Genomic DNA, 177,705 nt, shown 5'->3' on the forward strand with positions numbered 1-177,705 from the left:
GAGCCTTTGAGGTAATTGGCCGGATGACCGGTGAAGAGTGACGACGTCAGCACGTCCTCAGCCCCGCCGGCCACCATCATCTCCTTGTAGACGGGGTCCGCATTCGCCTCGTCCGTCGCCACAAAAGGCGAACCGACATAGCCGAAATCGGCACCGAGAACACGGGCTGCCAGCAACGCCTCCCCGGTGGAGACAGCGCCGCCGAGCAGCAGCGGACCGTCGAACCACTCCCGGATCTCGCGAACAAGCGCGAAGGGCGATTGCGGGCCACCATGGCCGCCCGCCCCGGCGGCGACCGCAATCAACCCGTCAGCGCCCTTTTCGACAGCCTTCTTGGCATAGGTGTTGTTGATGACATCGTGCAGCGCAATGCCGCCGCAGGCATGGGCGGCCTCGTTGACCTCCACACGCGCACCCATCGACGTGATCCATACGGGCACCTTCCAGCGGGCGCAGATCTCGATGTCGCGCTCCAGCCGCTCGTTCGAGCGGTGGACGATCTGGTTGACCGCAAAGGGCGCCGCCGGCCGGTCCGGATGATCCTGATTGTGCCGGTCGAGCGCCTCGGTGATCTGTTTCAGCCAGGCTTCCAGCATGACGGGGCTGCCAGCTTCGTCCCGCGCATTCAATGCGGGAAAGCTGCCGATGATGCCCGCCTTGCACTGGGCAATGACGAGCGCCGGGCAGGAGACGATGAAGAGCGGCGCCGCGACCGCGGGCAGCCGCAGACCCTGCAGCGCCTTGGGAAGAGTTCTCGCCTTCAGCATGCCGCGTCAGTCTCCCTTTCCAGATAGAACCGGTTCAGCCAGTCGGCGACAAGCGCAGGCCGCTTGCCGCCCTCGATCTCGATCTCGATCGTTGCCTGCCAGGTCAGATCGACTTCTTCCGGCTTCGGCTGGCTCAGCCTGGCGAGCGTAAACCGACCGCGCACCCGGCTGCCCACCTTGACCGGCGCCAGAAAGCGCACCTTGTCGAAACCGTAATTGATGCCCATCGTCGCGCCCGCGATCTTCGGCTGGGCTTCGACACCCATGACCGAGAGCAGCGACAGGGTCAGAAATCCATGCGCAATCGTCCCGCCGAAGGGCGTTTCCGTCGCTCTTGCCGGATCGACATGGATGAATTGGTGATCGCCGGTCACCTCCGCGAAGGCATCAATGCTGGCCTGGTCGACCGTAATCCAGGAAGAAACGCCGACTTCCAGTCCGACCAGAGCCTTCAAATCCGTCACACGGAGCGAACGTGTCAGGGTGCCCGCACTCACTCAGTAGGCCTCCTGGAAGAGGTCCGGACCCGACTCGACATTGATGCCACCGCTGATCGACAGGATGGCGCCGGTGACATAGGAGCCGCCCCGGCCGCAGAGATATTGCAGCGCTGCGGCTATGTCCTCCGGCCGTCCGACGCGGCCGAGCGGCACCTGAGCCCCGACCCGCGCCCGGACATCCTCGTCCGCCGTCGCAAAAGCCGTCATGTTGCTGACGAAAGGGCCGGGCGCCAGCGCATTGACCGTGATCCGCTTCTCCGCCAGTTCCTTAGCGAGTATCCGCGTCAGGTGATGCACGGCCGCCTTGGAAGCGGCATAGCTGTAGGCCCGGTCTCCATGCACCGTCTCGCCCATGACCGAGCCGACATTGACCACACGTGCGGGATCGTCGTCGCTGGCGGCAGCTTCCAGAAGAGGCAGCAGGCTCTGGGTCAACTGAAAGAGGCCGGTGACATTGACCCGCATCACGCGTTCCCAGGCATGATGGGGAAACTGCCCCAGCGGCGTGCCCCAGCTGGTGCCGGCATTGTTCATCAGGATGTCGAGCCTTGCCGTGCGCCTGCCGGTTTCCTCCGCCAAGGCCGCGATGCCGTCCTCGGTTGAGACGTCGCCCGCGAACCCTTCCGCCTTGCCGGAATAGCCGAGCGCGTTCAGATCTTCCGCCGCGGCGGCACAGGCGGCTTCCTTGCGGCTGGCGATCAGCACCCGGGCTCCGGCTGCCACCAGGCCTTCGGCTGCCATCCGGCCGAGGCCGGTCGCGCCGCCCGTCACCAGCGCGGTCTTGCCGGCAAGACCGAACAACTTGTCAGGCGTCATGCGGTGCCTCCGGGAACTGTTTTCTCAAGGTCAACTTGGAGACCTTCCCCGTCGCCGTCATCGGCAGGGCATCCACATAGACGACATCGTCCGGCACCTGCCATTTGGCGACCCTATCAGCCAGAAGACCCAGGATCTCTTCCTTCCGGGGCTGGGCATCATCGCGCGGCTGCACGATCAGCAGCGGGCGCTCATCCCATTTGGCGTCAGGAACGGCGATGACCGCGCAATTGGCAACGCCCGGATGCGACATGACGATGTTTTCCAGGTCCAGCGACGAGATCCATTCGCCGCCCGATTTGATCAGGTCCTTGGACCGGTCGGTGATCGTCAGGAACCCGTCCTGACTGATGGCGGCGATATCGCCCGTGCAGAACCAGCCCTCCATGTCGAAGACGGCGCGCGTGGCTTCCTCGTTTTCGTAATAGCCCGAGGTGATGGTGTTGCCGCGCACATAAAGATGGCCAGGGGTCTTGCCGTCATGCGGCACGCGGTTGCCCGCATCGTCGACGATCTTGAGATCGACGCCGAAGACCCGCCGGCCCTGGCTCTGCTTGCGATCGATGCGTTTGTCCAGAGGCTGGTCCGCCATGTCCGGCGGCAGGTTTCCTTGCGTGCCGAGCGGGCTCATCTCCGTCATGCCCCAGGCATGGCAGACATTGACGCCCTGCTTCTCGAACGCCTCGATCAGCGAGCGCGAGGCGGCTGACCCGCCGACGACGATGTCGCCGAAGCCGTCCGGAATGCGCCCCCGCTGGCGGATCTCGTTCATGAGGCCGATCCAGACGGTCGGCACCCCCCAGGCGGAGAAAACTTTTTCCCGGTCCATCAGGTCGAAGATGCTCTTGCCGTCGAGTGCCCCACCCGGAAAGATCAGGCTGGTGCCGGACATCGGCGCGCCGTAGGGCAAGCCCCACGCGTTGACGTGAAAAAGCGGCACGACCGGCAGGATGCGCGAGCCCTCGAACAGCACTTTCGGAATGGTGACGCACATGCTGAAGGCGTGCAGCACCGTGGAGCGGTGCGAATAAAGCGTGCCCTTGGGATTGCCCGTCGTGCCGGACGTATAGCAGAGACCTGCGGCCTGGTTCTCGTCGAAGTCCGGCCAGTCCATCCCTGCCGGCTGTCCGTCGAGAAGCTCTTCGTAGCAGAGCGCGCCTTCCAGGGACGTCTCGGGCATATGCGCCCGGTCCGTCATGATGACGACGCGCAGATCCGCCGGGAAATGCGGCTGCAGCTTCTCGACAATCGGCACGAAGGTGATGTCGACGAAGAGCAGCCGGTCCGCAGCGTGATTGACGATATAGATCATCTGTTCCGCCGACAGGCGCGGATTGATCGTGTGACAGACCGCGCCGATGCCGGAGATGGCATAATAAAGCTCGAAATGGCGGTAGCCGTTCCAGGCGAGCGTCGCGACCCGGTCGCCTTCCCCGATACCAAGCGCTTTCAAACCATGGGCGAGCTGCGCGACGCGGCCGGCCGTTTCCTTGTAGGTGGTGCGGTGAATATCGCCTTCGGTTCGTACCGAGACGATCTCTCCATGCGGATAGGTGTCCGCCGCAAAGGTGATGATGTCCGCTATTTTCAGCGGACGGTGCATCATCAGTCCCTTCATGTGTTTCCTCCCAGAACACGGCCGCTTTGAACGGTCCTTCAAAGGGTTGAAGTGGAAACGTAGCGCGCGGTTCACGTGCTGGGAAGGCTATAAACGCCCGAAACCCTTTGACAGCGGCGGGGACATGGGCCAAACCCTGCCCCAATCCGATTGGAACGATTGAGATCCCTTCATGACCCAGAAACTGGTCATCGCCGTTTGCACCGCGCAGCGGCCGAAAATGCTGCAGGCGTGCCTTCAAAGCCTCGACAACCTGACCGAACCCGAAAACACGGACATGGAGGTCGTTGTTGTGGAAAACGATCCCGAACCCCATTTCACCGGGGCCGCGGCGGTTGAGGTCAAGGCGCGTCTCTCGCTGCCGGTGTTCTTTCATCACGAAAAGCGCCGGGGCATTCCCTTTGCCCGCAACCGGGCGCTGGATGCAGCCCTGGAGCATAATCCGGACTGGGTTGCCCTGATCGACGACGACGAACGCGCCGAGCCGGACTGGATCGAGAAGCTTCTGACCGCCTGCAAGGAACATGACGCTGAAGTCGCCAATGGGCCGGTGCGCCGGATCTACGAAAAGCCGGCACCGCACTGGTGGAAGTCGCAACTCCTGAAGCCGCGGCCGACAGGCACGGTGATTACCGAGGCGCCGACCAACAACGTGCTCCTGAGTGGCCGTATCATCTCCAGGGACGGCCTGGGCCTCAGGTTCGACGAGCGCCTGACCTTCGGCAGCGAGGACATCGATTTCTTCCGCCGCACCCATGCGGCGGGGGCGAAGATGATCTGGGTGGACGATGCCTTCGTCGAAGAGGATATCCCGGCCTCGCGCGTGACCACTGGCCGCCTGCTCAGCCGCATGCACATGGCGGCGACCTCCGGCGCCTTCAACATCGTGCTGCGCGAAGGACGGCTGAAGGCAGCGCTGCATTTCATTCCGAAAAGCTTCCGCCGCATGTTGTTCGGCCTGTTGGCGACCGTCGTCGGCTTCGTGCTGCAGCCTTTTGCAAAAAAGCGCGGCGAGAAGCTTTTCTACTACGGCCTCGTCCGCCTGATGAAAGGTTCCGGCAACCTGCGTGGCCTTATGGGCCGGGCGCATAATTATTATGACGTGATCGATGGCAACTGATTCCTTGTCGCCGCCGAAGAAACTCGCCCATATCCATCTTGGCGTCGATGGCGGCGCCGAGCGGTTTTTCGTGCGTCTTTCCAGGGCCTTTGCAAAGCGCGGCATTCAGCAGATCGCCTTCATCAAGCCGGGCAGGCCCTGGCGCGACGAACTCGCCGAACATTGCGAAGTGCGCGAGCTGACCTTCAGCCGGTCGCACATCAAGCGGCATTTCGTCCGCTGGCATATCGCCCGCCAGATCCGCAATTTTGGTGCAAAGGCCACCATGGGCTGGATGAGCCCGGCCAGCAAATGGCTGCCGAAGCCCGGGCCGGACATGCGCACCTTCCTGCGCCTCGGCGACTGGCCGGACGGCTTCCACACCTATGGCAACGTTCAGGACCTCATCGGCAACACACCGGAGATCATCCGTCAGGCCATCGAGATGGGCTGGCCGGCGGAGCGGGCCCACGTGATCAGCAATTTCGTCGATCCGCTGCCCGAAGACCTGAAACCGGTGAACAGGGCAGACTACAACACGCCGGAGGATGCCACCGTCCTCATTCATCTTGGCCGTTTCGTTCCGCGCAAGCGCTTCGACCTGATGATCGAGGCAATTGCGCGTCTGCCGGAAAACATCCACGCCTGGCTGATCGGCGACGGCGAACTGATGGACGACATGAAGGCCCTCGCCGCACGCCTCAACGTCTCGGGTCGCGTCCACTTCCTCGGCTGGCAGCGCGATCCCTCGCCCTTCCTCAAGGCAGCCGACATCCTCGTCTGCCCCGCCGACGAGGAACCGCTCGGCAACGTCGTCCTGGAAGGCTGGAACGCCGGCCTCCCCGTGGTAGCGACGGCCTCGCCTGGGCCGAGCTGGCTGATCGAGCACGGCAAGACGGGGCTGTTGTCGCCCTGTGGGGATGTGGAGGGGTTGGTGGGGAATGTGGAGTCACTGACTGGAAACAGGATGGTGGGCGAACGCCTCCAAGAAGAAGCGAACTCCCACTTGAAGACGCGATATTTGGAAGACATCATCTGTGCGCAATATGCAGACTTGGCTTACCCTGATGCGATGTGAGGGCTTTCCGGTAGCCCGAATTGTGCGATTTGACTGACCTTGTTCGACGTGTACCTCGATACCGAATAATCGATAAGCACAAGAGCCAATCTGAAGCGGAGCCGAAGAGTGAAAAAGAAAAGAAGACTTCTCAACTATATCTTCAGCCAGAAGGACGAAAAACTCTTCTCAACGCTTTTCAATCTCTATGCATCTGCCAGCCGTATCTTGAATGGCAAGAACCCATGGAAGGTCACGACAGAGATAAGGGATGGCAAGATCGTCGTAACAGACGAAGCCAAAATTCAAATATCTATACTTCATCAAAGAAGAGTAGGATTTTACAGGTCCGGGATCGAACGGCGGACGACAGACCTTATTGCGGATTACCTGATCGATCCGGAAGACATAGCAGAGGGTGATGTTTTTATCGATTGCGGCGCCAACATAGGCGAGATCGGCCTAGGGTTCAGGCTCTTGGGCAAAAAGGTCAAGTATATTGCATTCGAACCGGGTCGCGACGAAATCAGCTGCTGCAGGCTCAACAATCCTGAAGGAACCTGTGCACCGCTGGCCCTATGGCATGAGAAGACAATACTGAGTTTTTATGAAAAATCCGACACTGCGGATTCCTCGCTAATCGAATTCTCAGGCTACGAAGCGGTCAGACGGGTCGAAACGACAACGCTTGATGACTATTGCAGCGAAAACAACATCAGCGACATCAAGTTTCTGAAGATCGAAGGTGAGGGCGCAGAACCGGAAATCCTCAAAGGAGCCGTGAACACTCTGAAGCGAGTCAAGTATGTTTGTGTCGACTGCGGGCCCGAACGCGGCCTCGCGAAGGAGTCCACGCTACCGGCTGTCTGCCAATTCCTCATGTCGCGCGGGTTCAAGTTCGACAGGGTGACGGCCAATCGCCTCACGGCACGTTTCGTCGCGGACCACTGAAAGAGCATCTTGATTGCGCGCGGTCCTTTTCGACTTGAACTTGGATTTCTGATTGCGCCCGGTTGAATGGTGTGGATCCCGTGTCGGCTTTACATAAATATTTGATCATTTCACTTTGATGGCGTTCCCGACGAACTATAGACCTGTCAGCAATCTAAACTCTCGATAGAGTTTTCGCCTGTTTCTAATGAAAAACCTTTCCGACGCCAATACTTTTGCGCGTGATCTATAATTCTCTTCACACATACTCTTTGCAATTTTCGATAGTGCGTTAAATATATTGTATTTCTTCAGCACTCGCTCTTTCGCTTCTTCAATATACTTCATTGAGTTATCGTACACATCCGATTCAATAATATTTCGAATTGTTCGTATGGCAGACTCTGCGTCATTTATATCAATTCTCGACAATGCGCCCTTTGGAAAGTATTCATATATATTCGGAGCCCCGTGATAGATTGGATAGGTTAACGACAGGAACGTATCTGCCAACTTTTCACTCCAATAATCCTTAAAAACGCTGTTTTCAATTGCTACATGATACTTATAATCTCTCAAGACCTCCATTTTATCGCCGAAGCTCCTGATATTTCTGCCAAATAAATCTATTTCGTCACCGAAGTATTTTTTGAGCCGCATCGCAAAATCCAATCGGACTCGATGTCCCTCCGTGAACGATTTATTGGAAGACACAACCGACAGGGTTTTGGTTTTTTCCGGTCGCCAATCGACAAAGTCATCATATTGCATGGGCTTATCGAGCAGTTCATGGGATGCGCTCCATGCGCCTAGATGCCACGGTAAGGCGAGTTGACCGTAAGAAGCGTTTGGGTGATTTGTGGAACGATCTGTTGTCAGAACAAAATCGAACTGATTGAGAAAATCACCATTGTATGTCTTCACACTTTCAGGTTCACCCGCGATAAAAGCAGATCTTTTGGCCTTCAGTTTTCCACAAAGGTCTTCCTGAATCCCGTCATACACAAAAACAATATCACACGTCCGGAAATCGCCTTCAAAAACGAATTCGACTTCGTCCCAGACCGGTTTTAATGCAGGAAACTGACGATCCCAGTGCCAATTTTTTGAGGACGACGTAAACCCAGCAATTAACAACTGACTCTCCATTATCGGCCAGATTGTGCGAACATCCAGCTAGTTCACAGGTACATCCTTTAATGATAGGCTGGCGTTAACAAAGCTCCAACTTAAAGCCTTGCAAAGCGAGGCCTTCGTCGCGAAGTGGGTCTGGGCAATAAAGGCATACGCGGTCTGGTGGCGCTTACTCATTTAAGAGCATCAGTACGGCACTCCACATAACGAGATAGGAGTTGATCAGCGCGCAAGATGACTGGCGCACGAGGATAACCGTGTTATTACTGAGTCGCCCCATTGTGGGAAGCGACCTAAAAAACAGTCTTGGTGACCCATGCTCCCTCAAAACCAGCGCCTAAACAAACTGGCCGAGCGACATTTATCAAAGATCGAAAAGATCTGTGCATACTACAGAGGCAAAGGTTGGGGTGCCCATACCGTAGCCTCCGAAGTCAGGCAAATTTTCAATCTTGCCGACCAAAAAAAAATAAGTCTTGTCGTAGACATCGGGGGGAACAAAGGTAGCTATACCAACGCTATACTAGAAACTTCGCCAGACATCAGAGTGATAATCTTTGAACCTTCTGTGACCAATTTAAAAATTCTTCGAGAAGAGTTCACAGGACGTCAGGTCACAATTGAACCGTTTGCATTGTCATCGAAAAATGGAACGGCCACCCTGTTTTTTGATAAACCAGGTTCCGGGTTGGCAAGCCTCACAAAACGAAATCTAGACCACCACTCGATTGATTTTTCCTCCAGTTCCACCGTCCAAACGTTACGGTTCGAAGACTACTGGAGAGATGATCTGGGACGAGCCGAAATTGATGTTTGCAAAATTGATGTAGAAGGTCACGAACTGGATGTTTTAAGTGGATTCGGCGAGGCGATGCAACACATCAACTTAATCCAATTTGAGTTCGGTGGCACTAACATCGACACTAGAGTCTTTTTTCGAGACTTTTGGAATTTCTTTACGGAACATCGTTTTGAAATTTATAGATTGACGCCTTTCGGTCACACAAAAATAAAGCGATACAAAGAAGATCTTGAAGTGTTTTTAATAAGCAATTTTGTTGCAAAAAGATGCTAACATTCCGAACTGCGGACCGATCTATGAGGCTCGCTGTATTGCAGCTACAATAGACTTGCATCTTTCCTTTGTTTGGTCTTGCATGACGAACAATGATCTATGGTATCTCGTCACGATGCGGGACTCGATGATGAACAACTGCACTCCCGAGTTACCAATTTTCACGCAACGGGGCCTGAAGTTATCGGCGGGCTAAACAGTTGGTCGACATTGCCCGTTACTAAATGCAATTCTAACCTCTCATTGGGGGCGCCTGCCCTCCGGCCACAATCTATGCCACCATGTGAACTGAGGCCCCTACTGGAATTTCATTAGCTAACAAGGACGTTACTTGTTGGAACACCTAATGATAAGCGACGGACTGAGGAGAAATGTTGGAGCGGTCTGAAAAACACATTGTAATTGCAGGCTTGGTCAGAGATTGCGCCCATAGCCTCCCATTTCTTCTTAACAATTTAGAAAAGTTGGCTGAACGCTTTAATGAAAGCAGTTTTATCTTTATAGAGAATGATTCAGTGGACAAAAGCAAAAGGATTCTATCCGAGTTCGCTCGAGCGAGAACGAACTGCTTTGTCGAACATTACGACAATATTTGCAAAGTTCACGCCAAACGCACTGACAGACTCGCTGTATTACGCAACCGAATACTCGAAATCGCGGATCAATTAACAAAGGATCCAGATGACACATTTTTGCTTCTTTTAGATTTGGATGGAGTCAATAAGGAAATAGATGCGGATAGGATCTCAAAGTACGTTTTTGAGGACACCGAAGATTGGGCCGGACTTTTTGCAAATCAAAGGCTTGATTACTACGATCTTTGGGCGCTGCGTCATCCTAATTATTGCTCATACGACATTTGGGAGAAAGTCCGGAATCGCCCGAAATCGATGAGCAAAGATGAGGCAATTAAGACTTTCATCACCTCAATCAGATTTTCGCTTCCTGAAGACGGTGGATTTATAGAAGTGGAAAGTGCATTTGGAGGAATGGGACTTTATCGGTTTGCTGCGATTAAAGGCTGCAAATATGTTGGTTTAGACGACAACGGAAATCAGATTTGCGAACATGTTGCTTTCAACGCGGAAGTTAGGGCTCGTGGCGGAAAATTGTATATTGATTGTGGTTGGATAAATTCAAATGGAACCGAGCTACATACTCCAGACAAATCGATTCTTAGCAGAAAGTTAGAAAGATTCATGTCACGTGTTAGTCGTATGACGGATCGGGTGATGAAATGTTTTTTCAGCGCGTAAGAGAGATTCTTGGCTATTGCGCTAATCCGACTTCTGAAAAGCACTGCCAGTTCATCTCGCCCCGCGGCATACTAAAATCGACCAAGACGCACGTTTCCGATCCGAGTTCCGGTATGCGAAAATTGCCAAGGGAATTCAGGCGGCGGTTGAAGGGGCGAATTGGATCAATCTATCTCACAGTGCAAATGTTGCCTCGCTTCGCTGATCGGCATCTCGAACGCATACGCTCACCCTTTGTCCTTGTGACCGGAGATTCCACTTTGTCGGTGAACGACCGGGATATACCAGTCAACGTTCTTCACACTCTTCTCGAGAATCCGTTTTTGTCGACGTGGTACGCGCAAAACCTTGATTTTAAACACGCCAAACTAAAGCATCTGCCTTTGGGAATTGACTTCCACACATTGTCATCGTCTGAACCTGGTGGCGCGAGCAATAAATGGGGAGCGCAGCTCACACCGGTGGCTCAGGAAGATCGCCTTCTCCGGATTGCTCTCGCCTCAGCCCCCCTTTCCGAAAGACGAAAACAGGCATTTTCTAATTGGCATTTTGCCGCAGAACGCGGTGATCGTAAGGAGTGCCTTGAAGAGTTTCCTCGAGAGCTCACACATTTTCAGCCGGATTTCATGGAAAGAGAGGTCAGCTGGAAGCTGAACACCAATTTTGCATTCACCCTAAGTCCTCTTGGTAAAGGACTTGATTGTCATCGTACGTGGGAAGCACTGCTGCTCGGCACTATACCGGTTGTCAAGACAAGCTCTCTGGACCCCCTTTATGAAGATCTGCCTGTCGTCATCCTACAAAAGTGGTCAGACTTTACACCCAGCCGCTTGGAAACTGAACTGGAAAAAGCCATATCAGGCAGGTACAATTTCGACAAGCTTAGGCTTTCATATTGGGCGGACCTGATAAATGGTAAGAACCCGCGCCCAAGCGTGCTCATGTCAATCGATGAATTCATGTCTTCGCTCGAAAAATAAGTACGTGAATTATCTCAAATCTGTATTGTTCAAAGATGCTGTGATCGGACGACTCGGCTATGGACCGGCTCGGTGGGTAACCTTTTGTAGGGTATAAACGCCTCATCAGGAGGCGAGGTTGCGCAAACCCCAAACGGACAATTCTTGGACGCCGTTAAACAGTGCGCCAACCCTCTTAAACAAATCGGTGTGTTATGAAAAAAAGTTATATTCCAAAACCTTTACGCCGTTTCTTTTCCAAGTCCGCCACACAAATTGACACAAGCTCCCTATATTTTAGACACGGCAAGGAGCAGAAGCGAATATGCGCACTTTCAGTCATCGGTTACGGCAGATTTGGCAATAACTTGCTCCAGATCGCCAACGCATTGTTACTTGCCAAGCTTCTTGACCTCCGTTTCGTTCAGCTTCCAAAACTCAGCTGGATCCCGATAGAACAACCGGTTGAATACGACGATTTAACCCTGCTACCGTACGATTGGGATCTCTCCAAGATTGGTCCTTCACTCAAAAGCGATTTCTTTTCAGGCCCGAGATTTGACGTGCTCAGTTGCGGGCACTCAATGCGCAGTTCTGTGTTGCGTCAGTACATCAAACCTTTGCTGACCTTTCCAACCAAATTTGGCGAATTTGATGATCAGCTCGTCATCCATATTCGAAGCGGGGACATTTTTTCGGCTTCCCCACATCCCGGCTACGTCCAGCCGCCTTTGGCGTTTTATCGGCGATTGATCCAGGCTGAGTTGGAGCACCGGGCCTCACTCAAGCTCTACGTCGTATTTGAGGATCGCCGCAATCCTTGCGTGTCAGGCTTGGAACGCTACGCGCTGGAAATTGGCGTGCCGCTGACGATGCAGTCTGGCAGCTTTCATGACGATATCGGCACATTACTCTCGGCAACCAAGCTTGCGTTTGGTCATGGAACGATGGGACTAGGTGTTTGTTTGCTCTCTTGCGACATCGATAGTGTTGATGTCTTTGGCGACAGCGGCTTTGCTTATCGCAATTTAAGTCAAATTAAGCGTGTAACAGTCTGGAATGCCTTACCCGACGACTACATAGCCGTTGGGAGTTGGAAGAATACCGATGAACAGCGGAACCAAATGATGAACTATCCAGATGAAGCAATCTTCGTCGCAAGTAGCCCAAATGCCACACCGGCGGAAGACGCTGTCTGGTGGATCACACGAGCATAATCGCGTTCCTCGTCCACTGCACTAATACTGTCCATAACACAATCTATCCTGGATAGATGGCGAACCTGAAACAGACGCGGCAGAGGTCGGTGGAGAACCACTTCAGTTACTGATCACAATGATTTACTGAACTCCGGCAAATTTACCAGCGCAGTACTGCAACACAGATTTTGTTGCCAAAATCGTCCGCATGCTATAAACGCTCACTAGATCGGTCTGTCACCGTTAGATTCTTGCCGATTACCTTAAGGGGTAAATAGTCGCACTTCCAATACCTTAGGATGCTTCAACCGAATGCTGAAAAATATAATCGATACCATGAAGCAACGCAGAAAACTTAGGCGCTTTCTTAAGAAAAATCCGATCAACGTAAAGGAGATCCCACCTGTCTATGAGTGGTCAAAAGAAGACTATTGCGCTCCCTCTCCCACTTTTGTTAAGAAACGCGTTCTACTCAGACTGATATCTTCCGGACAACATTTTATTGAAACTGGTACATTCAAGGGCAAGACCGCTCAGGCGATGAGCCGTGCAGGTCACACGGTTACAACGATCGAAGTCTATAAACCGCTATTTGATCTGGCGAACTCATGGTTAACCGAAGAAGGTGTTGAATGTATCTTGGGAGACAGTAGTCTAGTATTTCAAGAACTTTTGCCTAGGTATAGAGAAAAAGACATCTTTTTCTGGCTTGACGGTCACTATTCTGGCACTTCGACCGGAAAGGGTGAACAAGATACACCTATTGTCAAAGAGCTAGAGCACATCAAGTCAATCTTGTTGCCTTCTGAAGCACGAATCACGATTGCAATTGACGATTTTAGACTGTTTCCAAACGGCGAAACACCAACTGAATATCCAACGAGAAATTTTTTGGTTGACTGGGCACGAGACAACGGTCTCTCTTGGAACGTTGAACACGACATATTTGTGCTAAAGAATTGGCATGAAAGCTAGAGAAATCTAGTGACTGAGATGGGAAGCATTGTAGTTATTGGAAGATTCTGCTTTCGAAGCGAACCTAAGAGGACGCGATGGGTCTGAGAAAGAAAACTAAGAAAATTCTTCATCGTCTCGGGTTTAGAATATATGAGATCGAAAAAAACAAGAAACTTCGACCAATATACTTACAGCACAAAAAACTATGGCAAGCGCAAGGCGGCAAGATAGATCGCGAATGGCCGATTTTGGATGACTACGAAGATAACGCTGGCGTTGCGAGCGGTCAGTATTTTCATCAAGATTTACTCGTTGCCCGCTACATATACGAAGCGAAACCAGATCGTCACATAGACATCGGTTCCCGCATCGACGGGTTTGTGGCACACGTTGCTGTTTTTCGAGAGATAGAAGTTCTCGATGTGCGCCCATTGCCGCCTAACGCGCACAAAAACATTATTTTCCGGCAAGCTGACCTGATGAAAGATGTAGAAGAGGCTCAGACGGATTCTGTGTCCTGTCTTCATGCCCTCGAGCATTTCGGACTCGGCCGCTACGGCGATACGATTGACGTGAACGGCCATATCAAAGGACTTCAGAACATAGTGAAACTGCTGAAACCGCAAGGGACACTTTATGTGAGCTTTCCAATCGGCAAGTCGGACCAGGTACATTTCAACGCGCATCGCGTATTTCACCCGAAATCCATCACAAAATATGACTTCATAAAGAATAGCCTTGAACTCAAGAATTTTGATTACGTAGACGATGAGGGCCAGTTGCATCTAAATGCCGATCTAGATGAACCCGAAGGAAAGCTGAGATACGGATGCGGCATCTATACCTTTACGAAACTCTAATAGGTCAATTTGTCCGCAGTTCTTCATGTGCAACGTGTAATTTCCTGCTTTAGGTGAAAGATACGTATGCCCGAACACCAGCTCGATATCGTCGTCATTAACCTGAAGAAATCTCGAGAGCGCCGGGAGCGGATGAAGAGTGTCCTGGAGCCCTTGGGTCTGCCGTTTCGCTTTTTTGAAGCAATTGACGGGCGGACGACGCCGCACCCGTTGTTTAAAAGGTACGATCCGAAGCTGGCGGAAATCAGGTATGGGTTTGATCTGACGCCGGGTGAACTGGGCTGCTTTGCAAGCCACTATTTGAACTGGCAAACATGTTTTGAAGCAAACAAGCCGATTTTGATCCTTGAAGATGATATTGCGGTAAGCCAAGGCTTTGTGTCTTCGTGCTTTTTGGCCGCCGAAAAAGTCACAGAATACGGTTTGCTCCGGCTGTCCGCGCATAAAGACCGCAGCGTACTGGTGTGTGAAACTTTCGAATCTGGACAGAAGATCGTTCGTTTCCTGCAGAGCCCGCTAGGGGGCTCCGCGTATGCACTTTCACCTTGGGCTGCGGAAAGATTTGTCCGGCAGGCCGAGATCTGGTTCGAGCCGGTTGACTGTCTGATCGACCGCTACTGGGATCACGGCGTTGGATCCTTCGGCATCTTTCCGTTGTCGGTGACCCATACGGCGCCTGGACCTGAGAACTCCGACATCTGGCAGGGCGTCGGTCGCGGTCCCCGCTCCAAGAGATCCAGGCGATTTCCACTGAGGCGCAGGTTTTTTCGTCTGCGTGACAATGTGTTACGCGGCCTTTACAAAAAACGTCACGGACTTTGAAGAACTACAAAAAGATGCCGGTTCGTTAGAGTTGAGGCTTGGAAGTCTGTGATCATTGCAAAAGTAATCGGCGGTGTTGGAAACCAGATGTTTCAATACGCCATGGGGCGATCATTGGCGGTTTCCAGCGGGCAAAGGCTCAAACTCGATCTGTCGGGTTTGCAAAAGTACAAACTCCGTGACTACGAACTCAACCAGTTCCAGATCAAGGCGGCACCGCTCGGGAAATGGGAACGGAAAATCCGAAAAAACTACGGGTCCCTGGCCTTTGTGCGTGCCCTAGTGCCGGCTGCGCGCTGTGTTGATGTCGAAGAAGACGGATTGCCGTTCAAATCGCACATCAAGGCGCTGAAAACACCGGCCTACCTGAACGGATATTGGCAAAGCGAAAAATACTTCGACGACATTGCCGATGTGATCAGATCCGACTTCACATTGAAGTCGGATTTCACGCCTCAACGGCTTGCTGTTCTGTCGAAAATCAAGACGTCGACGGTAGCCGTCTCTGTCCATGTCCGACGGGGGGACTACGTGTCCAATCCCAAGGCCAATGCCACCCACGGAACCTGCGAGCCGGATTGGTACGACGCCGCGATGGCGCGAATGGCGGACAAATACAACAAGCCCGACTTCTTCGTCTTTTCCGACGACATTGCATGGGCGATAGAGAACCTACCGTCCCATCCCTCGATGTCCTTCGTCGAACCCCAGCAGGACGGGAAAGACGTCCAGGACATGCACCTCATGGCGGCCTGCCGTTCGCACATTGTCGCCAACAGTTCGTTCAGCTGGTGGGGGGCGTGGCTGAACCCAGGGGGCGGCAAGCACGTTATCGCCCCTGCGCAATGGTTCCGATCGCCCGATCTCGACGCAAGAGACGTCGTTCCCGGCAGATGGGAACGTCTCTGACTGGCTGCCGGCCCTTACCGGATCCTGCGCGGTGTATTCGTTCTATCACATCCAGATCGACATCGGCCCAATCAATAGGAGAAAAAGGGCAAACCGGGCGGTTCATCAGATTTTTGTCTGTGACCGCCGGCAATGCCCAATTCATCACCCAAACGCCGCCGCATAGGTCTCAGCGACGCCCTCTTCCAGGGAACGCGCGCGTTTCCAGCCGAGGGATGTCAGGAACGTCGTGTCTGTCAGTTTGCGCGGGGTTCCGTCAGGCTTGCTGGCATCGAAGACAACCTTGCCCTCGAAGCCGACAGTCCGGCAGATCAGTTCTGCGAGTTCCCTGATGCTGACTTCCTCGCCCGAGCCGACATTGACGGGCCGGTCTCCGGAATAGGTCTGCGCCAGATGAACAACCGCATCGGCCAGATCGTCCACGTGGAGGAATTCCCGGAGGGGCTTGCCGCTGCCCCAGACTTCCAGAACATCGCGTCCCTCAGCCTTGGCTTCATGCGCCTTGCGCAGCAGCGCTGGCAGGACATGGCTGGATTGAAGGTCGTAATTGTCGCCGGGGCCATAAAGATTGGTCGGCTGCGCGGAGATGAAGTCGCAGCCATATTGTTTCCGGTAGGCCTGACACATCTTGATGCCGGCGATCTTGGCGATCGCGTACCACTCGTTGGTGGGCTCCAACGGCCCCGTCAGCAGGCTGTCTTCCGAAATGGGTTGCGGAGCCATTTTCGGATAGATGCAGGTCGACCCCAGAAACACCAGCTTTTCGACGCCGGCCTGATGGGCGGCATGGATGACGTTCGCCTCGACCATCAGATTTTCATAGATGAATTCCGCCGGGCGGGTATTGTTGGCGAGGATGCCGCCGACTTTTGCTGCCGCCAGGAAGACGGCCTGCGGTTTTTCCCGGGCAATCCAGGACGATGTCGCGGCCTGGTCGCACAGGTCGACCTCGTCGCGGCCGACGGTCAGGATCTCGCAGTCTTCCCGCTCCAAGCGCCGGACAAGCGCCGAGCCGACCATACCGCGGTGTCCTGCCACCCAGACGCGCTTGCCCTTGAGATCGTAGCGCGCCATCTCAAGCGCCTTTCGCGACGACGTCGGACTGCATGACAAGCAGATCCTGCCGGACCATCTCGCTGACAAGATCGCGGACCGGCGTCTCGTGCCGCCAGCCGAGCTTCTGATGCGCCTTTGCCGGGTCGCCGATCAGGAGATCGACTTCGGTCGGGCGGAAATAGCGCGGGTCGACCTCGACCAGAACCTTGCCGGTCGACGCGTCGATGCCTTTTTCGTCGACGCCTTCGCCTTGCCATTCCAGCGTGATGTCAACATCGGCGAAGGCCCAGTCGACGAAGGTGCGCACCGGCGTGGTCTCTCCGGTTGCCAGCACGTAGTCGTCCGGCTCATCCTGCTGCAGCATCAGCCACATACCGCGCACATATTCCCGTGCATGGCCCCAGTCGCGCTTGGCATCCAGATTGCCGAGAAAGAGCTTTTCCTGCTTGCCGAGCTTGATGGCAGCCACGGCCCGGGTGATCTTGCGGGTGACGAAGGTTTCGCCCCGGAGCGGACTTTCGTGGTTGAAGAGAATGCCGTTCGACGCATGCATGCCATAGGCTTCGCGGTAATTGACCACGATCCAGTAGGCATAGAGCTTTGCGGCGGCATAAGGGCTGCGCGGATAAAAGGGCGTCGTTTCGCGCTGCGGCACTTCCTGTACGAGGCCATAGAGCTCGGACGTCGAGGCCTGATAGAAGCGGGTTTTCTTTTCCAGCCCGAGGATCCGGATGGCTTCGAGCAGCCGGAGGGTGCCGATGCCGTCGGCATTGGCCGTATATTCCGGCGTCTCGAAGGAAACCTGAACATGGCTCTGGGCGGCAAGATTGTAGATTTCGTCCGGCTGGGTTTCCTGGACGATGCGGATCAGGTTGGTTGCATCCGTCATGTCGCCGTAATGCAGGAAAAAGCGAGGGTTCTCCTCGTGCGGGTCCTGGTAGATGTCTTCGATCCGGCCGGTGTTGAACGAAGACGATCTGCGCTTTAGGCCATGGACGATATAGCCCTTGTCGAGAAGCAGTTGCGCAAGATAGGCACCGTCCTGTCCTGTCACACCGGTGATGAGGGCTGTTTTTTGCATCTTTTTTGCACCATTTCGCTGCCTGTGCAGCTGTTCACGTCTCGTCCGACAATCAATCAATCCGCCCGGCCGCAACGGACGAAGCAGAGACAACAGCCCCGCACAATCGACGGCACGACGTGGAAACGGATTTCGAATTTGCCGCCTTATAAAGCCTCCGTTTTCCAATTGAAAGCGATCCCGGCCCGCATGATGACCGAAAAGGTTCAGCGCACGTCGATTTCGATTTTTCGCGGAGGCCGCTCTCCTCGTTCGCCATGGAATTGAACTGGAAAAACCCGGTTGGTTTTGGCATAAGGAGCCGGATTAGCGGGGCCGACGAGCTTTTGCGCCCTTAAGCAATATCGCCATTTCTTAAGGTCCCGATGCCCGACAAAACCAGCATAGACGTAACGCTTATCTCCGGCGCGCGCCCTGAACTGCTTAAGAAGACACTGGAAGACTATTCTTCGAAACTGTTCAAGAACTTTGCCGTCCGGTCGCTCTATGTGAACATCGATCCGTTCGAGGGCGGGCAAATCGAGGTTGAGGCCTGCGAAACGATCTGCAAGGAGTTTTTTCCCGTCGTCGTCGCCCGGAAACCCGACAGCTCGCATTTCACCAAAGCCGTCAAGTGGCTGTGGAGCCAGCCGGCTGCAGACTGGTTCTTTCACCTTGAGGACGATTGGGTGCTGAGCCGCGAGGTTCGCGCAGAGGAATTCCGGTCGGCGCAGAAGCGGAAGGTCACCCAGGTAAGCCTGATGACGCGGGAGAAAAATTGGGGCAACAGGTCCGTTTTTCACTATGAACCCGGCCGGAAGGTCTTCCTCGGCAGAGACTTCGGCAAAGGTCTGAACAAGAAAAGGCCGATCTTCACGACCAGCCCGAGCTTCGTTCAAACAGCCTTTGCCAAGCGCTGTGCAGAACTGATGGACGATGGCCTGGATCCGGAAAAGCAGCTGAACTATCTCAACCCGGAGCTCAATACCCATACCGCCCGCTTCCGCAACCATTTCATCGGCGCCCGCCGCGAATATGTTGCGGTCGATATCGGGCGCACCCACCGGGACGCGCACGGTATCACCAAATCGGTTGTCGATGGAAACAGTATCTGGAACCGAAACGGCGAGCCTGGCGTTTAGGCCATTGTCAGGTTGCGTCTCCGGACGACGGGAAATAGCTGCCTTTCGTAGCAGCGGTGTCGAAATCGAAACCGAAGGCCTCGATGTCGCCGGCATACCAGTCCGCGACGATCCGGATCGAATTGGCTGAATAGAATTCCCTGTAGGAGGCTCCGGAACCTCGGGAGACATTCTTTTTCTGCAAGGTTCCGGAAACTCCGAAATATTTGGCGATTTCCTCGGTCAGATGCTCCTGACGCAGAATGTCGACGGAAATCCGTCCTGCTTCGTCGACCACATAATCAACTTGCGGATACCAGCCCAGCGACGCCCTGTGCCAGAAGTAGTCCTTCGGGCCCCACTCGTGCCGCGTCTCCAGAAACGCCTCGAAGCCTTCCTGCGACAGCTCCTGTTTTGACAGAACCTCGCCGCCTGTCTGAAGGTAGAACTTGTAGCGGGAAAAGGTTCTGGCCCAGGGATTGCGCACCACGGCAAAAGGCACGGTGCCCGCGCGGACCGACAGGTCGATGTCGCGCAGGCGGGCATGCTCGTAACCTGGATGGAATCCGCGGGATTTCATGAATTCCAGCAGGCCGTTCGCGTAGGCCTTGCTTTTGAGGCGGCGCCGGTTGGCCAGCACGATCCGACCCTCCAGTTCCGGAGCTTCCCGAAGCGCCATCCCGGCGTTCTTGGGAATGTGGACAAGCAGGTGCTTCTTCCTTGCCAGCCCCAGTCTGGCCGGGGCGAATTTCAGGAAATTCTTGAGCTGATATTCGTCCATAAAAGGCTTTGAACCGGATATCTCGTTGGAAAAATGCCCGCCTTTAGCGACGCATGTCGATCTGGTGCTGCCTTACCCCAATCTGCCAGGACTGTCCATTCATCGGCTCCCCGTCGAGGTTGAACTGGACCGGCTCAGAGGTTTCGATGGTGATGCTTTGGGACTTGCGCTGGATGACGCCGCCGTTGGCGCCGTCGACACCGCTTTCCAGAAGCGCCGACAGCAGATCGATGACCTTGCCGGACGCCGGGAAGGGCAGGATGGTAAGATCGAGAAAGCCGTCGTCGAGTTTGGCACGCGGACACAGGCGAATGCCGCCGCCGGCGCGGCGGCCGTTGCCGATGGCGAGTGCCAGGAACGATCCTTCCCAGGAAAACCCTTCCGCCTCGATCCGCGCCTCGCAGGCGGCAAGTTCTGTAAAGCGCTGCAGGCCGGTGAAGAGATAGGCGGCTCCGCCGAGCATCTTCTTGAGCGCAGGATCGGTCTGTGCGGTCACCTGCGTGCCGAAACCGCCGGTCGCCATGTTGACGAAGATGCAGCCGTTTACGGTGCCGATATCCATCGGCTTGGCGCTGGCACGTGCGGCAAAGCGGAGACAGCCCGGGATGTCGGCTGGATCGAGCCCGATATGGCGGCCAAAGTCGTTGGCGGTGCCAAGCGGCAGCACGGCGAAGGCAAAGGGCGGTTTTTCCCCGTCCGGCACTTCATGCAGAACCGCATCGACAACCTCATGCACTGTGCCGTCTCCGCCGCCGCAAACCAGAGTGTCGATGCTGTTGTCCCGATGATCGCGGAGCGCTTCAGCCGCCAGCCGGTCGATATCGCCCGGCTCGTAGGTAACGCGGACGGTAACCTCGTGCCCCATGTTTCGCACCGCCTCGACGGCGTCGCGTACATCGACGCGATCGGCGGACTTGCCATTGAGGATCAGGCGCAGATGCTGTTTTGTCACGATCTTTCCTCGTCCCCGCCTACCCCGGCAGCATGGTTTCCCGGCTGGTGCGGGCGGTTCTCGCTTCCTCCATCAGCCACTTGCGGAAGGCCGAAACGACGGGGCGCATCGTCCTTCCTTCCGGGTAAACGAAGTAATAGGCGGTCTGTTGCGACAGAGACAGATCAAAAAGTCTGACAAGCCGGCCGGAGGCGAGTTCCGCCTCGACGAAGAAGCGCGGAATGAGCGCTGCCCCGGCATGATGGATGGCGGCTTCGGAGATCATGACGAACTGTTCGAACCTTGCCCCCTGGAAGGCAGCGTCGGTCTCCACCCTTGCAAGGTCGAACCATTGCCGCCAGGCAAGCGGCCGTGTCGCCAGCTGTAGCCGCGGCACGCGGGCAAGGTCGGCGGGTTTGCGGATCTCGTGCCGGTCGCGGAAGACGCGGGAGGCCACCGGAATGACCTCCTCGTCGAAAAGCCGCTCGGCAATCGCGCCCGCCCACACCGGATCGCCGTGGTGGATCGCCCCGTCGAAGGGTTCCTCGTCGAAATCGAAAGGCTGCAGGCGGACGCTGAGATTGAGACCGGCATCCGGATAGCGGCGGCCGAAATCGGCAATCCTCGGCGCCAGCCAGCGGGTACCGAAGGTGGGCAGAACTGCCAGGTTCAGAACGTCGGCACTGCCCGCATATGACATGACCTGACGCGTGGCAGCCGTCATCTGCTCCAGGGCGCCACGGATGTCATGGAGATAGAGCCGGCCGGCATCGGTCAGGACAATGCGCTGGCGCACCCGCCGGAACAGTTCGACGCCGAGCCGATCCTCCAGCTGGCGCACCTGCTTGGAGACGGCGCCTTGCGTGAGGTGCAGTTCCTCGGCGGCACGGGTAAAACTCAGGTGCCTGGCCGCACACTCGAAGGCGATCAGCGTATCCGCAGGTGGTACGAAGGCCCGCCGCATCGTCATTCTCCGACTTCATTCCATTTCGTCATGAAAGATGGACGAGCTTTCGCTTTTCCGCAAACGATTTCCCGGCAATAGTGGAAGAAACAGAATGACCGGCGGCTGAAATGAGCCGCACATGCCGGGCCGGTGGATGCCGCTTGGGCCCCTCAGTCTTCGGGAGATCAGAAACATGAACGCACCCGCAAACGTCAAATCCTCGCCTGCCGGCGGCGGCACCTTCGACTGGCAGGACCCGTTTCACCTGCGCGACCAGCTGAACGAGGACGAGCAGCTGATCCAGGACACGGCTCGTGCCTATGCCGAGGACAAGCTGCTGCCGCGCGTCATCGAGGCTTACCGGGAAGAAAAGACCGACCGCTCGATCTTCAATGAAATGGGCGAGCTTGGCCTTCTCGGCGTCACCCTGCCGGAAGAATATGGCTGCGCAGGCGCATCCTATGTCTCCTATGGCGTCGTTGCCCGCGAAATCGAGCGCATCGACAGCGGCTACCGCTCCATGATGAGCGTGCAGTCCTCGCTGGTCATGTACCCGATCTATGCCTACGGCTCGGAAGAGCAGCGGCAGAAATACCTGCCGAAACTGGCAAGCGGCGAATTCGTCGGCTGTTTCGGCCTGACCGAGCCGGATGCCGGCTCCGACCCGGCCGGCATGCGTACACGTGCGGAAAAGATCGACGGCGGCTACAAGCTGACCGGTTCGAAAATGTGGATCTCCAACGCACCGATCGCCGACGTCTTCGTGGTCTGGGCAAAGTCTGAAGCCCATGACGGCGCTATTCGTGGCTTTGTGCTCGACAAGGGCATGAAGGGCCTCACCGCGCCGAAGATCGGCGGCAAGCTGTCCCTGCGCGCCTCCATCACCGGCGAGATCGTCATGGACAATGTCGAAGTCGGCGAAGATGCCCTGCTGCCGAATGTCTCCGGCCTCAAGGGCCCGTTCGGTTGCCTCAACCGCGCCCGCTACGGCATTTCCTGGGGCGCCATGGGCGCCGCGGAAGACTGCTGGACCCGCGCCCGTCAATACGGCCTCGACCGCGAACAGTTCGGCCGCCCGCTGGCACAGACCCAGCTCTTCCAGAAGAAACTCGCCGACATGCAGACGGAAATCACCCTCGGCCTTCAGGCAGCGCTGCGCGTCGGCCGCCTGTTCGATGCCGGCAAGGTGGCGCCGGAAATGATCTCGCTGATCAAGCGCAACAACTGCGGCAAGGCGCTGGATATCGCCCGACAGTCCCGTGACATGCACGGCGGCAACGGCATCCAGGAGGAATACCACATCATGCGCCACGCGCAGAACCTGGAAACGGTCAACACCTATGAGGGCACGCATGACGTTCATGCGCTGATCCTCGGCCGCGCGCAGACCGGCCTGCAGGCGTTCTTTTAAGACCTGCTCAGCTGAATTCTGACACGGGCGGCAACAGCCGCCCGTCTCTCGTTATGACCCGAAAACAAGGTTTGCACCCCGCAAACCGGATTGATGTGCCAAAGCGTGCTTTAGGAGGCTCCATGGCGGACCAGACTGCGGATGTCGTCATCATCGGCGGAGCCGTCATGGGCTCCTCGGTCGCCTGTCACGTGGCCATGCGCGACGACTTTTCCGGACGGATCGTCGTCATCGAGGCAGACCCCACTTACGAGATCTGCGCCTCCGCGCGTTCGGCCGCGTCGATCCGTCAGCAGTTCTCCAGCGCCGTCAACATCGAGATCTCGCTTTATGGCATCCGTTTCCTGAGAGAGATTGGTTCCGCACTGGAAGTCGGTGGCGACAGGCCTGCCATCGATCTGCATGAAGGCGGCTACCTCTTCCTGGCGACGCCCGACAAGGTGGATATCCTGAAAGAGAACCACGCCCTGCAGCAGGCGCTTGGTGCCGATATCGGCTTTCTGGAGCAGGACGCACTGAAGGCGAAGTTTCCCTGGCTGGAAGTCTCCGACCTTGCCGCCGGCTGTCATGGCCTTACCGGCGAAGGCTGGTTCGACGGTTATGGCCTGATGCAAGCCTTCCGCAAGAAAGCCCGCTCGCTCGGGGTCGACTATATCGCCGAGAAGGCTTCCGTCACCCCGGACGGCAGCGACGGCTGGAGTGTTTCCCTGCCCTCGGGCGACCGGATTTCGACACCGGTTGTCGTCAACTGCGCCGGAGCTTCGGGCGGTGCGGAGATCTGCCGGCAGGCGGGACTGGATGTTCCGATCGTCTCAAAGAAGCGCTGCGTCTTCACCTTCGAATGCAAGGACAGACTTGAGCGCTTTCCGCTGCTGATCGACCCCAACGGCACCTATGCCCGGCCCGAGGGCACAGGCTATATCTGCGGCTCGGCGCCGCCGGAGACCCAGGACCCGGACTGCCACGATTTCGACGTCGACTATGCCCTCTTCGAAGAACATGTCTGGCCGACGCTGGCAACGCGCGTGCCGGCCTTCGAGGCGATCCGGCCGGGCGCTGCCTGGGCCGGCTGCTACGACATGAACCTCTTCGACCACAATGCCTTTGTCGGCGGCGTTTCGGGCATGGACGGGTTTTACCTGGCGCTCGGCTTTTCCGGTCACGGCCTGCAGCAATCGCCCGCCGTCGGCCGGGGACTGGCCGAACTGATCGCCACCGGCGCCTATCAAAGCCTGGACCTGTCGCCGCTGGCCTTTGAACGGCTCGCCGCAAACGCCCCGATCGTCGAGAAGAACGTCGTCTGAACCGAAGAGGCTATTCGGCCACGAGCAGTGGCGTCACCGGTCCATCCTCGACCTTGCCGGTTTCGGACCTCGACACCCGTGTCAGCGTCATCGGGTCGATCGGCAGGATCTCGGCGTGTGCCGGTTCCTGAGCCGTTTCCTGTGCCTTTTCCTCTGGTACAGCGTTCGTCGCGGGTGCCCCGTCCTGATCGGACCCCGCCTCAAAGAGCGTTTCGTCCTCCACAGCGGCCGAGCCACTGTCCACCGGTGCAACCGGCTTCGCGCCGCCAGCCGACGGCCCGGTCATCGCCGTCCAGTCGACAATGCGGGTCATCGCATCCTGCAAGACGGTTCTGAGCCGGGCGATGCGGGCCTTGTCCGGCTCGAACGGCGGGGATTCATGGCGCAGGTAGGAGCGCTGCGCCAGCAGCAGCGTCATGACATGAAGACCCCGGTCCGGCTTGCCGTAGCTGGCGGTGATGAAACCGCCGCGGGTCTGCTCGTCAACGCTAACCGTATAGCCTTCCTGCCCCTTGAACGAGCCGACCAGGAGATTGCGCAGGTCCGGATCGCAGGATGTACCGCCATTGGTGCCGATGCTGACGAGCGGCAGGCCCTTTTCCGAGACGCCCTTGATGTTGGAGCGCATCGATTGGCAGTCGAGCACGATGATCTTGCGGTGGGTACGCAGCAGCCGGTCGATCTGGCGGCGGAGCGCCTTGTGAAACGGGGTATAGAAGAGGAGCGACCGCTGTTCGCATTCCGTCGGGCCGGGCTCCTCGCCCTCCTGATAGATGCGCTTGCCGTCCAGTGTCGTCGCCGGGCAAAGCGCCCGCGCCGGGTTCATCGCTTCCCGGTTGGAGGTCTTCGGGTCCCGGTCGAGATCGATGACATAGCGGGAAATCGAGGAACGGATAACGGTCGCGCCCAACTCCTTGTTCAAATCGAAAACACGCTCCAGGCGCCAGGACAGGTCCGCCTGCAGCCGGCCTGTGGCGTTCAGCCGTTTTTCGACAGCGTTCGGCACGTCCGTTCCTGCATGGGGCAGGCAGAGGATCAGCGGACTTTGTCCTTCTTCGACGAAGATCATGTTGCAGCGCCTAACGCGGAAACCGAACGGTCCCTAGCTTGGAGAATTTACTTTGCGGAAACAAGACATTTTCTTTTCAACTTGAAGACGCCTGGCTCTTCGGCCTTCCATCCTGGATCGAGAAGAAGAATGTTTCCAGAGCGTTATCCGTCAGGGCCCACCAGAGGCACAACCGGCAAATTCGAAGAGCCACAGAATTGTTCCGGCACCCGCCTTTTCGCACTTGCGAAGAACCGCTCAACCCCTGTGTTCACGTAACGCGATACGGTTCCGGCCTTGACGGATGGCGGCAGGCGGGCAATTTTCAAATGCTTCCTTCCGGCCGGATTGCCTGCGGCCCTTTCCAAAAATCCGCCTTTCAACGAGGACCAAGCCGTGACCCTTCGCAATGGCAAAGAATTCCTGATGATCCCGGGCCCGACCAACGTGCCGGACGAAGTCCTGCGCGCCATGCACCGGCCGGCGCTGGAAATCTACGAAGGACCGTTGCTGGCGACCACCGACTATTGCCTCGCCGGTCTCAAGCGACTCTTCCGGACGGAGGGCAAGGCCTATATCTACGCCGCCAACGGCCATGGCGCGTGGGACGCCGCGCTCTGCAACACGCTGAAGCGTGGCGACAAGATCCTGGTGCTGGAATCCGGCCGCTTCGCCCTCGGCTGGGGCGAGGCCGCGGGCGTGATGGGGGTCGATGTCGAGGTCCTGCCCGGTGCCTTCAACGAGAGTGTCGATCCCGCAAAGCTGGAGGAACGTCTGAGGCAGGATACGGTGCATGAGATCCGGGCAATCCTGGTGGTGCAGGTGGATACGGCCTCCGGTGTCTGGAACGACATCGCGGCCCTGCGCAAGGCCATCGACGCGGCCAACCACCCGGCGCTTTTCATGGTCGACACCATCGCCTCGCTCGGCTGCATGCCCTTCGAGATGGATGCCTGGGGGGTCGATGTCGCCCTGACCGGTTCGCAAAAGGGTCTGATGTGCCCGCCCGGCCTCTCCTTCGTCGCTGCCGGCCCGAAGGCGGACAAGGCGCACGAGACGGCGGATCTTCGCACCAACTACACCGACTGGACCTTCCGCCAGGGCGCCGAGCACTATCACAAATATTGCGGCACCCCGCCGGAGCATCTGCTCTTTGCCTTTCACAAGGCGCTGGAACTGCTCTTCGAGGAAGGCCTGGAAAAAGCCTGGCACCGGCATGCGCTTCTGGGTGAAGCGACCCGCCGGGCCGTGGCCGTCTGGGGGCAAGCGGGCGCTGTCGGCTTCAATATTGCCGATCCCCATGCCCGCTCCAATTCGGTCACCGTGCTGCGTTTCGACGAGGGTGATGCAGCCGCGCTCAGAACCTTCACCGCCGAGGTCTGCGGCGTCACCATCGGCGGCGCCATCGGCGCGCTCTCCGGCAAGGGCATCCGCATCGCCCATATGGGCCACTGCAACGCCGTCATGCTGCTGGGCACGCTGTCCGCCATCGAACTCGGCTTCCAGAAGCTGGGCATTCCCCATGGCAAGGGCGGTGTGCAGGCGGCGATTGAGTATCTGGCGGGGATGGTGTGACGAAGTTTTCGAAAATATAAGTTTTATATCGCAAGAACCTTACCCAATAATTTTATTTAAAGAAATAAATAGAAATCAAAAAATATTTCTTAGTTTTTGAAAATTTCGATCTTTTTAGAGGGATGCCAGGCAACTAAAGTTGTCAACGACCGCATTGTTTCAGTTGCGGAATTACCTTCTTGGACCTTGGACCTTGGACCTTGGACCTTGGACCTTGGACCTTGGACCTTGGACCTTGGACCTTGGACCTTGGACCTTGGATTACATTGCACTTTGAACACACATCTGCACGCCATAATTGCGCTTTCACGCATTGTGACAGCCATAAACTTGTGGCTATAAATAACCTAATGAATTCAGGGGTCTTTGGGGGAGCTCGATTTCATCAACACTCTTTAAAGTCGAAACTCAGTTTTTGCTGGGCGAAACACATTCGAAATTGGCGTTTACCTGCGATGACGATCCACGACACAGCATCAACCCAATCTTCAAAAAGCCTCTCGGATTACCTTGCCGATGCCCGCCGACGGCTCGTTGAAACGGGCACCCGTAATCGTCTTGTTCACGTCAACCGGTCAGCAAAGAGGGCGAACGCTCTCAACATCATCAATGAGAGGACAGACGACATCTATGAGCTTCTGCGCGTAAAAGGCCGCAAGATGAAGTTCATGGCCACCGGCAGTAACGATGCGGAGGCCGATGAGGGCCCGGATCTGTCTGTGGACGGTGAGGCAGCGTTTGATGAAGGGCGATACCAGGACGCTTTTCTGGAGACATCGCTCGGTTCTGATGCCTTGCAGAAGAGGCTCCTTCGGCTTTTTGCTGACGCGAAGACTGCCGAGGAAGAGCAGGGCATCAACATTCTCTATCTGGCAATGGGTTTCTTGAAATGGTTCGAAGACAAGAGCTCGGCGGTTCCGCGTGAAGCACCCCTCATACTTATCCCTGTTGAATTGAAGCGAAACGAGCGAGGATCGTCGTTCGACATCTGCGTCCGCGACGATGACATCGTCACGAACCTGCCACTGCAAGAACGTCTGCAAAGCGACTTTGGGATTACGCTTCCGGAAATTGACGACAGCACAGAATGGGCTCCCGGCGCGTATTTCGACCGAGTTGATGACGCTATAGAAGGGCGCGAAGGTTGGGGAATTGATCGCGACGGGATGCAGGTCGGGTTCTTTTCCTTTGCCAAACTTCTGATGCTCCGGGATCTGGACCCGGTGAACTGGCCTGAAGCGGCTTTGTTGGAGAGCACGCTGCTTCGCGGGGTACTCAAAGAAGGCTTCGAAACCGAAGTTCCGCTCTTTCCCTATGGCGAGTCCCTTGATAGCCGTCTGAAACCTTCAGACATAATTCAGGTAGTGGACGCAGACGCCTCTCAAACGAAAGTCATTGAGGAGGTACGTGCGGGGCGTAACCTCGTGGTTCAAGGGCCTCCGGGAACGGGCAAATCCCAGACCATCACCAACATCATCGCATCGGCGATCCATGACGGCAAAAGTGTTCTCTTCGTTGCGGAAAAGATGGCTGCTTTGGACGTGGTGCATAGCCGTCTCGTCAAGACCAATCTTTCGGATGCTTGTCTTGAACTGCATTCGAGATTTGCGAACAAGAAGGCTTTCCTCCATGAACTGGGGCGAACGCTGAATGCTGGTCTGGGTTCGTTTCCTTCTAACGCTGATACCTCCAGTCTGGAAGAGATCCGCAATCGCCTAAACAGGATTGCTTCTACCCTTCATGACCGTGTCCCGGGACGCAGCTATACGCCGATCTCGGCTATGGCCCAGATTTCGCGCCTATTCGGAAAGAAGGTTCCCGCGCCTACAATTGCGGTCGAAAACGCGGATACTCTGGATGAAGAGGCGGTCAATGAACTCGCTGAATTGATTTCCGCTTATGCAGCGGCGCTTGAGAAAATCGGTTCACCTGCCGAACACCCGTTCTACTGCGTTGAAAATTTGAACTTGCAGCCGACAGACCAGCAGCGTCTTGAAGTGAAAATTCAAGCCACACACGACGGGTTGCAACAGCTGCAAGACACTGCTGCAAACCTCTCGGAGGCACTTTCGATTTTAGCTCCGCAAACGCTTAAAGAGGCAAGGAATCTGGGGCAGTTGCTTGGTTCGGCAGAGAGCGCCCCAGTAGGCCACGACGATCTTGTCACCGCTGTCTTGCCACATGCAGATGACACGCGGCTGACTGAGGTCCTGGTCGCCGGGGCCGATTGGAAAAACGTGCAAGAGGCTCTTTCCGAAACCTTCTCCGAAGCCGCTTTCACGGCTCCGGTCGAACACATGCGACATGGTTTTGCTGCAGGGCTGGGGTCATTTTTCTCACGGCTTTTTGGCCCCTATCGCAGGACATCCAATGAGTTCGCGACTCTGTTGAAAGGCCCTCTGCCCAAGACGGCGAGGGAGCGTGTTGCTCTCCTCGATAGTTTGGTCGCCGTCCAGAAGAAAAGAAAGATCCTTGCGGAAGACGAGGGGTATCTGCAGGAAAAGCTTGGAGGGCTCTTTAGAGGCGAACGCACACGGTTTACGGAACTGGTCGCCGTGGCCGCCTGGCTAAAAGCCCTAAAAAGTCTTGATGGTGAGATCCAGCTTGAAACCTGTCGAAAGCTTTTGGACATGCGCGAAGACGCAGCCAAAGCCAAGATCAATCTTGAAGATGAAATTCGAGAAGTTGAAAGCAAACTCACTGAAATCATCAAGGAACTGCAGTGGCAGCGCTTTTTATCAATTGCTTTTGATGATGTCCGTTTCGAAGATTTCTCAGCATCGTTGAGCAAAGTTGCTCAGTCCATGCCGCTTTATTCTCAATGGGTGGATACTGCCCATAAAGTAGCGCGGTTGAATGAAAACGGAATGAGCGCCTTTGTGTCAGCTTTGGATGAGGGCAAGCTCTCTGCAGCAAGTGCAGTCGATGAGTTTCGATATGGCGTCGCTGAAGCCCGATGGAACAATGCGCTCAAGACAGTGTCAGACTTGTCTGAACTCGCACGGTTAAACCGCCATCAGTTTGTTGATGTTTTTCAGACGCTTGAAAAACGCCGATTTGTTGAGACTGCCGATCAGATCAAGTCGAAGCACTTGTCACAAATGCCCAAAGGAGCTGCTGGTCCCATGGGGTTCTTGCGAGCAGAAATCGCCAAGAAGACCAGACATCGGTCTATCCGCAAGATCATGGAAGCTGCTGGCGACATGGTACAGCGCATCAAACCTGTCTTTTTGATGAGCCCGATCTCCGTCGCCCAGTACTTGAAACCAGGCACGTTGAACTTTGATCTTCTGGTTATTGATGAGGCCAGTCAGGTGCGTCCGGAAGACGCGCTGGGAGCAATCGCACGATGCGGTCAAATTGTAGTCGTGGGAGACCGCAAGCAGCTGCCACCTACCAGCTTCTTCGACAAACTGGCTGGAAATGCCCCAGACGAAGAAGATGAAGACTCAATTCCGGAAACATCCGGTGCCGTCGAACTGGAGAGTATTCTGACCGCTTGCGAGGCACGTGGTCTTCGGTCCGCGATGCTGGAGTGGCACTATCGCTCAAGAGACCCGTCACTCATTCAGGTCTCAAATGCCGAGTTCTATGAGAGCCGACTGGTGTTGCCGCCGTCACCGGTGCAATTGGACGAAAATTTTGGACTTCGTTTCAATCGTGTTGAAGGCGTCTATTCAAGTAAGAGCAATGGCAACGGACGAGCTGGAACAAACATCATAGAGGCGGAAAGGATTGCGGAAGCCATTACCAGGCACGCACACCAGACGCCCAATCTGTCGCTTGGCGTCGTCGCTTTTTCCAAAAGCCAAGCGGACATGATCACGGAGGTTCTGGAGGTCCAGCGGAGGACGAACTCGACCCTCGATGATTTTTTGCGGGAAGGGCGTGCCGAGGACGTTTTTGTAAAGAACATTGAAAACGTGCAGGGAGACGAACGAGACGTAATCCTGATCAGTGTCGGCTATGGCCCGCACGAACCAAACGGCCGTCTGGCATCAATGCATTTCGGTCCGGTGAACGGAGAGGGGGGGGAGCGTCGGCTAAACGTGCTTTTCAGTCGTGCAAGGGTGCTCTGCGATGTGTTCTGCTCGTTCGACCCCGGCGACATTGATCCGCGCAAGGCAACTCGCGATGGTCCACGTATTTTGAAAAGGTTTCTGGAGTTCGCGAAGTCTGGACAGGTCGAAGAAGCCAGCAGCACGGGGCTCGGCCCAGACAGCCCGTTCGAAGAGGATGTTGCTGAAGTTATCCGGGGACTTGGCTATCCAGTTGACTACCAGGTCGGTAGCTCAGGCTTTCGGATCGACCTTGGTGTAAGGCACCCAGGCAAACCCGGCCAATACATTCTTGCGGTTGAGTGCGATGGAGCGACTTACCATGGAGCCCTGTGGGCACGTGAACGCGATCGTTTGCGTCAAGCCGTTCTCGAAGGCCTCGGCTGGAAGTTTCATCGTATTTGGAGCACCGATTGGTTTCATCGACGAACGGATGAGATTCAGCGTGTTCAAGAAATGTTGGCAAAAGCGATCGACGCATCCGAGGCGGTGCTGAAGGTCGCTGGTGCGAATGAAGGCGGAATGCAGAAGGCAGAAGAGCCGGAACAACTTGTATCTGATTTCACCGGTCTCGATGAGACTGAACTAACGGCTGCGAAGTACCGAAGAGCGAAAATCATCGTCGTTGATGCGGAGCCTCATTTAGTTCAGCCCTGGCGCATGGCTGGATACGTAACGTCCATTGTCGAACAAGAAGGCCCTATTCACTCAGATGAAGTAGCTCGACGAATTGCCTACGCTTTCGGGAAAAATCGTGCCGGCGGCCGTATTCATGACGTGGTGGTTTCAGCGTTGAAAATTGCGGCGAACAAAAAGAGCATCTGTCACCAGACTTCATTCTGGTTCACTTCAAGCCAAAGGGACGAGCCGCCAATCCGGAGCCGCTCAGAAGAAAGCTCCCCCACGACCAAGGCCGAGTATCTCTCGCATTTGGAGATAGAGGCAGCAGCAAAGCTCATTCAGACAGAATGCGGACAACTTGAGGCAGACGAATTGGTCAAAGCCGTTTGTCGGTTGCTGGGTTATTTGCGAGCTGGCCCTGATCTACAATCGCGTATCCGTGCGGTGTTAGGATGAGTTTTCCGCAATGCAGATCTCATGACTTAAATGCTCAAAGCTTCTCCTCCAACCGCTCGCAGATCGTCCTCAGAACCTCGATCCGCGCGTGGTGCTTGTTTTCCGAGGATACCAGCGTCCAGGGGGCGTAGTGGGTGGAGGTGCGGTCGATCATGTCGCCGGCGGCAATGGCGTACTGGTCCCATTTGAGGCGGTTGCGCCAGTCCTCGTCGGTGATCTTGTGCTGCTTGTAGGCCGTGTCCTCGTGCGCCTTGAAGCGGCGCAGCTGTTCCTCCTCCGAAATCGCCAGCCAGAACTTGCAGACGATGTAGCCGAAGTCGGTCAGTTCCTGCTCGAACTCGTTGATCTCGTTATAGGCGCGCAGCCAATCGTCATGACCGGCGAAGCCCTCGACGCGTTCCACCAGCACGCGCTCGTACCAGGAGCGGTCGAAGATGGCGAAATGGCCCTTGCGCGGCAGGCGTCGCCAGAAGCGCCACAGATACGGCCGGGCCTTTTCTTCGTCCGTCGGTGCGGAAATCGGATGCACCTTGTAGATGCGCGGGTCGAGCGGGCGGATCACCCGGCGAATGGCACCACCCTTGCCGGCAGCATCGTTGCCCTGGAACACCAGCACCACGCCGGTCTTGGCGAGGGACTTCATATCGGACAGGTCCGACAGTTTCTGCTGGTACTTGTCTCGCAGGCTCTCGTATTCGGCCTTGCCGAGCTTCGCCGTCAGGTCGATGGCGTCCACCGCCGTTTCCCGCTTGATGCCGCCGACAACAGGCGGGGCTGCGACCGAACTCGGCTCGCCGTCCTCCAGCTTCAACTTCATGGCGCCGGCGACCGTCTGTGCCAGCGCCGCATCCCGGTATTCCGGATCCTGCGAGGGGATCACGAACCAGGGCGCATAGCCCTTGCTGGTTTCCAGGATGATCTTCTCACCTGCCTCGCTTGCCTTCTTGTGATGTTTCAACGCCGCCCAGTCGGCCAGCACGTGACGTGCCGCATTTTTCTTCTCGATCTCTTTCAGGCGTTCCTTTTGAACGTCCTTGGGCAGCACGAACCAGAACTTCAGGATCAGCACGTCCTCGTTGGCGAGCATCTCCTCGAAACGGCGGATACGGATGAGGGCCTTGTCGAAGGCGTCCGCGTCGATCTTCTTGTAGATCCAGTCCCTCAAGACGGTCTGATACCAGCTGCCGAAGACAATCGCCGTGTCACCCTTGGCCGGCAGGTCGCGCCAGTAGCGCCACAGCGGGGGGTGCAGCTTCGCCTCGTCCAACGGGTCGCCATAGGCGTTGCAGACGAGGTGCCGCGCATCCATCCAGCCATAGAGGCGCGCGACGGCCTCGCCCTTGCCCGCGCCGTCAAGGCCATCTACAAGAATCAACGTCGAAAACGGCTGCTTTTCGACCATTGGCAACTGGGCGGCCAGCAGCGCTTCGCGCAGCTGCGGCTCCAGCTTCTTGAAGGTTTTCTTGTCCATGTTCTGGGGCAGGCGGGCGGATTCGAACATGAGGAACTCCAAAAAAGACGCGCTGAATGCATCTTGAAACAGCTGTGCGAAAAAAACCATCGGCTCTCTTCATGTTCCGGCCAATGTCCCCGACTGGCGGGAGAAACCGATTTTTCGCTATTGGAAGGACGACCACGCGCCTATATGAAGCGGTAACCGAACTCACATGGGCGGCCGAACCGCCCGGGACTTGATCTTTAAAACCCTTTTTCAAAGGCAGCCCGGCCCACGTCCGTGACCGATTTTCTCGATCCCGTCCTGACCTTCATCGCAGACAATCCTTCGCTCGCCGGCCTGATCTGCTTTCTCGCCGCCATGGGCGAGGCGCTGTTCCTGGTCGGCCTGTTCGTGCCGACGACCGTGGTGCTGGTGGGCGCTGGCACCCTGGTCGGTCTCGGCAAGCTGGACCCGGTGCCGCTGTTCATCTGGACCACCCTCGGTGCGACGGCGGGCGATGCCATCTCCTACTGGATCGGCTGGGCCTTCAAGGACAAGATCAAGACCATGTGGCCGCTCAGCAAATACGCGGACATCGTGGAAAGGGGCGAAAACTTCTTCAAGCAGCACGGCGGCAAGAGTGTCTTCATCGGCCGCTTCGTGCCCGGCGTGAAGTCCGTGGTACCCGGTATCGCCGGCATGGCGGGCATGAATTTCACCCGGTTTACGGTGGTCAATGTCACCTCCGCCTTTGCCTGGACCGTCGTCCACATCGCCCCCGGCATCATTGCGGGTTCGGCACTCGACGCCATCGGCCAGATCAGCGGCCGTCTGGCCCTGGTGCTCGGTGCCCTGCTCGTTATCGTCTTCCTGGCGGTGATGCTCGGCCGCTGGCTGATCCTCATCATCCTGCCACTCTTCCCGAACGCCCATGCGGCGATTGTCCGCCGTTTCGCCCGGCGGCAGGACCCGGTGTCGCAATGGATCGCCCGCAACTTCGATCCGGCCCATCCGCGTTCCGCCGGCATGCTTGCCTCCGCACTGCTGCTCCTGATCACTATGCCGGCCTTCTTCTGGATTGTCGGCGAGGCTGCCCCAGGCGAACCGATGGTGCGGGCGGACCTGGCGATCCTCAATCTCTTCGACAGCCTCAGGACGCCAGCCGGTGACAAGATCATGGTGTTCGTCACCTCGCTCGGCGACGGCGTGGTGGTGACGGCCGTCGCGTTGGCTGTCGCGGCCTATCTTTTCCTGAAGAAAGCCTGGCGCCGCGGCACCGGCTTCGTCATCGCTATGGCAGGAACGGCGCTATTCGTGCCGCTCTTCAAGCTGATGCTGCACCGCTCGCGGCCGATCGAACTTTATGCGGGCGCCGACGCCTACGGTTTCCCGAGCGGCCATGCGACGCTGAACGCCGTGCTCTACGGCATCTGCGCCGTCCTGATCGCGCACGACCTCAGCCGTTGGGCAAAGGCGGCCATCTTCACGGTCACGGCAACGCTGGTCATCGCCATCGGCTTTTCCCGCGTCTATCTCGGCGCACACTGGATGTCGGATGTTCTGGCCGGTCTTCTCTTCGGCACGGCCATGGTGTCGGCTTTCGCCTTTGTCTTCGGTCCGATCCATAACGAGAAGATCGGGAGGACGACGGTCGCCGTCATCGTGGTGGCCATGCTCGGCATCTTCGGCAGCTGGCACCTCTCCGGCAACTTCGAGACTGCCCTGCAGACCTATGAATCGCGTTCGGACAAGGAAGCGATCACCGCCACCAGCTGGCTGACGGCCGGCTGGCAGGCGCTTCCCGCCCGGCGGATCGAGCTCAACGGCGACAGGGAAGAGCCGCTGGTGATCCAGTATGCCGGTCCGCTCGAGCACTTTGTCCATGCGGCGGAGACGAACGGCTGGCAGACACCGCCGAAATGGTCGCTCAGCACGGCCGGCGGCTTCGTCGAAGGCAAGACACCGCCCGATTCCCTGCCCATCCTGCCGCGCAGCCAGAATGGCCGTCAGCCGGCGCTTGTCCTGATCCGGAAAGACCAGGGAAGCGGCCCCGAAGGCAGGACCGGAGACAGGGCCGGAGACGGGGCCGGAGACAAGAGCGGGCGCTGGGTGTTGCGGCTGTGGCCGAGCCGGTACGCTATCCTGGACGCCGGTGTGCTGCACCCGCTTTATCTCGGCAGCGTGGTGCATGAGGATATCCTGCGGCCGATGGGCGAGTTCTCCGGACCGAAAACCGACATCGAGACGCCTGACCCGGCACACAATCCGGCCCTGCTGCTGCCGGGCGCAGCGGTGCGCACCCGGGCTGACGGGACCGAGGTCGTGTTGAGCAGCGGGTTCGGGCCAGCCCTCGCACCGCCACCTGCCGTCAATTCGACTGATAGACCAACGGCCGGTCCCCGGGGTCGTTGACCGTTTCGTCACGGTCGCTTTTTCGCGAAACTGCAGCAATTCCAGTTTCGGCACCTCGCCCGGCAAGGCGATCGGGCCAAGCATACAGTGTGTAAAGCGGCCAGATTTCCGGTGCGTGGCGGTGATTGACCGTCTTGCACACCGGCAGATTCGCCTGCCGGAAACGCTCTTGTCAAAAAAATCCCTCTTGATACTTTTTTCTTATATTCATATATTTGAATATATCGTAATCGAGAGCTCATCATGACTGACTTCACACCCCTTATGAGTTTCCTTAGCGGAACCATGATCGGCTTTGCAGCCGTCGCCCTGATGGGCGTGCACGGTCGCATTGCCGGGATCAACGGCATTGCCAGCGGCTTTCTGACGACGCAATTGAACCAGGACTGGGCCTGGCGCGCGGCGTTTCTCGGCGGCATGGTGGTCAGCCCGCTCGTCCTCCTTGGCCTCACCGGCAACCTGCCCGAGATCACGGTGCCGTCCTCGCCGCTTCTTCTTGTCGTCGGCGGTTTCCTGACGGGCGTCGGCACGACTTACGGCTCGGGCTGCACCAGCGGCCACGGCGTTTGCGGCCTTTCGCGGCTCTCTGCCCGGTCGCTCATGGCAACGCTGACCTTCATGGCCACTGCCGCGGCCACCGTCTTTATCAGCCGCCACGTTATCGGAGGGTAGGCCATGAGACTTCTTTCAGCCTTTGCCTTCGGCCTGCTCTTCGGCTGCGGCATTCTCATCTCCGGCATGGGTAATCCGGCCAAGGTTCTGAATTTCTTTGACATAGCCGGCACCTGGGACCCAAGTCTTGCCTTCGTGATGGGCGGTGCGCTTCTTGTCACGGCCATCGGCTATCGTCTGGTTTTCCGGATGAAGCAGCCTTTGCTGGCACAGGCTTTCAGCCTGCCGACCAGGACCGATCTTGATCTCAAGCTGATCGGCGGATCGGCGGTTTTCGGCATCGGCTGGGGCCTCAGCGGCTTCTGCCCGGGTGGCCTCATTCCGGTGATCGGCCTTGGCCTTGAGCCGCTGCTGACAGCCGCCGCCATTGCCGCCGGCATACTGACCGCGAGGTGGGCGATCCTGCTCGGCTACCGCATTCATCCGGCAAAGGCCTGAAGAGGCCTTGCCGATAAAGATTTGGGAGACTGAAACGAACATGAGTACGTCGAATTATCCGGTCGACATGACCGTCAAACCGGATGTGACCGCCTTCTTCGATCCGGCAACCAACACCATCAGCTACGTGGTCAAGGATCCAGGCTCCAATTCCTGCGCCGTTGTCGACAGCGTCATGGACATCGATTATGCCGCAGGCCGGATCACCTATGACCACGCGGACGAGATCATCGCCTTCATCCAAGACAAAGGCCTGACCCTGGAATGGCTGATCGAGACGCATGTGCATGCCGATCACCTGTCGGCCGCACCCTATATCCAGCAGAAGCTGGGCGGCAAAATCGGCATCGGCGACAGGATCACCGTCGTCCAGGAAACCTTCGGCAAGGTGTTCAACGAGGGTACCGAATTCCAGCGGGACGGGAGCCAGTTCGACAAGCTGTTCCACGACGGCGACACCTACCAGATCGGCGGGCTGACTGCCTTTGCCATGTATACGCCCGGTCATACGCCGGCCTGCATGGTACATGTGATGGGCGATGCCGCGTTTGTCGGCGACACGCTGTTCATGCCGGATGGTGGCTCGGCCCGCGCGGACTTCCCGGGCGGCGATGCGGCAACGCTCTATGACAGCATCCAGAAGGTGCTGGCCCTGCCGGACGACATGCGCCTCTTCATGTGCCACGACTACGGCCCGAACGGCCGTGACATCCAATGGGAAACCACGGTCGGCGCGGAAAAGGCACACAACATCCATGTCGGTGGCGGCAAGACCAAGGAAGAGTTCGTCAAGTTCCGCACCGAGCGCGATGCCCAGCTCGACATGCCCAAGCTGATCATTCCCTCGCTGCAGGTGAACATGCGCGCGGGCAAGCTGCCGCCGGCGGACGAAAGCGGGAAGACCTTCCTGAAGGTGCCGGTGAACGGCCTTTAACGAAAAGAGCGAGGCCTGCCATGGGGAGGTTTCGCCAGGCAGGCCCAAATCTGACACGGGCGAAAGCCCATCGCCCGGAGGAGGCGGATGGACCCATGAAGGCAATCAACGCGCAGATATCGGTGGCCCCGCAAATCAGGCCGGAGGACATTGCCGACTTTGCCCGGCAGGGCTTTCGCGCCGTTATCTGCAACCGCCCGGACGGTGAAGGTGCCGACCAGCCGTCCTTCGAGGAAATCGAGGCGGCGGCGAAGAAGCTGGGGCTGGAAGCGCGCTATCTGCCGGTTGCCGCCGGCAAGGTGGGCGACGAGGAGGTGGACGCCTTCGCCAAGCTGATGGAAACGCTGCCGAAACCGGTGCTGGCCTATTGCCGCACAGGCACACGCTCGGCGACCCTGTGGTCACTCTCCCAGGCGGACAAGCTGCCGCTCGCAGATATCCTCGCCAGGACCAAATCTGCCGGTTACGACATGGCCGGGATCATCCAGCGAATTACCGATCGCGGACCTTCCTCATCTCCTTCGACCGCAATGGACGAAGCATCAGGCGGTTCCTAGCAGGAATGCGGCTCGTGCAAGTTGACGCTTACGGCGGCAGCGCGTTTGCTCTTGCCGATTGACAAAAAGATCAGAAGGTCAGTCCGATGATCCGGCTCACGCGCTACCTGCCCATTCTCGACTGGGGCAAGAGCTATAACAAGGAAACGGCCACCAGCGATCTGGTGGCGGCCGTGATCGTGACGATTATGCTGATCCCGCAGTCGCTGGCCTATGCGCTGCTGGCCGGACTGCCGCCAGAAGTCGGTCTTTACGCCTCGATCCTGCCTCTGATCGCCTATGCGCTTTTCGGCACCAGCCGGGCGCTGGCTGTCGGTCCCGTGGCCGTCGTCTCGCTGATGACGGCATCCGCCGTCGGCGAACTGGCGAAACAAGGAACGCCGGAATATCTCGGCGCGGCCATCGTGCTCGCCTTCCTGTCCGGCCTCATGCTGATGGCCATGGGCTTCCTGCGGCTCGGCTTTCTCGCCAATCTCCTCAGCCATCCGGTCATTTCCGGCTTCATCACCGCGTCCGGCCTCCTGATCGCCTCCAGCCAGCTGAAACACATTCTCGGCGTCAACGCGAACGGGCACACGCTCTATGACATTCTTGGCTCGATCCTGGCGCACTTGAGCGACGTGAACTGGATCACCTTGATCATCGGCGTCTCGGCGACCGCCTTCCTGTTCTGGGTGCGCAAGGGCCTGAAGAAACTGCTGCTCGGTTTCGGCTTGAAACCCTTTTTTGCCGACATCCTGACCAAGGCGGGACCGGTTGCGGCCGTTGCCGTGACGACCGCGATCTCGGCGGCGTTTCACCTCGGCGAGAAAGGCGTGCGTGTCGTCGGCGACATCCCTTCAGGCCTGCCCATGCCGCAATTGCCAGATTTCGACAGCGAACTCTGGCTGTCGCTCGCCGTTCCAGCACTGCTGATCTCGGTGATCGGTTTTGTGGAATCGGTTTCCGTCGCCCAGACGCTCGCCGCCAAGAAACGCCAGCGGATCGAACCGGACCAGGAGCTGATCGGCCTCGGCGCCTCCAACGTCGCCTCCGCGATTTCCGGCGGTTATCCGGTCACGGGAGGATTTGCCCGCTCCGTCGTCAATTTCGATGCTGGCGCGGCGACCCCGGCCGCGGGCGCCTTCACGGCCGCCGGCATCGCGCTCGCCACCCTCTTCCTGACGCCGCTGCTCACCCACCTGCCGCAGGCAACGCTTGCCGCCACCATCATTGTTGCGGTGCTGTCGCTGGTGGATTTCAGCGCAGTCAAGCGTACCTTCATCTATTCCAAGAGCGACTTCGCCGCCATGGCGGCAACCATCCTGATCACCCTGTTCCTCGGTGTGGAACCCGGCGTCGTCAGCGGGGTTCTGCTCTCCATCGCGCTCTATCTTTACCGCTCGAGCCGCCCGCACATGGCGATCGTCGGCGTGGTTCCGGGGACCGAACATTTCCGCAATGTCGACCGGCACAAGGTGGTGACCGGAGACCGCGTGCTGACGCTCCGCGTCGACGAGAGCTTGTTCTTTGCCAATTCCCGCTATCTGGAAGACCGCATCTATGCGCTGGTCGCCGAGAAGCCCAATATCGAACATGTGGTCCTGATGTGTCCGGCGGTGAACGAAATCGATGCCAGCGCGCTGGAAAGCCTTGAGGAAATCAACCACCGCCTGTCGGACAGCGGTGTCTGCTTCCACCTTTCGGAGGTCAAGGGCCCGGTGATGGACCGGCTGAAAAAGACCGACTTCCTGAAGCACCTGACAGGCCAGATCTTCCTCAGCCAGTACGAAGCGCTATGCGAACTCGACCCGCTCACCGCGCATATCTCCGAAAGCCGGACGCCGAAAAAGGCGGCGCAATCGAACCTCTGGAACGGGCCGGAGATTTAGGACTTGGCGGTTTTCAGCGTGTTGCACCGGTAGAGCGCCATACCGGATTGCCGGCGCGTCCTTCAAAGAGGTTTTTCAAGGACCGGCATTCAAGGAAAAGAAAATCGGAGAGAGCGCGCACCCGCGCCGTTTCGCGTAGCTCCGGATGCGTCAAAAACCAGAGATCGCTCGAGAAATCCTCGATTGGCGCACTGAGGCGGACAAGATCCGAGTTAAGATCTGCAAGGTAACAGGGCAGAAGGCCAAGCCCCATATTGTGCTGAACGGCGCGTTCGAGCGTATGCAGGCTGTTCGCTCTGAGCGCAGGTTCGGCCGCCAGCTTGTGGTCATGACACCACCGGGCCGTTGCAAGGTGTTTCAGATCGTCTCCCGGCACGACAAACGGCGGCCGCGACCGGGCAACGAACGCAGCGAGTTCCCGCTCGTTCGAGATCTCCTGGTCTTCGGGAGCTTCCCTTTCAATCTCTCCTTGAAGTGTCGAGGCGTAGTGGCCGCGTCCGCAATACAGGGCGACGGCGATCCGGCAAAGGATCCGGCCGACGAGGTTTTCCGGAGGCTCGCCGCCCGCGCGCAATGCCGCATCAACCTGTCTCTGGCGAATATCCGCCATGCCGATGCCTGACCGGATATCGAGGCAAATGCCCGGACACTCCTGCCGGAAACGCGACAGAACCGGCATGAGAGGTCCGGCAATGAGCGTGTCGACGGTCGCAAGCCGGATAGTTCCGACAGCTTCCCTGTCCTCATTGGCGATCCTCGCCTCCAGCGAGACAATCTCCAGCTCCATGGTTCCGGCAAGGGCTGCTGCATCCCGTCCGGCGGCAGTCAAGGTCACACCGGTGGTGTCGCGGCGGAAGAGCTGCGTGCCGATGCGCTGCTCCATATCCCTGGCGCGGCGGAAGACGGTAGGCGTACTCGTTCCCAGCACCGCCGCGGCGGCAGCAAACGACCCGGACCGTGCCACGGCCAGAATGAAACGGAAGTCGTCCCAGTTGAGCTTGCTTGGATCGGAATGCTGCATTTCATTTTTGTTACTACGAGTGTTTCAATTCAGCAAGTAGATTGCCAGCATCCAACCGAGGCGAGGCCGATGAGCGCGCATTTGAAACACTACACCTGCAACATGACGGACAGCGAGGAGGTTCCGGGCAACGACATCGGCTCCGACGTCTCCCTGATCTTCAACAGAATGAAAAAACCGGGCCTCGGCCCGGGTCTCCACTGCCATCCCTATTCCGAAACTTTCCTTGTGCTTTCAGGCTCCGTTGAATTCAGGGGCCTTCAAGGAAGCTTTGTTGCCCAGCCCCGGACTGTCGTCGTGGTGCCTGCGCACACGCCGCACCGTTTCACCAGCCTGAGCGATAACCTGGAAATGATCGACGTTCACGCGAACCGGCATTTCATCACCCGCTGGCTTTGAACACTCCCGAAACTCCGTTTCAAACCCTCAGGAAAACGAAAGGAATTTCTCTTGCCCAAGATGATCTTCATAAACCTCCCCGTAACGGATCTGAGTGCCTCCACCGCCTTTTACGAGGCCATCGGATGCGTCAGAAACGCTCAGTTCAGCGACGACAATGCGTCAAGCATGGTCTGGTCAGACACAATAACGTTTCAGCTCCTGGCGTGCGGCTATTTTTCAACCTTCACAACCAGAGAAATCGCGAACGCACACAAGACCTGTCAGGTCCTTCTGGCCGTTTCACTGGATCACAAGGATGACGTCGATCGGCTGATTTCTGCGGGTGAAGGTGCCGGCGGTGACGGCAAGGTCCGTGAGACGATCGATCTCGGCTGGCTCTATAATCGGGCAATTGCCGACCCGGACGGGCATATTCTCGAATTGGTCTGGATGGATTCCACGGCCGTTCCGGCAAACGACGGATAGGAAAAGGTTCTGTTTCGGCGCACCTTCTGTCGATCTTTCGAAATGAGAAACAGCTCCGGACCGGCATTTCGGTCCGGGCGCATTCAGCCCCGCAACCTTCGCTGCCGCCCAGGTGTTTCTACACAAGCGCGGTCGCGATGATCCCGGAAGCCCGCGTCGCCTCCCAGTCAGCGGTTCAATTGAGGACGAACGACGTCAATTGCTGTTCGCCGATTGCAGGACGGGGACGATCTTTTCGCAGAAGCGGAAATGGACCGGAGGTTTTTCGCCTTCCTGCACCAGCAGGCCTTCCGTTCCCCTCGGCTGGACGGTGACCAGCTCGATGGCTTCGCCGCCGTCGTTCAGCATGCAGTTGATCGCCGCCCGCTGGGTGCGTTTGCCGGCTTTTTCCGCGCCATAGACCTGGCAGATCCGGCCCGGGGTTTCCAGGAGGCCGCGGTAGATCGCAATTGTGGACCCAGGCAGGCCGCGATCGATCCGCGGCACCGGGCATTGGTCCGTCTCGCGCACCCAGATCCCTTGCGCGAAATCAGCAAAGCGCAAGTCCAGCGTCCGGCCCTGAAGCAGCGGTGCGGTTCGCGGAACGCCGAACATCAGGTCTCCCTTGCCGGCCAGCGCCGGTCCTGCGGCAGCAACCAGCACTGCGGCCAGCAACACGCTTCGTTTGCAGATGTCCACCCGCTTCCCCCTTCCGGATTGACAAGATGTCCGGGGGATTATGCAATTCAGAACCGGTTCATGCAAATCATCCGAAATATCAACCAGGGCGCGAAGGTACATTTGCATTTTTCGAACAAATGTGGAACAAAAATGGAATGAACACGGACAGCCAGTATAGTACCGGACGGATCCAGCTGGACGACCCGCTGAAGGACGGCCGGCAATCGGACACCGCGCTGAAGGTCTGGCGCGGCACGGCACGGCTCCTGCGCCAGCTGGATTTCGCCTGCCTGGCGGAAGTCACCCTCGCCTCCGCACGGCGGGCGGACCTGCTGGCACTCGGTCCGAAGCATGAGCTCTGGATCGTCGAGGTCAAATCCTCGATCGCCGATTTTCGCGCCGACAGCAAATGGCCAGACTACCGTCAGCATTGCGACAGGCTTTATTTCGCGACCCATCCGGACGTGCCGCTGGAGATCTTTCCGGAAGATGCCGGGCTGATCGTCTCCGACGGTTTCGGTGCGGAAATTCTGCGGTCTGCGCCGGAGCACAAGATCCCCGCGGCAACGCGCAAGGCCCTCACCCTGCGCTTTGCCCGCCACGCCGCCCACCGGCTGCACAATCTGGCGGATCCCGACGGCACGATGCTGTTTGACAGGTTTTAGCCGAAGTCTTTCTGACTTCCCGAAAGGCATCCCGGGCGGAGCGAAGCGCGAGCCGGGACCGGAGAGGCACTTGCCTAAGGCTGTTCACAGGCTCCCCGGTCCCGGATCTTCGCTTCGCTGCGTCCGGGATGACGAACTGAGGGCGTGATCAAACTGGAAAGGCCGCAGCGTACCGCGGCCTCCCCGATTGTTAATCGCCGATCCAAAGATCAAACAAAAAGGTTCACCAGGCTCTCCAGATATTCCTGCTTGCCGGATTTCGGCTGCGGTTCCAGGTTGGAGGCGTGGACGCGTTCGGCGAGGGCCTCCAGCGAAGAGCCGCCTTTCAGTATCTCTGCGTTTTCCTGTTTCTGCCAGCCGGCATAACGCTCGTCGACGAAGCCCTTCAGGCGGCCATCCTCGATCATTGCGGCGGCGGCCTTCAGACCACGGGCAATGGCATCGGCCGAGCCGACATGGGCCTGGATCAGATCGACCGGCTCCAGCGACTGGCGGCGCAGCTTGGCGTCGAAATTGGTGCCGCCGGTGGTGAAGCCGCCGGCCATCAGGATTTCGTAGTAGGCAAGCGCCAGTTCCGGCACGTTCATGCCGAAATGGTCGGTGTCCCAGCCGCACTGATAGTCGTTGCGGTTCATGTCGACGGAACCAAAGATGCCGAGCGTGCGCGCCATGTGCAGCTCGTGCTCGAAGGAGTGACCGGCGAGGATCGCGTGGCCCTGCTCGATGTTCATCCGTACGTCGTTTTCCAGGCCATATGCCTTGAGGAAGCCATAGACCGTCGCGACGTCGAAATCGTACTGGTGCTTGGAGGGCTCCTGCGGCTTCGGTTCGATCAGGATCGTGCCCTTGAAGCCGATCTTGTGCTTGTACTCGACCACCATCTGCAGGAAGCGGCCGAACTGGTCGAGTTCCTGTTTCACGTTGGTGTTGAGCAGGGTCTCGTAACCCTCGCGGCCACCCCACAGAACATAGTTCTCGCCGCCAAGACGATGGGTGACGTCCATGGCGTTCTTCACCTGCGCGGCCGCATAGGCGAAGACATCCGGATCCGGGTTGGTCGCCGCGCCGCCCATGAAGCGGCGGTTGGAGAACATGTTGGCCGTGCCCCAGAGCAGCTTGATACCGGTGGCTGCCATCTTTTTCTCGAAGATATCGGCAATGGCGTTCACGTTGGCGTTGCTTTCCGCCAGCGTCTTGCCTTCCGGCGCGATGTCGCGATCGTGGAAGGTGAAGAACGGCATGCCGAGGATCTGGAACATCTCGAAGGCGACGTCCGCTTTCAGTTTCGCCTGTTCCATCGGATCGCCGCCGGCGGCCATCCAGGAACGGTTGAAGGTTTCGCCGCCGAACGGGTCGTTGCCCGGCCAGCAGAAGGAATGCCAGTAGCAGACGGCGAGGCGCAGATGGTCTTCCATGCGCTTGCCGAGAACGACTTCGTCCTTGTTGTAGTGGCGGTAGGTCAGCGGGTCGCGGCTTTCCGGGCCGGCATATTGGATCGGCTGCAGGGCGCCGAAAAATCCAGTGCTCATGGTGATACTCCTTAGAAACCGGCCTGCTTGAGCGCCGGATAGAGGTTGCGCCAGCGGCTGTAGCCTTCGGCATATTTTTCGGTGAGGGAGGGAACGGGATCGATGCTGGCCTTCAGGGCCGGCTTGGAAAAGATCCCGTCGATGGAACCTGTGGCGGCCGCCTGGCCGAGGCGGGCGGCGCCGAGCGAGCCGCCGAAGTCGCCATCGACCGGGACGTCGACCGGAACGTTCAGGAGGCTGGCGATGATCTGCAGCCAGGCCTCGGAGCGCGAACCGCCACCGACGGCCAGCAGCCGGTCAATTCTGGTGCCGGCAACGCTGAGCGCTTCCAGGCAGTCCTTCAGCGCGTAGGCGACGCCGTCCAGCACCGCATGGACCAGCTCCGCGTCGTCGGTGCCGTGCGAAATCCCGAAGAAACCGGCACGGATGTCGACATCGTTGTGCGGCGTGCGCTCGCCGCCGAGATACGGCATGAAGGCGACCGGCGACGGTGCGTCGACCTTTGTGATCAGGCCCGTCAATTCGCCGGGGCTTTTCTTCAGCACTTTCGAAAGCCAGTTGAGGCTGTCGGTGGCCGACAGGATCACGCCCATCTGGTGCCAGGTGTCCGGCACGGCATGGCAGAAGGCATGGACGGCGCTTTCCACGTTGGGCGAGAAGCGGTCGTTGGTTACGAAAAGCACGCCGGAGGTGCCGAGCGAGACGAAGGCCGAACCCGGATCGACGGCGCCGACACCACACGCTGCCGCAGCATTGTCGCCGCCCCCGCCGGCGACGACCGGCGGCTTGTCGAAACCCCAGCGGGCACAGAGTTCGGGTTTGAGCGTGCCGGACACTTCCGAGCCCTCGACCAGGCGCGGCATGTGCTTGCGGGAGAGCCCGGTCGCGGCCAGAAGCTCGTCGCTCCAGTCTCGCCTGGCGACATCCAGCCACAGGGTACCCGCGGCATCGGACATCTCGCCCACAAAGTCGCCGGTGAACTTGAAGCGGACATAGTCTTTCGGCAGCAGCACCATCTCGGTCCTGGCGAAGATTTCAGGCTCGTTCTCGCGCACCCATTGCAGCTTGGGTGCGGTGAAGCCCGGCATCACACGGTTGCCGCCAAGGGTCAGGAACCTCGGTTCGGCTTTTTCCAGCGCCGTGCACTGTTTACCCGAGCGGCCGTCGTTCCAGAGGATGCAGGGGCGCAGCGGCTTGCCGGCCTCATCCAGAAGCGTGGCCCCGTGCATGTGACCGGAAAGGCCGATGCCCTTGACCGCGACCATGGCCTGTGGCGCTTCGGCCTTCAGCGCATCAAGCACGTTCTCACAGGCCTGCCACCAGCTGTCCGGGTCCTGTTCCGACCAGCCGGAATGCGGCCGTTCCACCGTCAGGGCGGCGGTCGCCGAAGCGATCAGGGACTGGTCTTCGCCGAGCAGGATGGCTTTGACGGAGCTGGTGCCGATATCGAGGCCGATATACATGAGGTGCGTTCCTCAAAATTGATCAAAAAGAATGCCGAGTCCCTTTCTCAAGGGGGTTCGGCATGGATCTTCGCACCGATTTGCCGGAGGGTTAAGCCCCGGAAAGCCGAGCGAAGACCCGCGGGCAAAAACCCGCGGGCCGCGCTGGTTTAACCGACCACGGTGTCGTCCACAAGGGCACCGGGACCCGGGATCGCTCCCGCCGGGCATTTACCGAGGATGATCATGCCGAGGACGTCGTCATCGGTCACATCCGTCGTACGGGCCGTACCGACGAGCTGGCCGTTTTTCATGACGGCGATGCGGTCGCACAGCTGGAAGACATCATGGATGTCGTGGCTGATCAGGAAGATGCCGAGGCCCTGCTTCTTCAGCTCCTGGATCAGTTCCGCCACCATCTGGGTCTCGTGCACCCCGAGGGCCGCGGTCGGCTCGTCCATGATCAGGATCTTGGCGTTGAAATAGACCGCACGGGCAATGGCCACCGACTGACGCTGGCCGCCCGACAGGGCCTTCACCGGCGCATGGAACTTTTTGAAGTTCGGATTGAGCCGGCCCATGATCTTGCGCGTTTCCGCTTCCATGGCATCGTCGTCGACAAAGCCGAGCGGCGAGGTCAGTTCCCGGCCGAGGAACAGGTTGGACGCGGCATCGAGATTGTCCGCCAGAGCGAGCGTCTGGTAGATGGTCTCGATATTCTGCGCCCGCGCGTCGCGCGGCGAGTGGATATGCACTTCCTTGCCGTTGATGCGGATCTCGCCGCTGTCGGCCTTGTAGGCACCGGAGAGGATCTTGATCAGGGTCGACTTGCCGGCGCCGTTGTGGCCGAGCAGGCCCACCACTTCACCCGGGAAAAGATCGACGGAGACATGATCCACGGCCTGCACCCCGCCGAAGGAGATGCACATGTCTTTCATTTCTACGAGAGGCGCGTCCATCTTCAGTCTCCCGTGCGCTTGCGATAGATGATGTCGACCAGAACGGCGAGCACAAGCACGGTGCCGACCACGATGTTCTGCAGCGGAGCGTCGACGCCGACCATGGCCATGCCGGACTGCAGCGACTGCATGATCAGAGCTCCGAGAATGGCGCCGTAGATTGTGCCGACGCCACCGGCGAGCGCCGTGCCGCCGATCACTGCCGCAGCAATGACCCGAAGTTCGTCGAGCGTGCCGATGTCGTTGGTCGAAAAACCGAGACGGGCGGCGGCAACCGCTGCTGCAAGGGCGGCAAGGCCACCCATGATGGCGAACACCTTGACGGTCAGGAAGCGGGTATTGATGCCGGACAGTTCAGCAGCATCAGGGTTGCCGCCGGTTGCGAAGATATAGCGGCCAAGGCGGGTCTGCCGGGCGACGACCGTCATGACGACGGCGACGACGATCAGCAGCAGCACCGAATAGGGAATGCCATAGCCCATGGCCAGGCCTTCCGGCATGGTCTCGCCGCGCGCCTCGAAGATGCGTTCCAGGCGGGCTTCCGGAATGTCGTAGGCATTCAACACCCAGACGAAGCCGAGAATGGCAGCCGACGTGATCACGCCCATGGTGATTTCCGCCCAGACCGGTTTGACCGGGAAGCCGTGCGCGGACTTGCGCCGGCGGGAGGCGAACTGGAGCCACAGACCGGCCGCGACGGCAAGAATGCCGAAGACCCAGGAGCCGGTCTCACCCATCGTGCCGCCGATACCGCCGATCATGGTGAAGGTCTCGTCGAGCGGCCCGATCGTCTGGCCAGAGGTGATGAACCAGGCAACGTTGCGCCAGACCAGCAAACCGCCGAGGGTAACGATAAAGGCGGGAATGCCGAGATAACCGACCATCCAGCCCTGGAACGCCCCGATCGCGACGCCGACGACGACGCCGGCCAGAATGGCGAGGATCCAGATCACCGGATTGCCGAGCCCCAGGAGGGGCGGCAGGACATCCGTCTGGACGACGGCCATGATGGCGGCGACCGTCGCCAGGACCGAACCGACCGACAGGTCGATATGGCGGGTGACGATCACGAACACCATGCCGGTTGCCATGATGGCGACCGAGACAGTCTGGATCGTCAGGTTGAAGATGTTGCGCGGTGTAAGGAACCGGCCGTCCGTGACCACATTGAACACCAGGCACAGGACGATGAACGCCCCGATCATGCCCAGAAGCCTTGTATCCAGCTGCAATGCGGCAAACATGTTTCGTGCTGTCGGGCTTTTGGGCCCTGACAGAGCGGTGTCGGACATCGAGGTTACTCCTGCTTGGAGACCATTGTGCTTACGCATCGGGTGGCCCATCCCGGGGGAGCGGCTTTTTCAGCTGCTGTCCCTGTGATTAGGCCCCGGTCAAGAGTAACCGGGGCCTCGCTTCAAGCGTATTGTTATTAGTTACAGGGAGTCGGGCCGTTTTCCACGCCCTGGCACAGGTCTTCCTTGGAGATCCAGCCCGCGTCGACGACGGCAGACAGGTTGTCCTTGGTGACCGGGAGCGGTGCCAGGAACTTGGCGGTCAGCTCTGTGCCGGACGGCGAGGTCCAGGCGGCTGCGCCATCAACGGCGCCCATGTCGGTGCCACCGGCAAGAGCGACGGCGATTTCACCGGCAGCCTTGCCGAGATCGCGGGCGTCCTTCCACACGGACACGGTCTGGGTGCCCTTGGCAACGCGGTTCAGAGCGGCATGGTCGCCGTCCTGGCCGGAAACCGGAATACCGTCCATGCCCTGGGCTGCGAGAGCCGCGACAACACCGCCGGCAGTGCCGTCGTTGGACGCTACAACCGCGTCGACCTTGTTGTCGTTGGCAGTCAGGATCTGTTCCATGTTGCGCTGCGCGTTCGCCGGCAACCAGCCGTCGGTATAGGCTTCGCCCACGATCGTGATGTCGCCTGCGTCAACCGCAGCCTGGATGATTTCCTGCTGGCCGCCGCGGAGGAAGTCCGCGTTCGGGTCGGTCGGGGAGCCCTTGATCATGACGTAGTTGCCCTTCGGGGCAGCTTCAAAGACGGCGCGGGCCTGCATGCGGCCGACTTCGACGTTGTCGAAGGTCAGATAGAAGGCGCGCGGATCGTCGATCAGACGGTCGTAGCCGACGACCGGAATGCCTTCGTCGGCAGCAGCCTGGACAGCCGGACCGATCGCCTGGGAATCCTGAGCCAGGATGATCAGCGCGGTCGCGCCCTGCGCGATCAGGGCTTCAACGTCGGAAAGCTGCTTTGCGGAAGAGCTCTGGGCATCCGCGGAAATGTATTTCGCACCGGCCGCTTCGAGAGCGCCCTTGATGGCGGCTTCGTCGGTCTTCCAGCGTTCTTCCTGGAAGTTGGACCAGCTCACGCCGACAACGATGTCTTCGGCGTTGGCGAGATTGATCGCGGTTGCGGACAGCAGAACGCCCGCCAGCAAAGTGGTGATTTTACGCATTGCGATGTTTCCTCCAGTTGGCGCAACCGACGTCGAACGGTTGCACCTGAAATGCGTCTGTTGCGAAGCGCCTTGTTGGAGCGCATTCAGATAGGACAACCTTATTGTTATTTTTTTTGGTGCCCGAAAAAAAGTTGCAGGAAAGCGCGGCTCCTGTCAACATGGTTTTGCAAAACACCGATCCGCAGGTCATAAAAGAACTGTCCGGAAGCGGAAAAACCGGGAGAAACCCGGGACAGAGGAAACACCGAGGGAAGAGCTGAGCGAGCATGACACGCAAGGCGGACCGGGATCAGATCCGGCGGCAAAACCGAAGTATTGTTCTACAAGCCCTGCGCCGCGGCGGTCCGATGGCACGGATCGATCTCGGCCAGATCACGCGGCTCAGCCCGGCAACCGTGACTGCCATCACATCCGATCTTCTCGACCAGGGGTTGATCCTGAGCCTGGAGAGCGAAGAGCCGAAAGGCCCGCAGGCGCGCGGCCGGCCACGCACGCTCCTGAAGCTCAATCCGGAGGCCGTCTACACGATCGGTGTGCGCCTTTCAGTCAACAATATCGACCTTGCGCTGGTCAATTTCGCCGGCGAAGTGGTGTGTGACAAACGCAATCATTTCGAAAGCGCCAAGGCAGATGCCGACAGTTTTCCCAAGGCCCTGATCGAGGCGATCCGGCAGTTTCTGCTGGAAGCCGGGATCGGTCCGTCCCGGGTGCGGGAAATCGGTGTCGCCGCCCAGGGTGTCGTTGAAACGCAGACGGGTGTCGTTGCCTGGAGCCCGGCCTTTGCCGGCCGCAAGATCCCGATTGTGGAGCCGCTGCACAAGGCCTTCGGCGCCGAGTGCTACATCTCCAACGATACCAACATGATCACCGAAGCGCTGCACTGGTCGGACCCGAACCGCTACAGCGGCACCTTCGCGGTGATCATGCTCGATTACGGTGTCGGCATGGGGCTCTATCTCAACAACCGGCTCTTTTCGGGCGCCAGCGGCACGGCGGCCGAATTCGGCCATGCCAACCATGTGCCGGGCGGCGCCCTTTGCCGGTGCGGCAAGCACGGTTGCCTGGAAGCCTATCTCTCCGACTATGCCCTGGTCCGGGCGGCCTCGCACTTGCCTGAGGACACGGATCCGGGCACGGTCAAGGCCGGTGTTGCCGGTCTTGCCCGCCTGATAGAATTGGCCGGGTCCGGCGACAAGGACGCCTGCAAGGCCTTCCACGAAGCCGGCCGCGTCCTCGGCTACGGCCTTGCCCGGGTTCTGGCCATGATCGACCCGAAGCGCGTGGTGCTGACGGGTGCTGCCATGCGGGCCTTCTCCTTCATGGAAAAGGGCATGTGGGAAGGCCTGGAAGAGGCGCTTGTCGCCGATCTGAGGAACAACTTCTCCCTCGACGTGATGCCCTGGAACGAGGACTTCATCCGCTCTGGCCTGATCGCCCAGTCGATGGAACGGCTCGACAAGGATTTCCTCGGAACAGCATCTGCTCCGGCGCGCCGCACGGCGCGGCCCGACAGCACGGAGGTGCCCGCATGACCCGTAGTCCCCGTCTCTCCGTTTCGATGCTTGCCCTCACCCTGTCCGTTGCCACCGTGCCTGCGGCACTGGCCGGTCCGGATCTGCCGCCCTGGAGCGAAAACGCGATCCGGCAGGACGTGGACATCAATGCCCTGGCAACCTCGGGTCAGGACCCGATCCCGGTGCTGCAACCGATCGGCAAGGACCTTTTCAAGGCGAAATTCACCACCCTGGACGGGGCCGGGCGGCCCGCGGCAACACAGGCGATCGTGCCGACAAAGGCGCCCCGCAGGCCCGCACAGGCCTTTCAGCGGCTTGCGGGCATGGATGCCAATTCCTGTTCGTCCTGCCACAACGAGCCGGTCATCGGCGGCTCGGCAGCCTTTACCGCCAATGCCTTCATCTCGGAAGGCTTCGAGAGCGCGGATTTCGATTCCACCGATCCGCAGTTCTCCAACGAGCGCAACTCGGTCGCCCTGCAGGGGGCCGGGCTCATCGAGCTGCTCGCCCGGGAGATGACAAGCGACCTGCGGCAACAGCGCAAGGACGTGCTGGCGCAAGCCCGCGCCAGCGGCAAGGCGGAGAAGACCGGCCTGCAGTCGAAAGGCGTCACGTTCGGCACCCTGACGGCCTATCCGGACGGAACTCTGGATGTGTCCGGTCTTGAAGGGATCGACGACGACCTGACCCTGCGGCCCTTCAGCCAGAAGGGCGTTTTTGCGTCGCTGCGCCAGTTTTCCGTCAATGCCACCAACGATCATCTCGGCATCCAGGCAGACGAGCGCTTCGGTCCGGACTGGACTGGCGAGGTCGATTTTGACGAGGACGGCCATATTTCCGAAATTTCGCCGGGACAGATCTCCGCGCTGGTTGCCTTTCAGGTAACCTTGCCGGCGCCGGCGCGGAAACAGGACCTGCCGGATGTCTGGCGTCAGGCCGCCGCGACGGGCGAGGACCTTTTCGGCAGGATCGGATGCGCCGAATGCCACATTCCCGCTCTGCCGCTCGAAAGCCTCGTCTTTCAGGATCCGGGGCCCCTCGATACCGCAGGCACTCTGCGTCAAAGCGATGTCGCAACGCCGCTTTCGCTCGATCTCGGCACGCTGGACTGGGTCAAGGCGCTGCCGCGGGACGGCCAGGGACGGGTTCTCGTGCCGCTGTTCGGCGATCTGAAGCGGCACACCATCGCGGATGCGGCCAACGAAACCTTCGGCAACGAACTGCTCGCGCAGCGCTTCGTTGCCCGGGACGTCTTCATCACCGCGGAGCTCTGGGGCATCGGCAGCACCGCTCCCTATGGTCACCGCGGCGATTTGACGACGCTTGAGGAAGCGATCCTTGCCCATGGCGGCGAGGCGACCGAAAGCCGGAAAGCCTATTCGGACCTGCCCGAAACCGAACGGCAGACCATCATAGCTTTCCTGCGTAGCCTGGAGATCGCGGAATGAAGACCTTCGGCATCTCCCTATTCACCCTGTTTGTGACAACCGCGCTCGCAGCACCGGTGCTTGCGGACGACGCGAGACAGGCTTCCATCGCCCCGGTGCCTCATTTCGTGGAAGAAGCCTCGGCCGCGGGCATCGACCACAGCTATGATGGCGCCTGGGAGTTTTTCGTCGGCGGCGGCACGGCGATCTTCGATTGCGACGGCGACCGGCGGCCTGACCTGTTTGTTGCCGGTGGCAAGAACCCGGCACAGCTTTACCGAAACGAAAGCCCCACGGCCGGCCCGCTGAAATTCTCAGCCCTTCAGACCGGCCTCGACGAAAAACTGGCAACCAATGTGCTCGGCGCCTATCCGCTTGACGTCAACAACGACGACATTCTGGATCTGGTTGTTCTTCGTCTTGGCGAGAACATCATCCTGGAAGGCAAGGGCGGCTGCCGCTTCGACGTTGCCAACCGGGCGCTTGCCTTCGACGGCGGCCGGGAGTGGTCGACCGCCTTCTCCGCGACCTTCGAACAGGACCAGCGCTATCCCACACTTGCCTTCGGAAACTACGTCGACAGGTCCGCGCCAGGCTCGCCCTGGGGCACCTGCCACGACAATTTCCTCTTCCGTCCGCAAGAGGCAGCCGACGGAAGTGTGCGCTATCCGGAGGCATCGCGCCTCACGCCCGGCTATTGCAGCCTGTCGATGCTCTTCACCGATTGGAACCGGTCGGGCGAACCGGCACTGCGGATCTCCAACGACCGGCAATATTACCGCGGCGGCGAAGAACAGCTCTGGGCGGTTGCGCCTGGACGCCCGCCCCGGCCCTACCGCAAATCCGACGGCTGGCAGCACCTGACGATCTGGGGCATGGGCATTGCCTCGGTCGATCTCGATGTCGACGGCTTTCCCGAATATGCGCTGACCAGCATGGGCGACACCAAGCTGCAGAAGCTGGATGTTGAAAGCGACGAGACGGTGCCGGTCTACCAGGACGTCGCCTTCGATCTCGGCGTGACCGCCCACCGTCCCTATGCCGGTGCGGACCTGAAGCCGTCCACCGGCTGGCACTCGGAATTCCAGGACGTCAACAATGACGGTCTCTGGGACCTCTTCATCGCCAAGGGCAATGTCGAGGCGATGCCGGACTTTGCCGCCTACGATCCGGACAATCTTCTGCTGGGCCAATGGGACGGCAAGTTCACCGAGACCGGAGATACGGCCGGGATTGCGCTGAACCGGCGCGGACGCGGCGCAGGTCTCGCCGATCTCAACGCGGACGGACTGGTGGATCTCGTCGTGGTCAATCGCGCGGGCCCCGTCAGCCTGTTCCGCAATGTCGGCAAGGGCACTGCCGACGCGCCCAAACAGATCGGCAACTGGCTCGCCGTCGATATCCGCCAGCCGGGCCAGGCCAACAGGCGCGCCGTCGGCGCCAAGATCAGCGTCAAGACCGGCAACCGGACGATTGTGAAGGACGTACAGGTGGGCGCGGGTCACGCCTCCGGCCAGATGGGGTTCATTCACTTCGGCCTCGGTGTCGCCGAGCGGGCGAGCGTGCGCATCAAATGGCCCGACGGGGACTGGAGCCATGCCTATCGCGTCTTTGCCAACGGCCATGTGATCATCGAACGCGGGGCGGAGAAGGCAAAGCTCTGGTATCCGGAATAATTTTTGTCATCAGTGGAAAACGCCCGCTGGGAAACCAGGAACGGGGGCACACGACCCGAAAAACCTTGTTTTCGCGTATCTTGCGGGCGCTAGCCTGTGCCGTACGGCATCCGAGTTATCCCCAGTACGGGAGATGCGAGCCCTTCGCCGGCGCTTTCGCCACCTCAAGGCGGCAAAAGACACATTTACACCAAAAATTTACCATGTGATTATCGCATGGTTTGCTGGCTTCCAGGGCAATGGGAGGCGGCAACGAGTAAACCAAGGTGGGCAACCGGTATGTTTTCGCTGTTCTTTTTCGGAGCCTTACTCTACGGCGCTGTAACGCTCGTATTCCTGATCATGTCGTCCTCGGAGCTGCTTGAAAGCGGTCTGAGCACGCCAGGCAGGCTCGCAGGCGTTCTGGTGACGTCGGTTTTCTGGCCGGTCACACTCCTGACGGTCTCGTTCCTGGTGCTTAACCAGGCGCTTGCAACAAGACTTCTTCCCCAGTCCGGCACGTCTCCGCTGCACTTTTCGCACCGGTCCCACTGACCCTCTGCCGCGACGGTTCTAGCGGGCGATAGACCTGTCCCAGTGTATCCGGTGAAGGTCTGTCCTTTTTCCCATCGTGCCATTTGATGGGCAGTGGCCGGCATCTTCGATGCAATTGGTCGAACCGCTTCGGTTCAAGACAATTGATGTTGGTGTGGTGATTTTGAAAGTCACTTCACTGGCGAAGCAATCGCCCTCGCGTATTTCAAGTGCGAAACCCACACTGGAAACATATAGTTGCCAGTCACCCAGTGCTGGTTTGGAGGATCGGAATTGGCGGACTGTGTTTTTTGCAGGATTGTCAGCGGCCAGATACCAGCGCACGTCGTTCATGAGGACGATCTTGTTCTGGTCATCATGGACATAGGACACGTCAACCCCGGTCATACGCTGGTTTTGTCGAAGATCCATGTCGAGACGCTCATGGATGCCGACGAAGACCTGGCCGCGCATATGTTTCGCATCGCAAACAGGCTGGCGAAGGCCGTTGAAAAGGCTTTTCAATGTGACGGCGTAACCGTTCTGCAGGCGAACAGACCGGCAGGTTTTCAAACCGTCCCGCATCTTCACCTTCATGTCTTGCCGCGTCTTGCAAACGACGGGGTCGGGCTTGTCTGGCCGGCAAAAAACCCTTCCCAGGAATTGCTTGCCCGATATGCAGCGAGTCTGAAGGGTTTGCTGGACTGATACGCCTGCAACGGCTTTCCATGCCCCGGAACCGCTGATCCGCATGCCATGCCGTAAATTTCATCAGGCATCTTTTTCAGGCTAAGCATCTGTTTTTCAGCAATTTTATTGCTGATTTTTTGCCTCAAGTTTTTAATTGTTCCAAAAAAAATTTGACTAACTGTTCAAATTTTCTTCCAATGCAGATGTGAGCCTCCTCATAAAACGAAGGAGGCCGAGTTTTATAACGATCGCCAACCTTCCGGAGATCTCCATGACCCAGACCAAAGCCGGCCCGGATATTGCCGCCGGGCGCTTGCCTGAGGACGTATACGCAGAGAATTTCAGCGACCTGCACCCGCTGCTGGATGCGCATGAAGCCCATGTCGAAGCGGACCGCTGCTACTTCTGCTATGACGCGCCCTGCATGCAGGCCTGCCCGACCAGCATCGACATTCCGCAGTTTATCCGCCAGATCTCGACCGGCAACCCGACCGGGGCCGCCAAGACGATCTTTGCCCAGAACATTCTCGGCGGCATGTGCGCCCGGGTCTGTCCGACCGAGACCCTGTGCGAACAGGTCTGCGTACGCGAGGTCGCCGAAGGCAAGCCGGTGAAGATCGGCCAGTTGCAGCGCTACGCCACCGACCATTTCATGGAAAGCAATGAAGCGACGCCGTTTACGCGCGCTCCAGCCACCGGCAAGAAGGTCGCCGTCGTCGGCGCCGGGCCCGCTGGCCTTTCCTGCGCGCACCGTCTCGCCGTGCACGGCCATGAGGTTACCCTCTTCGACGCCCGCGCCAAGGCCGGCGGCCTCAACGAATTCGGCATCGCCTCCTACAAGTCGGTCGACAATTTTGCAGCCCGCGAGGTGGAATTCATCCTCTCCATCGGCGGCATCACGCTGAAGACCGGACAACGCCTCGGCGAAAACCTCGACCTGGCGTCGCTCCGGGCCGAGTATGACGCGGTGTTCCTCGGCATCGGCCTTGGCGGCGTCAACGCGCTCGGCCTTGAGGGCGAGGACAAGGACGGCTCCATCGACGCGGTCGACTACATTGCCGAGTTGCGCCAGGCAAAGGACCTCTCCAAGCTGCCGGTCGGCCGCAACATCGTCGTCATCGGCGGCGGCATGACGGCGGTCGATATCGCCGTTCAGACCAGGCTTCTGGGCGCCGACGACGTCACCATCGCCTACCGCCGTGGCCAGGAACGCATGAATGCGTCCGACTACGAGCAGCAGCTGGCACAGACCAACGGCGTCAAGATCCTGACCTGGGCCCAGCCCAAGGCACTCGTTGCCGAGAACGGCGCGATCACCGCGATTGAACTGGAGCGGACCGAAGAGCAGAATGGTTCACTTGCAGGCACCGGCGAGATCGTGACCCTGCCCGCGGACATGGTCTTCAAGGCCGTCGGCCAGACCCTGGTCGCAGCCGACCTTGGCGGTTCGCTCACCCTGGAAAAGGGCCGGATCGTGGTCGGCGCGGACCGCAGAACGAGCCTCGCCGATGTCTGGGCGGGCGGAGACTGCGTCCTTGGAGGCGAGGACCTGACCGTTGCCGCCGTCGAGGACGGCAAGATCGCCGCCGAGAGCATCAACACCGCCCTGAGCGCCTGATTTTTCAGACAGCGCCCGGTGTTTCGGATTTCAAGGGAGAGCCGACATGGCTGACTTGCGTACCAATTTCATCGGCATCAAATCGCCGAACCCGTTCTGGCTGGCCTCCGCGCCGCCAACCGACAAGGAATACAACGTCGTCCGGGCCTTCAAGGCCGGCTGGGGCGGTGTCGTCTGGAAGACGCTCGGGGAAGATCCGGCGGTCGTCAATGTCAACGGCCCGCGCTACGGCGCGATCCATGGCAAGGACCGCCAGCTGATCGGCCTCAACAATATCGAACTGATCACCGACCGGCCGCTGGAAGTGAACCTGCGCGAAATCAAGCAGGTGAAACGCGACTGGCCGGACCGCGCGCTCGTCGTCTCGCTGATGGTGCCCTGCGAGGAGCAGAACTGGATCGATATCCTCCGCCGTGTCGAGGAGACCGAAGCGGACGGCGTCGAGCTGAACTTCGGCTGCCCGCACGGCATGAGCGAACGCGGCATGGGCTCGGCCGTCGGCCAGGTGCCGGAATATATCGAGATGGTCACCCGCTGGGTGAAGCAGCATTCGCGCATGCCCTGCATCGTCAAGCTGACGCCGAACATCACCGACGTGCGCAAGCCCGCCCAGGCCGCCAAGGCGGGTGGTGCGGATGCCGTCTCTCTGATCAACACCATCAACTCCATCGTGGGCGTCGATCTCGACATCATGTCGCCGTCGCCATCGGTTGACGGCAAGGGTGCCCATGGCGGCTATTGCGGCCCGGCGGTGAAGCCGATCGCGCTGAACATGGTGGCGGAAATCGCCCGCGACCCGGCAACACACGGCCTGCCGATCTCCGGCATCGGCGGTATCACCACCTGGCGCGATGCGGCCGAGTTCATGGCCCTCGGCGCCGGCACGGTTCAGGTCTGCACCGCGGCAATGACCTACGGCTTCAAGGTGGTCGAGGACATGACTGCCGGCCTCAGCGACTGGATGGACGAGAAGGGCTACACCTCCGTTGACCAGTTCACCGGCATGGCCGTACCGAATGTTTCCGACTGGCAGTATCTGAACCTCAACTACATCGCCAAGGCCAAGATCAACCAGGATCTCTGCATCCAGTGCGGCCGCTGCCACATTGCCTGCGAGGACACATCCCACCAGGCGATCACCAACATGGTCAATGGCGCGCGCATGTTCGAGGTGATCGACGAGGAATGCGTCGGCTGCAATCTGTGCGTCAATGTCTGCCCGGTGGAAGACTGCATCACGCTGGAGCCGATGGCCGCCGGCAGCATCGACCCGCGCACCAGGAAGCCGGTCGAGAAGGACTACGCCAACTGGACGACCCATCCGAACAACCCGATGGCCGTCAAGGAAGCCGCCGAGTAAGCAGCGACCCGGCGGTCACCTACCACGCGGGCAGGCTCCTCCCCTGCCCGCGTTTTTTATAGCCCGATCGAAAGATCGGGCCTGACAAGCATCAGCCAGACGATTGCGAGCACCGCGAAGAACGCCGGAAAGCCGCAGGCGAACCAGATGCGGTAGAGGCGGTGATAGGCCTTGGGCAGCGCCGACCCGGCTTCTGCCGCCGCGAGCGCCAGTTTGCGCAGGCGGATCTGGATCCAGACCACCGGCAGCCAGAAGATCCCGACAAGGACATAGAGGCAGAGCGACAGGAACACCCAGCCTTCCAGGAGCGGCCAGCCGATTTCGCGTGCCAGAAGATAGCCCGTGACCGGCTGGAAGACAGCAGCTGTTGCCGTGAAGACCGTATCCGCCAGCACGACTATGCCGGCGACATGGGCAATCAGCACCGGACTGCGCGAGCGGTTCGAGATCACCATGAAGAAGGCGATACCCGCCCCCGTGCCGAGCAGCACGCAGGCGCCGATGACATGGGCGAAACGCAGGAGGTCAAGCCACATCAGCGGTCCTCCAGAACCAGGGCAACGAGAAGCGCCAGCATCATGGCGGGCAGGACCTTGACCATCGGACCGAGCGGATCGGCCCAGAGATCCGGCGTCATTACGGTGGCGCCAAGGAGGTAAGCTGCGGAAAGCGCTATCATTCCGAGGCAGGCAGGCCTGCACCAGCGGCGGACGAGCACTGCCAGCCCCAGCGCGATGTCGGCAATCCCTCCTCCCGTCACGGCAAATTCCGCAAATCCGGCCGGGATGCCGCGTCCGGTCAAAATGGCCATAGCCTCGGCATGGGAGAAAAACCCGATCCCGCCGGAGAGCAGCCAGAAAAGCGACAGACAACCGATCGATGCCGGAAGGGCAAGATAAAGGCGCGCAAAGAACCGCTCCTGCGTACTGGCAGGCAACCGTTGCAGGGTCTCGTTCAAGGGAGACATCGGCGCCCCACCGCGCTTCAGCCACTCATCTGGTTTCCCGGTGATGCCGGATTGCAGCGGCCGGAGCGCGTTTGTGCGCAAGGGTGAGCGCCAGCCGAGCCAGCCGAGCGCATCGGCGAGACGGCCGAGCAGCATCACCGGCGCGCGCGGCACGCTCACGCAAATGCGCCAGGGCGCATAGCCAAGCCAGGACCGGACCTTCGCCGTCAGTTCCGGAAAAGTCTGCACGCCGTCTTCCGTCAGGTCGGCCACAAAGCGGCTGCCACGCAGGCCGTCCGCGCACTCGGCAACCGCTTCGGCGACATCATCGACGTGAACGGTCTGGACCCTGGCGCCGGCAAAGATCCGTGCACCGGCAATCGGCAGGGCTGCTGCGGCGCGCAGCAGCGCCGTACCGCCATAGGCTTCCGGCCCCAGAACCAGCACCGGCCGCAGGACGATCCAGTCGAGAGCGGACGCCATGATGATGGCATCACCGTTGGCCTTGGTGCGGAAGAAGGCGGTCGAAGCGTTCGGGGAAACGCCCGCGGCCGAAATCTGGATGAGCCGCGTGTCCGTCTCCGCAAGGGCTTCGACAATGCGGAGGACAGCGGTTTCATGGATGGCGGCAAGACTGTCGCGCGCGCCGTCCTGAAGGGCGCCGGACGCGTTGACGACGATGTCGGCTCCCGCCAGCATCGATTTCCATTCTACCAGGCCGGTCTTGCCGAAATCGCAGTAGACCCAGTCGAGATCCGGGAAGGCCCGCCGGGCAGCAGCCCGGGAGCGGCCGGCACAGGTGACATGAAATCCACGTGCCAGCAACGCCCGTACGCAGGCCGCGCCAATGAACCCGTACGCACCGAGGACGATCGCCTTTTTCATGAACCCGCCTTGTGCAAGGAACCAGGAATTCCGGGAAGAAACTAGCCTATCGGGCCGAGGCACGGGCCCTGTTTCCGGCACTGTCTTGCAAGTAGTCCCGTTGTCCGGAGAAGGGCTGCGGCTTGCCAAAAAGGTAACCTTGCAGGAATTCGCATCCGGCTTCGGTCAGGAAGGTGCGTTGCGCTTCGGTTTCGACGCCCTCGCCGACACTCTGCATTCCCATGACCTTTGCAAGGCTGAGCATGGACCTGACGAGCTGGTCCGCCTCCCCATCCTGGCCAATGCGGGAGACGAAGCTGCGGTCGATCTTCATCTTGTCGAAGCGGAACTTGTGCAGATAGCTGAGACTGGAATAGCCCGTGCCGAAGTCGTCGATCGCGAGACCGACATTCAGATCGCGCAGTCTCAGGAACGTTTCGCGGGTGTCCGGACTTTCCTCGAGCATCAGATCTTCGGTGATTTCCAGGATCAGGCGCTCCGGCGGAAAGCGGTATCTTGCCAAAAGTGACCCAACCAGGTCGGCAAAGCCGGCCTTTCGGATCTGGCTGGTGCACACATTGACGGAGACGCCGACGCCTGTCCAGGATGCGGCTTCGCACAGCGCCTGCTCCAGCACCCAGGCCCCGATTTCCGGCATCAGCTCCGCATCCTGGGCTATCGGCAGGAACATGGCGGGTGACACCAGGCCGCGTTCGGGGTGACGCCAGCGGAGCAGGGCTTCGTAGAAAGCGGTTTCGCCGCTGTCCGCCTTGACGATCGGCTGGTAGAACAGTTCCAGCTGGTGATCACGCAGGGCCCCATCCAGTTCGATCCGGATCTCGCGTCGCTCGCGCAGCCTGTCGTCCATGTGACGGTCGTAGAATCTGAAGGTGCTCTTGTCCTCGGCCTTGCACCGCTGAAGCGCAATATCGGAGGACCGGATAAGCGCGTGCAGGGTGTCGCCATGATCCGGATACCGGGCGATGCCGGCACTCACCGACGTTGCGATGCGCTTGCCGTCAAAATCGACCGGCTGGCGAAGTGCCTCGAACAGGCGTGGCATCTCCGCCATTACCTGCTCGCGGGTTTCCCATCGTTCCGTCAGGATCAGGAATTCATCGCCGCCGACCCGGCCAACGAGGTCGAACGGATCGAGGATCTGGCGGATGCGGTCGGCCTCGGTCACGATCAGGCTGTCACCCGCCGTATGGCTGTGAATGTCATTCACCTGTTTCAGGTTGTCGACATCAAGATAGATGACCCAGGCACCTTTCGACCTCGCCTTGCAGAGGTTGAGCCGTTTCGACGCCGTTGCGTGGAAATAACCGCGCGAGAGGAAACCCGTCAGGTTGTCGTGATTGGCCGCATACCGGGCTTCCTGTTCCCTTTCCGCAAGCCGGCGTTTCGCATTTGCATTCTGGCGCAGCGTTATCAGGGCGATCGTCAGGATGATGCCGAGAGCAATAATCAGCACCGGTATGGACGACAGGATGATCGACGAAGCCCGGCTCACGGGGTACCAGGCCAGATACCCGATGGTCTTGTCCGCGGCGTTGCTCAGCGGGACGCCGATCATGTCCTGCGGAACGTCCTTCGCGAAAGTCAGGTTGTCGAGCGACAGTTTCGCCAGCAGATTGCTGAGATGATTTGCGTCAATTTCAAAGGCTGTCACAAGGATGTTCGGCGGAGCTTCCACCATCCAGATGCCACCGGGGTCGGGCACGATCGCAAAGGCGGCAACGATATAAGGCCTGCCATCAATCTCGATAACGTCAACGCCGGAGACATCCTTCAGTCTGCCGGCGAAACGAATGTCTCCGCCGTCCGATTTGACCAGGCTTGCGGCATATTGCGCACGTATCGTCTGGAGTGTTCCCGATATGCCAGCCTCGATCTGGTCCCGGTAGAAGTCCGCAGTCTTTCTACCGTAGAGGTCGGCGGCGAACACGACGTTGCCTCTCTGATCGAGAAGTGCGGTGTAGTCGCGCATGAAATCCAGGGCCATGTCGACGCCGAAGCGGCTCTGGATCCAGTCGTTCGACCGGTTGGTCTCGATGTTCTGGTAGGCAGCGTTTGAAGCGGCGTAGCGCTCCATTTCCTCCAGAAGCAGCGCCTTGTGATTTTCAAATACACGGGAAACGGATCGCAGTTCACGTTGCGCGGCTTCCTGCTCGGACACGACAATCTTGAACAGGACCGCGCCGAAGGAAACGATGACGGCGCAGAACATCAGGAGTATCACAAGACCCGACGGCAAACCGAACACGGTTGATCCAGTGCTGCGCAGCCCGGCCGCCGCTTCACTCCGGTGTTCCTTGTCAGTTTGACTTTTGTCTGTTTTTTCAGACAGAGCGCGCATTCAAGATCTGTTTCCTGCAGGTCGGTCGGTGTTGCATTCTCGACGGAAACCCTTAATTTTTCTACTTGGTTGTGAAAAGGCAATCTACCAAAACCTTCCGGTGTAACCTGCTGTATCAGGAGCCCAAACATCAAAAGCGATGGTAAAAACACGCAGGGATCCAAAGCGCTCCTGACCGCATCCTTGAGCCTGTGCGGCATTATCGGGTTCTGGGGCGTCATCGATCCCTCAAGCCTTCTTGCTGTCGCCAGTACGGTCGTCGATCAGTATTTTGTCAGCCGCGGCTGGTTCGTGATGCTATCGGTCACCGTGATGCTGTTGTTCTGCCTCGGACTGACGGTCACCAGGTTCGGTGACATCAGATTGGGTGCCGATACCGACCGGCCGGAGTATTCCACGCCGACATGGCTTGCCATGCTGTTTGCGGCGGGAATGGGGGTTGGACTTCTGTTCTGGGCCGTTGCGGAGCCCCTGACACATTTCCATTTCGCGAAGGAGGCACTTCCGGCTCCGATTGCCGCGGAACAGGCATTGCTGGCGGCAAATTTCAACTGGGGTATCCATGCCTGGGCAATCTACGGAACCACCGCACTGGCAATAGCCTATTTCAGCTACCGGCGCGGTGCTCCCATGCTGGTCAGCGGTCCGGTAAAGAACCTGTTTCCGGGAGAAACCTGGGCAAGCGCCGTTGGCTGGATCTCCGACTTCATGGCGATTACCGCAATCGCTATCGGTGTCGGAGGCTCGATGGCCATGGGTGTCTTTCAGGTGGCCGACGGCATAGCCGTCATTTTCGATGTTCCATCGGCACCGATGCCCCTTGTCGGTGCGGTATTCCTTCTGATGATAGCCGCCTATGTTCCGCCGCTGTTGGTTGATCTCGGCAGCGGCATGGCCCGGCTGTCGAACATCGCGATGTCACTCGCCATCGGACTTGTCGTCTACACGATCGTCCTCGGACCATCCGAATACCTGATGAATTCCATTATTGGCGGCATTGGAAACTATGTTTCGGTAGTGATCCCGCGAGGACTGGAAACCTACACCTTCTATGGCAACGAGATCAGCAGATGGTTTCAGGACTGGACGCTCACCTACATGGTCTGGTGGATAGCCTGGGGCCCGTTTGTCGGCGTTTTCGTGGCGCGCATTTCCAAAGGACGCACAATCCGGGAATTCGTTCTTGGCGTGTTGATCGGGCCGACCCTGTTTTCCACGATCTGGTTCGGTGCCTTTGGTGGCATCGGCATCTACGAAGCTCTTGACGGCCAGGGCGAACTCCTGGCCATGACCCAGTCCAACGTCGAGCGCGTGACTTTTGCGCTGCTAGATCGGCTGCCCTTCGCAACACTGACAACACTGGCAACGATGCTTGCGGCGTTCCTGTTTATCGTGACGAGTGTGGTCAGCGCGGCGTTTGTGCTGGGCACGTTTTCGACCGGCGGAGATCCCGACCCCAAGCCAAGGGTGCGGCTGGTCTGGGGCTGCCTGCTGGGTGTGCTCGGCGCGGCGATGATCATGTCGGGCTCGACACAGGCAGTAAAGACATTGATCGCACTCGGTGCCTTGCCGTTCGTGTTCATCACGGTCCTCCTGCTGGCATGCCTTGTCCGGGCGCTCATTCAGGATGCCGGGAAAGGAGCGGGCCCATGCTGATCGGAGATCCGCTCGACACCCTGATGAACCTGGGCACGTTTTGCTTCATCGGCGCGATGATCTGGCTGGTGGTGCGCAAAGCGCCCTGAAGCGTTTCACAGTTAGATTGCGAAAAAAGGCCGCCCAACAGGACGGCCTTTCATCGGTTTTACCATACTGTCTGAAGGATCAGAGCTTGTCGGTCACCGCGGTCGATGTAGCGCCAGCGTCCGGCTCCTTGGAGATGACCGGGTCGGAACCGCCGCTCAGCAGCGACTTCACCGTCCGCTGGTAGGCTTCCATGTCGAGCTTGCCGTCGGAACCGTCAACGAGTTTGTTGATCTCGCCGACCATGCGGATCTGGTGCTCTTCGGTCTGGGCGCCGGTGGCGTCGTTTTCCAGCACGATCTCGGCAGCTTCCTCAGGGTTTTCAGCCGAGTAGGCCCAACCCTTCATCGAGGCTTTCACGAAACGGGCCAGCTTGTCGACCATTGCCGGGTCTTCCAGGCTCGATTCCAGCACATAGAGACCGTCTTCCAGCGTCGCCACGCCTTGGTCTTCATACTTGAAGACGACCAGGTCCTCGGCCGGAATACCGCCGTCGATCACCTGCCAATATTCGTTGTAGGTCATCGTGGAGATGCAGTCGGCCTGCTTCTGCAGCAGCGGGTCAACGTTGAAGCCCTGCTTCAGGACGGTGACGCCATCCGCGCCGCCCTCGGTCGAAATGCCGAGCTGGCTCATCCAGGACAGGAACGGGTATTCGTTGCCGAAGAACCAGACACCGAGGGTCTTGCCCTTGAAGTCTTCCGGCGAGGTGATGCCGGTATCCTTGCGGCAGGTCAGCATCATGCCGGACTTCTTGAACGGCTGGGCGATGTTGACCAGCGGCACACCCTTTTCGCGCGAGGCAAGTGCGGACGGCATCCAGTCGATGATGACGTCGGCACCGCCGCCGGCGATCACCTGCGGCGGCGCGATGTCCGGACCGCCCGGCTTGATCGTCACGTCGAGGCCTTCCTCGTCATAGAAGCCCTTGTCCTTGGCCACGTAGTAGCCGGCAAACTGGCCCTGGGTCACCCATTTCAGCTGCAGCGTCAGCTCGTCCGCGGCCTCGGCCGCGCCGGAGACCAGGCTTGCGCCCAAGACGGATGCAAGCGCCAGACTTTTCAATGCCTTCATTGCCATTCCCCTACTGGTTATGGGCAGATCCCCGATCGGTTCCGCCCTTCTCTGGAATTTATGTCACCCTTCGCCGATGCGGTTCGAAAGCGGTTCCCATCCGCTTTGCCTCACTATGAGGCACGTTCCGGCGATCCGGTCGCGTCCGGCGTCGGGGCATTTTGCCTTCTCGACCACCTTCGCTGACCATTTGGTCAAGAAAATCTAGAAAGGTGCCCCATCACTGGTCAAGGTTATTTTTTGTTCAAGGCGGTTTGGACGCACCGAATGGTAAAAATACGGCGGAAACAGAAGTTGTGATACCGGGGTCTGAGATTTTTGGTTGCCTGCCGTTCCGTCAGTGGAAACATACTCGAGCTGCATAGGGAGGAGTGTCCGGCCGAGAACCTGAAAAGGCTGCGGCCGGCGATGCCAATGGATCCAAAAAGATGATTTCCAAAGCGAACCTGGATTATCAGCCTCTGCCGCTGCCCGACCGGAGACAGTTCAACGACGCCGAAATGCTGCAGCGGGCGGAAGAGTTCTACGAGGATGTGCGCACCCGCCACACGGTGCGCCAGTTCACTGGCCAGCCGGTGGACCGGTCCCTCATCGAGACCTGCGTGCGCGCCGCGGGCACTGCCCCGAGCGGGGCCAACCACCAGCCCTGGCATTTCGTGGCAATCTCCGAGCCGGACCTGAAGCGCAAGATCCGCCTTGCCGCCGAGGAAGAGGAACGCCGCTTTTACGATGGCGGTGCCGGCGACGAATGGATCAAGGCACTGGAGCCGATCGGAACCAACGCCGAAAAGCCGCATCTGGAAATCGCCCCCTGGCTGATCGTCATCTTCGCACAGCGCTGGGGCACCTATGACGATGGCACCCGCTACAAGCACTATTACGTGCCTGAAAGCGTCGGCATCGCCACCGGCCTGTTGATCACGGCCCTGCACCATGCGGGTCTGTCGACGCTGACCCACACACCCAACCCGATGAAATTCCTCAACGACATTCTCGGGCGACCGGACGCGGAGAAACCCGTCATGATCCTCGCCGTCGGCCACCCGGCCGAAGACGCGACGGTTCCGGCGGTGGCGACGATCAAGAAGCCGCTGGAAGAGATAATGAGCGTGTTCGAGGGGTAGGGAAAGGCGGCACATTTCCATCAGCCTCATCCTGAGGAGCCGCTTCAGCGGCGTCTCGAAGGATAGGCCGCTTGCGCTGGAGTGTGCGGCCCATCCTTCGAGACGCGCGCGAGCGCGCTCCTCAGGATGAGGATGAAGGTATCAGACAGGCTGCCAGACCGGTCAGCCCTCACCCCGTCACATGTGTCGGTGCCGACGCCACGTTGGCCTTGATTTTCTCGATGAGATCCTTGCGGTCCTGGCTGCCGTCGGCGGCGTAGTTGAGGTTCTTGAAGAGCGATGTCTGCTCCGTGAAGAACTTCCTGACCGCGGCCTTTTCCTCGAAGGCGAAGTCCGTCCGGGCGATGCGGTAGACCAGGTCGAAAGTCTCCTGCTGGCGCTTCAAGGGAGCGGAGACATCGATATCGTCAAAGGCGTCCTGCTGCAGGTAGACCATGTCGAGAAACAGCGCCTTCTGCTGGATGACAAAGTCCTCGGTCGAGATGCCTTCCTCGCCGGTCACCTGCATCATGCGGGTGATGTCGTCGCCATCTTGGAGAAGCTCGATCATCTCCTCCACCCGCGGCACCCAGTCCGGGCCGATATTTGCCGCATACCAGTCGCCGAGCTGGACGTGGTAGCGCGACCAGGAAAGCAGCGGATCGACCGCCGGGTAGAAGCGCTTGTAGGCGCGCTCGGAAGAGAGGCCGAGGAAGGTCTTGACCGTGCCGAGGGTCGACTGGGTGACAGGTTCCTCGAAATTGCCGCCGGCGGGTGAGACCGTGCCGATCATGGTGAGGGAGCCGGTGTCGCCGCTTGCGGTCCTGAGCACGCCTGCACGCTCGTAAATGCCCTTGATGGCGCTGTCGAGATAGGCCGGGAAGGCTTCCTCTCCCGGGATTTCCTCCAGTCGGCCCGAGGTCTCACGCATTGCCTGGGCCCAGCGTGAGGTGCTGTCGGCGATCAGCAGCACGTCGTAGCCCATCTGGCGGTAATATTCGCCGAGCGTGATGCCGGTATAGATCGAGGCCTCGCGGGCGGCGACCGGCATGGAGGACGTGTTGCAGATGATGACCGTGCGGTCCATCAGCGTTCCGTCACCGGACGGGTCAGGCTGGTGCGGGAATTCGGTGATGGTCTCCACCACTTCACCCGCACGCTCGCCGCAGGCGACCACGATCACGATATTGACCGCCGAGAAGCGCGAGATCAGCGATTGCAGCACCGTCTTGCCCGCACCGAAGGGCCCCGGTATGCAGCCCATGCCGCCACGGGCGATCGGGAAGAAGGTGTCGATCAGGCGCAGCGTGGTAATCAGCGGCTCGCTCGGATAGAGCCGCTCGCTGCGGCCGGCCTTGACGAGGCCTTCGGGGAGCGCCCGGCGCACCGGCCAGTGCTGCACCAGGGTCAGGTCGCGCGTTTCGCCCCGGTCGTTCTTCAAGGTCGCTACCACCTCGTTGATGGTAAAAGTGCCCTCGCGGATGCGGTCGACGGTCCAAGTGCCCGTCAGGCCGAAGGGTGCCATGATCCGGTGCTCGAACCGGCCCTCGGGAACGGTGCCGAGCGTGTCGCCCGCCTTGATCGTGTCGCCGGATTTCACCTTCGGCTCGAAGGACCATTTGCGGGTCTGGTCGAGCACGTTGGTCAGGACACCGCGCGGCAGGAAGAAGCCGTGTTCGGCGGCGATATCCGCCAGAGGGTTCTGCAGTCCGTCGAAGACCGTGCTGAGGAGGCCAGGCCCCAGGGCCACAGACAGCATTTCGCCGCTCTGGATGACCTTGTCGCCGACGCGAACGCCCGACGTGCTTTCAAAGACCTGCGCCTCGGCCGATGAACCGCGCACCCGCAGCACTTCCGCCTTGAGGTATTCCCGCGGCCGGCCGTCACGCTCCGGCCCATGCGGAATGATATAGACCACCTCGTTCTTGATGAGCGGCGCATCCCCGAGTGGCGACAGGGTCACGAGGTCATCCTGCACGGCGACGATTTCCGCGGTGGGCTCGGGAAGCTGGACGTGGCTCGTCATGTCGGGAGTTCCTCAAAGAGAGTGGATGTGTCCGGTGTCCGGTCCGGGCCGGCCCTGTCCGGCACGGGTGCATCGCCAAGGGCCTGGGCGACGAGCGTCTCCAGGCGCGCACGCGCATCGGCCTCGTTATACCGGGACCAGCGTTCGACGATGACCCAGCGCAGCGCGTAGATCACGACGGCCTCGAAATCGAATTCATGCAAGGTGCCGTAGTGGCCGAGCTGGCGGAACACCTCGGTCAGGACAAGCCGTTCCATGGCGATGTGGTCGCCCTGCTGCAGCAGGCGATGTGCTTCGCCGACCCAGGGCATGAAATGGCCGAGCCCGAAGGCGGGGTCGTTCCAATTGGCCTTGATCCGTCCGCACCATCGGCCGTAACCCCAGGTCTCGATATCACCGGCGCTTTCCTGGCCATCGCGGCGGCGGCGGAGGGCCGCGATCAGCGTACGCGTTTCCATGCGCGCGACGACCAGATGCTGCAGGTCGGGATAGTCGTTCAGATCCGCCATGACCGCCTTTGCCCGCCGGATGACATCGATGTCCCGCTCATAACGGGCGACCCCCGCCCATGCGGTGATCTCCACCACTTCGCGCAGCAGACTTGCATGGTCCGGTTCCAGCATCGCTAGACGCTGCTTCAGCCGGAACTCCGAGATCGGCACGTCCTTGCGCGAAAACAGTTTGCCGAGATGCGGCAGACTGACCACCAAGGCGATATATTGGTGCGGCCGGCTCATGGTCAGCGCAGGACCCCTTCCATGACCGCTCTGAGGCGCGGCTGCAGGTGCCGTTTCAGCAGCGTCGCGATCGCCTCCCCGGTAAGGTCGATGGCAACGTTGCGGTCGGTCAGCTTCACCTTGATGCCGTCGAACCCGGGTGCGGTGGAGAAGGTGACGCCGTCGCGCAGGGCCTGACCCGCCAGGGCAATGACGAAATGGGTCAGCGTGCCCGGCTCCACCGCTTCCGGCGACTGTTTCAGCTCTTCGAAGGACACCACTTTTTCCGGCAGCACGATTTCCATCGGCTCGGCATCGCTGATCGAAGCGTTGTCCCTGGCGTTGGCCGCCATGGCGAGGATCAGCTTCTTCAGGAATTCCTGGTCGGCGAGGCTTGTCGCCACGAGGCGGCCGGCTTCCTGCTGGATGCGGTCGTCGAGTTCGTTGCGCAGCGTCAGGACGAGATCGCGCGCGGCGACCTTCAGACCGTCTTTCGTCGCCGCTTTCTCCTTCGCGGCCTCGGCTCTCGCGGCGGCGACGAGGCCGTCGGCCTTCTGCTGCGCCGCTGCGACAATCTCTTCCGCCTTTTGCCTTGCCTTGGTGAGAAGGGCGTCGGCTTCGGCCTGGCCGGCGGCAACGCCTTCCGTTTTCAGCCGGTCGATCAGCGCCTGGACACCGGCGCCGGCAGCGTTTTCCAGGTCCTGTGTCCCATTGTGCTTGGCCATCACCGCCTCCTAAGCCGGGATCGAGCCGGCCAGAACCAGCGCGAAGACCAGTGCGAAGACCGAAAAGCCTTCGAGCACGGCGGCCGGTGCCAGCGAAATGCCGAAGATCTCGGGCTTGGCCTTGGAAGCATGAATGGCCGAGGCAAGGACCTCGCCCTGGCGGATGCCCGTGTAGAGCATGGTGATACCGGAGAGCAGGCCAATGCCGAAAAGGGCCGCGCCGCTGGCTGCGTCGATGGTTCCCCGCTGCAGCGAGAACATGATCACGATGCCATAGATGACCTGGGAGGAAGGCATCAGCGAAACGCCGATGAAACGGCCATAACCGCCATCGCTGTCGAGCATGGCGCCGATGGCGGCGCTGCCGGCGAGCGCGCAGCCCCAGGCGCTGCCGATGGCGCCGAGCGCGACCGGAGCGAACAGGCCCAACCAGCCGAGAGCCACAACGAATTCGTTCACAGGCGTGTCTCCTCTTTCTTGAACGGACGGAAGGGCGTGCCCTCGTCCCGCAAACCCCAATTGAAAAACTCGATGACGTTCAGCCGCAGGCCGTGCACGCAGCCGGCGATAAGGCCGAGGCCGATGTTTATGCCGTGGCCGATGACGAGAACCGCAATGGCGATCAGGAGGCCGACGCCGTGGACAGCATGGTTGAGCTGACCGGACAGTGAATTGATGGTTTCCGCCAGCGAGGCCGCGGCAAGGCCGAGAGCGAAGAGACGCATGTAGCTGAGGACGTCGGAGAAGATGTTGACCACACGTGCCAGTGCCGCCAGCCCATCAAAGACCCTGAGACCGCCTGCCTTGAGGCTGTCGACCTTGCGATCGCTGCCGAAAAAGCCGACCAGCAGCAGGCCTGCAACAATTGAGGCGGGCCCTGCGGTCGCAAAGACGGTGTCCTGTCCGAGATAGGTGGCCAGGCCGCCAAGAGCTACCAAGCACCAGCCCGCGGGCTGCATGCGGCCACTCAGGGAGTGCTCATGCAGCACCCGCATCAAGTTGGCGATCACGATATGGACGACGCCGATCGTCAGCGTGATCTTCATCATGGTGTCGACATCCTTCAGATGCAGCACCTTCAGGTGATCGAGCAAACTGCCGGCAGGCGGCGCAACGCCGAAATAGCTGCCGGTGGCAACGCCAAAGAGCGTCGTCGAGATCATCAGCCAAACCGACATGCGGAAGAGGCGCCTTGCCTGCGGAGAACCTGTGAAACGGCCACGGAAGAGAAACAGCGCCAGAAGCAGCAGCAGACCGTAGCCGGCGTCGGTCATGATCATGCCGAAGAAGATCACGAAGGACACATAGACGATGGGAGACGGGTCCCAGTCGCGGTAGCCGGGTGTCTGGTAGAACTCGACCAGATCCTCACCCGCTTCCAGGGCGCGTGCGTTTTCCAGAAGGGTCGGCGGCTTGTCGTCCGCAGAAACCTCCTCTACCAGCAGCGCGACGCCGAGCTTGTCCGCAAGGGCCCGGATTTCCTCGCTCTGATCCCGCCGCGCCCAGGCTTGCAGCACGAAGACCCGTTCAAGGTCAGCGGTTTCGAGCGATACACGGTGTCGGGCAGAGCGGTCTTTCGCCTGCGCCAGGTTCTGCGCCAGCACGAAGCGCCATTTCGTCAATGCCTGGCGTTCCAGCTCGAGTTCTTCCAGTTGAACCGCCGCGTCCTCGTACTGATGTTTCAGGACGGAGAGCGGTTCCGCGCCGACATGGATGCGCGGCACCGGCATCGCATTGGCGGGGGGTTCTTCCGGCGCCAGCAGCACCGCATAGCTGCGGAACCTGTCCCTGTGCACGATTTCCAGGATCTTGCCGGCCGGGTCGATCTCCTTCAGTTTGCCGTTGGGCACCACGTAGAACCAGAGGCGGTAGTCGCCGAGGTCGGCGAGATCGGAAAAGCTGAATTCGCCCCAGGGTTCGACATCCCTGATGCGCTGGTCGAGGCGGACAAAACGGTCTTCGCAGTCCTTCTGCGCCTTCCGGTTTGCCAGTGCCTGGGCGACCACCTTTTCCAGGTCGAAATCGTCCGGATGTGTGACGGGACGCCGCTGCGCCGGACTGTCGGCCAGCCAGCGCAGGGCTTCGGCTGCCTCCCGGCCCCGGCCGGCAGGAACCGCTTCCAGTTCCTTCTGCGCGGACGTCAGCGGAACCAGATGCAGGGCGCCGAATTCCTGGGCGGCCTCCAGCACGCTCTCCTTGTCCGCGAGGACCCCGACCAGATTGACCTTGACCAGCGGCACGATGCTCATAGCTCGGCCGCCTTTGTCCCGGCCGCGCGGGCAGCCGTCTTGCGCTTGGAAATCTTGGCCCGGACGACCGCATCACGCTCCGCATCGGCCAGCGCCATGCGGATCTTCTTGATGTTGCGTTCGGCCTCCGGGATCAGCACCTTTTCAAAGAGATTGACCCGGCGCGAGATCACGGCTTCGGCCTCGATCAGCCTTGCGATCCTCTCCCTGGCGACATCCCTCTCCAGATTCAGGCGCAAAAGCTCCTGCATGCCCTTGACGAAGGGGTCGACCCAATGCGGCCGGGCCAGCAGCGAATAAGGTTCCACATCGACTTCGATATCTTCCAGCACAGGCAACCGGGTGCCGGAGAGGTTCTGTTCGCCGCGCAAGGCCTCCTTCAGGGTCACCAGGCCTTCCAGCGGCACATGCCGGTTCGCCAGCATCGGCAGGGTCTTCGCCAGGTCCGAAAAGCTGGCGGCATATGCGGCTTCCAGCCGCGCGGCGGCTTCCTTCGCCTTGGCGCGTTCGGCCATGATCTGCAGGCGCTTGAGTTCCAGCGAGGGCAGAAAACGCCTGTATTCGGCAAGCTGGGACGTTTGCCTCGCCAGAGAGGATTTGTTGAGCGCCAACCTGGCCATCAGGCCGCCTCCTCATCCGCGGCGCCCGATTTCTTCTTTGGGAAATATTTGTCGATAAGGCCCTGCTTCATCAGAAGCTGCTCCGGCTCGAAACATTCGGCCAGCGTCTGCCAGCAGAGGTCCAGCGCCTCTTCCAGCGGCTTCGACACCTCGATATCCATGAAACGCTTGCGGAAGAGGCCGCCGAATTTCAGAAGCTGGCGGTCATAGTCGGACAGTTCGAAGGCCATGGACTGCTTCTGCTCGGCGTCGCGGGCACCGGAATAGAAGCGGATCATGGTGTTCATGATCTGGTTGTGATCCTCCCGGGTCACCTTGCCGATCACGTGCTGCTTTAGCCGCGACAGCGAACCGAACGGGTCGAGCACGCCGCTGTGCAGATAGAACTGGCCCTCGGTGATGTAGCCGGTGTTGTCCGGCACCGGGTGGGTGATGTCATTGCCGGGCATGGTGGTGACGGTGAGGATCGTGACGGAGCCCGAGCCCTTGAAGTCGCAGGCCTTCTCGTAGCGCCGCGCAAGCTGGGAGTAGAGATCGCCCGGATAACCGCGGTTGGCCGGCACCCGTTCCATGGCAATCGAGACTTCCTTCATGGCGTCGGCAAAGGCGGTCATGTCGGTGAGGAGCACCAGCACGCGCTTGCCTTCCTCGACCGCGAATTTCTCGGCCACCGCCAGAGCCATGTCGGGCACCTGCAGGCGCTCCACGACCGGGTCGGAGGCCTGGTTGATGAACATCACCGTGCGCGGGAAGACGCCCGCATCCTCGAACTGCTTCCGGAAAAAGGCATAGTCGTCGAAGATGAGGCCGAGCCCGCCGAAGACGACAATATCCGCGTCGGCCTGAATGCCGATGCGGGCCAGGAACGGATTGTAGGGTTCGCCCGAAACCGAAAAGATCGGGATCTTCTGGCTTTCCACGAGGCAATTGAAGATGTCGATCATCGGCACGTCGGTGCGGATCATGCGCGAGGCGAGAACGCGCTTCATCGGGTTGGCCGAAGGCCCGCCGATCGGCACGGTCGGATCGCTGGAAAGATCCGGCCCCTGGTCGATCGGATGACCGGCACCGTCAAAGACGCGGCCAAGAATGTTGTCGGAATAGGTGACTTTGGCCGGCTCTCCGAGAAAGCGGACAGAGGCGTTGTTGGCGAGACCCTTGGTGCCTGAATTCACCTGCAGCGAAACCATGTCCCGGTCGATGTTGATCACCTGGGCAAGCGACGTCGCGCCATTGCCGCCGTCGACCAGGGCGAGGTCGCCCAGGCAGGGGCGGCCTTCGGATTCGGCCCTTGTCGCCGAGACCTGGAGACGGATGATGTCGCCGACGATATCGACAATGCGCGTATGGGAGACCAGCATCAACGCCTCCTTGGGAAGGAACCACTCAATACACATGCGCCAAAGCGGCAAATGCCGGCGGGCACAAGACCCGCCTCCCGGCAAACAGGATCATCTTAGGCGTGATCTTCGCGCCTGCACAACCGGCGCATCGCCGGATTTGGAGCGCTCGCCAGCAGCTTCAACCGGAACAAAGTTAAGAGACAAACGATTGCGGACGTATGACCTGGATCAAGCGTTTCGATCGGAGCAGCTTTACTACCTCAAGTTCCGGAACCACGCACCCGATCGGACCTGATAACCGATTTTGGAAAACGAAATCGGGACACCCGCAAAAGAAGATGTCCACTCTTTTTTCAACCCTTGAGCGGCAACGAAATTGCCAGACCGAGATTCAGTAATCTCACAATGACCAAAGTATTTTTCTCTGATAAATCACCAGCAATTTTGCCTATATTTAAAAATATTCTCTCACCTTCTCCAGTCTGGAATCAGGTTTTTGTTTCGAAATTTTGTTAAATTACATTATATTTATCAACATTAATTCTGATTACCGATTCTTGTTGACCAAGAGTAATGTAACAATGCATACGTTATTGCACCCGGATAGGTTTATCCTTGGTTGCGACCGGTGATTTTGCTTCACTTTTTCTGAAAAATGTTATCTTTTTGCCGCAACCCCTGGGTTTCCATGCGGGCTGGTTGCATCACCGCCGCAAAGACCCTGAAGGCAAACGGGCGGCCCTGGAGGACAAGTTGACCGACCAAGTGACTGATCACGCACTCGAGCTGCCCGCAAAACCTTCATCGCCGAAAAACCGCGCCGGGAACCCGCAAAATACCGCCAGTGCCAAACGCCCGGAAGACAAGACGCCGCCCGTCAGAAGCGATATCGGCACCATCCTGCTGCACTGGACCCTCGTCGGAGCGATCTTTGTCAGCCTGCTGACGGGCCTGCGCCTCTCGACCGATGCGGAAGGTGCCTGGTTCTCCAAACTTTTCGAGCCGATCCTGCCGCAGGGCGAGATCTGGACCTGGCATTATGTGTCGGCGGTCTTCGTGCTGGCGCTGATCTTTTCCTATGCGGCCTATATGTCCCTGGCGCGGCTGAAGCGCCGGATTTCCTCCAAGAAAATCGTCGTTCTGACGCTTCCGGCCAGCACCAAGCTGCGCTTTGCCGCCGTCAATGTCATTGCCTACTGGCTCCTGTTCGCGTCCGTCCTGACGCTCACGGCAACAGGCGTCTGGCTCTATCTCGGCCATGGCGGCATCTGGGTGACGGTCCACTACACCGCGGCGCTGGTGGTGCTGACCTATATCTTCGCCCATGTGATCCTGCACTATTGCTATGGCGGCCTGAGCCAGTTGCTGCGCCTGTTCCGGCCGCAGGCGCTGCGCCGTTTCCCGGGCATGGCCGCCCATCCGCTCGCCATCGCACTCGCCATCGGAGCCGTCGTCATCGCCGGCGCGGTGTCGCTCGACTTCGGCACGCGCAGCGACCTTCATGTCGCGCAGGCCGATGCGTTGCCGGTCCTGGACGGCGATCTGAGCGATGCCGTCTGGCAGGAAGCCCGGCCGGTGATCGTCGAGACCCAGCAGGGCTCGAACCTCAACGGCACCGGCGCTTCCGCCGTCGAAGTGCGGGCGCTGCAGGTCGGCGACAAGGTCGTCTTCGGCTTCCGCTGGGAAGATGCAACCCGGTCGCTGAAACGGCATCCGATCGTCAAGCGCGAGGACGGTTGGCACATGCTCAACAACCGCGCCGACCTGTCCGACGAGACCGCCTATTACGAGGACAAGTTTTCGGTGGCCTTCTCCAGATCGGATGTCTATGGCGGCGGCGGCGCGACGCACATGGGGCCGAAGCCGTTAAAGGACAAGCCGGCAGCGTTCCACGGCCGCGGTCTTCACTATACGACCGACGGCAGCCTGGTTGATGTCTGGCAGTGGAAGGCCTCGCGCGGCGGCATGCTCGGGCGTGTCGACGACATGTGGTTCGGGACGCCCGTTGCCCCCACCGAAGACCATGCCGCCGGTAAGGCACGCTACAGTGCCGGCTATGCTGCCGACGATGGCAAGGCCTTCTATGTCTACAACTATATCGGCGATCCCGAGACACACTATCACGGAACGATCGGCGTGCGCCGCCTGCCAACCGACTACAAACAGGTTGTCGCACGCATGGGGCAGATCGATCTGTCGGTCGAAGTGTCGGACGACCAGGGCTCGCAATGGTGGATGTTCGAGGCCGAAAGCGAGCCTTATTCGCCCGAAAAGGACGCGGAGATTCCTGTCGGCACCGTTCTTCCGGGCGTCTTGATCATGGGCGGCTATGAAGGCAGCCGCGCCGACCTTCAGGGCGGCTCGGAGTGGCATGACGGGTTCTGGACACTGGAAGTTGTCCGCGACATGGACACCGGCCAAAGCCAGGATCTTGCCATGGAGAGCGGGCTTTACATGTGGCTGTCGGTCTTCGACCACAACCAGACCCGCCACACGCGGCATTCACGTCCCGTGCGCCTGATTTTCAACTGATCTTCCCCGGCCCTTGAAAGCGGATTGAACAATGTCGAAAAGCACATGCACCGTTACGATCAACGGCAAGCAGATCAAGGCCAATGTCGGCGACACGCTGATCGATGCGAGTCTGGGCGGGCGGCTCGTCCTGCCGCATGACTGCTGCTCGGGCCAGTGCGAGACCTGCCGGGTACGGGTGATCAGCGGCGACATCGACGACCAGGGCACGCGCGAGAAGAACACTGTGCTCGGCTGTATCTCGGTTCTGGAGGGCGACGCGGAAATTGCCTACGATCCGGTGCCGCTGGTGAAGACCGTAAAGGGCTCCGTCGAAACGATCCGCGCCATCAAGGACGATTATCTGGAAGTTCGGGTGCGCGTCGAGCGGCCGGTCTCCTGGCTGCCGGGCCAATACCTGCGCGCGACCTTCGCCGGTTATCCGGCCCGCGACTACAGCCCGACGACGCCCTTGAACCTCGACGCCGAGGAAGACGTCATCGTCTTTCACATCAAGGTCTATCCGGACAGCGTCGTCTCGTCGAAACTCGGCAACAAGATCACCAAGGGCCACGGCGTCAAGTTGCGCGGCCCCTTCGGCAACGCCTTTCTGCGACGTCAACCGGAACCGATCGTGCTGACCTCGACCGGAACGGGCTTTGCACCGATCTGGTCGATTGCGGTCGCCGCGGGAATGGGCCAGCCGGGCCGCGAGATCCGCATCGTTGCAGGCGCGCGCACCAAGGACGGCCTCTACATGCGCGACGCGGTTCGCTGGCTGCAGAACCGCGGCATTCCCGTCACGCTGACGGCGAGCGACGGCGACGACGAAACGGTCATGTCGGCGCGCCCACAGGATGTTGTCGGCGACCTGTGCGCAGATCACATCGTCTATTCGGCGGGGGCTCCCTCCCATGTGGAGGCCATGCGCGCGCTGGCCCTGCAGGCAGGCGCCACCTTCTACGCCGATCCGTTCTATGAGGCGGAGGAAGACAAGGGGCTGCTGGCTCTGGCCGGCTCGCTGTTCCGGCGCGCCGGATAAGGTCAACCCGATAAAGTCAACCCGATAAGGTCAACTCTGGCCCGGAATGCTTATTGCGCTGCCGTGGTCAGCGACGGGAAGCTTGCGAATATCAGCTCTTCCGCCTTGGCGACCGGCATCGGCCGGCCGAGGAAATAGCCCTGGGCGTCGGTGCAGCCGATTTCGGTCAGCATGTCGAGCAACTGCCGCGTTTCCACCCCTTCCGCCGTCGTCGTCATGTTGAGGTTTCGCGCCAGTTCGATGACCGCCTTCACGATCGAGATTGAATCGTCCGAATAGGCCATGGAGCGGACGAAGGACTGGTCGATCTTGATCTTGTCGAACGGGAAGCGGCGCAGATAGCTGAGCGACGAATAACCGGTGCCGAAGTCGTCCATGGACACCTTCACCCCCAGAGCCTTGGCTTGGTGCAGGGCGTCGAGCACTTCGTCGGAATCCGTCAGAAGCACGCTTTCCGTCACTTCCAGCTCAAGCCGGTCGGCCCTCAGGCCCGTCGCCACGAGAGCGTTGATGAGGACCGGCCCGAACGCATGGCCGCGCAATTGGCGCGGCGACAGGTTGACCGCAATTCTGAGATGGTCCGGCCAGCCGGCCGCGATCCGGCAGGCTTCCTGCAGCACCCATTCGCCAAGCTGCAGAATGAGACCGGTGTCTTCCGCAAGCGGGATGAAATCGGCCGGCGACACCAGTCCGCGCGTTGGATGGTTCCAGCGCACCAGTGCCTCGAACCCGGAAATCTGATCGTCCTGCAGCGCGTATTGCGGCTGGAAATAGAGTTCCAGCTCGCCGTTGGCGACCGCGCTTCTGAGATCGGTGATCAGTTCGCGCCGGTCGTTAACGGCGACACCCATGCCGGCTTCGAAGAACTTGTGGGTGTTCCGTCCGTCTTCCTTGGCGCGGTAAAGCGCAAGGTCCGCCTGCTTGAACAATTCGTCGCCTGCAGTCCCGTCGCCTCGCGCAACGGCAATGCCGATGCTGACGCCGATGACGATTTCATGATCGGCAATCTGGAACGGTTTCGACAGCTCCCAGATAACCGACTGAGCCAATTCCTCGACATCCTTCAACCGGGATGGCAGGCCCGTAAGAATGGCGAACTCGTCGCCACCGAGCCGGACCACCAGGTCCCTTTCGTCGATCAGGTCGCGCAGCCGGTCGGACACCTGACGCAACAACTCGTCACCGATCGGGTGACCGAGGGAGTCGTTGACGGTCTTGAACTCGTCCAGATCGAGGCAAAGGATCGCGAATTCCCCACCCTCGACCTGCTGGCGGTTCAAAAGCGTGTCCATCTGGTCGCGGAACTCGATGCGGTTCGGTAACTGGGTCAGAAGATCGTGACGGGCGAGGAAGGCGAGCCGGTCGCGCGCTTCCTGGCGCTCGGTAATGTCTTCCGAAATCGCGACCCAGCCTCCGTCGGCAAGCGGCTGGCGTGTGGTCAGGACAATGCGGCCGGAGCGGATCTTCACCATTTCGGTGCTCTGCACACCCTTTGACGCCTTGGCAGCTTTCAGCCGGGCCTCCAGCGGCGTCGCCGGCAATTCCGGCTCGACGGGTTCCACTTTCTGCAGGGCAGCAAGCTGGGCCGCCGTCATGCCGGGCGTGACCTGGCCGTCTTGCAGTTCGAACAGCTCGGCATAACGCTGGTTGGAAACGATCAGGCGGCCTTCGGCATCATACATGCAAAGGCCATGCGACATGTTGTTGAGCGCCGCATCGAAGAGGATGTTCTGTTCGCGCAGCTGCGCTTCCTGCGACCGCAGCATGGTGTTCTTTTCATGCACGCGCGCGCGCAGAGCGTCGCGCTCCTTGACCGACCGCTGCAGCGAGACGACCGAGCGGGCAATGTCGCCGACCTCATCAAGGCGCTCCGTGCCTGCCACCTGGCTTTCGAAATCCCCGGCGGCAATCCCGGATAGGACCCTGGTGATCTTCGTCAGCGGCCGGGTGATCTGACGCGACAGCAGGAAGGCGACCGCCGCGAAGGCGACAAGGGCGAGAAGGCCGAACAGGAACAGCCAGCGCAGCAGCTTGGCTTCCTCTTCCGTACCGATGCGGGTCAGCTCCGCCTGGGTCGCGGTCAGGGCCTCGATGGGCAGCATCGCGCAGACTTCCGTCGGCGGGACCGGGTTGCCGCATTCGATGACACGGGCGCCGTTGGACGTGATGTTCGGGGCGGAGGGCGCTTGTTCAAGGTCCGTCAGATGTCCGTCGAAATTTGCGCGCGAAATCACCTTGTCGTCATAGACGATCGCGAGCTCGAAGGAGTTGATCCTGGAAAGGTCTGCCAGCAATGGCTCCTCGGACCGCAGCCAGCGCTGTGCCATGAGACCGCCGATCACATAACCGAAATCGTCGAAGACAGGCACGAAGATGACCTGCGAAACCGCGTTGACATGCTCGCCGGGAACGAAAATGCCGGTCTCGGACAGTGGCAGCACCGAAGAATAGGTCAGCCGCTGGCCGGGATAGCTGTCCTTGAGCGATTTCGACACGTCGCCATAGAAGGGAAACGTCTGGATCTTGGTCCCGATCGTCACCAGGTCCGCGGAATAGGAAGAGGCACCGATAACCCGGGCCTCTTCGTCAAGCACGATGATACCGTCCACATCCGCCAGTTCCGCCGCCGGACCGAGCAGCTCCGACATGGCAACGACATTGCGCGATTCAACGGCCTTTGCCGTGTCCACCCGCTCCGACAGCGCAGTCACGCGCCGGAGCCTGTCCTGGAAGAGGAACTCCATGCGGGCGCCGGCCAGCTGGACGTCGGCGGTCAGCGTTTCCAGAAGGCGGGAATGCGAGAGCCGCAAAAGCTCCGTCTCCTGGCGGGTCATGCTGTTTTCCAGCTGATAGGCCACAAGCCCGATCAGGCCCGCAAAAGCACAGACGGCCGTGAAAACGGCGCCGTATGTGTAATGCCAGAGCAGGGACGAGTGACGTATCATGTTGACGAACCGCATTGATTGCCGGGTTTCAGTTACCGACGGGTACACCACCGTAGTTGCGGATCAATTCCTGGGCCTGACCTGACTGCACATAGGAGATGAATGCCTCCATATCGCCGTCGAGGGTGCCGTCCTTGTAGATCAGCGCCAGGGTTACCGCGCTCGGATAGCCGTCGTCCGTCGGATGGTGGCCGTCGATCCGGAGGACGGAGAGGCCTTCCTCGAGCGGTGCCGAATAGGGACCGAAGGCAACCGCGCCTTCCACATCGCGCGCGCTGGCAATTGCATCCTGGGTGGTGAGCGCCGTTTTGGACCTCGGCGAGAATTCCATATCCTGCCAGCCCGGCATCGACGCTTTCAGTACCTGCAGCGTGCTGTCGGCATCCTCGCGCCGCACCAGCTTGACACGCAGGTCCGCTCCGCCGACATCCGCCCAATTCGTGATCTCGCCGGAATAAAGCTTCACCAGTTGCTCGCTCGTCAGGGACGTGATCCCGCTTGCCGGGTGGCTGAAGATCGCGCTCGGGATCTTGGCGATCGGCAAATAAACGAGGCCGTATTCGACCTCGCTGTCCTTCAGCGGCCGGGCGACACGACCCATCCGTTCCGCCCCCGAACTGACGGCGGCGATCCCTCCGCCGGAGCCGATGCTGGGCGGAATATCAAGTTTGATTTGGGGATATGTCTCGGCAAATCCGGCGCCGATTTCCTGAAGCATTTCAAGACCATCACCGGTCCCGACAACCTTCAGGTCCGATTGCGCCGCTGCCGGCACGGTTTGCAGGATAAGCGAGCATAGCGACACCGCGACGCCATAGGCCAAAACACGCATACTAACCACCAATATTTGACTGTACTATCTAGAGTGCCACATTCAAGTTAACTAAACACTAAAACACCGGAAGAAATTACAATAAACATGTATTAGAATTTGATTCTTGAAATAAAAATAAACAATCCTGACAATTATACCCCTTAATGAAACTAGGTAATATTTGCCGGTTAGGAATAATTTGCCGATTCATAAAAGAGGCACAATCCACCATTTGCAATTTTGACATGACCCAACTGTATGCTTCGGCCCCTTATACAGTAAACTTTTAAAATTTCGAACCGACGCATCAATCGACAACCAAGAATAAGCTGCAGGTCTGGGAAACAGCAGAGGCATGCGTGCAGGCTACTGTGAGGAAGGTTGCTTTTCGCGCCATTGCAACCGATACCGGTCAGGTCCGTACCGCTGCCGCACTGGCACGCACGACCAGATCGACATCCACAATGACCGGCTCAGGCGCTGCGCCGATGGCCGCGCCACCCGTATCGATCCTCTCCTGCAGGAGCGCTGCCGCCTGAGCGCCCAGCGCCCTGCGGTCCTGACGGATGGTTGTAAGGGCCGGGACATAGAATTCCGACAGCTCGATATCGTCGAAGCCGACGATCGACACGTCTTCGGGAACGCGCAGGCCATTTGCGGTCAGGGTGGACATGAGGCCGAAGGCCACCTGATCGGACGCACAGAAGACGGCGGTCGGTCGCTCTTCCATCGCAAGAATGCGTTCCCCCGCCATGCGTCCCGAATTCAGCGAAAAATCGCCACGGATGATCCATTCCTCACGCGCGGGCAACCCCAGCCGGCTGCGCTCTTCCAGCATGCCCTCGCGCCGGGCGTGGGTCAGCACGTTGTCCTGCGGTCCGGTGATGTGGGCTATCTTGCGGTGACCAAGGTCATGGAGGTGTTGCACCGCCAGCCGGGCGCCACGCGCATTGTCGCTGCGCACGGAAGGCAGGCTGCAACCGTGGACCCATTCGCAGGCAAAGACGATGCGGCCGGATACGCCGTTTTCCTCGAACTGCTGCAACTCCTGCGCCGACAGGGCGCCGTCCAGGCTGATCATGCCGTCGATCTGGGAATCGAGGAAATAGTTGACGACACGGCGGCCGTTGGTCGCATGGTCCTTGGTGTCTGCGACGAGCACCGAACTGTCACTTTCGCCAAGCGTTTCGCTGATGCCCGCCAGGATCTGGGAGAAAAACGGATTGCCGAGATTAGGCACCAGCACCAGCACCGCGCCGGCCTGGCGGGTGCGCAGGTTGCGCGCCGCCCGGTTGACCCGGTAACCGGTGGCGCGGATGGCGGCGAACACGGTTTCGCGGGTCGATTCCGAGAGAAGTTCCGGATTGCTGAGCGCGCGGCTGACCGTTGCCGTCGAAACTCCCGCCTCGCGAGCCACGTCCCGGATCTTTGCATTTTTCTGGACCAAGGCCTTCTCCGGCTTACTGTTTTCATCCCCGGCGTTCCTGCCGGCTTCCGGGGTTTTGGGCAAGTCGCCCACCCAAAGCGCCGTCAGAGCCCACATTCCGGGTTGACACAAGAGCGTTTCCCGCGAATGATGAATGTAATCGATTACATGCATAACATACAACAAAATGTAATCGATTACAAAAAATGCGGTGGAGGCCGCATTCTAGGACAATCGGACAAATGCGTCCGGTGGGAGGATATGATGAAAGCATTACGCGCAGTTTTTGCAGCAACCACCGCCCTTTGTGCTGCGACCGCCGCCAACGCGACGGATCTGGAAGTAACCCATTGGTGGACCTCCGGCGGGGAGGCCGCAGCGGTCGCAGAATTTGCCAAGGCGTTTGATGCCACCGGCAACAAGTGGGTGGATGGCGCCATCGCCGGATCCGGCGGCACAGCTCGTCCGATCATGATCAGCCGCATCACCGGCGGCGATCCGATGGGCGCAACCCAGTTCAACCACGGCCGTCAGGCGGAAGAACTGGTCGAGGCCGGCCTGATGCGCGACCTCACGGACATCGCGACCGAAGGCAACTGGGCCGAAGTGGTCCGCCCGTCGAGCCTGCTCGACAGCTGCACGCTTGACGGCAAGATCTACTGCGTGCCGGTCAATATCCATTCCCAGCAGTGGCTGTGGCTGAACAACAAGGTCTTCGAAGACAACGGCCTTGCCGTTCCGACCAATTGGGACGAATTCGCCGCCGCCGCGCCGAAGCTCGAAGAAGCGGGCATCGTGCCGCTCGCCATGGGCCAGCAGCCCTGGCAGACCACCCTTGCCTTCCAGGTTCTCCTGGTCGCCCTGTCCGGCCCGGACGCCTACAACAAGATCTTCGGCGAGAAGGATGCCGATCTTGCGGGCGGCGAGGAAATGGCGAAGGTCTTTGAAGCTGCGGCAACCGCCCGCGACATGGCGAAGAATTCCAACGTCCAGAACTGGAATGACGCCACAACAATGGTGATCACCGGCAAGGCCGCGGGCCAGATCATGGGCGACTGGGCCCAGGGTGAATTCCAGGTGGCCAACCAGGTGGCCGGCGAAGATTACACCTGCCTGCCGGGCCTCGGCGTCAACGAGGTCATCATGACCGGCGGCGATGCTTTCTATTTCCCGAAGGTGGACGATGCGGCCATCACCGAAGCCCAGGGCGAACTCGCCAAGGTCATGCTGTCACCGGAAACCCAGGTTGCATTCAACCTGAAGAAGGGCTCGCTGCCGGTGCGCGGCGACGTTGACCTCAACGCAGCCAACGACTGCATGAAGAAGGGTCTCGACATCCTCGCCCAGGGCAATGTCATCCAGTCTCCGGACCAGTTGATGTCCGCCGACAGCCTGACCCAGGTGAACGACCTCTTCGTGGAGTTCTTCAACAACCCGTCCATGTCGGCCGAAGACGCACAGAAGATGTTCGCTTCGATCGTCGGCAACGCCGACTAAAGACCGCGCAGGCCCGCCACCTTCGTTCGTAATTCACCGGATCTTCGGGAATAGCGTTCGCAGGTGGCGTCCTCCAGCCCTGCGCGCAGCAATGCGCGCAGGGACGCTCCGGCAGTGCCTGACGGCACATCGACAAGGGTAATTTCGGCATGGCCGCAGCTACACGTCCCGCAAGGTGGCATCGGAACCTCAGCGCCAAAGTGGCCGCAATCCCGATGATCGTCACCGCCGTTGCGGTCTTCATCGGCGGAACCGCCTGGACGGTTCTCTACTCCTTCACGAATTCCAAGCTGCTGCCGCGGGAAAAGTTCGTCGGCCTTGCCCAGTACGAACGGCTGTGGAGCAGCAGCAAATGGCTGATCTCCATCGAGAACCTGGCCATTTACGGTGCCTTCTCGCTCGTCTTTTCGCTCCTGATAGGCTTCGTGCTCGCGGCCCTGCTCGACCAGAAGATCCGGTTCGAGGACACCTTCCGAACGATCCTGCTCTATCCGTTCGCGCTGAGCTTCATCGTTACCGGCCTTGCCTGGCAGTGGATCCTCAATCCGGATTTCGGCATCCAGCACGTCGTCCGCAGCCTCGGATGGACGAGTTTCTCCTTCGATCCGCTCTACAATCCGGACATCGTCATCTACGGCATCCTGATCGCCGGCTTGTGGCAAGGCACGGGACTGATCATGTGCCTGATGCTGGCGGGCCTGCGCGGCATCGACGAGGACATCTGGAAGGCCGCCAGGATCGACGGCATTCCGATGTGGAAGACCTATCTCTTCATCGTCATTCCGATGATGCGCGGCATCTTCATCACCGCCATCGTGCTGATCGCCTCGGGCATCATCAAGGTCTACGACCTGGTCGTCGCGCAGACAGGCGGCGGGCCGGGCATCTCCTCGGAAGTCCCCGCCAAATACGTCTATGACGCGATGTTCCTGTCGCAGAACCTCGGCCAGGGTTTTGCCGCCTCGACCATGATGCTGCTCACTGTCGTCATCATCGTCGTGCCCTGGGCCTATCTGGAATTCGGAGGCAAGCGCAAATGACCAAGACGCCCCATCTCCTGAAAGGCTCGATGAAATTCGACGCCGGCCCCGCGGAAACGGGACCCGACAGAGCGCTCCGCCACGGCGACGGGCAGCCTTCCGTCAACCGGATGGTCGAGGGCCCCGCCGGCCGCAAGCCACGCAAGGCACTGTCGACCCGCAACATCCTGATCTACGGCACGCTGATTTTCGTCTGCCTCTACTACCTGCTGCCGCTCTATGTGATGGTGGTCACCTCGCTGAAGGGCATGCCGGAAATCCGGCTCGGCAACATCTTTGCACCGCCCCTGGAGGTCACCTTCCAGCCCTGGGTAAAGGCGTGGGCGGAAGCTTGTACTGGGCTTAACTGCGATGGTCTGTCACGCGGCTTCTTCAATTCGGTGAAGATCCTGGTCCCCTCGGTGATCCTGTCGATCGCGATTGCCTCGGTGAACGGCTATGCGCTTGCCAACTGGCGCTTCAAGGGGTCGGAGACCTTCTTCACCATCCTCATCGTCGGTGCGTTCATCCCCTATCAGGTGATGATCTATCCGATCGTGATCATGCTGCGTGAAGTCGGCCTCTACGGCAGCCTGACCGGCCTCGTCGTCGTGCACACCATCTTCGGCATGCCGATCCTGACCCTGCTCTTCCGCAACTATTTCGCCTCCGTGCCGCAGGAGTTGTTCAAGGCTGCGCGTGTTGACGGGGCGGGTTTCTGGGCGATCTATTTCCAGATCATGGTGCCGATGAGCCTGCCGATCTTCGTCGTCGCCATGATCCTGCAGGTGACCGGCATCTGGAACGATTTCCTCTTCGGTGTGATCTACACCAAGCCGGACCTCTACCCGATGACCGTGCAGCTCAACAACATCGTCAACTCGACGCAAGGGGTGAAGGAATACAACGTCAACATGGCCGCGACGATCCTGACCGGCCTCGTTCCCCTCACCATCTATTTCATCTCCGGAAAACTCTTCGTCCGCGGCATTGCCGCAGGCGCAGTCAAAGGCTGAAGAAAGACCCATGGAACCCAGTATCTCCATCAAGAACCTTGCCTTGAGTTTCGGAAACCTCGACGTTCTGAAAGACCTCAACCTCGATGTCGGCCAGGGGGAGTTCCTCGTGCTGCTCGGTTCGTCCGGCTGTGGGAAATCAACCCTTTTGAACTGCATCGCCGGTCTGCTCGACGTCACCGGCGGCCAGATCTTCATCGGCGGCCGCAATGTCACCTGGGAGGAACCCTCCAAGCGCGGCATCGGCATGGTGTTCCAGTCCTATGCGCTCTATCCGCAGATGACCGTTGCCGGAAACCTCAGCTTCGGCCTGAAGAATGCGGGCCTTCCCAAGGCCGAGATCGAGGAACGGGTCAACCGGGCCGCCAGGATCCTGCAGATCGAGCCTCTGCTCAACCGCAAGCCGGCAGCGCTCTCCGGCGGCCAGCGCCAGCGCGCCGCCATCGGCCGGGCGCTGGTGCGCGATGCGGACGTGTTCCTCTTCGACGAGCCGCTGTCGAACCTCGACGCCAAGCTTCGGGCGGACCTGCGCGTAGAGATCAAGCAGCTGCACCAGAAGCTGTCCAATACGATGATCTACGTCACCCACGACCAGATCGAGGCGATGACCTTGGCGGACCGCATCGCCATCATGCGCGGCGGGCGGATCCTGCAGCTGGACAGTCCGAACGAAATCTACAATCGCCCGGCCAACAAGTATGTCGCGGAATTCATCGGCTCGCCGACCATGAATTTCTTCGAAGGCGAATTGCAGGAAGCCGGTAACAGCTACACTTTCAAGACCGCCACCCAGGCCTTTCCCATGAACGGCTATGCATTCCAGAACGGACCACCCGCATCCGGGCCCGCCTGGTTCGGCATCCGCCCGGAACACATGCTCAGCGGCGCGGAGGCTGAAAATGCCCCGGTCCGTCTCGATGGCCAGGTGGAGCTCGTTGAACCGCTCGGCTCCGACACGCTCAGCCGCATCACTTCGGGCGACCAGACCCTCTGGGTACGCATGGACGGCCAGGCCGGTATCCGCCACGGCGATGCCATCACGGTCGGCTTCGATCCGGCCCGCGCCAATCTTTTCGACAAAACCACGGAAAACCGGCTTTAGGCCACGCATTTCTCCACTTTCAGGACAACTCAGATGGATGTTTCTTTCCAGCTCTATTCCGCACGCGACTTCACGCCCTGGGACGCGGTTCTGAAGCGTCTTTCAGACCTCGGCTATACCCAGGTCGAAGGCTTCGGCGGCAATTACGAGAACCCGGCCGCCTTTCGCGAGCTGCTCGATGCCAACGGCCTGACCATGCCGTCCGGCCACTTCTTCCCGATGGAGCAGTTCGAGGATGACATTTCCAGGGTGATCGCCACCGCGAAGACCCTCGGCATGCAGCGCATCTTCGTGCCGGCCGTCCCGCCCGCGCAGCGCGTGCCGGACGCCGCCATGTGGCAGGCAATCGGCGAAAGGCTGGAGGCGATTGGCGCAAAGATCCGCGATGCCGGACTGCGTTTCGGCTGGCACAACCACGACTTCGAGTTCGAAGCCTGTGCCGACGGCCGCCTGCCGATGGATATCCTTATGGAATCCGCCCCGTCCATCGAATGGGAAGCCGATATCGCCTGGATCGTGCGCGGCAATCAGGACCCGCTCGACTGGATCGAGAAATATTCCGAACGCATTACAACGGCCCATGTGAAGGACATCGCGCCGTCAGGTGAATGCACCGACGAGGACGGCTGGGCAGACGTCGGCCACGGCACCATGGACTGGAAGGGCATCATGGCGGCGCTGAGGGGCGTCGGTGCCGACCTCTTCGTCATGGAGCACGACAAACCCTCCGACTACGACCGTTTCGCAACCCGTTCCATTGACGCCATCCGCACGTTTTGAGGTCATTCCATGAGCAAGCCCCTTGGCATCGGCATCCTTGGATGCGGAAACATTTCGGCCGCCTACATGCGCCTCGCCCCGCTCTTCAAGGGCATCGAGGTGCGGGCCTGTGCGGATATCAACGCAGACGCGGCGAAGGCGCGGGCGGAGGAGTTCGGCCTCCGGGCAGAAACCGTCGACGGTCTTCTGGCCGCCGCTGACATCGACATCATTGTCAACCTGACCGTGCCTGCCGTTCACTACGAGGTTTCGAAAAAGGTTCTGGAAGCCGGCAAGCACGTCTATTCCGAAAAACCCTTCGTCCTCAGTCTCGAAGAGGGCGAAGCCCTGGCAGCGATTGCGAAGGAAAAGGGTCTGCGCGTCGGCTCCGCGCCGGACACGTTCCTCGGTGGTGCGCACCAGCTTGCCCGGCACCTGATCGACGCCGAAGCCGTCGGCAAGATCACCTCCGGCACCTGTTTCGTGCAGAGCCCGGGTATGGAGATGTGGCATCCGAATCCGGACTTCTTCTTCCAGGCCGGCGGCGGTCCGATCCTCGATCTCGGCCCCTATTACGTCTCCAACCTTGTGCAACTGCTGGGTCCGGTCAAGCGTGTCTGCGCGATGAGTTCGTCCGGGTCCGAATACCGCACCATCACCTCGCAGCCGCGCTTCGGCGACAAGATCAAGGTGGAGACCCCGACGACGATCCACGCAGTGATGCAGTTCGAATCGGGCGCACAGATCACCTATTGCGCCAGCTGGGACGTCTGGCAGCACGGCCATTCCAACATGGAACTCTATGGCCGCGAGGGCACGCTGCATGTGCCGGACCCGAACTTCTTCGGCGGCGAAGTGCGCATGACCGACAAGGGCAGCTTCGCAACGATATCCGAAAGCTGGAAGCATCCGTTCTCCAAACCAAACGATCGCGGTCACGCCAATTACCGCACGGCGGGCCTTGCCGATATGGCGCTGGCCATCCTGGAAAATCGTCCACACCGTTGCTCTTTGGAATTTGCTCTGCATGTTGTCGATGTGATGACGTCGATTCTCGCCTCCGGCGAGAGCGGCCAATTCATCGACATCAAGACCACCTGTGTGCGTCCCGAGGCATTGGACCCACAGGCAGCACAGGGCCTTCTGGCCTGATCTGGAGACCTAATGACCTGGACTGCCGCGGAAACGCGCTACGAAAAGATGGTATACCGCCGTTGCGGGAAATCCGGCCTGAAACTGCCGGCGATCTCGCTCGGCCTCTGGCATAACTTCGGTGAGGACACACCGCACCGGACCAAGCAGGAGATCGCCCGCAAGGCTTTTGACCTTGGCATCACCCATTTCGACCTTGCCAACAATTACGGCCCGAGGCCGGGCTCTGCGGAAAGCGCCTTCGGCGAGCTGCTCAGGACCGACTTCGCACCTTATCGGGACGAGATGATCATCTCGTCCAAGGCAGGCTATGAAATGTGGCCCGGGCCCTACGGCGAATGGGGCAGCCGGAAATACCTGATCGCGTCCTGCGACCAGTCCTTGAAGCGGATGGGTCTCGACTATGTCGACATCTTCTATTCGCATCGCTTCGACCCGGAAACGCCGCTGGAAGAGACCATGATGGCGCTCGACCACATCGTGCGCTCCGGACGCGCGCTTTATGTCGGCATCTCGTCCTACAATTCCAAGCGGACCCGCGAAGCCGCCAGCATCCTGAAGGAGCTGGGCACGCCCTGCCTCATTCACCAGCCGAGCTATTCCATGATCAACCGCTGGGTGGAGGAAGACGGGCTTCTGGATACGCTCGACGATCTCGGCATCGGCTCGATCGCCTTCTCACCGCTCGCCCAGGGCATGCTGACAAACAAGTATCTGAAGGGCGTTCCGGAAGGCAGCCGGGCCACCCAGGGCAAGTCGCTGAAGGAGCAATTCCTGAGCGATGAGAACCTGGCAACCATCCGCTCGCTTAACGCCATCGCCGAAAGGCGCGGTCAGACGCTGGCGCAGATGGCGCTTGCCTGGGTGCTGCGCAAGGGCCGGGTGACGACGGCGCTGATCGGTGCCAGCCGGGCTAGCCAGGTGGAAGACTGCGTCGGTGCGGTCGCCAATCTCGACTTCAGCGATGCGGAACTTGCCGAGATCGAAGCGACCACCCGCGAGGCGGACATCAATCTCTGGGCGGCTTCGGCCGAACGCAAGGGCCCGCCGCGCAAATGAGTGCAACCACAAAAAACGATACGGATTGAGGGAGACAGCCATGGCCGGCCTGATCAAGGGACCTGCGATTTTCCTGGCGCAGTTCGGGGGCGACGAGGCCCCGTTCAACTCGCTGCCCGCCATTGCCGAATGGGCGGCCGGCCTTGGCTACAAGGGGATCCAGATCCCGACCTTCGACGCCCGCCTGTTCGATCTCGACAAGGCGGCGGAAAGCGAGACCTATTGCGACGAGATCAAGGGCATCTGCGCCGATGCCGGCGTCGCAATCACCGAGCTTTCGACCCATCTGCAGGGTCAGCTCGTGGCGGTGCATCCGGCCTATGACCTTGCCTTCGACGGTTTCGCCCCGGCATCCGTCCACGGCAATCCGAGGGCGAGGCAAGAATGGGCGGTGGAGCAGATGAAAAAGGCAGCCATCGCCAGCCGGCGCCTGGGGCTGACGGCCTCCGTCAGCTTTACCGGCTCGCTCGCCTTTCCGTACCTTTATCCCTGGCCGCAGCGGCCTGCAGGGCTGATCGACGAGGCCTTCAGGGAACTGGCGAAACGCTGGAAGCCGATCCTCGACGTCTATGACGAAAACGGCGTCGATGTCGGCTACGAGATCCATCCAGGCGAAGATGTCTTCGACGGCGCGACCTTCGAGATGTTCCTGGACGCTTTGGGTGGCCACAATCGCTGCCGGATCAACTACGATCCGTCGCATTTCCTGCTGCAGCAGCTCGATTACCTCGCCTTCATCGACATCTATCACGAGCGCATCTGCGCCTATCACGTGAAGGATGCCGAGTTCAATCCGGACGGCCGCCAGGGTGTCTATTCCGGCTACCAGGGCTGGGTCGGCCGCGCCGGCCGCTTCCGGTCACTCGGCGACGGCCAGGTCGACTTCTCCGGCATCTTCTCCAAGCTCGCCCAATACGGCTATGACAGCTGGGCGGTGCTGGAATGGGAATGCTGCCTGAAATCACCCGAACAGGGCGCAGCGGAAGGGGCTCCCTTCATCGAGAGCCACATCATCGAGGTTACCGACAAGGCCTTCGACGACTTCGCCGGCGGCGAAACGGATCAGGAGCAGATCAGGAAAATGCTGGGATTGTAGCGTCACCCTTTGAGCCCCTTGTTCCCCTCTCCCCCTAGTGGAGCGAATTTGACATTTGAGTCCCGCTCGCGGCTAGGCTGATGCTCAAATGTCAAATTCAACAGCTCCACTAGAATCATATATTTATCTAGTGGTTCTTATGATTCTGACATTTGCTCCAGCGCTAGCAGCAGAGGGATGCAAATGTCAGAATCGAACCACTAGCGGAGGAGCGGGGAGCAGTTGGCTTCGCCGACCCCAAAACCTCATCCTGAGGAGCCGCGAAAGCGGCGTCTCGAAGGATAGGCCGCAAATTCCGAACAAGGGGCCCATGCTTCGAGACGGGCCTGTCGGCCCTCCTCAGCATGAGGGGTGTTACTTTGGTCGTCTCACAACAAGAGATGCGACACGGACGGTGCGTAGAGGGCATCGACGGCGGCGGCCGTTGCGCCCAGCGCCACGGCTGTCGCGCCCGAGGTCCCGATGCGGATCCTTGTCTCCTCCGGCGAGCCGTCGAGGCGGCGGGGGAGAGGCATGGCTTTTTGCAGCAGGGCTTCCAGGAAATCCGGCCGGATGATGCCCCCGAGGATTAACGCTTCCGGGTCGAGCATCACCTCGATCATGTTGATCATCTGGCGCATCAGCGGAGCGACATCCGAAATCCAGGCAAGCACTGCCGGATCGCCTGCCTCAAAGAGCGCTTCGATCCGGGCAACGGAGCTTGCGGCGGTCGGTTCAAGGCCAAGCCGTTCGCAAAGGGCGTTGAGCGAGAGGTAACGCTCCAGACAGCCGCTGTTGCCGCAGGAGCATGCGGGGCCCAGCGGGTCGATCACCACATGGCCGATTTCACCGGCATTCTTCGACGCGCCCGGATAAAGCGCCCCATTGAGGACAAATCCGGCCCCGAGCCCCATGCCGAACTGGATGAAGGCAAAGCTGCCGAACGTGCGGCCGATGCCATAGACATGTTCGCCGAGCGCGGCCGCCGAGGCATCGTTCTGCAACACCACCGGCAGCTTCACCGCGTCCTGCAGGCGGGCGAGGTTTTCCGGTGAACCGAAGTCTGAAAAGGTCGTGGCATCCGCCTTGGCGTGGGTGCCGCTCCCGATCTCGAAGGGACCGGGTGCCGCGAGGCCGACACCGAAGAGCCGCCCGGCCATGGCAGGGTGATCCGTCCGGAAATCCTGTACCAGATCCAGGATGCGCTTGTTGGCGGCTTCCGGTGTCGCTGACCCGAGACCGCCGCCCGATTGCCAGACGATCTGGCCCAGAAGATCGCAGGCGATTGCCGTCACCGAGAGCCGGTCGACATGAAAGCCGAGACTGTAGGCATGATCGGCCTTGAGCTGCACATTCATGCCGGGATGGCCGCGGCCCTTGGCCTTTTGCGCCTGCATCTCGACAATGCCGCCCGCCTCCAGCTCGCCGACGATGTTTTGCACCGTCTGGCGGGAAAGCGACGTGATTTCAGATATTTCCGTACGCCCGATCGGCCCCCTCGTGCGGATGATCTCCAGCACGACACGATGGTTATGGGTCTTGGCCCGGGTCAGGTTGGTGCCGCTGGTGCGGAAGGAGGCGGGGATCGGCGCGCTGTCGTTCATGCGTCCAATGTCGCAGATTTTATTTTTTCTATCAATTTGACAAAATAAAAAATCCGGGCATAGGATGGCCCGCCTAAACAAGAACCGGAGGGCGAGATGAACAGTTTTGGAAAGCTTCTTATGGGGTCCGCCTTCGCGACCCTGGCCATGGCCTCGCATGCCCTGGCCGACACCACCTTGAACGCACTTTTCATGAGTCAGGCGGCCTATAGCGAGGACGACATCAAGTCGATGACCGCGAAATTCGAAGCGGCAAATCCCGGCATCAAGGTCGACCTGGAATTCGTGCCTTACGAAGCCCTGCACGACAAGATCATTGCCGCAGCCGGAGCCGGCGACGATGGCTATGACGTTGTCCTCTTCGACGTGATCTGGCCTGCCGAATTCGCAACCCGCGGCTTCCTGCAGGACGTTACGGGCCGCATTCCGGCGGACGCCACCGGCAAGATCTTCGACGGAGCCTGGACGACGGTCGAATATGACGGCAAGCGCTACGGTATGCCGTGGATTCTCGACACGAAATACCTCTTCTACAATGCCGAGATGCTGGAGCAGGCGGGCATTTCCGCACCGCCCAAAACCTGGAGCGAACTGGTTTCCCAGGCACAACAGATCAAGGACAAGGGCATCGTCGAATACCCGCTGGTCTGGAGCTGGTCCCAGTCCGAAGCCATGATCTGCGACTTCACCACGCTGACGGCCGCCAATGACGGCGCCTTCTTCGAGGAAGGCCAGCCGGCCTTTACCGCCGGCGGGGCCAAGGATGCCGTTACCTTCATGAAGGCAACCCTCGACGATGGTCTCACCAACCCGTCCTCGCGCGAATATTTCGAAGAGGACGTGCGCCGGGTGTTTTCCAACGGCGAGGCCGCCTTCGCGCTCAACTGGACCTACATGAATGCGCTCGCCAACGATCCGAAGGAAAGCAAGGTTGCCGGCAAGGTGAAGGTGGCTCCGGCTCCCGGCGTCGAGGGCAAATCGACGGCTTCGAGCGTCAACGGTTCCATGGGCCTCGGCATTCCCTCCAACAGCCCGCATGCGGATGAGGCCTGGTCCTATATCTCCTTCCTGACCCAGAAGGATATCCAGGACGACTATGCCAAGCTCAGCCTGCCGATCTGGAAAGCTTCCTATTCGGAGCCCAAAGTGACGGAAGGCCAGGAGGATCTGATCGCGGCGGCCAAGGAAAGCATTGCCGTCATGTATCCGCGTCCTCTGGTGCCTTCCTATACGGAGGTCTCCGACATCCTGCAGAAGAACATCCATCAGGTGCTTTTGGGTGAAACCGGCGTGGATGAAGCGCTGGAGGCTGCGGCCGACCGCGTCAAGCGCATCCGCTAAGCAGACGCCGCAGGAGACTGAACATGCTTGGCCGACGCCAGAAACTTGAAAAATGGACACTTCTGGCGCCGGCCTTGCTGGTGCTCGGGCTTATCACGCTGGTCCCGCTCGCCAACACGCTCTGGCTGAGTTTCACCGACACGAGGATCTCGGCCCTGCCGCAGCCGGTCGATTTCATCGGGTTTGAAAACTACATCTATGCCTTGAGCGACCCGGACTTCCAGGACGCGCTCTTCCGGACGCTCTATTTCACGATTGTCTCTGTCGGGCTGGAAGGCGTGCTCGGCGTCGCAGTCGCCGTTCTCCTGAACCAGGAGTTCCGCGGCCGTACACTGCTCCGGGCGCTGATCATTCTGCCCTGGGCGGTGCCGACCATCGTCAATGCGGTTGCCTGGCGGCTGATCTATCACCCGGACTACGGCGCGTTGAACTCGCTGCTCTTACAACTCGGCCTGATCTCTGATTATCGCAGCTGGATCGGAGATCCGGCAACGGCGATGAACATGGTGATCCTGGCGGATGTCTGGAAGAATTTTCCGCTGGTTGCCTATGTGGCACTTGCCGCCTTGCAGACGGTGCCGGGCGACCTCAACAAGGCGGCGGCCATCGAAGGTGCCGGCCCATGGAAGCGCTTCCGCTCCATCACCCTGCCGTGGATTGCCGGCCCGCTTATGGTGGTCATGGTGCTCCGGACCATCGAGGCCTTCCGCGTTTTCGACATCATCTATGTGATGACCGGCGGCGGCCCGGCGGACAGTACCAAAACGGCAAGCTTCTACGTCTACCAGGAATATTTCAATTACCTCAGAAGCGGCAGCGGTGCCTCCTACGCGGTGCTTGTCGCCGGCATCAGCGCGGTCCTGATCGTCTTCTACTACGCCACCACCAAGCGGCAGGCTGCGGGAGGCACGGCATGAGAAGATCCGCCCTCCAGACAGTGGTCATCTATGGCAGCGCGCTGCTGCTCGCCGCCTTCACCGCTGCCCCGCTTTTGTGGCTCGCGGTCATGAGCATCAGCGCGCCGACGGACCTCACCGAAGTGCCGCTGCACTGGATCCCGTCCGAGCTCGACTTCAGCCGCTATGGCACCCTTCTCAGCCTTGAGGGCGGCAATGGCGAACGGTTCCTCTATGCCCTCAGGAATTCGGTCCTGACGGCGGGTGGTGCAACGCTGATTGCCTTGATGCTGGCCATCCCGGCCGCCTATGCCTTTTCCCGGCGGCGGGCGTCGATGGTGCTGCTCTTCGCGTTTCTCGCCACCATCATGATGCCGCCGATCACCTATGTTCTGCCGCTCTATTCGACCTTCAGCAGTCTTGGCCTTCTCAATCACACGGTGACGCTGGTGATCGTCTATACGGCGATGCTGCTGCCCTTCGCCACCTGGCTGATGAAATCCAACATCGACGTGCTGCCGGTGGAAGTGGAACAGGCCGCCTTCATGGAAGGGGCAAGCACCTCCTATACGATCCGGCAGGTGGTGCTGCCGCTCGCCCTTCCTGCCATTGCGGCGACGGCGATGCTCTCGTTTCTGGTCGCCTGGGACGAATTCTTCTACGCGCTGATCTTCACCAACGACCTTTCAGCCAAGACGCTTCCGGTTGCGATTGCCGATTTCTCGGCCGGCCGCGTCACCGACTATGGCGTCATCGCCTCGGTGGGCGTGCTGGCCACCCTGCCGCCGGCGCTCCTCGCCATCGCCTTCCAGAAATTCATCGTCTCGGGCCTCGTGGCCGGCTCCGTCAAGGGCTGAACGGCATGAAGACCCCTCAAGGAATGACCGACGCAATGCCGCAAGACCCTATCCTCTCGATCAGAAACCTGCAGAAGACCTATGGCGACGTGCCGGTGCTGAAGGACATCAACGTCGCGATGGACCCGGGCGAGTTCCTGGTGCTGGTCGGTCCGTCCGGCTGCGGCAAGTCCACACTGCTGAGCTGCATTTCCGGCCTGACGGAGATCACCTCCGGATCGATCCACATCGCCGGCAAGGACCGGACCCATGATGAGCCCGCGGACCGGGACATTGCCATGGTCTTCCAGTCCTATGCTCTGTTCCCGAATATGAGCGTCGAACGCAATATCGGCTTCGGCCTGGAAGTCCGGAAGGTCGCAGAAGCGGAAAAGAAGCAAAAGGTCGCAGAGGTCGCCAGCCTCCTCAAGATCGAGCACCTGCTTCAGCGCCGCCCGGCGGAGCTGTCCGGCGGTCAGCGCCAGCGCGTTGCCATGGGTCGGGCACTGGTGCGCGACCCAAAGCTGTTCCTCTTCGACGAACCGCTCTCCAATCTCGACGCGAAGCTGCGCGTCACCATGCGCACGGAAATCAAGCGCATTCACCAGACCACCGGCGCCTCCATCGTCTATGTCACCCACGACCAGATCGAGGCGATGACGCTGGCAACGCGGATCGTGGTGATGAAGGACGGCGTGGTGCAGCAGATCGGCACGCCCAAGGAAATCTACCAGACGCCGGTCAATGCCTTTGTTGCCGATTTCATGGGGGCGCCGTCCATGAACCTGATGTGTGGGAAAGCGACCCGAGAAGGCGACCATGTGCGACTGGAGATCCCGACGCAGCAGGGCAGTCCGGTGGAACTCTTCGATTATGGTCCCGGGCCGCAGGGTCTTGCTGTGGGCCAGTCCCTGGACGTCACCATCGGCCTGCGCCCGGAAGCCATGACGGATGCCGCGAGCCGCAACGGCGGTATCGACGGAAAGATCCTGCAGGTCGCGGAGTGCCTGCTCGATGTGGTCGAACCGGCCGGAGCCGACACCTATGCCGTCGTCAATCTGGGCGGAACGGAAGCGGTCGCCCGGCTGTCGGCAGATGTCACCGTTGAGGCTGGAGAGATCGTGCCGATTGCCTTCGATCTCTCGAAACTTTCTTATTTCGATGTCACATCCGGAGCCCGCCTATGAGCGCCTCAAGAGGCCTTGCCGGAGATATCGGCGGCACCAATACGCGGCTGGCGCTGGTGGAAAACGGCCGCGTGCTGGAAAACACCATCGCGCGCTTCCGCAATGCCGATTTCGAGACGCCGGAAGCGGCCATCGGCACCTATCTCGCCAAAGCCGGACAACCGGCCTGCGGGTCCGCCGTCATCGCCATCGCCGCTCCGATCGATGGACACGCGATCCGAATGACCAACCATCCCTGGACTTTCAACGCCGATTGCATCGGCACTGTCCTGGGCGGAGCAGAAGTGCAGTTCCTCAACGATTTCGAGGCACTTGCCTATTCGATCGACCGGGTCGAAACCCATCGGCTCAAGCCCGTCTACGTGCCCGAGGCCAAGCTTCGCAGCAACCCGACGCGGCTGGTGGTTGGCGCCGGCACCGGCTTCAACGCGGCCGCCCTCTTCCAGGCCTCCGACGGCCTTCATGTCGGCACGGGCGAGTGCGGTCACGCGACATTGCCTGTTGAGACAGAAGCCGAATTGCGCCTGCGGGATTATCTCGCCCGGGGCCGGGGCCGTGCGTCCGTCGAACGGGCTCTTTCGGGCAGTGGCCTCAGGGAAATCTACGAATGGCACTGCCAGGAGGCCGGTCAGGTTGCGGACCACCTGACACCGGCGGACATTGCGGACCGGGCCAATGCGGGCTCCGATACGCTCTGCGTTCTTGCCGCTCGCCAGTGGGTGACCCTGCTCGGCCGGGTCGTCGGCGATCTTGCGCTCGTCTTCCTGTCGCTCGGCGGCATCGTGCTGACCGGCGGCGTCACCCGCAGCCTTGCAAAATTCCTCGCCGAACCCGATTTCCTGAATGCCTTCTGCGCCAAGGGCCGCCAGCAGCAACTCGTCGCCGGCATTCCGGTACATCTGCTTGACGATGATTTTGCCGCGCTGACAGGGTGTGCTGCGCGGATGTGACCGGGAATTACTTCAGACTGCCGCTCGGATCGTAGCCTTCAAACTGGCTGTCCACGTCCCGTGCCTTGTGCAGAACTCGAACAATCGCGACCTCACCCTGCCAATCCAGGAAGAAGATAACATGTGAGACATGGGCAAGGCTTCGAATGCCTGGGCCCAGCTCTTGCCGCTCGCGGCCAATCTGCGGATTATTGGCAATAATCTCGAAAAGGTCATACAGACCAAGAAGATAATCGCGTGCCTGAGCCTCGCCCCAACTCTCTTCTGAATAGAGAAAGATGTCCTGGAGGTCTTCCTCGGCCTCGGCCGAGAGAAGCCAACCCGTCACTTTGACATTTTCCGCTGCTTCGCTTTCGCAATAATGTCTTCGGGTCCTGCCCGGCTAACCCTGCCGGCATCAAGCGACTGACGACCCCGATTGATGTCGCGGCGCAAACTCTCAAGCTTCAGATGATGCTCTTCGTGCATTCGCAACGCGTCGCGCACGACCTCGCTGGCATTATTGTAGAGGCCATTGGCAATCTGATCGGCGACATAGTCTTCCAGCTTTTTTCCGAGCGAAAAGTTCATGTCCAGACCTCCGGTCATTTGTAAGGCATTCACATTTGGCGAAGCCAAGCTCCCTCTCCCATTGGGAGAGGGTTGGGGTGAGGGAACAAATGCCTGAAAATTCAGAAAAGTCTGTCCCCTCACCCGGACCTGCGGTCCGACCTCTCCCCATGGGAGAGGTGACTTTGGTGTCCATGGCCTGGACTTCGGTCAAATGCAAAACCCGAAATCACTTGCCTCGACAATCTCACAATATGTCAACTTTTAGCAACAATTTACATCAAGAACTCAGCCCCAGCTCCTCGATCACCGCCTGCACCGCCAGCCGGAAGACCTGCTCCTCCGGTCCCGGCTGGCTGTCCGGCCTTGTCATCAGGCCGACCGGACCCTTGGTCATGTCGGTGTCGAAAGGCAGGCGCACCAGGTGGCCGTCGGCGGTTTCGTTCTGGACGACGCCGGAGGAGATGATCCAGACCGCGTCCGTGCGCCGTGTATAAACGCGGCCGAAGGCGCCGGAGACGGTCTCGATCTTGTTCGGGATCTCGCCGACACCGTTGGCGATCATGTAACGCTCGACAAGCGGGCGGATCGCCGAGCCTTCCGGCGGATAGATGACGGGCCACTCGACGATGCGTTTGACGTCGGGTTTTTCCAAGAGCGGATGGCCGGCCCGGACGATCAGATCGACCCGTTCCGAATAGAGCTGGGTGAAGGAAACGCCTTCCATGGAGACCGGACGGCCGAGGCGGCCGATGACAAGGTCGAGGTCTCCGAGCTTCAGCCGTTCGATCAGGTAGCCGTGCGGGCCGTCCATGATCTGCAGCATGACATTCGGCGCCATCTCGGCAAATTCGCGCACCACCGGCGGCATGAAGCTGGCGGCAACGCTCGGCAGGGCGCCGACCTTCAGCGTCGCCCTTGCATCACCTTCCTTCTCGACCCCGTCGAGGCCCTGCTGCAGGCTCGCCAGCGAAATCTGCGCGAAATGCAGGAACACCTTGCCCTCGCGGGTAAGGGCAATGCCCGCCCGGTTGCGCGTCATCAGGCTGGCACCGATGATGTCCTCCAGCTCTTTCAACGTCTTGGAGATCGCCGGCTGGGTCAGGCTCAGCTTGTCCGCCGCCAGTTTCAGGCTGCGTTCCTGGGCAATTTCAACGAAACACTGGATGTGGCGGAACTTGATGCGCCGGTCGATCATTCACTTGCCCGTTTTGGAAAGAAAGAAGCTTCATATCTCATTTTACTTCCCAAAATTGATCATTCAATATGAATTCAATCAGGGAGGAAGTGATGCGCACTCAGGTTGTTATTGTCGGCGGCGGACCGTCAGGCCTGCTGCTTGGCCAGCTTCTGCATCGCCAAGGCATCGAGACAGTCATCCTGGAGCGCAAGACCCGGGACTATGTGCTCGGCCGCATCCGCGCCGGCATCCTGGAAACCGGCCTCGTCAACATGATGCGCGAGGCGGGCGTCGCAAAACGGATGGACGAGGAATGCTTCGTTCACCACGGCACCTGCATCTCCTATGAAAACGAGATGTTCGCGATCGACTTCCAGAAGCTGATCGGCCAGAACGTCATCGTCTACGGCCAGACCGAAGTCACCCGTGACCTCTACGATGCACGCGAAAAGATTGGCGCGGAGACGATCTTCGAGGTCGATCATGTCGAGATACGCGATGCGGACACGGATAGTCCCTATGTCACCTTCACCGTCGATGGCAGCGCAAGGCGGATCGACTGCGATTTTGTCGCCGGCTGCGACGGTTTCCATGGCGTCAGCCGCAAGACCATTCCGGACACCGTCCTGAAGGAATACGAGAAGGTCTATCCCTTCGGCTGGCTGGGCGTCCTGTCCGAAACTCCGCCGGTGCATGACGAGCTGATCTACGCCAATTCAAAGCGCGGCTTTGCGCTCTGCTCCATGCGCAACGAGAACCTGTCGCGCTACTATGTTCAGTGCAACCTTACCGATGACATCCACGAATGGACCGACGAGGCCTTCTGGGAGGAACTGAAACGCCGCCTGCCGGAATCTGTCGCCGACAAGCTGGTGACCGGCCCTTCCATCGAGAAGTCCATCGCCCCCCTGCGCTCCTTCGTCTGCGAGCCTATGCGCTGGGGGCGTTTGTTCCTGTGCGGCGACGCCGCCCATATCGTGCCGCCGACGGGTGCCAAGGGCCTCAACACGGCTGCTTCCGACGTGCACTACCTTCATGAGGGTCTGGTCCGGTATTACAAGGACAAGGACAGCGAAGGCATCGACACCTATTCGGAGAAGGCCCTTGCCCGGATCTGGAAGGCGGAACGGTTCAGCTGGGCGACCACCAACATGTTGCACCGGTTCCCGGACCAGTCGGACTTTGATCTGAAGATGCAGCGGGCGGAAATCGAATCCCTGCATCATAATGAAATCGCGCAGCGCTGGTTTGCGCAGAACTATGTCGGGCTGCCCTACTGATGAAGATTGCAAGGCTTCCATCTGCTGATATTCACTGGCGCGAGGACGGGGACCGCATGGGCCCGGCGGTCGTGTTCGCCAATTCACTCGGCACGGATCTTCGGCTCTGGGACAAGACGGTGGAGCGGCTGTCGGGTTTCGGCCTCAGGCTGATCCGCTACGACAAGCGCGGACATGGCCTCTCCTCCTGTCCGGCGTCCCCCTATGCGATGACCGCTCTCGTCGACGATGCGCAGCAGCTTCTCGATCATATCGGGATCAACAAGTGTGTTTTCGTCGGGCTCTCCATTGGCGGCATGATCGCCCAGGCACTGGCAAGCCGTCAGCCGGAGCGGATTCGAGGCCTGGTGCTTGCCGACACTGCGGTGAAGATGGGCGAAGCTGCAATGTGGCGGGACCGGATTGCAAAGATCCGCGAGGGCGGGCTGGAAAGCATTGCCGACGCCATCCTCGAGCGCTGGTTCTGCGAGGACTTTCTGCAGCAGGCCGAGAGCAGCGCCTGGCGGAACATGCTCACCCGGACACCGGCGGAAGGCTATATCGGCTGCTGCGAGGCCATCGCCACGGCCAATCTTACGGAAACAACGGCCGCCCTTCGCCTGCCCGTACTTGGCATCGCGGGAGCGGAGGACCGGGCCAGCCCGCCCGACATCGTGCGCGCCACCACGGCTCTGATCTCCGGCAGCCGCTACGTTGAAATTGAAAAGGCAGGCCATTTGCCTTGCGTCGAGCAGCCGGAGGTCTTCACCGGCCATCTCATCAAGTTCCTGAAGGAGGACCTCCATGTCTGATCGTTTTGACACCGGCATGCAGGTGAGGCGGTCCGTACTCGGGGACGATCATGTCGACCGGGCGGAAGCCGCGAAGACGGCGCTGGACGAACCGTTCCAGACGCTGATCACCGAGACGGCCTGGGGCAATGTCTGGGCGAATGACCGCATCAGCGCGCGCGAGCGTTCCATGCTGACGCTGGCGCTTCTGGCTGCGCTTGGCAATTTCGAGGAAATTCCGATGCATATCCGCGCGACGGCACGAACCGGCGCCAGCAAGGAGGATGTGCTGGAGGCTTTCCAGCATGTTGCCATCTATGCCGGCGTTCCACGCGCCAATCAGGCCTTGAAACTGGCCAAACAGACCTATGCAGAAATGGAAGCGCAATAAGCTTCCCGTCCGCTGCTCCCGAGGAGGAGAGACCCATGTTGAAACCAGGCGAATTCTACCAGCGTGACCGCGAGCGCCATCCGCCGGCCTATACGCGCGACTACAAGACCTCCGTCTCGCGCTCGCCGCAATATTCGCTGATCAGCCTGCAGAACTCGGTCTCGGAAATCACCGGACCAACGTTTGGCCACAACGACATTGACCCGCTCGACAAGGACCTGATCTACAATTACGCCCAGCCGGGCGAGAGCGCGATCGGCGAGCGCATCATCCTGCATGGCCGCGTGCTGGACGAAAATGCCAGGCCGATCCCGAACACGCTGGTGGAAATCTGGCAGGCGAATGCGGGCGGGCGCTACCGGCACAAGAAGGACACGTATCTGGCGCCGATCGACCCGAATTTCGGCGGCTGCGGCCGGACGCTTACCGACGAGAACGGCTACTATTATTTCCGCACGGTGAAGCCGGGTGCCTATCCCTGGCGCAACTGGGTCAACAGCTGGCGGCCGGCCCATATTCACATGTCGATCTTCGGCACGGCCTTCTGCCAGCGCCTGATCACCCAATGCTATTTCGAGGGCGATCCGCTAATCGACAAATGCCCGATCGTGAAGACCATTCCCGATCCCGATGCCGTCGAACAACTTGTGGCGAAACTCGATCTCAACGGAACGATTCCGCTGGATACGATCGCCTACAAGTTCGACATCGTGCTGCGCGGGCGCCGCTCGACCCTTTTCGAAAATCGTCTGGAAGGGAACTGACCCATGCCGCAGAAACTCGATTATCTTGCCGAAACGCCTTCCCAGACGGCCGGTCCCTACGTTCACATCGGTCTGGCGCCGGGCGCCGCGGGCTTCGGCATCTACAAACACGAACTCGGCTGGGACATCGCCGGCCCCAACGCCAAGGGTGAGCGCATCCGTGTCGAGGGCATCGTCATGGATGGCATGGGCTCGCCGATCAAGGACGTGATGCTGGAAGTCTGGCAGGCCAATGCGGACGGCAACTACGCCCATCCGGAAGGTGGCGGACCGGTCGAGGACGGCTTTCGCGGCTGGGGCCGGGTGATCACGGATTTCACCACCGGCGAATGGGGCTTCGACACCGTCAAGCCCGGCCCGACCCGGGGCCGCAATGCCGGCACCCAGGCCCCGCATCTGAACCTCTGGATCGTGGCGCGCGGCATCAATATCGGCCTCAACACGCGCATGTATTTCGACGACGAGGGCGAGGCCAATTCCAGGGACCCGGTCCTGAACCTGATCGAATGGGAAAACCGCCGCGCAACGCTGATCGCCAAGCGGACGGAACGCGACGGCCAGACCGTCTACCGCTTCGACATCAAGGTGCAGGGCGAGGACGAGACGGTGTTTTTCGACGTTTGAGAGGACCTCGACCATCTCCTCTCCCTCATCCTGAGGAGCCTAGCACGCCAGGCGTCTCGAAGGATGGGCGGCACACTCGGGAACAAGCGGCCCATCCTTCGAGACAGCGCTGATGCGCTTCCTCAGGATGAGGTGGTTGGATTGAAAGACCGCCAGGTCGAGTGATCGGTCAGGCAATCAACAATGAGAATTCAAACATGACCAAACCCTGCATCATCTGCGTCGCGATCACCGGGTCGCTGCCGAAGAAGGAAAACAATCCGGCGGTGCCGATCACGGTCACCGAGCAGGTGGAAAGCACGCAGGAGGCTTTCGAGGCGGGTGCGACCATCGTCCATGCCCATGTGCGCAATGACGATGAGACGCCGTCCTCCGATCCGAAGAAGTTCGCCCGGCTGAAGGAAGGGCTGGAGAAGCACTGCCCCGGCATGATCATCCAGTTTTCGACCGGCGGCCGCTCGGGCGCGGGCCAGGCACGCGGCGGCATGCTGCCGCTTGCCCCCGATATGGCCTCGCTGTCCGTCGGATCGAACAACTTCCCGACCCGGGTCTACGAGAACCCGCCGGACCTGGTCGACTGGCTGGCAAGCGAAATGCGCACCTATCACGTCAAGCCTGAGATCGAGGCCTTCGATCTCAGCCACATCCACCAGGCGGCGGCGATGCACCGGGACGGGCGCATTCCGGACAAGCTCTATGTGCAGTTCGTCATGGGTGTGAAAAACGCCATGCCTGTCGACCGCGATGTCTTCGACTATTACATCCGGACCGTCGAGCGCCTGGTGCCCGGCACTGAGTGGTGCGCGGCCGGGATCGGCCAGCATCAATTGACGCTGAACGAGTGGTGCATCTCCTCTGGCGGCCATACCCGCACCGGACTTGAGGACAATGTCCGTATCGACCGGAACACGCTGGCGCCCAGCAACGCTGCGCTTGTGAAGCGGGCGGCAGAGCTTTGCGAGAAATACGAGCGCCCGGTCGCAACCTGGCAGCAGGCGCGCGAGATCCTGGAAATTCCGCTGAAGGCAGCCTGAGCAAGACAGCTTGACCTGCCTCCCTTCATGGCTCTCAATGCAGGGCTAACCCCTTGATCTTCGAGAGCCATGCCCCTTTCTCTTTTCTCCAGCGCCATCTATTCCGGCCTCTTTGCAGACGATGAACTCAGGCGTCTGTTCGATGACGGCAGCGATGTTGCCCATATGATCGCCTTCGAGCGTGCCCTTGCGATTGTCGAGGGCCGTCTCGGCATCATTCCGGCAAAGGCTGCACAGGAGATCGCCGATAGTCTGGCAACGGCACATATCGCTCCCTCCAGCCTTGCCACCGGAACGAAATCCGCAGGCGTGCCGGTGCCGGCATTGGTGGCCGAACTGCGCAAACAGATCAGCGCCGAGGCAGGAGCCTGGCTGCATTGGGGCACGACCAGCCAGGATGTCATCGACACGGCCATGGTGCTGCAGGTCAGGACCGCCCTCGGCATCCTGTCGGCACGGCTGGAAAAGCTGATCGACACGCTGCAAAGACAAAGCGACCGCCATGCCGGCCAACTGCTGGCCGGGCGCACCCGCAGCCAGGTGTCGACGCCGGTCACCCTCGGCTACCGGATTGCCCAATGGGCGCATCCGCTGATCGATGCGGAGACAGCACTGCCCGCCCTCAGGAAAGGTGTTTTGCGCGTGCAGTTCGGTGGTGCCTCCGGCATCAACAGTGCGATAGCACCTGACGGAGCAGCCGTCGCCGCCGCTCTTGCAAAGGAACTTGGGCTGGAAGCCAGTCCCTCCTGGCATGTCAACCGGACGCCCTTGCTGGCGCTCTCCGCCTGGCTGCAGCAGGTCCTGTCCGGTCTAGCCAAGATGGCCGGGGACCTGATCCTTTCGGGACGCTCCGACATTGCCGAGATCTCCAGCGGGACGGGCGGCGGGTCCTCGACCATGCCGCAAAAGGCCAACCCGGTGCAGGCCGAGACCATATTTGTTCTCAACCGGATCGCGATTGCGGCGGGAGCCGGGCTTGCCGCTGCCGCGAGCCCGCTGGAAGAACGGGACGGGGCCTGCTGGCCGCTGGAATGGCACTTCCTGCCACAGATGGTGATTGCCGCGGGTGCCGCGCTGAGCCATGCGGAAGACCTCGCTGCCAGCCTTTCGGCCAACCCACCTGCTCTTGCCGCGACGCTGACCGAGAACCCGGAAATCATGGCAGAAACCGCCAGCTTCCTCCTTGCCCGCCACGGCGTTTCGCGCGCGGAGGCGAAGGATATGGTCGCAGCGGCGGCCAGGGATCCGGCCCCGTTTGCCGAGGCGCTTGAACGCCTCGGTCCAAAAGATATCGACTGGGAGAAGGAACTCGACCCGAAGCAGGTCATCGCTCCGGCGAAGAAGATGTCGGCGCGGATCTTCGCCGCGCGAACGCGCGGCTAGATCCTGCCTCTCGTCTCCAAAAATTTGCCGGATGCGCGCCCGAAACCGGCAGCTCGGTGACTGACGCTTACTGCGCCAGCTGCCAGGTCTTGACGTAGTCGGAGATGCCGTATTTCGCCAGGGTCGCCGCATAGGCGTCCGAGGCCTTGTAGGCGGCCAGTTTCTCGTTGAAGGCGGCAAGGTCACCGGCAGAAAACTTTTCGTCCGCAAGCGCAATGCCGATCGGCACTTCGCCGACGGCCAGAGGCAGCAACTCGATGTCGGCGCGCATATCGGTCTTGTCCAGTTGCGAAAGATAGGCAATCGAGGAAATGATCGCTGCGTCCAGACGGCCCGCAATCACCTTCTTGATGTTGTTTTCATCCTCATTGGTCGGCTCGATTTCAACGCCGGCTGCTTCCAGCGCCGGATAGGCGAAACCGCGGCGACCGCCGATCTTCTTGCCCTTGAGCTCCGCGAGAGCAACATAGGTAAAGCCGCTGCCCTTCTTGATGGCCAGGATGTTGAATTCGGTCAGGACCGGATCGCTGTAGAGCGCTTCCTTTGCGCGTTCCTCGGTGCGCAGCACGCCCAAGGCGCCGTCGATCTCGCCGGAATGGACGGAATTGTAGAGCCGGGCAAACGGCAGACCGGACGCCGACGCGTCATAGCCCATGTCCTGAAGGATGACGAGGCTGACATCGCCGAGGACGCCGGTCGGCGTGCCGCCTTCACCGACCCCTGCAAAGGGCAGGCTGTCGCCGGAACCGAGGACGATCTTGTCGGCGGCGAAGGCACCAGTCGAGAGCGTGAATGCCAGAACTGTGACAGCAAAGATGTTTCTCATGAAATTACCCTTTCCAGATCGGGAGAACCGAGAAAATTTCTGCCTGACGATAGGTAAAATCGCGTTTCCGACCTAACGCGAAATCTAAGTTTCAGCTTCAAACGGAACCTGAAAATACGTTAATGTTTTCGCAATACTTACCTGCCCCTGCCAATCTCGCCATTTTTATCTATGTCAGTCTTACCATGGCTGCATCCCTCACCGCTCAGCAAGAGCTATTAGCTGGCAATGCCATAAAATCAATCGGTGATTATCTTGTTTTTCCGAAAGGATCTCTTGTCATATCCCCCATGGTCCGGGCCGGGATTGAAGGCCATAGTCCGTTCAGCAGATTTCAACAAAAGGCTTGCCCGTGACCCAGTCCCATCAGCCCCGCACCTATTACGCGCCGACCGGCGGTCATCCCGGTCAGGAAACCCTCCTGACCGACCGTGCCGCCTTCACCGATGCCTATGCGGTAATCCCGAAGGGCACCATGCGCGACATCGTCACCAGTTGCCTGCCCTTCTGGGACAAGACACGCCTCTGGGTTCTGTCCCGGCCGCTCTCCGGCTTTGCCGAGACATTTTCGCAATACATCATGGAGGTTCAGCCGGGCGGCGGGTCCGACCGGCCGGAGACCGACCCTTCGGCAGAGGGCATTCTGTTCGTGGTCGAGGGCGAGGCGGTGCTGACTGCCGAGGGCCGGCGCTACGATCTCAAAGCCGGAAGCTATGCTTTCCTGCCGCCTGAAACCGACTGGACCTTGAAGAACACCAGCGATGCTCCTGTCCGCTTCCACTGGGTGCGCAAAGCCTTCGAGCCTGTAGACGGGCTGGATCGGCCGGAGCTGTTCGTCACCCACGAAAGCGAGATCGCTCCGCGGGAAATGCCCGGCACCGACGGGAAATGGGCCACCACCCGTTTCGTCGATCCGGAAGACGTGCGCCACGACATGCATGTCAACATCGTCACCTTCCAGCCGGGCGCGGTGATCCCCTTTGCCGAAACCCACGTGATGGAACACGGCCTCTATGTGCTGGAGGGCAAGGCCGTCTACCGGCTGAACCAGGACTGGGTCGAGGTCGAGGCCGGCGACTACATGTGGCTGCGCGCCTTCTGCCCGCAAGCCTGCTATGCCGGCGGCCCCGGTCCCTTCCGCTACCTCCTCTACAAGGACGTCAACCGGCACATGAAACTGCAACCGGCCGCCCGGTTCGAGGCAGGTGCGCAAGCAGCATTCAAACGCGCGGCGGAGTGATTTTTCTGACCTTGCTTCACCCAATGACCTCATCCTGAGGAGCCGCGACAGCGGCGTCTCGAAGGATCGGCGACACACACCGGAACAAGTGGCCGATCCTTCGAGACGGACCTGACGGTCCTCCTCAGGATGAGGCTTGTAGGTGTGGCTGCCTCCTCACGATGAAGGCGCATATGGTGTGAGCGTCCCCCTTTTCAGAGTGTGCTGCCGATCCTTCGAGACGGACCTGACGGTCCTCCTCAGGATGAGGATTGTGGGTGTGGCTGCCTCCTCGCGATGAGGTTGATGTGGACGATCCGGGGGCAGATCAACTTTGCCCTGGAGCGACTTCCCCGCCTAGGGCGGCGGTCAGGCTGGCTGCCGCCGCCTTCACCGCTTCGGCAAAGGGTTCGATCCTCTCCGGGCTCACCCGGCTTGTCGGGCCGGAGACCGAGAGACCCGCCACGGCCTCGCCATAGTGGTTGAAGACCGGCGCCGCGATGCAGCGCATGCCGAGGTTCTTTTCCTCTCCATCAATCGAATAGCCGCGTTCCCGGATCGCTTCCAGGTCCGTTCGCAGCTGATCCGCATCGCAGAGCGTGTGCTCGGTGAAGCGAACCCTTTCGGACTGCTTAAGGATACGGGCGCACTGGTCCCGGTCCATGAAGGCAAGCAAAGCCTTGCCGATTCCGGAGGCATGCAGCGGCGAGAGGGTGCCGGGCGGAAAGAAAGCCCGGATGCTTTCGTGGGTTTCCACCTGGCTGACGAACAGCACCTGGTCCGCCTGGGCGACGCCGAGATTGGCGGTTTCGCCGGTTCGCTCCATCAGGGATCGCAGGATCGGCCGCGCCCGTTCCACAAGACTTGTCCGGCGCAGAAAGCGCGCGCCGATGATGAAGGCGCCAGGGCCGATATGCCAGAGCTGCTGCGCGGCATCGAATTCCACCAGACCGCGCGCCTCCAGCGTGAACAGGATCCGGTAGAGCGTTGCGGTCGACTCGCCCATCTGCTCCGACAGCGCCGACAGGGAGACACCGGACTGGGTGCTCAAATGTTCGAAGACGGCCATTGCCCGGTCGAGTGACTTGATGGTGTTCTGCTCGCTCTTGTCGTCCCAGGCGCGGGGCCGCCCGCGGGCGCGGCGAGTGGCCGAAGGGTCGGTTCTGGCGTCCGTCATGATACCTCTTTTTTGACTTTTGAAAAATCAATTCATCCTATGAAAAATACAACATACTGACAAGACTGTATTTTTCTCCTTTTCGTCATTCTGAAAAAATATTTTAAAAAAATTGCGAGTCCATGTCCTGCACCGGTATCGTTTCTTAAAAGCCATAAGAGGAAACGGCCATGAGCTTCCAAAACCCTGTTTTCATTCCCGGCCCCACCAACATGCCGGAGGCATTGCGCAGAGCCTGCGACATGCCGACCCTGGACCACCGCTCGCCCCTGTTCGGGCAGATCCTGAAGCCGGCGCTGGCCGGCGTCAAAAAGGTGCTGAAGACGGAAACCGCCGAGGTTTTCCTGTTTCCCTCCACCGGCACCGGCGGCTGGGAGACGACGATCACCAATACGCTCAGCCCGGGCGACAAGATCCTGGCCGCACGCAATGGCATGTTCAGCCACCGCTGGATCGACATGTGCCAGCGCCACGGACTGAAGGTCGAGGTCGTCGAGGCTCCCTGGGGCACCGGACTGCCGGCGGACCGCTATGAAGAGATCCTCGCAAAGGACACCAACCACGAAATCAAGGCGGTTCTGGCGACCCACAACGAGACCGCGACCGGCGTCAAATCCGACATTGCCGCCGTCCGCCGCGCGCTGAATGCCGCCCGGCATCCGGCCCTGCTCTTCGTCGATGGCGTCAGCTCCATCGCCTCCATGGATTTCCGCATGGACGAATGGGGTGTCGATGCGGCCGTCACCGGCTCACAGAAGGGTTTCATGCTGCCGCCGGGCCTTGCCATCGTCGCCCTGTCGCCGAAGGCCCAGGCCGCGGTTGAAAGCGCGAAGCTTCCGCGCACCTTCTTCGATGTCCGCGACATGATGAAGGCCTATGCGAACAATGCCTATCCTTACACGCCCGCCGTCGGCCTGATGAACGGGTTGAAGCAGAGCTGCGACATGCTGCTCGCCGAAGGACTGGAGAACGTCTTTGCCCGCCACCGCCGCATCGCCGACGGCGTGCGCGCCGCGGTTCGTGCCTGGGGCCTGGAGCTCTGCGCCCAGACGCCGGATATCTATTCGGACTCAGTCAGCGCAATCCGCACGCCCGAAGGTTTCAACGCCACCAGCATCGTCACCCATGCAGCCGGGAAATACGGTGTTGCGTTCGGCGTCGGCCTTGGCGAGGTGGCGGGCAAGGTCTTCCGCATCGGCCATCTCGGCAGCCTGACCGACGTCATGATGCTATCGGGCCTGGCGACCGCCGAAATGGTCATGGCCGATCTCGGCCTCACTATCAAACTCGGCTCCGGCGTTGCCGCTGCCCAGGAAGTCTACCGCAACGAAGCCGCCGTTTCTTCAAAGGAAGCCGCATGAAAACCGACGCCTTGACCCAGTACATCCCGACGCTCGAGGACATGCTTGTCGCCCATGAGCGCATCAAGCCGTACATTCACTGCACGCCGGTGCTGACCTCCTCGTTCATCAACGAGCTCTCTGGCGCCGAGCTGTTCTTCAAATGCGAGAACTTCCAGAAGGCCGGCGCCTTCAAGGTGCGCGGCGCCTCCAACGCGGTCTTCGGCCTCGATGCGGAAACCGCCAAGGCGGGTGTCGCGACGCATTCCTCCGGCAACCACGCGCTGAGCCTCTCCTATGCCGCAGGCCGCCGGGGCATCCCCTGCCACGTGGTGATGCCGAAGACGGCGCCGCAGGCGAAAAAGGACGCGGTGCGCGGCTACGGCGGCATCATCACCGAATGCGAGCCGTCGACCTCCAGCCGCGAAGCGGTCTTTGCCGAGGTCGAGGCCCGCACTGGCGCGGAATTCGTCCACCCATACAACGATCCGCGCGTCATTGCCGGCCAGGGCACGTGCTCCAAGGAACTTTTGGAGCAGGTCGCCGGCCTCGACGCGGTGATCGCGCCGATCGGTGGCGGCGGCATGGTCTCGGGCACCTGCCTGACCCTGTCGAACCTCGCACCCGATGTGAAGATCTACGCTGCCGAGCCCGAGCAGGCGGACGATGCCGCCCGCAGCTTCAAAGCCGGACACATCATCGCCGACGATGCGCCGAATACGGTCGCCGACGGTCTGAAAGTGCCATTGAAGGAACTGACCTGGCACTTCGTGTCCAACCACGTCACCGACATCCTGACCGCCTCGGAACAGGACATAGTCGATGCCATGCGCCTCATCTGGGCACGGCTGAAGATCGTGATGGAGCCATCCTCGGCCGTGCCGCTGGCGACCATCCTGAAGAACAGGGACGTCTTCGCCGGCAAGCGCGTCGGCGTGATCATCACCGGCGGCAATGTCGATCTCGGAAAGCTGCCCTGGAACTGAATGAAGCCATTTGGAGAACAACAAAATGAACGCACAAACCGGATTTGAAAAACTCGAAGTTGGCTTCGACATTCCCGCCCTGCCCGGCATGGACGAGGCCGATATCCAGACCCCGTGCCTGGTGCTCGATCTCGATGCGCTGGAGCGCAACATCAAGAAGATGGGCGACTATGCAATGGCTCATGGCATGCGTCACCGGGTGCACGGCAAGATGCACAAGTCGGTCGATGTCGCGAAGCTCCAGGAAAGCCTCGGCGGTGCCGTCGGCGTCTGCTGCCAGAAGGTTTCGGAAGCCGAAGTCTTCGCCCGCGGCGGCATCAAGGACATCCTCGTTTCCAACCAGGTGCGCGACCCCAGGAAGATCGACCGGCTGGCACAACTGCCGAAATACGGCTGCCGCACCATTGTCTGCGTCGATGATCTCGCCAACGTTGCCGATCTCTCGGAAGCGGCCGCCAGGCACGGCACCACGCTTGAAGTCTTCATCGAGATCGATTGCGGCGCCGGCCGTTGCGGCGTGACGACGAGCGAGGCCGTGGTCGAGATCGCCAGGGCTGTCGATGCCGCCCGGAACCTCAAGTTCACCGGCATTCAGGCCTATCAGGGCGCCATGCAGCACCTCGACAGCTATGAGGCCCGCGAGGAAAAGCTCGACATCGCCATTGCCATGGTCAAAGACGCCGTCGAGGCCCTGACGGCAGCCGGTCTTGAGCCGGAACTCGTCTCCGGCGGCGGCACGGGCTCCTACTATTTCGAGTCCAATTCCGGCGTCTACAACGAGCTGCAGTGCGGGTCCTACGCCTTCATGGATGCCGATTACGGCCGCATTCTCGATAAGGACGGCAAGCGCATCGACCAGGGCGAATGGGAAAATGCCTTCTTCATCCTGACCCAGGTAATGAGCCACGCAAAGACCGACAAGGCGATCTGCGACGCGGGCCTGAAAGCCCAGTCCGTCGACAGCGGCCTGCCCTTCATCTACGGCCGGTCCGACGTCAAATACGTCAAGTGCTCGGACGAGCACGGCGTCATTGCCGATCCAAACGGCGTCCTGAAGGTCGGCGAGAAGCTGAAGCTGGTTCCGGGCCACTGCGACCCGACCGCCAATGTTCACGACTGGTATGTCGGCGTGCGGGGCGGCAAGGTCGAGACGGTGTGGCCGGTCTCGGCCCGCGGCAAGGCTTACTAAGGGTTCATTTTAAAGCCTCCCCTTCGTCATCCCGGCCAAGCGGAGCGCGAGCCGGGACCGGAGAGCCCCTAACCTTTCCAATTCGGACAGGCTTCGGCTCCCCGGTCCCGGATCTCCGCTGCGCTGCGTCCGGGATGACGATGGAGGGTTTGGCGTGAAAGCGCCTGAAACCACCAACACCTCATCCTGAGGAGGGCCAAAGGCCCCTCTCGAAGGACGGGCAACACACTCCGGAACAAGCGGCCTATCCTTCGAGACGCGCGCGAAGCGAGCTCCTCAGGATGAGGTCGGAATGCGTTTCGGGCGACCTGATCGGAGACACACATGATCATCGTTCCTGAAAAGGAAATCGCCGGGCTGATCGGCCGCAAGGAATCCTTCGAGGCGGTCGAGAGCGTCTTTGCCGCGATGGCGAGCGGGGCGGCCTATAATTTTCCGGTCATCCGTGAGGCGATCGGCCATGCGGATGCGCTTTACGGTTTCAAGTCCGGCTTCGACCGGTCCTCGCTGGCGCTCGGCCTGAAATCCGGCGGCTACTGGCCGGGCAACATGGACAAGGGCCTGACCAACCACCAGTCGACCGTCTTCCTGTTCGATGCCGATACCGGCCGCGCCAAGGCGGTTGTCGGCGGCAATCTTTTGACAGCTCTGCGAACCGCGGCTGCGTCCGCCGTTTCCATCAAGCATCTGGCCCGCAAGGACGCGAAGGTACTGGGCATGATCGGTGCCGGCCATCAGTCCGCTTTCCAGATGCGGGCGGCCGTCGAACAGCGGGACTTTGAAAAGGTTCTCGGCTGGAACTTGCATCCGGAAATGCTGGTGCGGCTGGAAGAGACCGCCAAGGAGCTGGGCCTGCCGTATGAATCCGTCGATCTCGACCGGATGGGTGCCGAGGCTGACGTCATCATTTCCATCACCTCCAGCTTCGATCCGATCCTGATGTCCGGCCACGTTACGCCGGGCACCCATATTGCCTGCATGGGCACCGACACCAAGGGCAAGCAGGAGGTCGATGTGGAGCTGGTTGCCCGTGCGAAACTCTTCACCGACGAGATCGCCCAGTCGGCCACCATCGGCGAGTGCCAGCATGCTGTTGCACGCGGAATTGTCTCTGAAGACAATATAATTGAGATTGGCGCCGTCATTAATGGTAAGCATCCAGGCAGGACCTCGGAGAGCGATATCACCCTCTTCGACGGCACCGGCGTCGGCCTTCAGGATCTTGCCGTGGCGTCTGCCGCGGTCGATCTGGCGATCCAGAAGGGCGTCGCGATCGAAGTGGATTTTTGAGGATTTCAGGAAAAGGCATCAAAGGCCTTGCCGCAATTAACCTCTCCCTTTGGGAGAGGTCGGAGCGAAGCTCCGGGTGAGGGGGCAGACGGTTCCGTATCCCCGGAAGGTTTGCCCCCTCTCCCAGCGGGAGGGGAAACCTTCCGCATCCAGGCGTGCAACCTTGCCCTTCCCGCTGTCCTCATCGGACGGAATTAGGTCAAACGAATGCGGATTGTGATCAACGGGTTCGGCCGGATCGGGCGGACCGTTTTGCGTCAGGTGCTGAAACTTCCCGAAGCTCGGCGGATCGAGGTGGTGCGGATCAACGACATCGCGCCGCTGGAGACCTGCGCCTATCTCTTCAAGTATGACAGCGTCTTCGGTCCCTGGCCGGGTGAGGTGACTGCCGGTGAGGGCACGTTGACGGTGGACGGGCGCGAGATCGTCTTTTCCGCCGAAGCCGACCTTTCCCGCCTCGACCTTTCCGATATCGACGTGGTCATGGAATGCACCGGCAAGGCCGACACGCGCGAGATCGCCGACCGGGGACTGCGTGCAGGGGCGAAGAACGTTCTGGTGTCCGGCCCCTGCAAGGCGGCGGACATCACGCTGGTGCTCGGTGCCAACGAGGAGCAGCTCGCCAGCCACCGCATCGTCTCCAACGGTTCGTGCACCACCAACGCGCTCGCCCCGCTCCTGCGCGGCATCGACGATGCCATCGGCATCAAGAGCGGGCACATGACCACCATCCATTGCTACACCGGCAGCCAGCCGATGGTCGACGCGCCGCGCGGCCCATTGGAGCGCAGCCGCGCTGGTGGTGTCTCCATGGTGCCGACGACGACAAGCGCCACCAAGCTGGTCGGTGTGGTCCTGCCACAGCTTGCCGGCAAGGTCAGCGGCGCGTCGGTGCGCGTTCCGGCGATCAGCGTTTCGGCCGTCGACCTGACATTGACGCTCGCCCAACCCGTCGAGACACCGTTCAACGACCGGCTTCAGGCGATCTTCGCCGGCAATCCGGTGATCGGTTTTGTCAGGGATCACGTCGTCTCCACCGACATGCGCGCGCGGCCGGAATCGCTCGTGCTGCACCTGCCCGAGACCCTTGAGGCCAACGACCATCAGGTGCGCATCTTCGGCTGGTACGACAACGAATGGGGCTTTTCGGCGCGCATGATCGACATGGCGCGGCTGATGGCCGGGCGGTGAGGCGGAAGAGTTACAAATTCTCCTGCCCCGCCCCGTCATTCCGGACAAGCGCAGCAAAGCTGCTGCGCAGATCCGGAACCCAGCGCATCAGCGTGAGCGAAGCGAACACCTTCAAAAACAATTAGACGCGCTTTCAGCGCGAAATATGTCTGGCTTCCGGATCGGTGTTCGGCTGCGCCTCGCTTGTCCGGAATGACGGGCGGAGGAAATTTCAAATCGCTCGGGCAGACGTTGCTCAGTCTAGCAATACCCCCCCGTTGTCATCCCGGCCAAACGAAGTGCGAGCCGGGGCCGGAGAGCCCAAAACCCCGGTTCTTTCTGGTTTCTTCCGATAGACCCTGGCTCGCCGGCCCCGGATCTTCGCTGCGCTGCGTCCGGGATGACGATTGAGAGGGCACAAAAAGGGCCGCTCGCGCGACCCTTTCGATTTTTTATGCAGCAAGACCTTACGCCGTCTCTTCCTTCGGCAGCGAGCCATGACCATGGCCGGCCATTCCGCCCGAAACCTCTTCCGTCGATTCATTGGAGAGTTCGTCCGGCAGCACCAGGTTGAGGACGATGGCGATGAGGGCTGCCGGCAGCAGACCGCTGGTGAGCAGGATGCGCGCCGTTTCGCCCATGTGCTGCAGGGCGCCTGGCTCCAGCTGCAGACCGAGGCCGATGGAGAGCGAGATGGCGAAGATCACCATGTTGCGCCGGTTCCAGTTGACGTCCGAGAGCATGGAGATGCCGGCAGCGACCACCATGCCGAACATCACGATGACACCACCGCCAAGCACTTCGATCGGCACGGTGCGGATGACCGCGCCGACCTTTGGAATGAGGCCGCAGACGATCAGGAAGATCGCACCGATGGTCACCACATGGCGGCTCATGACGCCGGTCATGGCGATGAGGCCGACATTCTGGCTGAAGGAAGTGTTCGGGAAGCCGCCGAAGAAACCGGCAACGGCCGTGCCGAGACCGTCGGCGAAAGTCGCACCGGCGATTTCCTTGTCGGTCGCCTCACGGCCCGCGCCGCCCTTGGTGATGCCGGAGACGTCGCCGACGGTTTCGACCGCGGAAACGAAGGCCATCAGGCAGAAACCGATGACGGCGGCCGCCGAGAATTCGAAGCCGTATTTGAACGGCTGCGGCAGGGCGAAGACAGCTGCCCGGTCCCATGAACTGGAGACGGCCTCGAAGGTCAGCATGCCGGTGGCCAGTGCGAAGACATAGCCCGCGACAAGGCCGATCAGCACCGCCGAGACCGACAGCATGCCCTTGCCGAAGAACTTGAAGCCGAGGGTGACCACGATCACCAGCAGTGCCGCGCCCCAATTGAGCAGCGAGCCGTATTCCGGCGTGCCGATGGCCGGGACCCCGCCGGCGGCATACTGGATACCGACCTTGACCAGGGCCAGACCGATCATGGTGACGACCAGACCGGTGACAAGCGGCGGCAGGGCAAAGCGGATCTTGCCGATGAAGAACCCGAGACAGGCATGGAAGATACCGCCAAGGATCACCCCGCCGAAGAGCGCGCCGAGCCCGTCGACGCCCTTGCCCGCGACGAGCGGGATCATGATCGGCAGGAAGGCGAAGGACGTGCCCTGAACGATGGGCAGTGCCGCTCCGACCGGACCGAGGGTCAGCGTCTGCAACAGGGTCGCGATCCCGGCAAAGACCATCGACATCTGGATCAGGTAGAGAAGTTCGGGAAAGTCCGGCGAATTGGAGCCGAAGCCGAAGCCGGCGGCACCGGCAACGATAATGGCTGGCGTGACGTTGGAGACGAACATGGCCATGACATGCTGGATGCCAAGCGGGATCGCCTTCCACAAGGGTGGCGTGAAATTGGGATCGCGGAGCTGCTCCGGCGTTCCGATCGATGCATTAGACATTGTTGCTCCTCTGAAGGTGGTCGGACGTCTCCGCCTCGTTCAGCGGGCTGGGATCGTCCTGGAGGCTAGTCCTATGAGGGCGCCTCCACGGTCCAGGGTTCGGAAAACCAATGTTCCTCAAGATTGGTTCCGTCCCCGATACGGTCTACGACGGCATAGCGCCCGGGTTGCCCGAGCGGTGCCAGAACGCCATGCCAGGTGCCGCGATAGAGATTGATCGACTGGCCCGGCTGGCTGATGAAGGCTTTGAGATTGACCGGTCTGCCGTCCGCGTCGTCGGCGACGATGACAAGCATCGGCACGCCGTCGAGCGGTATGAACGCCTGGCTGCCGAGCGGATGGCGCTCGACCATGTCGACCGAATAGGGAAACGACCGCGCCTTTGCGTCGAAGAGGCTGATGCCGGCGCGGCCCTCGCCAAAGTCCAGCTTTGCCCGGTCGTGGTGGCGGCCGCACATGCCCTGATTGATGATCTTGTCCGGCGCGCCCGCCACCTCCAGGACGTCGCCGTAAGGCGCAAAGGCACCGGCAGTCAGAGGCAGGGGGGCAAGCGTCCGGCTCACGGCAACAGGTCCTTCAGCCGGAACTGGGCGATGCGTTCCACCTGGCGGCAGGCTTCACTGAACTCTGTGGCCCTGTCGTTGTCGATCCGGCGGTGGAAGGCCGCCATGATCGAGGCCTTGTCATGGTCGCGCACAGCAATGATGAACGGGAAACCGTGCTTTGCGACATAGGTATCGTTGAGCTTTGTGAAACTCTCGCGTTCCTCGTCGGTCAACATGTCGAGCCCGGCGCTCGCCTGTTCATTTGTGCTTTCTGCCGTTAGCCGACCCGCCTGAGCCAGCTTGCCCGCAAGATCCGGGTGAGCGGTCAGGACGCCGAGACGTTCTGCCTCGCTTGCCGAGCGGAACATGCGGCAGAGCGCGTTGTGAACTCCGGCGGCGCAGTCATGCGCGGGCCCGAGTTCCAGGTCGAACGCGCGCTCCGCAATCCAGGGCGAATGCTCGAAGATACCGCCGAAGGTTTTCACGAACTCTGCCTTTTCCATCCGGCTCGGCTGCAGGCCCTTTTTCGGCGGATGGGTCCTGGCCCAGTGTTCGGCGATCTCGATCCGGCGAGGGCACCAGACGCCCTCGTGCTTCTGGATATGGTCGATGAATTTCTGCAAGGCCATGATCTTGCCCGGACGGCCGACAAGACGGCAATGCAGGCCGATCGACATCATCTTCGGCGTGTCGCTCGCCCCTTCCGCATAGAGCATGTCGAAGGCGTTCTTCAGGTAGTTGAAGAAATCCTCGCCGTCGGTCCAGCCCGGCGCGGTGGCAAAGCGCATGTCGTTGGCTTCGAGCGTATAGGGGATGATGAGCTGTTCGCGGCCTTCGACCTCCAGCCAATAGGGCAGATCGTCATCATAGGTGTCTGAAACATAGGCAAATCCGCCTTCCTCGGCGACAAGGCGGACGGTGTTGACAGAGCAGCGGCCCGTGTACCAGCCAAGCGGGCGCTCGCCGACCACTTCGGTGTGCAGGCGGATCGCCTCGGCAATTGCCGCGCGCTCCTCCGCTTCCGGCATGTCCTTGTGCTCGACCCATTTGAGGCCGTGGCTGGCGATTTCCCAGCCAGCATCCTTCATCGCCTGGACCTGTTCCGGGCTGCGGGCGAGCGCCGTCGCGACGCCATAGATGGTCAGCGGAATGTTGGCGCGAGTAAACAGGCGATGCAGGCGCCAGAAGCCGGCGCGGGCGCCATATTCATAGATCGATTCCATGTTCCAGTGGCGCTGGCCCGGCCATTGGGCGGCGCCCGGAATATCGGACAGGAACGCCTCGGAGGCCGCATCCCCGTGCAGAACGCAGTTCTCGCCGCCTTCCTCGTAATTCAGCACGAACTGAACGGCGACCTTCGCCCCGCCCGGCCATAGCGGATCCGGTGCGTTCTGGCCATAGCCACGCATGTTACGGGAATAACGATTCAAGACGGACCTCCTCATGATACCACTCGGTTGAGACAAGCAAGGACTATGCCTCAAAGAACGGCTGGTATGTTGTCTTCTTATAAATCAGGATAATGCCGATGACTTTCTTGTCTTTTTAGAAAGTGCTTTCGGAGAACGACGGGTGCCCTAAATTAGGGGCCCACAGCATCATGCGCGCAACTTCAGACTTCCAGGGGAGGCCCCGATGGCCGGCTATCTGACGACACATGTTCTCGACACCGCCCAGGGCTGCCCGGGGAAGGGCATCAAGATCGACCTTTACGAGATCGACGGCGACAGCCGCACCTATGTCCGCAGCCTCGTCACCAACGACGACGGCCGCACCGACAGCCCGATCCTTCCCAAGGAAGACTTCAGGACCGGCACCTATGAACTGGTGTTCCATGTCGGCGCTTATTTCGACGCCGCCGGGATCGCCCTGCCGGAACCGAAATTCCTCGACACGGTGCCGCTGCGCTTCGGCATGTCGGAGGAAGCCCACTACCACGTCCCGCTTCTCGTTTCGCCGTTCAGCTATTCGACCTACCGGGGGAGCTGAGGCAAGCCCGGCTCCGATTGCAGGCTTTGCTGCAAGTTCCACCTCATCCTGAGGAGCGAGCCTGCTCGCTTCTCGAAGGAGGGGACCTTTGCTCCGGACAAGCGGCCTATCCTTCGAGACTGGCCTTTGGCCCTCCTCAGGATGAGGTCGTGTTGAAGGCAAGCGCCTCGTCACCAACAACGACGGCCACACCGACAGCCCGATCCTGCCCAAGGAAGACTTCAAGACCGGCACCTATGAGCTAGTGTTCCATGTCGGCGCTTATTTCGACGCCGCAGGGATCGCCCTGCCGGAACCGAAGTTCCTCGACACCGTGCCGCTGCGCTTCGGCATGTCGGAGGAAGCCCACTACCACGTCCCGCTTCTCGTCTCGCCGTTCAGCTACTTGACCTACCGGGGGAGCCGAGGCGAGCCCAGCTCCGATTGCAAGCTTTCCTGCAAGTTCCACCTCATCCTGAGGAGCGAGCCTGCTCGCGTCTCGAAGGATGGGACCCTTGCTCCGGACAAGCGGCCCATCCTTCAAGACGGGCCTTTGGCCCTCCTTAGGATGAGGTCGTGTTGAAGGCAAGCGCCTCGTCACCAACGACGACGGCCGCACCGACAGCCCGATCCTTCCCAAGGAAGACTTCAAGACCGGCACCTATGAGCTAGTGTTCCATGTCGGCGCTTATTTCGACGCCGCAGGGATCGCCCTGCCGGAACCGAAGTTCCTCGACACCGTGCCGCTGCGCTTCGGCATGTCGGAGGAAGCCCACTACCACGTCCCGCTTCTCGTCTCGCCGTTCAGCTACTTGACCTACCGGGGGAGCCGAGGCGAGCCCAGCTCCGATTGCAAGCTTTCCTGCAAGTTCCACCTCATCCTGAGGAGCGAGCCTGCTCGCGTCTCGAAGGATGGGACCCTTGCTCCGGACAAGCGGCCCATCCTTCAAGACGGGCCTTTGGCCCTCCTCAGGATGAGGTCGTGTGTGGGAGAAGCGTCTATCGAATTTGGATGTCAGTCCGTCACCACAGGCGTCTGTTTCACGTCGCCAAACCCGGCTGGAACCTCACCTGCTTCCTTCTTCATAATGATCTCGCGGTGTGGATACGGGATGCCGATGTTGTTTTCCTTGAACGTGTCCCAGAGCGCCAGCAGCACCTTGCCGCGAATGTTGGTGAGGCCCTGTTGCGGGTCGCGGATCCAGAAGCGCAGAACGAAGTCGAGAGATGAGTCGCCGAAGCCGGTGAGCCAGCACACCGGTCGGCGGTTGGCCTCGACCCGGCCAACCGTCATCGCCGCCTCGATGGCAAGCTTCGAAACCTCGTGCGGGTTGGCGTCGTAGGAGACGCCAAAATTGACGTCGAGCCGCACCAGATCGTCGGAAAAAGACCAGTTGATCACCCGATGGGTGATGAAATCCTCGTTCGGGATCAGGTATTCGCGCCCGTCGCGGGTGACGACGGACACGAAACGGGCGCGCAATTCGCGGATCCAGCCGAAGGTGCCTTCCAGCGAGATCGTGTCGCCGGGTTTGATCGACTTGTCGAGCAGGATGATGATGCCGGAGATGAAATTCGAGATCACCTTCTGCAGGCCGAAGCCGAGGCCGAGGCCGACAGCACCTGTGAAAACGGTGAAGGCGGAGAGATCGATACCGACCGAGGAGAGCGCCATGGTGCCGGCGATCAGGATCAGCCCGAACTTGGCAACCTTGCCAATGAGCACCCGGATCGACGGTGTCAGTTCGTCCGATTTCTGCACCTGCTCTTCGAAATAGCGGCCGAGGATGACGGCGATCCAGACGGTCGCGATCAAGAGCAGCACCGCTTTCAGCACCAGAAGCAGCGACAGGCGCATTTCGCCGAGCGGCAGGGCAAGGCTGTCAAGGAAGGTGCCCGCCTCGTCGTCGAAACCGAGGATCACCAGCGCCACATAAATCCAGGCGAGCCAGCTCAGCGTCTTGGCAACCAGCCGGTTGCGGATCACCCGCGAGAGCACGGAGACGAACAGCCAGGCGAGCGACAGGGAAAGCGCAATGGCAATGAAATGACTGCGGCTCGGCCAGGTGACGGAGCGCAGCACGGTCAATGCCGAAAAGAGGAACAGGCTGAACAGGATCCATTCGATCCGCCGGAGCAGCGCGATCACGACGCGCAGCAGGCCGGGATGGCCCTTGATCTCCCGCGCGCGCGCCTCCAGCCGGGGCTCGACCCGCAGGCTGATGACCTTGGCTACGCCGAAAAGGACGACAATGAGGGCAATCTGGTAGGCGAACCAGGGCGCGGTCAGGTAGCTGAGTGCCACCTTGGCCCAGGACTGCAGTTCGGCAAGGATGGTTTCCGGCGTCATCCGCTGCTGGTTCCCTCGTGTTTCGCCGGGAAGTCCGTCCGTTCCCGTCGATGCATCAAGAGCTTAACAGCAATTCGCCCGACCGGCCAAGCCGGGTCGCTGCTGCGGCACTCTCCTTGAACCGATACGCACGCGGGCCCAGAAAGGTTCAGTCCGGGGACGGGCCCTGGCACGGGTCCCGTGGCGGGTCCGGGGTCAGCGCGCGATCTGAACGTCCAGATCCTGCCGCAGGCGTGCCGACCAGTCGGCGCTGAGTACATCGGCCAGCTTGGCAACGCCAGGAACGACGCCGTCCGCCGCCACCCCATCAAGGCCAAGACGTTCGAGTACGAGCCGCAAGGTGGTCTGCGGGCCGGCGGAGAGTTCCGAATAGGTGATCCGGAGCGGTGAGATGCCTTCGCGCGTGAACCAGTCCTGCCAATCCCGGTCAAAACGGGTGAAGCGGTCATAGCAGTCTTTCAGTGCCGCAGGATCGTATTCCAGCGGGCGCGGTGCGGAAAGCCGCTCCAGTTCGCTGCCATCCGCCGCCCGGTGCCAGAGGCCGGATTGTTCGGCGCGGACATAGGACACAGCCTGGGCGATCTTGTCTTCGCGTCTCAGGTGAATGAAGAGGGTCTCGCCGAAAGCGGCCTTGAGACGGTCCAGATCCGGCGCAACACCCGGATAAAGGACGCCAAGTTTACGCATGAAGAAATCGAAGCTGTGCCGCTGCAGGCGGAGGCCGAAGATGCCGGTGCCGCGCGTGCCCTTCTCCGTCACCTCGGCAAGGACCTTGCGCAGCGACCCCGTTTCCGGCTCGTCTGGATCCGTCACGAGGCCGAGATCGTCCTGCCACGCCGCAAGCGACGGCTCATGGAAATAGGAGCCGGGATGTCCGGCAACACCGGTTGCCGAGAGAAGCTTGCACAAAAGCGTGCTGCCGCTGCGCGGTGATGTGCAGAGAATGTAGGACTTATAAGGCTTCATGCCCTTCCCTGGCAGGGAACGGTTACAGGCAAAAGACACTGGCTGCCTATCCTGCTCATGAAAGAAGTTTTCGCAATCAGGTGTTGCCGGATTGCCCTGCGTCACGAGGAGTACCGGACGCCGGCGATGCCGGCGCCCGAAGCTTTCGGTCCGTTAGCTGGCGAACCGGTCCAGGAGCTCGTCAAGGGTGACATGTCCCTTGCAGGCTCCGGTGCCCTTGTCGTCACCACCTTCTTCCAGGGCGCTGGCGTACCGCACGGCCGTGTCGGCCTCAAGGTTGCCCCGCAGTTCGGAGAGCTTCGGCCAGCGGTCGCGGCTGGCGACGCCATGGACATCCAGCCACCTCGCGACCCCGATCAGCAAGGCATCGGCAAGGGTCGGACGGTCCGCGACGAGGAACTTGCCGCCGCCGATCATTTCCTCAAGCCTGTCGTGACGCTCAATCACCCAGGAGCGGCCGAATTCGGTCAGGGCTGTCTGCATCGAGGGATCGGGATCCTCGGTTTCCATGACGGTCCAAAGCGGCGCGAAAGCGCTGGTGAAGCCCGTATTGATGAAGGCCATCAATTGGTGCATCCGGTCGGCTTCCCTTGATGTTGCCTCAAAGGAAATGCGCCTGTCTTTGTCCCTTGCCTCCATCCAGGCGCCGATCGCCATCGTTTCAGTCAGCAAGTCTCCCCGGTCCGTCACCAGCACGGGCGTCTCCACCCGTGGATTGAGACGCTTGTACGAGGGGTCCCGCATTTCGCCGAGCATATCGACGCGGCACAGCCGGTATGGCTGCTCTAGCCATTCGAAAGCGGCGACGAGCCCCATTGAGCTTCCAGCGGGGTGACCATAGATAAGAATGGGTTCCAAAACAGTGTTCTCCGTGATTTCTGACGATCACGCTGCGCAGCGATGCCGGACCCTAACACGCTGCCAAACCAAGGCAATTACGCACCTTTTTGTTACCACGGAGCCCGCATGAAACAGCTCGTCTCCCGCTGCCCCATCGAGGAAGTGATGCAGATCCTGAGCGGCCGATGGCCGACGCTGCTGATCTATTACCTGACAGAGGGAACAAAACGGTTCAGCGATCTGCGCCGGGACAATCCCACCATCTCGCACAAGATGCTGACGCTCGAACTGCGCCGGCTTGAAGATGCCGGCATTGTCCGGCGGACGGAATACGAGGGCTACCCGCTGCGTGTCGAATATGATCTGACCGATGCGGGCCGAACGCTGGTGCCGCTGATCGATGCGCTTGGCGATTGGTGGGAGGCAGCTGGAACCGGCACAGAGGCCCAAACGGCCGCCACCTAACGTGCCGCCATTTCCGCCAGCGATTTCTGGATATGGGCCACCATGAAATCCAGGAACAGGCGCACCTTGGGGTCCTGGCGGCGGCGGTGGGTGTAGAGGCAGGCCATCTGCACCGGGATCGGCGGTTCGCCTTCCAAAACCGGCACCAGCCGTCCATCAGCGAGATAATCGGCCACCTCGAAGAGTGGCTTCAGCACAATGCCGTGACCTTCCAGCGCCCAGCCGGTGAGGACGTCGCCATGGTCGGATTCGAACGGGCCGGACACCGCCACCCGCTTGACGCCGTGTTCCGTCTGCAGCGGCCACTGGAATTCCGGCGCGCCGGGATAGCGCATGTTGAGGCAGTCGTGACGGCCGGCGGAGAGCTCGTCGCTGGTCTTCGGGCTGCCCTTGCGGGCGATATAGTCCGGCGAGGCGCAGAGCAGCCGGCTGCAATCGGCGATTTTTCTGATTTTCAGGTTGGAATCTTCCGGCAGACCCAGAAAGAATGCCGCGTCGAGACCTTCGCCGGTGAGGTCCACCTTGCGGTCGGACAGGCGCAGTCGGATGTCGATCAGCGGGTTGGCGGCCTTGAACCTCGGGATCGCAGGGGCGATCAGCCGCTGGCCCATGCCGATCGGCGCGGCGACGAAGAGCGTGCCGCGCGGCGAACGGGTGACGTTGCTGATCTCGGCTTCCGCCTCTTCCACCGCCTCGATGATTTTTGTTGCACCGCGATAGAACAAGTTGCCATGCTCTGTCGGCGAAAGCGCGCGGGTGGTGCGCTGGAACAGGCGCACATTGAGGTGCTCCTCCAGCTGCGACACGCGCGAGGACGCGACGGCCGAGGAGATCCGCAAGTCTCGTGCGGCCGCGGACATGTTGCCGAGTTCATAGACACGCAGAAAGGTGCGAATGTTTTCCAGATACGCCATCAGGTCACTATCCTAGCCGAGATCAGCTGCTCTATTATTCGGAAATTTTTGAAACTGCTCGGAATTATCCCGAGATACCAGAAAATTGGTTTCCGCGCTAGCTTGGGCGAAACGTTTTTGGAGGAGACGCAATGCTGGACATTGCCATCATTTGGGACTGGATCGCCTTCGCGGTTCGCTGGCTGCACGTCATCACCGCGATGGCGTGGATCGGCTCGTCCTTCTATTTCGTCGCGCTGGATCTCGGCCTGAAGAAAGCCCCCGACCTGCCCAAGGGTGCCCATGGCGAAGAGTGGCAGGTGCACGGCGGCGGCTTCTATCACATCCGCAAATTCCTGGTGGCCCCGGAAAACATGCCGGAGCACCTGGTCTGGTTCAAATGGGAAAGCTACACCACCTGGCTCTCCGGCGCGGCCCTCCTGATGATCGTCTACTGGGTGGGCGGCGAGCTCTTCCTGATCGATCCGGCCAAGGCGGATCTGAAGCTGTGGCAGGGTATCCTGATCTCCGCCGGCTCACTCACGATCGGCTGGCTGGTTTATGACCGGCTGTGCAAGTCGAAGCTCGGCGAGAGCCCGACGCTGCTGATGGTGCTTCTCTTCGCGCTGCTGGTCGCCATGGGCTACGGCTATAACGAGATCTTCACGGGCCGGGCCACGATGCTGCATCTCGGCGCCTTCACCGCAACCATCATGACGGCAAACGTCTTCTTCATCATCATTCCGAACCAGAAGATCGTGGTGGCGGACCTGAAGGCCGGGCGCACGCCGGATGCCAAATACGGCAAGATCGCCAAGCTGCGCTCGACCCACAACAACTACCTGACCCTGCCGGTCGTGTTCCTGATGCTGAGCAACCACTATCCACTTGCCTTCGCATCGCCCTACAACTGGCTGATCGCAGCCCTCGTCTTCCTGATGGGCGTCACCATCCGGCACTATTTCAACACCAAGCATACGGGCGCCCCCGCGCCGACCTGGACCTGGCTGGCAACCGCAATCCTCTTCGTCGCCATCATCCAGCTGTCCCTGATGCCGTTGAACCAGGACGACATCGAGGCATCCGAGAACCGTGCCCTGACCCCGACCGAGCAGATCTTCGCCAGTGCGGAAGGCTTCGAAGACGTCATGGCAATCGTGCCCGGCCGCTGCGGCATGTGCCACGCCCGCGAGCCCTTCTATGAAGGCATCCACTGGGCGCCGAAGGGCCTGCTTCTGGAAACACAGAGCGACGTTGTCCGCGCCGCCAAGGAGATCTACCTCCAATCCGGCGTTACCAACGCCATGCCGCCGGCAAACGTCTCCTTCATGGAGGAGAACGAACGCAAGGCGATCATCCGGTGGTACAGGAACGCGCAGAAACAACTGCCGTTCGGGGTGGCGGCTGCGCAGTAGGTGCATTTCGGTTCACGGACTCATTGGACGCTCCTCCTTCGCGGGGAGCGTTTTGTTTCGGGGGCAGACCTTTAAGCTTCAAGAGCGTCACCCCGGACGGAGCGAAGCGGAGATCCGGGGCCTACTCGCCGCGATTCTTGTAGAAGAGTTGGGCATTCGTTTTCGAAAGGTTCAATACTCACGTCAGCTCTCTGGAAACGAGTAGGCCCCGGGTCTCGCGATGCTCGCCCGGGGTGACGCTTTGCGTTATTGGCCAGAGCTTCCCCCCTCCACCTTCATTCCGGACAAGTGCAGCGAAAGCTGCACGCCGATCCGGAACCCAGCGGACCAGTGTGAGCGCAGCGAACTCTCAAAAAAAATCAAGGCCGTGCTTGCAGCGCGACATATGTCTGGTTCCCGGATCTGCGCGCGGCTGCGCCGCACTTTTCCGGGATGACGGGAGAGGTCGACTGGTTTGGGTACTCCCTATCCCGCCACATCCGCGTGTTGAATAACGAAGTCCACGAAATGCCGGATCTTCGGGTCCTGCAGGCGTCGGTGGGGGTAGAGGCAGCCGAAGATGGTTGGTGGCGGCGGGGTGTCCGGCAGGATCTCCACCAGGCGGCCGCTTTCCAGATGCTGGGCAACGTCGAACCTTGGCTTGTTGACGATGCCGTGGCCGGACAGCGCCCAGTCGGTGAGCACATCGCCGTGGTCGGTGTCCATCTTGCCCTTGACCTGCAGCTTGCGCGGCCCGGCGGGCGTCTGCAGCACCCAGAAATATTCCGGCGAGCGCGGATAGCGCAAAAGCAGGCAATTGTGCTCGTCGGTCAGGAGATCGTCCGGTGTTTTCGGCGTGCCGTGCTTTCGCAGGTAGTCCGGCGCCGCGCACAGCACCCGCGGGCAATCGGCGATCTTGCGGAGCTTCAGGTTGGAATCCAGCGGCGTGCCGATGAAGAAGGCAACGTCCAGCCCGTCGGACATGATGTCGACCTTCCGGTCCGACAGCCGCATGTGCACTTCCGTCGCCGGAAACTTCTCGACAAAGCGCGGTACGAGGGGGGCTATGATGCGCCGGCCGGCGCCGAGCGGCGCCGTTACCCGGATCACCCCGCGCGGCGTATCGGAGAAGGTGGCGACGGCCGCCTCCGCGTCCTCGATCGATTCCAGTGCCTTCACCGCATAATCGTAGAAGACCTTGCCGACCTCCGTCGGGGTAAGCGATCTGGTCGTCCGGTTGAAAAGCCGCACGCCGAGATGCTTTTCCAGCTCCTTGATGCGCTTGCTGGCGACCGCCGGGGTCAGGCGCAGGTCGCGTCCGCCGGATGTAATGCTGCCGAGTTCGACCACGCGCGTGAAGACACGCAAGGATTCCAGATAGGACATGGCTCACTTCCCTAAGGTCAAATACGTGTGCGATTCCGGATGCTTGCTGCGGATAACCGACTTTCGTCGCATTCCCTGATCAACAGTATCGCACGGCTATTTTCAACGATCTGTTGAAAGAATTTCCGGAATCACCGGATTTTTTGTGAAGATCACGAGGCGTACCGTTCCGGCTGAGAGAAGACTTTGCCTGAGGACGCGATGACCTACCGCACGGAAATCCGGTTTCTGCTGAACGGCGCTGATGTCGCCGTCGCCGATGTGCCCGCCGACAAGACGCTGCTCGACTATCTGCGCCTGGAGCGCCGCCTGACGGGCTCCAAGGAAGGCTGCGCGGAAGGCGATTGCGGAGCTTGCACCGTGCTCGTCGGACGGCTTGTCCGGGGCGTCCTCAAATACGAGACCGTCAACGCCTGCATCCGTTTCCTTGCCTCCCTCGACGGTTGCCATGTGGTGACCATCGAGCATCTGCGCGGCGAAAAGGGCGGACTGCATCCAATCCAGCAGGCGATGGTCGATTTCCACGGCAGCCAGTGCGGCTTCTGCACCCCGGGCTTCGTCATGTCGCTTTACGCGCTGTGGATGGGAAATCCCGAGCCGAGCGAAGCGCAAGTCGAAAGCGCGATCCAGGGCAACCTTTGCCGCTGCACCGGCTACCAGCCGATCGTTGCCGCCGCCATGGCTGCCAACCGCTACGGCACGCCCGCCAACGATTTTCTGGAAGCGGAACGCGCGGCAATCACCGAACGCCTGACCGCGCTCAACGACGGACAGCGCGTCGTCACCGGCCCCGAGGACAACCGCGCCATCCTGCCGGCGGATGTCGCCGACTTTGCAGCCGTACTGGAAGAGTTTCCGCAGGCGACCATCGTCGCGGGCTCGACCGATGTCGGCCTCTGGGTCACTAAGTTCATGCGCCCCATAGGCCCGGCCGTCTTCATCAGCCACCTTCAAGAGCTGAAATCGGTCACCTTGAGCGACACCGCGCTGGAGATCGGCGCCGGTGTCACCTATTCGGAAGCCCAGAAAACGATCTGCGAGGTCTTCCCGCATCTGGAAGCCTACTGGGACCGGATCGCCGGATGCCAGGTCCGCAACATGGGCACAATCGGCGGCAACATCGCCAACGGTTCGCCCATTGGCGACACCCCGCCGGTGCTGATCGCGCTCGGTGCGCAGATCGTGCTGCGCAAGGGCGATGCCCAGCGCAGCTTGCCGCTGGAACAGTTCTTCATCGAATACGGCAAACAGGACCGCGCGCCGTCCGAATTCGTCGAGAGCATCCTGATCCCGCGCCCGCGTCCCGGCCAGCTTCACGCCGCCTACAAGATCTCCAAGCGCCGGGACGAGGATATTTCTTCGGTCGCAGCCGGGTTCAGCGTCACCGTCGCGGACGGCCGTATCACCGACTGCCGCCTCGCTTTCGGGGGCATGGCGGGCACGCCGAAGCGCGCCGTCAAGGCGGAAGTGGCGCTCCGCGGCCAGCCCTGGGGCGAGGCCGCGTTTCTCGCCGCCGGCAAGGCGCTCGACGCCGATTTCACGCCGCTTTCCGATTGGCGCGCATCCGCCGGGTACCGGGCCATTGCCGCGCGCAACCTGCTGCAGCGCTTCTTCCTGACCCATGACGAGCGGACCGAAGCACCGGCCGACCTGCTGTCTGCTTGAACCGGAGGCGAACCCAATGAAACACGACATCATCAAAGACGCCAAGGGCTCGATCAGCGGTGGAGTTCACACCGACCGCCGCCACGACAGCGCGGAAAAGCACGTCACCGGCCGGGCGGAATATTGCGACGACATCGCCGAACCGCAGGGCACGCTGCATGCCTATCTGGGCACCTCGACGGTTGCCCATGCCTTGATCAAGTCGATGGACCTTTCGGCTGTTCTGGCAGCTCCGGGCGTCATCGGCGTGCTGACGGCAGACGACGTTCCCGGCCACAACGACATCAGCCCGACCGGCCAGAACGACGAACCGGTGTTCCCGGTCGGCAAGACCGAATTCCACGGCCAGCCGCTCTTCGCCGTGATCGCCGAAAGCCGCGACGCCGCCCGCCGGGCCACTGAGAAGGCAAGGATCGACTACGAGGTGCTGCCGCACGCACTCGACCCGCTGAGCGCCATCGAGGCCGGCTATCCGCATGTAACCGCGCCCCTCAAACTTGAACGCGGCGATATCGCGCCCGCCTTCGAGACCGCGAAAAACCGGATCAAGGGCCGGATGGAGATCGGCGGCCAGGATCACATGTATCTGGAAGGCCAGATCGCCTTTGCCATTCCGGGCGAGGACGATGATGTCGTCGTGCACTGCTCCACCCAGCATCCGAGCGAGGCGCAGCACATGGTCGCCCATGTGCTCGGCGTGCCGTCGAATGCGGTGACGGTGAATGTGCGCCGCATGGGCGGCGGCTTCGGCGGCAAGGAAAGCCAGATGAACCTCTTCTGCGCGGTGGCTGCGATTGCCGCGAAGAAATGGAACCGCCCGGTCAAGATCCGCCCGGACCGCGACCAGGACATGACGGCCACCGGCAAGCGCCATGATTTCGTCGTCGACTACGATGTCGCCTTCGACGACAGCGGGCGGATAGAGGCGGTCGACGGGGTCTTCGCGGCTCGCTGCGGCTATTCCTCGGACCTCTCCGGCCCGGTGACGGACCGCGCGCTGTTCCACGCGGACAATGCCTATTTCTATCCGAATGTCCGGCTTACCAGCCGGCCGATGAAAACCAACACGGTCTCGAACACCGCCTTCCGCGGTTTCGGCGGACCGCAAGGCGTCGTTGCCGCAGAACGCATGATCGAGGAGATCGCCTATGCGCTCGGCAAGGACCCGCTGGAAATCCGCAAGGCCAACTTCTACGGCGACCGTAACGACGGCCGCATCCTCACCCCCTATCACCAGGAGGTCGAGGACAACATCTTGCCGCGCCTGATCGGAGAACTTGAAAGCTCCTCTGACTACAAGGCCCGCCGCGAGGCGATCCTTCAGCACAATGCCCGTTCCTCAATCATCAAGCGGGGTATTGCGCTGACACCGGTCAAGTTCGGCATTTCTTTTACAGCCACCTGGTACAATCAGGCCGGTGCACTGATCCACATCTACAATGACGGATCGATCCACCTGAACCATGGCGGCACCGAAATGGGCCAGGGTCTCAACACCAAGGTCGCCCAGGTCGTCGCCGATGCCTTCCAGGTGGATTTCGAGCGCATCAAGATCACCAAGACGACGACCGAGAAGGTGCCGAACACCTCGGCAACCGCCGCCTCGTCCGGCTCCGACCTCAACGGCATGGCAGCGCTGAATGCAGCCGAGCAGCTGAAAGAACGCCTGGTCGCCTTTGCCGCCGAGCGCTGGAGCACCGAACCGGAGAAGATCCGCTTCCGCAACAACATGGTGGAGATCGGCTCCGAGCTTGTCTCCTTCAACGATCTCGTCCGCCAGGCCTATATGGCCCGTGTCCACCTGTCAGCGGCCGGCTTCTACAAGACGCCTAAGATCCATTGGGACCGGGCCGCCGGCAAGGGCCGGCCGTTCTACTACTTCGCCTATGGCGCGTCCTGCTCGGAAGTTTCCGTCGACACCTTGAGCGGCGAATACCGGGTGGAACGCACGGACATCCTGCACGATGTCGGCAAGTCGCTGAACCCGATCCTCGACAAGGGCCAGGTGGAAGGTGCGTTCATTCAAGGAATGGGCTGGCTGACGACGGAAGAGCTGTGGTGGGACAAGGCCGGACGCCTCCGGACCCATGCGCCGTCCACCTACAAGATCCCGCTCGCTTCCGACCGGCCGCGCCGGTTCACCGTGAACCTTGCCGAATGGTCGGAGAACAGGGAACGCACCATCAAGCGCTCCAAGGCCGTGGGCGAACCGCCCTTCATGCTCGGCATCTCCGTCTTCGAGGCGCTTTCCATGGCCGTTGCCAGTGTCGCGGATTACCGCGTATGCCCGCGCCTCGACGCCCCGGCAACGCCGGAGCGGGTGCTGATGGCCATCGAACGGCTGAAAACCCGGGAGTAAGTCATGACCATGTGCTCCACAAAGGCCGAAACCTTCTTCGGCTCCGCCAAACCTGTTGTCCGGATCGCCCTGACCCGGGTCCGCGGCTCGTCTCCCCGGGAAGCCGGAACGGAGATGTTCGTGAGCCAGGACAGTCTTCTCGGCACCATCGGCGGCGGTCATCTGGAGCACATTGCCATCACCCAGGGCCGCACCATGCTGGCCGAGGGGACGCTTTCCAGCCATCTCGACCTGCCGCTCGGCCCCGAAATCGGCCAGTGCTGCGGCGGCCGGGTGGAACTGACGCTGACCCGCATGAGCCGGGCCGACAGGTCCTCCGCCCTCGACCGCTTTCGGTGGCAGGAGAATACCCAGCCGCATGTCTACATCATGGGCGCCGGTCATGTCGGCCGGGCAATTGCCAATCTGCTGCAACATGCGCCGGTTCGTTGCATCCTGGTCGACATGCGCAAGGAAGAGCTGGCCCAGTGCCAGGCCAGGGTCGAAATGCGTCTGCGTGCCATTCCGGAAGTCGAGATCTTCAACGCGCCCCGGGGCAGCGCCTTCATCGTGCTGACCCATGACCATGGCCTCGACTTCCTCTTGACCTCGGCCGCGCTGGAACTCGGCCATGCCGCCTATGTCGGCATGATCGGCTCGGCCACGAAGCGCGCCAAGCTGCGCTCCTGGTGCAACAGCCACTGCAACGGCCTGTCGGTCGACCAGCTGACCTGTCCCATCGGCGCCACGGAAAGCCGGGACAAACGCCCTGAAATCATTGCCGCTTTTGTCGCTGCAGAAGTCCTGACCGCCCTGACGACGGGCGCAAGGGCTGCCGGCGGCACGGAGGAGACTGCGCTGCTGCAAGCCGCGCAGTAAAACCAACGGCCGGCCGTCCTGCGGGAGAGGGACCGTCCGGCTGTTTTACCCTGAAAGGAGACCCGATATGCGGGTTGGGAGGTACGACTACAATCTGTTCTCGAGGGGGGACTTCAGCGCCTTCTGGGCCCTGTTCACCGACAACCTCGTGAACCTCATGGTGCTTTCGGGCATCTGTCAATTCGTGTTCCAGATGCCGGCGGAGATCGTCTACGGCAAGATAGTGCCCGGCGCGGCCATCGCCATCCTGGCGGGCGTGCTTGTGTATGTGTTTCTGGCAAAACGCGCAGCCGCGCAACACGGCCGCGATGTGACTGCGCTGCCCTACGGCATCTCGACGCCGGTCATGTTCGTCTATCTCTTCGGCGTCATCGGCCCGATCTACTGGGCAACCAATGATCCGGTCCTTGCCTGGCAGGTCGGCATCGGCGCCGGCTTCATGGGCGGTATCGTCGCCGGTCTCGGCGCCCTTGTCGGACCGTGGCTGAAGAAGGTCACGCCCCGCGCGGGCATGCTCGGCACACTTTGTGGCATCGCGCTGGTCTTCATCGGCACCGTGCCGCTGGCGACCGTCTTCGAGAACCCGTTCATCGGCTTTGCCTCGATGATCATCATTCTCTGGGGTCTCGTCGGCCGCTTCCGGCTGCCGTTCAACATTCCGGCGGGTTTGCTGGCGCTTCTCGTCGGCACCGTGGTGGCACTCGCCACCGGGCAGTCGAATATCAGCTTCGATGGTGTCGGTTTCTATCCGCCGATCCCCTATTTCGGTGACCTGATTGCCGGCATCCAGCACCTCTTCAACAATCCGGAGCTGTTCCTGGTTCTGGTGCCGGTGCAGATCTACAACTTCATCGAAACGATGAACAACGTGGAAAGCGCGGAAGCCGCCGGTGACCATTATCCGGTGGCGACCTGCCAGATCACCGACGGCGTCGGAACGATGGTCGGCGCGCTGTTCGGTTCGCCCTTCCCGACCACGGCCTATATCGGCCACCCGGCCTACAAGCGCATGGGTGCCCATGCCGGTTACGTGCTCGGTGTCGGCGTGGTCATTCCGCTGGCAGCCTTCTTCGGCTTCCTGGCCTTCCTGACGAACCTGATCCCGGTGGCCGCGGCCGCTCCCGTCCTGGTCTTCGTGGCTCTCAGCCTCATCACCAACACCGCCCACGCGGTGCGCACGGACCATATGGCCGCCGTCACCATCGCGATGATGCCGCATGTCTCCAGCTTCCTCATCATCAAATGGGGCTCGCTGATGGGGGCCCTCGGGGCAACGGGTGCCACCGGCATGCTGGCGCTCGGCGATCCTCAGCTGACCGCAGCCCTGCTGCAGCAGGGGGCGCACTATGAGGGCCATCTGGCGCTCAGCCAGGGTGCGATCCTGACCGGTCTCATCTGGGGTGCCATCGTTGCCAGCGTCATCGACGGCAAGTTCCGCACTGCCGGCGGGTTCGCCTTCGCCGCCTTTGCCATGGCCTCCGTCGGGATCATCCATTCCGCGACGTTGCACTGGCCGGACTTCTCGACCGTCAGCCTCGGCTACCTGATCGCAGCCGCCTTCCTCTTCATCTATCCGATCTTCCACCGCGAAGAGACGATCGTGCCGGAAGCGGAACCCGCGGCAGGCGTCCAGCCAACCCCCGGCGAGTGACATTCAAACCAAAACTCTTCGGGGCGGATTTTCCGCCCCGAAACCTGACAAACGGAACCTTACCGATGCCTTCTGACCGCCTGCTGCTCCGCGGCCGCCTTCTGACCTTCAAGGCCGAACCGCAATCTCCGGAAGACCTTGGGGCCTTCGACTATCTGGAAGACGGTGCGCTCCTGATCGAAAACGGGATCATCCTGCGCCGCGGGACCTATGCCGATGTCATTGCAGATGCCGGCGACGCCGAAATCGTCGACCACCGGCCGAAGCTGGTGATGGCCGGTTTCATCGACACCCATATCCATTTCCCGCAGGTGCAGATCGTCGCCTCCTGGGGCGCGCAGCTGCTCGACTGGCTGAACACCTACACCTTCCCGGAAGAGACCCGCTTTGCCGATGAGGGCCACGCGGCGGCCATGGCCTGCCGCTTCTTCGATCTCCTGACCGATCACGGCACCACCACCGCGGTTGCCTATTGCTCTGTCCACAAGGCTTCGGCGGAGGCCTATTTCGAGGAAGCCGAGCAGCGCAACATGCGCATGATCGGCGGCAAGGTGCTGATGGACCGCAATGCGCCGGACGGGCTGCGCGACACGCCGCAATCGGGCTATGACGACACCAAGGAACTGATCGCCAAATGGCATGGCCGCGGCCGCGCCAGCTACGCCATCACGCCGCGCTTTGCCATCACCTCGACGCCGGAGCAGATGGACATGGCCGGCGCGCTCGTTGCCGAGCATCCGGACTGTTTCGTGCAGACGCATCTGTCGGAAAACAAAAACGAGATCGCCTATACGCTGGAGCTGTATCCGGAAGCGCGCGACTATCTCGACGTCTATCAGCGCTACGGCCTTCTCTCCAGCAAGATGCTGCTGGGCCATTCGATCCACCTGGAAGAGCGCGAGATCGCAGCCCTTGCCGAGACCGGCGCCCGGCCGGTCTTCTGCCCGACCTCGAACCTTTTCCTCGGCAGTGGCCTCTTTGACGATGAAGGCCTGCGCACCAAGGGCATCGTCAACGCGATCGCCACCGATATCGGCGCCGGTACCAGCTATTCCATGCTGCAGACCCTGAACGAGGGCTACAAGATCCTGCAGCTCCAGGACCAGAAACTGCACCCCTTCCGTGCCTTCCACTGGATCACTCGCGGCAATGCCGTCGCGCTTGGGCTGGAAGACAAGATCGGCACCCTGGACGAAGGCACCGAGGCGGACATCGTCGTGCTCGACAGCCGGGCGACCGACGCCATGGCCCTGCGCATGGAGCGGGCCTCGACCCTGGCGGAAGAGCTTTTCGTGCTGCAGATGCTTGGTGACGATCGCGCCATCGACGAGGTCTATGTCTCCGGCAAGGCGCAGAAGGGCAAGGCGCCGGCAAGCTCTCGACCGGCCGTGCGCAAGGCATCGGTGAGGGACAGGGAACTGGTGCTTTCCTGAGGCACCTGGCGTACGGCTTTCCTGAGAAAAACGGAACTTGGCTCCTGGCAATGCCTAATCCCCTCTCCCGCTGGGAGAGGGTCAGGGTGAGGGAACAAACCTCTCAAGATACGGAAACACCTGCCCCTCACCCGGCGCATCCGCGCCGACCTCTCCCAACGGGAGAGGTGACCGGGGACATCGCTCTTTCCTGAGCAACGGCCTTGTCGCCACGGCCTGTCGACACACTCGGCGTCACCCCGGGCGAGCGTCGCGAGACCCGGGGCCTGCTCATTTCCAGAGCGCGGATACTACCCGGGTTGGTATCGGAACATTCCTTCGCTTCGGCAAGCGGCCCAGCGAGTGGGCCCCGGATCTGCGCTGCGCTTGTCCGGGGTGACCTAGAGGGATGGCGCATGGCTTCAATCCCGCTTAAGCGATTGATGATCAGTCTTCGTCACACGCAAAATACAGGCTCTTGCCAATCGAGGGCCGAATAAGTGTATCAATGCCTACTGCGTTTCCGGGAGGCCTTGATGGCGAAAGACATTGTTTTTTATGATTACTGGCGGTCCTCGGCGAGCTACCGCGTCCGCATCGCGCTCAATCTTCTGGGCCTTGAAGCCGAGTATCGTCCGGTCAACCTGCTGACCCGGGCCCATCTGGAAAAAGATTATCTTGCCCTCAACCCGCAAGGCCTCCTGCCGGCGCTGGTCATCGACGGCAAGACGCTGACCCAGTCGCTTGCCATCATCGAATATCTGCACGCCACGACCCCCGGATCGCAGCTGCTTCCCAACGATATCGACGGCCAGTACCGGGTACGTCAGCTTTCTTACGCGATCGCCATGGAAATTCACCCGGTCTGCAACCTTTCGATCGTCGGTCATGTCGCCGAGATCACCGGCGGCGGCGATGAGGCCAAGAAGGCCTGGATGCAGCATTTCATTGCCAAGGGCCTCGCCGCCTTCGAAAACCTTCTCGACGACAACGGCCCCTTCTGCCACGGCGAAACGCCGACCATGGCCGATTGCTGCCTGATCCCGCAGCTCTACAATGCCAACCGCTGGGGCATTGATGTCTCCGGATTCCCGAAGATCCTGCGCGCCGCCTCCGCGCTGGACGCACTTGATGCCGTGAAGGACGCTCATCCGGACGTCATCGGCGCGCCGCCCGCCTGATTTCGGCAATTCCAAACAGTGCTCAGGAGGCGGCGACCAGATGGCGGCCGCCGACGTCCTCGTAGCGGACGCGCTGCACGCTTTTCCCGAGCGGCAGCACCGGTGACGGGATCTCTCCCGTCGGCACGTCAAAGACGTTACGCCGCCGCTTCGGGTCGGGGATCGGTACCGCCTTCAAAAGCCGCTTCGTATAATCGTGCTGCGGGTTTTCGAACACCTGCCGGCGTGTTCCCATCTCCACGATCTGCCCCAGATACATGACCGCGATCCGGTGCGAGACCTGCTCAACCACCGCCATGTCGTGGGAAATGAAAAGGTAGGAGAGACCGAGATCCTCCTGCAGCTCCTGCAGGAGATCCAGCACCCGCGCCTGAACCGAGACATCAAGGGCAGACACGCTTTCATCTGCAATGATCACCTTCGGCGACAGGGCAAGCGCCCGGGCGATGCAGATGCGCTGGCGCTGGCCGCCGGAAAATTCGTGCGGATGCCGGGTCATGGCCTCCGCGGGAAGGCCAACCCGCTCGAAAAGGCCGGCAACCCGGTCCCTCAATTCCTGTCCACGCGCCAAACCGTGGATGACAAGCGGCTCGCCGACGATGTCACCGGCACTCATGCGTGGATCAAGAGAGGCGTAGGGGTCCTGGAAGATCATCTGCATGTTCTGCCGCAGCCGCCGCTCCAACTGCGCGCCACCAGTACCTGAATGGTGGCCAGCGATGCGGATCGAGCCTTCCCACGGGACGAGGTTCATCAGGGCCTTGCCGATGGTGGACTTGCCGCAGCCGCTTTCACCCACCAGCCCCAGCGTTTCGCCGGGTTTCAGGTCAAAGGAGACACCCTCGACCGCATGGACCCTGGACGTGACCCGGTTGAGCAGCCCACCATGCAGGTCGAAGCGGACGACAAGATCCTCCACTTCAAGGACGGGCTGATCGGCTGGCGTCTGCGCCGTATCGATGCCCGTGAAAGCGCCCAGCTTCGGCACGGCGTCGAGCAGGCTGCGCGTATAGGTGTCAGCCGGACGCTCGAAGACGTCCGCGACCGGTCCCCGCTCGACGATATGGCCCTGGTTCATGACAATGACCCGGTCGGCCATTTCGGCGACGACACCCATGTCATGGGTGATCATGATGACCGCTGTGCCGAAATCGCGCTGGAGATCGCGGATCAGCTGCAGGATCTGGGCCTGGATGGTGACGTCGAGCGCCGTCGTCGGCTCGTCGGCAATCAGCACCTTCGGATTGCAGGCGAGCGCCATGGCGATCATCACCCGCTGGCGCATGCCGCCGGAAAGCTCGTGCGGGTACTGTTTCAGGCGCCTGGCCGGTTCCGACAGGCGGACCGACTGCAGCATCTCCAGCGCCCTTTTGTCCGCTTCGCGCCTTGTGACGTCCTGATGCGCCAGGATGGCCTCGCGCAGCTGACGGCCGACGGTCAGAACCGGATTGAGCGACGTCATCGGCTCCTGGAAGATCATGGCAATGTCGCCGCCGCGGATGCGGCGCATGGCATCCTCGCCGATTGTCGTCAGGTCCCTGCCTTCGAACATGACCTCACCGCCGGCGATCCGTGCCATCGGTTCCGGCAACAGGCCCATGATGGAGAGGGCCGTGATCGATTTGCCCGACCCGGATTCGCCTGCAATGCAGAGCGTTTCGCCGCGCTTCAGGTCGAAGGAAAGCCCCTTGACCACGGTCTTGCTGCCTGAAGGCGTCGCCACATCGGTGCGGAGGTCGCGGACAGACAGGACGATGTCCTCGCCTGCAGTTTCGGTGTCTTGCGGGTTTGTCATCCGGACCGGCCTGAATGATTTGAAAATCTTGAGACGGGCAGCGGCTTAGGTGCCGCCGCCCGAGTTGGCCTATTGCAGCACGACCTTGGGGAAATAGAACGACACCACCCAGTTGGGCATGTCGACGATTTCCGAGATCCTCAGGTCGCCGCAGACCGAGCACAGCATATAGGCGTCGACCGCGCTGTAGCCGTGGCGGGCACAGAGCAGGTCGATCATGTTCGAGACGGCTGCTTTCGCGCCCTCGAACAGATCCTCGCCGATGCCGGTGGTGACCTCGTAGCCCATCTCGTCGAGATGGCGGGTCACCGGACCCGGCGTCTCGAAGCGCGGCATCTTCAAATTGGCGCCCTTGATGAGATCCAGTCCGATCACCGTGTTCATCGGGCTTTCGATCGCCGTCCCGCACACCTCACCATCGCCCTGCGCCGCATGGGTATCACCGATGGAGAAGAGAGCCCCGGCGACTTCCACCGGCAGGTAGAGCGTCGTCCCGGCTGCGAGGTCGCGGATATCCATGTTGCCGCCAACACGCCGGGGCGGCACGACGGAATGGAGGCCGGCTTCCGCAGGCGCCACGCCGATCGTGCCGGCGAAGGGCTTCAGAGGCACCTTGCCGAAGGGGGCGAAGGCGGACGTGCCCAGCTTGTCCTTGTCATAGGACCAGAGATGCAGGGCCGGATCCTTGAACTGATCAGCGAGCAAGCCGAAGCCTGGAATGTTGGCGGTCCAGCCGAAACCGGACGGCTTGAACTCGTGGATCTTCACCACCAGTGCATCACCCGGCTCGGCCCCGTCGACATAGATGGGACCGCTGACCGGATTGACCTTGCCGAAATCCATCGTCGCCACATCAGCGACGGTGCTGTCCGGTGTCAGCTGGCCGGCGGAGCTGTCGAGACATTCGAATTCGATCACCGTCCCGGGTGCCACCCTCTCGGCCGGGACATTGGAATTGTCCCAGCCGAAATGATGCTGTGCCGCATGGATCGTATATGCGGCCTTGCAGTTACTGCACATCTTTTGCCCAAACGTAGTCGTAGTTGACGGGAATGTGGACCGGGTCGACGAAGATGGCGTCAGCACCACCCAGCCGCTCGGACCGCATCGTGAAACGCTGTTCGTGGAAGACAGGTGCCCAGGCAGCATCGTCCATAACCGACAGGAAGATCTTGCGCCAGGCGTCCTCGCGCTCGGCTTTCCTGGCCGGATCGGTGATGCTGTCTGCGGCGGTAGCCTGGCTGTCGAGGTCCTCGTTGCAGTACCAGGACCAGTTCCAGCCGCCCTTGACCGCGCCGGCACAGCCGAGGATCGGGCCATAGAAATTGGACGGATCCGGGAAGTCCGCAATCCAGGCCATACCGCCGGACCAGATCATCGGTGCTTGATCGGGCTCGCCGCCGGCCGCGATCACGTTGGCCTGGGCAAGCGCCTTGATCTCGGCCTTGATGCCGATTTCCGCAAGATCCGCCTGGATCGACTGGGCAATGCGCGGATTCGGGTCGGTGTTGTAGACATAGAGTTCCGTCTCGAAGCCGTCAGCGAGACCGGCTTCCGCCAGCAGCGCCTTGGCTGCGGCCGGATCATAGGGATAGCCCTCATACTCCTTGTCGTAACCGGGCATGGTCGGCGGCAGCGGCTGGTTGGCGGCAACCGCCCGGCCGTTGATGATGCGGATGACCCGGTCCTTGTTGATCGCCATGTTGACGGCCTTGCGGACTTCCAGTTTGTCGAAGGGCGGCATCTTGACGTTCATGGTGACATAGCCGGTGTGCAGCTGGCCACCCTCGATGATGAGATCCTTGTAGGTCGGGTCCTTCGCCACCTCGAGGAACTTCGCCGGTGGAATGCCGTCGCCGGGGATATCCGCCTCGCCACGCTGCAGGCGCAACAGGGCGACAACCGGCTCCTGACCGACCTCGAAGGTGATCTCGTCGAGTTTCGGCACACCCGCACGCCAGTAGGTTTCGTTACGCTTGAACACCAGCCGCTGGCCGAGGGTCCATTCTTCCAGGGAGAAGGCGCCGGAGCCGACCGGATGCTTGCCGAAATCGGCACCCCATTTTTCCACTTCTTCCTTCGGCACGACGGAGGAGAAGTTGATGGCCATGACATGCAGGAAGGTCGCGTCCGGGCGGGACAACTCGATCTTGACGGTCAGCGGATCGACGGCCGTCACGCCTTCCAGGCTTGTAGCTTCACCGGAAGCGACTGCGTCGAAGCCCTTGATGGACCCAAAGAAACCGGCACCCGGGCTTTGCGTTGCCGGATTGGTGACCCGGTCGAGGGAATATTTCACGTCCTCGGCGGTCAGCTCGCGGCCATTGTGGAACGTGACGCCCGGGCGCAGCTTGAAGGTGAAGACCGTACCGTCATCGGAAATCTCGTAGCTCTCGGCAAGATCCGGCATCAGGTTGGTGGTTCCGGGCTCATAGTCCATCAGGCCGTCGAAGAGGCTCTTGATCATCGACCAGTTCTGCCAGTCGTAACCGATGGCCGGGTCGAGCGTGGAGACGTCGTCCTTGTAGGTGACGATCATCGATCCGCCCTGCTTGATATCCTCGGCCTGTGCTTGTGTTAAGGCTGTGGCGGCAAGAAGGGCGGCAGCCCCTGCCAGTACTGTCTTCTTCATAATCCAACCTCCGGTTCTTCGGGTGATGTGCCGGACCGCTCTCCTGGCGGTTTCCCGGCGGTGCGCGTCAGCGCAACTTGATCCTCGGATCAATCAGGGGAGCGATCAGGTCGGCGAGGAAATTGCCGAGCACGATCGCGAAAGCAGAGACCAGCGTGACGCCCATGATGATGGGAATGTCGACACGCTGAATGGCCTGCCAGGCGAGCTGGCCGATACCGGGCCAGCCGAAAACGCTTTCCACGACGACGATGCCGCTCATGAAGAGGCCGATATCGATGCCGATCATGGCAATGACGGGAAGGAGTGCGTTCGGCAGCGCATGGCCGAAAAGCACCTGCCAGCGCTTCAGGCCCTTGGCCCGGGCCGTGCGGATGAAATCCTGACGCAGCACGTCGATCATCGACGAGCGCATCATGCGCGAATACCAGCCGGCGCCGAGGATCCCGAGGGTCAGCGAGGGCAGCACCATGTGCATGAAGGTGCCGTAGCCGCCGATGGGGAACCAGCCGAGCTGAACCGAGAAGACATAGAGCAGCAGGATGCCGATCACGAATTGCGGCGAGGAGACCCCGACGAAGGAAAGCACCATCAGGCTCGTGTCCGTCGCCGTGTTGCGCTTCAGGGCCGCGATCAGCCCCATGGTGAGACCAATGATGAGCTCGCAGGTGATCGCGCCGGCCATCAGAAGCAGCGTTGCCGGCAACCGCGACCAGATCAGCGTTCCAACTTCCGTCTTCTGCAGATAGGAACGGCCGAGGTCCCCCTGCAGAAGACCACTCAGGTAACGGAAATACTGCTCGTAGAAGGGCAGGTTCAGGCCGAGCTGCTCGCGGATATTGGCAACCGTCTGTGCCGAGGCGCTGCGGCCGGCGATCTGCCGTGCCGGGTCGGCGGGGATCAGATAGAGCAGCACGAAGGTCAGGAACGAGATGCCGATCAGGATCAGCAGCGACTGCAACACACGCCGGAGAACATAACCGCCCATGGTCAGTGCCTCCCCTTCTGCGTCGGATCGAGCACTTCGCGAAGCGCGTCACCCAGAAGATTGAAGCCGAGCGCCAGCGCGATGATCGCAAGGCCGGGGAAGAACACCAGCCAGGGCGCGGAGGTGAAATAGGTCTGGTTCTCGTAGATGATGTTGCCCCAGGAGGGGGTTGGCGGCTGCACGCCGATGCCGAGGTAACTGAGCGTTGCCTCCAGCAGAACCGTCGTCGAGATACCGAGCGTGCCGAAGACGACGATGGTCGACAGAAGATGCGGCAGGATGTGGCGGAAGAGGATGCGCGGAAGCCCGGCGCCCATCGCCCGTTCGGCCAGGATGAACTCGCGCTCCGACAGCGACCGCGTTTCGGTATAGACGACACGGGCCATCTGAACCCAGTTGACCATCGCGATCACCATGGCGACGATCCAGAGCGACGGCCGGAAGAGCGCCGCAAGCGTGATCGCCAGAAGAAGGGCCGGAAAGGCCATCATCAGGTCGGTGAAGCGCATCAGCAGGGTTTCCACCCAGCCACGGAAGAAGCCGGCAAGAATGCCGACAAGGGCACCGACCGAGACTGCGATGCCGTTGGCAACGACACCGATGACCAGCGACGTCTGCGCCCCGTAGATCAGCCGGGACAGGAGATCGCGGCCGAGCAGATCCGTGCCGAGCCAGAAGCTTGCGTTCGGCGGCAGGGGCGCGCCTTCCAGCGTCAGGCCTTCGAAGAACTGTTCGGCCGGATCATAGGGGGCGACCAGCGGGGCAAAGAGTGCAGCGCCGACAATGAGGCCAATCAACAACAGCGCGAAAACCGCCAGCTTGCGCTGAAGAAGACGGTGCAGCACGCCTCTCGGCACGTCCGGCGCGGCACTTTTCAAGGCTTCGGGCATGATCTCAGGCTTCGCGTCGGCCGGCATTCTGCCCTCCCGAGCGTGCCACCAGGTCGAGCGCCACCTCTTCGATGGTCTGGCGGCTGGACATCGCCATATCCTGCAAGAGCCTGTAGGCGGTCTCCGCATCGCCGCCCTGGTGCCGCATCAGGAGGAGAATGGCTTCCGCCACCTGCGGCCTGCAGGCAAGACGGGCTTCCAGGCGCTGAATGCGCTCTTCCGATGCACGGCGCATGGCAAATGTCTGCGTCGCGACGACCAGCGCGCCGTAGACGCCACTGGAGGAGATCGGCTTGCTCAAGTGCGCGATGGCACCGCGGCGGATGGCCCACTCGACGCGGCCCGGCGCTTCGCTGCCCATCAGCGCGATCATCGGCATCGGATGCTCGTCGACCGGCCAGGGGAACTGGGCGTCATGACCCGCATCCGCATCGAAAATCACGAGATCGGCTGTCCGGGCCGCTTCGGGAAGCTCCGGCCAGGCGGTCTCGACAACGATGCCGAGCCTTTCCAGCTGGCGGCAAACGGCATCCCTGTCCGCATGGGGCTTGTGCAGCACGGTCGCAATCCAGCCGCGGAAACTTGGGGTGCGGAAAAGCGTGCTCATGGTGACACCAGCCGCAACTTCGGTGAATTGGCATTGTCCGCCGCAGGCTCCCGTACCGGCTTGCCGAGGCTGCCTTCAAGAGGGTCGTAGTGAACCAGATAGGGATCCGGTGCGATCGGTCCTGGCGTTTTCTCGATGACGCGGAAGCGGGAGCGCTTCTGGCTGGTGTCCGCCTTTTCGACGACTGCGATCAGCGGCTGCAGAAAGGCATGCTGGGTCTGTGGATCAATGCGGATGTCGCGGAGCGGCGTCGGATGCGGCACCCGGCAGAGTTCCTTTAGGACAGCATCCGGGTCTTCCGTGCCGCAGGCCTCAATGGCGCGGGCCAGCAGCCAGACGGCTTCATAGGGCCCGACAAACATGGAAGAAATCGACGTGCCTTGACCGCGCAGCCCCGCAAGGCGCGTCAGGAAGGCTTCATTCTCCGGTGTTTCCAGTGTTTCGAAATAGGTGGAAGTGGAAATTAGGCCGTCGGCAGCCTCTCCCAGGACAGGCAGTTCCGCCTCGGTCAGGTTGCAGCTCAGGATCGGGCACCGCTCTGGGGCAAAGGCCGGGTCGGACGCAGCGAGAGCCTTCATGGCTCTGAGGAAGGCGTAGCTGCTTTCGCCGATCAGGTTGTTGAAGATGAAGTCCGGCCGTTTTTCGCGGATTTCCGCAATCAGGTGATCGATATTCTCGTCGCCGATCGCGACATAGCGCTCGCCCAGAACCTCGCCGTCACATCCGGCCAAAAGCTCGCGCGCAATGCGGTTGGTTTCCCAGCCCCAGATATAGTTGGAGCCGAGCAGAAACGCGCGTTTGCCGAATTCCGGCACGATGTGGCGGAAGAGAGGGACGACGCCCTGGTTCGGGCAAGCACCGGTATAGACGACCCGGTCATGGCTCTCGAAGCCCTCATAAGGGGTCGTGTACCAGAGCAAGCCACGCCCTCGCTCCATGACCGGCAGCACTTCCTTGCGGCTGGAGGAGGTCTGCGTGCCGATGATGTGGCGGCAGCCCGCCTCGCGCAGCATCTGCTCCGCCTCGACCGCATAGTTTTCTGCCGATCCCTTCGGATCGCCATCAACCCGGAGAAACCGGAAATCGAAGAGGCCGGAGGCGTTGATCTCGTCGAGCGCAATCCGCGCGCCCCAATAGCCTTCCTGGCCGATCAGCGCATAGGAGCCGGATTTCGAAAACAGAAGTCCGAGCGGTATTTCCCTCAAGGCCATGTCATTCCCCCGCCGGATGCAGGCATGAAACCATTAGCGTCCGGGCACAAAAAAACCCCGACCCGCAGGATGTCACCTGCGACAGATCGGGGCGCGATTGCCATGCGGCCAAACGAATGCCGCTATATGACTTTCAGGATTGCCGAAGACGAAAGCCTTGTCAATTGCCCCAAGGCCTAAAGAGACGGCACGCTTAAAATTTCGCCAGCGCTGCCGCAAAGGAAGGCTATCCGGCACGAATTGGCGCAAGTTTCAGGGGAGTGCCCGGCAAATCCGGCCGGTCAGAACCGGATCTGGAACCCGACTCCCTGCCTCACCGGTCCGGGCGTCCGGTCAACCGGACCATTGCAGCACGGCTTCCCAGTTTTCCTGAGCCCGCCAGTTCACCTCGCCGATCGCGCGCGCCCGGACCTGTCCGGCCGGATCGACAACGAATGTGGCGGGCAGGACGCCGCCGAGCAGAAGGTCGTCTTCGCCACCGTTTTTTTCCAGCACGAACACCGAGCTTTGCGGGATCTGCAGTCGGTAGCAGAAAAAGCGGACAAAGAGCACCCGGGTGTCCGTCGAGACGGCGGCAAGCGTGAGGCCCGCGGCCTTGCTGCCTGCAGTAAGCAACGGCAATTCGCGAAGACAGGGCGAGCACCAGGGTGCCCAGAAATGAAGCAGCATCCCCTTGGACCCGGAGAGGGCCGGTACCTTCCCGCCCGCCTGCAACGGCGTCAGCTTCAGCTCCGGCACGGGGCGCGGCACGGTGGACGGGGAAAGACGCGCCGACGGCAGGGCAAGCCGGTGACCTTGCTCATCGGTCTCCGGCCAGGCGAGCGCCGCTGCGGCCTCCGCGGCGCGGTTCGCGCGGGAAGTCAGGTCCGCCGGTGACGTTGCCGCTGCCGCAACGCGCGGCAGCGTCAGCCCGGCCCCGAGAAGCCCAAGCACGTTTCGCCGGGTCCGCGTCCGGCCTGTCTGCCCCTCTACCGGGTTTTCCGTCATTTCGGTTCGGTCACGACTTGCGCAAAAAAGAGATTGTGCATGCCTGTATCCCAGCCATCCTGGATCCTGCGTTCGAGCGAGTTGACACCCTGACCGGTCAGAAGGTTGGCCGAAAAGATCTCGCTTGCACCCAAATGATCGCCTTTCGAAAACACCGCCCACCAGACACCGCCGCCATAGGCGAGCCTGGTCAGCGCATAGCCGTTTTTGGTCCAGTTTCTGATGGCGGTTTCCGGATAGCTCGTGTCCGTCTCGACTTTCTGGTCGCGCAGGCCGGAGCCTCGGGAATTGACCATGATCCAGGAGCCGTCCGCGAAGGCGAGTTCGGTAATCTCTCCTTCTTCCCTGATCCGGGACAACACTTCCGCCTTGTCGAGCTTTTCGCGCCGTATCCAGGATTGTCCGCTGTAGTCCCGTTCCGAGGCCAGCAGCATCCAGCCGCCGTCAAAGGCGACGATCCGGTCGATGAAGAGGCGCTCGTCCCAGGCTGCCTTGATTTCGTCCTTCGGGAAGTCTTCCGAAAACCGGAGCCGCTGGCCCTTGATCGCCTCGTCCACGGCCATCACTACCGTCCACTTCTCGTGGCCCCAGGTCAGATCCGTGACCGAATATCCGGCGTTCCATTTTTCCTTGATCCAGTCACCATTCCAGTCCCCGGATTCGAAGATTTCGGTTCGTATCCCTGCGGATTTGCTGTTCAGGACGGCAAAGGTCACTTTTCGAAAGGCTTCGTAGTCGCGTTCCAGAGAGGCGTTGGAGCCGATCTGCCTGCCGCGTTCGAAGGCCTGGCGGGCGTCGGCCAGACGGCCTCGAAGAGCCAGCGACACGGCTCGTTCATGGTAGGTTTTGACGATCCCTTCGGAATCCGCTCCGGCCTCGATCGCCGCCTTGTAGTCTTCGAACGCGCTGTCGAAGTCTTCGACCCGTTCATGGAGACGGCCCCGCATCACACGCAAGCCGGCGACACGTTCATCCGCGGTTTCAAGCCGCATGGCAGTGGAGATTTCAGAGACCGCCTGCGGGATCTTGTCCGCCTTGACCAGGATGGAGGCGAGCGCCACGTGGGTCTCGCTGCGCGACGGATCCAGCAGGCTCGCCAGCCGGTAATCCGCGATCGCGCCGTCCAGCTCGTCGAGCTGTCCACGTGCCCGTCCCCTCGCCAGGAAATAATCTGCCATGTCGGCGGACAAGTGGATCTGCCGGATCGCCTGGTCGAGCAGAAGCCGCGCATCCTCCGCGTCCCCGGCGTTCAGCGCATCGACACCGCGTGCGTAGATGTCAGCGCCTGGCAGGTCCCTGGCAACCGCGCGTGTGTCAGGCGCCGCCGGACGCAGGAAGGGCGCCAGCTGGGCAAGCTTGTCCTTTGCCTCGTCAGCAATGGCAGGCGTGCCGGAGCCGGAAAGTGGCTTCAGCAAGTCCGCACTTTTTTGATAGTCGCCCGCAAGGGCATAGGCCGTCGCGGCGGCCAGGGCGCTGTCGTGATCATTCGGAAAGTCTACAGCGATCTGCTCATAGAGCTTTGCGGCTTCCGCGGTCCGGTCGCTTTCGAAGGCCTCCTTCGCAGCCGCCGTCCGGGCGGCATAGTCGGCGGTCTCCTCACAGGCGGCGGCGGCCTTGCCGAGCAGATCCCGCGCCTCGTCGTCTTTCGCAAGCTCCAGTCCCTGGTCGAGAAAGGCGGTGGCACCTTCACAATCGCCGTCATCCATCAGGATCGCGGCCGCCATGGCATAGGCTTCGGGCCGGACGGGATCGATGGTGCTGGCGATACGCGCCTGTGCAAAAGCACCTTCCCGGTCGCCCGCCTGCAGAAGCGCACCGGCGTCCTCGAGAGCGAGCAGATACCGGCGCGTCTTGCGCTTTTCCGGATCGGCGTCGTTGTTGATCAGGTCCTGAAGACCGGCGATCTGGGCCTCCACATCGGCGCGTCTGTCTTGCGGAAAATCGGGATGATCGCGATAGCGGATGAACCACTCCCGTGCCGCCGTCCAGTTCTCCTCGGTGACATAGAGCCGGGCAAGATTGTAGATCGGCCGGATTTCGCCCGGATGATCCTTCTGGATGGCAAGATAGGCCGCAATCGCCCCTTCGGCGTCGCGCGCCGTCACAATCAGCGCTGCAGCGGCGTCCATCCGCGTCGCGAAATTGTCAGTGGTCCCGGCATGCGCTCCGGCAGGGACAAGCAGCAAACAACAGGAGAGAAGGCCGGAACGCAGCAGCGGCGCTGCACGGCATAGGTAAAAATCAATAATCATCTTCATATTGCCACGGCAGGAATGTTCGTTGGGCGGAATTCATCAGGGCTTCGTAGCGGCTTACAAGTCTATCCAGATAGACCCGGGGCGTTGAAAAGCGGCGCCCGGCAGCAAGAACCCTTTCGGCATTCTGTTCAAACTCGCTGAGGTTATCGAAGCTTTGGCCGGTCCTCGCCTCGTAGTTCAGGCGCAGGGCGGTTTCATGCGCGACATCCGCCGCGCGGGAAATGACAAATCGCTCGATGCCCAGAGATTCCCGGAAGGACCTGAAGGATTCCGTTGCCTTGTCCGAAAGGCCTTGGGATTTGCTCTTGATCACCCCCAGCGCCAGCGTTTCTCCGGCCTGGTTGAGCTTCTTGCGATAGTATTTCTTTGCTGCCTCGACCTCTTCGGCAACACGGGTATTGAACGTATCCCAAGGGGACGAATTCTTTTCCGCCCGCAGTGGATCCGGCTCATTGCCGGTCGCAAGATCAACGAGACTGCGGGTTATGCCGTCAAGCAAGCCTGGTTCGTCCGGGCCGGCATTCTCGCGCATGGCTGCAATGGCATCGACCGGATGGGAAATATCCTGCTGCCAGCCGGCTTCGGCCGCGAAGGTCCGGCCGTTTCCGGCAATATCCTCAAGCTGTTCCTGCTGGTATGCTTCTTCCGCACGCCGTGTGGCAGCCCGCTCCGCTTCCAGCCGCGCCAGTCTTTCAGCAGCTTCCCTTTGCGCTTTCTCCGCGCGTTCCAGTGCCGATTGTTCACGCCTCAGGCGATCCAGGGTCTCCCGGTCCTGCGACACTTGCGACGCGTCCGCAGACTGGCGAGGCTCCGGGTCTTCGCGGACCGGCCGGTCGTCCGGTTGCGCCAGCTCATCCCACTGTGGCTGAACATTCGTCGCAGGCCGGGGACCGGTCACTGGTTCAACGGATGGTTTTTCGGCCTCTACGGGAGTGGCCTCGGTCCGGCTGACAGTAGAAGGCGCCTCCGGTTCTTGTTGTCCGGGTGTTCGTTGTCTGGGCGCTGGCTGTCTGGGCTCTTCCTCCCTTTGCACCCAGCCGGAGCGGCTCTGCGATGCGGCCTGCCGGAACCTTGAATTTCTCGCCTGCTCGTTTGCCAGGGCCGCCTGCACCGCACGCGCCCGCCGCAGTTGCTCGGCTCTCTTGCTGGCGAGGAATGCCGCCTGCACTTCACGCCTGAGGCGTTCCTTTTCCCTCGCAATTTCCCTGGCTTTTTCAGCCATTTCCAGACGTTGCAGAAAGACGGCATGGTCCACCTTCAGACCTGCCTTGAATTCTTCCAGCTCCAGGTCGCGGATCTCGTCCTGGAGCCCGTATACTTCGTCGTTGAGCGCCTCCAAATCGTCCTGCTTGGCTTCAATGTTTGCCCGGTGCGTTGCCCATGTCTGCCGGGCCTGGTCTCTCAGCGCGTCGATTTTTGCGCGCGTCTCGCGCTCGTGCTTCTGTTTCGCTTCGGCCATATCCGCATCGAAGGCGGCCTTCCTGGCATTGTAGTCGTCGTATTCCTCGTTGATCGCTTGCTGCAGCTTCGCGATTTTCTCCTTGTGGTCCTTGATCTGACGGTCCCGTTGATCCTCGCGTGCCTTCAGCTTGGTAACCAGTTGCTCCAATTGCCGGTCAAACTGTTTTTTCTTCTCTGCGATCTTGCTTTCCGACATCGGAATGGCGCGGCCATTCACGTTCCTCAGATGCTGTTTGAAACTGGTCCCGGTTTCCTTGACGATCTGCGACGCAGGGCGGTTGCACTGGCTGCAATAGAAGCCCTGGCGGAGCTCCTGGATTGCCCGGGCGCGGTAATCCTCGAAATCCCGGATATCGTCCTTGAGAGCGGCAATTTCAGCGTCGATCCTGGACGTGTCGAGCGGGGTCTGCTGCAAGGGGCCCAGTTCCGACTTGAGCTTCGCCAGTTTGTCGTCGTGACGCTCTCCCTCTTTCAGAAAACGTTCCTTGATGGCGGTGAGATCGGGTTGCGTCTTTTCAAGCTCCCGGATCGACTTTTCGATGCCGGATGTATCCGCGTCCCTGACGATCAATGTCCTGAGCTCTGCCTCGGCAGCAGTCTGGCGAGCATCCGTCCGAGCCAGTCGTGCACGTGCCTGGTCCGCACGCGCTCGGGTTTCCGCCACGGCGCCCTGCAGATCGGCCAGGGAACTTGTCTGGGCGAGGCCCTGTGCCGTGAAACAGGCGAGGATAAAGGAAAAGGCAACAAGAACTGGCAGGCGCATCAAATCACCGGTTCTGAATATTCTGCGGTACAGGTGTCTGTTTCCGGCCAGTATTCACACCAAAGGCGCCTCGCGCAACCCATTGGGACATCTCGTCAATCAGGCTGGTATTTCAACGGATGGCAAACGGCTTTCTCCAGCGGCAACCTTTTCATCATTTGCACACCTATGCTATGGCACTTCAAGACCTGTAACCGGTCAAACCTGTCCGCGAGCAATTGGTTGGCGAAAGATATCTGCGAGGTTCTTGTGAGTTCGAAGGGAAGGGATTGGAAAACGGTCTTGCAGAAAGTTCGCATTCCTTTCGGCATTTCCCTGTTGCTTCCGCTTTCGGTCACGATGCTTGTTCTTTACCCGGCCGGCCCGGCGCTGTCCCAACAATCCATGAGCAGCACTGCTGAACCGGCACCGCCCGCCGAAACCGGAATGGACGCATTCCTTGGCGACTTGTCCAGGTCGATGGGCCTTGAGGACCAGCGCGGCGGCGGCCCTGCCGCCGACCTCGATACACCGGCTGCCAGTGCCGGGCCGGGAAGCGGTTTCGATCTCGAAACCGACGGATCCTCCGTTCACGACATGAACATGTCGAGTGCCGGCAGTACCATGTCCATGGAGACGCAGCCGGACGCAGCAGACCTGGCGAAAGAACTTTCCATCAGCATCACCAGAGACAAATACACGATGTTTGTCAGCTTCGATCTTCCCGAAGGTGACCTTTTCAACGCCAGGGATCTGGACGCCGACCAGTGCATCGACCTCTGCAACAAGGACAAGGATTGCTCCGCCGTCACCTATGATCGCTGGAACAGGTTCTGCTTTGCCAAGAGCTTTTCCCGCAGCAGGGGTCAGCTATACGTCCAGGCGAAATCGGATACTTATGTCCTTGAACAGGAAGCGCGGAACATTCCGTCGTCCTCCTCGTCCATCGAGATCAAACGGCGACGGGGGAAGGGCTTTTCGGGGCAACCGGACTACACCCTGTCCAACGCCTCCTATGAGGAATGCAGGCGCGTCTGCAGCCAGGATGCCAAATGCGTCGCGTTCAATCAGATCCAGAGCAGTAGAACCTGCGAATTCTTCTTTCAACCGCCCGAATATTTTTCCAAGAACGGATACCAGATCGGCGTCAAACAGCAGATTCGGTAGAGCGGCATTGGCAACGGCATGAACACCGGTGCCTTTGTCGCCTCGCCCGATCTTGCTGTTCTGCTTTTGCGTCTGTCTCCACTGATCGAATACAAAAAGGCCGCCCAGATGGACGGCCTATTTGTATTTGTTTTCGGTCTCAGGATTTGATTGTTTTTGTCCCGCTGCGTCGCGCGGAGCGCTCCTTGCAGGAGCCCTGTCAGGTCAAAATCGTCGACCCCGTAATCAAACAAACAACCCCACCAGCGATGCTGATGGGTTTTTATGTTTGGTTTCTTGAGCAGGATTTGTCATTTTTGCCCTTCTGCGGTGAGCATGCGCTCACCTTGATGGGGCCCCCGTCAGTTTCTCACCTGTCTCCACTGAGCAAAAACAAAAAGGCCGCCCTGAAGGACGGCCTTTTTGTATTTGGTTGCGGGAGCGCGCAACCACCGTAATTTGCCGACACTGATTTGTATGCTACGTAACAGCGATTGATGTTAACGTACAAACTTCGATGCACTGCGGATTCATAATCCGCGTGTTGAGGATTCGAGTCCTTCCTCCGCTACCAAAATCACATTATATAATTGAAATTGTTAGTTTTTCTTAAAGAGATGGTATCGCTGACCTTAAGATTCAACAATGATTTCAATGAAAGAAATTCGCAGATGCGCTGGCGTTTTCATGCTGGTTGAACCGCACCGGTTTTGGTGGAGACCAATTGCATGATGGAGGTGCTGAGCTCGACGCCCGGTACTGCCAATCGCATGCTAGACGAGATATCGTGGGTGACTGCGGTCTGTCCCTCCGCCGCAGAAGAAATCCCGACTGCAATGTCGCCGAAGTTTTTGACCATGGCGACGATGGGTTCGATAGCCGTGACCGCCCGTCCGGACGTCTCCTACATCGAACAAATTTAAAAGGAGATGTCGTCAATCGCATTGCTCATCCAGGAGGATAGATTTTTCAGAAAGCAGCCGTGGCCACAACAAAGTGGCTACGGTTGTTAATGAGCGTTGCCGTATTCACAAGAGGGGATGAACCTTGCAGGCCCACTGCTTAGGCTGCCGTTGAAACAACCTGTGCATCATCGAACACCTGATCTGGCAAGCCCAGGGCCCGCGCGATGCGTGGCCTATAGCCTTTTTCATATCGATGCCCGGCTTCAATTTTTTTGATCTCCTCAATAGCCAGACCGCTCGTGGCGGAAAATTCTTCGAGAGAGTAGCCGAGATATTCTCTGTAGGCTCGTACGATATTCTTGCCGTTTGATACCGCAAAAAGTACCTGCTCAGGCAGTATGAAAGATGTATTTGTAGTCATATTGCCTCCAAGCAATTGAACTGGGAACTCAGGCTCTAGTTTAGGATAGTCGATACTCAGCTTAGAACACCCTATTTTCAAACAAATCTTAAGTTCATTTTCTCTTTTGAGAGAAAAATCAGCGTCAAAATGGAAATGCCGGGTCGACGATCGAGTCGGCAACGTACCGTCAGGTCTACTAAAGAATTTCGCTGTTGCCGCTTGGGAGATACCGGTAGCCGGTGGTGGCAATCCACATTTCTTGCAGCGAATGGTCTTCTCAGCATTGACAGTTACTTTCAGGCTCGGCCTCAGGGTCTCGTTCCAGAACGATCCGCTCGACGTCCTGTCAGTCGGCACCATCTGCATCAGCATCAAAGTGATGCATGTATCGCGTTTCCTGCTGTTCGTCAGAGTTATTGATCCGGTCAGACCAAGGCACTTGATCCCTGACCGGTGTTTTCTGATTTGACACTGCCCCGCCTTCCCCTAGCCGGAATATGCCATCTATCCGAGCACAAATTCCACTCGCACGTAAATTTATCTTTAGTTTGGCTAGTTGATGGCAGCCGAATATTCGGCTGCAACGAGGGACGAACCAGAGTGTCGAAGAAAGGACGCCTCGCCCACCACAGCACAAGGGGCGATTTTTGAAGCCAAATTGACAAGCTTCTGCACTTCAATTTGTCCTGTAGCACTGCGACGCTTCCCTTGTCCATCGACATTCCGGGTTTCCGGAGCACCCACCTGAGAACTTTCGCCCAGGAAACTCCGACGAGGAATACGGTCAGTTGTCAAAACTCAGATCGAGCAAACGGGAAAAGAAATTCTGTGCCTTTATATTGCCGGGCTTGTCCGTATCCAGGCAAACCGGCAGGAACTCCAGAACGATTTGGCGTCCAATATGGACGCAATCGGAGCCCCCGGCAAACCTCGTTTACCCAGGCAGCAAGCAAGACAATCCTGCCGTAAATTTGGCGAATAAATTCAGAACAGGTAATTGGCGTTGTACATTCAACAATAAATGGCGCAGGATGCACCTGTGACATGATCGTTCGGGCACACGGCCCCGTTGACAAATAGAAGAAACGCCATGCTGGCGATGAAATTGTCTGCACGATCCTTTTACGCAAACACTCTCTGAATTCGAACTCTGCGCGGTGCTTGGACCCAGCGTGACGGGATCGGTATTCAGTCAGACGCAAGCCTGCTCATTGTTCAAATTCTTTCTTTGCGCGTTCATTCGTCTGGCATGAAGGCAGTGGTCTTCGCGCGCCTTGACCGGCATGCGCCGCATTTTTACCCGAGGAGCCTAAATGACCGTCATTCCCTTTGATAAAGCCGCCAGGACCAGATCGGCTCTTCGCCTGTCCTTTACAAAGGGAACCTCGGTTTCTCGCTCGGCATCGAAACCAGTATCGGCACATGCCGTGCCGGCGGCCGCAATCGTCTATTGCGAGGGCAACTTTGGCCGAACGTACGGCAAAACGGCAAACGGGCTCGTGCGCCATTCCGAGAGGTTTGGGGTTCTTTCGATTATCGACAGCACCAAGGCGGGTCGCGATGCCGGTGAGATCCTGGATGGAAAGCGGAACGAAATACAGGTTTTTGCGGATCTCGAAGAAGCTCTCGCCGGAGCCGGCCGCAAGCCGGAATATTTCATTATTGGCATGGAGCGGGCGACGGGAATGCTGTCTCCGGCGGAACGCAAAATCGTTGTGGCCGCTCTGGAATATGGCATGCACGTGGTCAACGGTCTCCACGAATTTCTCAGTGACGACCCGGAGTTCGTAGCTGCAGCCGCGAAGCACAACGCAACAATCATCGATGTCAGCAAACCGCGGTCGAATAATGATTTGAGATTGTTCAGCGGCGCGGTCCGGAACCTGGCATGCCCTCGAATAGCGGTTCAAGGCACAGATTGCGCCATTGGCAAGAGAACGACCGCAGGCATTTTGACGAGAGCTCTGGTCGAGCGGGGAATCCGGGCAATCATGGTATCCACCGGTCAAACCGGCTTGATGCAAGGCAGCCGCTATGGCGTCGCGCTGGATGCTGTTCCCTCCCGGTTTTGTTGCGGTGAATTGGAAGCGACGATTTTGGAAGCGTTCGAGGCCGAAAAGCCGGATGTGATCATAATCGAGGGCCAGGGGGCATTAAGCCATCCAGCCTTTTGCACGTCAGCCTCCATCTTGAGGGGAAGTGCGCCAAACGGGGTCATCCTGCAACATGCGCCGCGCCGCAAGCATCGCTGCGATTTCGAACAGATGGAGATGCCAGAACCACGTTCGGAGATCGATCTGATCGAAGCCTTCGCAGATACAAAGGTAATCGGCATCACGATCAACCACGAAAACATGACGGATCCGGAAATCAGCGCGGCGATTTCCCGCTATGAAAGCGATTTCGGCATACCCGTGACGGATGCCCTGGCCCGTCCTGAAGAACTGCTTGTGAACATGGCCTTTGCATCGTTTCCGGAACTTGAAAGCAAGCAGGACACTCGTGTCCGATGACGGCACCCCGTCTGGAGGTCGAACTTGAGAAAACCTTTCAAAATACGCCCGCTCTCGTGGCCAGGTTGCGAACTCGGGAAATTTCCGTCGCGGACAATACCGGGTCTCTTATGGGAGAACCCCGGTTCGCCAGGGTTTTGCTTGCGGCCGGCGTGATGGGGATAAGTGCCTCCGGTGCCCAAAACCTACAAGCAATGCGTCCGTCGGGGGAAGCCGCTGCGTATCCCATATCTGCTCCCCATGCAAAGTCTGGCCGATAGTGGTGTTGAGCATGCTGATATCGGCCTGAACAGCGAACTCGATGCCTGAGTGCCCTCACCTCGGTTCGCACATGCTTGTCCTGGGAGGAACTGCACCAATGGCATTGAGCTTTCCCAATCGAAGCAGAAGCTACGATCCTGGCAAAAGATCCATACGATTTATCGGTTATGACGGAGTGTTTGAAATCTCGATATTCGTAGAGGTCTCAATTCTTCAGGCTATGACAAAAGACGAGATGTCCAGCAGCAGTCAGTATCTTGCGCATTTCGATAGTAAACGTTCTGAAATGGAAAGGTCTGCCAGTAAGTCTTACTCCCGCAGACGCAGGGCAACAATTGTGCTCACGGCAGCCGATGTCAAATAGAAATCCGGCCTCTGGAAACTCGATCTCGCGCTCCACCTGGTGCACGCGCTGGGTATTAGGCCGGTTGCAAAGCTTACCTATTTCAGTGGGCAAGAGCCAAACCCATCGAACCGTTTTGATAAATCCGGCTCACCTAACAGGAGAAGATAATGGCCAAAGGGCAAAAACGTGGAAACCGAGAAATAAGGAAACCCAAGATGGTGAAGAAGGCGGCGGAAGCCGCTCAGCCGACGACAACCGGGCTGACAAAAGGCGTCGCCGTTTCCTTGGGAAGTAGCAAAAAGAAGTAGAACCGCCCAGGTCGTGCACCGGCACGTGCCCTGTGACTGGGGGGGAGGCAGCACAAGAGGGATAACCAGGCTTTATCCTGTCTCCGTGCATATCAGTGAGTTCGGTTCCTGGTGCAATTCTGAGCGGTTTAGGAACCGGATCGCCGCCCGGAAAGGCGTTTGAAAACAGACTTGGAGCATGTCGAGTGGCCCGGTAAAACCGGGACATGCTCCAAGTGCAGTACAGCACTGTGCGCTTCATTGCGGTCGCGTCAAATTCCAGAGGTTGGAGATCGACATGTCGACCTGTAATCATTCAATAAGACGTTGAATTTTATTCCTGTTCCGCGGCAATCCCGCGACGAAAGCTTGTCCAAGTGCCTAGGAATAAACAACAGGACCTAGTTCAGGACGCAGTTAGCACCATCCTGGCGGAATGACTGGTCGCACTCCCAATCATTGCCGGAGTAGTTCAGGTGCGCATTTTCCGGTACGGTCACAGCGACGCAAGCATCTGAAAGAGGTTTGTAGCCCCGTTCGCATTCCCATCCGCCGTCATATGTATTGCCCGTAAGGTAGGCGTTTTGCGGGAGGTTTATTGGACTACAGGTATCGTTTGTCTCGACATATCCGCGATCGCATTGCCACCCATTCCCGTAAGCGGCATGATTGAGGTGCGCGTTGTCCGGGGCAACGGGCTTCAGGCATGCGCCTTTGTCTGCACGATACGGAAATTCGCACTCCCAATTGTCGCCCCTTGCGGTCAAATGTGCGTTTTGAGGAACAATCACCTGCCGACAGGTATGTTCGAAGGTTTCCGCATAACCTCGTACGCAATTCCACCCGGTACCGGATGAATTCAAATAGGCATTCTCAGGAATCGTGACGGGCTGACACTTTCCGTTTCTTTCAAAAAAACCGCGTAGACAGTCCCAACCCGACCCGTAGGTTCTGCCGTTCGGGTACGCATTTTCCGGAAGCTGAATTGCAACGCATTCTTCTTCCTGTGCCTGGTAGCCCGCCAAACACTCCCATCCCTTGCCATTGTAACTTTCTGCGGCATTTTCCGGGAGCCGAGCTTGTGCATCGAGATCTGCAGGAAGCATAACTGAAACAAAAACGCCAAAAACCAACAGAGAAAAAAATCTAAAATTCAAAAATAGGCATCGACTGATGTCAATAATACTTATTGAACCAGCGTGAGTTTCAAATAAATATTTCATGCACCTTGCTTTCTGTTTGTTTTCTTATTGCCATGAATTACGATTACAAATCTGAAATAAGCAACTTTCATTCTGACAACATATTCATGGCTTTGGGAGTGGTTCCAAACACGGACGATCGTCCCGTCGAACTTGTTCGGTTGCACACGACAGAAACAGGACTATCGGAAGGGTATCTTTTTGCTCGCCGCGTTGTTCACATCCAGTTGCGGCCGGGCACTGTTCTCGCCTGCTTCTGAAATTTCCATTCCCTTGAGAAACTTGAAGAGGTCGCTGTCTGTCGACAGGACCAGGGTCGTTCCCGAGGAAATCATGTCCTTGTACGCCTGCATTGTGCGGGTGAATTCATAGAATTCCGCGGCCCGGGGTGTCGTGTTGTAGGCCTGCGCATAGATCTCGGCGGCGGATGCATCTGCCACACCGCGAATTTCTTCCACGGACCGATAGGCTTCGGATTGGATCTTGTTCAGGTCGCGCACCCTGTTGCCGCGGATCCGCGCAGCCTCGCCGTTACCCTCCGAGAGGAAGCGTTCGGCGATCTGGCGGCGTTCCGAGACCATCCGGTCGTAAATCTTTGGCCGGACACTTTCATTGTAGTTTATCCGCTTGAAGCGGATGTCGAGCAGCGCAATTCCGAAAACCTGGACCTTCTGGGCCGCAGCCTGGAAGATTTCCTGCTCAACGAGAACTCGACCCTTCTGGATGGGAACGAGCGACCCGATATCCTGCGCAAGTTCCTCGTCTGTCAGAAGCGTGTCCCGCAAGGGAGTACGCCCTTTTGTTGTCCGGATAATCTCGATCAGCTCGTGCTTGGCAACCGCGTTGCGCGTCTCGCTGCCGAGAATGTCGTCGAGCCGGGACTGGGCGCTGCGTTCGTCGCGGAGCCGCAGAAAATATTGCAAGGGGTCCGTGATTTTCCAGCGGGCGAACAGGTCGACGGAGATGTAAAGCTTGTCCTTCGTTGGCATATCGGACGGATTGCCATCCCATTCCAGAACCCGGCTGTCGATGCGGTTGACGTCCTGGACGAAGGGAACTTTCAGCTTGAGCCCCGCCGTGGTGATGGGCTCGCCAACGGGCTTGCCGAACTGGGTGATGATCGCCTGCTCGATTTCTCCGACCGTGTAAACGGCGGTCGAAGTCGTGACCAGCGCGATGGCCGCGATTCCGGCCAGAAGTCCCCATATGATCTTCATTGGCTGGTTTCCTTTTGGCGATCGAGATTGAGAAGTGGCAGGATGCTGCTGGTTGATCCATCGACGATGATCTTCGACTGGATGCCGGGCAAAACATCCTGAAGGGTCTCGATATAGATCCGCCGCTGTGTCACATCGGGTGCTTTGAGATATTCCGTCAGCAGGGCCGTGAAGCGTGCCGCATCCCCCTCGGCTTCATTGATCCGTTTTAGCCGGTAGCCGTCCGCTTCACGGATACGTTGATCCTTTTCGCCTTCGGCAAGCGGAATGACCTTGTTGTATTCCCGGCGCGCCTCGTTGATGAGGCGCTCCTTTTCCTGCTGCGCCTGGTTGACCTCGTTGAAGGACGCCTGGACGGGTTCGGGCGGGTTGATGTTCTTTAGCTGCACCTGGTCGATGCTGATGCCCATGGCATATTTCGTGGCGAGAGCCTGCATCTTCAAAAGCGCCTCGCTTTCAATCTCCTGCCGGCCGATCGTGATAACTTCATCGACAGTGCGGTCACCAACGACCTCTCGCATCACGGATTCCGAGACATAGCGGAGGGTGGCGGCGGGCTCACGCACCTCGAACAGAAACTTGACCGGATCCGAAATACGATACTGAACCACCCATTCGACCAGCGCCGCATTCAGGTCGCCGGTGACCATCTCGGTCTCACGCCGCCCGTCGGAAGGACTTTGATACGGGTCGTTTCCACCAGGCGTCGCAAAGCCGAATTCCTGCTTCAATTGACGCTTGACCGGGACGATCGTCGCAGTGTCGATGCCGAGGGGAAATTTGAAATGAAGTCCCGGCGGGACCTCCGCGACGAACTTTCCGAAACGCTGAATGACTGCAACGGAGTCGCTGGGCACCGTGTAATAGGAAGACCATAGACCGAAACCGGCCAACCCAAGTGCGCCGGCGATCAGAAGTCCCCGACCCGATGGGGAACCACCTGGAAATATGCCACCGAGATGCTGGCGGCCCTGCCTCAGAAAGGCGTCGATATCGGCTGAGCGATCTTTCGGCTCCTGTCCCCAAGGGCCCGGGTTTTCCGGTCCTTTGCTTTGGGAAATCATGCTGCTGCCTTTCATGAGAAGCTGATGCAACCGGAACTGTCCGACCGATTGGTTCTCCAAAATTGGGTTTGCTGGTTGGATACAGCCCGGCTTTCTGTCTCTGGACAGAGTGCTTCATGCGCCTCGATGGCGCGCGTGTGCACCCCGATCCAGATCTACCTGAAGCTTTTCTGCTCATCCAACACCGGCATACCTTCGTTTTCGGCGGCTTGAATTGCGGCCCGATCCGATTGGTGTTTCCTCGGCCGAGGACAGAAAAACGCCTGTAGCGTGAAAGGCTTCGGCGAATACGACGCCTTGGCCACGGTTATTCTTCCATCGATGGCAGGAAAGATCCTCCTAGACACCCCTGCCCACTCCAGGTCCCTGCGAAATGACATCAAGATTTTTCGAGCTTGAGTGCCGCCAAACAGGCTTCCGCAAGGTCCCGGTCTGCGGTATCCGATCCGGGCACAGTTGCCCAACCTGCCTCCATAAGGGCGCTCCTGCGCTGGAAGACGGAGGATTCACGTATTGACGCCAGCTTGTCTACCCGCTGCGTGTCTGTGTGGGACTTGTCGATGCAGACCGGCACGAGCGCCGCGATAACGTTGTTGTGCGACAGCTTGTTCGCCATCCTGTCCGCATTTCCTCCGGTTACCCAGCCGCCCCAGGAAAATCCCACAATTGTAACCGCTACGGCGCCGAAAAAGGCGCCAATGGTGGCAGGTTTCAGCCATACGGGAGTATTCATTTCAAGTCCTCCTGCGGAGAAACGTCCGCATCGCTTTGTTGATTGTCTTGAATTGCAGCCGGCCCAGTCGGAGCACGATCATCTAATCTTGCCCGGCATTTCGCTTGTCTCGGTTCTTTCGGCTGTTATGCCTCGGTCTGTTGCGACCATTCAGGCTGCTGTCTTTCTGCAGGCTGGGAAGCCTCTCCCCCGGAGTGGTTTTCCGTTACCTCGACCACATATGGCCTCGAGGCACGGCTGCCGGCACGCTCCTTGAAGTGAATCGCAGGTAACAGACCGCAACTTCAGTTCGTTGAGAGCAAGCATTCCGAGCACCTGCAGACAAGTACCGCTTGGTCCAATTGCCTGCCCCCGGACTTTCGGTATCCGTCCGTCTCGATCATGTCCCGACCCGGTAAAGAAACCGGCCGGGTGTCAGCGGCGGTCAAAAGTTCTCGCAATGAGGCTGGCATTGTTCTGCGCCTTTTCGGAGACCAAAACCGGTTCGAGCATATCCTGCGTCGTTACCCGTTCGTGCATTTCCCGTTCGTTGCGGATACGGTATTGCGGTTGTCCGCCAACTGACGGAAGCAACGCCGTGATACGGAAGGCGTCGGTGTTGTTACTTGCGACCATCGGCCGAATGCCCATTGTCCTGACAAGCTGACCGACCTTAAAACGGTGGCCGGAAACTTGCCGCACCGTATTATTGCGTCCGTTGGGACGATTATTGAGTTCATTGCTCATGTTACGATTCTTTCCTTGAGGTCGATTTGTATTGAGAGCCTGTCGACCGTTTTTGATGCAAACCTGGCTGCACACGTGCCATTGGCCAGGCGATTGCCACTTCCGCGATGGCCACTGTCTGAGTGTCCGGACATGGAAGGCGTATGTCCGTCGGCAAGCGTTTCCTGCATTTGCTGACAGGAAAGCCGCAACTCGGCGGCTCCCGGAAAACATCTCTATCTTACAGGAACGAAATTGGACGCAGTCGACGCTCGTCCGCAGAGCTTCAGTACTCAGTCACTTGAGAAATGCAGCCGCATTCCGCATGGACTTTATTGAAAAAACCAAATTCTTTGCGATGCGATCAAATATTTTCGATCAATTAATTCTTTTGATATCGTATTCCTTTTTAGGAAAATATCAATGGGCGAAAAAATTATTTATTTCTATCCATGCAATATTTTTTTATTATTATTTTTTCTCAGTATTTCAAAATTAAATCTCGCAATGTCAGCGAATTCGATTATATAGAGAGGTATCCGCAGCAATTTGACAGGGCGCTGCCGACAGGAGCCTGGATACTTCGCCCCAGAATCGAGGGCAGAATGGCTCCCACCAGTTACGTTTTCAAAAAAGTCATGGGATCTGAGGTTTTCACGACCTATTTCGCACTCCTCAGCTTTGCGATAGTCATCTACGTTGCCTTCGAAGACTATTTTTGACTCAAGACACTCTTCTGGCATGAAATTTATTGTCATATCAAAAACATTCAGAGAAACTAAGAAATAGCTGCGCTTATAAACCCCTATATAATCCATGCATTGCTTAGAAAGCTAATTCAAAACTAAAAGATTGCAGTGTTTTTGACATCCGCGGACATTCACACTGGAGAAACGATGAAGATAAAAGCTCCAGTATGGGAGGATGCTTAATGTCCGATATGCCGATATCCCCAAAACAGGCCCTTCTCCCGGGAGCCAATAATCCGCCGTCTGAAACGAGTTCCCGAACAGGCCGGTCTGACCGGTCCCTGCTGGCGGCCCTTGCGCCCTTCCGGGTTCAGAACTCTGTCCGCAGCAGCATCGAAATAGCGGTCACCGTAATCCCCTTCATCGCCTTGTGGGGGCTGACTGCGATCTTGGTCGTTCATGGCTACTGGGTCGGGTTGATGTTGACGGTTCCGGCAGCAGCTTTTCTGGTCCGTCTTTTCATTCTTCAGCATGATTGCGGGCACGGCAATCTGTTTGCACACCGTAGCCACAACGACTGGACCGGCCGCATTATCGGCGTTCTGACATTTACACCCTACGACTACTGGCGGCGGACGCATGCCATTCATCATGCAACCGCGGGCAACCTGGACCGGCGCGGTGTCGGCGACGTTGATACCTTGACTGTGCGAGAATACAGGTCACGCTCACGCTGGCGTCGCTTGCGCTACTGGCTTTACCGTCATCCACTGGTGATGTTCGGCCTCGGACCTGCCTGGCTCTTTGTCGCCCAATACCGCCTGCCCTATGGTCTGATGCGCGAAGGAATTTCTCCCTGGATATCGACCCTCTCCACAAGTCTCGGCATCGCGATCCCGTTCGCTTTCATGATCTGGCTTGTCGGAACAGGTCCGTTTTTGCTGGTTCAAATCCCCATTACACTGATGGCCGCCAGCGCGGGCGTCTGGCTATTCTACGTTCAGCATCAGTTCGAAGGCACCCATTGGTCAAAAGAGGGCGACTGGAATTTTCAGACTGCAGCCCTTTCGGGAAGCTCACATTACGACCTCCCGCCTTTGCTGCGATGGTTCACAGGAAATATCGGAATTCACCACGTTCATCATCTCTCGCCCAAGATTCCGTTTTATCGGCTTCCGGCAGTGCTGCAGACACATCCGGAGTTACGGAATGTCGGGCGCCTTACCCTGAGCCAGAGCCTTGGATGCGTGAAGCTGGTTCTTTGGGACGAGGAGGCCGGTCGCCTTGTTTCCTTCCGAAATGAGAGACAAACCAGATGGAAAAACCAGGGGAATGCCTTCTCCTAGAGCGCATCCGTTTATCGATGAATCGAATGTGAAGTGACATGTCGTTTGATGTCTGATTCAAGCTTTCCATCACTGGAGGGCGATTTGATGGGTCGGGCACTGAGTTGCGATCTTCGGGATCGGGTATTGCAAGCATCTCGGGAAGGAGCCTCCGCGCGGCAGGCTGCGGCAAGATTTGGTGTGAGCGCTTCGAGTGCGATCCGCTGGATCGCGCGCGCTGGACAGGGCGAGACGGAGCCCCGCAAGCCGGGACGCAAGAACGCGTCCCGTCTTGATCCGCACGACGGGTTCATCGTTGGCCTGATCGAGGACAAGAAGGACATCACGCTGGACGAGATGGTCGCCTGCCTTGCCGAAGACCGTGGCCTGAAGATCGGTAGAAGCATGTTGAGCAGTTGGCTGCGCTCGCGCGGGTTCACATACAAAAAAAGACCGCACACGCATTGGAGCAGGAACGCCCTGGCCTGATGATGCGGCGTCAGGCCTGGTTCGACGGCCAACTTGATCTTGATCCGGCCAGGCTCGTCTTCATTGACGAGACCGGCCTGAATACGAAGATGGCACGGCTGCGTGGGCGATCTGTGAAGGGAGAACGTTGCCGAGCGGGAGTGCCCCACAGCCACTGGAAAACGACGACCTTCACCGATGCCTTGCGCCTGACCGGCATGACGGCACCGATGGTCCTCGACGGTGCCATGAACGGTTTGGCTTTCCTGGCCTATGTCGAGCAGGCCCTTGTGCCAACGCTGTCACGCGGCGACATCGTCGTGATGGACAACCTCCCGGCTCACAAGGCTGCCGGGGTCCGGGAAGCCATTGAAAACGCCGGCGCCGAGCTGCGCTATCTGCCGCCCTACAGTCCCGACTTCAACCCGATCGAAATGGCGTTTTCGAAACTCAAGGCGCTGTTGCGCGCCAGGGCCGAGCGTACGGTCGACGCCTTGTGGAACTCCGTTGGCGACCTCTGCGCTCACTTCAAACCACAGGAATGCGCAAACTACTTCGCTGCCGCCGGATATGAACCAACATAAAACGGATACGCTCTAGAAGCCGCGGAAGCCGGTTCTGAAATTTCGTCCGGCTCAAGACCGAACATCTACCGGTGAACGGCTCAGCGTGTGAACTGGATCTGCTTGTGAGCGCGCCTGCCGGATCAACTGAATTGCACCTTCTATATCCGGGGAGACTGTTCTCTAAAGAGAATAGCCCGGCTCGTAGGGCTCGATGCTGGTCTTCACCTCAACATCCATTCCATAAAAGACCGCTCCGGGACGCGGGTCGTAGGTTCCGCTGATGGGAATTGCCTGGCGGGGCGTCCGGGTGACGGCAACCCGGATAAGGTCCGGGCTGCCGATGATACGATTGGTGGGATCGAACTCCACCCAGCCTTCGCCGGGCAGATACACCTCCGCCCATGCGTGGGTCGCCCCGCCGCCGGAGTGCATTTGCCCGTCTTCCAGGACATCGTTCAGATACCCCGTGACAAAGCGGGCTGCGAAACCTGAACGGCGGGCCGCTTCCATAAACAGGAATGCAAAATCACGGCAACTGCCCGTCCCTTTCTTAAGCGTTGTAGCAGCACTCTGCGTGCCGCTCCGCTCCCGGCGGATATAGGTCAGCCTGTCGTTGACCGTCTCGGACAACAGGCGCAAGAAGGCAAGAACCTCGTCCGGGGCAGAACTGATCTCAGCTGCCAGCCACGCGTCGAGTACCGGGCATTCTTCCGGGTTTTCCAGCGATATGAACGGCGCAAGATCGATAAGATCCTCCTTTGGATAAGCGAAGGGATAAGCGCTTTTGCCCCGGTCGGGCAAAGCGAGGAAATCGTCGTGGGAGAACCGCCGGATCAATAGCTCACTTCGAAACTCGAGCACGTCCGAGGCCACGGAAAACTCTGCGGTTGCGACCGAATTGCCGAAGGTGTCGAAGTGCCAGCGCAGCCGGGGTTCGGGGAAGATGGCGATCGCCGACGAGAGAAGTCGCAGGTCGTGACCGTCTCTCGGGCGCAGCAACAGCCGATGAACCCCAAACTTTACCGGCTGGCTGTAGTGATATCGTGTAGTGTGGAGGATGCGAATAGCGGTTGTCATCGGAACCTTGTCGCCACCGCATGCCGTTGTTGGTTATTCCTGGCTCGGAAAGCGCTGCAGCCTGGACCTTAATTCACCCGCGCACAAGGAAGATCGACATGCTCATCCGAATAGGATTTGAGATTACCGTCACGTGCCCCGCGCCTGTCCCGATGCTTCTGGCCTTGAGTGTTCACAACGATTTTGCCGGCAGAATGATCGGCTCTGATCGCGTAAGGAATATCGACGTTCCCGATATCCGGGAATACATCGACGGCTATGGCAATCGCATTACCCGCCTGACTGCGCCTGCGGGTGTCTCCACATTCTGGTCCGACTGCATCGTGGAGGTGGACGGCCAGCCGGATGAAGTTCACCTTGCCGCATCCCAAATCGCCCTGCAGGATCTGCCCAACGAAACGCTGACCTATCTATTCGCAAGCCGCTATTGCGATTCCGATCTTATGGGGGATTTCGCCTGGAAGACATTCGGGCAAACGAAAGAGGGATGGCCAAGGGTTCAGGCGATCTGCGATTTCGTTCACAGCCATGTTGCCTTCGGATACAGCTTCGGCCGGCCGGACAAAACAGCCACGAACGTGCTGAAGGAAAAGACCGGCGTTTGCCGGGACTTTGCGCAACTGGCGGTAAGCTTGTGCCGGGCAATGGGCATACCGGCCCGCTATGCCAGCGGGTATCTGGGGGACATCGGCGTCGCCGACACAGGCTTCGACGACTTCTGCGCCTGGTTCGAAGTCTTTCTGGATGGCAGGTGGTACACATTCGACGCCCGCTACAATGTGCCAAGGGCCGGACGTGTTCTGATGGTCAGGGGACACGATGCCGCTGATGTTGCGATGATGACGTCCTTCGGCGCCAATGAACTTACCGGCTTTCGTGTCTGGAGCCTGGAACTGGCGGACAATGAAGACGAAGTAACTTTGCTGCAATCCCTTGAGACGAGACCGCATCCCCGGCAGCGCGGAATGGGAAGTCAGCCGGCAGTGACCGCATGGCAAACCGGCACCTGACCGGTGTTAAAGACGAGGTGTGCCGTTCCTCCGGAGGACAAGGAGCATCTGAAACGCGCGAGTTATCTGGAATGCAAGGATGTTTCTTTGCCTTCCGCCTTGTTGCGGACATTGTTCGCGTCTATAAGTGAGGCATCGATCTTGCTTGATGAACTTTGTGTCTGCGCACACGGCGCCCTTACGATCTTCCCTTTCAACATCGACGTACTCCCCAAAGCGCGCATGCCGTGAGCATGGGCGTATTCTCATGTTCGATTGAAAGGAAATCGATATGATCACTGGAACCGTGAAATTCTTCAATTCCACCAAGGGCTTCGGCTTTATTCAGCCTGAAGACGGCGCGTCGGACGTGTTTGTCCACATCACTGCCGTCGAGCGCGCCGGTATCCGCACGCTCGTCGAAGGCCAAAAAGTCGGCTTTGAAATCGTCAAGGACAGCCGCTCCGGCAAATCCTCCGCAGACAATCTGCAGGAAGTCTAACGTGCATCCCGGTCCTTGACCACGGATGTACTGGCACGGACCGTTGGGAAGATTGAAGAGGCCGGGACCATTCCCGGCCTTTTACGTACCGGTGACCGACAAGGATTGGCTTTCATGTCCTCCTCATCCAAGCGCAGCAAGCTCGGTTAGACGAAGCGCGAATCCGCAGAATCCAAGGCTGAGACAACCAAGCGGATTTCGCAGGAGATCCAGCGCGCCGAAGCCGAACGCCGGCAGACCAGGACAGAAAAACTCCGTTCGGCCCGGCTTGCCATGCAGGCAATCAAGACGGCCATTGAAGCGGCCGCCCCCAAAGCAGGCGGGGCAAAAAAGCGCAGGCGAGCAAAGACCTGATAACCTTTGTCAACGTGGGGAGCGGCTCAAATGCCCGCTATCCGCCCTCTGTAGACCTTCGCTAATGCCCAAACGATCGGTAGCTTTTTAGATTGGGAGGAAATCCTGCGAACGTCTGAAATGGGGCCGCAAAGCGGTCATTTAAACTAGGTGTTGCAACGACCCAATTTCGTCCAGCCATTTCCAGCCAACTAAGCCCGACGCTGCCCTGTGGACTGCCGTGGATGTTTCACTGACTCCATATTGAATCGACGTTGCATGAACGGCCTGATGTTGCTCACATTCACAATGATTCTCGCAGCAACAATGGCCTCAGGCGCGATCTCATACTCTGCTGAGGACTTGGCATCGATCGCACGTGCGCTTCGAGTTGATCTGGCTGAGATTCTGTCCCACCGGGATCGTTTTGATGAGGCTCTTTTCTGGAGTGGCCTTGGCCGGGCGCGTCCGAACCTTGTCCCGAGCGCAGACCTGACCACCCGCGTGTCAAAACTACAGAACGGTCTTAAACGCTTCCTGTGCCAGGCCTATGTGCTTGCCCGACGAGACGGCGAAGAGCTCCCGGAAGATATCGACCCGGCCAAGCTCTCCACACCGATCCCTTCCCGCTACCGCGCGATGGCCTCTACGGTATTCAAGCGCCTCGGCGTTGATCCTGCAGATGTAATTGACGGGATCGAGGACCGGTCTCTGTCGAACGCCCTCACCGACCCGACTGACCGTGATGAGCAGCCCCTGACCGCGCTTCTGGTCTCCCTGGCCGCGTTTGACGAGGACAGGGCGGGCGCGATCCATGCCGCCCAGAACCTGTCCCAACGCTGCACCCGGTCCATCAAAGCTCTGACCAGAATTCGCGGGCTGACAGTACAGCCCGGCCACCACGGCGATGGGCAGATCAACAGCTGGCTGGACGATATGCTCGGTCTGTATGAGGAACTCACCGGCAAACCCGTCGGCATGTCGGTGGGAGCACCGGGCACTGACCGCGCCGGCGAGGTCTCGGGGCGACTGATCGATTTCCTGATCGCTGCCGGCAAACCGGTGGGCCTGGATTTTTCACCGGAGGCCTGGCGCAGCCGGGTACGCACTGCCCAAAGAAGCGTCCCAAGAAGCGCCCAACAAAAACAAAGTTGATTTGGCCATTTAGCGCTGCCAGCCACGCCCTCGTATTTTTCCGGCATGGCGGCAAGGCATTCAGACAAATCTCAGAAGAACAGGGCGGACCTCAAGGCATTGGTCCGACTGCTGGCGATTGCTGAAGCCCGCCGCCAGTTCAGCTCTTCGACGTCAACCACCTCCCACGACCTGCCCGATCTGCTCTCCCCTTCAGATGGGGACGGCAACTGATGCCCGTCCGGACGCACTACAGCGCGTGCGAGATCGCCGCCGCCCTCGGCAAGACCGAGCGCACGGTACGCCGCTGGATCGCCGAAGGCAGCCTGCCCTCGGTCAAGATCGGCGGCTCCCGGCTGGTCTCAGTAGCGGAGTTCAACAGGCTCCTCGGCGTCGAAGACTGGACCCTGCCCGATCCTGGGCAGCATGCAAAAGCGCACAAGTAAAACACCCAACAATCAAGGACTTGGAACCAATTCGGGAATACTCACGCCAAGTAATCGTTCCATCTATTTTGGTATAGAGTTCCCGAATGTCACGATTTTACACCTCATGTCACAAAGGGACAAAACAATGCAGAACACCAGTCAAGCAACCTTCAAACCGGTCGATGTCGTGACGCTCGCAAGCGCAGTGGAGAGAGTGAAGGACATGCCGATCAGTGACATGCTCAAGCGTGACCGTATCTCTGCCGTCAATCGGATTGCCGAACTCTCTGATTTCTCTCTCCACAAGCCCATCGCTGGTCTGGAGGAACTGCGAACCGCATTCTGGTCGATCCGTCCGCTGGCGAACGGCATGACGGCCAAGACACTGTCCAACCTGCGCAGCCTGTTTCGGACGAGCCTGGAAGAAGTCGGCCTGCTGGACCCGGAATACCGGGGAGCAGCCATCAGTCATCCGGAATGGGGACCACTCGTCAGACACGGCAAGATGGACAAGCGGCTCACCGATGGCATGGCGAGCTTTGCCAATTGGTGTGCGTCAACCGGGAGAGCTCCTGCGGACGTCAATGACGAAGCGGTCCAACTCTTCCACACCTGGCTGACGACGAGAACCTTGAAGCAAAAGCCGAAGGACATCGCCCGGCGGGTTCCGCGGCTCTGGAACGAGGCATGCGAACGGACCGAGGCATGGCCTTCGATCAGGCTTTCTCCGATTTCCTTCAAGGCCCGGAGCTTGCACCTGCCGATCGATGCCTTTCCGGTCTCCTTTCAAAGACAGGTCGAAGCCTATCTGGAAGGACGTCGCGTGCCGGATCCATTCGATCTCAGTGACAAGGCGCCGAAGAAAGCGCTCAAGGCCTCCACCTTGCGTCAACAAAGGGAACACATCCGCCTGGCGGCTTCTGTCCTTGTTCAAACCGGAACGCCCGTCGAGGCAATCTTGTCGCTCGCCGATCTCGTCAATCAGGACGCAATGAAGAAGGTCCTGAGGCACTATCACGACAAGGCAGAGGGCAGACCCAACGCCTTTGCTGTCAGCCTCTCAAAAACCCTGCTTCAGGTCGCCAGATACCACCTTGATGCGGCTCCGGAAGGGCTCGCCACCTTACGCAAGATGGCAAGCCGGCTGCCGGCACCGGCCCATGATCTCACCGACAAGAACAAGGCCATGCTGCGCGCCTTCGACGGGGAGGCGATGCGGGCCCGATTGCTGCATCTGCCCGAACAGCTCCTGGGAGAGGTCAAGCGTGCCTTGAGCGACGACCGGGTTCCTTTCGTAAAGGCACAGGTGGCAATCGCACTGGATATTCTGCTTGTGGCTCCCCTTCGCCCACAGAACCTGATTGCGATGGATAGCCGCGCCCATCTCAGCGACCTCTCTGGGCCGCGCGGACCAATGCGCCTGCGGATTCCCGCAGCGGAGACCAAAACCGGCCAGAGGGATCTGATCCACGAGATCCCGACAGACGTCGCAATGCGTCTTCGCTGGTACAGGCAGATGATCCTGCCAAGACTTGGCGCAGACCCGATGGGGCCCCTGTTTGTCAATCGAAGCGGCGGGCGCAAAACCCAGCCGACGCTCAGCGTGCAAATAACCGGCGTGCTTTCGGAGCGTCTGGATATCTATATGACGCCGCACCAGTTCAGGCACTTTTCGGCAGCCCTTTACCTGGACGACCGACCGGAGGATTTCGAGACGGTCCGCCAACTCCTGGCCCATTCATGGTCAAAGACCACCCAGATTTATGCGGGGCTTTCGACGCGTCGTGCAAGCAAGGCGTTTTCCAGCCTGGTCGTCAGCAAACGCGACGCGCTGAAGACCAGGCAACAACGCGGCAAACGGTAAGGAGCGCGGTCAGATGAAGCACCTACCGATCGGGCAATGGCCAGTCGAAGACCTCAAGGTCTTTGAACGCGCGTTCGAACCCGGAGACATTTTCGATGAGGATCTCGGCGCAGGCTCACACCTCAGCGAAGGCAGCCGGCGCAAGATCACGTTTTCCTACCGCAGATGGCTCGGGTTTCTCAAGGAACACGACCCGGCCGCTTTGACGGCACCATTTGCGGAACGAGTGACCCTGGATCGGGTGCGCGCCTATGTCAATGACCTCGCTCCTACCAACCGGCCGACCTCCATTGCCATCCAGGTCGAGGGACTGTTTCAGGCGATCCGTCTGATGGATCCCTCTTGCAACAGGAGTTGGCTTCAACAGATCGGTTACAGGGTCGCCGCAAACGGCAGGCCGCTCGATCGGTTCGACAGACTGGCACCGCCCTGGCGGGTTCTGGATCTCGGGTTAGATCTAATGGACACGGCCGATGAGCTTCAGGGCAGAACTCACAAGGCGCTGGAGATCCAGTTTCGCGACGGTCTTCTGATCGCCATCTTGAGCCTCTGCCCGCTGCGGCGCAGAAGCCTGGCGGCCTTGAGCGTCTCGGGACATTTCCTCAAGACCGCGGACGAATACACGCTCCTGCTCCCGGCCGAGGACACCAAGGCACATCGGTCAGAGGACATCACCTTGCCCGGCCTTCTGACGCCCTATATCGAACGTTACATCTCCGAGATCCGGCCCAAACTCCTGAGAGCCGATCCCCACGACATGTTCTGGGTGTCCTGGCGCGGACGCCCCCTCTGTGATGCCCAGATCTACGACAAGTTTCGATACCTGACCGGCAAGGCGTTCGGCAAGGGCATGGCGCTCCACGACATGCGCAGGTCAGCGGCAACCCACCTTGCCATCGACTGCCCCGACAAGGTTGGCCTCATTCCCGCTGTTCTACAGCACAAAAAAATGGAAACGTCCGAAGCACATTACAATCTGGCGAACTCAGCCCGAGCCAGTTCCAGTTACGTTTCCCTGATCAAATCGAAGCGCAAGACAAGACGCGTAAAGGAGACCTCGTGATGCGTGTTGCCATTTACGCCCGCTATTCGTCGGATCTGCAATCGGAAGCCTCGATCGAGGACCAGGTCGAGGTCTGCAAACGTCTGGCAAAGGCACAGGGCTGGCAGGTGGTCGATGTCTATTCGGACCGGGCAACCAGCGGGGCGAGTACCCTCAACCGCTCCGGCTACCGGCAGCTGGAACAGCGTCTGTCAAACAAGTCATTCGACATCGTTCTTTGCGAAGGGCTGGACCGTCTCGCAAGGCGGCTGAGTGATGTCTCCGCGCTTTACGACCAGTTGGCCTTCAACGGGATCAGGCTGCACACGGTGCAGGCCGGAGAGATCACCCAGCTCCATATCGGTTTGCTTGGTACGATGAGCGAACTCTTTCTCTCGGACCTGAAGACCAAGACCAAGCGCGGGCAACTTGGCAAGGCCCTCCAGGGCAAGATCCCGGGCGGTAAGGCCTATGGATATGACATGAGCACGGATGCCGGCGAACGAACAATCAATCCACGCGAAGCCGACATTGTCCGCCGGATCTTCGCAGACTATGCATCCGGCATCAGTCCACGCAGCCTGGCAAGAGCGTTGAACACCGAAGCCGTTCCCGGCCCAGATGGCCGGCCATGGCGCGACACGACGATCCGCGGCCAGGTGGATCGTGGAACCGGTCTTCTCAACAATGCACTTTATGTCGGGCGCCTTGAATGGAACAGGTGCTCCTACGTCAAGGATCCTGTGACCGGCAAACGTGTTGCCCGCGTCAATCCCAAAGACAAATGGGAAGTGGTTGAAGTGCCCCACCTTCAGATCGTCGACAACGACCTCTGGCAGAACGTCAAGGAGCGGCAGGCATCAAACCGGACCCTCATGGCCCGCGACGAGACCGGCAATGCACTCAACCGGGTTCACCGGAAGAAGTTTCTGTTTTCAGGTCTGCTGACCTGCGGCTGCTGTCAGGGCGCCTATACGATCATGGGCAAGGACCGCTACGGCTGCTCAAATCGCAACCGGGGCAAGGCCACCTGCTCAAATGGAAAGACCATCAAGCGTCAGTCGCTGGAAGCAAGAGTCCTCAAGGGCCTGAAGTCCAATCTGGTGTCTCCCGAACTCATCAGCGTGTTCGTCGAAGAGTACGCCAAAGAGATCAATCGCCTGAATGCCACCAGCCGAACAGAGCTGGCAGCTCTTGAAGCCAACCTCGCTGCAACCGAGTCCAAAATCAATTCGATCATCAAGGCAATTGAAGACGGGCTCTATTCTCCGTCGATGAAGACACGACTTCAGGAACTGGAACATCAACATCAGGAACTTGTCGCAAAGATTGAAGCCAGAGCTCAATCAGCTCCCCCGTTCACACCCCATCCCAACCTGCATGAAGCCTATCTGCGTCAGGTTCAGCGGCTCGAGGATGCGCTGAACGAACCAACGATCCAGGCGGACGCGATCGATCTGATCCAGTCTCTTGTCACAAGGATCGTATTGGAACCTGATCCAACCGGCGACCAGCTGTCGGTGACCATTCATGGTGACCTGGCGCAGATCCTGTCGGTGTGTGGGGAAGCGGGAGGCACAAACAAAAACAGCCCTGACTTTTTCAAGTCAGGGCTGATGTCGGTGGTTGCGGGAGCAGGATTTGAACCTGCGACCTTCAGGTTATGAGCCTGACGAGCTACCGGGCTGCTCCATCCCGCGTTGAGGTCGGAGGGGAGTTGAAGAGGTAAATTGCGATTGGCAGGCCTGGCGGCGACCTACTCTCCCACACCTTAAGATGCAGTACCATTGGCGCTGGGGAGTTTCACGGCCGAGTTCGGGATGGGATCGGGTGGGGGCTCCCCGCTAGGGCCACCAGGCCGGCGAAGCGCAATTTGCGTGAACTGGTCTATATATTTTTTTGATTTACTAGATCTGCCTTGCAAGGGAACGTTTGTTCCGAAGCGAAGCTGAGGCAAGCGCGACTGCGCGCCGGCCACGTTTGGCCGCCCCCGCGGAGCGCAGCCCTTTAGGGCGAACGCGCGTGAGCGAACCAGATGATCTTTTCAAAGCGCCGTGAGGCGCTTTTAAAAGATGAACATTGACTAATGAGAGGATCAAGCCGAACGAGCTATTAGTAAAGCTAAGCTTCATGCGTTGCCGCACTTCCACACGCTTCCTATCGACGTGGTGGTCTTCCACGGCTCTTCAGGGAGAACTGGTTTTGAGGTGGGTTTCCCGCTTAGATGCTTTCAGCGGTTATCCCGTCCGTACATAGCTACCCTGCAATGCGGCTGGCGCCACAACAGGTCCACCAGAGGTACGTCCATCCCGGTCCTCTCGTACTAGGGACAGATCCTCTCAATTCTCCTACACCCACGGCAGATAGGGACCGAACTGTCTCGCGACGTTCTGAACCCAACTCACGTACCACTTTAATTGGCGAACAGCCAAACCCTTGGGACCTGCTCCAGCCCCAGGATGTGATGAGTCGACATCGAGGTGCCAAACAATGCCGTCGATATGGACTCTTGGGCATCATCAGCCTGTTATCCCCGGCGTACCTTTTATCCGTTGAGCGATGGCCCTTCCACGAGGGACCACCGGATCACTATGGCCGTCTTTCGACTCTGCTCGACTTGTCAGTCTCGCAGTCAGGCAGGCTTATGCCATTGCACTCAACGAGCGATTTCCGACCGCTCTGAGCCCACCTTCGCGCGCCTCCGTTACCATTTGGGAGGCGACCGCCCCAGTCAAACTACCCGCCACACACGGTCCCGGATATTGTTGTACCGCGGTTAGATATCCATAACGACAAGGGTGGTATTTCAAGGGTGACTCCACAAGAGCTGGCGCTCCTGCTTCAACGTCTACCACCTATCCTACACATGTCGTCACGAATACCAGTGTGAAGCTGTAGTAAAGGTGCACGGGGTCTTTCCGTCTGACCGCAGGAACCCCGCATCTTCACGGGGAATTCAATTTCACTGAGTCTATGCTGGAGACAGCGGGGAAGTCGTTACGCCATTCGTGCAGGTCGGAACTTACCCGACAAGGAATTTCGCTACCTTAGGACCGTTATAGTTACGGCCGCCGTTTACTGGGGCTTCAATTCGGAGCTTGCACACCTCCTCTTAACCTTCCAGCACCGGGCAGGCGTCAGACCCTATACGTCGCCTTACGGCTTCGCAGAGCCCTGTGTTTTTGATAAACAGTCGCCACCCCCTGGTCTGTGCCACCCCTTCATGGTTGCCCACAAAGAGGTCTCCCTTCTCGCGAACTTACGGGAGCATTTTGCCGAGTTCCTTCAGCATAGTTCTCTCAAGCGCCTTGGTATGCTCTACCAGTCCACCTGTGTCGGTTTCGGGTACGGTTTGTACGGTGGAGCTATTTCCTGGAACACCTTCGCAGCCTCCCCAATCCAATAAGGGAAGACTACACACAGCATCCGTCACTACCACCAAGCTGCAGAATATTAACTGCATTCCCATCGACTACGCCTTTCGGCCTCGCCTTAGGGGCCGGCTAACCCTGCGCCGATTAGCGTTGCGCAGGAACCCTTGGACTTTCGGCGAGCGGGTCTCTCACCCGCTTTATCGTTACTCATGTCAGCATTCGCACTTCTGATATCTCCAGGACCCCTCACGGATATCCCTTCGCAGACCTACAGAACGCTCCGCTACCGCGCATCATAAGATGCACCCGCAGTTTCGGTGTATGGCTTGAGCCCCGGTACATTTTCGGCGCGGAACCCCTTATTTAGACCAGTGAGCTGTTACGCTTTCTTTAAATGATGGCTGCTTCTAAGCCAACATCCTGGTTGTTTTGGGAGTTCTACATCCTTTCCCACTTAGCCATAACTTAGGGACCTTAACTGGCGGTCAGGGTTGTTTCCCTCTTCACAATGGACGTTAGCACCCACTGTGTGTCTGCCGGATAGTACTTCTCGGTATTCGGAGTTTGGTTAGGATCAGTAAGGCGGTAAGCCCCCATAGCCCATCCAGTGCTCTACCCCCGAGAGTATTCATCCGACGCTCTACCTAAATAGATTTCGCGGAGAACCAGCTATTTCCGAGTTTGATTGGCCTTTCACCCCTAGCCACAGCTCATCCCCGACTTTTTCAACAGGCGTGGGTTCGGTCCTCCAGTGCGTGTTACCGCACCTTCAACCTGGCCATGGCTAGATCACTCGGTTTCGGGTCTAATCCAACGAACTAAAACGCCCTATTCAGACTCGCTTTCGCTGCGCCTACACCTACCGGCTTAAGCTTGCTCGTTAAATTAAGTCGCTGACCCATTATACAAAAGGTACGCTGTCAGGCCTAAAGCCCTCCAACTGTTTGTAGGCATCCGGTTTCAGGAACTGTTTCACTCCCCTCGTCGGGGTACTTTTCACCTTTCCCTCACGGTACTTGTTCGCTATCGGTCGACAAGGAGTACTTAGGCTTGGAGGGTGGTCCCCCCACGTTCAGACAGGATTTCACGTGTCCCGCCCTACTCGAGGACTTGCATAATTTCTACCCGTACGGGGCTATCACCCACTAATGCCCGACTTTCCAGACGGTTCCGGTTCTTAAATGCAAGCCACTGGCCTGGTCCGCGTTCGCTCGCCACTACTAGCGGAGTCTCGGTTGATGTCCTTTCCTCCGGGTACTTAGATGTTTCAGTTCCCCGGGTTTGCTCCCTTGCGGGTACTCCATGCGGAGTGGGTTGCCCCATTCGGAAATCGCCGGATCAAAGCTTATTCGCAGCTCCCCGACGCTTATCGCAGCGTATCACGTCCTTCATCGCCTCTTGTCGCCAAGGCATCCACCGAATGCCCTTAAGACACTTGATCACTCTCATTATCAATGTTCATCTTTTTCGCGCCAAAGGCGCAAAAAGATGATCCCTTGT

General features: G+C 59.9%; 152 protein-coding genes, 1 tRNA gene, 2 rRNA genes and 3 pseudogenes (1 of these 158 running past the window's edge). 89 read left to right on the plus strand and 69 right to left on the minus strand.

Translation table 11 applies throughout. The features are described from left to right. The 4 genes in view from ACX3M4_RS16555 to ACX3M4_RS16570 are tightly spaced (each overlapping or abutting the next) and all read right to left on the minus strand, a layout consistent with a single transcriptional unit that may run on beyond the window. Positions 1-767 carry the 5' portion of an NAD(P)H-dependent flavin oxidoreductase gene (locus ACX3M4_RS16555; RefSeq protein ID WP_459354102.1) on the minus strand. The gene continues 220 nt to the left of window position 1, outside the view, so 767 of the gene's 987 nt are visible here — the first part of the coding sequence; it begins with the start codon at positions 765-767; the stop codon falls past the left edge of the window. Beyond that, entirely contained in the window at positions 761-1,264 is a 504-nt protein-coding gene (locus ACX3M4_RS16560) for a MaoC family dehydratase (RefSeq protein ID WP_459354103.1), read from the minus strand. The genes ACX3M4_RS16555 and ACX3M4_RS16560 overlap by 7 nt, the downstream gene beginning before the upstream one ends. Beyond that, entirely contained in the window at positions 1,265-2,083 is an 819-nt protein-coding gene (locus tag ACX3M4_RS16565) for an SDR family NAD(P)-dependent oxidoreductase (protein WP_459354104.1), read from the minus strand. Beyond that, positions 2,073-3,701, minus strand: a complete 1,629-nt coding sequence (locus ACX3M4_RS16570) for a long-chain fatty acid--CoA ligase (protein WP_459354105.1) — start codon at positions 3,699-3,701, stop codon at positions 2,073-2,075. The genes ACX3M4_RS16565 and ACX3M4_RS16570 overlap by 11 nt, the downstream gene beginning before the upstream one ends. Before the next feature lie 172 nt (positions 3,702-3,873). Between ACX3M4_RS16570 and ACX3M4_RS16575 the strand changes: the two genes are divergently transcribed. The 3 genes from ACX3M4_RS16575 (at position 3,874) to ACX3M4_RS16585 (ending at position 6,808) form a co-directional block, all read left to right on the plus strand. After that, positions 3,874-4,821 (plus strand): glycosyltransferase family 2 protein, encoded by a 948-nt coding sequence (locus ACX3M4_RS16575; protein WP_459354106.1) that lies wholly within the window; start codon positions 3,874-3,876, stop codon positions 4,819-4,821. Further along, the gene (locus ACX3M4_RS16580; protein WP_459354107.1) at positions 4,811-5,878 is read left to right on the plus strand and encodes a glycosyltransferase; all 1,068 of its coding nucleotides are present in this window, start codon (positions 4,811-4,813) and stop codon (positions 5,876-5,878) included. Before ACX3M4_RS16575 ends, ACX3M4_RS16580 begins: the two co-directional genes overlap by 11 nt. A gap of 108 nt (positions 5,879-5,986) precedes the next feature. Then, positions 5,987-6,808, plus strand: coding sequence for an FkbM family methyltransferase (locus ACX3M4_RS16585; protein ID WP_459354108.1), 822 nt, complete (start codon positions 5,987-5,989; stop codon positions 6,806-6,808). 135 nt (positions 6,809-6,943) lie between these two features. On the opposite strand, the gene ACX3M4_RS16590 is transcribed toward ACX3M4_RS16585, so the two are convergent. Further along, positions 6,944-7,924, minus strand: coding sequence for a glycosyltransferase family 10 domain-containing protein (locus ACX3M4_RS16590; RefSeq protein WP_459354109.1), 981 nt, complete (start codon positions 7,922-7,924; stop codon positions 6,944-6,946). A 313-nt stretch (positions 7,925-8,237) separates the two neighbouring features. Between ACX3M4_RS16590 and ACX3M4_RS16595 the strand changes: the two genes are divergently transcribed. The 8 genes from ACX3M4_RS16595 to ACX3M4_RS16630 all read left to right on the plus strand — a co-directional run bounded on the left by ACX3M4_RS16595 (position 8,238) and on the right by ACX3M4_RS16630 (position 15,958). Next, positions 8,238-8,996, plus strand: a complete 759-nt coding sequence (locus ACX3M4_RS16595; protein ID WP_459354110.1) for an FkbM family methyltransferase — start codon at positions 8,238-8,240, stop codon at positions 8,994-8,996. A 371-nt stretch (positions 8,997-9,367) separates the two neighbouring features. Further along, complete coding sequence (locus ACX3M4_RS16600) at positions 9,368-10,252, plus strand: hypothetical protein (RefSeq protein ID WP_459354111.1); 885 nt, start codon at positions 9,368-9,370, stop codon at positions 10,250-10,252. Further along, positions 10,234-11,232 (plus strand): hypothetical protein, encoded by a 999-nt coding sequence (locus ACX3M4_RS16605; RefSeq protein ID WP_459354112.1) that lies wholly within the window; start codon positions 10,234-10,236, stop codon positions 11,230-11,232. Before ACX3M4_RS16600 ends, ACX3M4_RS16605 begins: the two co-directional genes overlap by 19 nt. A gap of 194 nt (positions 11,233-11,426) precedes the next feature. Beyond that, positions 11,427-12,428 (plus strand): hypothetical protein, encoded by a 1,002-nt coding sequence (locus ACX3M4_RS16610; protein WP_459354113.1) that lies wholly within the window; start codon positions 11,427-11,429, stop codon positions 12,426-12,428. Between the two features lie 294 nt (positions 12,429-12,722). Beyond that, the gene (locus tag ACX3M4_RS16615) at positions 12,723-13,385 is read left to right on the plus strand and encodes an O-methyltransferase (RefSeq protein WP_459354114.1); all 663 of its coding nucleotides are present in this window, start codon (positions 12,723-12,725) and stop codon (positions 13,383-13,385) included. A gap of 77 nt (positions 13,386-13,462) precedes the next feature. Further along, positions 13,463-14,227, plus strand: a complete 765-nt coding sequence (locus ACX3M4_RS16620) for a DUF268 domain-containing protein (protein WP_459354115.1) — start codon at positions 13,463-13,465, stop codon at positions 14,225-14,227. Between the two features lie 66 nt (positions 14,228-14,293). Then, positions 14,294-15,049: a glycosyltransferase family 25 protein gene (locus ACX3M4_RS16625; protein ID WP_459354116.1), complete on the plus strand. Its 756-nt coding sequence runs from the start codon at positions 14,294-14,296 to the stop codon at positions 15,047-15,049. Between the two features lie 87 nt (positions 15,050-15,136). Beyond that, entirely contained in the window at positions 15,137-15,958 is an 822-nt protein-coding gene (locus tag ACX3M4_RS16630; protein WP_459354117.1) for an alpha-1,2-fucosyltransferase, read from the plus strand. Between the two features lie 144 nt (positions 15,959-16,102). Here the strand turns inward: ACX3M4_RS16630 and fcl are convergent, their stop codons facing one another. Both fcl and gmd read right to left on the minus strand, forming a co-directional pair. Then, entirely contained in the window at positions 16,103-17,032 is a 930-nt protein-coding gene (gene fcl, locus ACX3M4_RS16635; RefSeq protein ID WP_459354118.1) for a GDP-L-fucose synthase, read from the minus strand. Position 17,033: 1 nt separating this feature from the next. Beyond that, positions 17,034-18,095, minus strand: coding sequence for a GDP-mannose 4,6-dehydratase (gmd, locus tag ACX3M4_RS16640; RefSeq protein WP_459354119.1), 1,062 nt, complete (start codon positions 18,093-18,095; stop codon positions 17,034-17,036). Between the two features lie 365 nt (positions 18,096-18,460). Between gmd and ACX3M4_RS16645 the strand changes: the two genes are divergently transcribed. Continuing rightward, positions 18,461-19,216: a hypothetical protein gene (locus ACX3M4_RS16645; RefSeq protein WP_459354120.1), complete on the plus strand. Its 756-nt coding sequence runs from the start codon at positions 18,461-18,463 to the stop codon at positions 19,214-19,216. A gap of 7 nt (positions 19,217-19,223) precedes the next feature. On the opposite strand, the gene ACX3M4_RS16650 is transcribed toward ACX3M4_RS16645, so the two are convergent. From ACX3M4_RS16650 to ACX3M4_RS16660, 3 genes are read right to left on the minus strand one after another with little or no spacing between them, the layout of a single operon-like run. Continuing rightward, on the minus strand, positions 19,224-19,976 hold the full coding sequence (locus ACX3M4_RS16650; RefSeq protein WP_459354121.1) for a hypothetical protein: 753 nt from the start codon (positions 19,974-19,976) through the stop codon (positions 19,224-19,226). 43 nt (positions 19,977-20,019) lie between these two features. Further along, complete coding sequence (yegS, locus tag ACX3M4_RS16655) at positions 20,020-20,928, minus strand: lipid kinase YegS (protein ID WP_459354122.1); 909 nt, start codon at positions 20,926-20,928, stop codon at positions 20,020-20,022. A 19-nt stretch (positions 20,929-20,947) separates the two neighbouring features. Continuing rightward, positions 20,948-21,871: a LysR substrate-binding domain-containing protein gene (locus tag ACX3M4_RS16660; RefSeq protein ID WP_459359447.1), complete on the minus strand. Its 924-nt coding sequence runs from the start codon at positions 21,869-21,871 to the stop codon at positions 20,948-20,950. A 175-nt stretch (positions 21,872-22,046) separates the two neighbouring features. Between ACX3M4_RS16660 and ACX3M4_RS16665 the strand changes: the two genes are divergently transcribed. After that, positions 22,047-23,264, plus strand: a complete 1,218-nt coding sequence (locus tag ACX3M4_RS16665) for an acyl-CoA dehydrogenase (RefSeq protein ID WP_459354123.1) — start codon at positions 22,047-22,049, stop codon at positions 23,262-23,264. A 122-nt stretch (positions 23,265-23,386) separates the two neighbouring features. After that, entirely contained in the window at positions 23,387-24,568 is a 1,182-nt protein-coding gene (locus ACX3M4_RS16670; RefSeq protein ID WP_459354124.1) for an NAD(P)/FAD-dependent oxidoreductase, read from the plus strand. Between the two features lie 10 nt (positions 24,569-24,578). Here ACX3M4_RS16670 and ACX3M4_RS16675 read toward each other — a convergent pair whose 3' ends face one another. Then, positions 24,579-25,637 (minus strand): N-formylglutamate amidohydrolase, encoded by a 1,059-nt coding sequence (locus tag ACX3M4_RS16675; RefSeq protein WP_459354125.1) that lies wholly within the window; start codon positions 25,635-25,637, stop codon positions 24,579-24,581. A gap of 375 nt (positions 25,638-26,012) precedes the next feature. Between ACX3M4_RS16675 and ACX3M4_RS16680 the strand changes: the two genes are divergently transcribed. Both ACX3M4_RS16680 and ACX3M4_RS16685 read left to right on the plus strand, forming a co-directional pair. Beyond that, positions 26,013-27,191, plus strand: a complete 1,179-nt coding sequence (locus tag ACX3M4_RS16680; protein WP_459354126.1) for a pyridoxal-phosphate-dependent aminotransferase family protein — start codon at positions 26,013-26,015, stop codon at positions 27,189-27,191. Between the two features lie 455 nt (positions 27,192-27,646). Further along, positions 27,647-32,326, plus strand: coding sequence for a DUF3320 domain-containing protein (locus ACX3M4_RS16685; protein ID WP_459354127.1), 4,680 nt, complete (start codon positions 27,647-27,649; stop codon positions 32,324-32,326). Between the two features lie 34 nt (positions 32,327-32,360). On the opposite strand, the gene pap is transcribed toward ACX3M4_RS16685, so the two are convergent. Further along, positions 32,361-33,827: a polyphosphate:AMP phosphotransferase gene (pap, locus tag ACX3M4_RS16690; RefSeq protein WP_459354128.1), complete on the minus strand. Its 1,467-nt coding sequence runs from the start codon at positions 33,825-33,827 to the stop codon at positions 32,361-32,363. Positions 33,828-34,061: 234 nt separating this feature from the next. On the opposite strand from pap, the gene ACX3M4_RS16695 reads away from it, so the two are divergent. The 6 genes from ACX3M4_RS16695 (at position 34,062) to ACX3M4_RS16720 (ending at position 40,648) form a co-directional block, all read left to right on the plus strand. Further along, a complete protein-coding gene (locus tag ACX3M4_RS16695) occupies positions 34,062-36,176 on the plus strand; it encodes a bifunctional DedA family/phosphatase PAP2 family protein (protein WP_459354129.1) in 2,115 nt (704 codons plus the stop codon). Between the two features lie 243 nt (positions 36,177-36,419). After that, positions 36,420-36,848, plus strand: coding sequence for a YeeE/YedE family protein (locus ACX3M4_RS16700; protein ID WP_459354130.1), 429 nt, complete (start codon positions 36,420-36,422; stop codon positions 36,846-36,848). Positions 36,849-36,851: 3 nt separating this feature from the next. Beyond that, on the plus strand, positions 36,852-37,286 hold the full coding sequence (locus tag ACX3M4_RS16705) for a DUF6691 family protein (protein ID WP_459354131.1): 435 nt from the start codon (positions 36,852-36,854) through the stop codon (positions 37,284-37,286). Positions 37,287-37,326: 40 nt separating this feature from the next. Further along, the gene (locus tag ACX3M4_RS16710) at positions 37,327-38,220 is read left to right on the plus strand and encodes an MBL fold metallo-hydrolase (protein ID WP_459354132.1); all 894 of its coding nucleotides are present in this window, start codon (positions 37,327-37,329) and stop codon (positions 38,218-38,220) included. Between the two features lie 95 nt (positions 38,221-38,315). Next, a complete protein-coding gene (locus ACX3M4_RS16715; RefSeq protein WP_459354133.1) occupies positions 38,316-38,777 on the plus strand; it encodes a protein tyrosine phosphatase family protein in 462 nt (153 codons plus the stop codon). A gap of 86 nt (positions 38,778-38,863) precedes the next feature. Further along, positions 38,864-40,648, plus strand: a complete 1,785-nt coding sequence (locus ACX3M4_RS16720; RefSeq protein ID WP_459354134.1) for a SulP family inorganic anion transporter — start codon at positions 38,864-38,866, stop codon at positions 40,646-40,648. 13 nt (positions 40,649-40,661) lie between these two features. Here the strand turns inward: ACX3M4_RS16720 and ACX3M4_RS16725 are convergent, their stop codons facing one another. After that, on the minus strand, positions 40,662-41,669 hold the full coding sequence (locus ACX3M4_RS16725; protein ID WP_459354135.1) for a LysR family transcriptional regulator: 1,008 nt from the start codon (positions 41,667-41,669) through the stop codon (positions 40,662-40,664). A 69-nt stretch (positions 41,670-41,738) separates the two neighbouring features. Between ACX3M4_RS16725 and ACX3M4_RS16730 the strand changes: the two genes are divergently transcribed. Then, on the plus strand, positions 41,739-42,068 hold the full coding sequence (locus ACX3M4_RS16730) for a cupin domain-containing protein (RefSeq protein ID WP_459354136.1): 330 nt from the start codon (positions 41,739-41,741) through the stop codon (positions 42,066-42,068). A gap of 51 nt (positions 42,069-42,119) precedes the next feature. Then, complete coding sequence (locus ACX3M4_RS16735; RefSeq protein WP_459354137.1) at positions 42,120-42,536, plus strand: VOC family protein; 417 nt, start codon at positions 42,120-42,122, stop codon at positions 42,534-42,536. A gap of 195 nt (positions 42,537-42,731) precedes the next feature. Here ACX3M4_RS16735 and ACX3M4_RS16740 read toward each other — a convergent pair whose 3' ends face one another. Continuing rightward, on the minus strand, positions 42,732-43,214 hold the full coding sequence (locus ACX3M4_RS16740; protein WP_459354138.1) for a hypothetical protein: 483 nt from the start codon (positions 43,212-43,214) through the stop codon (positions 42,732-42,734). Positions 43,215-43,351: 137 nt separating this feature from the next. On the opposite strand from ACX3M4_RS16740, the gene ACX3M4_RS16745 reads away from it, so the two are divergent. After that, the gene (locus ACX3M4_RS16745) at positions 43,352-43,861 is read left to right on the plus strand and encodes an MmcB family DNA repair protein (RefSeq protein WP_459354139.1); all 510 of its coding nucleotides are present in this window, start codon (positions 43,352-43,354) and stop codon (positions 43,859-43,861) included. A 209-nt stretch (positions 43,862-44,070) separates the two neighbouring features. Here ACX3M4_RS16745 and xylA read toward each other — a convergent pair whose 3' ends face one another. The 5 genes from xylA to xylF form a co-directional block, all read right to left on the minus strand. Next, a complete protein-coding gene (gene xylA, locus ACX3M4_RS16750) occupies positions 44,071-45,390 on the minus strand; it encodes a xylose isomerase (RefSeq protein WP_459354140.1) in 1,320 nt (439 codons plus the stop codon). Positions 45,391-45,401: 11 nt separating this feature from the next. Further along, positions 45,402-46,853 (minus strand): xylulokinase, encoded by a 1,452-nt coding sequence (gene xylB, locus ACX3M4_RS16755; RefSeq protein WP_459354141.1) that lies wholly within the window; start codon positions 46,851-46,853, stop codon positions 45,402-45,404. 149 nt (positions 46,854-47,002) lie between these two features. Then, positions 47,003-47,770: an ATP-binding cassette domain-containing protein gene (locus ACX3M4_RS16760; protein WP_459359448.1), complete on the minus strand. Its 768-nt coding sequence runs from the start codon at positions 47,768-47,770 to the stop codon at positions 47,003-47,005. Between the two features lie 23 nt (positions 47,771-47,793). Next, positions 47,794-49,083 carry a sugar ABC transporter permease gene (locus ACX3M4_RS16765; RefSeq protein WP_459354142.1) on the minus strand — a complete coding sequence of 430 codons (1,290 nt, stop codon included), beginning with the start codon at positions 49,081-49,083 and terminating at the stop codon, positions 47,794-47,796. A 137-nt stretch (positions 49,084-49,220) separates the two neighbouring features. Then, a complete protein-coding gene (gene xylF / locus ACX3M4_RS16770; protein WP_459354143.1) occupies positions 49,221-50,252 on the minus strand; it encodes a D-xylose ABC transporter substrate-binding protein in 1,032 nt (343 codons plus the stop codon). 269 nt (positions 50,253-50,521) lie between these two features. Here xylF and ACX3M4_RS16775 point away from each other — a divergent pair, with 269 nt between their 5' ends. The 5 genes from ACX3M4_RS16775 to ACX3M4_RS16795 all read left to right on the plus strand — a co-directional run bounded on the left by ACX3M4_RS16775 (position 50,522) and on the right by ACX3M4_RS16795 (position 56,093). After that, positions 50,522-51,787, plus strand: coding sequence for an ROK family protein (locus ACX3M4_RS16775; protein ID WP_459354144.1), 1,266 nt, complete (start codon positions 50,522-50,524; stop codon positions 51,785-51,787). Further along, the gene (locus tag ACX3M4_RS16780; RefSeq protein ID WP_459354145.1) at positions 51,784-53,217 is read left to right on the plus strand and encodes a di-heme oxidoredictase family protein; all 1,434 of its coding nucleotides are present in this window, start codon (positions 51,784-51,786) and stop codon (positions 53,215-53,217) included. The genes ACX3M4_RS16775 and ACX3M4_RS16780 overlap by 4 nt, the downstream gene beginning before the upstream one ends. After that, on the plus strand, positions 53,214-54,872 hold the full coding sequence (locus ACX3M4_RS16785; RefSeq protein WP_459354146.1) for a CRTAC1 family protein: 1,659 nt from the start codon (positions 53,214-53,216) through the stop codon (positions 54,870-54,872). The genes ACX3M4_RS16780 and ACX3M4_RS16785 overlap by 4 nt, the downstream gene beginning before the upstream one ends. A 279-nt stretch (positions 54,873-55,151) precedes the next feature. Further along, positions 55,152-55,406, plus strand: a complete 255-nt coding sequence (locus ACX3M4_RS16790; RefSeq protein WP_459354147.1) for a hypothetical protein — start codon at positions 55,152-55,154, stop codon at positions 55,404-55,406. 273 nt (positions 55,407-55,679) lie between these two features. After that, on the plus strand, positions 55,680-56,093 hold the full coding sequence (locus ACX3M4_RS16795) for an HIT family protein (RefSeq protein WP_459354148.1): 414 nt from the start codon (positions 55,680-55,682) through the stop codon (positions 56,091-56,093). Here the strand turns inward: ACX3M4_RS16795 and ACX3M4_RS16800 are convergent. Next, complete coding sequence (locus tag ACX3M4_RS16800; RefSeq protein WP_459359525.1) at positions 55,979-56,221, minus strand: hypothetical protein; 243 nt, start codon at positions 56,219-56,221, stop codon at positions 55,979-55,981. The genes ACX3M4_RS16795 and ACX3M4_RS16800 overlap by 115 nt on opposite strands. A 125-nt stretch (positions 56,222-56,346) precedes the next feature. On the opposite strand from ACX3M4_RS16800, the gene ACX3M4_RS16805 reads away from it, so the two are divergent. Further along, positions 56,347-57,693 (plus strand): NAD(P)-dependent oxidoreductase, encoded by a 1,347-nt coding sequence (locus ACX3M4_RS16805; protein ID WP_459354149.1) that lies wholly within the window; start codon positions 56,347-56,349, stop codon positions 57,691-57,693. Positions 57,694-57,739: 46 nt separating this feature from the next. Beyond that, the gene (preA, locus tag ACX3M4_RS16810) at positions 57,740-59,053 is read left to right on the plus strand and encodes an NAD-dependent dihydropyrimidine dehydrogenase subunit PreA (RefSeq protein WP_459354150.1); all 1,314 of its coding nucleotides are present in this window, start codon (positions 57,740-57,742) and stop codon (positions 59,051-59,053) included. A 56-nt stretch (positions 59,054-59,109) separates the two neighbouring features. On the opposite strand, the gene ACX3M4_RS16815 is transcribed toward preA, so the two are convergent. The 3 genes from ACX3M4_RS16815 to ACX3M4_RS16825 are packed head-to-tail and all read right to left on the minus strand — an operon-like array spanning position 59,110 to position 63,129. Next, entirely contained in the window at positions 59,110-59,589 is a 480-nt protein-coding gene (locus tag ACX3M4_RS16815; protein ID WP_459354151.1) for a DUF2269 family protein, read from the minus strand. Continuing rightward, positions 59,589-60,884, minus strand: coding sequence for an SDR family oxidoreductase (locus tag ACX3M4_RS16820; RefSeq protein ID WP_459354152.1), 1,296 nt, complete (start codon positions 60,882-60,884; stop codon positions 59,589-59,591). The genes ACX3M4_RS16815 and ACX3M4_RS16820 overlap by 1 nt, the downstream gene beginning before the upstream one ends. Positions 60,885-60,930: 46 nt before the next feature. Continuing rightward, on the minus strand, positions 60,931-63,129 hold the full coding sequence (locus tag ACX3M4_RS16825; RefSeq protein WP_459354153.1) for a putative bifunctional diguanylate cyclase/phosphodiesterase: 2,199 nt from the start codon (positions 63,127-63,129) through the stop codon (positions 60,931-60,933). Positions 63,130-63,405: 276 nt separating this feature from the next. Between ACX3M4_RS16825 and ACX3M4_RS16830 the strand changes: the two genes are divergently transcribed. Next, positions 63,406-64,878 (plus strand): BCCT family transporter, encoded by a 1,473-nt coding sequence (locus ACX3M4_RS16830; RefSeq protein WP_459354154.1) that lies wholly within the window; start codon positions 63,406-63,408, stop codon positions 64,876-64,878. Positions 64,879-65,046: 168 nt separating this feature from the next. Here the strand turns inward: ACX3M4_RS16830 and ACX3M4_RS16835 are convergent, their stop codons facing one another. Next, positions 65,047-66,039, minus strand: coding sequence for an ABC transporter substrate-binding protein (locus ACX3M4_RS16835; RefSeq protein ID WP_459354155.1), 993 nt, complete (start codon positions 66,037-66,039; stop codon positions 65,047-65,049). A gap of 428 nt (positions 66,040-66,467) precedes the next feature. On the opposite strand from ACX3M4_RS16835, the gene ACX3M4_RS16840 reads away from it, so the two are divergent. Next, positions 66,468-67,163, plus strand: a complete 696-nt coding sequence (locus ACX3M4_RS16840; protein ID WP_459354156.1) for a nitroreductase family protein — start codon at positions 66,468-66,470, stop codon at positions 67,161-67,163. A gap of 169 nt (positions 67,164-67,332) precedes the next feature. Here the strand turns inward: ACX3M4_RS16840 and ACX3M4_RS16845 are convergent, their stop codons facing one another. From ACX3M4_RS16845 to ACX3M4_RS16875, 7 genes are read right to left on the minus strand one after another with little or no spacing between them, the layout of a single operon-like run. After that, the gene (locus tag ACX3M4_RS16845; protein WP_459354157.1) at positions 67,333-69,168 is read right to left on the minus strand and encodes a V-type ATP synthase subunit A; all 1,836 of its coding nucleotides are present in this window, start codon (positions 69,166-69,168) and stop codon (positions 67,333-67,335) included. Next, entirely contained in the window at positions 69,165-69,905 is a 741-nt protein-coding gene (locus ACX3M4_RS16850) for a hypothetical protein (RefSeq protein ID WP_459354158.1), read from the minus strand. Before ACX3M4_RS16850 ends, ACX3M4_RS16845 begins: the two co-directional genes overlap by 4 nt. 2 nt (positions 69,906-69,907) lie before the next feature. Next, positions 69,908-70,609 (minus strand): hypothetical protein, encoded by a 702-nt coding sequence (locus ACX3M4_RS16855; protein WP_459354159.1) that lies wholly within the window; start codon positions 70,607-70,609, stop codon positions 69,908-69,910. A gap of 9 nt (positions 70,610-70,618) precedes the next feature. Then, positions 70,619-71,068, minus strand: a complete 450-nt coding sequence (locus ACX3M4_RS16860; protein WP_459354160.1) for an ATP synthase subunit C — start codon at positions 71,066-71,068, stop codon at positions 70,619-70,621. After that, positions 71,065-72,858, minus strand: a complete 1,794-nt coding sequence (locus ACX3M4_RS16865; protein WP_459354161.1) for a V-type ATP synthase subunit I — start codon at positions 72,856-72,858, stop codon at positions 71,065-71,067. Before ACX3M4_RS16865 ends, ACX3M4_RS16860 begins: the two co-directional genes overlap by 4 nt. Next, entirely contained in the window at positions 72,855-73,478 is a 624-nt protein-coding gene (locus ACX3M4_RS16870) for a V-type ATP synthase subunit D (RefSeq protein WP_459354162.1), read from the minus strand. Before ACX3M4_RS16870 ends, ACX3M4_RS16865 begins: the two co-directional genes overlap by 4 nt. Next, a complete protein-coding gene (locus tag ACX3M4_RS16875; protein ID WP_459354163.1) occupies positions 73,478-74,839 on the minus strand; it encodes a V-type ATP synthase subunit B in 1,362 nt (453 codons plus the stop codon). The genes ACX3M4_RS16870 and ACX3M4_RS16875 overlap by 1 nt, the downstream gene beginning before the upstream one ends. A gap of 735 nt (positions 74,840-75,574) precedes the next feature. On the opposite strand from ACX3M4_RS16875, the gene ACX3M4_RS16880 reads away from it, so the two are divergent. After that, a complete protein-coding gene (locus ACX3M4_RS16880; protein ID WP_459354164.1) occupies positions 75,575-77,353 on the plus strand; it encodes an ethylbenzene dehydrogenase-related protein in 1,779 nt (592 codons plus the stop codon). 31 nt (positions 77,354-77,384) lie between these two features. Beyond that, on the plus strand, positions 77,385-78,374 hold the full coding sequence (locus ACX3M4_RS16885) for a 2Fe-2S iron-sulfur cluster-binding protein (RefSeq protein ID WP_459354165.1): 990 nt from the start codon (positions 77,385-77,387) through the stop codon (positions 78,372-78,374). A gap of 50 nt (positions 78,375-78,424) precedes the next feature. On the opposite strand, the gene ACX3M4_RS16890 is transcribed toward ACX3M4_RS16885, so the two are convergent. The 3 genes from ACX3M4_RS16890 to ACX3M4_RS16900 all read right to left on the minus strand — a co-directional run bounded on the left by ACX3M4_RS16890 (position 78,425) and on the right by ACX3M4_RS16900 (position 83,580). Next, positions 78,425-81,319, minus strand: coding sequence for a bifunctional diguanylate cyclase/phosphodiesterase (locus ACX3M4_RS16890; protein ID WP_459354166.1), 2,895 nt, complete (start codon positions 81,317-81,319; stop codon positions 78,425-78,427). A gap of 28 nt (positions 81,320-81,347) precedes the next feature. After that, complete coding sequence (locus ACX3M4_RS16895; RefSeq protein WP_459354167.1) at positions 81,348-82,151, minus strand: PstS family phosphate ABC transporter substrate-binding protein; 804 nt, start codon at positions 82,149-82,151, stop codon at positions 81,348-81,350. A 394-nt stretch (positions 82,152-82,545) separates the two neighbouring features. Continuing rightward, on the minus strand, positions 82,546-83,580 hold the full coding sequence (locus tag ACX3M4_RS16900) for a LacI family DNA-binding transcriptional regulator (RefSeq protein WP_459354168.1): 1,035 nt from the start codon (positions 83,578-83,580) through the stop codon (positions 82,546-82,548). Positions 83,581-83,820: 240 nt separating this feature from the next. On the opposite strand from ACX3M4_RS16900, the gene ACX3M4_RS16905 reads away from it, so the two are divergent. The 8 genes from ACX3M4_RS16905 to ACX3M4_RS16940 all read left to right on the plus strand — a co-directional run bounded on the left by ACX3M4_RS16905 (position 83,821) and on the right by ACX3M4_RS16940 (position 92,259). After that, entirely contained in the window at positions 83,821-85,056 is a 1,236-nt protein-coding gene (locus tag ACX3M4_RS16905; protein ID WP_459354169.1) for an ABC transporter substrate-binding protein, read from the plus strand. A gap of 149 nt (positions 85,057-85,205) precedes the next feature. Further along, complete coding sequence (locus ACX3M4_RS16910; RefSeq protein ID WP_459354170.1) at positions 85,206-86,096, plus strand: carbohydrate ABC transporter permease; 891 nt, start codon at positions 85,206-85,208, stop codon at positions 86,094-86,096. A gap of 110 nt (positions 86,097-86,206) precedes the next feature. Further along, positions 86,207-87,091 (plus strand): carbohydrate ABC transporter permease, encoded by an 885-nt coding sequence (locus ACX3M4_RS16915; protein WP_459359449.1) that lies wholly within the window; start codon positions 86,207-86,209, stop codon positions 87,089-87,091. A gap of 10 nt (positions 87,092-87,101) precedes the next feature. Then, a complete protein-coding gene (locus ACX3M4_RS16920) occupies positions 87,102-88,193 on the plus strand; it encodes an ABC transporter ATP-binding protein (RefSeq protein ID WP_459354171.1) in 1,092 nt (363 codons plus the stop codon). Positions 88,194-88,226: 33 nt separating this feature from the next. After that, positions 88,227-88,973, plus strand: a complete 747-nt coding sequence (locus tag ACX3M4_RS16925) for a sugar phosphate isomerase/epimerase family protein (RefSeq protein WP_459354172.1) — start codon at positions 88,227-88,229, stop codon at positions 88,971-88,973. A 9-nt stretch (positions 88,974-88,982) separates the two neighbouring features. After that, the gene (locus tag ACX3M4_RS16930) at positions 88,983-90,104 is read left to right on the plus strand and encodes a Gfo/Idh/MocA family protein (RefSeq protein ID WP_459354173.1); all 1,122 of its coding nucleotides are present in this window, start codon (positions 88,983-88,985) and stop codon (positions 90,102-90,104) included. A gap of 12 nt (positions 90,105-90,116) precedes the next feature. Next, entirely contained in the window at positions 90,117-91,163 is a 1,047-nt protein-coding gene (mgrA, locus tag ACX3M4_RS16935) for an L-glyceraldehyde 3-phosphate reductase (RefSeq protein WP_459354174.1), read from the plus strand. A 40-nt stretch (positions 91,164-91,203) separates the two neighbouring features. After that, positions 91,204-92,259, plus strand: coding sequence for a sugar phosphate isomerase/epimerase family protein (locus tag ACX3M4_RS16940; protein WP_459354175.1), 1,056 nt, complete (start codon positions 91,204-91,206; stop codon positions 92,257-92,259). Between the two features lie 368 nt (positions 92,260-92,627). Here ACX3M4_RS16940 and ACX3M4_RS16945 read toward each other — a convergent pair whose 3' ends face one another. Further along, positions 92,628-93,842, minus strand: coding sequence for an ROK family transcriptional regulator (locus ACX3M4_RS16945; protein ID WP_459354176.1), 1,215 nt, complete (start codon positions 93,840-93,842; stop codon positions 92,628-92,630). Positions 93,843-93,938: 96 nt separating this feature from the next. Between ACX3M4_RS16945 and ACX3M4_RS16950 the strand changes: the two genes are divergently transcribed. The 5 genes from ACX3M4_RS16950 to ACX3M4_RS16970 are packed head-to-tail and all read left to right on the plus strand — an operon-like array spanning position 93,939 to position 99,052. After that, a complete protein-coding gene (locus ACX3M4_RS16950) occupies positions 93,939-95,183 on the plus strand; it encodes an extracellular solute-binding protein (protein ID WP_459354177.1) in 1,245 nt (414 codons plus the stop codon). A 23-nt stretch (positions 95,184-95,206) separates the two neighbouring features. Beyond that, complete coding sequence (locus ACX3M4_RS16955; RefSeq protein WP_459354178.1) at positions 95,207-96,100, plus strand: carbohydrate ABC transporter permease; 894 nt, start codon at positions 95,207-95,209, stop codon at positions 96,098-96,100. Then, positions 96,097-96,936 carry a carbohydrate ABC transporter permease gene (locus tag ACX3M4_RS16960; protein ID WP_459354179.1) on the plus strand — a complete coding sequence of 280 codons (840 nt, stop codon included), beginning with the start codon at positions 96,097-96,099 and terminating at the stop codon, positions 96,934-96,936. Before ACX3M4_RS16955 ends, ACX3M4_RS16960 begins: the two co-directional genes overlap by 4 nt. A gap of 23 nt (positions 96,937-96,959) precedes the next feature. Next, a complete protein-coding gene (locus ACX3M4_RS16965) occupies positions 96,960-98,102 on the plus strand; it encodes an ABC transporter ATP-binding protein (RefSeq protein WP_459354180.1) in 1,143 nt (380 codons plus the stop codon). Continuing rightward, on the plus strand, positions 98,099-99,052 hold the full coding sequence (locus ACX3M4_RS16970; RefSeq protein WP_459354181.1) for a glucokinase: 954 nt from the start codon (positions 98,099-98,101) through the stop codon (positions 99,050-99,052). The genes ACX3M4_RS16965 and ACX3M4_RS16970 overlap by 4 nt, the downstream gene beginning before the upstream one ends. 7 nt (positions 99,053-99,059) lie before the next feature. Here the strand turns inward: ACX3M4_RS16970 and ACX3M4_RS16975 are convergent, their stop codons facing one another. The 3 genes from ACX3M4_RS16975 to pcaQ form a co-directional block, all read right to left on the minus strand. Next, the gene (locus ACX3M4_RS16975; RefSeq protein WP_459354182.1) at positions 99,060-99,380 is read right to left on the minus strand and encodes a type II toxin-antitoxin system RelE/ParE family toxin; all 321 of its coding nucleotides are present in this window, start codon (positions 99,378-99,380) and stop codon (positions 99,060-99,062) included. After that, a complete protein-coding gene (locus tag ACX3M4_RS16980) occupies positions 99,377-99,622 on the minus strand; it encodes a type II toxin-antitoxin system ParD family antitoxin (RefSeq protein ID WP_459354183.1) in 246 nt (81 codons plus the stop codon). Before ACX3M4_RS16980 ends, ACX3M4_RS16975 begins: the two co-directional genes overlap by 4 nt. A gap of 259 nt (positions 99,623-99,881) precedes the next feature. Beyond that, on the minus strand, positions 99,882-100,799 hold the full coding sequence (gene pcaQ / locus ACX3M4_RS16985) for a pca operon transcription factor PcaQ (RefSeq protein ID WP_459354184.1): 918 nt from the start codon (positions 100,797-100,799) through the stop codon (positions 99,882-99,884). A gap of 92 nt (positions 100,800-100,891) precedes the next feature. Between pcaQ and pobA the strand changes: the two genes are divergently transcribed. The 7 genes from pobA to ACX3M4_RS17020 all read left to right on the plus strand — a co-directional run bounded on the left by pobA (position 100,892) and on the right by ACX3M4_RS17020 (position 107,027). Then, positions 100,892-102,061, plus strand: coding sequence for a 4-hydroxybenzoate 3-monooxygenase (pobA, locus tag ACX3M4_RS16990; protein WP_459354185.1), 1,170 nt, complete (start codon positions 100,892-100,894; stop codon positions 102,059-102,061). Continuing rightward, positions 102,061-102,852: a 3-oxoadipate enol-lactonase gene (gene pcaD / locus ACX3M4_RS16995; RefSeq protein ID WP_459354186.1), complete on the plus strand. Its 792-nt coding sequence runs from the start codon at positions 102,061-102,063 to the stop codon at positions 102,850-102,852. Before pobA ends, pcaD begins: the two co-directional genes overlap by 1 nt. Continuing rightward, positions 102,845-103,222 (plus strand): 4-carboxymuconolactone decarboxylase, encoded by a 378-nt coding sequence (gene pcaC, locus ACX3M4_RS17000; RefSeq protein WP_459354187.1) that lies wholly within the window; start codon positions 102,845-102,847, stop codon positions 103,220-103,222. Before pcaD ends, pcaC begins: the two co-directional genes overlap by 8 nt. Before the next feature lie 35 nt (positions 103,223-103,257). After that, complete coding sequence (gene pcaH / locus ACX3M4_RS17005) at positions 103,258-103,986, plus strand: protocatechuate 3,4-dioxygenase subunit beta (protein WP_459354188.1); 729 nt, start codon at positions 103,258-103,260, stop codon at positions 103,984-103,986. A 3-nt stretch (positions 103,987-103,989) separates the two neighbouring features. Further along, complete coding sequence (gene pcaG, locus ACX3M4_RS17010) at positions 103,990-104,610, plus strand: protocatechuate 3,4-dioxygenase subunit alpha (protein ID WP_459354189.1); 621 nt, start codon at positions 103,990-103,992, stop codon at positions 104,608-104,610. 197 nt (positions 104,611-104,807) lie between these two features. Then, positions 104,808-105,644, plus strand: coding sequence for a beta-keto acid cleavage family enzyme (locus ACX3M4_RS17015; RefSeq protein WP_459354190.1), 837 nt, complete (start codon positions 104,808-104,810; stop codon positions 105,642-105,644). Between the two features lie 69 nt (positions 105,645-105,713). After that, entirely contained in the window at positions 105,714-107,027 is a 1,314-nt protein-coding gene (locus ACX3M4_RS17020) for a lyase family protein (protein WP_459354191.1), read from the plus strand. Between the two features lie 67 nt (positions 107,028-107,094). Here the strand turns inward: ACX3M4_RS17020 and ACX3M4_RS17025 are convergent, their stop codons facing one another. Beyond that, the gene (locus ACX3M4_RS17025; RefSeq protein WP_459354192.1) at positions 107,095-107,853 is read right to left on the minus strand and encodes a substrate-binding periplasmic protein; all 759 of its coding nucleotides are present in this window, start codon (positions 107,851-107,853) and stop codon (positions 107,095-107,097) included. A 352-nt stretch (positions 107,854-108,205) separates the two neighbouring features. Between ACX3M4_RS17025 and ACX3M4_RS17030 the strand changes: the two genes are divergently transcribed. Continuing rightward, the gene (locus ACX3M4_RS17030; RefSeq protein WP_459354193.1) at positions 108,206-109,093 is read left to right on the plus strand and encodes a bifunctional allantoicase/(S)-ureidoglycine aminohydrolase; all 888 of its coding nucleotides are present in this window, start codon (positions 108,206-108,208) and stop codon (positions 109,091-109,093) included. A 307-nt stretch (positions 109,094-109,400) separates the two neighbouring features. Here the strand turns inward: ACX3M4_RS17030 and bhcR are convergent, their stop codons facing one another. Then, entirely contained in the window at positions 109,401-110,249 is an 849-nt protein-coding gene (gene bhcR, locus ACX3M4_RS17035; protein ID WP_459354194.1) for an HTH-type transcriptional regulator BhcR, read from the minus strand. A gap of 170 nt (positions 110,250-110,419) precedes the next feature. Here bhcR and bhcA point away from each other — a divergent pair, with 170 nt between their 5' ends. The 5 genes from bhcA to ACX3M4_RS17060 all read left to right on the plus strand — a co-directional run bounded on the left by bhcA (position 110,420) and on the right by ACX3M4_RS17060 (position 116,245). Continuing rightward, positions 110,420-111,610, plus strand: coding sequence for an L-aspartate--glyoxylate aminotransferase BhcA (gene bhcA / locus ACX3M4_RS17040; protein WP_459354195.1), 1,191 nt, complete (start codon positions 110,420-110,422; stop codon positions 111,608-111,610). Further along, on the plus strand, positions 111,607-112,575 hold the full coding sequence (gene bhcB, locus ACX3M4_RS17045) for a beta-hydroxyaspartate dehydratase BhcB (protein WP_459354196.1): 969 nt from the start codon (positions 111,607-111,609) through the stop codon (positions 112,573-112,575). The genes bhcA and bhcB overlap by 4 nt, the downstream gene beginning before the upstream one ends. Positions 112,576-112,600: 25 nt before the next feature. Continuing rightward, positions 112,601-113,764, plus strand: coding sequence for a 3-hydroxy-D-aspartate aldolase BhcC (gene bhcC, locus ACX3M4_RS17050; RefSeq protein WP_459354197.1), 1,164 nt, complete (start codon positions 112,601-112,603; stop codon positions 113,762-113,764). 324 nt (positions 113,765-114,088) lie between these two features. Then, positions 114,089-115,054, plus strand: coding sequence for an iminosuccinate reductase BhcD (gene bhcD, locus ACX3M4_RS17055; RefSeq protein ID WP_459354198.1), 966 nt, complete (start codon positions 114,089-114,091; stop codon positions 115,052-115,054). 207 nt (positions 115,055-115,261) lie between these two features. Next, positions 115,262-116,245, plus strand: a complete 984-nt coding sequence (locus ACX3M4_RS17060; protein WP_459354199.1) for a type I glyceraldehyde-3-phosphate dehydrogenase — start codon at positions 115,262-115,264, stop codon at positions 116,243-116,245. Between the two features lie 446 nt (positions 116,246-116,691). On the opposite strand, the gene ACX3M4_RS17065 is transcribed toward ACX3M4_RS17060, so the two are convergent. From ACX3M4_RS17065 to puuE, 3 genes are all read right to left on the minus strand, one after another. Then, on the minus strand, positions 116,692-118,128 hold the full coding sequence (locus ACX3M4_RS17065; RefSeq protein WP_459354200.1) for a uracil-xanthine permease family protein: 1,437 nt from the start codon (positions 118,126-118,128) through the stop codon (positions 116,692-116,694). A gap of 71 nt (positions 118,129-118,199) precedes the next feature. Then, on the minus strand, positions 118,200-118,691 hold the full coding sequence (locus tag ACX3M4_RS17070) for an ureidoglycolate lyase (RefSeq protein WP_459354201.1): 492 nt from the start codon (positions 118,689-118,691) through the stop codon (positions 118,200-118,202). Next, positions 118,688-120,118, minus strand: coding sequence for an allantoinase PuuE (gene puuE, locus ACX3M4_RS17075; RefSeq protein WP_459354202.1), 1,431 nt, complete (start codon positions 120,116-120,118; stop codon positions 118,688-118,690). The genes ACX3M4_RS17070 and puuE overlap by 4 nt, the downstream gene beginning before the upstream one ends. 190 nt (positions 120,119-120,308) lie before the next feature. Here puuE and uraH (ACX3M4_RS17080) point away from each other — a divergent pair, with 190 nt between their 5' ends. The 3 genes and pseudogenes from uraH (ACX3M4_RS17080) to uraH (ACX3M4_RS17090) form a co-directional block, all read left to right on the plus strand. After that, positions 120,309-120,662, plus strand: a complete 354-nt coding sequence (uraH, locus tag ACX3M4_RS17080; RefSeq protein ID WP_459354203.1) for a hydroxyisourate hydrolase — start codon at positions 120,309-120,311, stop codon at positions 120,660-120,662. 175 nt (positions 120,663-120,837) lie between these two features. Further along, a pseudogene (locus tag ACX3M4_RS17085) lies at positions 120,838-121,224 on the plus strand (hydroxyisourate hydrolase); the annotation flags it as partial. Between the two features lie 4 nt (positions 121,225-121,228). Further along, positions 121,229-121,471 (plus strand): annotated as a pseudogene (gene uraH / locus ACX3M4_RS17090) (hydroxyisourate hydrolase); the annotation flags it as partial. Between the two features lie 185 nt (positions 121,472-121,656). Here uraH (ACX3M4_RS17090) and ACX3M4_RS17095 read toward each other — a convergent pair. From ACX3M4_RS17095 to ACX3M4_RS17105, 3 genes are all read right to left on the minus strand, one after another. Continuing rightward, entirely contained in the window at positions 121,657-122,991 is a 1,335-nt protein-coding gene (locus ACX3M4_RS17095) for a mechanosensitive ion channel family protein (protein WP_459354204.1), read from the minus strand. A gap of 195 nt (positions 122,992-123,186) precedes the next feature. Further along, positions 123,187-123,957: a Stf0 family sulfotransferase gene (locus ACX3M4_RS17100; protein WP_459354205.1), complete on the minus strand. Its 771-nt coding sequence runs from the start codon at positions 123,955-123,957 to the stop codon at positions 123,187-123,189. Between the two features lie 153 nt (positions 123,958-124,110). Then, a complete protein-coding gene (locus ACX3M4_RS17105) occupies positions 124,111-124,815 on the minus strand; it encodes a glutathione S-transferase family protein (RefSeq protein ID WP_459354206.1) in 705 nt (234 codons plus the stop codon). Positions 124,816-124,923: 108 nt separating this feature from the next. On the opposite strand from ACX3M4_RS17105, the gene ACX3M4_RS17110 reads away from it, so the two are divergent. Continuing rightward, positions 124,924-125,262, plus strand: a complete 339-nt coding sequence (locus tag ACX3M4_RS17110; RefSeq protein WP_459354207.1) for a winged helix-turn-helix transcriptional regulator — start codon at positions 124,924-124,926, stop codon at positions 125,260-125,262. Here the strand turns inward: ACX3M4_RS17110 and ACX3M4_RS17115 are convergent. After that, a complete protein-coding gene (locus tag ACX3M4_RS17115) occupies positions 125,259-126,176 on the minus strand; it encodes a LysR family transcriptional regulator (protein WP_459354208.1) in 918 nt (305 codons plus the stop codon). The two genes, ACX3M4_RS17110 and ACX3M4_RS17115, sit on opposite strands and share 4 nt — an antisense overlap. A 131-nt stretch (positions 126,177-126,307) precedes the next feature. Between ACX3M4_RS17115 and ACX3M4_RS17120 the strand changes: the two genes are divergently transcribed. Further along, positions 126,308-127,570 carry a urate hydroxylase PuuD gene (locus ACX3M4_RS17120; RefSeq protein ID WP_459354209.1) on the plus strand — a complete coding sequence of 421 codons (1,263 nt, stop codon included), beginning with the start codon at positions 126,308-126,310 and terminating at the stop codon, positions 127,568-127,570. A 465-nt stretch (positions 127,571-128,035) separates the two neighbouring features. Here ACX3M4_RS17120 and ACX3M4_RS17125 read toward each other — a convergent pair whose 3' ends face one another. Next, the gene (locus ACX3M4_RS17125) at positions 128,036-128,935 is read right to left on the minus strand and encodes a LysR family transcriptional regulator (RefSeq protein ID WP_459354210.1); all 900 of its coding nucleotides are present in this window, start codon (positions 128,933-128,935) and stop codon (positions 128,036-128,038) included. 201 nt (positions 128,936-129,136) lie between these two features. On the opposite strand from ACX3M4_RS17125, the gene xdhA reads away from it, so the two are divergent. The 6 genes from xdhA (at position 129,137) to maiA (ending at position 138,061) form a co-directional block, all read left to right on the plus strand. After that, a complete protein-coding gene (xdhA, locus tag ACX3M4_RS17130; RefSeq protein WP_459354211.1) occupies positions 129,137-130,600 on the plus strand; it encodes a xanthine dehydrogenase small subunit in 1,464 nt (487 codons plus the stop codon). A 16-nt stretch (positions 130,601-130,616) separates the two neighbouring features. Continuing rightward, positions 130,617-132,959, plus strand: coding sequence for a xanthine dehydrogenase molybdopterin binding subunit (xdhB, locus tag ACX3M4_RS17135; RefSeq protein ID WP_459354212.1), 2,343 nt, complete (start codon positions 130,617-130,619; stop codon positions 132,957-132,959). Positions 132,960-132,962: 3 nt separating this feature from the next. Then, positions 132,963-133,817, plus strand: coding sequence for a xanthine dehydrogenase accessory protein XdhC (xdhC, locus tag ACX3M4_RS17140; RefSeq protein ID WP_459354213.1), 855 nt, complete (start codon positions 132,963-132,965; stop codon positions 133,815-133,817). A gap of 67 nt (positions 133,818-133,884) precedes the next feature. After that, positions 133,885-135,468, plus strand: coding sequence for a permease family protein (locus tag ACX3M4_RS17145; protein ID WP_459354214.1), 1,584 nt, complete (start codon positions 133,885-133,887; stop codon positions 135,466-135,468). A gap of 65 nt (positions 135,469-135,533) precedes the next feature. Further along, a complete protein-coding gene (gene guaD, locus ACX3M4_RS17150) occupies positions 135,534-136,901 on the plus strand; it encodes a guanine deaminase (RefSeq protein ID WP_459354215.1) in 1,368 nt (455 codons plus the stop codon). Between the two features lie 515 nt (positions 136,902-137,416). Next, complete coding sequence (gene maiA, locus ACX3M4_RS17155) at positions 137,417-138,061, plus strand: maleylacetoacetate isomerase (protein WP_459354216.1); 645 nt, start codon at positions 137,417-137,419, stop codon at positions 138,059-138,061. 22 nt (positions 138,062-138,083) lie between these two features. On the opposite strand, the gene ACX3M4_RS17160 is transcribed toward maiA, so the two are convergent. From ACX3M4_RS17160 to ACX3M4_RS17205, 10 genes are all read right to left on the minus strand, one after another. After that, a complete protein-coding gene (locus tag ACX3M4_RS17160) occupies positions 138,084-139,856 on the minus strand; it encodes an ABC transporter ATP-binding protein (protein WP_459354217.1) in 1,773 nt (590 codons plus the stop codon). A 69-nt stretch (positions 139,857-139,925) separates the two neighbouring features. Then, a complete protein-coding gene (locus tag ACX3M4_RS17165) occupies positions 139,926-140,876 on the minus strand; it encodes an acetamidase/formamidase family protein (RefSeq protein WP_459354218.1) in 951 nt (316 codons plus the stop codon). After that, the gene (locus tag ACX3M4_RS17170; protein WP_459354219.1) at positions 140,866-142,488 is read right to left on the minus strand and encodes an ABC transporter substrate-binding protein; all 1,623 of its coding nucleotides are present in this window, start codon (positions 142,486-142,488) and stop codon (positions 140,866-140,868) included. The genes ACX3M4_RS17165 and ACX3M4_RS17170 overlap by 11 nt, the downstream gene beginning before the upstream one ends. A gap of 67 nt (positions 142,489-142,555) precedes the next feature. Then, positions 142,556-143,476 carry an ABC transporter permease gene (locus ACX3M4_RS17175; protein WP_459354220.1) on the minus strand — a complete coding sequence of 307 codons (921 nt, stop codon included), beginning with the start codon at positions 143,474-143,476 and terminating at the stop codon, positions 142,556-142,558. 2 nt (positions 143,477-143,478) lie between these two features. Further along, on the minus strand, positions 143,479-144,366 hold the full coding sequence (locus ACX3M4_RS17180; protein ID WP_459359450.1) for an ABC transporter permease: 888 nt from the start codon (positions 144,364-144,366) through the stop codon (positions 143,479-143,481). A 4-nt stretch (positions 144,367-144,370) separates the two neighbouring features. Then, positions 144,371-144,973 carry an ANTAR domain-containing response regulator gene (locus ACX3M4_RS17185; RefSeq protein ID WP_459354221.1) on the minus strand — a complete coding sequence of 201 codons (603 nt, stop codon included), beginning with the start codon at positions 144,971-144,973 and terminating at the stop codon, positions 144,371-144,373. Beyond that, positions 144,970-146,184, minus strand: a complete 1,215-nt coding sequence (locus ACX3M4_RS17190) for a transporter substrate-binding domain-containing protein (RefSeq protein ID WP_459354222.1) — start codon at positions 146,182-146,184, stop codon at positions 144,970-144,972. The genes ACX3M4_RS17185 and ACX3M4_RS17190 overlap by 4 nt, the downstream gene beginning before the upstream one ends. A 333-nt stretch (positions 146,185-146,517) precedes the next feature. Beyond that, positions 146,518-147,117, minus strand: a complete 600-nt coding sequence (locus ACX3M4_RS17195; RefSeq protein WP_459354223.1) for a TlpA family protein disulfide reductase — start codon at positions 147,115-147,117, stop codon at positions 146,518-146,520. 50 nt (positions 147,118-147,167) lie between these two features. After that, the gene (locus tag ACX3M4_RS17200) at positions 147,168-149,300 is read right to left on the minus strand and encodes a tetratricopeptide repeat protein (RefSeq protein ID WP_459354224.1); all 2,133 of its coding nucleotides are present in this window, start codon (positions 149,298-149,300) and stop codon (positions 147,168-147,170) included. Between the two features lie 112 nt (positions 149,301-149,412). Then, a complete protein-coding gene (locus tag ACX3M4_RS17205; RefSeq protein WP_459354225.1) occupies positions 149,413-151,461 on the minus strand; it encodes a hypothetical protein in 2,049 nt (682 codons plus the stop codon). On the opposite strand from ACX3M4_RS17205, the gene ACX3M4_RS17210 reads away from it, so the two are divergent. The 4 genes from ACX3M4_RS17210 to ACX3M4_RS17225 all read left to right on the plus strand — a co-directional run bounded on the left by ACX3M4_RS17210 (position 151,396) and on the right by ACX3M4_RS17225 (position 153,701). Next, the gene (locus ACX3M4_RS17210) at positions 151,396-152,799 is read left to right on the plus strand and encodes a PAN domain-containing protein (protein WP_459354226.1); all 1,404 of its coding nucleotides are present in this window, start codon (positions 151,396-151,398) and stop codon (positions 152,797-152,799) included. The two genes, ACX3M4_RS17205 and ACX3M4_RS17210, sit on opposite strands and share 66 nt — an antisense overlap. A gap of 18 nt (positions 152,800-152,817) precedes the next feature. Continuing rightward, positions 152,818-152,949, plus strand: coding sequence for a hypothetical protein (locus tag ACX3M4_RS17215; protein ID WP_459354227.1), 132 nt, complete (start codon positions 152,818-152,820; stop codon positions 152,947-152,949). Continuing rightward, positions 152,946-153,236, plus strand: coding sequence for a hypothetical protein (locus ACX3M4_RS17220; protein ID WP_459354228.1), 291 nt, complete (start codon positions 152,946-152,948; stop codon positions 153,234-153,236). Before ACX3M4_RS17215 ends, ACX3M4_RS17220 begins: the two co-directional genes overlap by 4 nt. Before the next feature lie 270 nt (positions 153,237-153,506). After that, complete coding sequence (locus ACX3M4_RS17225) at positions 153,507-153,701, plus strand: hypothetical protein (RefSeq protein WP_459354229.1); 195 nt, start codon at positions 153,507-153,509, stop codon at positions 153,699-153,701. 139 nt (positions 153,702-153,840) lie between these two features. On the opposite strand, the gene ACX3M4_RS17230 is transcribed toward ACX3M4_RS17225, so the two are convergent. Then, positions 153,841-154,458: a helix-turn-helix domain-containing protein gene (locus ACX3M4_RS17230; RefSeq protein WP_459354230.1), complete on the minus strand. Its 618-nt coding sequence runs from the start codon at positions 154,456-154,458 to the stop codon at positions 153,841-153,843. A gap of 941 nt (positions 154,459-155,399) precedes the next feature. Between ACX3M4_RS17230 and ACX3M4_RS17235 the strand changes: the two genes are divergently transcribed. The 3 genes from ACX3M4_RS17235 (at position 155,400) to ACX3M4_RS17245 (ending at position 157,514) form a co-directional block, all read left to right on the plus strand. Continuing rightward, on the plus strand, positions 155,400-156,599 hold the full coding sequence (locus ACX3M4_RS17235; RefSeq protein ID WP_459354231.1) for a DUF1611 domain-containing protein: 1,200 nt from the start codon (positions 155,400-155,402) through the stop codon (positions 156,597-156,599). A gap of 358 nt (positions 156,600-156,957) precedes the next feature. Beyond that, positions 156,958-157,224 carry a DUF1488 family protein gene (locus ACX3M4_RS17240; RefSeq protein WP_459354232.1) on the plus strand — a complete coding sequence of 89 codons (267 nt, stop codon included), beginning with the start codon at positions 156,958-156,960 and terminating at the stop codon, positions 157,222-157,224. Positions 157,225-157,373: 149 nt separating this feature from the next. Beyond that, positions 157,374-157,514, plus strand: coding sequence for a hypothetical protein (locus ACX3M4_RS17245; protein WP_459354233.1), 141 nt, complete (start codon positions 157,374-157,376; stop codon positions 157,512-157,514). A gap of 380 nt (positions 157,515-157,894) precedes the next feature. Here the strand turns inward: ACX3M4_RS17245 and ACX3M4_RS17250 are convergent, their stop codons facing one another. The 5 genes from ACX3M4_RS17250 to ACX3M4_RS17270 form a co-directional block, all read right to left on the minus strand. Further along, the gene (locus ACX3M4_RS17250; RefSeq protein WP_459354234.1) at positions 157,895-158,716 is read right to left on the minus strand and encodes a hypothetical protein; all 822 of its coding nucleotides are present in this window, start codon (positions 158,714-158,716) and stop codon (positions 157,895-157,897) included. A gap of 161 nt (positions 158,717-158,877) precedes the next feature. Then, positions 158,878-159,912 (minus strand): protease modulator HflC, encoded by a 1,035-nt coding sequence (gene hflC / locus ACX3M4_RS17255; RefSeq protein WP_459354235.1) that lies wholly within the window; start codon positions 159,910-159,912, stop codon positions 158,878-158,880. After that, the gene (gene hflK / locus ACX3M4_RS17260) at positions 159,909-160,976 is read right to left on the minus strand and encodes an FtsH protease activity modulator HflK (protein WP_459354236.1); all 1,068 of its coding nucleotides are present in this window, start codon (positions 160,974-160,976) and stop codon (positions 159,909-159,911) included. The genes hflC and hflK overlap by 4 nt, the downstream gene beginning before the upstream one ends. 379 nt (positions 160,977-161,355) lie before the next feature. Continuing rightward, entirely contained in the window at positions 161,356-161,709 is a 354-nt protein-coding gene (locus ACX3M4_RS17265; protein ID WP_459354237.1) for a hypothetical protein, read from the minus strand. A 414-nt stretch (positions 161,710-162,123) separates the two neighbouring features. Then, positions 162,124-162,435 (minus strand): hypothetical protein, encoded by a 312-nt coding sequence (locus tag ACX3M4_RS17270; protein WP_459354238.1) that lies wholly within the window; start codon positions 162,433-162,435, stop codon positions 162,124-162,126. Between the two features lie 910 nt (positions 162,436-163,345). On the opposite strand from ACX3M4_RS17270, the gene ACX3M4_RS17275 reads away from it, so the two are divergent. Beyond that, positions 163,346-164,449, plus strand: a complete 1,104-nt coding sequence (locus ACX3M4_RS17275; protein ID WP_459354239.1) for a fatty acid desaturase — start codon at positions 163,346-163,348, stop codon at positions 164,447-164,449. Positions 164,450-164,536: 87 nt separating this feature from the next. Then, positions 164,537-165,480, plus strand: a protein-coding gene (locus tag ACX3M4_RS17280; RefSeq protein ID WP_459354240.1) for an IS630 family transposase whose coding sequence is annotated in 2 segments (ribosomal slippage) — positions 164,537-164,873 and positions 164,873-165,480 — 945 coding nt in all. Because the reading frame shifts where the segments join, the coding sequence is not laid out codon by codon here. A gap of 162 nt (positions 165,481-165,642) precedes the next feature. Here the strand turns inward: ACX3M4_RS17280 and ACX3M4_RS17285 are convergent. Next, the gene (locus ACX3M4_RS17285; protein ID WP_459354241.1) at positions 165,643-166,539 is read right to left on the minus strand and encodes a transglutaminase family protein; all 897 of its coding nucleotides are present in this window, start codon (positions 166,537-166,539) and stop codon (positions 165,643-165,645) included. A 98-nt stretch (positions 166,540-166,637) separates the two neighbouring features. Between ACX3M4_RS17285 and ACX3M4_RS17290 the strand changes: the two genes are divergently transcribed. The 7 genes and pseudogenes from ACX3M4_RS17290 to ACX3M4_RS17320 form a co-directional block, all read left to right on the plus strand. Then, complete coding sequence (locus ACX3M4_RS17290; RefSeq protein WP_459354242.1) at positions 166,638-167,549, plus strand: transglutaminase-like domain-containing protein; 912 nt, start codon at positions 166,638-166,640, stop codon at positions 167,547-167,549. Positions 167,550-167,820: 271 nt separating this feature from the next. Further along, positions 167,821-168,030: a cold-shock protein gene (locus tag ACX3M4_RS17295; protein ID WP_459354243.1), complete on the plus strand. Its 210-nt coding sequence runs from the start codon at positions 167,821-167,823 to the stop codon at positions 168,028-168,030. Positions 168,031-168,642: 612 nt separating this feature from the next. Beyond that, on the plus strand, positions 168,643-169,518 hold the full coding sequence (locus tag ACX3M4_RS17300) for a hypothetical protein (RefSeq protein WP_459354244.1): 876 nt from the start codon (positions 168,643-168,645) through the stop codon (positions 169,516-169,518). Positions 169,519-169,730: 212 nt separating this feature from the next. Beyond that, positions 169,731-169,943, plus strand: coding sequence for a helix-turn-helix domain-containing protein (locus ACX3M4_RS17305; protein ID WP_459354245.1), 213 nt, complete (start codon positions 169,731-169,733; stop codon positions 169,941-169,943). Positions 169,944-170,070: 127 nt separating this feature from the next. Then, complete coding sequence (locus ACX3M4_RS17310; protein ID WP_459354246.1) at positions 170,071-171,789, plus strand: tyrosine-type recombinase/integrase; 1,719 nt, start codon at positions 170,071-170,073, stop codon at positions 171,787-171,789. 13 nt (positions 171,790-171,802) lie between these two features. Then, positions 171,803-172,852 carry a tyrosine-type recombinase/integrase gene (locus tag ACX3M4_RS17315; RefSeq protein ID WP_459354247.1) on the plus strand — a complete coding sequence of 350 codons (1,050 nt, stop codon included), beginning with the start codon at positions 171,803-171,805 and terminating at the stop codon, positions 172,850-172,852. After that, a pseudogene (locus tag ACX3M4_RS17320) lies at positions 172,852-173,862 on the plus strand (recombinase family protein); the annotation flags it as partial. The gene ACX3M4_RS17315 and the pseudogene ACX3M4_RS17320, both read left to right, overlap by 1 nt. A 3-nt stretch (positions 173,863-173,865) precedes the next feature. On the opposite strand, the gene ACX3M4_RS17325 reads toward ACX3M4_RS17320, so the two are convergent. The 4 genes from ACX3M4_RS17325 to ACX3M4_RS17340 all read right to left on the minus strand — a co-directional run bounded on the left by ACX3M4_RS17325 (position 173,866) and on the right by ACX3M4_RS17340 (position 177,646). After that, positions 173,866-174,177: a hypothetical protein gene (locus ACX3M4_RS17325; RefSeq protein WP_459354248.1), complete on the minus strand. Its 312-nt coding sequence runs from the start codon at positions 174,175-174,177 to the stop codon at positions 173,866-173,868. A gap of 277 nt (positions 174,178-174,454) precedes the next feature. After that, positions 174,455-174,531: transfer RNA gene (locus ACX3M4_RS17330), tRNA-Met, on the minus strand. A gap of 43 nt (positions 174,532-174,574) precedes the next feature. Continuing rightward, a 5S ribosomal RNA gene (gene rrf / locus ACX3M4_RS17335) occupies positions 174,575-174,689 on the minus strand. Positions 174,690-174,922: 233 nt separating this feature from the next. Beyond that, positions 174,923-177,646 (minus strand): 23S ribosomal RNA (locus ACX3M4_RS17340). Positions 177,647-177,705 lie beyond the last annotated feature (59 nt).

It is taken from the genome of Roseibium sp. M-1 (assembly GCF_054515675.1).

Bases quoted from the DNA above. Each gene is read 5' to 3' on its own strand.
- ACX3M4_RS17020 (WP_459354191.1), top strand. From the start codon at position 105,714: ATGCCCCTTTCTCTTTTCTCCAGCGCCATCTATTCCGGCCTCTTTGCA.
- mgrA (WP_459354174.1), top strand. From the start codon at position 90,117: ATGACCTGGACTGCCGCGGAAACGCGCTACGAAAAGATGGTATACCGC.
- ACX3M4_RS16565 (WP_459354104.1), bottom strand. From the start codon at position 2,083: ATGACGCCTGACAAGTTGTTCGGTCTTGCCGGCAAGACCGCGCTGGTG.
- ACX3M4_RS16670 (WP_459354124.1), top strand. From the start codon at position 23,387: ATGGCGGACCAGACTGCGGATGTCGTCATCATCGGCGGAGCCGTCATG.
- ACX3M4_RS17230 (WP_459354230.1), bottom strand. From the start codon at position 154,458: ATGCTGATGCAGATGGTGCCGACTGACAGGACGTCGAGCGGATCGTTC.
- ACX3M4_RS16980 (WP_459354183.1), bottom strand. From the start codon at position 99,622: ATGAACTTTTCGCTCGGAAAAAAGCTGGAAGACTATGTCGCCGATCAG.
- ACX3M4_RS17295 (WP_459354243.1), top strand. From the start codon at position 167,821: ATGATCACTGGAACCGTGAAATTCTTCAATTCCACCAAGGGCTTCGGC.
- ACX3M4_RS17285 (WP_459354241.1), bottom strand. From the start codon at position 166,539: ATGACAACCGCTATTCGCATCCTCCACACTACACGATATCACTACAGC.
- ACX3M4_RS16595 (WP_459354110.1), top strand. From the start codon at position 8,238: ATGCTCCCTCAAAACCAGCGCCTAAACAAACTGGCCGAGCGACATTTA.
- ACX3M4_RS16930 (WP_459354173.1), top strand. From the start codon at position 88,983: ATGAGCAAGCCCCTTGGCATCGGCATCCTTGGATGCGGAAACATTTCG.
- ACX3M4_RS17265 (WP_459354237.1), bottom strand. From the start codon at position 161,709: ATGAATACTCCCGTATGGCTGAAACCTGCCACCATTGGCGCCTTTTTC.
- ACX3M4_RS17300 (WP_459354244.1), top strand. From the start codon at position 168,643: ATGAACGGCCTGATGTTGCTCACATTCACAATGATTCTCGCAGCAACA.
- ACX3M4_RS17180 (WP_459359450.1), bottom strand. From the start codon at position 144,366: ATGCCCGAAGCCTTGAAAAGTGCCGCGCCGGACGTGCCGAGAGGCGTG.
- gmd (WP_459354119.1), bottom strand. From the start codon at position 18,095: ATGCAAAAAACAGCCCTCATCACCGGTGTGACAGGACAGGACGGTGCC.
- ACX3M4_RS17175 (WP_459354220.1), bottom strand. From the start codon at position 143,476: ATGGGCGGTTATGTTCTCCGGCGTGTGTTGCAGTCGCTGCTGATCCTG.
- ACX3M4_RS16660 (WP_459359447.1), bottom strand. From the start codon at position 21,871: ATGCGGCGGGCCTTCGTACCACCTGCGGATACGCTGATCGCCTTCGAG.
- preA (WP_459354150.1), top strand. From the start codon at position 57,740: ATGGCTGACTTGCGTACCAATTTCATCGGCATCAAATCGCCGAACCCG.
- xylF (WP_459354143.1), bottom strand. From the start codon at position 50,252: ATGCGTAAAATCACCACTTTGCTGGCGGGCGTTCTGCTGTCCGCAACC.
- ACX3M4_RS17065 (WP_459354200.1), bottom strand. From the start codon at position 118,128: ATGTCTAATGCATCGATCGGAACGCCGGAGCAGCTCCGCGATCCCAAT.
- ACX3M4_RS17240 (WP_459354232.1), top strand. From the start codon at position 156,958: ATGGCATTGAGCTTTCCCAATCGAAGCAGAAGCTACGATCCTGGCAAA.
- ACX3M4_RS16685 (WP_459354127.1), top strand. From the start codon at position 27,647: ATGACGATCCACGACACAGCATCAACCCAATCTTCAAAAAGCCTCTCG.
- ACX3M4_RS16570 (WP_459354105.1), bottom strand. From the start codon at position 3,701: ATGAAGGGACTGATGATGCACCGTCCGCTGAAAATAGCGGACATCATC.
- ACX3M4_RS17235 (WP_459354231.1), top strand. From the start codon at position 155,400: ATGACCGTCATTCCCTTTGATAAAGCCGCCAGGACCAGATCGGCTCTT.
- ACX3M4_RS16775 (WP_459354144.1), top strand. From the start codon at position 50,522: ATGACACGCAAGGCGGACCGGGATCAGATCCGGCGGCAAAACCGAAGT.
- pcaQ (WP_459354184.1), bottom strand. From the start codon at position 100,799: ATGATCGACCGGCGCATCAAGTTCCGCCACATCCAGTGTTTCGTTGAA.
- ACX3M4_RS16925 (WP_459354172.1), top strand. From the start codon at position 88,227: ATGGATGTTTCTTTCCAGCTCTATTCCGCACGCGACTTCACGCCCTGG.
- ACX3M4_RS17270 (WP_459354238.1), bottom strand. From the start codon at position 162,435: ATGAGCAATGAACTCAATAATCGTCCCAACGGACGCAATAATACGGTG.
- ACX3M4_RS16610 (WP_459354113.1), top strand. From the start codon at position 11,427: ATGAAAAAAAGTTATATTCCAAAACCTTTACGCCGTTTCTTTTCCAAG.
- ACX3M4_RS17060 (WP_459354199.1), top strand. From the start codon at position 115,262: ATGCGGATTGTGATCAACGGGTTCGGCCGGATCGGGCGGACCGTTTTG.
- ACX3M4_RS16960 (WP_459354179.1), top strand. From the start codon at position 96,097: ATGAGAAGATCCGCCCTCCAGACAGTGGTCATCTATGGCAGCGCGCTG.
- ACX3M4_RS17310 (WP_459354246.1), top strand. From the start codon at position 170,071: ATGCAGAACACCAGTCAAGCAACCTTCAAACCGGTCGATGTCGTGACG.
- ACX3M4_RS16905 (WP_459354169.1), top strand. From the start codon at position 83,821: ATGATGAAAGCATTACGCGCAGTTTTTGCAGCAACCACCGCCCTTTGT.
- pcaD (WP_459354186.1), top strand. From the start codon at position 102,061: ATGAAGATTGCAAGGCTTCCATCTGCTGATATTCACTGGCGCGAGGAC.
- hflC (WP_459354235.1), bottom strand. From the start codon at position 159,912: ATGAAGATCATATGGGGACTTCTGGCCGGAATCGCGGCCATCGCGCTG.
- ACX3M4_RS16785 (WP_459354146.1), top strand. From the start codon at position 53,214: ATGAAGACCTTCGGCATCTCCCTATTCACCCTGTTTGTGACAACCGCG.
- ACX3M4_RS17215 (WP_459354227.1), top strand. From the start codon at position 152,818: ATGAACACCGGTGCCTTTGTCGCCTCGCCCGATCTTGCTGTTCTGCTT.
- ACX3M4_RS16630 (WP_459354117.1), top strand. From the start codon at position 15,137: ATGTTTCAATACGCCATGGGGCGATCATTGGCGGTTTCCAGCGGGCAA.
- uraH (WP_459354203.1), top strand. From the start codon at position 120,309: ATGGCCGGCTATCTGACGACACATGTTCTCGACACCGCCCAGGGCTGC.
- ACX3M4_RS16910 (WP_459354170.1), top strand. From the start codon at position 85,206: ATGGCCGCAGCTACACGTCCCGCAAGGTGGCATCGGAACCTCAGCGCC.
- ACX3M4_RS16870 (WP_459354162.1), bottom strand. From the start codon at position 73,478: ATGGCCAGGTTGGCGCTCAACAAATCCTCTCTGGCGAGGCAAACGTCC.
- pcaH (WP_459354188.1), top strand. From the start codon at position 103,258: ATGTTGAAACCAGGCGAATTCTACCAGCGTGACCGCGAGCGCCATCCG.
- ACX3M4_RS16600 (WP_459354111.1), top strand. From the start codon at position 9,368: ATGTTGGAGCGGTCTGAAAAACACATTGTAATTGCAGGCTTGGTCAGA.
- guaD (WP_459354215.1), top strand. From the start codon at position 135,534: ATGCCTTCTGACCGCCTGCTGCTCCGCGGCCGCCTTCTGACCTTCAAG.
- bhcR (WP_459354194.1), bottom strand. From the start codon at position 110,249: ATGACGGACGCCAGAACCGACCCTTCGGCCACTCGCCGCGCCCGCGGG.
- bhcD (WP_459354198.1), top strand. From the start codon at position 114,089: ATGATCATCGTTCCTGAAAAGGAAATCGCCGGGCTGATCGGCCGCAAG.
- ACX3M4_RS16650 (WP_459354121.1), bottom strand. From the start codon at position 19,976: ATGGACGAATATCAGCTCAAGAATTTCCTGAAATTCGCCCCGGCCAGA.
- ACX3M4_RS17160 (WP_459354217.1), bottom strand. From the start codon at position 139,856: ATGACAAACCCGCAAGACACCGAAACTGCAGGCGAGGACATCGTCCTG.
- bhcA (WP_459354195.1), top strand. From the start codon at position 110,420: ATGAGCTTCCAAAACCCTGTTTTCATTCCCGGCCCCACCAACATGCCG.
- ACX3M4_RS16705 (WP_459354131.1), top strand. From the start codon at position 36,852: ATGAGACTTCTTTCAGCCTTTGCCTTCGGCCTGCTCTTCGGCTGCGGC.
- xdhB (WP_459354212.1), top strand. From the start codon at position 130,617: ATGAAACACGACATCATCAAAGACGCCAAGGGCTCGATCAGCGGTGGA.
- ACX3M4_RS16955 (WP_459354178.1), top strand. From the start codon at position 95,207: ATGCTTGGCCGACGCCAGAAACTTGAAAAATGGACACTTCTGGCGCCG.
- ACX3M4_RS16820 (WP_459354152.1), bottom strand. From the start codon at position 60,884: ATGAAAAAGGCGATCGTCCTCGGTGCGTACGGGTTCATTGGCGCGGCC.
- ACX3M4_RS16855 (WP_459354159.1), bottom strand. From the start codon at position 70,609: ATGGCCAAGCACAATGGGACACAGGACCTGGAAAACGCTGCCGGCGCC.
- ACX3M4_RS16765 (WP_459354142.1), bottom strand. From the start codon at position 49,083: ATGTCCGACACCGCTCTGTCAGGGCCCAAAAGCCCGACAGCACGAAAC.
- ACX3M4_RS17305 (WP_459354245.1), top strand. From the start codon at position 169,731: ATGCCCGTCCGGACGCACTACAGCGCGTGCGAGATCGCCGCCGCCCTC.
- pap (WP_459354128.1), bottom strand. From the start codon at position 33,827: ATGTTCGAATCCGCCCGCCTGCCCCAGAACATGGACAAGAAAACCTTC.
- ACX3M4_RS17115 (WP_459354208.1), bottom strand. From the start codon at position 126,176: ATGGCGTATCTGGAAAACATTCGCACCTTTCTGCGTGTCTATGAACTC.
- ACX3M4_RS16575 (WP_459354106.1), top strand. From the start codon at position 3,874: ATGACCCAGAAACTGGTCATCGCCGTTTGCACCGCGCAGCGGCCGAAA.
- ACX3M4_RS17145 (WP_459354214.1), top strand. From the start codon at position 133,885: ATGCGGGTTGGGAGGTACGACTACAATCTGTTCTCGAGGGGGGACTTC.
- ACX3M4_RS16625 (WP_459354116.1), top strand. From the start codon at position 14,294: ATGCCCGAACACCAGCTCGATATCGTCGTCATTAACCTGAAGAAATCT.
- ACX3M4_RS17165 (WP_459354218.1), bottom strand. From the start codon at position 140,876: ATGTGCAGTAACTGCAAGGCCGCATATACGATCCATGCGGCACAGCAT.
- ACX3M4_RS16665 (WP_459354123.1), top strand. From the start codon at position 22,047: ATGAACGCACCCGCAAACGTCAAATCCTCGCCTGCCGGCGGCGGCACC.
- pcaG (WP_459354189.1), top strand. From the start codon at position 103,990: ATGCCGCAGAAACTCGATTATCTTGCCGAAACGCCTTCCCAGACGGCC.
- ACX3M4_RS17250 (WP_459354234.1), bottom strand. From the start codon at position 158,716: ATGAAATATTTATTTGAAACTCACGCTGGTTCAATAAGTATTATTGAC.
- hflK (WP_459354236.1), bottom strand. From the start codon at position 160,976: ATGATTTCCCAAAGCAAAGGACCGGAAAACCCGGGCCCTTGGGGACAG.
- xylA (WP_459354140.1), bottom strand. From the start codon at position 45,390: ATGAGCACTGGATTTTTCGGCGCCCTGCAGCCGATCCAATATGCCGGC.
- ACX3M4_RS16815 (WP_459354151.1), bottom strand. From the start codon at position 59,589: ATGTGGCTTGACCTCCTGCGTTTCGCCCATGTCATCGGCGCCTGCGTG.
- ACX3M4_RS16675 (WP_459354125.1), bottom strand. From the start codon at position 25,637: ATGATCTTCGTCGAAGAAGGACAAAGTCCGCTGATCCTCTGCCTGCCC.
- ACX3M4_RS16605 (WP_459354112.1), top strand. From the start codon at position 10,234: ATGTTTTTTCAGCGCGTAAGAGAGATTCTTGGCTATTGCGCTAATCCG.
- ACX3M4_RS17125 (WP_459354210.1), bottom strand. From the start codon at position 128,935: ATGTCCTATCTGGAATCCTTGCGTGTCTTCACGCGCGTGGTCGAACTC.
- ACX3M4_RS16780 (WP_459354145.1), top strand. From the start codon at position 51,784: ATGACCCGTAGTCCCCGTCTCTCCGTTTCGATGCTTGCCCTCACCCTG.
- ACX3M4_RS16940 (WP_459354175.1), top strand. From the start codon at position 91,204: ATGGCCGGCCTGATCAAGGGACCTGCGATTTTCCTGGCGCAGTTCGGG.
- bhcC (WP_459354197.1), top strand. From the start codon at position 112,601: ATGAACGCACAAACCGGATTTGAAAAACTCGAAGTTGGCTTCGACATT.
- xylB (WP_459354141.1), bottom strand. From the start codon at position 46,853: ATGTATATCGGCCTCGATATCGGCACCAGCTCCGTCAAAGCCATCCTG.
- ACX3M4_RS16885 (WP_459354165.1), top strand. From the start codon at position 77,385: ATGTCGAAAAGCACATGCACCGTTACGATCAACGGCAAGCAGATCAAG.
- fcl (WP_459354118.1), bottom strand. From the start codon at position 17,032: ATGGCGCGCTACGATCTCAAGGGCAAGCGCGTCTGGGTGGCAGGACAC.
- ACX3M4_RS16945 (WP_459354176.1), bottom strand. From the start codon at position 93,842: ATGAACGACAGCGCGCCGATCCCCGCCTCCTTCCGCACCAGCGGCACC.
- ACX3M4_RS17095 (WP_459354204.1), bottom strand. From the start codon at position 122,991: ATGACGCCGGAAACCATCCTTGCCGAACTGCAGTCCTGGGCCAAGGTG.
- ACX3M4_RS17015 (WP_459354190.1), top strand. From the start codon at position 104,808: ATGACCAAACCCTGCATCATCTGCGTCGCGATCACCGGGTCGCTGCCG.
- ACX3M4_RS16710 (WP_459354132.1), top strand. From the start codon at position 37,327: ATGAGTACGTCGAATTATCCGGTCGACATGACCGTCAAACCGGATGTG.
- ACX3M4_RS16915 (WP_459359449.1), top strand. From the start codon at position 86,207: ATGGTCGAGGGCCCCGCCGGCCGCAAGCCACGCAAGGCACTGTCGACC.
- ACX3M4_RS17290 (WP_459354242.1), top strand. From the start codon at position 166,638: ATGCTCATCCGAATAGGATTTGAGATTACCGTCACGTGCCCCGCGCCT.
- ACX3M4_RS16700 (WP_459354130.1), top strand. From the start codon at position 36,420: ATGACTGACTTCACACCCCTTATGAGTTTCCTTAGCGGAACCATGATC.
- ACX3M4_RS17170 (WP_459354219.1), bottom strand. From the start codon at position 142,488: ATGAAGAAGACAGTACTGGCAGGGGCTGCCGCCCTTCTTGCCGCCACA.
- ACX3M4_RS16645 (WP_459354120.1), top strand. From the start codon at position 18,461: ATGCCCGACAAAACCAGCATAGACGTAACGCTTATCTCCGGCGCGCGC.
- ACX3M4_RS16850 (WP_459354158.1), bottom strand. From the start codon at position 69,905: ATGAGCCGGCCGCACCAATATATCGCCTTGGTGGTCAGTCTGCCGCAT.
- ACX3M4_RS16845 (WP_459354157.1), bottom strand. From the start codon at position 69,168: ATGACGAGCCACGTCCAGCTTCCCGAGCCCACCGCGGAAATCGTCGCC.
- ACX3M4_RS16920 (WP_459354171.1), top strand. From the start codon at position 87,102: ATGGAACCCAGTATCTCCATCAAGAACCTTGCCTTGAGTTTCGGAAAC.
- ACX3M4_RS16950 (WP_459354177.1), top strand. From the start codon at position 93,939: ATGAACAGTTTTGGAAAGCTTCTTATGGGGTCCGCCTTCGCGACCCTG.
- maiA (WP_459354216.1), top strand. From the start codon at position 137,417: ATGGCGAAAGACATTGTTTTTTATGATTACTGGCGGTCCTCGGCGAGC.
- ACX3M4_RS16875 (WP_459354163.1), bottom strand. From the start codon at position 74,839: ATGCTGGTCTCCCATACGCGCATTGTCGATATCGTCGGCGACATCATC.
- ACX3M4_RS17225 (WP_459354229.1), top strand. From the start codon at position 153,507: ATGATGGAGGTGCTGAGCTCGACGCCCGGTACTGCCAATCGCATGCTA.
- ACX3M4_RS16840 (WP_459354156.1), top strand. From the start codon at position 66,468: ATGATTTCCAAAGCGAACCTGGATTATCAGCCTCTGCCGCTGCCCGAC.
- xdhA (WP_459354211.1), top strand. From the start codon at position 129,137: ATGACCTACCGCACGGAAATCCGGTTTCTGCTGAACGGCGCTGATGTC.
- ACX3M4_RS16745 (WP_459354139.1), top strand. From the start codon at position 43,352: ATGAACACGGACAGCCAGTATAGTACCGGACGGATCCAGCTGGACGAC.
- puuE (WP_459354202.1), bottom strand. From the start codon at position 120,118: ATGAGGAGGTCCGTCTTGAATCGTTATTCCCGTAACATGCGTGGCTAT.
- ACX3M4_RS16965 (WP_459354180.1), top strand. From the start codon at position 96,960: ATGACCGACGCAATGCCGCAAGACCCTATCCTCTCGATCAGAAACCTG.
- ACX3M4_RS17185 (WP_459354221.1), bottom strand. From the start codon at position 144,973: ATGAGCACGCTTTTCCGCACCCCAAGTTTCCGCGGCTGGATTGCGACC.
- ACX3M4_RS16725 (WP_459354135.1), bottom strand. From the start codon at position 41,669: ATGCAGCATTCCGATCCAAGCAAGCTCAACTGGGACGACTTCCGTTTC.
- ACX3M4_RS17190 (WP_459354222.1), bottom strand. From the start codon at position 146,184: ATGGCCTTGAGGGAAATACCGCTCGGACTTCTGTTTTCGAAATCCGGC.
- ACX3M4_RS17120 (WP_459354209.1), top strand. From the start codon at position 126,308: ATGCTGGACATTGCCATCATTTGGGACTGGATCGCCTTCGCGGTTCGC.
- ACX3M4_RS16805 (WP_459354149.1), top strand. From the start codon at position 56,347: ATGACCCAGACCAAAGCCGGCCCGGATATTGCCGCCGGGCGCTTGCCT.
- ACX3M4_RS16720 (WP_459354134.1), top strand. From the start codon at position 38,864: ATGATCCGGCTCACGCGCTACCTGCCCATTCTCGACTGGGGCAAGAGC.
- ACX3M4_RS16835 (WP_459354155.1), bottom strand. From the start codon at position 66,039: ATGAAGGCATTGAAAAGTCTGGCGCTTGCATCCGTCTTGGGCGCAAGC.
- ACX3M4_RS16580 (WP_459354107.1), top strand. From the start codon at position 4,811: ATGGCAACTGATTCCTTGTCGCCGCCGAAGAAACTCGCCCATATCCAT.
- ACX3M4_RS16715 (WP_459354133.1), top strand. From the start codon at position 38,316: ATGAAGGCAATCAACGCGCAGATATCGGTGGCCCCGCAAATCAGGCCG.
- pobA (WP_459354185.1), top strand. From the start codon at position 100,892: ATGCGCACTCAGGTTGTTATTGTCGGCGGCGGACCGTCAGGCCTGCTG.
- pcaC (WP_459354187.1), top strand. From the start codon at position 102,845: ATGTCTGATCGTTTTGACACCGGCATGCAGGTGAGGCGGTCCGTACTC.
- ACX3M4_RS17025 (WP_459354192.1), bottom strand. From the start codon at position 107,853: ATGAGAAACATCTTTGCTGTCACAGTTCTGGCATTCACGCTCTCGACT.
- ACX3M4_RS16895 (WP_459354167.1), bottom strand. From the start codon at position 82,151: ATGCGTGTTTTGGCCTATGGCGTCGCGGTGTCGCTATGCTCGCTTATC.
- ACX3M4_RS16760 (WP_459359448.1), bottom strand. From the start codon at position 47,770: ATGAAAGACATGTGCATCTCCTTCGGCGGGGTGCAGGCCGTGGATCAT.
- ACX3M4_RS17315 (WP_459354247.1), top strand. From the start codon at position 171,803: ATGAAGCACCTACCGATCGGGCAATGGCCAGTCGAAGACCTCAAGGTC.
- ACX3M4_RS17110 (WP_459354207.1), top strand. From the start codon at position 124,924: ATGAAACAGCTCGTCTCCCGCTGCCCCATCGAGGAAGTGATGCAGATC.
- xdhC (WP_459354213.1), top strand. From the start codon at position 132,963: ATGACCATGTGCTCCACAAAGGCCGAAACCTTCTTCGGCTCCGCCAAA.
- ACX3M4_RS16890 (WP_459354166.1), bottom strand. From the start codon at position 81,319: ATGATACGTCACTCGTCCCTGCTCTGGCATTACACATACGGCGCCGTT.
- ACX3M4_RS17200 (WP_459354224.1), bottom strand. From the start codon at position 149,300: ATGGACGCCGCTGCAGCGCTGATTGTGACGGCGCGCGACGCCGAAGGG.
- ACX3M4_RS16615 (WP_459354114.1), top strand. From the start codon at position 12,723: ATGCTGAAAAATATAATCGATACCATGAAGCAACGCAGAAAACTTAGG.
- ACX3M4_RS16790 (WP_459354147.1), top strand. From the start codon at position 55,152: ATGTTTTCGCTGTTCTTTTTCGGAGCCTTACTCTACGGCGCTGTAACG.
- ACX3M4_RS16730 (WP_459354136.1), top strand. From the start codon at position 41,739: ATGAGCGCGCATTTGAAACACTACACCTGCAACATGACGGACAGCGAG.
- ACX3M4_RS17100 (WP_459354205.1), bottom strand. From the start codon at position 123,957: ATGAAGCCTTATAAGTCCTACATTCTCTGCACATCACCGCGCAGCGGC.
- bhcB (WP_459354196.1), top strand. From the start codon at position 111,607: ATGAAAACCGACGCCTTGACCCAGTACATCCCGACGCTCGAGGACATG.
- ACX3M4_RS17245 (WP_459354233.1), top strand. From the start codon at position 157,374: ATGGCCAAAGGGCAAAAACGTGGAAACCGAGAAATAAGGAAACCCAAG.
- ACX3M4_RS16970 (WP_459354181.1), top strand. From the start codon at position 98,099: ATGAGCGCCTCAAGAGGCCTTGCCGGAGATATCGGCGGCACCAATACG.
- ACX3M4_RS16620 (WP_459354115.1), top strand. From the start codon at position 13,463: ATGGGTCTGAGAAAGAAAACTAAGAAAATTCTTCATCGTCTCGGGTTT.
- ACX3M4_RS17275 (WP_459354239.1), top strand. From the start codon at position 163,346: ATGTCCGATATGCCGATATCCCCAAAACAGGCCCTTCTCCCGGGAGCC.
- ACX3M4_RS16865 (WP_459354161.1), bottom strand. From the start codon at position 72,858: ATGAGCATCGTGCCGCTGGTCAAGGTCAATCTGGTCGGGGTCCTCGCG.